The organism is Streptomyces sp. NPDC088730 (genome assembly GCF_044751215.1).
Taxonomy (GTDB): domain Bacteria; phylum Actinomycetota; class Actinomycetes; order Streptomycetales; family Streptomycetaceae; genus Streptomyces.
In genome coordinates this window covers 997875-1228560 of record NZ_JBIVLK010000001.1, presented here as the reverse complement: position 1 = coordinate 1228560, position 230686 = coordinate 997875, and the positions used below count along the sequence as shown (strand labels likewise).

Below are 230686 nucleotides of genomic sequence, written 5' to 3'. Positions count from 1 at the left end.
CTCGGCCAGCTGCCGCAGCCGGGCGATCTGGCGGGACTCCCTGGCGGGGTCGGCCGGGGGGAGCTGGTGGGCGGCCTTGAGGTGGCCGACCTGCTGGGTGCACTTGAAGCGCTCGGCCAGCATGTGGACGACAGCCGCGTCGATGTTGTCGATGCTCTCCCGCAGCCGGTTCAGCTCGGCGCCCGCGGAATCGTCGATGTTGCTCGTGGTCATGGTCGTCGAGCTTAGAGCCTGTCCGGCGGGGCGTGCTACGGAGTGATCGTCGGCGGGTGGTCCGGGTCCGGCACCCGGTCGCTCCAGCCGCCCGGCACACTGCGGCCCTGCTGCTCGCGGAAGCGGACCGGCGCGGTGCCGACGCGGCGGGCGAACAGCCGGGAGAAGTACGCCGGGTCGTCGTACCCGACGCGGCGGGCGACGGCCGCGACCGGCAGGTCGCTGGTGGCGAGGAGCTCCTTGGCGCGGCCGAGCCGGATGCCGAGGAGGTAGTCCTTGGGGCTGCATCCCGCGCCGCGCCGGACGGCGGTGCGCAGCTCGGCGGCGGTCATTCCGTGCCGGGCGGCGTGCTCGGCGACGGAGAGCGGCTGGAAGGCGTCCCGGGCCATGGCCTGGAGCACCGGGTCCCCGTCGGGGCTGACGTCGGCGCGGGCCCGGCGCAGCGCGACGAGCAGTTCGTGGACGGCGGCGCCCGTCTCCACCTCCAGCAGCGGGTTGCCGCGCCGGGCGGCCCGGACCATCCGGCCGATGGCGGCGCGGGGTGCCGCCGTGTCGGAGAGCGGGACGAGGGGGCGGTCCGGTTCGATGTAGCCGAGTTCGGTGTATGTGGTGGTGGCGGGGCCGGTGAAGTCGACGAAGCTCTCGTCCCAGCCGGTGGCGGGGTCGGCGCCGTAGTGGTGCGGGGTGCCGGGGGTGAGCCAGATCAGGCTGGGTCCGGTGACCGTTGTCCGCCGTCCGTCGGGCCCGGCGAACCATCCGTTGCCCGAGTTGATGACGACGGCGACGTGGTGGTCCAGGGTGCGGGGGCCGACGGTGGGCAGCGTGCCGTGCTGGAGGCCCACCCCGAGGCAGACCAGGCCGAGGCGGTGGTGGAGCGGGCTCGGGGTGAAGAAGCGCATCCAGGTGTGGTACATCGGCTTTCGCTCCCCCGTTCTCGCGTCCCGCGGCGCCGGTGAGGTGCCGCGTGCGGACAGCGTCGCTTCCGGGCGGCGCTGCGTCCAAACAGCAATGATCTTTGTCCATGGACCGGCCGCACGCCAGGGGGTGAGGCTGGGTCGCGACATTCCTCCCGGGTTCGCCCGCTCCGTCACACGTGCCGTGTTCCGGCCGTACCCGGTCGCGGAGCACGGTGTTCCGGGACCGCCCGCACAGGAGAGAACGAGCACGATGGCTGACTTCACGGTGGGCGAAGACGACCACTTCCGGTTCGACGGGCGGCCCGTACGGCTGCTGTCGGGTGCCCTGCACTATTTCCGGGTGCACGAGGCGCAGTGGGACCACCGGTTGTCGATGCTGCGGGCGATGGGCCTGAACTGCGTGGAGACGTATGTGCCGTGGAATCTCCACGAGCCCGGGCCCGGCCGGTTCCGGGACGTGGGTGCGCTGGGGAGGTTCCTGGACGCGGCCCGCCGGGCCGGTCTGTGGGCGATCGTCCGTCCGGGTCCGTACATCTGCGCGGAGTGGGAGAACGGTGGTCTGCCGGTCTGGGTGACCGGGCGGTTCGGGCGGCGGGTGCGGACCCGCGACGCCGGGTATCTGGACGCGGTGCGGGGGTGGTTCGCCGAGCTCCTGCCCCAGGTCGTGGAGCGGCAGATCGACCGCGGCGGCCCGGTGATCATGGTCCAGGCGGAGAACGAGTACGGGAGTTACGGCAGCGATCAGGACTATCTGCGGCAGCTGGCGGCGATGCTCGTCGAGTACGGCGTGAGCGTGCCGCTGTTCACCTCGGACGGGCCGGAGGACCACATGCTCACGGGCGGTTCGGTGCCCGGTCTGCTGGCCACGGCGAACTTCGGCTCGGGGGCGCGCGAGGCGTTCCGGGTGCTCCGGCGGCACAGGGACGCGGGCCCGCTGATGTGCATGGAGTTCTGGTGCGGCTGGTTCGAGCACTGGGGCGCCCCTTCTGTCGTGCGCGATCCGGAGCGGGCCGCGGGGGCGCTGCGGGAGATCCTGGAGGGCGGGGCGTCGGTCAACATCTACATGGCGCACGGCGGGACGAACTTCGGCGGCTGGGCGGGCGCCAACCGCGGAGGCCCGCTCCAGGACCAGGAGCTCCAGCCGACGGTGACGTCGTACGACTACGACGCGCCGGTCGATGAGTACGGGCGGCCGACGGAGAAGTTCTGGCTGTTCCGGGAGGTCCTCGCCCGGTACGCGGACGGGCCGCTGCCGGAGCCGCCGCCGGAGCCCGCCGGGCTTGCCGGACCGGTGCGGGCCGAGCTGACCGGCTGGGCGCCGCTCCAGGACGTGCTGGAGGTGCTCGGCGACGAGGAGCAGCCGGAGTCCGGCGTCCCGCCCACGTTCGAGGAGCTGGGGGTCGACCGCGGTCTGGTGCGCTACCGGCTCGGTGTGCCGGGTCCGCGACGGCCGTACGCCCTGGGGGTGTCGGGGCTCCGGGACCGGGCGGTGGTGTACGTGGACGGTGTCCGCAGGGGCGTGCTGAGCGAGGAGGAGGGCACGCTCAAGGAGCCGGTGGCCGGTCCCGCCGAGGTCGAGCTGTGGGTCGAGTCGCTGGGCCGGGTCAACTACGGACCGCGCCTGGGTGAGGCCAAGGGGATCACCGGGGGTGTGCTGCACGAACGGCAGTTCCTGCACGGTGTACGGGCGCGGGCGCTGCGGCTGGACGCGTTCGAGGACGCGGCGGCGGTGGCCGGTGTGCCGTTCGTTCCGCTCGACGGGTCGGGGCGCGGCGGCCTGTACCGGGGCTCCTTCGAGCTCGCGGACGCCGACGGGACCGGGCACGCCGGGCTCGAACTGCCGGGCTGGACGCGCGGGTTCGTCTGGGTGAACGGGTTCTGCCTCGGCCGGTACTGGTCGGCGGGCCCGCAGCGCACGCTGTACGTGCCGGGTCCGGTGCTCCGGGAAGGGCACAACGAGGTGTGGGTGCTGGAGGTGGAGGACGCGGGCGCGCCGTATGCGGAGCTGGGTCCGGGGCTGCCGTCGCGGGGCGCGGCGGACACGCCCCGGGGTGTTTCCTGAAAGTCCCGCTACTGTGGGCGGGAGCCGAGTGGCGCGGACGGGGGTGAGGGTGTGGGCGGCAGCCCCCACGGCAGCCCGGTGGTGCACGGCTTCCCGCACCTGGGCACCGTCCGCTCCGCGATCACCGCGCTGTACCGGCGGCTGTCGTACGACGGTGTGCACCGTTTCGCGCCGAGCCTGCTGCCCGTGGACGCCGCCTTCGCGGACGCGGACGATCTGCATCTCGGCGCGCAGCGTGTGGCGCGGGCGATGGTGCGGCACCTGCGGCTGCCGGATGCCCGGATGGTCGTGGCGTTCCGGGCGATGGAGCATGCGGGAAGTGTCGAACTCGCGGCCGGTCCGGAGTACTTCATCGAGCTCAACGACCGGTTCCGCACCCACCGCAGGGACATCGGGGCCGCGCTGTCGCACGAGGTGACGCATGTGCTGCTGCACCGGCTGGGCCTCGAGTTCCCGGGGATCAGGGACAACGAGATCCTCACCGACACCGCGGCCGCCTATCTGGGGGCGGGCTGGCTGCTGCTGGACGCGTTCCGGGAGGACGCGACCTCCAGTCAGAAGCTCGGCTACCTCACCCCGGAGGAGTTCGGGTACGTACTGGCCAAGCGGGCTCTCGCCTTCGACGAGGACCCCTCGCCCTGGTTCACCAGCCCGCAGGCCTACACCGCGTATACGAAGGGCCGGGCGCGGGCCCTTCGGGAGAGCCTGCAGCCGCCGCTGACGGCGGCGGGGTGGGCGGGCCGGCGCCGCTACGCCAAGGACCGGCGGTACGCCCAGGACCATCCCGGTGCGGCCGCGGCACCGGGGCCGGAGCCCCCGTACGCCTTCGAGACCGGCCGGGACGGGCTGCGGGTCGCCTTCGCGTGCCCGACCTGTCACCAGCGCAACCGGGTGCCGGTGCGCGGCCGGGTGCGGGCCAGGTGCGCGTTGTGCCGCACGGTGCTGGACTGCACGACCTGAGCCGCCGCCCGCAACGGGCCTTGGCGCGAAAGGTATTACAGTCGAAATGTGACAGAAGATCCAATGACCCGGGCGTATCCGGCGGTGGACGGGCAGAGCCTGTTCGACGCCGTGTACGAGGGCGAGGACGCCGTGGTGCGGCTGCTCCGCGCCGGGGTGCCCGTGGAGTCGTCCGACGAGGAGGGCGCGAGCCCGCTGTACCTGGCCTCGGTCTCGGACCGGCCGGGCGTGGTGCGGCTGCTCCTCGCCGGGGGCGCCGATCCGGACCGGGCCTGCGGTCCGGAATCGGGCGACCTGCCGATCTGCGGGGCGGCGTGCGGCGGTCACACCGAGGTGGTCGAGGCGCTGCTGTCCGCGGGCGCCCGGCCGGATCTGCGTGAGCAGTTCGGGTTCACGGCGCTGCGCTGGGCGGTGGGTCTCGGCCACGCGGGGACCGCGCGCACCCTGCTGGCCCACGGCGCCGATCCCTGCCTGCCGGGGCCGGAGGGCGAGGCGCCCCTCGTCCTGGCCGTCCGCAGGGGCTCCCTGGAAACCGTACGGGCGCTGCTGCACCACGGCGCGGGAGCACCGGAGGGGGCGTTGGAGGAGGCGCTCGACGAGGCACGCCGGATGCTGGACGTGGACCTGGAACAGGAGATGCGCGCCGGGCTGCTGGAGGCGTACGGGGAGACCGACGCGCACCGCGTAATGGTGCGCCGTGCCGTCGTCGACGGCGGGGAGACCCTGACGGTCGAACTGGTGCGCGGGGACGGGGAACCGTTCGCGGGCCAGGACCAGCAGACGGGGCACGGCGCGATCGCCACGCTCCTGGAGAACGAGCTGGGGCTGTCGGCCCCGTTCGAGGAACTGGCCCGGCGGGCGCTGCGCTCAGGTGGCCCGGAGCTGGACAACTGGCACGCCTCCGCGGAGGCGCTGCGCGAGCGCGGCGACGAGGAGACCCGGCAGGCGGCGGCCGCGTGGTGCGCGGCGGACGATCCGCTGCGCCGGGCGTTCGGCGCGGATGTCCTGGCACGCTGCCGCACCGAACAAGCCCGCCGGGCACAGAAAAGCCCGTCCGGCGGCTGAGGACGAAGCGTCGCCCGGGTGTTCCCGGGCATCGCTTCCGTCCTCAGCCGCCGGACGGGCTGATTTCCGCTACGCCGCGCGGCGTCCGCGAGCGGGCGCACCGCTGCGGCCGGAGCCGCCGGAGCGACCCGCTCCGGTGCCCCGGGAGGCGCCGCCCGCACCCTGTGCGCCGGTGCCTCCGGCACCGCCCGCACCGCCGCCTCGTCGGCCGCGCCCACGCGTGCCCGAGCGGAAGCCGCCGCCGGTACCGGAGCCGGTGGAAGCTGACCGGGTGCGCGGCTTCGGCTGGGTCGGCTGCGGGATCTCGATCACGATGGCGATGCCGGACGGCTCACGCGCGCCGGTGATCCGGGCGAGCTCCTCGTCGGTGGACTTGATCCGGGTGGTGCGGGGCGCGATGCCCGCGTCCTGCATCAGCCGGGTCATCTCCCGCTTCTCCTCGGGCAGCACCAGTGTGACGACGCTGCCGGACTCCCCGGCGCGCGCCGTGCGCCCGCCGCGGTGGAGGTAGTCCTTGTGATCGGTGGGCGGGTCCACGTTGACGACCAGGTCGAGGTCGTCGACGTGGATGCCGCGCGCCGCCACGTTCGTCGCGACGAGCGCCGTGACCTGGCCGTTCTTGAACTGGTCCAGGGTCCGGTTGCGCTGCGGCTGCGAGCGGCCGCCGTGCAGGGCGGCGGCCCGGACACCGCTGGCGAGCAGCCGCTTGGCGAAGCGGTCGGCGGCACGCTTGGTGTCGACGAACATGATCACCCGGCCCTCGCGGGCGGCGATCTTCGTGGCGACGGCCTTCTTGTCGGTCTCGTCGAGCACGTGGAGCACGTGGTGCTCCATGGTGGTGACGGCGCCGGCGGACGGGTCGACCGAGTGCACGACCGGGTCGGTCAGGAACATCTTGACCAGCCGGTCGATGTTCTTGTCCAGGGTCGCGGAGAAGAGCATCCGCTGCCCGTCCGGCTCGACCTGCTTGAGCAGGGCGACGACCTGCGGCATGAAGCCCATGTCGGCCATCTGGTCGGCCTCGTCGAGGACGGTGATGGCGACCTGGTCGAGGCGGCAGTCGCCGCGTTCGATGAGGTCCTTGAGCCGGCCAGGCGTGGCGACGAGCACCTCGGCGCCACGGCGCAGGGTGCCGGACTGCTTGGTGATCGACATCCCGCCGACCACGGTGGCCATCCGCAGGTTGACCGCGGTGGCGTAGGGCGTGAGCGCGTCGGTGACCTGCTGGGCGAGCTCGCGGGTCGGGACGAGGACGAGGACGAGCGGCGCCTTGGGCTCGGAGCGCCGTCCGGCGGTGCGGGCCAGCAGCGCGAGGCCGAAGGCGAGGGTCTTGCCGGAGCCGGTGCGGCCCCGGCCGAGGATGTCCCGGCCGGCCAGCGAGTTCGGCAGGGTGGCGCCCTGGATCGGGAAGGGGTCGGTGACGCCCTGCGCGGCAAGGGTTTTCAGCAGGGCGGCGGGCATGTCCAGCTCGGCGAACGCCTCGACGGCGGGCAGTGCGGGGGTCATGGTTTCGGGCAGGGCGAACTCACCCTGCGGCGGCGTGGCCTTGCGACGCGGCGACGCCTTGCCGGATCCCTTGCCGGAACCCTGTGCGGTTGCCTTTGCCTGGGCCGTGCCACGCCCCCTCGACGGGCGATTGCGGGCGGGACGGTCCTGACGTTCGGAGCGGGTCATACGGAATTGCCCTCCTGGGGATTCCTGGGAACTACGTGGGACTGCTGGGACTTTGCCGGGGCCCGCGCGGAATGCGGACTGCTGCACGCGGTGCGCGGGGGCCCGGGACACCCGGGGTGCTTCGTCGCACCCGGTGCGGGGCGCCGGTGGGCGCCCGGAACGTACGTATTCCCAGGGACAGCACAAGCCGGGACCCGCACCTTCACGGTGCGGGCCCCGGCTGCGAGGTACGCGTCCGGCAATTAGGCCGGGACGATGTTCTCCGCCTGCGGGCCCTTCTGGCCCTGCGTGACGTCGAAGGAGACCTTCTGGCCCTCCTGGAGCTCACGGAAGCCCTGGGTGGCGATGTTGGAGTAGTGGGCGAAGACGTCGGCGCCGCCGCCGTCCTGCTCGATGAAGCCGAAGCCCTTTTCCGAGTTGAACCACTTCACGGTTCCAGTAGCCATGTCATTCTCCTAAAACAGGTGCAGTGCCGGAAATCCGCACTTTACGAATTCCAAGTCGCCGCATTGAGCCCCACCCGGAGAAAGCCGGAAAACAATAAAGCGCCTGAGGAAGCATTCCCGTCAGGCGCACATAAAGTTCATGGGTACCAAAACTGCAACCGGACCACCGTAGCACGATCTGCCGACCAGCGGTGGGACACGCCACGCCGCCGGCCGGCTGTTTTCCGGGGGAACCCATGGGGCGCAAGGGACGGAACCGTTCGAAGATCGCCGAAGAGAAGACCGCCGAAGCCGCGGGACCACCTCAGCCGCGCAGGGCGATCCCGTCCAGGACCATCGAGAGGTACTGGCGGGCGATCTCCTCCGGGCTGTGCTGTCCGCCCGGCCGGTACCAGGAGGCGGCGACCCAGACGGTGTCGCGGACGAACCGGTAGGTGAGGCGGATGTCGAGATCGGCGCGGAAGACCCGGTCCGCGACGCCGCGCTCCAGGGTGCCCAGCCAGGCCTTCTCGAACTTCCGCTGGGAGTCGACGAGGTACTGGAACCTCGGCTGGGCCGCCAGGTGCTGGGACTCCTTCTGGTAGATGGCGACGGCGGCACGGTGCCGGTCGATCTCCCGGAAGGACTCGGTGACGAGGGCCTCGATGGTCTCCCTGGGGCCGAGCCCGGCGGCGAGCACCGCGTCGTATCCCTCCCACAGCTCGTTCAGGAAGGTGGAGAGGATCTCGTCGACCATCGATTCCTTGGAGTCGAAGTGGTAGTAGAGGCTGCCCGCGAGCATTCCGGCCGCGTCCGCGATCCGGCGGACGGTCGTGGCGTTGTATCCCTGCGCGGCGAACACCTCCGCGGCGGTGGCGAGCAGCTCGCCGCGCCGCTCGGGGGAGGGCGTCGCCTGTGGCTTCTTCTTGGTAGGCACCCGCCCATTCTCCGCCCGGTGCGGGGTGCCACGGCCACCGCGTCACCCTTCCCCCTGCCGGTCAGGGCGCTGTCGTCGTCGACCCGTCGTCGTTGCCCCGGCGGATCGTGCGTACCGGGCGGCCGGGGCGCCAGGACTGGATGACCATGGTGTCGCCGCCCTCAAGTCCTACGCGTACCACCTCGGTGAGCTCCACCCGGAAGAGGTGGAAGGGCTCCGGCGGCGTCACCTCGTCGATGAACCGGGCCAGCACCTCGGGGTCTGTCACCTCCACCGCCCGGCCGGAGATCCGGGCGTCCCCGTCGGCCATCTCGGCGCCGGGGCCGGGATTGGCGTGCACCGCGAAGCGGGGGTCGCGGCGCAGGTCCAGCGCCTTGCGGGAGTTCGGCATCATGCCGAGGAACGGCTCGCCCAGCCGGAACTCCACTTCGAGGCCGGTCACCCGGGGCGAGCCGTCCTTCCGGAGGGTCGCCAGGACGTGGTGCCTGTACTGCTCGAAGCGCCGGCGCACGGTGTCGGCGAAGTCCGGCTCCGCGGTCCGGAAGTCTGCCCAGGAGTTCGATGTCATGAGTTCATCGAACCCGGTAATCCCGACAGCTCCTGTCCGGATTTTCCAGCCGTTGCCCGGACCACCCGTTCGGATGCCGTCAGGTGCCGTCCCCGGCTGTGCGCCGGCCGCCGGGCACGTGTCCCGAGAGCGTGATCAGCGCCGCGTACCCGTACGTCCGCAGCACGCACGACGCGCGGCCGTGCAGCGACACCGCGTCGTAGCGGCCGAGCCCGGTGTCCGTACCGTCGATGGCGGCGCCGTCCTCCAGCGCCACCGCCAGCACCGTCCCGCCCTCGGGCGCGGCGAGCCGCAGGGTGCCGCGCACGACCGCCACCTCGGCCCGTACGCGGTCCCTGCGGTGCATCACGTTGAGGTTGACGACCGGGCCCGCCAGCAGCCGTCCGCCGGTCGCCGCGTCGCCCGGGAAGCCGTGGGGCCAGTACGGCTCGTCGACGATGTGGTGCTCGCCGTCCACCATGAGGTCCATCCCGGCGCCCTCCACCACGGTCAGGGTGCGGTCCACGCCGGGGAACGCGGAGAACGGCCCGTCCTCTGTGACGTCCGCGAGGCTGACCCGCCAGTCGAAGCCGTCGCCCGCCGGGCCGGGCGCCGCGGCGATCTCGCGGGTGACTCCCCCGCCGTTCTTCCAGGGGACCGGAGCCCGGCCCGCCGCGGGCAGGATCCGGAACGCCTCGGAGGTCATGGGGGTGCTCCGGTCTCTACGGGGGCAGGGACACCGAGCCTAGCCACCTGATGGTCCGCGGTCCCCCGGGGTTCGCTATCTTGATCGCCGCCGCCCCCCACCGGCCGCTCTCGCCCGTTCACCGATGAAGGAGCCGGCCATGGAGGCCGCCATCACCACGTGCTACCGCCACCCCTCGTACGAGACGTATGTGAGCTGTACCCGTTGCGAGCGCTTCATCTGCCCCGACTGCATGCGGGAGGCCTCGGTCGGCCACCACTGCGTGGAGTGCGTCAAGGAGGGGCGGCGTTCGGTCCGGCAGCCGCGGACGGTCTTCGGCGGGGCGGTGGCCGGGAGCGCGGTTCCGCTCGTCACCTGTGTGCTGATGGGCCTGAACATCCTGGTGTACCTGGCCGAGCTGGTGCGCCCGGGGATCGTGGACCGGTTCGGCATGACGGGTGCGGAGCTGACCGGTCCGGACGGCGCCAGGTACGTCTACGAGAGCGGCGGCATCCCCGGCTTCGACGTGACCGGGGTGCTGGGCGGTGAGTGGTACCGGCTGCTGACCGGCGCTTTCCTGCACCTGCCGCCCGGCGGCCCGGACCTCGGTTCGCTGCCGTTCGGGGTGCTGCACATCGTCTTCAACATGTACGCGCTGTGGAACCTGGGCCGGGTCGTGGAGGGGCAGCTGGGGCGGGTCCGCTTCCTCGCGCTGTACCTGCTGTCCGCGCTGGGCGGTTCGGTGCTGGTGTACCTGGTCGCGCCGCTGGAGACCTCGGTGGGCGCCTCCGGCGCGGTCTTCGGGCTCGCGGCGGCCTTCTACGTCATCAGCCGGCGGCTGGGCCGGGACATGCACGCGGTGAACAGGTTCCTGGCCGGGTTCCTGGTGTGGATGGTGGTCTCGGCCGGGTTCACCTCATGGCAGGGCCATCTGGGCGGGCTGCTGACCGGTGCGCTGGTGACGGTGGTCTACGCGTACGCCCCGGCGGAGCGGCGTACCTCGGTCCAGGCCGCCGGGTGTGTGGTGCTGTCCGCGGTGCTGGTGCTGCTGGTGGTCCTCAAGACGTCGGCGCTGACGGGCTGAGCGGTCCCGGCCCGGGATGCGCCACGGCGCCTGCCGAATCGTCCGGTCGGGGACGGGCAGGCGCCGCGTTCAGTTCCGTACGCCGTTGTACGGGACGTCTGTGTGCCGTGATCAGACCATCATGGAACGGTCCGTCGGGCGGATCGGGGCCGGCAGTGCGCTGGCCCCGGTGAGGAAGCGGTCCACGCCGCGTGCCGCGGAGCGGCCCTCGGCGATGGCCCACACGATGAGGGACTGGCCCCGGCCGGCGTCACCGGCGACGAACACGCCCTCGACATTCGTAGCGTACTGGTCGTCGCGGGCGACGTTGCCACGGGCGTCGAGTTCCACGCCGAACTGCTGGACGAGGCCGTTGGCCTGGTCGGTGCCGGTGAAGCCCATGGCGAGGGTGACCAGCTGCGCCGGGATGACCCGCTCGGTGCCGGTCTTCTGCTCCAGCTTGCCGTCCTTGAACTCCACCTCGATGAGGTGGAGGGACTGGACGTTGCCGTCCTCGTCGCCCTCGAAGTGGGTGGTGGAGACGGAGTAGACGCGCTCGCCGCCCTCCTCGTGCGCGGAGGTGACCTTGTAGAGCACCGGGAAGGTCGGCCAGGGCTGGTTGGCGTTCCGATCCTCGCCCGGCCTGGGCATGATCTCCAGCTGGGTGACGGAGAGGGCGCCCTGCCGGTGGGCGGTGCCGACGCAGTCGGCGCCGGTGTCGCCGCCGCCGATGACGACGACGTGCTTGCCCTCCGCGGTGATCGGGGAGACCGTCAGGTCGCCCTCCTGCACCTTGTTGGCGAGCGGCAGGTACTCCATCGCGAAGTGCACGCCGTTCAGCTCGCGGCCCGGGACGGGCAGGTCACGGGAGACGGTGGCACCTGCGGCGATGACGACGGCGTCGTAGCGGCGGCGCAGCTTGGCGGCGTCGACGTCCTTGCCGACCTCCACCTCGGTGCGGAACTTGGTGCCCTCCGCGCGCATCTGCTCGATGCGGCGGTTGATGTGCGACTTCTCCATCTTGAACTCGGGGATGCCGTACCGCAGGAGGCCCCCGATGCGGTCCGCGCGCTCGTAGACGGCCACGGTGTGGCCGGCTCGGGTCAGCTGCTGGGCGGCGGCGAGTCCGGCCGGTCCCGAGCCGATGACGGCCACGGTCTTGCCGGAGAGGCGCTCGGGCGGCTGCGGGGTGACGTCGCCCCGGTCCCACGCCTGGTCGATGATGGAGACTTCGACGTTCTTGATGGTGACGGCCGGCTGGTTGATGCCGAGCACGCACGCCGACTCGCACGGGGCGGGGCAGAGCCGTCCGGTGAACTCCGGGAAGTTGTTCGTGGCGTGCAGGCGCTCGGACGCGGCGGTCCAGTCCTCGCGGTAGGCGTAGTCGTTCCACTCGGGGATGAGGTTTCCGAGCGGGCAGCCCTGGTGGCAGAACGGGATGCCGCAGTCCATGCAGCGGCCGGCCTGCTTGCTGATGATCGGGAGCAGCGAGCCCGGAACGTAGACCTCGTTCCAGTCCTTGACGCGCTCATCCACGGGGCGGGTCTCGGCGACCTCGCGGCCGGTGGTCAGGAAGCCCTTGGGGTCAGCCATTGGTCGCCGCCTCCATCATCTTCTCGGTGGTCTCCTGCTCGGAGAGACCGGCGAGCTCAGCGGCGTCCTTGGCGGCGAGCACTGCCTTGTAGGTGGACGGGATGATCTTGCTGAAGCGGGTCACGGCGCTGTCCCACTCGGCGAGGAGCTTCTCGGCGACCGTCGATCCGGTCTCCTCCTGGTGGCGGCGCACGACGTCGTGCAGCCACTGCTTGTCGGTGTCGGAGAGCTCCTCGACGGCGCCGAGGTTCCCGACGTTGACGTGGTCGCGCTGGAGGTCGATGACGTAGGCGACGCCGCCCGACATGCCGGCCGCGAAGTTGCGTCCGGTCTCGCCGAGGACGACGGCGTGTCCGCCGGTCATGTACTCGCAGCCGTGGTCGCCCACGCCCTCGGAGACGACCGTGGCGCCGGAGTTGCGGACGCAGAAGCGCTCACCGGTGCGGCCGCGCAGGAACAGTTCGCCGCCGGTGGCGCCGTAGGCGATGGTGTTGCCCGCGATGGTGGAGTACTCGGCGAGGTGGTCGGCGCCCCGGTCCGGGCGGACGATGACGCGGCCGCCGGAGAGGCCCTTGCCGACGTAGTCGTTGGCGTCGCCCTCCAGGCGCAGGGTCACCCCGCCGGGGAGGAAGGCGCCGAAGGACTGGCCCGCGGAGCCGGTGAAGGTGATGTCGATGGTGTCCTCGGGCAGGCCCGCGCCGCCGAACTTCTTCGTGACCTCGTGACCGAGCATGGTGCCGACGGTCCGGTTGATGTTGCGGATCGCGATCTGCGCGCGGACCGGCTGGGCGGCCTCGGCGCTGCCGGCCTTCAGGGCGTCGGCGGCCAGCTTGATCAGCTCGTTGTCCAGCGCCTTGTCCAGTCCGTGGTCCTGCTCCGCGATCTGGTGGCGGACGGCGCCGTCGGCCAGTTCGGGGACGTGGAACAGCGGGGCGAGGTCGAGGCCCTGGGCCTTCCAGTGCGTGATCGCCCGGTCGGTGTCGAGCAGCTCGGCGTGGCCGACGGCCTCCTCGATCGTCCGGAAGCCGAGCTCGGCGAGGATCTCGCGGACTTCCTGGGCGATGAACTCGAAGAAGTTGACGATGTACTCGGCCTTGCCGGAGAAGCGGTCCCGCAGGACCGGGTTCTGGGTGGCGATGCCGACGGGGCAGGTGTCCAGGTGGCAGACGCGCATCATGACGCAGCCGGAGACGACGAGCGGCGCGGTCGCGAAACCGAACTCCTCCGCGCCCAGCAGTGCGGCGATGACGACGTCGCGGCCGGTCTTGAGCTGGCCGTCGGTCTGTACGACGATGCGGTCGCGCAGTCCGTTGAGCAGCAGCGTCTGCTGGGTCTCGGCGAGGCCGAGCTCCCAGGGGCCGCCTGCGTGCTTCAGCGAGGTCAGCGGGGAGGCGCCCGTTCCGCCGTCGTGGCCGGAGATGAGGACGACGTCCGCGTGTGCCTTGGAGACACCGGCGGCGACCGTGCCGACGCCGACCTCGGAGACCAGCTTCACGTGGATGCGGGCCGCCGGGTTGGCGTTCTTGAGGTCGTGGATCAGCTGGGCCAGGTCCTCGATGGAGTAGATGTCGTGGTGCGGCGGCGGCGAGATGAGGCCGACACCGGGGGTGGAGTGCCGGGTCTTGGCGACCCACGGGTAGACCTTGTGGCCGGGCAGCTGGCCGCCCTCGCCGGGCTTGGCGCCCTGCGCCATCTTGATCTGGATGTCGTCCGCGTTGACCAGGTACTCGCTGGTGACGCCGAAGCGGCCGGAGGCGACCTGCTTGATGGAGGAGCGGCGCGCCGGGTCGTAGAGCCGGTCGGCGTCCTCGCCCCCCTCGCCGGTGTTGGACTTGCCGCCCAGCTGGTTCATGGCGATGGCGAGGGTCTCGTGCGCCTCGCGGGAGATCGAGCCGTAGGACATGGCGCCGGTGGAGAAGCGCTTGACGAGGTCCGAGACGGACTCGACCTCTTCGATGTCGATGGCCTCGCGGTCCGAGGTGAAGCCGAACAGGCCGCGGAGCGTCATCAGCCGTTCGGACTGCTCGTTCACCCGGTCCGTGTACTGCTTGAAGATGTCGTAGCGGCGGTTGCGGGTGGCGTGCTGGAGGCGGAAGACCGTCTCCGGGTCGAACAGGTGCGGTTCGCCCTCGCGGCGCCACTGGTACTCGCCGCCGATCTCCAGCGCGCGGTGCGAGGCGGAGATGCCGGTGGCCGGGTAGCCCTTGGCGTGCCGGGCGGCGACCTCCTTGGCGACGACGTCGAGTCCGGCGCCGCCGATCTTGGTGGCGGTGCCGTTGAAGTACCGGTCGACGAAGGACTGGTCGAGGCCGACGGCCTCGAAGACCTGGGCGCCCCGGTAGGAGGCGACGGTGGAGATGCCCATCTTGGACATCACCTTCAGGACGCCCTTGCCCAGTGCGTAGATCAGGTTGCGGATGGCCTGCTCGGCCTCGATGCCCTCGATGAAGGTGCCGGCCCGGACCAGGTCCTCGACGGACTCCATCGCCAGGTACGGGTTGACCGCGGCGGCGCCGAAGCCGATCAGCAGCGCGACGTGGTGGACCTCGCGGACGTCACCGGCCTCGACCAGCAGGCCCACCTGGGTGCGCTGCTTGGTGCGGATGAGGTGGTGGTGGACGGACGAGGTGAGCAGCAGCGAGGGGATCGGTGCGTGCTCGGCGTCGGAGTGCCGGTCGGACAGGACGATCAGTCGGGCGCCGTCCTCGATGGCGGCGTCGACCTCGGTACAGATCTCCTCGATCCGTGCGGCCAGCGCCTCACCGCCGCCGCCGACCCGGTAGAGCCCGGAGAGCGTGGCGGCCTTCATCCCCGGCATGTCGCCGTCGGCGTTGATGTGTATGAGCTTGGCCAGCTCGTCGTTGTCGATCACCGGGAACGGCAGCGTGACGCTGCGGCAGGCCGCGGCGGTCGGCTCCAGGATGTTGCCGGCCGGGCCGAGCGTGGAGCGCAGCGAGGTGACGAGCTCCTCGCGGATGGCGTCCAGCGGCGGGTTGGTGACCTGGGCGAACAGCTGGGTGAAGTAGTCGAAGAGCAGCCGGGGCCGGGCGGACAGGGCGGCGATCGGGGAGTCGGTGCCCATGGAGCCGAGCGGTTCGCCGGCGGTGCGGGCCATCGGGGCGAGGATGACGCGGAGCTCTTCCTCGGTGTAGCCGAAGGTCTGCTGGCGGCGGGTGACGGAGGCGTGCGTGTGGACGATGTGCTCCCGCTCGGGGAGGTCCTCCAGCTCGATCTCGCCGGTTTCCAGCCACTCCTGGTAGGGCTGCTCGGCGGCGAGGGACGCCTTGATCTCGTCGTCCTCGATGATGCGGTGCTCGGCGGTGTCGACGAGGAACATCTTGCCGGGCTGCAGGCGGCCCTTGCGGACGACCTTGGCGGGGTCGATGTCCAGGACGCCGACCTCGGAGGAGAGGACGACGAGTCCGTCGTCGGTGACCCAGTAGCGGCCGGGGCGCAGACCGTTGCGGTCGAGGACCGCGCCGACCTGGACGCCGTCGGTGAAGGTGACGCAGGCCGGACCGTCCCAGGGCTCCATCATCGTGGAGTGGTACTGGTAGAAGGCGCGCCGGGCGGGGTCCATGGAGGCGTGGTTCTCCCATGCCTCGGGGACCATCATCAGCACCGAGTGCGGCAGCGAGCGGCCGCCGAGGTGGAGGAGCTCCAGGACCTCGTCGAAGGAGGCGGAGTCGGAGGCGTCCGGGGTGCAGACGGGGAAGATCCGGTCCAGCTGCTCCGTGCCGAAGAGGCTGGAGGCGAGCTGGGACTCGCGGGCCTTCATCCAGTTGCGGTTGCCCTTGACCGTGTTGATCTCGCCGTTGTGCGCGACGAAGCGGTAGGGGTGTGCGAGCGGCCAGCTCGGGAAGGTGTTGGTGGAGAAGCGCGAGTGGACCAGCGCGACCGTGGTGGCGAAGCGGGCGTCGGAGAGGTCCGGGAAGAACGGCTCCAGCTGCCCGGTGGTGAGCATGCCCTTGTAGACGACCGTGCGGGCGGAGAGCGACGGGAAGTAGACCCCGGTCTCACGCTCGGCGCGCTTGCGCAGCACGAAGGCCTTGCGGTCCAGGACGATCCCGGTGCTCTCGCCGTCGGCGACGAAGAGCTGGCGGAAATCGGGCATGGTGGCGCGGGCGCGCTTGCCGAGGATGTCGGGGGTGACCGGGACGTCGCGCCAGCCGAGGACCTTGAGGCCCTCTTCGGCGGCGATCTTCTCAAGGCCGTGGACGGCCGCTGTGGAGTCGTCCGCGGGGAGGAATGCGATGCCGACGGCGTAGGCACCGGCCTCGGGGAGGTCGAAGGGGACCTCTGCGCGCAGGAAGGCGTCCGGTACCTGGAGCAGGATTCCGGCTCCGTCACCGGAGTCGGGCTCGGATCCGGTGGCGCCGCGGTGTTCGAGATTGCGCAGTACGGTCAGCGCCTGCTCTACCAGCTCGTGGCCGGCCACACCGGTCAGAGTGGCCACGAACCCGACACCACAGGCGTCGTGCTCGTTGCGGGGGTCGTACATCCCCTGCTGGGCGGGGCGACCGTCCATGGGCGACCAGGCGTCGGTGCGCATCGGCTCTCCCGTCGTCGTCGTGGCATATGAACAGCCGAGGGACGACTCTGGCCCTCTGCGAAATTTCGTGCAGATTACATGATGGGACGCTTCTCAAGAAGCGGATAGCTCGTTCCAACATACGGACACCGCTGATGGCGGTGGAGGGGGTCGCAGTCGGAGGATCGGCGCCCGGGAGACCGCAGAGAGCAGGCGTCGTTGCCTGCGGTGTCTACGGCTCATGCCCGGCGGGAGCGAAAACGAAACCGCCGGGTAACGACTACTTATGTGTAGTCCTGCATAGAGTCTCATTTTACGTCGCGTGAACGCGTTCCGCCCAGTGGCCCTGATCAGGACGTACGTCACACGGATGACGCACACGTTACGGGCCGGGACCCTGGTTCCGGTCCCGGCCCGCGACGTGTGAGCGGTTCAGCCGCCGACCGCGACACCGAACAGCATGCCCAGTCCGTAGGTGACCGCGGCCGCCGCGCCGCCGAGCACCAGCTGGCGCAGTCCGCTGAACCACCAGCTGCGGGCCGTGACCCTGGCGACCACCGCGCCGCAGCCGAAGAGCCCGGCCAGGGCCAGCAGCACGGCAGGCCACAGCGCGTCCGCGCCGAGCAGGTACGGCAGCAGGGGCAGCAGGGCGCCCAGCGCGAAGGCGCCGAACGAGGAGACGGCGGCGACGAGCGGCGAGGGCAGGTCGCCCGGGTCGATGCCGAGCTCCTCGCGGGCGTGGATCTCCAGGGCCTGCTCCGGGTCGCGCGACAGCTGCCGGGCGACCTCGCGGGCGAGGCCGGAGTCGACGCCGCGGGACTCGTAGAGCTCCGCCAGCTCCCGCTCCTCGTCCAGCGGGTGCTTGCGCAACTCCCGCCGCTCGACGTCGAGTTCGGCCTCGACCAGCTCGCGCTGCGAGGCGACGGAGGTGTACTCGCCGGCTGCCATCGAGAAGGCCCCGGCGGCCAGTCCGGCCAGTCCGGTGATCACGATCGTGCGGTGCGAGACGTCGCCGCCCGCGACCCCGGTCATCAGGGCGAGGTTCGAGACGAGACCGTCCATGGCCCCGAAGACCGCCGGCCGCAGCCAGCCACCGTTCACATCGCGGTGGGTGTGGTTGTCCCGGTGCGCCTCGTGCAGTACGGCGTCGGTCTCGATGATGGACACAGCTCTCCCCTTCTCCCGGAGCGGTGTTCACCGCTCCGGCCCCGTTCGACACCATCGAAAGTACGCACGAAAAATGGCCCCCGCCAGCAAGGCAGGCCGTACTTACCACTGTCTGTGACCAGGTAGGTACGGCTTGCCTTGCTGTCCGAAGGCCGTCATCCGAGTGGCCCTTTTGTGGCGATTACCGGCCTCTGTCCCGGCTCCGCGTGGCACAGATCCCACAGGTAGGACAACTGGCTCGGTACGAGCGAAGGGTCGACGCGATGGAGCTGATGGCGGGAAATCCGGCAGCGCCGCGAACGGACGGCACGCGAACGGACGGCACGGGGACGGACAGCGCGGGGACGGACGGCACGCGGGCGGCGGTACGAGGAGCGCCGGCCCCCGGCGAAACGGTCCGGGGCGGGACTTCTCCCGGCGAAACGGTCCGGGGCGGAACGATCCACGGCGGTACCGTCCGGGGCGGTCCGGCGGACCGGGCCAGGGGCTCGCTGCTGGGCCTCGCGGTCGGCGACGCGCTGGGCGCCCCCGCGGAGAACATGCGGCCCTCCGAGATCCGCCGCCGCTGGGGGCGGATCGAGGGCTTCGTGAGCGACGACCCGGCGGGCACCGACGACACGGAGTACGCGATCTTCTCCGGGCTGCTGCTGGCCCGGCACGGTTCGGCGCTGACCGTGACCCATGTCGAGCGGGCCTGGCGGCTGTGGATCGCGGACCTGGACGAGGGGCCGTTCCGCGGTGCCGGTTTCAGCGAGCGCGGCACGCTGGAGAACCTGCGCCGGGGGCTCGCCGCCCCGATCTCCGCCCAGCACCGGCACGCCTGGAGCGACGGTCTGGCGATGCGGGCGGCGCCGTTCGGCGTCTTCGCGGCGGGCCGCCCCGCGGAGGCGGCCCGGCTGGTCGCGGTGGACGGCCGGGTCAGCCATGAGGGCGAGGGCATCTACGGCGGCCAGGCGGTGGCGGCCGGGGTGGCGGCCGCCATGACGGGGTCCGGGGTCACCTCCGTGATCGCCGCCGCGCTCTCCGTCGTGCCGATGGACTCCTGGACGGCGCGTTCGCTGCGCCGCGCGGTGACCGCCGCCCAGCGCCCCTATCCGGACCGGCTCACGATGGAGCGCGCGGTGCGCTCGGCCGTGGTCGTCGGCGGCTACCCGTGGACGGACCTGGCTCCGGAGGCGGTCGGGCTGGCCTTCGGGGCGTTCGCCGCGGCGCGCGGCGACTTCCGTACGGCGGTGCTGACCGCGGTCAACATGGGCCGCGACGCCGACACCACGGCCGCGGTGGCGGGCGCGCTGGCCGGGGCGCTGCACGGGGCATCGGCCATTCCGGCGCACTGGGCGGCGGCGATCGGCCCGGTCCGGGGCAGCTGCCTGCCCTCGATGCGCGGCTACCACGTCCTGGACATCGCGGAACTCCTCACCCCGGCAGAGGCGGAGGCGGACGAGCGGGCCGGGCAGCGGCCCCCGGACCCCGGCCCCGGCGGCGCGGCGCCCCCTCCCGGTGACGGCACCGGCCGGGACCACGGGGCCCTCCCCGACACGGCCGACAGTCACGGCACCGGGCCCCGCGACGACGTACCGGCGGTGCGCCCGTGACCGGCACCGCCCGCCGCGCCCGGATCGAGGGGCTGCTCCTCGGGCTGGCCGCAGGGGACGCCGCCGGATGGCCGGCCGCGCGGCACCGGGCGGCCCGGATGCCGGAGTGGACCCGGCGCCTCACCCGCGAACTGGACACCTTCGCCGAGCAGAACGCGACCACCACCCTGCCCGTCCCCATCGCCCTCAACCAGCCGCCGGAGCCGCTGCGGCTGGGCCCCTCGGACGACGCCGAATGGGCGGCGTTCGCGGCCGGGACCGTGCTGACCTCCGCGGCGGGCCCGCTGCACGGCCTCTCCGCCGGCCGCCGGATCCGGGCCGCGGTGGACGTCGCCTGGAACGCGCTGGCCGCCGAGGTCGCCGCGGCCGCCGCACGGGCGCCGGAGGTCGAGTCGGCGGTCCTGCCGCTGCGGGCCCGGATCTCGGTCCGGGCCGGGCTCGGCAACCTCGCCGCCGGGCTGCGCCCGCCCGCCACCGGCCACGACAACCCGCACTACTTCGACGACGCGGCGTGCGTGCGGGCCGCTGTGCTGGCCGTCGTCCACCCCGGTGATCCGGCGGCCGCGGCCGATCTCGCGGAGTTCGACGCGCGGTACACCCAGGACGGCGACGGGGTGCACGGCGCGCGGGCGATGGCCGCCGCGATCGCGCAGGCGCTCGGCGGGGCGGACGTGGACACGGCGGTGAACGCCGCGCTGGCCCAGCTCCCGGAAGGCACCGAGATCGCCCGCAACGCCGCCCACGCGGTCCGGATCGCCCGCGACTTCGCCGGGGAGGCGGCCGGCGCCTTCGCCCTCGTACCGGTGCTGGAGCATCAGATCGTGGACCACGTCTACAGCTACGGGATCGCCGCGGCCGAGACCGTCCCGGTCGCCCTCGCCCTGGCCACCGCGGCCCGGGGCGAGATCGCGCAGGCCGTACCGTCCGCCGCCTGCCTGTCCCGGGTCGCTGATTCGGCGCCGGCCCTGGCCGGTGCGCTGACGGGCGCGCTCGGCGGTATCGCCACCGTGCCGGACGGCTGGCGCGAGGCCTGCCGCACCCTCGCGGGGTGCGCGCTGCCCCGTTTCGCGGGCACGGATCTGCTGGAACTCGCCGGGCTGCTGGCAGACACGGAACCGGCACCCTCGGGTGGACAATTCGGACATGACATCCACCGCGCCCCCGGCGCCCACGAGGTCCGCACCGCCCACGACACCCACGGCGCTCACGCTCGATGAACGGATCGCCGGCGCGCTCGTCGGCGCCGCCGTAGGTGACGCGCTCGGCGGTCCGGTCGAGGGGCGGCCCCCCGAGCAGATCGTGGCCCGGCACGGCGGGCGGATCACCGGCGTCGTCGGCCCCTGGGACGGCGACGACTGGCGGACCGCCCGCCCCATCGCCCCGTACCACAAGGGCGACGGGCACGTCACCGACGACACCTTGATGACCCATGCGCTGGTCCGGGTGTACGGCGAGGTGCGCGGCCATCTCGACGCGTACTCGGTCGCGGAGCACCTGGTACCGGAGCTGATCTCGAACCCCCGCTGGATTCCGGAGCTGGAGGCCGAGGCGCTGCCGCTCCAGCGGGTCTTCCTGGCCGAGAAGTGGATCGTCGCCCGGCTGCACTACGGCCATGTCGACCCGCGCGAGGCGGGCTCCGGGAACATCGTCAACTGCGGTGCGGCGATGTACATGGCGCCGGTCGGCCTGGTGAACGCGGCCCATCCGCAGGCCGCCTACGCCGAGGCGCTGGATGTCGCGGGCGCCCACCAGTCGTCGTACGGGAGGGAGGCGGCCGGAGTGTTCGCGGCCGCCGTCGCCGCGGCCTGCGTCCCGGGCGCCACGCCCACGAGTGTCGTCGAGACGTGTCTGTCGCTCGCCAAGGACGGCACCCGGGCGGCGATCGACGCGGTCTGCGAAACGGCCGTCGGATACCGGGACTTCGAGTCCGCCCTGGCCCCGCTGCGGGAGGCCGTCGCCCCCTTCGACACCGTGGGCCCCGACTACCGGGCCCCCTCGCTCGGCGCCCGCCGCCCCTCCCGGCTGCACGCCATCGAGGAACTCCCCGTCGCACTCGGCATGCTGCTCGTCGGGGACGGGGACTACCGGCGTACGGTCCTGGGCTCTGTCAACTACGGGCGGGACTGCGACTCGATCGCCACCATGAGCGGCGCCGTAGCGGGCGCCCTGCACGGCGAAGGCGCGATCCCCGCCGACTGGGTGAGCACGGTCGCCGGAGCCAGCCGCCTCGATCTGCACGCCCCGGCCCGGACCCTGGCGGAGGTCGCCCGCGAGGTGTTCGCACAGGACACGGCCCGCCGCCGCGCCCACGAGAGCGCCTTCGCCGCGCTGACGGGCGCGCCATGACCACGACCGTGCGGGCCACCTGGGTGCAGCCCGAGGACCTGGTCGGACACGAACTGCGGCAGGCCGCGCAGGACGGGCGCGACGCCCGGGACATCGAGCGCCGGTGGTACGAGGCCGGCGGATCACCCGCCCCGGACCGGGCGGGCGCCTCCGAGCACCCCGCACCGCCCGGACTGCGCGCGGTCGCCGGCCGGCTGCTGGACGAACTCGCCCTGCTGGAATCGCCGTTGGCCGACAACGAGCCGACCGGCCTGGACGCGATCCGGGCCGCCTGCCCGCGCTGGCCGCTCCCCCGCACGGACCCCTCCGGCGTGGACCGCGAGCGGCTGCACGCGGCCTGGCTCGGGCGGGCGGCGGGCTGCCTGCTCGGAAAACCGGTCGAGAAGCTGCCGCTGGAGGGCATCCGCGCCCTGGCCCGCGCCACCGGGAACTGGCCGCTCGCCACCTGGTTCACCGCCAGGGGGCTGCCCCCCGAACTGGCCGCCACCTACCCCTGGAACCGGCGCTCCGCGGCCACCTCGCTCGCGGAGAACATCGACGGGATGCCGGAGGACGACGACCTCAACCACCCCCTTCTGGCACTGGTGCTGCTCCGGCATCACGGCCGCTCGTTCACCACCGCCGACCTCGCCCGGCTCTGGCTCGACGAGCTTCCGGCGGGCCGGACGTTCACCGCGGAGCGGGTCGCGTACCGCAATCTGCTGGACGGCATCGAGCCGCCGGACACCGCCTCGTACCGCAATCCGTTCCGGGAGTGGATCGGTGCGCAGATCCGGGCCGACGTGCACGGCTGGACCCACCCCGGCGACCCGGCCGCGGCGGCGGAGCAGGCCCACCGGGACGCGGTCCTCACGCACACCGGGAACGGGGTGTACGGCGCCATGTTCGCCGCCGCCGCCCTGGCGGAGGCGGCCGGCGGCGAGGCCGACGTGCACGGCTGCCTGGCCGCCGGGCTCAGGGTCGTACCACCGCGTTCGCGGTTCGCACGGGCGGTACGGGACGGGATCGCGGCGGCCCACGGCGCCGCCGGCTTCGACAGTGTCGTCGACCTCCTCCACGCCAGGTACGGCCACTACCACTGGGTGCACGTGCTGCCCAACGCGGCGCTGCTCGCCGCCGCGCTCACGCACGCCGACGGCGACTTCTCCGGCTCGGTCTGCCGCGTGGTGTCCGGCGGCTGGGACACCGACTCCAACGGGGCGACCGCCGGTTCGCTCGCCGGACTGCTGGCCGGGCGGCCCGAAGCACTGCCCGACCGGTGGACCACCCCGCTGAAGAACCGACTCGCCACGTCCGTAACCGGTTTCGACTCGGTCGGCTTCGACACCCTCGCAGACCTGACCCACCGGCTCACCCACCAGGAGGCACTCCGCCCATGACCAGAGTCGCGGTGCTCGGCAGCACCAATATGGACCTCGTGGCCTACACCGACCGGGCCCCGGAGCGCGGACAGACCGTCACCGGACGGGAGTTCCGCACCGTTCCCGGCGGCAAGGGGGCCAACCAGGCGGTCGCGGCCGCCCGCGCGGGCGGCGACGTCATGATGATCGGCGCCGTCGGCAACGACGAGTACGGCCTCCGGCTGCGGGAGAACCTGGAGCACTCCGGCGTCGACACCGATCTGCTGCACACCGCCGAAGGGCCCAGCGGTACCGCGCACATCGTGGTGGACGCCAAGGGCTCCAACGCGATCGTGGTCATCCCCGGCGCGAACGGCGCCGTCACCGCGCTCGGTCCGGGCGAGATCGCCGCCGTCGCCGGCGCCGATCTGCTGCTGCTCCAGCTGGAACTGCCGCTGTCCGCCGTTATCGAGGGGGCGCGGGCCGGTCACGCCCAGGGAGTGCGCGTACTCCTCACCCCGTCGCCCGTGCAGGAGCTGCCCGACGAACTCCTGGACTGCGTGGACCTGCTGATCCCCAATGAGCACGAGGCGGCCGAGCTGTCCGGGCACACAGAACCGCACGCCGCGGCGGAGGTCCTCCTCGGCCACGTACCGGCGGTCCTCATCACACTCGGCTCGAAGGGCTCCCTGTACGCGGCCCGGGGCAGCACGGCCGTCCACTTCCCCGCCCCCGATGTGAGCGCCGTCGACACCACGGGCGCCGGTGACACCTTCGTCGGCGCCCTCGCGGTGGCCATCGGTGAAGGGCGGCCGGTGCCGCAGGCCGTCGCCTGGGCCTCCGCGGCCGCCGCGCTCTGCGTGCAGAAGCCCGGCGCCTCGACGTCCATGCCGTACCGCAGCGAAATCGACGCCGCGTGACCGGGACCGCGGCAGCGCCGCTGACCGGGCTGCGGGTCATCGACCTGGCCACGCTCTTCGCCGGGCCGCTGTGCGCCACCATGCTCGGTGACTACGGCGCCGAGGTGATCAAGGTCGAGCATCCGGGCCGCCCCGACCCGTCCCGGGGCCACGGCCCCACGAAGGACGGCATCGGACTGTGGTGGAAACTGCTCGGCCGCAACAAGCGCACCATGACCCTCGATCTGTCCGGGGCCGGTGGACGCGACATCCTGCTGCGGCTCGCCGCGGAGACCGATGTGATCATCGAGAACTTCCGGCCGGGCACGCTGGAGCGGTGGGGTCTTGGCTGGGAGGAACTGCACGCCGTCAACCCCCGGCTGGTGCTGGCCCGGGTCACCGGCTTCGGACAGTTCGGCCCGTACGCGCACCGGCCCGGTTTCGGAACGCTCGCGGAGGCGATGAGCGGCTTCGCGGCGATCACCGGGGAGCCGGACGGGCCGCCGACGCTACCCCCGTTCGGCCTCGCCGACTCGATCGCGGCGATCGCCACGGCGTTCGCGGTGATGACCGCGCTGGCCGGACGGGAGCGCACCGGTGAGGGGCAGGTCGTCGACCTGGCGATCATCGAACCGATCCTGACGGTGCTCGGCCCGCAGCCCCTCTGGTACGACCAGCTCGGCTACGTCCAGCCGCGCACCGGCAACCGTTCGCGCAACAACGCCCCGCGCAACACCTACCGCACCTCCGACGGGCAGTGGGTGGCCGTCTCCACCTCCGCGCAGTCCGTCGCGGAGCGGGTGATGCGCCTGGTGGGACGGGCGGAGCTGATCGACGAGCCGTGGTTCGGCTCCGGCACCACCCGCGCCGAGCACTGCGAGGAGCTCGACGAGGCGGTCGGCAACTGGATCGCCCGGCACACCCGGGACGACGCGATCTCCGCGTTCGAGAAGGCGGAGGCCGCCATCGCGCCCATCCACGACATCCGCGAGGTGATGGAGGACCCGCAGTACCGGGCGCTGGACTCCATCACCGAGGTCGACGACCCCGAGCTGGGTCCGCTGCGGATGCAGAACGTCCTGTTCCGGCTCTCCGCGACCCCGGGTGCGATCCGCTGGGCGGGGCGGCCGCACGGCGCGGACACCGAGGAGATCCTCACCGGGCTCGGTCTGAGCGGCGCGGAGATCTCGGCACTGCGCTCGGAGCGTGTCCTGTGACCGCGACGATCCCCCTCAGCTGGCTGTACGCCCCCGGGGACCGGCCGGACGTGGTGCGCAAGGCCCGTGCGTCGGGGGCGGACGTGGTGATCGTGGACCTGGAGGACGCGGTCGCCCCGGACCGCAAGGAGTACGCGCGGGCGGCCACCGTGGAGCTCCTCTCCGACCCGGTGGACAGCGGCGCGGTGCCGGTGCATGTGCGGGTCCACGCGGAGGCCGATGTACTGGCCCTGGCCGGGCTGCCGGGCCTCGCGGAACTGCGGCTGCCGAAGATCACCCACGCCGCCTCCGTCCATCACATCGCGGCGCTGGCCCCGGGCGTCGCGCTCTGCCCGCTGCTGGAGTCGGCACTCGGTATCGAGCACGCGTACTCGGTGGCCGCCGCCCATCCCCAGGTGCGCTCCATCGGCCTGGGCGAGGCGGATCTCCGGGCCGATCTGGGGGTGCGCGACGACGCGGGGCTCGACTGGTCGCGCAGTCGGGCGGTGGTCGCGTGCCGGGCGGCCGGGCTGGCCCCGCCGGCCCAGTCGGTGTTCCCGGACGTCCGGGACCTGGACGGACTGTGGGCGTCCTGCGCGCACGGGCGGGCGCTGGGGTTCCTGGGGCGGGCGGCGATCCATCCCCGGCAGCTCCCGGTGATCGAGCGGGCGTTCCGGCCGACGCCGCAGGAGATCGAGGCGGCGCAGGAGATCGTCGAGGCGGCCCGCGCGGAGGCGGGTGCGCTGGCCCTGCCGGACGGGCGCTTCGTGGACGCGGCGGTGGTGGCCTCGGCCCACCGCACGCTTGCCCTGGCCGGGCGCACGGTGGTGACCGGCCCACGCTGACCCCGGGCACCCTTTTCGTCCTCAGTCGCCGGACGGGCTCGGTTTCCGCCCCGGTCCGCGGAACCAAGCCGATCCGGGGCCCGCACGGACACAGCCTCAGACGGCACATCCGAGCCCGTCCGGCGATCGAGGGCACCCGGCGACGGGGGTCGTGGCGCACAACGACAGACGCCGAGGGGCCGCCGGATGGTCCGGCGGCCCCTCGGCGTGATGGTGCCGGCGTCAGCCCTTGGCCGTCTCCGCCGCGTCCTTCGTCTTCGACGGCTCGGACCCGGCCGCGGCATCGGACTCGACCGCCGCGTCCTCGGACTTCGCCTCACCGGACTTCGCGTCCTCGGATTTCGCTTCCTCGGACTTCGCGTCACCGGCTTCCGCGGCCTGGCCCTCAACCGAGTCGGACGCCTCCGGAGCCTTCGGCTCCTCCGGCTCGACGATCTCCTCGCGGCCCGGCCGCACCTTCGCCGAGATCACCATGTAGACGACCGCCAGTACGAACACGATCAGCGCGGTCCACACGTTCAGGCGCAGGCCCAGGATGTGGTGGGCCTCGTCGACCCGCATGTACTCGATCCACGCGCGGCCCGCGCAGTAGGACGCGACGTACAGCGCGAACGCCCGTCCGTGCCCGAGCTTGAACCGGCGGTCCGCCCAGATCACCAGGAGGGCCACGCCGATGCACCACAGCGACTCGTACAGGAACGTCGGGTGGTACGTGCCCGCCGCCCGGTTCGGGCCCTCGCTGATCTTCAGCGCCCACGGGACGTCGGTCTGCCGGCCGTACAGCTCCTGGTTGAACCAGTTGCCCCAGCGGCCGCAGGCCTGGGCCACGGCGATACCGGGGGCGAGCGCGTCGGCCCAGGCGGGCAGCGGGATCCCCCGGCGGCGGCAGCCGATCCAGGCACCGACCGCGCCGAGCGCGATCGCACCCCAGATCCCGAGGCCGCCCTGCCAGATCTTGAAGGCGTCGACCCAGTCCTCACCGTCGCTGAAGTACAGCTGGTAGTCGGTGATGACGTGGTAGAGCCTCCCGCCGACCAGGCCGAAGGGCACCGCCCAGACGGCGATGTCGGCAACCGTGCCGGCTCTGCCCCCTCGGGCGATCCAGCGCTTGTTGCCGAGCCAGACGGCGACAAACACACCGATGATGATGCAGAACGCGTAGCCGCGAAGCGGGATCGGGCCGAGATCGATCACGCCGGTCGACGGGCTGGGAATGTAGGCAAGGTCCATGGCAGGGTCGACGCTACCTTGCCGGGCGGGAGGTGCGGCAACCCGCCCGACAACTTCTGGGTAACGAGCCGGTCATCGATTCCCCGGGTATCCGCCGTTCAGGACCCCGACGGGGCGGGGGTGGCCGTGCCTTTCCCCTTGCCCTTGTTGGCCTCCGCGACCCACTTCTTCAGGTTGGCGACGGTGATCGGCTCGTTCCCCTTCTTGGGGAAGATCGACTGACCGTTGAGCAGCGCCGTCGGCGTGCCCTGGAAGCCGCCCTCGCGGAACGCCTTGTCGGACTTCTGGACCCAGCCGTCATGCGTGCCGTCCTCCACGCAGCCGCGGAAGGCGGGCGTGTCGAGCCCGTCGACCTTCTTGGACAGGTCGATCAGCTTCTTGTTGTCGCCGAAGGCGTCGTCGGCCTCCTGCGGCTGGTTGCGGTACAGGATGTCGTGGTACGCGGAGAACTTGCCCGCGTCCTGGGCGCAGGCCGCGGCGTTGGCGGCCTTGAGGGAGCCGGCGCCGCCGAGATTGCCGTCGATCAGCGTGGCGAGGTGGTATTCGACCTTGAGCTGCTTGCTCTGCTCCAGCTGATGGATCGTGTCCCGGAACGCGTTCTCGAACTGGGCGCAGACGGGGCAGCGGAAGTCCTCCCAGATCGTGAGCGTGGACGGTGCGTCGTCCGCTCCCACCTGGATGGCGAGGCTGTCTTTGCCGGTAGCGCCCGACGGTGCGACGGCGGGACCCGACGCCTTGTCCTTGCTGCCCTTCCCGCCGCTGTTGGCGGCGATCACGCCGACGACGGCGGCCAGGGCGAGCACACCCACCACGGCGGTCGAGACGATCAGCGTGCGGCGACGGCGCTCTCGCGCCTTCAGCTGCTCGCGCTGCTGGATCAGCCGGTCTCGCGCGGCCCTTTTTCCCTCTTGGTTCTTCTCGCTCACACCGCAGCAACGAACCGGGGAGGCACTCGCGTGCCTCCCCGGTCCCAGGTCCACCCATTCGGGTGACGCCCGGTATCAGCGCTTTCGAACACCTTCGGCCAGATCGGCCGCCAGTGAGCGGACGGCCGCCAGGCCGGCCGCCTCGTCGGGCGCCTCCAGCATGCACTTGACGAAGGCGGTACCGACGATGACCCCGTCCGCGAACCCGGCGACCTCGGCGGCCTGGTCCGCGTTGGAGACGCCGAGGCCGACGCAGACCGGGGTGGAGGTGGTGGCGCGGGTGCGCCGCACCAGGTCCTCTGCCTGCTCCCCGACCGAGACGCGGGTGCCGGTGACGCCCATCAGCGAGGCGGCGTAGACGAATCCGGAACCGGCCGCCGTGATGGTGGCGAGGCGCTCGTCCTTGCTGCTGGGCGCGACGACGAAGACGGTCGCGAGACCGTGCTTGGCCGCGTGCTCGCGCCACAGGGCGGACTCCTGGACCGGCAGGTCGGGCAGGATGCACCCGGCGCCGCCCGCCTCTGCCAGCTCGGCGGTGAAGCGCTCGACGCCGTACCGGTCGATCGGGTTCCAGTACGTCATGACCAGGATCGGGATCCCGGTGGCCTCGTACGCCTCGCGGACCGTGCGCATCACGTCGGCGATCTTCACGCCGCCGCGCAGCGCGATGTCGTCGGCGGTCTGGATGACCGGGCCGTCGAGCACCGGGTCGCTGTGCGGCAGGCCCACCTCGATGACGTCGGCGCCGCCGGCGGCCGCCGCCTTGACGGCCTCGATACCGCCGTCGACGGTCGGGAACCCGGCGGGCAGGTACGCGATCAGCGCCGCCCGGTCCTCGGCCTTGGCCGCGGCGAGGGTGGTGTCCAACAGCTCGATGTTGCCGCTCACTTGGCGTCCCCCTCGATCTCGGCGCCGTGGCCGGCCGCGTCCGCCTCGACGGCGGTGTCGGTCTCGTACAGCCCGAAGTACCGGGCCGCCGTGTCCATGTCCTTGTCGCCCCGGCCGGACAGGTTGACCAGGATCAGGCCGTCCTTGCCGAGCTCCTTGCCGACCTCCAGGGCACCGGCCAGCGCGTGCGCGCTCTCGATGGCCGGGATGATCCCCTCGGTGCGGGAGAGCAGCCGCAGCGCCTGCATGGCCGCGTCGTCGGTGACCGCGCGGTACTCGCCGCGGCCGATGTCCTTCAGGTAGGCGTGCTCCGGGCCGATGCCCGGGTAGTCCAGACCGGCCGAGATGGAGTACGGCTCGGTGATCTGGCCCTCCTCGTCCTGGAGGACGTAGCTGCGCGAGCCGTGCAGGATGCCGGGCTCGCCCTCGGTGAGGGTCGCCGCGTGCTCGCCGGTCTCCACCCCGTGCCCGGCCGGCTCGCAGCCGATGAGGCGGACGTCCGCGTCCGGGATGAGGGCGTGGAAGAGGCCGATGGCGTTGGAGCCGCCGCCGACGCAGGCGACCGCGGCATCCGGCAGCCGGCCGGTCCGTTCCAGGATCTGCCGCCTGGCCTCGACGCCGATGACGCGGTGGAAGTCGCGGACCATGGCAGGGAAGGGGTGCGGGCCGGCGACGGTACCGAAGAGGTAGTGCGTGCGGTCCACGTTGGCGACCCAGTCGCGGAACGCCTCGTTGATGGCGTCCTTGAGGGTGCGGGAGCCGGACTTCACGGCGATGACCTCGGCGCCGAGCATCCGCATCCGCGCCACGTTCAGCGCCTGGCGCTCGGTGTCGATCTCGCCCATGTAGATGGTGCAGTCGAGGCCGAAGAGGGCGCAGGCGGTCGCGGTGGCGACGCCGTGCTGGCCGGCCCCGGTCTCGGCGATGACCCGGGTCTTGCCCATGCGCCGGGTGAGGAGCGCCTGGCCCAGCACGTTGTTGATCTTGTGCGAGCCGGTGTGGTTGAGGTCCTCGCGCTTGAGGAAGATCCGGGCGCCGCCGGCGTGCTCGGCGAAGCGCGGCACCTCGGTCAGCGCGCTGGGGCGGCCGGTGTAGTTGACCATGAGCTCGTTGAGCTCGGCGGCGAACGCCGGGTCGGCCTTCGCCTTGTCGTACTCGACGGCGACCTCGTCCACGGCGGCGACGAGCGCCTCCGGGATGAACTTTCCGCCGTACGCGCCGAAGTACCCCTCGGCGCTGGGGATCAGACCCTCCGGGTCCGGAATGAAGAAGTCGGACGACATCTCGACGTGCTCCTCGGCATGGCATGGGGTGGATGCGTGGATTCACCGTATTGCGCCGTGAGCGAGGCGCCGCCTCGGCCGGGGGCCGGGCGGTGCGGGTCGTGCGGTTCCGCCGGAGGGCGGTGGGTGCGACGGCCGGGGCTCGCTCTACTGCGCGGACCCCGTGCGCCATCGCATGCCGTTGACCTGGCCGGGTTCGTCACCGATCACGTACCGCACCCGCCGGCCGTGCACGCGGCGCGCGGGGGCGCGGCAGCCGCGGGGGCGGCAGCCGCGGGCCAGCGGCGCGTGCGGGTCCCGGCCGGTGGCCGCGGCGGGGCGCAGGCCCGGCCGGACGCGGGGCGCGGAACGGTCAGCGGACACGGGTGAGGTCAGCCCCGTCCGTGCCGGAGGGCCGGGTGGGCGCCCGCGGCGACCAGGTCGGCGACGGCGACCCGCGGGTCGCGGCCGGTGACCAGGGACTCGCCGACCAGCACGGCGTCCGCGCCGGCGTTGGCGTAGGCGATGAGGTCGTGCGGGCCCCGGACACCGGACTCCGCGATCTTGACGATGTGGTCGGGGATCTCGGGGGCGACCCGCTCGAAGGTGGAGCGGTCGACCTTGAGGTCCTTCAGGTTGCGCGCGTTGACGCCGATGATCCGGGCGCCGGCGTCGACCGCGCGCTCCGCCTCCTCCTCGTCGTGCACCTCGACCAGCGGCGTCAGGCCGATGGACTCGGCGCGCTCGATCAGGGAGACCAGCGCCTCCTGGTCGAGGGCGGCGACGATCAGCAGGACGAGGTCGGCGCCGTACGCCCGCGCCTCCCACAGCTGGTAGGAGGTGACGATGAAGTCCTTGCGCAGGACCGGGATGTCGACCTTGGCGCGGACGGCCTCCAGGTCGGCGAGCGAACCGCCGAAGCGGCGCTCCTCGGTGAGGACCGAGATGACGGAGGCGCCGCCCGCCTCGTAGTCCGCGGCCAGTGCGGCCGGGTCGGCGATGGCGGCAAGGGCCCCCTTGGAGGGGCTGGAGCGCTTTACCTCGCAGATGACGGTCACGCCCTCGCCACGCAGGGCGGCGACTCCGTCCTTCGCCTGGGGAGCGCGCGCCGCGCGCTCCTTCAGCTCATCGAGGCTGACGCGCGCCTGCCGCTCCGCGAGGTCGGCGCGTACGCCGTCGATGATCTCGTCGAGCACACTCACGCGATCGGCCCCCTTCCGGGACGGTGACAAGAGAACAGGATCAGCCATGCCGATGGTATCCGCAGGAGGCCGATGGGCCCGCATCCGGCGGACGAATGTCCCACTACCTGGGCATTCACGTGGCCCGGTATCCGGGTGTTCACGGTGCCAGCGCCGATCCGAACGGCAGGTTCCGAACGACGGTGAAGATCAGCAGGACGGCTCCGATCGCCCACCAGTGGACGGGCCGCGGCGTGAACCGGGCGGGCTTCCCGGCTGCCGCGCGGACCATCCAGAGGACCCAGACCACGGCGAAGATCCCGTAGCCGATGACGGCGGGGGCGTTGGAGCCGAACGCCGTCCCGAGGTCGCCGTGGGCGACCGCGTAGGCACTGCGCAGCCCGCCGCAGCCGGGGCAGTAGATGCCGGTGAAGCGGAGCAGCGGGCAGACCGGGTAGTGGCCCGGCTCGTTGGGGTCGACCGAGCCGACCAGGGCGAAGGCCGCGAGGACGCCCGCCATGACCCCGGCCGGGGCGGCGGTCCGCCGCAGCCGTGAGGCGGGGGCGGGCGCCGGCGGGCGGACCGGCGGGAAGGGGTCCGGCTGCCCTGCGGGCGGAGCGGTCGCGGGCAGGTGGCCGCCGGGCGCCGCGGGCGGCCCTGACGGCGGCTCGGGGCCGTCGGGTGCGGGCCGGTGGCCGGGGGCGCCGGGCGCGGGGCGGTGGCCCGGCGTCGGCGGGGCGGCTGGAGAGGGCGAAGCGTCCACCCGGTGATTGTCGCCGCTGACGCGGAGAGGCGCAGCCCGATCCGGGCCGCGCCTCGCGTGCGTACGTCCCGCGGAGGGGGTCAGGAGGTCTGTGCCTGCCCGGCGCGGGCCCTGGCCTGGGCCAGCTCCGCCGACTCCTTCGGCATGCCGAGACCGGCGGCCTTCATCGCGAGCCCGACGATCCCGCCGATGACGGTGACGGCGATACCGGCCCAGAAGCCGAGCGGGTTGGCCGCGACCATGAAGACGCCTGCGATGCAGAAGCCGATGAACGAGATGATGACACCGGTCCAGGCGGCCGGGGTGTGTCCGTGGCTGCTGCCCGCCATGAGTTGCTCCTCGTTGGTGTTGCGCTGTTGGTATCGCTCGGTGTCGCTGTGCGCAGAGCCGGTGCCGCTGTGGGTGCCGCTGTGCTGTGAGCTCGGCCCATTGTCCCGTACGTGCGGACCGGACGTGAGCTGGGGGGTCATGCCTCGCGCGTCGGGTCCACGCCGCGGTCCAGGGCCTTCCACAGGTCCTCGGGCCGGTCGGGGTCCAGGGCCTTGGGGGCGGTCTTGCGGGGGCGCGGGGTGCCGTCGCGCTCGTACCGCCCGGACATGGTGGGCCAGCGCCTGCCGTAGCGCAGGGCGAGCAGCCCGGCGAGCAGGATCAGCAGCCCGCCGGCCGCGGTCACGTAGGGCCAGGCGGTGTGGCTGAGGGCGCCGATGGTGGCGGCGGTGTCGCCGGTGCTCCTGGCTGCCTGTTCGTCGAGCGCGGCGCTGTCGGAGGCGCCGAGGAAGGCGCTCAGCGCGGCGCCGAACCCGCTGAGGGCCAGCAGCCCCGCGACGAGCAGCCGGCCGCCGCTGCGGACGGCGAAGACGGCGACGAGGGCGGCCAGGCCGACGATGGCGAGGGCGGCCGGGACGCCGGTGACGTCCTGTCCGTCGGCGCTCAGCGGCAGGGCGCCGCCGCCGACGGAGGCCCGGCCCCGGGCCCAGGTCTGCCCGGACGCGAGGAGGACGACGGTGGCGCCGGCTGCCCCGAGGAGCAGGCCGGCGGCCAGGCTTCGGCGGCTCCCCGCGCTGTCGGGCGCGGAGACGGCTTCGGCACGGGGCTGGGGTACGGGGACAGCACTCACGTACCCCACTATCCCCTACCGCCCCGGAGTTACGGGCACACGGGGGGTGTGAGATCGAGCCCCGCCCGCGCGCCCCGGCCGCGCCGTCGGGCGCTCACGCGCCGCCGAGGCGGTTGGCCGTGTGGACGGCGCGCAGCACCGCCGCGGCCTTGTTGCGGCACTCGGTGTCCTCCGCGACCGGATCGGAGTCCGCGACGACCCCCGCCCCGGCCTGGACGTATGCCGTTCCGTCGCGCAGCAGGGCGGTGCGGATGGCGATGGCCGTGTCGGAGTCCCCGGCGAAGTCGAGGTAGCCGACGCAGCCGCCGTACAGCCCTCGGCGGGTGGGTTCGAGCTCCTCGATGATCTGCATGGCGCGCGGTTTCGGGGCGCCGGAGAGGGTGCCCGCGGGGAAGCAGGAGGTGAGGACGTCGAAGGCGGTGTGGCCCTCGGCGACGCGGCCGGTGACGGTGGAGACGATGTGCATCACGTGCGAGTAGCGCTCGACCGACATGAAGTCGACGACCTCGACGCTGCCGGGCTCGCAGACCCGTCCCAGGTCGTTGCGGCCGAGGTCGACGAGCATCAGGTGCTCGGCGCGCTCCTTCGGGTCGGCCAGCAGCTCCTCCGCGAGGGCCTGGTCCTCCTGCGGGGTGGCGCCCCTGTGCCGGGTCCCGGCGATCGGGTGGACCATCGCGCGGCCGTCCTCGACCTTGACGAGCGCCTCGGGGCTGGAGCCCGCGACGTCGAAGCCGTCGAACCGGAAGAGGTACATGTACGGCGAGGGGTTGGTGGCGCGCAGCACCCGGTAGACGTCCAGCGCGCTTGCCGTGCACGGCGTTTCGAAGCGCTGGGAGGGGACGACCTGGAAGGCCTCGCCGGCCCTGATCCGCTCCTTCACGTCCTCGACGGCGTCCTGGTAGGCCTTGCCGCCCCACAGCGCGGTGTAGGGCGGGAGCTCGGAGGGCGGCAGGGCGGCGGGGGCGTTGTCGACGGGGCGGCTCAGGTCCCGCTCCATGGCGTCGAGCCGGGCCACCGCGTCGGTGTAGGCCTCGTCGACTCCGGTGGCCAGGTCGTTGTGGTTGATCGCGTTGGCGATGAGCAGGACGCTGCCGTCCCAGTGGTCGAGGACGGCGAGGTCGGAGGTGAGCAGCATGGTCAGCTCGGGGAGCCCGAGGTCGTCGCCCCCGCTCTCGCCGATCTTCTCCAGTCGGCGCACGATGTCGTAGCCGAGGTAGCCGACCATGCCGCCGGTGAAGGGCGGCAGTCCGGACTCCTGCTCGTGCGGGGTGTGCAGGGTCTCGATGGTGGCGCGCAGGGCCTGGAGCGGGTCGCCGTCGACCGGGACGCCGACCGGAGGGGTGCCCAGCCAGTGGGCCTCGCCGTCGCGGGCGGTGAGCGTGGCGGCGCTGCGTACCCCGATGAAGGAGTAGCGCGACCAGGTCCGGCCGTTCTCCGCGGATTCCAGGAGGAAGGTTCCGGTGCGCTCGCCCGCGAGCTTGCGGTAGAGGCCGACCGGCGTGTCACCGTCCGCGAGGAGCCGGCGGGTGACGGGGATGACGCGCCGGTCGATGGCCAGCTTCCGGAAGGTGTCGAAGTCCATGGCGGCTGACCCTACTGTCCGAGCGGGAGGACGTCGGCGTCGAAACAGGTGCGGTCGCCGGTGTGGCAGGCGGCACCCGTCTGGTCGACCCGGACGAGAACGGTGTCGGCGTCGCAGTCCAGCGCCACGGACTTGACCTGCTGGATGTGGCCGGAGGTGTCGCCCTTGACCCAGTACTCCTGGCGGCTGCGCGACCAGTAGGTGCAGCGGCCGGTGGTCAGCGTGCGGTGCAGCGCCTCGTCGTCCATCCAGCCGAGCATCAGCACCTCGCCGGTGTCGTACTGCTGGGCGATGGCCGGGACGAGTCCGTCGGCGCCGCGCTTGAGGCGGGCGGCGACGGCGGGGTCCAGGCCGCTGGCGGGCGGTGGGGTGCCGGGCGTGGGCGAGCTGGTCATGTCCCCATTGTGCCGTGGCCGGGAGGGCCGTCCGGGCGGGCGTCCACTGGGCGGACGCTGGACACCGGTCGTACGCTGGCGGACATGTCGACCCATGCGAAGCGCGAACGACTTCTGCTTGCCGATCTGTTGGAGGGGGCGGGCCCGGAGGCCCCGACCCTCTGCCACGGCTGGACGGCCCGGGATCTGGCGGCCCATGTGGTGGTGCGGGAGCGCAGGCCCGACGCGGCGGCCGGGCTGGTGATCGGCCCGCTGAAGAGCCGGAGCGAGCGGATCAGAGACGAGTTCACCTCAAAGCCGTACGAGGAGCTGATCCAGCTCATCCGTACGGGGCCGCCGCGGATGTCCCCGTTCGGCGTGAAGCAGCTGGACGAGGCCGCCAACACCGTGGAGTTCTACGTCCATACGGAGGACGTGCGCCGGGCCCGGCCCGACTGGACGGCGCGGGAGCTGGACCCGGTCTTCGCCGATGTCCTGTGGTCGCGTACCGAGAAGGCGGCCCGGATGCTGGGGCGCAAGGCGCCGGTGGGTCTGGTGCTGCGCCGCCCCAACGGCCAGACCGCGGTCGCGCACAAGGGCACCCCGGTGGTGACGGTGACCGGTGAGCCGGGCGAGCTGCTGCTGTTCGCGTTCGGGCGGCAGGACGCCGCGCGGGTGGAGCTGGAGGGCGACCAGGACGCGATCGCCCGGGTGACGACGGCGAAGCTCGGGATGTAGGCCTCGCGTCTGGACCATGCCGGGCTCGTGCGGTCAGCGCGGCAGTTCGGCGCGGCGCAGCGCGCGGGGCAGCAGGCCCATCACCGCCCCCGCCCCGCAGAGCGAGGCGCTGGCGACGAAGACCGGGCCGGTGCCCCAGAGGGCGACGGCCACGCCGGTGACCGGGTAGCTGAGCGGCGAGAGCGCGTGGGTGAAGAGCGTCGAGACCGAAGTGACGCGGCCCAGGTAGGCGGGGTCGGCGGCGGTCTGGATGAGGGCTCCGCACAGGGCGCCGCCCAGGCCCGCGAAGAGCCCGACGAGGAGCGCGACACCGGCCGCGAGGGGTACCGAGGGTGCGTACGCCAGGGCGCCGATGGCGACCGCGCCGGTCAGTACGGTGAGGCACATGGTGAGCCCCGCCCTGGGGACCCGGCCGCGCACGGCGAGGAGCAGGGCGGAGGCGCCCGCGCCGATGCCGAAGGCGGCGATGACCCAGCCCATGCCGGAGGCGCCCCAGCCGCGCTCCTCGCTGAGCAGGATCAGGCCCAGGTTGAGCGGTCCGACGAAGCCCAGCTCGCTGACGGCGACAACGAGCATCAGCGGTCCGAGCAGCGGGTGGCGGCGGATGTGACGCACCCCGTCGGCGAGTTCGCGCCAGGCGGTGCCGGGGGGTGCGGCCTCGGCGGCGTCCGCCACCGGCAGCGGGCGCATCCGTACGGCGAGCAGCAGCGGCAGCGAGAGGGCGAAGAGCACACCGGCCGCGGCGAAGGCGAGGACCGGGCCGCCGATGGCCACGGCGACACCGCCGAGCGGGGCGCCCACCACGGTCGCGGTCCGGGTGGCGAGGCCGCGCATCCCCTGGACCCGGGCGAGCTGTCCGGCGGCGGTGATCCTCGGCGGCATGGCTCCGACGGCGGGCAGGAAGAGGGCGTCGGCGGCGCCGAAGACCAGGGCGACGGCGATCAGCATCCACACCGTGGGCGAGGTGAGGAGCAGTGTCCCGGCCAGGCCGAGGATGACGAGACAGCGGGCGGTGTCGCTGACGACCACGACGCGGCGCGGCCCGAACCGGTCCGCGAGGACTCCCCCGCCGAGCAGCAGCAGGGCCCTGGGTATGGAGCCGACGGCGAGCACGAGGCCGGTCTGGGAGGCGCTTCCGGTGCGGGCGGCGGCCCAGGCGAGGGCCATGTAGTAGACGCTGTCCCCGATCGTGGACGCGGTGTAGGCGCCGAGCCAGCGCAGCACGTTGCCGTCGCGGTGGGCGGGGCGTACCGGAGCCTCTGGGGGTGTGAGCGTGGCGGTCACGGGGCGGGTCCTCTCGGGTGGCCGGGTCAGGTCCGGAACGGGAATCCGTACAGGTGCAGGGCGACGTTCTCGCGGTTCTCCGTGTCGCCGGCCTCGTCGCGGGCGCGGCCCCGCTCCTCGTACCGGTTGATGACCTCGTGCAGCTCGCGTTCGAGCGAGGAGAGCTCCTCGGGGTTCAGCCGGGCCAGGTACTCGGAGGTGAAGGAGCTCTTGCGCCACGGGGGTGTCCAGCTCCGGTACGCGTCCAGGAAGCGGCGGTACAGCTCGATGTGCTGGTCGAACGAGAGCCGGCTGACGGCGGTGTGGGTGGCGGCCTTCTCCGGCGCGTCGCTGAAGTCCTCGTCGTGGAAGCGGAGCCCCTTCGAGGCGGGCTGCCACCAGCGCTCACGGCCGTCCCTGCCGGGTCCGTCGGCCGCTTCGATCAGGCCGTGGTCGGCGAGCTTGCGCAGGTGGTAGCTGACGAGTGAGACCTGTTCGTCGACCTGTTCCGCGAGCTGGGAGGCGGTGGCCTGCCGGGCGATGTAGAGCGCCCGGTAGAGCTTCATCCGCAGCGGGTGCCCGAACGCCTTGAGCGTCCCGAGGTCGGACACCCTGCGTGATTCGTTGCTTGCCATGCCTCCACGGTAGATAGAAAAGAAACCTTGCGCAATATCTGTTGCGCAATAAATGTTGCGAAACTCGGGCCTGTCGCGGCGGCACACATGGAGACGCCACCGGCCCGCAAGGCCGGTGGCGTCTGAGAGAGCTGGGTGGACGGGGTTCAGCGGACCGGGTGGCCGGCCTCCCGGAGAGCGCCCTTGACCTCGGAGATCCGCAGATCACCGAAGTGGAAGACGGACGCGGCGAGGACCGCGTCGGCTCCCGCGCCGACGGCCGGCGCGAAGTCCGCGAGCCGGCCCGCGCCGCCGGACGCGATGACGGGGACGCTCACGTGTCCGCGTACGGCCGCGATCATCTCGGTGTCGTAGCCGTCCTTGGTGCCGTCGGCGTCCATCGAGTTGAGCAGGATCTCGCCCGCGCCGAGCTCGGCGGCGCGGTGCGCCCACTCGACGGCGTCGATGCCGGTGCCCTTGCGGCCGCCGTGCGTGGTGACCTCGAAGGTCCCGCCGGGGGTGCGCCGGGCGTCCACGGAGAGCACCAGGACCTGCCGGCCGAAGCGCTCCGCGATCTCCCGGATCAGCTCCGGCCGGGCGATGGCCGCGGTGTTGACGCCGACCTTGTCCGCGCCGGCCCGCAGCAGCTTGTCCACGTCGTCCGCGGTGCGGACGCCGCCGCCGACGGTGAGCGGGATGAAGACCTGCTCCGCGGTGCGGCGCACCACGTCGTAGGTCGTCTCGCGGTCGCCGCTGGAGGCGGTGATGTCGAGGAAGGTCAGCTCGTCGGCGCCCTCTGCGTCGTACAGCTTCGCCATCTCCACGGGGTCACCGGCGTCGCGCAGGTTCTGGAAGTTGACGCCCTTGACGACGCGGCCCTTGTCCACGTCGAGGCAGGGGATGACACGCACCGCCAGCGTCATCGCGCACCTGCCCGGTAGGCCTCTACCTCGACCTCGACGACCAGGCTCGGGTCGATGAAGCCGGACACGATGATCATGGAGGCGGCGGGCCGGACGTCGTCGAACAGCTCCTTGTGCGCACGGCCGATCTCCTCCACGTCCCGGGCGTGGGTGATGTACATGCGGGTACGGACGACGTCCTCGCGGCCCAGGCCCAGCTCCTTCAGCGCCTCGAAGGCGGCCTCGAAGGAGGTGACGGCCTGCTCGTAGGGGCCGCCGGCGGCGATCTGGCCGCCGACCACGGAGGTGCACCCGGACACCAGGACCAGCCCGCTCGGCAGCTCGACGGCGCGGGAGCAGCCGATCTTCTCCTCCCAGGGGCCGCCGGAGGAGACGCGCTCGACGGAGTCGGTCATGCGCCGACCGCCTTCAGTGCCTCTTCCAGCGTGAACGCCTCGGCGTACAGCGCCTTGCCGACGATCGCGCCCTCGACGCCTTCGGGGACGAGCAGGGAGATCGCCCGCAGGTCGTCGAGGGAGGAGACTCCGCCCGAGGCGACGACGGGGCGCTCCGTGGCCGCGCAGACATCCCGCAGCAGACCCAGGTTGGGGCCCTGGAGCGTGCCGTCCTTGGCGATGTCGGTGACGACGTAGCGGGCGCAGCCCTCGGAGTCGAGGCGCTCCAGCGTCTCGTAGAGGTCACCGCCGTCGCGGGTCCAGCCGCGGCCGCGCAGGGTGGTGCCGCGCACGTCCAGGCCGACGGCGATCTTGTCGCCGTGCTCCGCGATGACCTTGGCGACCCATTCCGGGGTCTCCAGGGCGGCGGTGCCGAGGTTGACGCGGCGGCAGCCGGTGGCGAGGGCGGCGGCGAGCGTGGCGTCGTCGCGGATGCCGCCGGACAGCTCGACCTTGATGTCCATGGCGCCGGCCACCTCGGCGATGAGGGCGCGGTTGTCGCCGGTGCCGAAGGCGGCGTCCAGGTCGACCAGGTGCAGCCACTCGGCGCCGGAGCGCTGCCAGGCGAGCGCGGCCTCCAGCGGGGAGCCGTAGGAGGTCTCCGAGCCGGACTCGCCGTGCACCAGGCGTACCGCCTGGCCGTCGCGCACGTCTACGGCGGGGAGCAGTTCAAGCTTCGGCATTACAGCGTCTCGATCCAGTTGGTCAGCAGCTGGGCGCCGGCGTCGCCGGACTTCTCGGGGTGGAACTGGGTGGCCCACAGCGCGCCGTTCTCCACGGCCGCCACGAACCGTTCGCCGTGCGTGGCCCAGGTGACCCTGGGGGCGCGGATGTTGGCGTTGGTGACTTCGAGGGACCAGTCGTGCGCGGCGTACGAGTGCACGAAGTAGTACCGGGCCTCGGGGTCGAGTCCGGCGAACAGCCGGGAGTCCTCCGGGGACTCGACGGTGTTCCAGCCCATGTGCGGGACGACGTCGGCCTTGAGCGGGCCCACGGTGCCCGGCCACTCGTCGAGCCCCTCGGTCTCCACGCCGTGCTCGATGCCGCGCTCGAAGAGGATCTGCATGCCGACGCAGATGCCCATGACGGGGCGCCCGCCGGCCAGCCTGCGGCCGATGATCCATTCGCCGCGGGCCTTCTTCAGCCCCTCCATGCAGGCGGAGAACGCGCCGACGCCGGGCACCAGCAGCCCGTCGGCGTTCATCGCCGTGTCGAAGTCGCGGGTGATCTCGACCTCGGCGCCGACCCGGGCGAGGGCGCGCTCCGCGGAGCGGATGTTGCCGAAGCCGTAGTCGAAGACGACGACCTTCTTCTTGGTGTCCACGCGGCGCCCCTAGTCCCAGAGTCCCTGGATCCGCATGACGCCCGCGACCAGGCACATCAGGGATCCGATGGAGAGCAGCACGATGACGCCCTTGGGCATGCCCTGCTTCGAGAAGGAGTAGACCCCGCCGGCCAGGAAGAGGCCGACCAGGATCAGGATGGTGTTGAGGCCGGTCACAGCGCGCCCTTCGTGGAGGGGAGGATTCCGGCCGCGCGCGGGTCGTGCTCGCTGGCGTAACGCAGGGCACGGGCGAGCGCCTTGAACTGGCACTCCACGATGTGGTGGGCGTTGCGCCCGTACGGCACGTGGACGTGCAGGGCGATCTGCGCCTGGGCGACGAACGACTCCAGGATGTGCCGGGTCATCGTCGTGTCGTACTCGCCGATCATCGGCGCCATGTTCTCGGGCTCGGTGTGCACCAGGTACGGGCGGCCGGAGAGGTCGACGGTGACCTGGGCGAGCGACTCGTCCAGCGGGACGGTGCAGTTGCCGAAGCGGTAGATGCCCACCTTGTCGCCGAGGGCCTGCTTGAAGGCGGCGCCGAGCGCGAGGGCGGTGTCCTCGATGGTGTGGTGCGAGTCGATGTGCAGGTCGCCGTCGGTCTTGACCGTGAGGTCGAACAGTCCGTGGCGGCCGAGCTGGTCGAGCATGTGGTCGTAGAAGCCGACCCCGGTCGCGACATCGACCTTGCCGCTGCCGTCGAGGTTGATCTCGACGAGCACGGAGGTTTCCTTGGTGGTCCGCTCCACTCTTCCTACGCGGGCCTCGCGAGTCATGCGTCGTGCTCCTTCTTGAGTTCGCGTACCGCATCGAGGAACGCGTCGTTCTCTGCCGGGGTCCCCGCGGAGACCCGCAGCCATCCCGGTACGCCGTTGTCCCGGACCAGGACGCCCCGGTCGAGGATGTGCTGCCAGGCGGTGTGGCTGTCGGCGAAGCGGCCGAACTGGACGAAGTTGGCGTCCGAGTCGGTGACGTCGAAGCCCTGGGCGCGCAGCCCGGTGACGATCCGGTCGCGTTCGCTCTTGAGCCGGTCCACGTACCCGAGGAGCGTATCGGTGTGCTCCAGGGCGGCGAGCGCGGTGGCCTGGGTGACGGAGGACAGGTGGTACGGGAGCCGCACCAGCTGGACCGCGTCGACGACGGCGGGGTCGGCGGCGAGGTAGCCGAGCCGCAGTCCGGCGGCGCCGAACGCCTTCGACATGGTGCGCGAGAGCACCATGCGGGGGCGGCCCTCGATCAGCGGGAGCAGTGAGGCGTGGTGGCTGAACTCGCCGTACGCCTCGTCGACCACGACCATCGACGGCTTCGCGGCCTGCGCGGCGTCGTACAGCGCGAGGACGCTGGCGGCGTCGACGGCGGTGCCGGTGGGGTTGTTGGGCGAGGTGATGAAGACGACGTCGGGACGCTCCCGGGCGATGACCTCGCGGGCCGCGTCCACGTCGATGGTGAAGTCCTCGTTGCGCGGCCCGGAGATCCAGCCGGTTCCGGTGCCCCGGGCGATGAGGGCGTGCATGGAGTACGAGGGCTCGAAGCCGATCGCGGTGCGGCCGGGGCCGCCGAAGGTCTGCAGCAGCTGCTGGAGCACCTCGTTGGAGCCGTTGGCCGCCCAGACGTTGGCGCGGCCGACCTGGTGCCCGGCGGTGCGGCTGAGGTAGCGGGCCAGCTCGGTGCGGAGCTCGACGGCTTCCCGGTCGGGGTAGCGGTTGAGGTCACGGGCGGCCTCGCGGACCCGCTCCGCGATCCGGTCGACCAGCGCCTCGGGGAGCGGGTACGGGTTCTCGTTGGTGTTCAGCCGGACCGGTACGTCGAGCTGGGGCGCTCCGTACGGGGACTGGCCGCGCAGTTCGTCGCGGATCGGGAGGTCGTCCCAGGCGTTGCGCGTGGTGCTGTCGTTGCGCGTGGTGCTGTCGTTCACTGCTGCGGGACCTTCCAGCCGAACCGGGCCTTCAGCGCGGCGCCGTGCGCGGGGAGGTCCTCCGCCTCGGCGAGCGTCACGACGTGGTGGGTGACCTCGGCCAGTGCGTCGCGGGTGTAGTCGACGATGTGGATGCCGCGCAGGAAGGACTGCACGGACAGTCCGGAGGAGTGGCAGGCGCAGCCGCCGGTGGGCAGTACGTGGTTGGAGCCGGCGCAGTAGTCGCCGAGCGAGACCGGGGACCAGGGGCCGACGAAGACCGCTCCGGCGTTGCGGACCCGGTCCGCGACGGCCGGGGCGTCGGCGGTCTGGATCTCCAGGTGCTCCGCGGCGTACGCGTCGACGACCTTGAGGCCGTCCTCCAGGTCGTCGACCAGGACGATCGCGGACTGGCGGCCGGCCAGCGCGGGTTCGATCCGCTCTGTGACGTGCTTGGTCGCGGCGACCTGCGGCTTCAGTTCCGCCTCCGTGGCGGCGGCGAGCTCCTCCGAGTCGGTCACCAGCACCGCGGCGGCCATCGGGTCGTGCTCGGCCTGGCTGATCAGGTCGGCGGCGACGTGCACCGGGTCGGCGGTCGCGTCGGCGAGGATCGCGATCTCGGTGGGGCCGGCCTCGGCGTCGATGCCGATGCGGCCCTTGAGGAGGCGCTTGGCGGCGGCGACGTAGATGTTGCCGGGGCCGGTGACGAGGTTCACGGGCAGGCAGTCCTCGGTGCCGTACGCGAACATCGCGACGGCCTGGGCGCCGCCGGCGGCGTAGACCTCGTCGACGCCGAGCAGGGCGCAGGCGGCCAGGATCGTGGGGTGCGGCAGTCCGCCGAACTCCTTCTGCGGCGGGGACGCGACGGCGATGCCCTCGACGCCCGCCTCCTGGGCGGGGACCACGTTCATCACGACGGAGGACGGATAGACCGAGCGCCCGCCCGGCACGTACAGCCCGACGCGCTCGACCGGCACCCACTTCTCGGTGACGGTGCCGCCGGGGACCACCTGGGTGGTGTGCGTGGTGCGGCGCTGCTCGTGGTGGACGAGGCGGGCGCGGCGGACCGACTCCTCCAGGGCGGCGCGCACGGCGGGGTCGAGCCGCTCCAGCGCGTCCCCGATCGCCTCGGCCGGGACCCGGATCGAGCCGATCCGTACCCCGTCGAATTTCGCCCCCCAGTCGATCACTGCCGCGGAGCCGCGATGGCGTACGTCCTCGCAGATGGGCCGCACCGTTTCCAGAGCGGCTTCCACGTCGAACTCGGCACGGGGCAGCAGGTCGCGCAGGGCGCCGCCCTCGGGGAGGGCATCGCCGCGCAGATCGATTCGAGAGATCACCTCCCAATTCTCTCAGACCGCCCGAGAGGCCCGGACGCCCGTATCACTGGCTGATACATACCGTCGCTGTCACGGCTGACTATTAGCGTTCATTCGGTCACTCAGAGGGAATAACGGGACTACGGACCGACCCCCGATGTGCTGGTCGGCCCAAAGCTCCGAGTGAAAGGGGCGTCGGTGACCGAACCGCACGACGGGGATTTTCCGGACGACCTCAGCGCGGCCGAGCTGGGCATGTGGCAGTCGTTCAGGAACGGGACCACCTACGATCTGCGTGCCCGCGACGCGGCCCTCAACGATCCGTTCGCCCCGCTCGCCTGGGGCCTCGAACGCAGTGTGGACGCCCGGGTCGTCGCCCGGCTGCTGCTGAGCGGCCCCAAGGCCAGGCCCGGCCGGGTGGCCGCGCTGAAGCTCCGGGGCGTACGGATCACCGGGAAGCTGGATCTCGCGGGCGGCCGGGTGGAGCCGTACGTGGAGCTGACCGACTGCCGATTCGAGCAGGAGGTGGTGCTCCCCGAGTGCCACTTCACGACCTTGCGGATGGTCGGGTGCGCGATCCCCCGGCTGGACGCGGCCCGGCTGCACACCGAGGGCGATCTCCATCTGCCGCGCTGCCGGGTCGAGCGCGGCATCCGCCTCACGGACGCGCAGATCGGCACGGATCTGCTGATCAACCAGATCGGCATCGGCCCCGACCGGCAGGGCCGGGCCTTCATCGGTGACGGGCTCACCGTCGCCCAGGACCTCCAGGCCGAGATGATCGAGACGCTCGGCGAGCTGAGCCTGCGCGGGGCGAAGGTGGGCGGTTCGCTGAGTCTGCGCGGCAGCCGGCTCCGGGCCACGCAGGGGCTCCGCGCGCTGAACGCCCCGCAGCTCAGCGTGGAGCGGACGCTGTACATGAGCGAGGCCTGGGTCAGCGTGGACACCGGGAACCAGGGCAACACTCCCCCTTACGGCATCACCCTGTCCCCGACGCCCGCGCACGGCACCCGTGCGCAGGTCTTCCGGTGCCGCGGCGGGGTGCGGCTGGACGACGGGCGGTTCGGGGACGCCGTCGATCTGCACAAGGCCGTCTTCGTGCTGATCGGCCACGAGGAGCTGTCGCTGCGCCGGATAGTGGCTCCGGAGCTGAGGTTCAACCCGGAGCGCCCGGCCCAGGGCCGGGTGGTGCTGAACGGGGCGAAGATCGTCACGCTGATCGACGTGTCGACCAGCTGGCCGGGTCCGGGCGGCCTGGCGATGGGCGGGTTCGTCTACGAGAACCTCGTGCCGTACGGGCACTTCCCGCTCTCCCGGCGCCTGGAGTGGGTGGCGGCGGCGACCCCGGAGTACGTGCCCGAGCCGTACGAGCGGCTGGCCGCGGTGCTCCGCAACAGCGGCGAGGACGCGGACGCCCGCGAGGTGCTGCTCGCCAAGCAGCGGCGGCGCCGGGAGACCCTGCCGCCCGCCGCGAAGCTCTGGGGCTACCTCCAGGACTGGACGGTGGCGTACGGCTACCGGCCGGGGCGGGCCGCGGTGTGGATGGCGGTGCTGTGGGCGGCGGGAGCGGTGGCCTTCTCGCGCTACCAGCCGGTGTCGATCAAGGGGAGCGAGCATCCGGAGTGGAACCCGGCCCTGTACGCGCTGGATCTGCTGGTGCCGGTGATCAATCTCGGCCAGGACGGCTACTGGCTGATGAAGGGCGGCTGGCAGTGGGTGGCGGCCGCGCTGATCATGCTGGGTTGGATACTGGCCACCACCGTCGCGGCAGGGGCCTCCCGGCTGCTGAGCCGGAACTGACCGCGCAACGGCCCCGCCGTCCCCGGCCGGCGCTCCTCCACCCGCGCCATGAACGGGTGGAGGGGCGCCGGAACGGAGCCCTGCCGCCACGCCCGCTGCGGGCGGGCGCTCCCCCGGAACACCCCACGCAACGACAAGAACAGGCCAGATTCCACATTTTCCTTTACTCTTTCTTGGCTATCTGCGGGGCAACCCTTCCACTCGCCACCAAAGTTTCACAGCACCCCTCTGGCGCGGCTCCCACCAGCGCTTTTCAATGGTCTGCACCATGCCTTTCCTCCGCGCTCTGCTCCGTACCGCGCGCATGATCCGGCACACCCCGGAACTGTCGACCGGGTTGCCCGCGGACCATGCGGTGATGCTCGACGCCCCCGACGACCGGCTGTCGCCCGCGCTGGTCGCCGCCGCGCTCGGGGAGTACGGGCCGGCCGCGAAGCTGCTCGCCACCACCAGGGACGCGGGCGAGTGGGAGAGCCGGGACCGCTATCTGAGGCGGCTCGTGGCGTTCGCCCGGAACCGGGACGGCTGGCTGGGCGACTGGCTGGCCGCCGCCCCGCACGACCCCGACGCGCTGCTCGTCAAGGCCCAGCTCGCCCTGATGCGCGCCTGGGAGTCGCCCGCCCGCGCGGAGCAGCTGCGCGAGGTGGGGCCGATGATCACGGCCGCCGCGGAGTGCGACCCGCGCGATCCGGTGCCCTGGCGCCTCGCGCTCGACCACGCCCGCGGCACCCGGGCCACGCACACCACGTTCGAGGCGCTGTGGGAGCAGGCCATACAGCGCTCCACGCACCACTACGGCTGCCATGTCGCCGCCCTCCAGTACCTCTCCGCCGCCTGGTACGGCTCGCACCGCGAGTGCTTCGACTTCGCCGAGCGGGCCGCGGAGGACTCGCTGCCCAGCTCCCTGGTGCAGGCGCTGCCGCTGCGGGCGGCCTTCGCCGTGCTGACCGAGGGGCCGGACGTGCGGACCACCTCGGTGCAGGTGGAGCGGATCGACCGGGCGGCGGACCTGGCGATCTCGCTCTCCGCCGCGTTCGCTCCGGGCGATCCGTGGCCGGCCGAGGTCCGCAACCTGCTCGCGTACGTGCTGGTCGCACGGAGGCGGTGGGACGAGGCGCTGGAACAGTTCCGGCGGATCGGGCCCCACGCGGCGTCGTTCCCCTGGTCCTCCGTGTCCGACGACCCGCTCGGCCGGTTCCTCGACGCACGCGACGGCACCAGGCTCCAGGTGGCATCTGTGACCCCCTTGCGACACCGGGCCGACCGAGGACGGGCCCACGGCCATTACGCTTGACCGTTGTGACCACCGCTCGCCTGCCTCTGTTCCCGCTGAACGCGGTGCTGTTCCCCGGCCTCGTGCTGCCGCTGAACGTCTTCGAGGAGCGTTACCGCGCCATGATGCGCGAACTCCTGAAGACCGATGAGGACGAACCGCGCCGCTTCGCCGTGGTCGCCATCCGCGACGGCCGCGAGACCGCTCCGACGGGCACCGGCATGCCGGACCCCGGGCGCGTTCCCGTCGAGCGGGGCCCGGCGGACGGCTTCGGCCCCGACCCCGTCCAGACGTTCCACCGGGTGGGCTGTATCGCCGACGCGGCGAAGATCCGGGAGCGCTCCGACGGCAGCTTCGAGGTCCTGGCGACCGGTACCACCCGGGTCCGGCTGGTCTCGGTGGACACCGGCGGCCCGTATCTGACGGCCGAGCTCGAAGAGCTGGAGGAGGACCCGGGCGAGGACGCGGGCGCGCTCGCCGAGGGCGTCCTGCGGGCCTTCCGGAGCTACCAGAAGCGGCTGGCGGGCGCGAGCGAACGCTCCCTCACCACCGGTGCGGACCTGCCCGACGACCCGTCCGTCATCTCGTACCTGGTCGCCGCGGCCGCCGTGCTGGACATCCCCGCCAAGCAGCGGCTGCTCCAGGCCCCGGACACCGCGACCCGGCTCCGCGAGGAGCTGACACTGCTGCGTTCCGAGACCGCCGTCATCCGGCACCTGCCGTCGCTGCCCGCGGTGGAGCTGACCCGGGCCCCGACCCACCCCAACTGAGCGACCGGAGGGCCACTCCCCCGTGGCGAAGAAGCCGAAGAAGCAGCCCCAGTCCGGCTCCACCCCGGCCACGGTCGCGCTGACCGCGGCCGGCACGGCCTTCACGGTGCACGCCTACGAGCACGACCCGGCGGCCGCCTCCTACGGCGGGGAGGCGGCGGAGGCGCTGGGCGTCTCCCCCGAGCGGGTGTTCAAGACCCTGGTGGCCGACGTGGACGGCCGGCTGACGGTCGCGGTCGTCCCGGTCGCCGGTTCCCTGGACCTGAAGGCCCTGGCGACGGCCGTCGGCGGCAAGCGGGCGGCCATGGCGGACCCGGCGGCGGCGGAGCGGACCACCGGCTACGTCCTGGGCGGCATCTCCCCGCTGGGCCAGCGCAAGCGGCTCCCCACGGTGCTGGACGCGTCGGCACGGGACCACGCCACGGTCTGCGTCTCGGCGGGGCGCCGCGGCCTGGAGGTCGAACTGTCCCCGACCGACCTGGCGTCCCTGACGGGCGCGGTGTTCGCGCCGATCGGCCGGGGCGCGTAACGGCTCGCGGGGGCGCGACGTGCCGGGCGAACCGGTTCCGTCCCCCACCGCCGGACGGGCTGGATCCGCCGGGCCCGCCCCCTCCGGCCGGGTGGATCCGGCCCGAGCGGTCCGGGCGAATCCGACCGTCCGCGAGTCCGGCCGAATCGATCCCGGCGGCGACCGAGGACCTGGTCCGGCCGGGGGCAGGGCCCCGCCCCGCTACGACCCCGCAGGCGGCTCGGGCGCCGGAGGCCCGGACTGCGTGGGCCCGGCGGACGGCGAAGGCCCGGACTGCGTGGGCCCGGACGGCGAAGACCCGGCGGACGGCGAAGGCCCGGCCCCGTAGACCGGCGCGCCTCCCGGCCCGTGGTAGACCCCCCACTCCGGCTCCGGATCGCGTGGCCCGAACATCGCCGTCAACCCCAGGTGCACGGCCATCGCCGCCAGCGACCAGGCCAGCAACGCCCCCTTCGCGTGCAGCTCCAGCGGCGCGTCGAAGATCACGCCCTTGCCGACCTCGCGGGCGTGGGCGACCACGTCGTCGGTCGGGCCGAGCCGGGTCCCCAGCTGCCACGCCAGCACCGAGCCGAGCACGCCGCCCACCGCGAGGCCCACGACGAGCACGACCCCGCCCCGCCGGTGGAAGAGGAAGGCCAGCGCCGCGGAGACCGCACCGAACGCCAGCGCGAGCAGCGCGAACGTTCCGTCGGCCCCGATCGCCTCCTCGCCCTCGCTGTCGCTCAGGAAGACGGCGGTGTTGTCGGAGATCAGCGGCACCCGGGGCGCCAGCCACAGCCACAGCAGTCCGAGCGCTACCCCGGCGACCGTCACGGCCGCGCAGACGATCCCGGCCCGGCGCAGGTCCGTACGGAGATCCCGTTCCTCCGGCGACTCCAGCAGGTTCCTGGGACGGGAGCCGCCGGGGCCGCCCCCTTTCTGCGGCGTCTGCCACGGCTCGTGCGGCGAGGGCTGGTGCGGCGGCGTCAGAGGTGCTGTCACCGTGCCATCGTGCCAGGCGTCCCTGTGCCGCGCCTCACCGGACCGCTGCCCTGCGGTACGCCCAGGCCGCCACGGCCAGCGAGAGCACGCCCACGACGGCGCAGACGGCCAGGTCGAGGGTGACGACGGCCCAGTCGGGGTGGGCGTCGAAGGAGCGGGCGAGCGCCTCGACCCCGTAGGTGGAAGGCAGCAGATCGCGCGCCCAGCCGACCGGCTCCGGCAGCCGGTTCGCCGGGAGCACGCCCAGCAGCAGGGCCGCGGACATGCCCAGCTGTCCCAGCAGCGTGGCCAGCTCCTGCCGGGGGGCCAGCAGCCCGAGCGCGGCGCCGAGCCCGGAGAGGGCCGCACCGGAGAGCGGGATGACGGCGACGAGCACCCACAGGTGGGTCATCGGCAGCCCGAAGAGCACACTGCCGGCCACCGCCGTGACGATGGTGCCGGGCACGGTGAAGGAGGCGTACGCCCCGGCCGCCCCGAGCACCACGGCGGCGGGCGGCACGGGCAGCGTCGCGTAGTGGTCGAGCCCGCCGCCGGCCCGGAGCTGCCCGAAGTACTGGGCGAGCAGGTTCAGCGCGACGAAGGCGACGACCAGGACGCTGGACCCGGCGACGACGGCCCGCGCCTCCGAGCCGCCGTCGACGACCCCGCGCATCAGGACCATGATCCCGACGGACTGGAAGGTCGCCACGAAGAGCAGCGGGATGCGGGCGACCCTGGCCCGGGAGAGCTGGGCCCGGTAGACCGCCGCGAGCGAGGGGAAGAGCCGGGCCCTCGGGGCGAGCTCCGCGGCCTGCGTGTTCCGGCCGCCGTCGAAAGCGTCCCGGCCGGCCCTGCCCGACGGTCCGGAGTGGACCGGCTGCCCGGACTGGCCGGACACCGCCTCCGCGCGAACGATGCTCGTCACCTGGCGCTGCTCCTGTTCGGTCCCTGCCCGGCCGCCCGCCCGCAGCGGTCCGTTCCGGCCGCGCCGCTCGTCGCACGCATCGCGGTCATGACTTCACCAGTCCCTTGGTCGCGCCGCCGCCGAGCGCCAGATAGACATCCTCCAGGCTGGGCGTCGCCAGGGTGAAGTCGTCGAGCGCGGCGAAGGCCGCCCCGCCGGTCACCGCGGCGACCGCCGCCCGCGCCTCGTCGGGCCCGAGCCGCAGCACCCAGCGGCGTCCGGACTCCTGCGCGGACGCCCGCAGCGCCGCGACCTCCGGCACGTCCAGCGGGGCCCGCTCGCGCCACACCAGCTCCACCCTGACCTCGCCGGCGACCTGCTCCTTGAGCCCGGCCGGGGTGTCGCAGGCGATGACCCTGCCCCGGTCGATGACGGCGACCCGGTCCAGGACGGTCTCGGCCTCGATGACGTTGTGGGTGACCAGCAGCACCGTCGCGCCGCGCTCCGCCCGCCGCCGGTCGACGGCGGCCCAGACGGCACGCCGGGCGACGGGGTCCATGCCGGTCGTCGGCTCGTCGAGGACGAGCACCGGCCGCTCACCGACCAGCGCGGCCGCGACGCACGCGAGCCGCCGCTGCCCGCCGGAGAGCTTCTTCAGGGGCCGGCCCGCGAGTTCGGCGAGGCCGAGTTCGTCGAGTACGGCGTCGCGTTCGGCGCGGGCGTCCCGTACCGGCAGTCCGCGGAGCCGTCCGGTGGTCTCGGCGGCGAGCGCCACCGTCAGCTCGTCCAGCGCGGTCGACTCCTGGCCGAGGTAGCCGATCAGCCGGGAGGCCCGCTCGGGATGGCGCACGAGGTCGTGGCCGAGCATGTCGACGCTGCCGGAGTCGGGCCGCATCAGCCCGGTGAGCTGCCGTACGAGGGTGGACTTGCCTGCGCCGTTGGGTCCGAGCAGTCCGAAGATCTCACCGCGCCGGACGTCCAGGCTGATGCCGTCGGTGGCGCGCACCTCGGGGGTGGCGGGCCTGCCGCGCCGGCCCCGGGCCGCCGGGTAGGTCTTGACCAGGTCCCGCACCGCGCACACGGTGCCGCTCGCCGTCTGCGCCTGTGCTGTGCCCGTACTCACGAGGTACGAGAGTACGGGGTCCGGGCGCCCCCATGACGCCCGGGGCCGCGCCGGCGGGACATCAACGCGGCAATGCACGGAAGGGTTGAGCGCCCCGGCCCGCGAAGTGGTCTCAGTCTCCGGCCGGTGCCGCTTTCTCCGCGCGGGCCGCCGGCGGAGCGTGCTTCTCGGGCAGCGGTGGCGCGTGCTCCGCGGCTGCCCGTACGTCGATCTCGCGCCAGAACCCCGCCCTGATCGCGTACCGGTCGTGCTCGTCGATCTGGTCGTCCTTGTGCGCGAGCAGCCCGAACCGGGCGGCGTACCGGAGCAGTTCGCCGTCGATGCGGTGCGGGACGCGGGGGTACATGGTGGACAGCTTCTGGAGGTGGAGGTTCTCCGGCAGCCGTTCCATCCAGCGCCGGGCGAAGACCTGCCCCACCTCGAAGGGGTCGCCGCCGACCGTGGTGATGTCCTCCTCGCGGTCCGCCCAGCGCTGCTCCGCGCTGGTGATCTGGGCCAGCGTCGGGAGGGACGCGGTCTCCGGGGGCTCACCGAGGGGGCCGCCGCGCTCCACCCAGCCCCGGTCGGAGGACCAGCGCAGGGTGGCGTTGGCGGGCGGCGGGGCGGGCTGCTGGACGGGCTGGGCGCCGGGGCCGCGCAGGGTGCCGGCCAGGTCCTTCGGGGTGGGGACGCCGCGGCCCGGGTGGCTGTGCGGGGCGTGCGGGGCGGCCTCCTCCGACGGCTCCGGCGGGCCGGTGCGGGCGGTCTCCGCCCGGGCCTCCGTGGCCCGCTCCGCGGAGGCCGCGAGGGCGGCCTCGGGCAGCGGGGCGGAGAGGATCGCGGCGATCTCGGAGTTCCGCGCGGCGGGCGGCGGCGCGCACGGGCCGCCGGTCTCCTTGGCGCGTACGGCGCGGGTGATCCAGGCCCGGTCGAGCACGCGCCGCTCGTCGGCCTCCGCGACGAGGTCCTCGGACTGGTTGTAGTCGCCGTCGGCGGCCTGGACCGCCCAGAGGTGGACGGCCACGCCGTGTTCCTTGGCGGACATCAGTCCGGGCAGCAGATCGCCGTCGCCGGTCACCAGCACCACGTCGGAGCAGGCGCGGTTGCGCGCGAGTTCGGTGAGCTCCGCGTGCATCGCCGCGTCGACGCCCTTCTGCGCCCAGCGCCCGTCACTGCGGGTGAGTGCCCCCAGTCGCACCGTCACCCGTGGCATGACGCGCAGCCTGCGGTGTTCGGGCTGCGGTACGCGGTCGGGGGCCCCGTCGAACCAGTAGATCCGCAGCAGCGGCTGTTCCGTATCGGCCTCCGCCCGCTCCCTCAGCCCCTGGATCAGGGCGGCGTGGTCGACGGTGATGCGGGACCGGGCGGGCTCTCCGGCCAGCAGGCTGGCGGCCGCGCCCAGCAGGTATCCGGCGTCCACCAGGACGACGCAACGGTCCACGCGTTCCACCCTCTTCCAGGAATTCGGGAACGGGTCCACTCAGGTCAGGGGTTTTCTTCGAGTCTGCCCGACCACGCGGGGGTTAACGGGTGGAACTCGATCATCGGCGTGGCGGATCCGGAAAACGGCGCATCATACCCCCTCGCTACGCACGGTAATGATCCAACATGCGGCTTTTATCCGATTATGTGAATCTGACAGCGGTCCTGGCCCCGAGAGAGTCCCCCCAAGGAGGAACACCATGGCCAAGAACAAGAACCGCAAGCAGGGCAGCCAGCAGGACCGCGCTACCGAGTCGGAGCGCGGTGCGCAGGAGGCACGTTCCACGGCTTTCGAGGCGCAGAACCAGCCTCAGTCCCAGTCCCAGGGCAGCCCTGCCGATGTTGCGCGTAAGCATCAGCGGCGCTTCGGCCACAACTGACCGGACTTCTCCGGTACGGCCCCAGGCCGGTAGCCGGGAGGGGCGCTCCCGCTTTCGCGGGGCGCCCCTCCCGTGCGTGTGTGACGGTCCGGCGGCTCAGCCGGCCAGGCAGGACGGGCCGAGCAGCACCTTCAGGTCTCCGAAGAGCGCCGGGTCGGCCTTCACCCGGTGCCGGTCGAGCCGGAGCACCGTGGTCGTGCGGGGGCCCTGGAGCCTGATCCGCACCTCGGTGTCGCCGCGGTGGCTGTTGAGCACCTCGCCGAGCCGGCTGACCATGGGCGGGGTGATCTTGACCGTGGGGATGGTCAGCACCACGGGGGCGTTGGTGCCCGCGTTCGAGATGTCGGGGACCTGCATCTCCATGGCGACGAGCCGGGGCACGTCCTCCCGCTTGTCGAGCCGTCCCTTGACGAAGACGACGGTGTCCTCGACGAGCTGGGTGGAGACCAGCTGGTAGGTGGCGGGGAAGAACATGCACTCGATGGAACCGGCCAGGTCCTCGACGGTCGCGATGGCCCAGGCGTTGCCCTGCTTGGTCATCTTGCGCTGGAGGCCGGAGATGATGCCGCCGATGGTGACGATCGCGCCGTCGCTGTGCTCTCCGCCGGTGAGCTGCGAGATCGCGGCGTCGGACTTGTCGCTCAGCACGTGCTCGATGCCGAAGAGCGGGTGGTCGGAGACGTACAGCCCGAGCATCTCGCGCTCCTGGGCCAGCAGGTAGGACTTCTCCCACTCGATGTCGGAGAACTCCACGTCGAGCCCGAAGCCCGGCTCGCCGCTGTCCTCCTCGCCGCCGCCGAAGAGGTCGAACTGGCCCTCGGCCTCCTTGCGCTTGACCTGCACCACGTTGTCGATCATGGGTTCGTGGTGGGCGACGAGCCCCTTGCGGGTGTGGCCCATCTCGTCGAAGGCGCCGGCCTTGATGAGGGACTCCACGGTCCGCTTGTTGCAGACGACCGCCTCGACCTTGTCGAGGAAGTCGGGGAAGCTGCTGTACTTCCCCTTCGTCTTGCGGCACCGGATGATCGAGTCGACGACGTTCTGGCCGACGTTGCGGATGGCCGTCAGCCCGAACAGGATGACGTCGTCGCCCTGGGCGGCGAAGTTCGACTCCGATTCGTTGACGTTCGGCGGGAGCACCTTGATGCCCATGCGGCGGCACTCGTTGAGGTAGACGGCCGACTTGTCCTTGTCGTCCTTGACCGAGGTCAGCAGCGCCGCCATGTACTCGGCGGGGTAGTTGGCCTTCAGATAGCCGGTCCAGTAGGTGACCAGGCCGTACGCGGAGGAGTGCGCCTTGTTGAAGGCGTATCCGGCGAACGGCACCAGCACGTCCCACAGGGCCTTGATCGCGGCGTCGGAGAAGCCGTTCTTCTTGGCACCGGCCTCGAACAGGACGAAGTTCTTCGCCAGCTCGTCGGCCTTCTTCTTGCCCATCACGCGGCGCAGGATGTCGGCCTCGCCGAGCGAGTACCCGGCGACGATCTGGGCGGCCTTCTGGACCTGCTCCTGGTAGACGATCAGGCCGTAGGTGAGGCCGAGGACCTCCTTGAGCGGCTCCTCCAGCTCCGGGTGGATCGGAGTGATCTCCTGGCGGCCGTTCTTGCGCTCGGCGTAGTTCGTGTGCGAGTTCATGCCCATCGGGCCCGGCCGGTACAGGGCCGAGACGGCGGAGATGTCCTCGAAGTTGTCGGGCTGCATCTGGCGCAGCAGGGAGCGCATCGGCCCGCCGTCGAACTGGAACACCCCGAGCGTGTCGCCGCGGCAGAGCAGCTCGTACGTCTTGGGGTCGTCCAGCGGCAGCGCCAGCATCTCCAGGTCGATGCCCTTGTTGGCCTTCACCATCTTGATGGCGTCGTCCATGATCGTCAGGTTGCGCAGGCCCAGGAAGTCCATCTTGAGCAGGCCGAGCGACTCGCACTGCGGGTAGTCCCACTGGGTGATCGTCACGCCGTCGGTGTGCCGCACCCAGATCGGCGCGTGGTCGACGATCGGCTCGCTGGACATGATGACGCCCGCGGCGTGCACGCCCATCTGCCGGACCAGGCCCTCGACGCCCTTGGCGGTGTCGATGACCTTCTGGACGTCCGGCTCGTTCTCGTACATCCCCCGGATCTCGCCCGCCTCGCTGTAGCGCGGGTGCTTGGGGTCGGTGATGCCGTTGAGGTCGATGCCCTTGCCGAGGACGTCGGCGGGCATGGCCTTGGTGAGGCGGTCGCCCATCGCGTAGGGGTAGCCGAGGACGCGGGCGGAGTCCTTGATCGCGTTCTTGGCCTTGATCTTGCCGTAGGTGCCGATCATGGCGACCTTGTCGGCGCCGTACTTCTCGGTCACGTACCTGATCACCTCGACGCGCCTGCGCTCGTCGAAGTCGATGTCGACGTCGGGCATGGAGACGCGCTCGGGGTTGAGGAACCGCTCGAAGATCAGCCCGTGCTCGATCGGGTCGAGGTCGGTGATGCCCATCGCGTACGAGACGATCGATCCGGCGGCGGAACCGCGGCCGGGGCCGACCGCGATGCCGTTGTTCTTCGCCCACATGATGAAGTCCGCGACGACCAGGAAGTACCCCGGGAACCCCATCTGGATGATGATGTCCATCTCGTACTCGACCTGCTTCTGCCGGTCCTCCGGGACACCGGCGGGGAAGCGCCGGTTCATCCCGACCCGGACCTCCTCCTGGAACCAGGTGATCTCCGTGAAGCCCTCGGGGATGTCGAACTTCGGCATCAGGTCGCGCTTCTCGAACATCCCGGTGGTGTCGATCTGCTGCGCGACCAGCAGGGTGTTGGCGCAGCCCTGCTGCCAGGCGTCCGAGGAGTCGACGGCGTACATCTCGTCCGTCGTCTTCAGGTAGTAGCCGGTGCCGTCGAAGCGGAAGCGGTCCGGGTCGGAGAGGTTCTTGCCGGTCTGGATGCACAGCAGCGCGTCGTGCGCGGTCGCCTCGTTGGCGTAGGTGTAGTGCGAGTCGTTCGTGACCAGGGGCGGGATGTCGAGCTTGCGGCCGATTTCGAGCAGCCCGTCGCGGACCCGGCGCTCGATCTCGATGCCGTGGTCCATCAGCTCCAGGAAGTACCTGCCCTCGCCGAAGATGTCCTTGTAGTCGGAGGCAGCCTGCACCGCCTCGTCGAACTGTCCGAGCCGGAGCCGGGTCTGCACCTCACCCGAGGGGCAGCCGGTGGAGGCGATCAGTCCCTCCGACCACTGGGAGATCGTCTCCTTGTCCATCCTCGGCCACTTCTGCAGCCAGCCCTCGGCGTAGGCGTCGGAGGACAGCTTGAAGAGGTTGTGCAGGCCCTTGGCGTTGGACGCCCAGATCGTCTTGTGGGTGTAACCACCGGAGCCGGAGACGTCGTCGCGCTTCTGGTGCGGCTGGCCCCACTGGATCTTCCGCTTGTGCTTGCGCGACTCCGGGGCGACGTACGCCTCGATCCCGATGATCGGTGTCACATTCGCCTTCTTGGCCGAATGGAAGAAGTCGTAGGCGCCGTGCAGGTTGCCGTGGTCGGTCATCGCGATGTGCGACATGCCCATCGTGTTCGCCGCCTCGAACATGTCCTTGAGCCGCGCGGCACCGTCCAGCAGCGAGTACTGGGTGTGGACGTGAAGGTGCGTGAAAGGCGGCTTGGTCACGGCGCTGTGCCTCCGGGGAAACTGCGAATGTCGGCTGGGGGGACAGCGTGGAAGTCTACGTCTCCCGGGTCACGAGTGACGGGCACTCCGGGATACGTTCGCGCGTTGGAAGAGCTGGGACGCCCGTCCCGTTTTTCGCGTACTTCGTCACGCACGCCCAGGTACCAGGAGGCACCCAGAGATGTCGGAAACGCAGACCGGCGCGGCGCAGCGCGGGGAGCAGATCCTTGAGGTCTTCGACACCGCCTTCGGTGAGCTGCTGGCCGCCGATCCGGCTGCCTTCCGGGTCAAGTTCCGCAAGATGGCGGGCTCGGCCTTCGCCTTCTACCGGGGCACGGCGTGCCTGTTCTACGGCGATCTGGAGCGGGAGCGGCACGGCGGCCCGTATCTCGACGACCGCACCGGCCGGGTGTGGATCCACGGCGATCTGCACGCGGAGAACTTCGGCACGTACATGGACGCCAACGGCCGGCTGGTCTTCAACGTGAACGACTTCGACGAGGCCTATGTGGGCCCGTTCACCTGGGACCTCAAGCGCTTCGCCGCCTCGGTCGCCCTGATCGGCTACGCGAAGGCGCTGAGCGACGAGCAGATCACCGAGCTCGTCCGGGTCTACGCCGCGGCCTACCGCGAGCGGATCCACGCGCTGGCCACGGGCGCGAAGAACGACGAGGTGCCGCCCTTCACGCTGGACACCGCGGAGGGGCCGCTGCTGGGCGCCCTGCGCGCCGCCCGCGCGCTGACCCGGTTCTCGCTGCTGGACTCGATGACCGAGATCCGTGACTTCGAGCGCCGCTTCGCGGACGGCGGCGGCGCGATCGACCTGGACGCGGCGACGCGCTACAAGGTCCTCGCGGCGTTCGACGGCTATCTGGAGACGCTGCCGGAGTCGAGCCTGACCCGGCCCGACTCCTACCGGGTGAAGGACGTCGTCGGCAGACGCGGGATCGGCATCGGTTCAGCCGGGCTGCCCTCGTACAACATCCTTCTGGAGGGCAACAGCGACGCCCTGGAGAACGATGTGGTGATCTACCTCAAGCAGGCGCAGACCCCCGCGGTCTCCCGGCACATCACGGACGCCGCCGTGCGGGAGTACTTCCAGCACGAGGGGCACCGCACGGTGATCTCGCAGCGGGCCCTCCAGGCGCACGCCGACCCGTGGCTGGGCTGGACCGAGCTGGACGGCTCGGGACAGCTGGTCGCCGAGGTCTCGCCGTACGCGGTCGATCTGGACTGGTCCGAGATCGACGAGCCCGACGAGATCGCGGCGGTGGTGGCCGACCTCGGCCGGGCGACGGCGACGATGCACTCCGCGGCGGACGACGAGAGCGGCCACTCGCTGGTGCCCTTCTCCACCGAGCGGGCGATCGACGCGGCGATCGCGGCGGACGAGGAGGGCTTCGGGGAGCTGCTGGTGGACTTCGCCCACAGCTACGGCGCACGGGCGCGCGCCGACCACCAGATCTTCGTGGACCTGTTCCGCAACGGCCGGATCCCGGGGCTGTGAGCACAAGAGGGCAGCGGCTTTAGGGCTCGTTTACAGGTTGGCATGCGACACTCCTGGACGATGGACATATCCGGGACGCAGCTCAGAGTCGTGCGCGCGGCGCTCTTCACGGCGCTCGTCGTGACGCTGTCGGCTGCGTCCCACGTGCTGCTCTCCCAGGTCCCGCTGCCGCTGCCGCTGCTGGCGGTACTGGCCGGCGGGGTCTTCGCCGTCGCGTACGCGCTGGCCGGCCGGGAGCGTGGCTTCGGGGCCATCGCCGGGCTGCTGGTGCCGCTGGAGCTGGCCGCCGACACCGTCTTCACCACCGGTCAGCACCTCTGTTACGGCGCCGCGGGCGGCCCGATCACCGGTCCGCTGCGTTCGGTGGGTGTCGATGTGTTCTGCGGCGGCGGTGACGTCGGCGCGGGCACGACGGCGTTCGCCGGCGTCGGCGGGATGGGCGCCCCGCTCTCCTCCGTGGCCGGTTCCGGGCACGGCGCCGCTGCGCTGCTCGCCTCCCCGGGCCCCCTGGTGCCGTGGCTGCTGCTGGCCGCCCATGTCACCGTCGGGCTGCTCGCGGCGGCCTGGCTGCACCGCGGTGAGCTGGCGCTGGCCGGTCTGCTGGGCGCGTTCGCGCTGCTGGCGTTCCGGCCGCTGCTGGTCGCGGTCGCCGTGGCGGGCACGGCCCGTCACCGGGTGCGCCGCCCGGTCCGGCCCGCGCCGCGTGGCCCGCACGCGCACGCGCCGGCCCGCCTCCTCGTGCACTCCGTGGGACGGAGGGGACCGCCGCGCTCGGCCTGCGCCACCGCCTGAGCACGAGTCCCCGACCGCGCACGACCACGCATCCCACGGAGAACAGACCATGAGCAACCGCAACAGCCACGCCAACAAGTCCGCCGCCCGCGAGCGGCTGCGCGCCGAGCGCGAGCGCCAGGCCAAGAAGGACAAGACCCGCCGGCAGGTCGTCGTAGGCGTCTCGATCGTCGCCGTCCTCGCGATCGCCGCGGGCGTCAGCTACGGCGTGATGCAGCTGAACAAGCCGGACCACTGGGACGACGTGGCCGACGCGAAGAACGTCACCGTGCCGAAGAACACCTCGGGCAAGGACGGCACGACCGTCGTCGTCGGCAAGTCGACCGCCAAGAAGACCCTGGAGCTGTACGAGGACTCCCGCTGCCCGATCTGCGCCACGTTCGAGCAGACGGTCGGTGAGACCGTCCACAAGGACGTCGACGCCGGCAAGTACAAGGTCAAGTACGTCGGTGCCACGTTCATCGACAACAGCGACAACGGCGAGGGCTCGAAGAACGCGCTGAGCGCGCTGGGCGCGGCCCTCGACGTGAGCCCCGAGGCCTTCCTCGACTACAAGTACGCGCTCTACTCGGCGAAGTACCACCCCTCGGAGACCGAGGACAAGTTCAAGGACGACTCGTACCTGCTCAAGGTCGCCGGCACGGTGGACGCGCTGAAGGACAACAGCGGGTTCGAGAAGAACGTCAAGGACGGCAAGTTCGACACCTGGGCGATGAAGATGTCCGCGGCCTTCGACAAGAGCGGCGTCCAGGGCACCCCGACGCTCAAGATGGACGGCAAGACGCTGACCGGCGCGGACAACAAGAACGCGCCGATGACCGTGGCGGACTTCAACACCGCGATCACCGCGGCGCTGAAGGGCTGACCCGCCCCGCGATCCGCACCCCGGTCCGCACCGCAGAAGGGCCCCGCGCAGTGTTCCGCGCGGGGCCCTTCGGGGTATCTACGGCGTGCTCGTCACAGCGCGCACGTCACGGCGCGCACGTCACAGCGTGCTCGTCACAGCGTGGCGAGGAAGCCGATCGCGACCTTCCAGGCCAGCTCGGCGGAGGCCTGGTCGAAGTCCGGCAGCTCGGCGTCGGTGAACAGGTGACCCGCGCCGGGGTAGCGGTAGATCTCGACGTCGGCGCCGGTCCGCCGCATCTGGAGGTACCACGAGTTCAGCCAGTCGTGCGTCTCGTACGGGTCCGGGTCCGCGACATGCAGCTGCACCGGCAGCTCGTCCACCGAGGCGCTCTCGGCGATGTCCGACGTACCGTGGAACATCAGCAGCCCGCGCGCCTTCGCGTCCCCGAGCGCCAGCGTCTGGGCGACGGACGCGCCGAACGAGAAGCCGGCGTAGACCAGCCCGGAGTCGGAGTAGGGCGCGGCGGCCAGCACGGCCCGCTTGAGCAGCTCCTCCTTGCCCGTCTCCTGCTGGAAGGCCAGTCCTTCCTCGACGGTTTCGAAGGTGTGCCCCGCGAAGATATCGGGCACCCGCACCTCGTGCCCGGCTGCGCGCAGCCGGTCGGCGGCCGCATGCACCGAGGGGCGCAGACCGTACGCCGAGTGGAAAAGCATGATGTTCATGAGGCCCATGGTGCCATTTACCATCGAAAGCTTGGAGAGCGACAGGATGGAGAACCTACTGCGTCCGCTGATCACCATCGGCGGTTCGGTAGCGATCGCGCTGCTGGTCGGCTGGCTGGTGGACCTGCTGCTCAGACGGGCCGACGGGCGCCATCACGAAACCCCGTTGTGGGGTCTGCTGCGCCGCTGCGGCATACCGTTCCAGCTCACGTTGTGCACCGCGCTGCTGCGGGCCGGCTACACCCACACCGGGCTCGACCTGATCACCGACCACCGCAGGGGCATCGGCCAGGCGCTGACGCTGGTGATGATCGGCGCCTCGGCCTGGCTGGTACTGCGCATCGCCATCGCGGTGGTGGACTCGGTGTACGCGCGCTACGCGGCGAACACCCGGGACCCGGCGCGGGTGCGGCGGGTCCGGACGCAGGTGACGCTGATCCAGCGGGTGGTCACCGCGGTCGTGACGACGATCGCGGTCGCCGCGATGCTGCTGACGTTCCCTGCCATGCGCACGGTGGGAACCTCGATGCTGGCCTCTGCCGGTGTGCTCGGCATCGTCGCCGGTGTCGCCGCCCAGTCCACGCTCGGCAACCTCTTCGCGGGCCTGCAGATCGCCTTCGGCGACATGGTGCGCATCGGGGACACGGTGGTGGTGGACGAGGAGTGGGGCACGATCGAGGAGATCACCCTGACCTTCCTCGCGGTACGGACCTGGGACGAGCGGCGGATCACGATGCCGGTCTCGTACTTCACCAGCCAGCCCTTCGAGAACTGGTCGCGCGGCGGGGCCCAGATGACCGGTTCGGTCTTCTTCCACCTGGACCACTCGGCGCCGGTCGCCGCGATGCGTGAGCAGCTGCGGGACATCCTGGGCGAGTGCGCCGCGTGGGACGGCCGGAACTGGTCGCTGGCCGTCACCGACACCACCCCGTCGACCGTGGTGGTGCGCGCGGTGGTCACGGCCAAGGACGCGGACGACATCTGGACGGTGCGCTGCGCGGTCCGGGAGCAGCTGATCGGCTGGCTGAGCGATCACCACCCGTACGCCCTGCCGCGCATCGCGACGGCGCCCGCGGCGCTGCCGCCGGAGGACGGGTGGCCGGTCACGACCCACCCGAACGGGAAGACCGCGGCCCGGGACAGGGCGCCGCGGACCGGGCGCGGCTGACCGGTCCGCCCCGGGCGCGGGTCAGCGCAGGCTGCGCACGTCCAGCTGGCGCAGCACCCGGTCGACGATCTCGGGGTCGGCCCCGGCCTCGCTGCGCGCGGCGAGCACCGCGTGGCGGGCGGCCGACATCATCTCGCGCTGGATGCGGCTGACGGCCTTGAACCGCTCGGTGCGTTTCGCGTACGCCTCGCGGCGCTCGTCATCGACCATGTCGGGGCTGATCCGGGCCCCCACGTCGTAGGCGAGGCGCTGGAGCCGTTCCACGACGTCCTCGGGGAACTCCTCGACCTCCTGGATCTCCTTGAGGCGCTGTCTGGCGGCCCTGGCGGCCCGGATCGCGAGGTCCTTCTCCAGTGCCTCCTCGGCGTCGGTGTCCGCCTTGACCCGCAGCTTGCGCACCAGCCACGGCAGGGTCAGGCCCTGGAAGACCAGGGTGACCATGATCACGGCGAAGGCGATGAAGACGATCTCGTCGCGGCCCGGGAACGGCTTTCCGTCGTCCGTCTTCAGCGGGATCGCGAGGGCCAGCGCGACCGACGCCACCCCGCGCATCCCGGCCCACCACATGACGACGGTCTCCCGCCAGCCGGTGGGGATCTCCTCGCTGACGTCGCGTCGGGTGTGCAGCCGCTTGGCCAGCCAGGTCGCCGGCAGCAGATAGAACAGCCGGACACCGACGACGACCGCGACGACGGCCAGCGCCCAGCCGGCCATCTGCAGTTCACGCCCGTCGGCCGTGCCGAAGACGTTGTGCAGTTCGAGGCCGATCAGTCCGAAGGCGACACCGGTGACGAGGGTGTCGACGATCTCCCAGAAGGTGCGGCCGGTGAGCCGGCCGAGCACGTCGTCGGCGTCGGCGGTGTGCTCGGCGAGGAAGAGCGCGGTGGTGAGGACGGCGAGGACGCCCGAGCCCATCAGCTCCTCGGCGAGCACGTAGCTGACGAACGGCACCAGCAGGGTGAGTCCGACCTGGAGCGTCGCATCGCCGAGCAGGCCCATGAGCTTGATGGTGAGCCAGCCGAGCGCGACGCCCACCGCCACCGCGACGACGGCGGACAGGATCAGCAGTCCGAACGCCTCCGGGAGCGAGAAGGTGCCGCTCACCGCGGCCGCGATGGCCACGTGGTAGAGCACGATCGCGGTCACGTCGTTGAACAGCCCCTCGCCCTCCAGGATGGAGACGAGCCTGCGGGGCAGCCCGACCGAACCGGCGACGGCGGTCGCCGCGACCGGGTCGGGCGGTGCGACGAGCGCGCCGAGCGCGACGGCGGCGGCGATGGGCAGGCCGGGGACGATCGCGTTGGCGACCGCGGCGACAGCCGCCGTCGTCAGGAAGACCAGCGCCACGGCCAGCAGAAAGATCGGTCGTTTATTGGCGGCGAACTGCCGCCAGGAGGTGCGCTGCACGGAGGCGTACAGCAGCGGCGGAAGCAGTGCGGGAAGAATGATCTCGGGCGGGATGTCCACATTCGGCACGAAGCTGAGGAAGGCCATCCCGACGCCCGCGAGCGTCATCAGCACCGGCGCGGGCAGCCCCAGCTTGTCTCCCAGCGGCACAGTCACCACCGCGCCGAGCAACAGCAGGAGCAGCAGGGCCATTTGGTCCACGAGGTGCCTTCCGAGCGCGGCGAACCGGCCTCGGTGATCGGCCGATACGGGGTTCCACCCTGCCATGCAAGGCACGCAATCCCGACAACACCCCCTCCGCACAGCCCTCCTGGCCGATCATTCCTCCGATGTTTCTGCCGTCAACCCCCTTCCGCCGCCCTCTGCGGAAGGGCAGTATGCGGCGTGCGTCATTCAGGGACGAGAACTCTCACCACATACATGACTGGCAGGAGAGACCACGTGACCGCGTTCTCCCGAAGGCATTTCGTCGGCACGGCCGCGGCCGGCACCTCCGCGTTCTGGCTCGTCGGCTCCCCCACCGGATGGGCGGCGCCCGGCGCCGCGCCCGCCGGCCGACCGGGCCCCGACGCCCACGAGGAAACCGTCCACGAGAAGACCGCCCGGGACGCCGCCATGACCTGGCGCACCCTCCCCGCCGGCTGGCAGGAGGCCCCGTTCCTCGCCAACGGCTACCTCGGCGCCCAGCTGTACGCGGGCGAGTCCGCCAACACGCTGAAGGTGATGCTCAGCCACAGCCAGGTGCAGGACCAGCGCGGCCAGTGGCGCGGCGGCATCGGCTTCTCCCGGCTGCCCATCGGGTACTTCACCCTGACCCTGGCCGGGGAGATCACCGGCGTCGACTGGACCCTGGACCCGTACGACGCCGAGCTGCGCGGCACCGTCACCACCACCCGTGGCTCCCTGGCCTTCTCCGCCCTCGTCCAGAACGACACCGGCGCCCTGCTGGTCTCCACCCGGCCCAGCCCCGGCGAGGAGTCCTCGGCCTGGTCCTTCCAGTGGCTGCGGGCCGCCACCACCCGCAACAGCGGGAAGCCGGAGGACTACACGCCCAACCCGGACCCCCGGACCGGCGCCGGCTTCGTCGAACAGCCGCTGCTCGCCGGCGGCGGCTGGACCACCGCCTGGCGCGAGCGGCGCGAGGGTACCGGCCGGCTGCTCGCCGCCCACCTGGTGTACCGCTTCCCCGGCCGGGTGTCACAGGCGACGGCGGACGCGCTGCGGGCCGTGGACCGCACCCTGGCCACGGCCCCGGACCGGCTGGTGGACCGTCACCGCCGCTGGTGGCACGCCTACTACCGGCGCAGCTTCCTCTCCGTACCGGACAAGCGGCTCCAGAGCTTCTACGTCCTCCAGCTCTACAAGCTCGCCGCCTCGACCAGGGCCGGGGGTCCCACGATCTCCGAGTGGGGCCCCTGGTTCCCCGAGGTGGGCAACAACTGGACGGCGGTCTGGTGGAATCTCAACGTCCAGATCGGCATGGCGCCGGTCCACGGTTCCAACCACCCCGAACTGGACTCGGTGACCAGCACGTTCCGCCGCTTCGAGCACAACCTCCCGGCCTCCGTCCCGGCCGCGTACCGCGACGGCGAGAGCTACGCGCTGGGCCACCCCTCCGACTGGCAGCTGCGCGCGGGCGACACCTACGACGTCGGCGCCCCCGGCTCCGACCACGTCTCCGACAATTTCGGCAACCTCATCTGGGCACTGCACAACGTCTGGCAGTCCTACCGGCACTCGATGGACCTGTCCGTCCTGCGCGACGTCGTGCACCCGGTCCTCGCCAAGGCCGTCAACTTCTACGCGCACTTCCTGCACGAGGGCCCGGACGGCAGGCTGCACCTGCTGGAGACCCGCTCCCCCGAGTACGCCGACGCCGAGGACTGCACGTACGACCTCTCGCTCATCCGCTGGGGCGTGCGCACCCTCATCGCGTCCTCGAAGCTGCTGCGGAACAACGACCCCCGGCTCGCGCGCTGGCAGGACATCGAGCGCCGCCTCACCCCGTACGCCGAGGACCCGGCGGCCGGTGTGATGATCGGCAAGGACGTCCCGCTGGCCGATTCGCACCGCCACCACTCGCACCTGCTCTGGCTGTACCCGCTGCGCGAACGGAGCTGGGACCGGGCCGGGGACCGTGCCGTCATGCGGCGCTCCATGGACCACTGGGTCTCGATGCGGGAGTTGTGGCACGGCTACAGCTACGCGACCGCTTCCTCGATGTACTCGGTGATGGACGAGCCGGAGAAGGCGCTCGACTTCCTGGCCTTCTTCACCGATCTGAAGGTGGTCGCGGACTGTCAAATGACAGTCAACACGATGTACCGGGAGGGCAAGAACCTGGCGCTGGAGAGCCCGCTGTCCGCCGCTCAGTCGATGCTCGACATGGTGGTGCAGGGACACGGGGGCGTGCTGAAGGTCTTCCCGTCCGTCTCGGACCGCTGGGCCGACGCGTCGTTCGCCTCCCTGCGCACCCAGGGCGCCTTCCTCGTGGACGCCGACCGCTCGGGCGGTGCCACGCGCTGGGTGCGGGTGCACAGCGAGGCGGGCGCCCCGCTGACCCTGGACCACTCGCTCCGGGGCCCGGTCGAGGTACGGGACAGCCGCGGCCGCCCGCTGCGCTGGCGGGAGAGCGGGCCGGGCCGGATCACGGTCGCCCTGCCGCGCGGTTCCACCGCGCTGATCACCCCGAAGGGCCCCCGCCGGGGCACGACGGGCCCGCGCGACGTGCCGTCGAACGGGGCCTGGACGAGGTGGGGCCTGCCGGGCTGACCGCGGCAGGCGGCAGGCGGCCTCTAGTCGTTCAGGGTGCGGCGCATCGCCCGGTGCGCGATGCCCGCGTCCGGGAACTCCGGGCCGTACGCGACGTAGCCGAGCCGCTCGTAGAAGCCGAGCGCGTGGGTCTGGGCGTGCAGGTCGACGGCGGTCAGGCCCAGCTCGCGGCCCGCGGCCTCGATGGCCCGCACCAGCGCCGCGCCGACCCCGAGACCGCGCGCCCCGCCGGCCACCGCGAGCCGGCCGAGCGAGCCGACCGTGAGGTCACCGCCGGTCTTCGCCTCGGTGCCGGGGCCGTGCAGCAGCCGCCCGGTGCCGAGCGCCGTGCCGTCCGCCGCGACGGCGATGACGTGCACCGCGTCCGCGTCGTAGGCGTCGTACTCGATCTCCTCGGGCACGTTCTGCTCACCGACGAAGACGTCCTTGCGGATCTGGAAACAGGCGGCGCGGTCCTGCTCCCCGACGGCGGTGCGGGTGGTGTACGGGAGTGGTGTGCCGGTCATTCGCTCTCCGCCGCGATCCGGTCCAGGGCCTGCTGGAGGTCGTCCGGGTAGGTGCTGGAGAACTCCACCCAGCGGCCGTCGGAGGGGTGCTCGAATCCGAGCCGGACGGCGTGCAGCCACTGGCGGGTCAGGCCGAGCCGCTTGGCCATCGTCGGGTCGGCGCCATAGGTCAGGTCACCGACACAGGGGTGCCGGTGGGCGGACATGTGCACCCGGATCTGATGCGTACGGCCGGTCTCCAGCTTGATGTCCAGGAGGCTGGCGGCGCGGTACGCCTCGATCAGGTCGTAGTGCGTGACCGACGGCTTGCCCTCCGCGACGACCGCCCACTTGTAGTCGTGGGTGGGGTGGCGCCCGATGGGGGCGTCGATGGTGCCGCTCATCGGGTCCGGGTGCCCCTGGACCAGTGCGTGGTACTTCTTCTCGACGACCCGGTCACGGAACTGGGCCTTCAGCAGCGTGTAGGCCCGCTCGGACTTGGCGACGACCATCAGCCCCGAGGTGCCGACGTCGAGCCGGTGCACGATGCCCTGGCGCTCGGCGGCGCCCGAGGTGGAGATCCGGTACCCGGCGGCGGCGAGGCCGCCGATGACGGTGGTGCCGGTCCAGCCGGGGCTCGGGTGCGCGGCGACGCCGACCGGCTTCATGATCACGACGATGTCGTCGTCGTCATGGACGATCTCCATGCCCTCGACGGGTTCGGCGACGATCTGGACCGGCGCGGGAGCCTGCGGCATCTCCACTTCCAGCCAGGCACCGCCGTGCACCCGCTCGGACTTCCCGGCCACCGAACCGTCCACCTGTACCTTCCCGGCGGCGGCCAGCTCTGCGGCCTTGGTGCGGGAGAAACCGAACATGCGGGAAATGGCGGCGTCGACACGCTCGCCTTCCAGGCCATCGGGTACGGGCAGGGTTCGGATCTCGGGATGCGTACTCACCTGTCGAGTATGCCTTGCATGGCTCAGTCCTTGTGCACGGTGCCGTCGGGGTCCAGGCCCTTGAAGGAAAGGATCACGATCAGGATGCCGCCGCAGACGATCGAGGAGTCGGCCAGGTTGAAGACGGCGAAATGGGCGGGGGCGATGAAGTCCACCACCGCGCCCTGGAAGGTGCCCGGCGCGCGGAAGACGCGGTCGGTCAGGTTGCCCAGCGCACCGCCGAGCAGCAGCCCGAGCGCGATGGCCCAGGGCAGGCTGTAGAGCTTGCGCGCCAGCCGCGCGATCACCACGATGACGGTCGCCGCGATGATCGTGAAGATGATCGTGAAGGCCTCACCGATACCGAACGCGGCGCCCGCGTTCCGGATCGCGTCGAGCCGGAGCCAGCTGCCGAAGATCTCGACCGGCTCCTGGTGCTCCAGCTTCGCCACCACGAGCATCTTGCTGCCCAGGTCGAGCAGGTACGCCAGGACGGCGACGCAGAAGAGCAGGATGATCCGGCGCCGCCGGGTGGCCGCCGAACGGTCGACCACCGCCTCGCCGTCCCCGTCCGCCGCGGCGGTGGGGTCCACCGACCGCCCGTCCGGGGAGCCGGCCTCCTCGCCCCGCTCCGGCTCGGCCGCTTCGTGTCCCCCGGACTCAGGGATGTCCGGCCTGCCGATGATGCTCTCCGCCTCTGCCACGTGAGTCCCTCAACCTAGTTCCCGACTGAGGACGAGGGTACGACACACCGGCGCGGGCCAGGGCCTGTCCCCGGCCGATCACGGCCGGACACCGTGCCCCGGCCGTGATCCGGCCCGGTCCGGACGGAAGACCCTAACCGCGCCGCTCCTGCTTCTGTTTGTCCTCGACACACAGGGTGGCCCGGGGGAACGCCTGCATCCGCGCCTTGCCGATCGGATTGCCGCAGATCTCGCAGAGCCCGTACGTCCCGGCGTCGAGCCGGGCCAGCGCCCGTTCCGTCTGCTCCAGCGTCTCCTGGGCGTGCGCGGCGAGCGACATCTCGTGTTCGCGGGTGATGTTCTTGGTGCCGGTGTCCGCCTCGTCGTCACCCGCCCCGTCGCCGGAGTCCCGCATCAGCCCGGCCAGCGCCGCGCCCGAGGTCTCCAGCTCGCTGCGGAGCCGGGCGATCTCGCCGGTCAGCTCGGACCTGGCGGCCGAGACCTCCTCCGCGGTCCAGGGGTCCTCGCCCGGCCGTACGGCCAGCTCCCCCGGCGTGGTCGCGGCGGCGCGGGCCGGCGGCACGGGCGCCGCGCTCCGGCCGGCGGTCCGGGTCCTGGCCGCGCTCTTCTTGGCTACCACCCTGTGGGCTCCCGTCTGCTCGGCGGCCTCGGCCGCCCCCGTGGCCGCAGCGGCGGCCTTCTTCGAAGCCTTCTCGGCCACGGTCTTCGCGGCCGCGGCCTTCTTCGGAGCGGCCTTCTTCGGAGCGGCCTTCTTCGCCGCCGCCTTCTTGGTCGCCGATTTCCTGGGCGCCGCCTTCTCGGCGGCCTTCTTCGTCGCCTTCTCCCCGGCCGCCGCGCCCGTGGATTCCGCTGACGCCGTCTTCTTTGCGGCGGTCTTCTTCGCCACCATGGCCGCGGCCCCTTCACACATTGTGATCTTGCTCGCGAGTCGTGCTGGGACGATAAGTCGACCCCAGCCCCGCGGCAACGGGGCACGCCGCCGGTTCGCCCCTCCCCGTGTCCGGATCACAGCCCGCCTGAGTCCGTTGTGCCCAGCTCCCCGCCGGGTAATCCGCCCTCGTCCCGCTCACCGGGCGGCGCCGGGACTCCGTACGCCGCGTCTGGCCATTCGGGTCAGGCCGGGCCGGCCGTTAAACCGGTCGGCCGCCGCGCCCCGGGCCCCGTACACTGGCGACAGCGAGAGGCGTGGATGGGACGAGTAGCGTCGTACGCAGCCAGGAGCGACCCGGGGACGGTGGAAGCCCGGGGGCGAGCGCGTCGTGAAGATCACCCGGAGCCGTCGGAGGAAAACTCTGGACCGTGGGCCGCGCCCACGTGCACAGGGCGAGTAGAACCGGCTTCGCACCCCTAATGAGGGGGCCACGGGCAGCCGCCCCGGGGCCAAGGAGGGTGGTACCGCGGGAACCCGACCGGTTCTCGTCCCTCCGACGGAAGTGGAAAACGTCCGCCGGAGGAAGCCCGCACATGACATCGCCGCAGTACCGCCAGGTACCCGCCCAGGTAGACCTGCCCGCGCTGGAGCACGCCGTGCTCGACTTCTGGCGCGAGAACAAGGTCTTCACCAAGAGCCTCGACCAGTCCGAGGGCCGCCCCGAGTGGGTCTTCTACGAGGGCCCGCCGACCGCCAACGGCATGCCCGGCGCCCACCACATCGAGGCCCGCGTCTTCAAGGACGTCTTCCCGCGCTTCCGGACCATGCAGGGCTACCACGTCGGCCGCAAGGCCGGCTGGGACTGCCACGGGCTGCCGGTCGAGCTCGCCGTCGAGAAGGAGCTGGGCTTCAACGGCAAGAAGGACATCGAGGCGTACGGCATCGCCGAGTTCAACGCCAAGTGCCGTGAGTCCGTGACCCGGCACACCGACGCCTTCACCGAGCTGACGACCCGGATGGGCTACTGGGTCGACCTCGACGACGCCTACCGCACGATGGACCCCGAGTACGTCGAGTCGGTCTGGTGGTCGCTGAAGGAGATCTTCGACAAGAACCTGCTGGTCCAGGACCACCGCGTCGCCCCCTGGTGCCCGCGCTGCGGCACCGGCCTCTCCGACCACGAGCTGGCCCAGGGCTACGAGACGGTCGTCGACCCCTCGGTCTTCGTCCGCTTCCCGCTCACCTCCGGCCCGCTGGCCGGCGAGGCGGCCCTCCTGGTCTGGACGACGACCCCCTGGACCCTGGTCTCCAACACGGCCGTCGCCGCGCACCCCGAGGTCGAGTACGTCGTCGCGACGGACGGCGAGGAGAAGATCGTCGTCGCCCGGCCGCTCGTCGAGAAGGCACTGGGCGAGGGCTGGGAGCTGACCGGTGACTCCTTCACCGGCCGCGAGATGGAGCGCTGGACGTACGAGCGCCCGTTCGCCCTGATCGACTTCCCCGCGCCCGCCCACTACGTCGTCAACGCCGAGTACGTGACGACCGAGGACGGTACGGGTCTGGTCCACCAGTCCCCCGCCTTCGGCGCAGAGGACCTCCTGGTCTGCAAGGCGTACGGCCTGCCGGTGGTCAACCCGGTCCGGCCCGACGGCACCTTCGAGGAGGACGTGCCGCTGGTCGGCGGCGTCTTCTTCAAGAAGGCCGACGAGGCGCTCACCGAGGACCTGAAGGACCGCGGCCTGCTCTTCCGGCACGTCCCGTACGAGCACAGCTACCCGCACTGCTGGCGCTGCCACACCGCGCTGCTCTACTACGCGCAGCCGTCCTGGTACATCCGCACGACGGCGATCAAGGACCGGCTCCTGGAGGAGAACCAGAAGACCAACTGGTTCCCCGACTCGGTCAAGAACGGCCGCTACGGCGACTGGCTGAACAACAACATCGACTGGGCGCTGTCCCGCAACCGCTACTGGGGCACCCCGCTGCCGATCTGGCGCTGCGAGGACGACCACCTCACCGTCATCGGTTCACGCGCCGAGCTGAGCGAGCTGACCGGCACCGACCTCTCCGGCCTCGACCCGCACCGGCCGTTCATCGACGAGATCACCTTCACCTGCTCGCACGAGAGCTGCCAGCTGGAGGCGTACCGCGTCCCCGAGGTCATCGACGCCTGGTACGACTCGGGCTCGATGCCCTTCGCTCAGTGGGGCTACCCGCACAAGAACAAGGAGATCTTCGAGAGCCGCTACCCGGCGCAGTTCATCTCGGAGGCCATCGACCAGACCCGCGGCTGGTTCTACACGCTGATGGCGATCGGCACCCTGGTCTTCGACAAGTCGTCGTACGAGAACGTGGTCTGCCTGGGCCACATCCTCGCCGAGGACGGCCGCAAGATGTCCAAGCACCTGGGCAACACCCTCGAACCGGTCCCGCTGATGGACCAGCACGGTGCCGACGCCGTGCGCTGGTTCATGGCGGCCGGCGGCTCCCCGTGGGCGGCGCGGCGCGTCGGTCACGGCACGATCCAGGAGGTCGTCCGCAAGACGCTCCTCACGTACTGGAACACGGTCGCCTTCCAGGCGCTGTACGCCCGCACGTCCGACTGGGCGCCGTCCGGGGCCGATCCGGCACCGGCCGACCGCACGGTCCTGGACCGCTGGCTGCTGAGCGAGCTGAACGCCCTGGTGGACCAGGTCACCCAGGCGCTGGAGGGCTACGACACCCAGCGGGCGGGAAAGCTGCTCTCGGGGTTCGTCGACGATCTGTCCAACTGGTACGTACGCCGCTCCCGCCGGCGCTTCTGGCAGGGCGACAAGGCGGCGCTGCGCACCCTGCACGAGGTCATCGAGACGGTCACCCGGCTGATGGCCCCGATGACCCCGTTCATCACCGAGCGGGTCTGGCAGGACCTGATCGTTCCGGTCACCCCGGACGCCCCGGAGTCGGTCCACCTCTCCGACTGGCCGAAGGCGGACCTCGCGGCGATCGACCCCGAACTCTCGACGCAGATGGCGCTGGTGCGCCGGCTGGTCGAGCTGGGCCGGGCGACGCGTGCCGAGTCGGGCGTCAAGACCCGCCAGCCGCTGTCCCGGGCCCTGGTCGCGGCCTCGGGCTTCGAGGGCCTCTCCCCCGCGCTGCGGGCCCAGATCACCGAGGAGCTGAACGTCTCCTCCGTGGCCTCCCTGTCCGCCGGAGGCGGTTCGCTGGTCGACACGACGGCGAAGGCCAACTTCCGGGCACTGGGCAAGCGGTTCGGCAAGGGCGTCCAGGCCGTGGCCAAGGCCGTCGCGAACGCCGACGCCGCCGCACTGTCGCTGGCCCTGCGCGAGGGCACGGCCTCGGTCGAGGTCGACGGCGAGACGGTGTCGCTCGCCCCGGACGAGGTCATCATCACCGAGACCCCGCGCGAGGGCTGGTCGGTCGCGTCCGACTCCGGCGCCACGGTCGCCCTCGACCTGGAGATCACCCCGGAGCTGCGGCGTGCGGGCCTCGCCCGTGACGCGATCCGCCTCATCCAGGAGGCCCGCAAGAACAGCGGCCTGGACGTGGCGGACCGGATCGCCGTCCGCTGGACGTCCACGTCGCCCGCGACGGCCGAGGCGCTGACCGAGCACGCGCCGCTGATCGCGGACGAGGTCCTGGCCCTGGACTACGCGCAGGGCGAGGCCGACGCGGCGTACGGCGAGCCGTTCGAGGACGAGGGCCTGTCCCTGACGTTCCGCCTCCGCAGGACGGAGCGGTAGCCCAGCCGGCCGGAGGCCCGCCCGGATCACGTGATCCGGGCGGGCCTCCGGCGTTTTCCCCTGCCCTCCGAACGGGGTACGGGGGCGGAGCCCCGTGGGCGGGACGCAGGCTGAACCGCCGGGAACGGAACGCCCCCGCACGGCAAAGGGCCGGGCCCCGGGGAAAACCCCGGGGCCCGGCCCTTTGCCTGCCGACGGCTACGCGCTCAGCGAGCGCGAACCGCTCAGTTGTCGTCCTCGTCGATCAGGAACCCGCGCATCGGCGAGGGTGCCTGCTGCATCGGCTGCGGCGCCTGCGGCCGCACCGGTGCCATCGGCTGGGTCATCGCCGGCGACATCTGCTGCTGGCCACCGTACGAGGGCGCGCTGCCCATGGACGGGCTGCCGCCCATCTGCGGGCCACCGTGACCACCGTGGTTGCCGCCCATGCTGTGGCCCATGGCACCCGCACCGGCCGGAGCCAGCGAGGGCGACGGCGGCAGCGAAGCGGTCGCCGGGGTCCGCGGCGGAGCGAGCGAGTCGTCCGCCTGGGTCTCCAGCTGACGCAGCTGGCTCTCCAGGTAGGACTTCAGACGCGTCCGGTACTCGCGCTCGAAGCCACGCAGGTCCTCGACCTTGCGCTCAAGCGTCGCGCGGGCCGACTCCAGGGAGCCCATCGCCACGCGGTGCTTCTCCTGCGCGTCCCGCTCCAGGGCGTCCGCCTTGGCACGGGCGTCGCGCTCCAGGCCCTCGGCACGGCTGCGCGCCTCGCCGACGATCTTGTTGGCCTCGGAACGGGCCTCCGCGATCGCCTGGTCGGCGGTCTGCTGCGCCAGGGAGAGGACACGGGCGGCGCTGTCGCCGCCAGGGCCCTGCTGCTGCTGCATCTGCGGCGGCTGCTGCTGCTGCATCTGCTGCATCTGCTGCTGCTGGGGGTTGTGACCGCCCATGGGGCCGCCCATCGGGCCACCCATGGGACCGCCCTGCATCGGGCCGGGGCCGTGCGGGCCCTGCGGACCGGGGCCGTGCGGACCCTGAGGTCCGTGGCCGCTGGGACCGGCGGGCAGCTGCGGAGCGCCACCGGGCAGCTGGGGCGGACCCATCTGCGGGGGCTGCTGCTGCTGGACCGGCGGACCAGATATGGCGGCCGGCACCGGTGCGCCGGGCCGTTCCTGCTGCTCCGGCTTGCGCATGCCTTGCTGCTGCTGGTTCTGCGCGGCGGCACGCGTGGCGGCGGCCAGCTTGGCGCGCAGGTCCTCGTTCTCACGGAGCAGCCGGGTCAGCTCCGATTCGACCTCGTCGAGGAAGGCGTCAACCTCGTCCTCGTCATAGCCTTCTCGGAGGCGGACCGTCGTGAACTGCTTGTTCCGCACGTCCTCGGGGGTCAGCGGCATCTCTTCTTCACCTCTACGTAGTCGTCGGCAGTCGGCAAGACCGTATCGCTCACAACTTGATCACGACGCTGATCAGGATGGAAACGATGATCATCAGAACGAAGAAGGACAGGTCGAGTGCCACGCCCCCGAGACGCAGCGGCGGAATGAACCGCCGCAGGAGCTTGAGCGGTGGATCGGTGACCGTGTAAGTCGCCTCAAGAACGACCACCATCGGCTTGCCCGGCTGCCATGAACGTGCGAACTGGAAGACGTAGTCCATGACCAGCCGGAAGATCAGCACGATGAGGAAACACATCAACGCGATGTAGACAACACTTTGAGCGACGCCCATCCTCGCGCTTCCCTCTCCCCTGGCTCTCGTAGCTCCGGCCTCTCGGCCGGGTTGTTCCCGGTGTCGTGTTCTCAGCTCTGGTTGAAGAATCCGCCCTCTGCGATGCGGGCCTTGTCCTCCGCCGTGACATCGACGTTAGCAGGCGACAACAGAAAGACCTTCTGTGTCACTCGCTCAATGCTGCCATGGAGACCGAAGACGAGTCCCGCGGCAAAGTCGACAAGTCGCTTCGCGTCCGTATCGTCCATCTCCGTGAGATTCATGATCACCGGAGTGCCCTCACGGAAGTGTTCCCCGATGGTACGGGCCTCGTTGTAGGTCCTGGGGTGCAGCGTGGTGATGCGGTAGGGCTCCCGCTCGGACACAACCTTGGGCATGATCACCGGTGCGTTCTTCTCCAAGTTCGAGCGTTCAGGTGTGATGGATGCCACGGGGGCGATTCGGGCGGGTCGCTCCCGCTCGGCCGGGATCTGAACCGGCTCCCGTTGCGCCGGAGGCTGTACCGCTCGTACCGGTTCGTCCCGTTCCCGCTCCACCTGATGCGCGGGCTGGTGCCGGCGCCGGTCCCGCTCGGGCTCCGGCTCGGGTTCGAATTCGTCGTCGGGGTCGAACCCCGGACCGTCGTACCCATCGTCCTCCACGAGGCCGAGGTAGACCGCCATCTTGCGCATCGCGCCGGCCATGCTCTGAGTCCTCCGCTCTGTGGTGGATCGGCATCTGTCACCAAGTGCCCGCGATCCACTGTGGCCTACCCGCCATGGGCGATAATGACCATATTTTCTGCTGTGGTCCGACTTGCTTGGCGACGTTACCCGAGCCCGGGTCGGACTCCGAGTACCGCAGTACCGACGCGCACATGTGTCGCTCCGGCCGCAACCGCGTCCTCAAGGTCCGCACTCATCCCTGCGGAGACCATGTTCGCAGCCGGATGGTTCCCGCGCAGCCGGGATGAGATTTCCATCAGCCGGTCGAACGCGGCCCGTTGCCTTCCGGCGAACGGTCCGACGAGCGGCGCGACGGTCATCAGACCGGCCGGCCGCAGCCCCGGGGCGGATTCGAGCGCGGCGGCCAACTCCTCGACCCCGTCCGGGGCGACGCCGCCCCGCTCCCCCCGCTCACCGCTCTCCGCGTCGAGCGCGACCTGGATGAGACACCCGAGTTCACGCCCCTCGCGCTCGTCGCGCCGGACCGCGGCGGAGAGTGCCGTCACCAGCTTGACGCGGTCCACCGACTGCACGATATCGGCATAACTCACCACAGAGCGAACCTTATTCGTCTGCAATTGACCGACAAAGTGCCATGTGAGGGACAGATCCGCACATGCGGCGGCCTTGGGCGCGGCGTCCTGGTCACGGTTCTCCGCGACCTGGCGCACGCCGAGTTCGTGCAGGATCCGCACATCGCTCGCCGGGTAGGTCTTGGTGACCACGATGAGGGTCACCTCCTCCCGCTTGCGGCCGGCGGCGGCGCACGCGGATGCGATGCGTTCCTCCACCTGTGCGAGATTCGCTGCGAGTTGATCCTTACGGTCCGTCATGCCCTATCCGTCCAGCCAGACATATCCGGCGAGCCGCCCGGTGGTGCGGTCGCGTCGGTACGAGAAATGGTCACCCGATTCGAGAGTGCAAACGGGCGACATGTGCCGGTCGGTGATTCCGAGGGCGTCGAGCTGGGCATGGACCCCGGCGGTGACATCAACGGCGGGGGTCCCCCAGCTGGTCTCCGACCAGGAGGCGGGGACGCTCGCCGCGACCTCTTCCCGCATCGCGGCCGGGACCTCGTAGCACCGTCCGCAGACGGCCGGCCCGGTGCGGGCGATGATCCGCGAGGGGGTGGCGCCGAGCCGGACCATGGCCCCGACCGCGGCGGGCACCACTCCGGCGAGGAGACCGGGACGGCCCGCGTGTGCCGCCGCGACGATCCCGGCGACCGGGTCCGCGAGGAGTACGGGGGTGCAGTCCGCGGTGAGAACGGCGAGCGGGAGTCCGCGCCGCGCGGTCACCACCGCGTCCACGGCGGGAATCTCGGAGGCCTCGCCCCACGGTCCGTCGACCACCGCGACGTCCCGGCCGTGGACCTGGTTCATCCAGACGACCCGCGCCGGGTCGAGCCCGCGCCCGCGGGCGGCGCGCTCCCGGTTGGCGAGAACGGCGGCGGGGTCGTCACCGACCGCGCCGCCGAGGTTGAGCTCCGCATACGGGGCGGCGCTCACCCCTCCCCACCTGTCGGTGAAGGAGAAGTGGGCGCCGCCCCCCGAAGAAACGGAATCCGCGTGACTCACTGCGTGGTGCGGACCTATCACTTCAAGAAATCCGGAACATCCAGCTCTTCGGCCTGGGAGTCCTGGTAGGGACGGGCCGGCGGGACGTGCGGCGGCGAGACCGGCGGGAGGTGGCTCTCATTGGCCACCGGCACCGGCTCGGCCTGGACCGGGGTCTCCTCGCGCGGGGGCACGGAGCCCAGTCCGCTCGACTGGCGCACGGGCTCGGCGGCCCGGACCGGCGGGGCGGACTCCTCGCGCTTGGTGGAGTTCGCGCCCAGGACGTTCTCGCGACGGGCCGGCGGCTGTCCGCCGTCGAAGCCCGCGGCGATCACGGTGACCCGCACCTCGTCGCCCAGTGCGTCGTCGATGACCGCACCGAAGATGATGTTCGCCTCCGGGTGCGCCGCCTCGCTCACCAGCTGGGCGGCCTCGTTGATCTCGAAGAGACCGAGGTCGCTGCCGCCGGAGATGGAGAGCAGGACACCGCGGGCGCCGTCGATCGACGCCTCCAGGAGCGGCGAGGAGATCGCCATCTCGGCCGCCGCCACCGCGCGGTCGTCGCCGCGCGCGGAGCCGATGCCCATGAGTGCCGATCCGGCCTCCGACATGACCGACTTGACGTCGGCGAAGTCGAGGTTGATCAGACCCGGGGTGGTGATGAGATCGGTGATGCCCTGGACACCCGAGAGCAGCACCTGGTCGGCCGACTTGAACGCGTCGAGCACGCTGACCTGGCGGTCCGAGATGGACAGCAGTCGGTCGTTGGGAATGACGATGAGGGTGTCGACCTCTTCGCGGAGTTCGGCGATGCCGTCCTCCGCCTGGTTTGCGCGACGCCGGCCCTCGAAGGTGAACGGGCGGGTGACCACACCGATCGTCAGGGCGCCGAGCGAACGCGCGATATTGGCGACGACGGGTGCGCCACCGGTGCCGGTGCCACCACCTTCGCCTGCGGTGACGAAGACCATGTCGGCCCCCTTGAGGACCTCCTCGATCTCTTCACGGTGGTCCTCTGCCGCCTTACGACCGACGGCCGGGTTCGCCCCGGCGCCGAGGCCACGGGTGAGTTCACGGCCGACGTCGAGCTTGACGTCGGCGTCGCTCATCAACAGGGCTTGCGCATCAGTGTTGATCGCGATGAACTCGACGCCCTTGAGACCGACCTCGATCATTCGGTTGATGGCATTGACACCACCGCCGCCGACACCGATGACCTTGATGACTGCGAGGTAGTTCTGCGGTGCTGCCACGTCGAAGGCCTCTCGCCTCGAGTTACGTGTCGTCGCTTGGCGGTAGTCCCGCCGCGACGACGGATGCCGATTGGGACGGTCCGAACGCCGACCCAAACCCTAACGTTGAAGTTTAGGGTTACCAGTGTGTCTGCTTCATGGACTCTTCCGAACAGGACACTAAGTCGACAAGTGGCGCACGTTCAACGAACACGCCGAACCTCCCGTTTTTCTTTTCACCCTATGTGATCACCCGTAGCGCTGACCAACCAGGGTGCTGGCCAGGCCGAATGTGCGTCAACTGCCCGACACCGCAGGGGCGGTGGGTGCACTCACGTCGAAGTGTCCCGCTTTGGGAGCGGCTTTCATGAGTGCGGTGAGGACTTTCGCCTTCACAGCACCTTCTTCACCACTCCCCCAGATCACCTCACGGTCCCGAGTGAGCTCCAGGGAGATCGAATCGTACGAGGTGACCCGCACGACCCTGGTGTCCCCGGCAATGCCGCCCGGAAGGTCGCCCGCGACCCGGACCGCCTCCCGCACCAGCCGGTCGCTGCCGAAACGGCGCAGGCTCGCCGACTGACCAGCGGTCAGTTCCAGCAGGGGTACGCGCCCGGGTGCCTTGTCCACCGTGGCGAAGCGCACACCTTTGGCGTCCACTTCAATGAACTTTGCGCCCTTTTTCACCAACAGGACCGGCTTTCGTTCGGTCACCTTAAGTCCGATGCCGTGCGGCCATGACCGTACGACATCCACCGAGTCGATACGAGGCAACTTCTGGCGCAATCTGTCCACGATGGCGCCCGTGTCCACGGAAACGAGCGGAGACCCCATCGGGACCGCAGCGGCCGCCTCCACCTCGGCCGGTGACAGTACGTCGACACCGGTGATCCGGACCCGTTCGGTCCGGAGCCAGGACGAGCCGTAGAGCGCCCAGACAGCGCCGGAGCCGAGCAGCAGTACGGCCGCGGCGATCACGATCAGCAGGGTCCGCCGGGACATCCGGCGCCCTTCGGTCCCCGGGCGCGGCGGCCGGTCCGGGGTGTCCTCCTGCTGCCCTGCACCGCGCTGGGCGGTCGTCGGTCCGGCCACGCTCGCTCCTTATGCCGGGGCCGGGGGCGCCGCCCCCGGACCCGTCCGCCTCACGCGCCTCGGCGTGCGGCAATCGCCTCGTACACCATGCCGACCAGCAGGTCGTCGGCGTCCCGGCGGCCGAACTCGGCGGCAGCCCGGGACATTTCGTACAGCCGGTGCGGATCCGCCAGCACCGGAAGGACGTTGCCCTGCACCCACTCCGGGGTGAGCGCGGCGTCATCCACCAGCAGACCGCCGCCGGCGTTGATCAGCGGCTGGGCGTTGAGCCGCTGTTCGCCGTTGCCGATCGGCAGCGGGACGTAGGCGGCGGGCAGCCCGACGGCGGAGAGTTCCGCCACGGTCATCGCGCCCGCGCGGCAGAGCATCATGTCGGCCGCGGCGTACGCGAGGTCCATCCGGTCCACATACGGTACCGGGATATAGGGCGGCATACCCGGCATGTTGTCCACACGCGGCATTTCGTTCTTCGGACCGACCACGTGCAGGATCTGAATTCCGGAGCGCTGCAGCAGCGGGGCGACCCGCTGGACCACCTCGTTGAGGTGGCGGGCGCCCTGCGAGCCGCCGGAGACCAGGAGCGTCGGCAGGTTCGGGTCGAGTCCGAAGGCGGCACGCGCCTCGGGACGGACCCGGGCCCGGTCCAGGGTGGCGATGGTGCGGCGAAGCGGAATGCCGATGTAGCGGGCGCCGCGGAGCTTGCTGTCGGGGGTGGAGACGGCGACCCCGTGCGCGTACCGCGAACCGATCTTGTTGGCCAGGCCCGGCCGGGCGTTGGCCTCGTGCACCACGATCGGCACCCCGGCGCGTTTGGCGGCGAGATAGCCGGGCAGGGCGACGTACCCGCCGAAGCCGACCACGCAGTCCGCCCTGGTCCGCTCCAGGATCTGCTCGGCGGCCTTGATGGTGCCGCGCAGCCTGCCCGGGACGGTGATGAGTTCGGGGGTGGGCTTGCGCGGCAGCGGTACGGCCGGGATCAGGGCGAGTTCGTACCCCCGCTCGGGTACGAGTCTTGTCTCAAGTCCGCGCTCCGTGCCGAGAGCGGTGATTCCCACGCTCGGGTCCTGCCTGCGCAGGGCGTCCGCGAGGGCAAGCGCGGGCTCGATGTGGCCGGCGGTCCCCCCACCGGCGAGTACGACATGCACCGAAATTCACCGCTCTCCGGACGAACGCTTCTTGATGCGCCGTCTCATCGTCTTCCATCTCACCCCGGGCCTCCGCATGGCCAGGGCCGCCTTCGCGGCGGGATCCTCTCGCGCGAACGCGATCAGCAGCCCGACAGCGAACATGGTCGGAAGCAGGGCGGACCCTCCGTAGGAGAACAGCGGGAGCGGGACGCCGGCGATCGGAAGCAGACCGAGCACCGCACCGATATTGATCACGGCCTGAGCCGTGATCCAGGTCGTCACACCTCCCGCGGCATACCTCACGAAGGGGTCCTCCGTGCGTCCGGCCACGCGGATACCCGCATAGCCTAGAGCCGCGAAGAGGGCGAGTACGGACAGCGTCCCCGCCAACCCCAGTTCCTCCCCCGTGATGGCGAAGATGAAGTCGGTGTGGGGTTCGGGGAGTTGCCCCCATTTCTCCACACTCGCACCGAGCCCGGATCCGAACCAGCCGCCGGACGCCAGAGCGTAGATACCGTGCACGGCCTGCCAGCACGAGCCGCCCGGTCCCGGTTCGCTCGCGCCCATGCAGTCGAGCCTGGCCATCCGGTTCGGGCTGGTCTTGATCAGCACGATCCCGATCAGTCCGGCGGTGGCGAGCACCCCGGCGAACAGCCGGGTGGGGGCGCCGGCCAGCCAGAGCAGCCCGAACAGGATCGCCGTGAGAATGATCGCAGTGCCCATGTCACCGCCGAGCATGATCAGCCCGAGCAGCATGAAGGCGACCGGCACCAGCGGCACCAGCATGTGCTTCCACTGGTTCAGCAGCCGCTTGTCCTGTTTGCGGGCGAGCAGGTCGGCCCCCCACAGGACGAGGGCGAGCTTGCCGAACTCGCTGGGCTGGAGCTGGAAGGGCCCGCCCAGGTAGAGCCAGTTGCGGTTGCCGTTGACCGACATCCCTATCCCCGGCACCTGGACCAGCACCATCAGGAAGACGGCGCCCATCAGCAGCGGGTAGGACAGGGCTCGGTGCAGCTTCACCGGCATCCGGGCGGCGATCGCCATCAGCCCGGCTCCGATGACGGCGGCCAGGAACTGCTTGCGGAAGAAGTAGGTGCCCGGCTTGTCGAGCTCCAGCGCCTTGATCATCGAGGCGGAGTAGACCATCACGAGCCCGAGCACGGTGATGAGCAGCCCGGCACCCAGGATCAGGTAGTACGCCGTCAGCGGGCGGTCCCAGGCCCGGCGTGCCTGCTCGTAGAGCCGCCGCACACCGCCGCCGCGCGGGGTACGGGGACTGCCCGTGCTCCTGGAGCGGGCGGCCGGGGGCCGCCGGGAGCCTGGTGCGGACCTGACGCGGAGCGCGAGTCCGTCCGGCAGCGGGGCGCCCGCGGCCGCCAGGAGGGGCGGATGGAGCGCCCGGCTGATCGCCGCGGTCGCCCGTGAGCGGTCCCCGCCGGGTGCGGCAGGGCTCTCTTCGGCCGGCATCGTCCTGTCCCCTCCACTGCTCGTGCCCGGGGCTTCGGTGCCGAGGGCCCGCGCCCACGGCACTGCCGTACGCACCCGGTTGTCCCGGGACGGTACGGCGTGCAGGCCGGGCCCGTCAGGCGCTCTCGGCGGCGAGTGCGCGGACCGCGTCCGCGAAGGCCTCGCCCCGCTTGTTGTAGTTGGTGAACATGTCCATCGAGGCGCAGGCCGGGGCCATCAGTACGGTGTCTCCCGGCCGGGCGAGCCGTGCCGCCTCGCGGACCGCCTCCGACATCGCCCCAGTGTCGGTCCGGTCGAGGTCGGTCACCGGGACCTCGGGCGCGTGTCGCGCGAGGGCTTCGCGGATCAGTGCGCGGTCGGCACCCATCAGCACGACGCCCCGCAGGCGCTTCGCGCACCCGCTCACCAGCTCGTCGAAGGTGGCTCCCTTGGCCAGACCGCCGGCGATCCAGACGATGGGCTCGTACGAGGCCAGGGAGGCCTCGGCGGCGTGGGTGTTGGTGGCCTTGGAGTCGTCGATGTACGCGACCCCGGCCACGTCGGCGACGTGCTCGATGCGGTGCGGGTCGGGGCGGAAGTTCCGCAGTCCGTCCCGTACGGCGGCGGGCTCCACGCCGAAGGCGCGGGCCAGCGCCGCGGCCGCCAGCGCGTTGGCGATGTTGTGCGGGGCGGGCGGGTTCACGTCCGCGACCTCAGCAAGCTCCTGGGCCTGCTTCTGCCGGTTCGTCACGAAGGCGCGGTCGACGAGGATGCCGTCGACGACCCCGAGCTGGGAGGGCCCGGGGGTGGAGAGGGTGAAGCCGATCGCCCGGCAGCCCTCCTCGACGTCCGCCTCGCGCACCAGTTCCTCGGTGACCGCGTCCGCGACATTGTAGACGCAGGCGACGGTGTTGCCCTCGTAGATCCGGCCCTTGTCCGCGACGTACGCGGCCATGGAGCCGTGCCAGTCGAGGTGGTCGGGGGCGAGGTTGAGTACGGCCGCGGAGTGGGCGCGCAGCGAGGGCGACCAGTGCAGCTGGTAGCTGGACAGCTCGACGGCGAGTACGTCGTACTCCTCGTCCCCGAGCACCGCGTCCAGGAGCGAGACGCCGATGTTGCCGACGGCCGCGGTGCGCAGACCGGCCGCCTCCAGGATCGAGGCGAGCATCCGGACGGTCGTGGTCTTGCCGTTGGTGCCGGTGACCGCGAGCCAGGGGGCTGGTTCCCGGCCGTCCCGTCCGCGCAGCCGCCAGGCGAGTTCGACGTCGCCCCAGACGGGGACGCCCGCCTCGGCGGCCGCGGCGAACAGCGGCTTGTCGGGCTTCCAGCCCGGGGTGGTGACGATGAGCTCGGTGGACTCGGGCAGGGTGGCCCCGTCGCCGAGGCGCACGGTGATGCCCTGCGCCTCCAGCTCCGCGGCCTGGGCCCGCGAGCGCTCGTCGTCCCCGTCGTTCACGACGGTGACGACGGCGCCGAGACCGTGCAGCACCCGGGCCGCCGGGATCCCGGAGACCCCGAGTCCGGCGACCGTGACGTGCTTGCCCTGCCAGTCCGCGTTACTCACTTCTTGGCTGCCCATCCTGCGTAGAAGAGGCCGAGACCGACGATGACGCACATGCCCTGGATGATCCAGAAGCGGACCACGACAAGGACTTCGGACCACCCCTTGAGTTCGAAGTGGTGCTGGAGCGGCGCCATCCGGAACACCCGCTTGCCGGTCATCTTGAACGAACCGACCTGGATGACGACGGACATCGTGATCATCACGAAGAGGCCGCCGAGGACCGCCATCAGGAACTCGGTGCGGGAGCAGATCGCCAGACCGGCGAGCGCGCCGCCGAGGGCGAGCGAACCGGTGTCACCCATGAAGATCTTGGCGGGCGAGGTGTTCCACCACAGGAAGCCGAAGCAGGAGCCCATCAGGGCGGAGGCCACGACCGCGAGGTCGAGTGGATCTCGTACTTCGAAACACGCGCTCGGGTTGGTGAGGGTGGCCGCGTTGGCGCACGACTCCTGGAACTGCCAGAGCCCGATGAAGGTGTACGCGCCGAAGACCATCACCGACGCACCGGTGGCGAGGCCGTCCAGACCGTCCGTCAGGTTCACGCCGTTGGACATGGCGAGAATCATGAACAGCGCCCAGACCACGAACAGCACCGGCCCGATCGACCAGCCGAAGTCCTCGACGAACGAGAGCTTGGTGGAGGCGGGGGTGTTGCCCCGGGCGTCCGCGAACTGGAGCGAGAGCACCGCGAAGGCGATGCCGACGATCAGCTGACCGGCCATCTTCGCCTTGGCGCGCAGGCCCAGCGAGCGCTGCTTGACGATCTTGATGTAGTCGTCGAGGAAACCGACGAGCCCCATGCCCGCCATCAGGAAGAGGACCAGCACGCCGGAGAAGCGCATGTCCTCGCCGGTGATCAGCTTCGAGGCGACGTACGCGATGATCGTCGCCAGGATGAAGGCGATGCCGCCCATGGTGGGCGTGCCCTTCTTCGATCCGTGGGTGCGCGGCCCGTCGTCCCGGATGAACTGCCCGTATCCCTTGCGGGCCAGCAGCTTGATCAGCAGCGGGGTACCGACCAGGGTCAGGAAGAGCCCGATGGCCCCCGCGAAGAGGATCTGCCTCATCGGCCGGCGACCTCGCCCTCGGTCGCGTTCTCCAGCAGTGCCGTAACGACCTGCTCCAGGCCGACCGACCGGGACGCCTTCACCAGCACGACGTCTCCCGGGCGCAGTTCACTGCGCAACAGGTCGACGGCAGCCTGTGCGTCGGACACATGCACCGACTCCTCACCCCACGAACCCTCGTTGTATGCGCCCAGTTGCAGCCAGGAGGCCTCTCTGCCCCCGACCGCGACGAGCTTGCTGACGTTGAGCCGGACGGCAAGCCGTCCGACCGCGTCGTGCTCGGTGAGCGAGGCGTCGCCGAGCTCGGCCATCTGGCCGAGCACCGCCCACGTACGACGCCCCTTCCCCATGGCGGCCAGCGCGCGCAGCGCGGCTCTCATGGATTCGGGGTTGGCGTTGTAGGCGTCATTGACGAACGTCACGCCGTCCGGACGCTCGGTGACCTCCATGCGCCAGCGGGAGAGGGTGCCCGCCTCGGAGAGCGCTTCGGCGATCTCGTCTGCGGACAGGCCCAACTCATGGGCGACGGCGGCCGCGGCGAGCGCGTTCGACACGTGGTGCTCACCGTACAGGCGCATGGTCACATCGCTGCACCCGGTGGGTGTGTGGAGGCGGAACGCGGGGCGGCCGTCGTCGGTGAGCCGCACGTTCTCTCCCCGTACGTCCGCATCCGCGGCTTCGCCGAAGAGCAGGATCCGGGCCTTGGTGCGGGAGGTCATGGCGCGGACGAGCGGGTCGTCGGCGTTGAGTACGGCGAGACCGTCCGCGGGGAGGGACTCGACCATCTCGCCCTTGGCCTGGGCGATCTGCTCGCGGCCGCCGAACTCGCCGATGTGCGCGGTGCCGACGTTCAGGACGAGGCCGATCCGGGGCGGGACCAGGCCGGTGAGGTAACAGATGTCACCGATGTAGCGTGCGCCCATTTCGAGGACCAGGTGCCGGGTCTCCTCGGTGGCGCGCAGCGCGGTGAGCGGCAGACCGATCTCGTTGTTGAGGTTGCCCTCCGGGTAGACGGTGGGGCCCTTGCGCTCCAGGAGCTGGGCGATCAGGTCCTTGGTGGAGGTCTTGCCGGCGGATCCGGTGAGGGCGACCACGGTGGTGCCCAGGCGGCCGACGACGGCGCGGGAGAGCGCGCCGAGCGCCGCCACCACGTCGTCCACGACGATCGTGGGAACGCCGACGGGGCGGGCGGCCAGCACGACTGCCGCGCCCGCCTCGACGGCGCGCTCCGCGTAGTCGTGGCCGTCGACCCGTTCACCGGCGAAGGCGACGAAGAGGCTGCCTTGCTTCACCGCGCGGGAGTCGATGACGACCGGCCCGCTGACGATTGCTGCCGGATCCGGTATGTCGTACGACTGCCCGCCGACGATTTCGGCGATCTCGGCGAGGGAAAGGGCGATCACTTGGTCATCCCTGACTGTTGTTCTCGTGGGTGGGGGCGCGGTGGGCGGCGCTCTCGTGTCCCATGGACCGCTCGATGGCCTCGCGCAGGACCACCCGGTCGTCGAAGGGGCGCACGACGCCGTGGATGTCCTGGCCCTGCTCGTGGCCCTTGCCCGCGACGATCACGGTGTCGCCCGGCCCGGCGCGGCCGACCGCGGCGGCGATGGCGGCGGCCCGGTCGGCGTCGACCAGGACGTCGCCGCGTTCGTGCACGGGCACCTCCGCGGCGCCCGCGAGCATGGCGGCCAGGATGCCGAGGGGGTCTTCCGAGCGGGGGTTGTCGGAGGTCAGCACGGCGGTGTCGGAGAGCCGGGCGGCGGCCGCTCCCATCGGGCCGCGCTTGGTGGTGTCCCGGTCGCCGCCGCAGCCGAGGACGATGTGCAGCTTGCCCTCTGTGACCTTGTGGAGGGAGCGGAGCACCGATTCGACGGCGTCGGTCTTGTGCGCGTAGTCGACGAGTGCGAGGTACGGCTGTCCGGCGTCGACCCGCTCCAGCCGGCCGGGCACCCCGGGCACGAGGGCCACGCCGTCGGCCGCGATCTGCGGGTCGATGCCCGCGACGGCGAGGGTGACGATCGCGGCCAGGGTGTTGGCGACGTTGAACGGTCCGGGCAGCGGGGCCCTGGCTGTGGCCCGTTCGTCCTTGGGGCCGACGACCGTGAAGGTGGAGCCGAACTGGCCGACCTCGACGTCCTCGGCATGCCAGTCGGCGTCCGGGTGGCCCTCCGCGGAGAAGGTGGTGATCGGGACCGAGGCCTCGGTGATCAGCCTGCGGCCGTACTCGTCGTCGAAGTTGACGACGCCCTGCCTGCTGCGCTGCGGGGTGAACAGCCGCGCCTTGGCCTGGAAGTAGTCCTCCATACCGGAGTGGAACTCCATGTGCTCCGGGCTGAGGTTGTTGAAGACGGCGACGTCGAAGACGCAGCCGTCGACCCGGCCGAGCACCAGGGCGTGGCTGGAGACCTCCATGGTCACCGCGTCGGCGCCGCGCTCGCGCATGACGGCGAACAGGGCCTGGAGGTCGGTGGCCTCCGGTGTGGTCCGCTCGGACTTGATGCGCTCGTCGCCGATCCGCATCTCCACGGTGCCGATCAGGCCCGTGCTGCGGCCTGCGCCGCGGAAGCCGCCCTCGATGAGGTAGGCGGTGGTGGTCTTGCCGGAGGTCCCGGTGATGCCGACCTGGAGCAGGTCGGTGCCGGGGTGCCCGTAGATCTCGGCGGCGAGTTCGCCCATCCGGCCGCGCGGGTCCTCTGTGACCAGCACCGGGAGTCCAGTGGCGGCGGCGCGTCCGGCGCCCGCCGGGTCGGTGAGGATGGCGGCGGCGCCGAGGCCGGCCGCCTGGGCGGTGAAGTCGGCGCCGTGCAGACGGGCGCCGGGCAGGGCCGCGTACACGTCTCCGGGACGTACGGCCCGGGAGTCATGGGTGATGCCGGTGACTTCGCCGGTACCCGGCGGTTCGACTCCCAGCCGGGCGGCCAGCTCAGCGATGGAGGTCGGCCGCAGCCGATCCGGGCGGGGCGCTCCCGGGTAGTTCACAGGGGCGTCCTTCTGGGTGGTTCGGGACTGTTCAGCGTGGGACACGGCGGTGAGCGTACCGGGAGCACCCGGCCTCTCGCGAAGTGAGGGGCCGGGGCCGTGGTGGTTCCCGTTCCGGTTCCCGGGATCAGGGGTGATGGTTGTCACTGGAGGGTCTCCCCGAGTTCACTCGCCGGGTTCGAAGGACACCGGCAGCCTGGCCGGCTCGCTGCCGGAGGGTGCGGTCTGAAGCGTCTTGAGCGCGAATTCCATGACCTGCTTGTAGATGGGCCCGCAGATCTGGCCGCCGAAGTAGCCGCCCTTGGTGGGGTTCTGGATCGCACAGTAGACGGTGATCTGGGGGTTGTCGGCCGGGGCGAAACCGGCGAAGGAGGCGGTGTAGCCGTGGTAGCCGCCGCGTACCGGATCGACCCGGTTGGCCGTACCGGTCTTGCCCGCGACCCGGTAGCCGGGGATCTTGGCCCGGGTTCCGGTGCCCTCCTGGTCCCCGACCACCGACTCCAGCATCTTCGCGAGGGTCTTCGCCGTCTTCTCGCTGACCACCCGGGACTGCTCGGGGGCGTCCGCGGGGGTGAAGCGGCCGTCGGCCCCCTTGGTGCCGCGGACCAGGGTGGGTGCGATCCGCACCCCGCCGTTGGCGATCGTGGAGTAGATCGAGGCGGCCTGCATGGCGTTGAGGGAGAGCCCCTGGCCGAACGGGATCGTGTACTGCTGCGAGGTCGACCAGTCCTGCGGCTTGGCGAGGATGCCGGGGGTCTCACCCGGGTAGCCGAGTCCGGTCGGGGAGCCGATACCGAATTTGCGCAGGTAGGAGTAGAGCGTCTTGTTGGCCTGGGCCTGCGTCCTGCCGAGCTGTCCGGCGGCCAGGATGGTGCCGATGTTGCTGGACTTGGCGAGCACGCCGTTGAGCGTCAGGTACCAGGTGGGGTGGTCGATGTCGTCCTTGAAGAGCCGGTCGCCGCGGTGCAGCCGGTTGGGGACGGTGACGTGGGTGCCGGGGGTGGCAGCCCCTTCCTCCAGCACCGCGGCCATGGACATGACCTTGCTGGTGGAGCCGGGCTCGTACACGTCCTGGAGCGCCGCGTTGCCCAGGGACGCCGCGTCGGCCTGCGAGAGGTCGTTGGGGTCGAATCCGGGGGCGTTGGCCATGGCGAGCACCTCGCCGGTCCGGGTGTTCTGGACGACGACGTAGCCCCGGTCGGCCTTGGACTCCGTCACCTGTTCGGAGATGGCCTTCTGGGCCGCCCACTGGATGTCGCGGTCGATGGTCAGCTCGATGTCGGAGCCCGCGACGGCCGGGACCTCCTTGGTGCCCGCGGTGGGCACCCGGCGGCCGCCGGACTGGGCGTACTTGATCGTGCCGTCCTCGCCCGCCAGCTCCTTGTCCAGCTGTGATTCCAGGCCGCCCGCGCCCTTGCCCTCCGCGTTGACGTAACCCAGTATCCCGGCGGCGAGCCCGCCGTTGGGATAGACCCGCTTGGTGGTCGCCTCCTGGAAGACACCGGCGAGCACATTGGCTCCGGGTCCGCCGGCCGCCTTGTCCTTGGCGGCCTTCTCCGCGAAGACCGACTTGAGGTCCTTGATCTGCTTCCAGACCTGCGGGGTCTGCCGGCGGGCGAGCACCGCGTACCGGCTCCCGGGCTTCGCGAGCTTCTTGGTCAGCTCGGCTGCGTCGGCGCCGAGGATGGGCGCGAGCAGGGCGGCCGCCTGCTGGGGGGCGTCCGGGGCCTTGCTGTCGGCCGGGGTGAACATCTTGGGGTCGGCGGTGATGTCGTACGCGTCGACACTGGTGGCCAGCGCGATGCCGCTGCGGTCGGTGATCTGGCCGCGCTCGGCGGCGACGGTGTAGCTGAGGTAGCGGTTCTTGTCCGCCTTGGCGGCGTACGCGTTGGCGTCGACGGCCTGGACCTGGAGGAGCCGGACGACGAACGCGATCATGACGAGTGTCAGGGCGAGGCTGACCAGCCGGAGCCTGGGGCGCGGGCTGCCGAGCCGCAGCCGGCGGCCGGAGCGGGCGCGCGGGGCCGGCCTGCGCGCGGCGGGCGCGGACCGCCGTCGCGCGTCGGGGCGGGGACGGCCGGAGCGGGGCGCCGCGCTACGGGGGCGCGCCGGGCCGGGGACCCGGCGGCGCGGGGGTTCCTTGGAGGGCACTGCGTCACCTGCCGGGGCTTGAGGAGGGCTGGTCTGCCGGGGTACGCGGGGCCGCCGGGGTGCTCGGCGCGGCGGCGTCGGGGCCGGCGGCGGAGGTGCCCGGTCCGGTGGACGCGCTGCCCGACGGGGCGGGGCCGCCGGGGGCGGGCGAACCGGAGGGGACCGCCGCGCTCGCGGGGGGCTGCGGCGGCACGGTGGTCTTCTGCGGGGGTGCGGGGGCCGGTTCGGAGGTGGCCACGGACGGCACGCCGCGGATCCTGCCGTCGGGGCCGAGGAAGACGGGGCTGCCGCCGGGGACCATGCCCAGTTCCCGGGCCCGCCGGGCGAGCGCGTCGGGTTCGGCGGAGCTGTCCACGTCGCGCTGGAGCGCCTGCTGCTCGTCGGTGAGGTCCGTGGTGCGCTTCTTCAGCTCGCTCAGCCGGAACGATCCTTCGTTGAGCGCCGAGTTGAGCACGAGCAGGGTGATCAGCCCGCCGCCCAGGAGCAGGACGACCAGCAGGACGAAGGGCGTCCGGGCGGCCTTGCTCGGCCCGGCCGGCATCAGCCGGGTGAGCCGTGCGGCACGCCCTTTCAACTGTCCGGCCGCTTTGCTCACCGCACCGCCCCGTCCCTCGGCCTTGCCGGCCCGCCGGGGTCCCGGGGGCTCATCGCTCCTCCGCCCTGATCCGCTGGGCGCCTCGCAGCCGGGCGGGGGCGGCGCGCCGGTTCTCGGCGACCTCCTCCTCCGTGGGCAGCTCCGCGCCCCGGGTCAGCAGCTTCAGCCGGGGCTGGTAGCGCTCGGGGACGACGGGCAGCCCGGCCGGCGCGGTGTTGGCGGCGCCCGCCGCGAGCACCTGCTTGACCAGCCGGTCCTCCAGCGAGTGGTACGAGAGGACGGCGATGCGCCCGCCGACGGCGAGGCTCCGCACCGCGGCCGGGATCGCCCGTTCCAGCACGGCCAGTTCGCCGTTGACCTCGATGCGCAGGGCCTGGAAGGTGCGTTTCGCGGGGTTGCCCCCGGTGCGCTTGGCGGCCTGCGGCAGCGAGTCGCGGATCAGCTCGACGAGCCGGGCGCTGTTGCTGAAGGGTTCCCTCTCGCGCTCGCGGACGACGGCGGAGACGATCCGCTTGGCCTGCTTCTCCTCGCCGTACGCCCGCAGGATCCGGACCAGTTCGCCGGGCGGATAGGTGTTGAGGACCTCGGCGGCGCCCATGCCGGTCGTCTGGTCCATCCGCATGTCGAGGGGGGCGTCCTGGGCGTACGCGAACCCCCGGTCGGCCTCGTCCAGCTGCATGGAGGAGACGCCGAGGTCGAACAGGACGCCCTGGACCTCCGGGACACCGAGCCGGTCGAGCACCTCGGGCAGTTCGTCGTAGACGGCGTGCACCAGAGTGGCCCGGTCGCCGTAGGGGGCGAGCCGCTCACCCGAGAGGCGCAGCGCCTCCTTGTCCCGGTCCAGCGCGATGAGCCGCGCGGTGGGGAAGGCCGAGAGCAGTGCCTCGCTGTGTCCGCCGAGGCCCAGCGTGCAGTCGACGACCACGGGCTGTCGCGGTCCCGGTGCCTCCAGAGCCGGGGCCAACAGGTCCAGGCACCGCTGGAGCATCACCGGGACGTGTCGGGTCTGGCTCATGCGCCCTCTCAGGCTCAGGTCCCGGGTGGCGGCTCGTACGGCCTGGTCCCCGCCCGCTCGCGAAGGGGAGGTCCGCCGGCGCCGGGGAAGGGGCGTCAGCCGACCGGCGAGCGGGAGAGGGCCGGGCCGTACGTACGCCGCGCACACGGGGAAACTTCGGAATGTGCAGGGTGTCGGTAACTTCCCGTCACTTTAGACCGACCAGCAGTCGGTCCTGCTCCACCCTGCCATTCGATCGATTCCCGATCAATCAACCCGGCAGCGCGTCGGCCCTCCCTTTGTTCACCCGGCCGGGTGACCGGGAGTGAGGCTTGTGGGTTACCTCACAACAAAGCCCGTTGACGTTCTTTGTCCGCTTCCACGCCACGCCGGGGCGGCCGAGCCGGGCTAACGTCTTGACCATGTCGATTTCCGCGCATTCCCCCGCCGAGCCGTCCGCTCCCGCCGCAGGCCGGGCCGACTCCGACGGTACGGTCACCGACCGCCTCGTCGGTGCGAACAGCGAGTACGCCGCAGAGTTCACCGATCCCGGCATGGACGCGAAGCCGGTGCTGCGCGTCGCCGTCGTCGCCTGCATGGACGCCCGGCTCGACCTGCACAAGGCGCTCGGCCTGGCGCTCGGCGACTGTCACACCATCCGCAACGCGGGCGGCGTGGTCACCGACGACGTGATCCGCTCGCTGACCATCAGCCAGCGGGCCCTCGGCACCCGCAGCGTGATACTGATCCACCACACGAACTGCGGCATGGAGTCGATCACCGAGGAGTTCCGCCAGGAGCTTGAGGGGGAGGTCGGCCAGCGCCCGGTCTGGGCCGTGGAGGCCTACACCGACGCGGACCAGGATGTCCGGCAGTCGATCCAGCGGGTCCGCACCTCGCCGTTCCTGCTGCACAAGGATGACGTCCGGGGGTTCGTGTTCGACGTGACCACAGGTCTGCTGCGCGAGATCCTTCCGGCTTCCTGACCTCCGGAAAGACCCCTTCGGGCATCGAAAAACCCACCCAACCCGACATATCGGCCCCAGTTATCCACAGGCGAGTGACACGAAGCGGTAACGGCAACAAGAATGCGGGTGTGACACCCCGGTCGGACACCGTCCGCCGAGGTGTCCGTATTTCGGGGTGGGCCGGGCCGTACGGGAGCACCGGACCGTGATTTGGGGAATCCCGTGCTCCTGGTGAGCGTGGGGCAGGGCCGAGGAGGGCCGGGTGACGACCTATGACGATCGAGCGAGCCTCACAGATCTGACCACCACAGCGGAGCGGGTGCGCAGGTCGGTGGAGAGTGTGATCGAGGGCAAGCCTGAGGTCGTACGGCTTTCGCTGACCGTGCTGCTCGCGGAGGGGCATCTGCTGATCGAGGATGTCCCCGGCGTCGGCAAGACGATGCTGGCCAAGGCGCTGGCGCGGTCCATCGACTGCTCGGTGCGGCGCATCCAGTTCACACCGGACCTGCTGCCCTCGGACATCACCGGGGTCTCCATCTTCGACCAGCAGCGCCGCGAGTTCGAGTTCAAACCGGGTGCGATCTTCGCCCAGATCGTGATCGGCGACGAGATCAACCGCGCGTCGCCCAAGACGCAGTCCGCGCTGCTGGAGTCGATGGAGGAGCGCCAGGTCACGATCGACGGGCACTCCTACGAGCTGCCCGACCCCTTCATGGTCGTGGCCACCCAGAACCCGGTGGAGATGGAGGGCACGTATCCGCTGCCCGAGGCCCAGCGCGACCGGTTCATGGCCAGGGTGTCGATCGGCTACCCCAGCCCGGAGGCCGAGCTGCAGATGCTCGATGTGCACGGTGGCGTCTCGCCCCTGGACGACCTCCAGCCGGTGGCGCACGCGCACGACATCGCGAAACTGATCGAGGCCGTACGCACGGTCCATGTCGCGGACGCGGTCCGCCGGTACGCGGTGCAGCTCGTCGGGGCCACCCGCAGCCACGCCGATCTCAGACTCGGCGCCTCGCCGCGCGCCACCCTGCACCTGTTGCGCGCCGCCAAGGCCACCGCGGCGCTGAGCGGGCGGGACTACTGCCTGCCGGACGACGTCCAGGCGCTGGCGGTCGCGGTGCTCGCGCACCGGCTGCTGCCGACCGCTCAGGCGCAGCTGAACCGCCGTACCGCGGAGCAGGTCGTGCTGGAGATCCTCCAGCAGACGCCGGTGCCGACCGCGGCGGGCGGTGCGTCCGTCCCGGCGCCGCCGCATCGGCCAGGCGCCGCGTACGACACCCGGCAGCAGCCCGGCGTACGGCGGCTCTGATGAGCGCCGGGGGGGCCACCGCGATGGACGACGCCGACGACAAAGGGGGTCTGCGGGCCGCTCTGAGCGGACTGACCACGCGTGGCCGGTCCTTCCTCGCCGCCGGTATCGCCGCCGCGGTCTGCGCGTACGTGCTGGGCCAGGGGGATCTGCTCCGGGTCGGAGTGCTGCTCGCCGTGCTGCCGCTGGTCTGCGTCGCGGTGCTCTTCCGGACCCGGTACCGGGTCGCCGGGACCCGGCGGCTCTCGCCGTCCCGGGTGGCCGCGGGCACGGAGGCGCGGGTCCACCTGCGGATGGACAACATCTCGCGGCTGCCCACCGGCCTGCTGATGCTCCAGGACCGGGTGCCGTACGTGCTCGGTCCCCGGCCCCGCTTCGTCCTGGACCGGGTGGAGGCGGGCGGCCGGCGCGAGGTGTCCTACCGGGTGCGGTCCGATCTGCGGGGGCGCTATCCGCTCGGTCCGCTGCAGCTGCGGCTGAGCGATCCGTTCGGGATGTGCGAGCTGACGCGTTCGTTCACCGCGTACGACTCCCTCGTCGTCATCCCCCGGACCGAACCGCTGCCGCCGGTGCGGCTGGCGGGCGAGTCCTCCGGTTACGGCGAGGGGCGGCAGCGGTCGCTGGCGCTGGCCGGCGAGGACGACGTGATCCCGCGCGGCTACCGGCACGGCGACGATCTGCGCCGCGTCCACTGGCGCTCGACCGCGCGCTACGGCGAGCTGATGGTGCGCCGCGAGGAGCAGCCGCAGCGGGCCAGATGCACGGTGCTGCTGGACACCCGGCAGATCGCCTACCAGGGGACGGGGCCCGACTCGGCGTTCGAGTGGGCGGTCTCGGGGGCCGCCTCCGCGGTGATGCACATGCTGGAACGGGGCTTCTCGGTCCGGCTCCTGACGGACGAGGGCAGCGCGCTCCCGGTCGAGGGGGCGGGCGGATTCTCCGGCTCGGGCCAGGACCCGGCGGCCGCGGCCGGGCTGATGATGGACACCCTCGCCGAGGTGGACAACTCCGACGGGGGCGGTCTCTCCCGGGCCTACGACGTGCTGCGCGGCGGCAACGAGGGCCTGCTGATCGCCTTCCTGGGCGAACTGGACGAGGAGCAGGCCGCGGTGGCCGCCCGGATGCGGCAGCGCAGCGGTGGTGCCGTCGCCTTCGTGCTGGACAGCACCGCCTGGGTGCACGGTGAGTCGCCCGCCACGGAGGCGGCCTCCGAGCGGCGGCTGCGGCTGCTGCGCGAATCGGGGTGGACGGCGGTCGCGGTGAAACCCGGCACCGGCCTCGCCGGACTGTGGCAGCAGGCGAGCCACCTCGGTTCGCTCACGGGGTCCGCGGCCGCGGGCGGCACGACAGGCGGCACGACAGGTTTCTCCGGTGGTTGGTCATGAGGGGACGGGCATGAGCGGTCGTGGTCGGCTGGCGCTGTGCGCCTATGCGGCGACGCTGATGGCGGCGTGTTCGATGCTGCCGCTGGTCGACCCGGTCAGCTGGGTGGTGCAGGCCGCGTTCCTGCTGGCCGTCCAGTACGGGGTGGGGGCGCTCTGCCGCCGGGTGCCGCTGCCGCGGCTGCTGACCGTCGCCGTGCAGCTGCTGGTCACGCTGATGCTGCTCACCGTGGCGTTCGCCAGGGAGCAGTCGCTGGCGGGGTTCCTGCCGGGGCCGCAGACCGTGATGCTGCTCGCGGATCTGCTGTCGCAGGGCGCCGATGACGTCAGCCGGTACTCGATTCCGGCTCCGGCCTCCGCGGGTATCCGGCTGATGCTGGTGGGCGGTGTGCTGCTGGTCGGCCTGGCGGTGGACGTGCTGGCGGTGACGTTCCGCAGCGCCGCGCCGGCCGGGCTCCCCCTGCTGGCCCTGTACTCCGTCGCGGCCGGGCTGTCGGACGGCGGCGCGGACTGGCTGTGGTTCCTCCTCGCCGCCTGCGGCTACCTGCTTCTGCTGCTGGCCGAGGGGCGCGACCGGCTCTCGCAGTGGGGACGGGTCTTCGCCGGTGCGGCCAGGCCCGGCCGCGGTCCGGTCGGTGGCGGTCTCTCGGGCGGCGCAGCGCTCGCCCCGGTGCGCTCGGGGCGGCGCATCGGCGCGCTGGCCCTGGGAATCGCGCTGGTCGTGCCCGCGGTGCTGCCGGCTCTCGACAGCGGCCTGCTGTCCGGTTCCGGGGCCGGCAACGGGAAGGGGGGCGGGGGCGGCACCATCTCCGCGGTGAACCCGCTCGTCTCCCTGCAGAACAACCTCAACCAGCCGGAGAACCGGCAGGTGATGTCGTACCGCACCAACTCGAACAGCCCGCAGGACTTCTATCTGCGGATCCTGGCGCTGGACCAGTTCAACGGCAACGAATGGCGGGCCTCGACCCGCCGGCTGAAGGACGTGCCGAAGCGGCTGCCGAGCCCCGGGGGGCTGTCTCCGGAAGTCGCGGTCACGGAGATCAGCTCGAACATCTCCGCGTCCAGTTCGTACCGGCAGACCTATCTGCCGCTGCCCTATCCGGCGACCGAGGTCCGGGTCGGCGGGCACTGGAGATACGAGTCCGAGGGGCGCACCCTCGTCGGTGACGGCGGGGAGACGACCCAGGGGGCGCAGTACCAGGTGTCCAGCCTGGTCGTGCAGCCGACGCCGGACCAGCTGGCCGGCGCGGGACCGGCCCCGGCCGCTCTCCAGCGCGAGTACACCCGGGTGCCCGGCTCGCTGCCGAAGGTGGTCGAGGAGACGGCGGAGAAGGTGACGCGGGGCGCCAGCAACGCCTACGAGCAGGCGGTGAAGCTGCAGGACTACTTCGCTTACGAGGGCGGGTTCACCTACAACACCTCGGTGAACTCCGGCACCGGCAGCGCGGCGATCGGCCGCTTCCTGAAGGACAAGGAGGGCTTCTGCGTCCACTTCTCCTTCACGATGGCCGCGATGGCCCGGACGCTCGGAATTCCCGCCAGGGTCGCCGTCGGCTTCACTCCGGGTACCACGCAGTCGGACGGTTCGATGTCGGTCGGGCTGCGCGACGCACACGCCTGGCCGGAGCTGTATTTCGAGGGCGTGGGCTGGACCAGGTTCGAGCCGACGCCGACGCGTGGCACCGCGCCGTCGTACACCCTGCCGGACGCCCCCTCCGGCGATCCGGCAGGTCCGGACCGGCCGGAGACGGGCGCCTCCGCCGCCACGCCGGCCGCCCCGTCCGCCTCGGAAAGCTGCCCGGCGCAGTCGCGCAAGCAGGGCGAGTGCGGCAACACGGTGGCGCCGGGAGCGGTGGGCCCGACGGATTCGGGGACGCCGGCCGGCACGGTGGTCGGCGTGAGCCTGCTGGTGGTGCTCGTAGCTCTGCTGCCGATGCTGCCGATGTTCTGGCGGATCCGGGCGCGGGCCCGCCGGCTGAGCTTCTCCGCCGGGCGTACGCCGGGTGACGTCACGGCGAGAACGCTGGCGGCCTGGCGGGAGATCATCGATACGGCGTGGGACCTCGGCATCGTCCCGGACGACTCCCTGACCCCGCGCAGGGCCGCGGAGCGCCTCGTGCGGCTGGGCCGGCTCGGCACCGACGGGGCCGAGGCGGTGCACCGGGTGGCGGGCGCGGTGGAGCAGGTGCTCTACGCGCCGGAGCCGCGGCCCGAGGCGGGGCTCTCACAGGATGTCGGGACCGTACGGGCCGCGCTGCGGGCCTCCGTCGGCGGGCTGCTCCGGCTCCGCGCGGTCGTGGCGCCGCGCTCGGCCGTACGGGTGGTGTGGGCTGCCTCGGACCGCCGGGCGGCCCTGACCGCCCGGTGGCACATGCCCCGGCGCCCGGCGTGGCTGCGACGCCCCGCCTGGTCGCGGCGCCCGTCCGGCCAGGAGGGCTGACACCGCCCCGGTGTCCGGGCGGGCTGCCGGGCCCGCCCTCCGGACACGACACCGGGGCGGGTACCCGCCGGCACACCCTGTCCGGCCGGTGTGTGACCGGCGGGGTGGGGCGGGGCGGGCGGCCTCCCGGGGTTCTCCGGGGCTCTCCGGGGGGCGTGCCTATGCGGACACACCTGTGAGGGGCGGCCGCAGAAATGCGGCCGCCCCTCACCCATAAGTGTTCTAAGCGCTTACTGGCCCTGCTCATCGCGGCGGCGCTGCCACCGCTGCTCGATACGATTCATCACGGTCCGGCGCTGCTTGGGCTGTCGGCGCTCGCCCCCGCCTCCGGTCTGGGCTGTCTGTTGCTCACCGGGCTTGGGCGCTTTGCGCCAGCCCGTGACCGCGAGCACCGCGCAGCCCAGCATGACGAGGAACCCCACCACGCTGATCCAGATCTGCTGGGCGACCATTCCGGCCATGAGGAGCGCGATACCCACCAGGAAGCCAGCAACTGCCTGGTAGACCCGTCGCCGGGTGTACGTACGCAGCCCGCTTCCCTCAAGCGCTGTCGCGAACTTGGGATCTTCGGCGTACAGCGCTCGCTCCATTTGCTCGAGCATTCGCTGCTCGTGCTCCGAGAGCGGCACGGAGTCCTCCTCGTCGTCGGCCGCGGGGGGCGGCCGGTATGCGGCCCTTCCAGGATAGGCAGGGAATCGTCCCCGTGAAACCCGCCCTCATTGCCAATCAGCCAGTCCGGGCCGCCACGACGGCTCAGCTGCTGAGGCGTTGATTCCCCAACCTCCGATCCGTCATGCCGGATGGTGTCCTCCGATCATACGGGGCTCAGGCGCTGATCGGGGCTGCTGGGCCGTACTCCGTCTGCGGCTGCGTTGCTGATCAGCCGCGCTAGCGGCGTGATACGGCCGGTGGCTCAGGCCTGCCTGGCACCCAGAACGTGCAGCTGGGTCGCCACCGAATGGAAGGCCGGCAGTTCCGCGGCCGCCGTCTCCAGCTTGAGCAGGGCTTCCATCGCGCCGGGCTCGGTGTCCACCAGGACGCCGGGAACGAGGTCGGCGAAGACGCGTACGCCGTGCACCGCGCCGACCTCCGCACCGGCCGCGGAGACCAGCTCGGTGAGCTGCTCGGCCGTGTAGCGCCGGGGCATCGGGTCGCCTTCGCCCCAGCGGCCCGCCGGGTCGCTGAGCGCCTGCCTGGCCTCGGTGAAGTGGCCGGCGAGCGCACGGGCCAGGACCGCGCCGCCCAGCCCGGCGGCGAGCAGGCTGAGGGCGCCGCCCGGCCGGAGCGTGTCCACCGCGTTGCGCACACCCTGCGCGGGGTCGTCCACGTACTCCAGGACGCCGTGGCAGAGCGCCGCGTCGTAGCCGCCGCGCCCGACCACGTCGAACAGGCCGATGATGTCGCCCTGGACACCGTGGACCCGGTCGGCCACCCCGGCCTCCGCGGCGCGGCGCTCCAGCGCGAAGAGCGCGTTGGGGCTGGGGTCGACGACGGTGACCCGGTGGCCGAGGCGGGCCACCGGCACCGCGAAGTTGCCCGTGCCGCCGCCGGTGTCCAGCACGTCCAGGGCGTCCCTGCCGGTCGCCTTGACCTGACGGTCGAGGGCGTCCTTGAGGACCTCCCAGACCACGGCGGTACGGAGGGAGGCGCGGGGGCGCAGCTGATCCGACACGGCAGTTGACTCCTCGGCACGGGCCGCCGCTGAAGGGCGGAGCGTGAACAGCGCAGGTGATAGGTCCCGACCACCCTATTGCCTCGCGCCGCCCGCACCGCCCTCACTCGTCGGGGCGCTCCCCCCGGGGCTGCGGCAGCACCGGCTGGAGGACCAGCAGCCGCTCCACCAGGCGCAGGAACATCGCCGCGTCCCGCAGCAGATCGTCCGCGTCACGCCGGCCCGCCGCACCGGGTATGCCCGCCTCCGCGCGGGCCCGGCGCCCGGCGCCGGAGGCGAACAGCGCGCTCCACTCGGTCAGCTCCGGGGCGATCTCGGGGAGAACCTCCCAGGCGCTGCGGATCTTCTCGCGGCGCCGCCGGGAGGGCTCGGGGCGCCCCCGGACGGCGAGCACGGCGGCCGCGGCGCGCAGCGCGGCGAGGTGGGCGGTGGCGTACCGCTCGTTAGGCACGTCGAGAACAGCTGCCTCTTCGAGGCCGGCGCGGGCCTGGGCGAGGAGATCGAGAGCGGCGGGCGGCGCCGAGGCGCGCCGGAGAACGGGGTGGACGTCGTGCGCCGGACCGGTCGGTGAGGGGGCAGGGCCGTCTGCGCGGCGTCGCGGGGCGGCTGCTGCGGACGAGTGGGCCATGACAGAACCTCCTGTCTCGTAACGGCTCGGTGGCCGTCTGTATCCATCGTGACGGCCCCCACTGACAATCGGCCTCGATCACCTTCTGCCCTGGGATTTTGCTTCGATCGCAAGTTCGGGCTACCTTTTTGCACTGACCAGTCAGTTCAAAGGAGGAGAGAGCTTGTGGACAGCCCGCACGGGGCAGCCGTCACCGCCGGGAATCTCGGGCTCAAGGGGCCGCGCGGCTGGGCCTTCCGCGATGTGACCTTCAGCGCCGGTCCCGGCTCCCTGATCGCGGTCGAGGGCCCCTCCGGCTCCGGCCGCACCTGCCTGCTGCTCGCCCTCACCGGCCGGATGCGCCCGTCGGAGGGCCACGCCGAGACGGGCGGACTGCGCCTTCCGCGCCGGGCCGCCGCCGTACGGCGCATCGCCGCACTGGGGCCCGTGCCGGGGGTCAGCGAGCTGGACCCGGCCCTCACGGTCGCCGAACACCTGCGCGAACGCGCCCTGCTCCAGCGCCGCTACGACGGTTCCCTGCGCGCCCTGCTGCGCCCGCGCCGCGAGCGCGCCGCCGCGGCCGGGGCCCGGATCGACGCGGCGCTGGACGCGGCCGGGCTCGACCCCGCCACCCTGCCCAAGGCCGAGCGGACCCACGTACGGGATCTGGAGCGGCTGGAGGCGCTGCGGCTCTCCGTCGCCCTGGCGCTGATCGGGCGGCCGGCGCTGCTCGCGGTGGACGACGCCGATCTGAAGCTCTCCGACGCCGAACGCGCCGAGGCCTGGGAGCTGCTGCGCTCCCTCGCCGCCGCCGGTACGACCGTGCTGGCCGTATGCAGCGGCCCGGCCCCCCAGGACGCGGTGACCGTACGCACGGGAGCGACGAGGACGACAGACGCCGCGAACAGCACCGGCATCGCTGACCCCGACAGCGCTGACACCGACAGCAGCGACAGCACTGGCAGCACCGACAGCACGACCAATACCGCCAGCACCACCAGCGCTACCAGCACCACAGGCACCACCAGCACCGACGCCGCGGAACCCGCGGACTCCACGGACACGGACACGGACGACGAAGGGACCGCCGATGCGTTCGCCGCGACTGGCCGCTCTTGAGCTGCGGCGCTTCGGCAGGGGCAGGCTGCCGAGGGCCGCCCTCGCCGCCCTCCTGCTGCTGCCGCTGCTCTACGGCGCCCTGTACCTGTGGTCGTTCTGGGACCCGTACGGCCGCCTGGACCGCATTCCGGTCGCCCTGGTCAACGACGACAAGGGCGCCGCCGCCGAGGGCAAGCGCGTCGAGGCCGGGGACGAGATCACCGGCAAGCTGCTCGACTCCAAGGTCTTCGACTGGCACGAGGTGAGCGCCAAGGAGGCCGACAAGGGCGTCGAGGACGGCACGTACTACCTCTCGCTGCGCATGCCGTCGGACTTCAGCAAGCGCATCGCCTCCAGCTCCGGGAACTCCCCCGAGACCGGCGCGCTCCAGGTGCGCACCAACGACGCCAACAACTACATCGTCGGCCAGATCTCCCGGACGGTCTTCTCCGAGGTCCGCACCGCCGCCTCCGCCAACGCCTCGCGCGGCTTCCTGGACCGGATCTTCATCAACTTCTCCGATCTCCACGACGCGACGGCGAAGGCCGCCAAGGGCGCCGACGATCTCCAGGGCGGGATCGGCAAGGCGAAGAAGGGCTCCAAGGACCTCGCGGACGGGCTGAAGGACGCGAAGGCGGGCAGCAGCCGGCTGGCCGGCGGCATCGTCAAGCTGAACACCGGCGCGGGCGATCTGAAGACCGGCTCGCACCAGGTCGCCGACGGCACCCAGCTGCTCGCCGACAAGGTGAACGGGGTGGCGGCCGACATCCGCCCGTTCCTGAAGGACAACGGGAAGTCGATCGGGGACACCGCCCGGCTGGTCGCCGATTCCTCGCAGACCGTACGGGACAACCTCGACGTGCTGGTCAAGTCCGCGCCCGCCGCCGCCACCGCGGCGCACAAGGCATCCGACGATCTCGCCGCCGTCCACCGCACCCGGTGCGAGGAACAGCCGCTCCCCGACACCACCGTCTGCGCACCGCTCAAGCGGGCCGTGACGGCGGCCGCCGATGTGGCGGCCGTGGCCGACGACGTGAACGTCCTGGTGACGAACCAGCACGGGGACCTCACGACGCTCCGGGACCGACTGGCCACCCTGCAGAAGCAGGCCGACGCCCTCGCCGAGCGTTCACCGCACCTGGACGAGGACCTGAGCGGCGCGGTCAAGAAGATCAACGCGCTCAACACCGGCGCCCACCAGGTCGCCAAGGGCGCCGCCCAGCTGCACACCGGGCTGGCCACGGCCCAGACGGGTTCGGCCGAGCTGAACACCGGCGTGGGCGACCTGAAGAAGGGCGCGACGAGCCTGGACAGCGGGATGATCCGGCTCAAGGACGGTTCGGCCACCCTCGCCCAGGGCCTCAACGACGGGGCCGGCAAGATCCCCGACTACGACAAGAAGGACCGCGACGCGCGTACCGGGGTCATGGCCGACCCGGTGCAGCTCGCCTCCCACTCGCTGCACGCCGCCCCGAACTACGGCACCGGCTTCGCGCCCTACTTCATCCCGCTCTCCCTCTGGGTCGGCGCGATGGTGGCGTACATGCTGATCCAGCCGCTGAACCGGCGTGCGCTCGCCGCCGGGGCCCCGGCCTGGCGGATCGCCCTCGCGGGCTGGCTGCCGGTGGCCGCGATCGGTCTGCTCCAGGTGGCCGCCCTGATGTCCGTACTGCACTGGGGTCTCGGCCTGCAGATGGTCCGGGCGGCCGGGACGGTCGGTTTCCTGGCCCTGGTGACCTGCTGTTTCGCCGCGATCGTGCAGTGGCTGAACGCCCGCTTCGGAGCGGCGGGACGCATCCTCGTGCTGGCCGTGCTGATGCTCCAGCTGACCTCGGCCGGGGGCACGTACCCCGTCCAGACCAGTCCGGGGTTCTTCAACGCGATCCACCCCTACCTGCCGATGAGCTACGTCGTCGAGGGGCTGCGCCGGCTGATCACGGGCGGCGGGCTCGGCCCGGTCTGGCAGGGCTGCGCGGTACTGACGGCCTTCACCGCGGGCGCTCTCGCGCTGACCGCCGTCTCGGCGCGCCGCAAACAGATGTGGACCCTGGACCGGCTGCACCCGGAGCTGAGCCTGTGAGCGCCCCGGGACCTGTGAGAATCAGGAGCATGGAACGCAGTAGCACCACGCGCCGCCAGGCCACCCGGCAGAAGCTCTACGAGGCGGCCGTGACCCTCATCGCCGAGAAGGGCTTCTCGGCCACCACCGTGGACGAGATCGCCGAGCGCGCCGGGGTCGCCAAGGGCACGGTCTACTACAACTTCAAGAGCAAGACCGAGCTGTTCGAGGAGTTGCTGCGGCACGGCGTCGGGCTGCTCACCGCCTCGCTGCGTGCGGCGGCGGAGGAGACCGACGCCCGGGGCGGCAGCCGGGTCGAGGCGCTGGACGCCATGATCCGGGCGGGTCTGGCCTTCATCGACCGCTACCCCGCCTTCACCCAGCTGTACGTGGCCGAGCTCTGGCGCACGAACCGGGCCTGGCAGGCGACCCTGCTGGTGGTGCGTCAGGAGGCCGTCGCCGTGGTCGAGGGAGTGCTCAGGGAGGGAGTCGCGGGCGGTGAGCTCAGCGAGGAGATCGACATCCCGCTGACGGCGGCCGCGCTCGTCGGCATGGTGCTGGTGGCGGCGCTGGACTGGCAGGCGTTCCAGCCGGAGCGGTCGATCGACGACGTGCACTCGGCGCTGTCCCTGCTGCTGCACGGCCGGGTCAGCGGGCGCTGACCCCACCCCCGCAGGCCCCGCAGGCCTCGCAGGCCCCGGTAGGCCGGGCGCACGACGACGCCGGTCCGACCGGGCCCGATCCCCCCGGGCCTCGCCTGACCGGCGTCATCCGTGCTGCCGGAGAGCCTCCCCCGTGACCCCGTCCGTTCCCCCGTGGTCCCGGGCCCTCCGTCGCTGCCCCCCGTTCGGGAGGGGCGCCGCGACGGTTCCGCCGCCCCGTGCCGGCGGTACCGTCGCGGCGCCCTCCCGTGGTCTCCACTCTGCCGTCCACGCAGGTCGCGGCCCATCCGCGTCGCTACTCATCCGGGGCCCTAGGTACGGATACTCAGTCCTGCGCACCGAAGCCCTCCCGCGCCCGTACGCCGACTGGTTACGATCGCGTCCGTGTCCGTACTCCCCCTGGTGTTCACGAGCGGCTGGGCCAGCGGGATCAACGCCTACGCGGTGGTCCTCCTCCTCGGCGTATTCGGCGCGACCGGTGTGAGCGACGAGGTGCCCGCCTCGCTCCAGCGCACCGATGTGCTCGTCGTGGCCGGAGTGCTCTTCCTCTGCGAGCTGGTGGCCGACAAGATCCCTTACGTGGACTCGGTCTGGGACACCGCCCACACCGTCGTCAGGCCGGTCTCCGGAGCGGTCGTCGCGGCGCTGCTGGCGGGCGGGGACGGTTCGCTGCCGGAGCTCGCGGCCGGGGCCGTCGGCGGTTCCACCGCGCTGGTGAGCCATCTGGTGAAGGCGGGCACCAGGATGGCGGTCAACACCTCGCCCGAGCCGTTCAGCAATATCGCCATGAGCACGGTCGAGGACCTGGGCGTGGCCGGGCTCGTCACGTTCGCGATCTTCCACCCCTGGATCGCGGCCGGCATCGCCGGGACGCTGCTGGTGCTCGGGGTGGTGGTGCTGGCCTTCCTGGCCTCCCGCATCCGCAGGTTCCTGCGCCGCAGGGCGCAGCGCCGGGAGGAGAAGCGGCTGACCGCCGTCCCTTCCCGGTGGCCTGACGGCTGAGCTGTCGGTGGCGGCCGTTAAGGTCGCTGCCATGGCACGTATTGCGGTGATCGGCGCCGGGATGGGCGCGATGTCGGCGGCGGCCCGGCTGGCCGTGGCAGGCCACCGGGTGACGGTGTACGAGCGGTCCGAGACCTTCGGCGGCTCGGTCGGCCGCCATGCCCGGGACGGCTTCGCGTTCGACACCGGGCCCTCCCTGCTGCACCTGCCCGCGGTCTACCGCGACCTGTTCGTGAAGACGGGCAAGGAGCCGCTGGAGCGCTGCGTCACACTGTCGCAGGTCGATCCGGCGAGCCGTCATGTCTTCGCTGACGGCACCTCGGTGTCGCTGCCGAACGCCTCGCGGTCCGGGGTCGTCACGGCGCTGGACGCCACGCTCGGGGACGGTGCGGGGGCGCGCTGGGGCGCGTTCCTGGACCGGGCCGGGGATGCCTGGGACCGGTCCAGGCGGCCCTTGCTGGAGGAGCCGTTGCGCCCCGACTGGCAGGTGCTGGCCCGTGATCCGTACCCGGCCCCGGTGCGACGGCGGCTGCTGCGCCCGGCGTTGCGGGCGGGCACGGTGGCGGAGGTCGGTTCCTGGGAGCTGGCGGACCCCCGGCTGGCCGCCCTGTTCGACGGGTACGCGCTGTCCTACGGCCTGGATCCGCTGCACGCCCCGGCGAGCGCGGCCCTGCTGCCGTACATGGAGGAGACGTTCGGCAGCTGGTACGTCTCCGGCGGCATGCGGGCGCTGGCGCGGGCGGTGTACGAGCGGTGCCTGGCGCGCAAGGTGGAGTTCGTCTTCGGTGCGGAAGTGGCGCGGGTGGTGGAGAAGGACGGCCGGGCGGCCGGTGTGGAGCTGGCCGACGGGACGGTCTCCGAAGCCGCCCATGTGGTGCTGGGCGCCCAGCCGCACCCGGGGCTGATGCCCGGTCAGGAGCTCTGGCGGGACGGCGATGTGACGGTTCAGCCCCGGCCGGGCGGCGCCGGGGCCACGGGCCGGTTCCTGGTGCTGCTGTCGCTGCACGGCGCCCGTCCCTCGGATGCCGTGCACCGGACGCTGGTTCATCCGGCGGACGGGGCGGCCGAGCGCGAGGCGGTGTTCGGTGGCCGGCTCGCCGAGCGCCCCACGGTGACGGTGCTGCGCCCCGACGACCCCTCGACCCGTCCCGACGCCGCCCACGAGGCGGTGACCCTGATGGCGACGGTCGCCCCGCACGGCGCGGTGGACTGGACGGACGCCGCGCTGCGGAAGCGGTACGCGGACACCCTGATCGACACCGCGGAGGCGGCCGTGCCCGGCCTGCGCGAACGCGTACTCCGCGCGGAGGTGCGGACGCCCGTGGAGACCGGGGCGGAGACCGGGGCCGCGGGCGGCGCGGTTCCGCCGCCCGCGCTGGCCGGGGCCGGAGGCGGATATCTGCACGCGGGCAACAGCACCCGGGTGCCCGGCCTGCTGCTGGCGGGCGGCTGGTCGCATCCGGGCGGTGGGCCGGCGCACGCGGGGATGTCGGGGACGCTGGTCGCGGGGCTGATCGTCGAGGGGGACGGCTTCCGCGGATCGCAGTGAGGCGGGTGGTGCCCGGGGAGCGGTGACGCGCCGTCAGGCGGCGGTCTCAGTAGCGGTACTGGTCGTTCTGTCCGGTGTCGTAGCCGTTCGGGTACGGGGCCGGCCGGGCGGGCTGCTCCGGGGGCAACGGGGCGTACTGCTGCTCGCCCTCGCGCTGCTGCGGCACCCAGACCCCGCCCGGGGGCGTCTCGGGGGCGTACTGCTCGGACGGGGCGTACGGGTCCGCGTACTGCGCCCCGCCGCCGTTGCTGTCGTGGTTCCCGTAGCTGTCGTAGGTGCCGTACTGCGGGGTGCCCGCGGTCGTACCGGTGCCGATGTACGGGTCGGAGTACGCGGCGTACTGCTGCCCGGAGGTGCCGTAGTCGTACTGTCCGGCTCCCGCGTAGCCGTCCTGGCCCGCGTAGGTCTCCTGGCCCGGGTAGCCGTCCTGGCTGCCGTAGGACTCCTGGCCGCCGTAGGCGTCCTGGCCCTGTGCCGGGTACGCGGAGTAGTCGGTGTAGGGCTCGTAACCGGCGTACTGCGGCTGCCCCTGGGGCTGCTCGGGTCCCTGGTGCCGCTGTTCCTGCGGGGACGGGGAGTCGGTGTAGACGCCGTACTGGCCGGTGTCGTCCGGCAGGGGCTCCGGCTCGTAGACCGCCGCCGGGTCCTGCGGGGCGTGGGACGGCTCCGGCGGCGTGCCGCCGGGCTCGTACTCCGTCTCCAGGGCCGAGACCTGCAGCCGGGGCTCGCGGTCGCCGCTCCCGCGGCGGCGGCGGCTCTCGCCGGGACTGCCCCCTATGGCCCAGCCGGTCGAGAATCCGCGCCGGAAGGAGAGCGTGACGTACGTCTGGCCCGTCGCGAAGGCGATCGCGCCGATCACGATCACGGGCACGGACGGCATCAGGACGCCGATGACCACGCCGACGAAACCGGTGAAGGCGAGCAGACGCCAGCGGAGCCGCGCCTTGTACTGGAGCAGCACCTCTCCGAGCAGCCACAGCGCAACGATGCCGAACGCGATGTAGAGGACCGTCCAGCCCATGCCCGCCCCCTTCTACGGCCGCCACCCCGGAGCTCGGCGGGTACGGCCGGTCACGACTGCTTGTGCAGTCCGAGATTTTCGTAGATTTCGAGCGTCGCCGTCGAGTTGTTCAGCGTGATGAAGTGCAGCCCGGGGACACCCTCGGAGAGCAGCTTCGCGCAGAACCGCGTTGCGAAGTCGATGCCAATGGAGCGTACAGCGGCGGGATCGTCCTTGGCGGCGAGGATGCGTTCTTTCAGGGCTGTGGGCAGGGTCGCGTTGCTGAGCTGCGCGAATCGCTCCAGTTGCCGGACGCTCGTGAGGGGCATCACCTCAGGAATGACCGGGGTCTCGCAACCGGCAGCGACCATCCGGTCACGCATCCGCAGATAGTCCTCCGGGTCGAAGAACATCTGGGTGATCGCGTAGTCCGCACCGGCGCGGCACTTGTCCACGAAATGCCGGATGTCGGTGTCCCAGTCGGCCGAGCGCGGATGCATCTCGGGGAAGGCCGCGACTCCGACGCAGAAGTCCCCGGACTCCTTGATCAGCCGGACGAGGTCCGCCGCGTAGCGCACGCCCTGCGGGTGCTCGACCCACGGGCCCATCGGATCGCCGGGCGGGTCACCGCGCACGGCGAGGATGTTCCGGATCCCGGCGTCCGCGTACTGGCCGACCATGTTGCGCAGTTCGGCGATGGAGTGGTTGACCGCCGTGAGGTGCGCGACCGGGGTGAGGGTGGATTCGGCGGCGATGTCCTGGGTCGCCTTCACCGTCCCGGCCCGGGTGGAGCCGCCGGCTCCGTACGTCACCGAGACGAAGCTCGGGCCCACCGCCTCGATCCGGCGCAGCGCGTTCCAGAGGTTCCGTTCACCCTTCTCGGTCTTGGGCGCCCAGAACTCGAACGAGTGCAGGGTCTTGCCGGTCGCGAGCATCTCACGCACGGTGCGCGCGCGATCTGTCCTGGTGGAGGGTGTACCGAAGGCCATAACGGCAGGTTAACCAGGGCGTGACGGCCACCCAACCGAACCAGAGAGATTTGCCCGAATTGACTGGTTCTTGTCCACGCTTCGGACGCCGATGTCCCAAACACGTCCACGGCGAAGGCCGCGTCCGCTCCGGGGCCCGCCGGATCACGCGTCGCCGCGCGCCCGGATCCTTCCGGCCAGCTCGGCGGCGGCGGCAGCCGGATCCGTCGCCTCGGTGAGGGCCCGCACGACGACGACGCGGCGCGCTCCGGCGTCGAGCACCTCGTCGAGGTTGCCCGCGTCGATCCCGCCGATGGCGAACCAGGGACGGGCCGGGGCGAGCGAGGCGGCGTAGCAGACCAGGTCCAGACCGGGTGCGTGGCGGCCGGGCTTGGTCGGGGTGGGCCAGCAGGGGCCGGTGCAGAAGTAGTCCACGCCGGGCTCGCCCACGGCGGCGTCGACCTCGGCCTCCGCGTGCGTGGAGCGGCCGATGAGGACGTCCTGGCCGATGATCGCGCGGGCGGCGGGCACCGGGAGGTCGCCCTGGCCCAGGTGCAGCACGTCGGAGCCGATGGCGTGGGCCACGTCGGCCCGGTCGTTGACCGCGAGGAGCTTGCCGTGCCGCCTGCACGCGTCGGCGAGGACCGCGAGGTGTTCGAGCTCCTCTGCCGCCTCCATCCCCTTGTCGCGGAGCTGGACGATGTCCACTCCGCCGGAGAGCACCGCGTCGAGGAACTCGGGGAGGTCTCCCTGGCGCCTGCGGGCGTCCGTGCACAGGTAGAGCCGGGCGTCGGACAGTTGTGCGCGAGGCGTGGGCATGACGAAGTTCCCCCGGAGAGCGATGGCGTAGGTCAGGTGGGTGAGGAAGGGATGCGGGCCGCTCGGGCGGACCGCATCCCCGGTGCGGCGGAAGGTCAGACGGCGAGCGCCTGGGCCCGGCGCTTCACCTCCGTGCCGCGATTCTCACTGAGCGCCTGCGCGGGCGTGCCCGGCAGGCTCGGGTCGGGGGTGAAGAGCCATTCCAGCATCTCCTCGTCGGAGTAGCCGTCGTCCCTCAGGAGCGTCAGGGTCCCGCTGAGGCCCTTGACCACCTTGTCGCCGTCGATGAAGGCGGCAGGCACCTGGAGTGCGCGGTTCTCACCACGTCGTACGGCGATGAGCTGGCCCTCCTTGACCAGCTGCCGTACACGCGTCACCTCGATATCGAACATTTCGGCGATATCGGGAAGGTGGAGCCAGGCAGGGACGAGAGCATCGATCTTTGCGTCAATCTCGGTCACGGGACAAGCCTGCCATCCCGGACTGACAGCCGACACCCGGACTCCGCCCTTCAGGGCCCGGCGCACCCCGCCGGACAGACCCTAGGGGCGTACGGCCGACTTCAGCGGCACCGAGGCGTCGCCGGCCAGCTCCGGATCGAGCGGCGTGCCCGCCTCGATGAGCTTGCGCCCCTGGATCAGGTCGCGCGGCCGGCCGACGGAGAGCACCGCGGCCAGCACGCCGTCCCGCAGCCAGCACACCGACCAGGCGGGGCCGTCCGGATCGCCGCGCCACAGCAGGGTGTCCGCGCCCTCGTGGTGGCCCGCGTACTGCACGAACCTGCCGAACTGCTCGGACCAGAAATAGGGCACGGGGTCATAGGCGGGCGGCTCCGCCCCGTCCGGCGACGCCCCGATGATGTGGGCGGCCGCGGTACGCGGCCCCTGGAGGGCGTTGTCCCAGTGGTGGACCAGCAGCCGCGCCCCGTAGCGCGCGGAGGGGAAGGAGGCGCAGTCGCCCACGGCGTACACGTCGGGCAGCGAGGTGCGCAGCGCCGCGTCGGCGGTCACAGAGCCGTCGGGCCCGAGCGCGACGCCGGAGCCGGCCAGCCAGCCGGTGGCGGGGTGCGCGCCGATCCCGACGACCACGGCGTCGGCCGGCAGGACGCGGCCGTCCGCCAGGAGCACCCGGCCGGGTTCCACCCCGGCCACCCGCGCCCCGGTCAGCAGGGTGGCGCCGCTCTCCGCGTACCAGGCGGCCATCGGGGCGGCGACCTCGGCGGGCAGGGCGCCCGCGAGGGGGCGTTCCGCGGCCTCGACGACGGTGACCTCGCAGCCCGCCGAGCGGGCCGCGGTGGCGAACTCGGCGCCGATCCAGCCCGCGCCGACGACCACGACGGTGTGCCGTGCGTCCAGGACGGGCCGCAGCCGCGCCGCGTCGTCCAGGGTGCGCAGCAGATGGACCCCCGCCACCCCCTCGGAGCCCGGCAGCACGACGGGTTCGGCTCCGGTGGCGATGACCAGGACGTCGTAGGGGACGGGCCCCTTCGAGGTGTCCAGTTCATGGTCGGCGGCGCGCAGGCCCGTGACCTCACGGCCCAGCCGCAACTCGATGCCGAGTGTCTCGAAGTCGATATCGAAGGCGGATTCCTCGGCCTTGCCGAGCAGCACGGCCTTGGACAGCGGTGGACGGTCGTAGGGCTGGTGGGGTTCGGCACCGATGAGGGTGAGCGCGCCGGTGAAGCCCTGTTCCCGCAGGGCCACCGCCGTCTGCACACCCGCCATCCCCGCGCCGACGACGACCACCCGCCGCCCGGCCCGCTCCGACTGCCGCTCCGGCCGCTCTGCCCGCTGCTGCTCGTTCACCCGACCACCTTAATCAACTGACGGTGCGTCAGGAAAGGTGTTCCTCACCGTCCTCGCACCGCCGGCCTCCTGCTTTACCCGTCCGCGGGGCCTGGGTCTAGGGTGGCCCACGTAAAAGACTCGCGGGAGCCCGGACGTACCGGGCTGAGAGGGAGGCTGGGCGGCCTCCGACCGTACGAACCTGATCCGGGTCATGCCGGCGAAGGGAGGGGCTGGATGCCCATGCCTGTCCACCGCACGAGCGGGTGCGAGGTCCTCGTCATCGGGGGCGGCGTCATCGGCCTGGTCACCGCCTGGCGGGCCGCGCAGCGCGGTCTGGCCGTCGCGGTCGTCGATCCCGATCCGGGCGGCGGGGCCGCCCGGGTCGCGGCCGGCATGCTGGCCGCCGTCACCGAACTGCACTACGGCGAGGAGATGCTGCTGGGTCTCAACGTCGCCTCCGCCGCGCGCTATCCGGCGTTCGCGGCCGAACTGGAGGCGGCGAGCGGTCAGGACATCGGCTTCCGCGCCTGCGGCACCCTGGCCGTCGCGCTGGACACCGACGACCGCGCCCACCTGCGGGAGCTGCACGAGCTGCAGCGCCGCTGCGGGCTGGAGTCGCAGTGGCTCACCGGCCGGGAGTGCCGGCGCCTGGAGCCGATGCTCGCGCCGGGCGTACGCGGCGGGCTGCGGGTCGACGGCGACCACCAGGTCGACCCGCGCCGGCTGTCCGCCGCGCTGCTGACGGCGTGCGAGCGGGCCGGGGTCGTCTTCCACCGGCAGCGGGCCGAGCGGCTCACCGTGGTGCGGGACCGGGCCACCGGGGCGGTACTGGACGACGGTACGGAGCTGTCGGCCGACCAGGTCGTGCTCGCCGCCGGCAGCCTCAGCGGCCGGCTCTCGGGGGTGCCGGAGCACGTCCGGCCGCCCGTCCGCCCGGTCAAGGGCCAGGTGCTGCGGCTGACCGTACCCACCGCGTACGCCCCCTTCCTCAGCCGCACCGTGCGGGCCGTGGTCCGGGGCAGCCACCTCTACCTGGTGCCGCGCGAGAACGGCGAGCTGGTGGTCGGCGCCACCAGCGAGGAGATGGGCTGGGACACCACCGTCACGGCGGGCGGGGTCTACGAGCTGCTGCGCGACGCCCACGAGCTGGTGCCCGGCATCACCGAGCTGCCGCTCACCGAGACCCGGGCCGGCCTGCGCCCCGCCTCCCCCGACAACGCCCCGCTGCTCGGCCGCACCGCGCTGCCCGGCCTCCACCTCGCCACCGGCCACCACCGGAACGGAGTGCTCCTCACCCCGGTCACCGGTGACGCCATGGCGCGGCTGCTGGCCGACGGCGAGCTGCCGGAGGTGGCCCGCCCCTTCTCCCCCGGCCGCTTCCCGGCCGCCGCCCCCGTACGACAGGAGCAGCCCGCATGACCGCGCCCACTCCCGCCTCCGCGCCCCTCCTCTCCGTGTCCGTGAACGGCGAGGCCCTCACCGTCGCCGCGGGCACCACCCTGGACGCCCTCGTCGCGACCCTGACCGAAGCGCCCTCCGGGGTCGCGGCCGCGCTGAACGAGACCGTGGTGCCGCGCGGTCAGTGGTCCGGCGCGGCGCTCGCGGACGGCGACCGGGTCGAGGTCCTCACCGCGGTCCAGGGAGGCTGACCGTGTCCGACGACCTCTTCACCCTCGGGGACACCGTCTTCGGCTCCCGGCTGATCATGGGGACGGGCGGGGCGCCCAGCCTCGATGTGCTGGAGCGCGCGCTGACCGCCTCCGGCACCGAGCTGACCACGGTCGCGATGCGCCGTCTCGACCCGACCGTGCGGGGCTCCGTGCTCTCCGTACTGGAGAAGCTCGGCGTCCGGGTGCTGCCGAACACGGCGGGCTGCTTCACGGCGGGCGAGGCCGTGCTCACCGCCCGGCTGGCCCGCGAGGCGCTCGGCACCGACTGGGTCAAGCTGGAGGTCGTGGCCGACGAGCGCACCCTGCTGCCCGACCCGGTCGAGCTGCTGGACGCCGCGGAGATCCTGGTGGACGACGGGTTCACCGTGCTGCCCTACACCAACGACGACCCGGTGCTGGCCCGGAAGCTGGAGGACGTGGGGTGCGCGGCGGTCATGCCGCTCGGCTCCCCCATCGGTTCGGGCCTGGGCATCCGCAACCCGCACAACTTCCAGCTGATCACCGAGCGGGCCAGGGTCCCGGTGATCCTGGACGCGGGCGCCGGGACGGCCTCCGACGCGGCGTTCGCCATGGAGCTGGGGTGCGCGGCCGTGATGCTCGCCTCCGCGGTGACCCGCGCCCAGCAGCCCGAGCTGATGGCCGCCGCGATGCGGCACGCGGTGGAGGGCGGGCGGCTGGCCCACCGGGCGGGCCGGATCCCGCGCCGGCACTTCGCCGAGGCGTCGTCGCCGGTGGCGGGGCGTGCGGCGCTGGATCCGGAGCGCCCGGCGTTCTGACACGGGACCCCGCGGCACCGGATCGCGTGTCCCTGTCACGGCTCGGCTGCAGTACGGCTCCGGGATCGCCCCGGCCAGTCGGTGGTGTCCGTGGCGGCTCGTAGACTCGCTGCGTGGATACGACCCTCCAGGACCCTCTCGTCGGGCAGCTGCTCGACGGCCGCTACCGCGTCGATGCCCGCATCGCCGTGGGCGGCATGGCCACGGTCTACCGGGCCATGGACACCCGCCTCGACCGGGTGCTCGCCCTCAAGGTGATGCACCCGGCGCTCGCGACCGACGCCTCGTTCGTCGAGCGCTTCATCCGCGAGGCCAAGTCGGTGGCGGGGCTCGCGCACCCCAATGTGGTCGGGGTCTTCGACCAGGGGGCCCAGCAGCAGTACGTCTACCTGGCGATGGAGTACGTCGCGGGCTGCACGCTGCGCGATGTGCTGCGCGAGCGCGGCGCGCTGCAGCCCCGGGCCGCGCTGGACATCCTGGAGCCGGTGCTCGCCGCGCTCGGCGCCGCGCACCGGGCCGGGTTCGTGCACCGGGACATGAAGCCGGAGAACGTGCTCATCGGCGACGACGGCCGGGTCAAGGTCGCGGACTTCGGCCTGGTACGGGCCGTGGGTACGGTGACCGACACCACCGGGTCGGTCCTGGGCACCGTCTCCTATCTCGCCCCCGAGCAGATCGAGCACGGCACCGCGGACACCCGCGCCGATGTGTACGCCTGCGGTGTGGTGCTGTACGAGATGCTCACCGGCGCCAAGCCGCACACCGGGGAGTCCCCGGCCCAGGTCATCTACCAGCATCTCAACGAGGACGTCCCGGCCCCCTCCGCCCTCGTCCCCGGGCTGCCCCCCGAGCTGGACAGGCTGGTCGCGAGCGCCACCGCGCGTGACCCCGAGGTGCGCCCGTTCGACGCGGTGGCGCTGCTCGCCGAGTCCCGCGAGGCCCGCGCCGGCCTCTCCGAAGCCCAGCTGGACGCCGTACCGCCGCAGGCCCTGGCGGAGGTGCGCGACGCCGCGGAGGACCGCACGAGCGTCATCCCGCGGGTGCTGCCGCCCGGTCAGGGCACCGCCCACCACACCAGCCGGCTGGAGATGCCCCCGCCGCTGCCGCCGGAGCGGCCCGCCCGCCGGGCCGGGTTCCTCGGCGGGCCTCGGCGCGGCGTCGTCGCCGCGGTCGTCGCGGTGCTGCTGGTCCTGGGGATCGGCGGCGGCGTCTGGTACATCAACTCCGGACAGTTCACCCACGTCCCCCGGGTGCTCGGCCAGAGCGAGAAGGCGGCCAAGGAGCGGCTGTCGGACGCCGGCTTGGAGCTGAAGGGCGTCGAGCGCGCCTACAGCGACACCGTCGAACGCGGCAAGGTGATCGACAGCGACCCGAAGTCGGCCGCCCGCATCCGGGGCAACGGCTCGGTGAAGCTCGTCGTGTCGCGGGGGCCCGAGATCGTGAAGGTGCCCGATGTCGGGGGTGTCGCGCTGGCCGAGGCCAAGCGGCGGCTGACGAAGGCGGGCCTGGTGCCCGGCATGACCACCAAGGAGTTCAGCGAGGACGCGGCGGCCGGTGAGGTGGTGCGCACGGACCCCGAGGCGGGCGCCGAGCGCCACCCGGACACCGCGGTCGCGCTCGTGGTCTCCAAGGGCAGCCCGGTCGACGTCCCCGACGTCACCGGCCTCTCCGTCGAGGACGCCACCGACGCACTGGACGAGGAGGGGCTGAAGGCCAAGGTGCTGCCGGGCCGGGTGAACAGCTCCGAGGACGCGGGCGACGTCGCCGAGCAGTCACCGGCCGAGGGCCGGGAGGCCGCGGAGGGCGACACCGTCACACTGAAGGTCTCCAAGGGTCCGCGGATGATCGACGTGCCGGACGTCACCGGCAAGGACAAGGACGACGCCCGGAGCGAGCTGGAGGACGCGGGCTTCGAGGTCAAGGTCGACACCCCGTTCCTCTCCTTCAGCGACACGATAGCGAGCCAGTCCGTCGAGGGCGGCGATCAGGCGCCCGAGGGCAGCACCATCACCATCAAGACCAAGGGGCTCTAGATCCGTATGCGCAACCCTGTCGGCGGTCACGTCCCGGTGGCCGGCGGCCTCGCCAAGGTCGGCCTGCCCTACGCCCGGGAGATGGGCGCGGAGGCCGTCCAGGTCTTCGTCGCCAATCCGCGCGGCTGGGCGGCCCCCGCGGGAAACCCGGCGCAGGACGAGCGGTTCCGGGCCGAGTGCGCCGCCGCGTCCATGCCCGCGTACGTCCACGCCCCGTACCTGATCAACTTCGGCTCGCACACCGCGGCGACCGTCGAGAAGTCCGTGGACTCGCTGCGCCACTCGCTGCGCCGCGCCCGCGAGATCGGCGCTCTGGGCGTCGTGGTGCACACCGGCTCCGCGACCAACGGCAGGCCGCGCGAGGAGGCGCTGGCCCAGGTACGCACCCACCTGCGGCCGCTGCTGGACGAGCTGACGCACGACGACGACCCGTTCCTGCTGCTGGAGTCCACCGCGGGTCAGGGCTTCTCGCTCTGCTCGCGGACCTGGGACTTCGGCCCGTACTTCGAAGCGCTCGACGCCCATCCGAAGCTCGGCGTCTGCCTCGACACCTGCCACATCTTCGCGGCGGGACACGATCTGGCCGGTCCCGGCGGGATGAAGGAGACGCTGGACCTGCTGGTGGAGACGGTGGGCGCGGGCCGGCTGAAGCTGATCCACGCCAATGACTCCAAGGACGTGGCCGGAGCCCACAAGGACCGGCACGAGAACATCGGCGCCGGTCACATCGGTGAGGAGCCGTTCCGGGAGCTGTTCTCCCACCCGGCCACCGAGGGCGTGCCGCTGATCATCGAGACCCCGGGCGGCAAGGAGGGCCACGCGGCGGACGTGGCCCGGCTGAAGGAGCTGCGCGACCGGAGCTGACCGAGCCGCCCACGGATGAGGAATACCCCTGGGGGGTATATGGTTCCTGTAGTCGACAGGAAACCGCCATCCGGCATCGGGAGCTCGACATGCAGGAGCACGCAGAAGACGCAGCACACACGGCACACGCAGGCCGCACGGAGCACGCGGATCACATGGGCCACTCCGGCCGCCGCCCCGGCGCCGTCGGGTGGCGGATGGCGGCGCAGGCCACCCTGCACTGCCTCACCGGCTGCGCCATCGGTGAGGTGCTCGGCATGGTGATCGGCACGGCGTTCGGCTGGGGCAACGCGGCGACGATGGTCCTCGCGATCGCGCTGGCGTTCTTCTTCGGCTACACACTGACGCTGCGCTCCGTCCGGAAGGCCGGTGTCGGCCTCCGTACGGCGTTCCGCGTCGCCCTCGCCGCCGACACGCTCTCCATCGCGGTGATGGAGCTGATCGACAACGGGCTGATCGCGCTGTGGCCCGGCGCGATGGACGCGACACTCGCGGACGCGCTGTTCTGGGGGACGCTCGCGCTCTCGCTGGCCGTCGCCTTCGTCGTCACCACACCGGTCAACAAGTGGATGATCGGACGCGGGAAGGGGCACGCCGTGGTGCACCAGTACCACCACTGAGGCGGCCCGGGGAGGTCAGAGCTCGGGGCCGTCCCCCGGCTCCTCCTGGTAGGAGTAGCGCTGTTCCTTCCACGGATCGCCGACGTTGTGGTAGCCGCGCTCCTCCCAGAAGCCGCGGCGGTCGGCGGTCATGTACTCGATGCCCCGGACCCACTTGGGGCCCTTCCAGGCGTAGAGCTGCGGAACCACGAGCCGGAGCGGGAAGCCGTGCTCCGCGGTGAGCAGCTCGCCGTCCTTGTGGGTGGCGAACAGGGACCGCTCCGCCGTGAAGTCGTCGATCCTGAGGTTCGAGCTGAATCCGTATTCGGCCCAGACCATCACATGGGTGACACGGGGCGCGGGCGGTGCGAGTGCGACGACATCGCGGACGAGCACCCCGCCCCACTCGGCGCCGAGCATGCTGAATTTCGTCACGCAGTGCAGATCCGCGACGACCGAGGAGAACGGCAGTTCCGAGAATTCCTGATGGTTCCAGCAGTGCTTGTCGCCATCGGCGGTGGCCCCGAAAACGCGGAATTCCCAGCGGTCGGGTTTGAACTTCGGCACCGGTCCGTAATGGGTGACCGGCCAGCCGCGCTGAAGTCGCTGCCCCGGCGGAAGCTCGGACTGCTCTGCTGCGCGGTTTTCCCGGCTTTCCGGCTGACCCATGACTCCATGGTGACAGACAGGCAGGGGTGGTCATGACCAGCACAGAGACGATTCGGGCATGCCTTACTAAGCATGTACTTACTGGACGGCCACCGGGTGCGATGCGAAGATGCGGCCAACTTGCCCAGTTCACCGGTTGGAAGGAGCCTCTGCGATGCAGGGCGACCCCGAGGTCCTTGAGTTCCTGAACGAGCAGCTGACCGCCGAATTGACTGCCATCAATCAGTATTTCCTGCACGCGAAGATGCAGGACAACTTCGGCTGGACGAAGCTCGCGAAGTACACCCGCTCCGAGTCGTTCGACGAGATGAAGCACGCCGAGATCCTGACCGACCGGATTCTGTTCCTCGACGGGCTGCCGAACTACCAGCGGCTCTTCCACGTGCGGGTGGGCCAGACGGTCACCGAGATGTTCCAGGCGGACCGCCAGGTCGAGGTGGAGGCGATCGACCGCCTCAAGCGGGGCATCGAGCTGATGCGCGGCAAGGGCGACATCACGTCCGCGAACATCTTCGAGTCGATCCTGGCCGACGAGGAGCACCACATCGACTATCTCGACACCCAGCTGGAACTGGTGGAGAAGCTCGGCGAGCCGCTCTACATCGCGCAGCTGATCGAGCAGCCGGAGAGCTGACCCGGCTCAGGCGGCTTCGGGGAAGCCGGCCGCCGGTGCGGTGCCCGCGTCGATACGCTCGACGGTGCCGGCCGGCTGCTTCTGGTCGAGCAGCTCGCGGCGCGGACAGGCGCCGCGGCCGAGCATCGCCTGGATGGTGCGCACGCAGCCGCCGCAGTCGGTACCCGCCTTGCAGGCGGAGGCTATCTGGCGGGGCGTGCAGGCTCCGGCTTCCGCATGTTTCCTGACCTGCTGCTCCGTAACGCCGAAGCACGAGCAGACGTACATGCGGTTTCACCTCCCGGCGGGACGAGGTCGTGGCGGCCGCCCCGATAATCGGTGAGGCTAACCTAACCTTACCCGCCTCTCCAGGGCGGTAAAAGCCCCGGAACGCCCTGTGGGGCACGGATCACATCGATCCGTGCCCCACAGTCGCACGTGTGCTACCTGTCGTGATGCCTACTGATCCCGGTACATCTCGGCCACCAGGAACGCGAGGTCCAGCGACTGGCTGCGGTTGAGCCGCGGGTCGCAGGCCGTCTCGTACCGCTGGTGCAGATCGTCCACGAAGATCTCGTGTCCGCCGCCGACGCACTCGGTGACGTCGTCACCGGTGAGCTCGACGTGGATGCCGCCCGGGTGGGTGCCGAGGCCCTTGTGCACCTCGAAGAAGCCCTTGACCTCGTCCAGGACGTCGTCGAAGCGGCGGGTCTTGTGGCCGGACGCGGCCTCGAAGGTGTTGCCGTGCATCGGGTCGGTGACCCAGGCGACGGTGGCACCGGAGGCGGTGACCTTCTCGACCAGCTCGGGGAGCTTGTCGCGGACCTTGTCGGCGCCCATCCGGACGATGAAGGTCAGCCGGCCGGGCTCGCGCTCGGGGTCGAGGCGGTCGACGTAGCCGAGCGCCTCGTCGACGGTGGTCGTCGGTCCGAGCTTGATGCCGATGGGGTTGCGGATCCTCGATGCGAACTCGATGTGCGCGCCGTCCATCTGGCGGGTGCGCTCGCCGATCCACACCATGTGGCCCGAGGTGTCGTACAACTCGCCGGTGCGCGAGTCGGTGCGGGTCAGCGCCGACTCGTAGTCCAGCAGCAGCCCCTCGTGCGAGGCGTAGAACTCGACGGCCTTGAACTCGGCCGGGTCCGTGCCGCAGGCCTTCATGAAGTTCAGCGCGTTGTCGATCTCGCGCGCCAGGGCCTCGTAACGCTGGCCGGACGGGGACGACTTCACGAAGTCCTGGTTCCAGGCGTGCACCTGGCGCAGGTCGGCGTAACCGCCGGTGGTGAAGGCGCGCACGAGGTTCAGCGTGGAGGCGGACGCGTGGTACATCTGCTTCAGCCGGTCCGGGTCCGGAACGCGCTCGGCCTCGGTGAAGGCGAAGCCGTTGACCGAGTCGCCGCGGTAGGTCGGCAGGGTCACGCCGTCGCGGGTCTCGGTCGACTTGGAGCGGGGCTTGGAGTACTGGCCGGCGATCCGGCCCACCTTGACGACGGGCACGGAGGCCGCGTAGGTGAGGACGGCGCTCATCTGGAGCAGCGTCTTCAGCTTGGCGCGGATGTGCTCGGCCGACACGGCATCGAAGGCCTCGGCGCAGTCACCGCCCTGGAGCAGGAACGCCTCGCCCTTGGCGACGGCTCCCATGCGGGCGCGCAGCTGGTCGCACTCGCCCGCGAAGACGAGCGGCGGATACGACGCGAGGTCCGCGAGTACATCGCGCAGCGCCTCGGAGTCGGGGTACTCGGGCTGCTGCGCCGCGGGAAGGTCTCGCCAGGTGTTGCCACCGGCGACGGAGGTATTGGCGTTCACGGTCACGGGTCCCACATTACGGGGTCACGTCGAGTGCTTTTTCTGGTGCTCAGTGACTGAGACGGCCGACGTGGCGCGCCAGTGACGAGGGACACAGCCGGCTGCTGCTAGCGTCGCGACTTCGGATTTGCCGGATTTGACCATAAAGGCGGAGATTTGAAGCGAAACCATCGCAAGGATCTCAGGAGGGGGCGCCTGCTCCACGGGGCGGGGGCGGCGGTCGCGGCGACCGCCGCGATCACGACCGCGGCCATGGCGTCCCAGCCCACCGTGACGACCGGCAGCCGGCCGGCCGCGGCGGCGGCCGCCTCATTGCAGACCCGGTTCGAGGACGCGGCGCGCGAGTTCGGCGTACCGCGGAGCGTGCTGATGGCGGTCTCGTACCGCCAGACGCTGTGGGAGAGCCACGACGGCGAACCGAGCACCAGCGGCGCGTACAACGTGATGGGTCTCACCCGGGTCACCGAGGACGACATCGGGCAGCCGACGGACGCGGAGCGGCTCGCGCACCTCAACCTGAGCGGCGACCCGGCCGTGATGAGGCATTTCGACGCGGGCCGCGCGCTGCGCACCCTGCCGGAGCGGGTGGACACCGGCGCGGCCGGACTGCACACGCTGGACGAGGCCGCGAAGCTCATCGGCAGGCCGGCCGGCTCGGTGCGGGCGGACTCCGCGCAGTCGGTCCGCGCGGGCGCGGCGCTGCTCGCGAAGTACCAGCGCGAGGCCACCGGCTCGCTGCCCGAGGACCCCGGACAGTGGTACCCGGCCGTGGCGCGCTACAGCCAGGCGCCGGACACCAAGGGCGCCAGGCTGTTCGCCGGCCGGGTCTTCGAGTCGGTCAGGAGCGGCGAGAGCCGTCTGACGGCGGACGGCCAGCGGCTGTCGCTGCCCGCGGAGCCGTCGGTGACCCCGGTCGAACCCGCCTGGACGCGGCCGGCCGCGACGAACGCGAGCAGCACCGCGGCCCCCGCGCCGGAGTGCCCCTCCGGCCTGAACTGCGACTTCAAGCCCGCCGCGTACCAGCAGAACAGCTCCACGCCGGACGACTTCGGCAACTACAACGCCGCCGACCGGCCCGCGAGCGGCGAGGACATCCGCTACATCGTCGTCCACGACACGGAGGGCGGTTACGCGGGTGCGCTGGCGACCTTCCAGAACCCGGCGTCCTACGCGAGCGCGCACTATCTGATCCGGGCCGGGGACGGACTGGTCACCCAGCTCGTCAGGACCGAGGACGAGGCCTGGCACGCGGCCAACAAGACCGTGAACATGCACTCGATCGGGATCGAGCACGAGGGCTACGCGATCAAGTCGGGCAGCTGGTACACCGAACCGCAGTACGAGTCGTCCGCCGCGCTCGTGAAGTACCTCGCCGCCCGGTTCGCCGTCCCGCTCGACCGTGAGCACATCATCGGCCACGACGAGGTGCCGGGCGTCCTGGACGCCGGTGTCGCGAGCCAGCACTGGGACCCGGGCCCCTTCTGGGACTGGAACCACTACATGTCCCTGATCGGCGCCCCGGCCGGCACCGGCGGTGCGGGCGAACCGGTCCGGGCCGGCGAGGTCGTCAGGGTGGTGCCGCCGTTCACCGCGGCGAACCAGCCGGCGCTGACGTACGACGGCGCCCCGGTGGCCGGCCGGCCGGCGAACTTCGGCTACCTCTACACCTCGGCCTCCACCGCGTCGGCGATGATCACCGATCCGTACCTGCCGAACGTGAAGGCCACCGACGCCCCGAACTGGGGCAACAAGGTCGTCGCGGGCGGCACGTACGTCGTCGCGGAGGCCGAGGACGACTGGACCGCCATCTGGTACGGCGGCAGGAAGGCCTGGTTCCGGAACCCGGGCGGCCAGTTCACCGAGGCCGTCGCCGGGACCGCCCGGCCGGTGCTGGAGCCCAGGGCGGGCGCGACCTCCATCCCGGTGTACGGGCGCGCCTACCCGGAGGACGCCGCCTACCCGGGCACCGGCGTCCCGGTGCAGGAGAAGAACGGCGAGTCGCTGTCGAAGTACACCGTCCCCGCCGGCCAGGCCTACCCCCAGGCCGGTCCGGCGCAGGCCGGTGACTACTGGTTCGCGGGTACGTTCGCCGGCACGGCCGGTAACGACCGCACCCTGGTGAAGGGCGGCACGAACCTCTTCTACCCGATCCGGTACAACCACCGCATCGGGTGGGTGAAGGCGAGCGACGTCCAGCAGGCGGACAGCACCGTCCCGGATGCCGGGACGGCCCCTTAGAACAGGCGGAGCGGGCCTCCTCGTGACCGATCGTGGGTTATGGTTCAGCCATGTTCGCGCACTCGACCCGTAATTGGTGGTGGACCGCTCATCCGGCGGCCCACTGACTGCGCGTACACAGAGACGCAGAGGCCGCCCGAGGGGCGGCCTTTTTCCGTTTTCACGGGCCGTTCCTCCCAGCTGATCCCACTGGAAGGAACCCGGCATGACGCCGCACATGACCCCGCACCCGGCACCGCACACGCTCGTCCAGCGACTCCTCGGTGACGACTGCCCGCCGTTCGCCCTGCTCCGCAGGCGCACCCCGGGCCATGACCACGACACCGTCGAGGTGCTGATCGGTGAGGTGCGGGAGGTGGACCGGCTGGCGGACCTCCCGGTCGGTGAGCGGCCCTCGCTCGCCCTGGTCCCGTTCCGGCAGATCGCCGAGCGCGGCTTCGACGTGCGGGACGACGGGACGCCGCTGTCCGTGCTGGTCGCGGACGAGACGTACACGCTGCCGCTCGACGAGGCGCTGGAGCTGCTCCCCACGCATGAGGTGCGGGTCAGGGACGGTGCGTTCGACGTACCGGACGAGGAGTACGCGGGAACCGTCCGGCGGGTCATCGAGGACGAGATCGGCCGGGGCGAGGGCGCGAACTTCGTCATCCGGCGGACCTTCCGGGGCGAGATCCCCGGTTTCGGGCGGCCGGACGCGCTGGCGCTCTTCCGGCGGCTGCTGGCGGGCGAGCGGGGCGCGTACTGGACGTTCGTCGTGCACACGGGGGCCAGGACGCTGGTGGGTGCCAGCCCCGAGGTGCATGTGCGGATGTCGGGCGGGACGGTCGTGATGAATCCGATCAGCGGCACCTACCGCTACCCCGCGGAAGGACCGTCCGCCGAGAACCTGCTGACGTTCCTCGGCGACCGCAAGGAGACGGAAGAGCTCTCCATGGTGGTCGACGAGGAGCTCAAGATGATGTGCACGGTCGGTGACATGGGCGGGGTCGTGATCGGCCCCCGGCTCAAGGAGATGGCCCATCTCGCGCACACCGAGTACGAGTTGCGCGGGCGCTCCTCGCTGGACGTGCGCGAGGTGCTGAAGGAGACCATGTTCGCGGCGACGGTCACCGGCTCCCCCGTACAGAACGCCTGCCGGGTCATCGAGCGGTACGAGTCCGGCGGGCGCGGCTACTACGCGGGCGCGCTGGCCCTCCTGCGGCAGGGCCCGGACGGAGCGCAGACGCTGGACTCACCGATCCTGATCCGGACCGCCGACATCTCGCCCGACGGTGAGCTGCGGGTGCCGGTCGGGGCGACGCTGGTGCGTCACTCGGAGCCGGAGAGCGAGGTGGCGGAGACCCACGCCAAGGCGGCCGGCGTGCTGACCGCGCTGGGGGTGCGGCCGGGGCGTCCGCACACGGAGGAGGCCCGGCCGCTGCTGGCCGCGGACCCCCGGGTTCGGGCGGCGCTGGACGCCAGGCGGGACGGGCTCGCGCCGTTCTGGCTGCGGATGCAGGAGCGCACCGACGAGCTGTCCGGCCATGCGCTGGTGATCGACGGCGAGGACACGTTCACCGCGATGCTCGGGCATCTGCTGCGCGCTTCGGGGCTCGATGTGTCGGTGCGCCGCTACGACGAGCCGGGGCTGCGCGAGGCCGTCCGGGCGCACGAGGGGCCCGTGGTGCTGGGCCCGGGGCCGGGGAATCCGGGCGATCAGGACGATCCGAAGATGCGGCTGCTGCGGGCGCTCGCGGCGGAGCTGGTCCGGGACCACCGGCACGGGCTGCTGGGGGTGTGCCTGGGCCATGAGCTGATCGCGGCGGAGCTGGGTCTCGACATCGTCCGCAAGGCGGTGCCGTACCAGGGCGCGCAGACCCGGATCGAGCTGTTCGGCCGCCCGGAGACCGTCGGCTTCTACAACAGTTTCACCGCGCGCTGCGACGAGGCCTCGGTCACCGAGCTCGCGGCGCACGGCATCGAGGCGAGCGTGGACGGGGCGACCGGGGAGCTGCACGCGCTGCGCGGGGACGGCTTCGCCTCGGTGCAGTTCCACCCGGAGTCGGTGCTGACGCTGCGCGGCGCGGCGATCGTGGCCGAGCTGCTGGCGGGACTGCCGGTGCGCGGCTGAGCACCGGCGCCGCCCGGACCCCGTCGGGCCTCAGGGGCCGGGCGGGGCCGGGACCAGGACGTTCTCGCTGCGGGCGCGGGCCAGGTAGTCGTCGACGTTCCGGACGGTGGCGTCGATGATCTGGCCCACCGCGTCCTCGGTGTAGTACGCCTGGTGCGAGGTGACGATGACGTTCGGGAAGGTGACCAGCCGGGCCAGGGTGTCGTCGTCGATGCCCTTCAGCGACTTGTCGAGGAAGAAGAGCCCGGCCTCGGCCTCGTACACGTCGAGCCCGACGCCGAGGAACCGGCCGGCCCGCAACTCCCCGACCAGGGCCGTGGTGTCGACGAGTCCGCCCCGGCTGGAGTTGATCAGGATCGCGTCGTCCTTCATCAGGGCCAGGGCGTCCTTGCCGATGATGTGGTGGGTGGAGGGGAGCAGCGGGACGTGCAGGCTGACCACGTCGGACTCGGCGAGGAGCTGCTCCTTGTCGACGTACCGCATGCCGAGTTCGACGCAGGCCGGGTTCTCCGCGACGTCCCAGCCGAGCAGATTCATGCCGAAGCCATGGGCGATCCGGGTGAAGGCCTCACCGATCTTGCCGGTGCCGATGACACCGACGGTGCGGCCGTGCATGTCCCGGCCGAGGAGCCCGTCGAGCCGGAAGTCGAAGTCGCGGGTGCGGCTCGCGGCCCGGATGACGCGCCGGTTGACCGCCATGGCGAGGGTCCAGGCGAACTCGGCGACGGAGTAGGGGGAGTAGGAGGAGACCCGGGCCACCCGCATGGCGAGGCGCTCCGCGACGTCCAGGTCGATGTTGTTGAAGCCGGTGGAGCGCTGGGCGATCATCTGCGTGCCGCCGGCCGCGAGGGTCTGCAGGACGGCGCTGCCCAGGTCGGCGTTGACGCTGGTCGAGATGATCTCGTAGCCCGCGGCGATGGGCGCGGTGTCCCGGTTCAGGAAGACGTCCAGGCAGCGGACCTCGTGCTTCCCGGCGAAGGCTTTCTCGATCAGCGGCTTCTCGTCGGACTGCACGCCGAAGGCCAGGATCTCCACTGCGTCTCCCGTTACTGATGCGGGCGGGGTGCCGGGGCCGTACGCACGGGGGTGCGTACGGGTCCGGCCGGTCGGTCATCGCGAATATATGGCAGGGCCACCCGGCACGCCGCCCCGCCCTCAGCCGAAGAAGATCTCCGCCTCCGCGTAGAGCGCCGGGTCGACCGTCTTGAGCCGGGCGGTCGCCTCCGCGATCGGCACCCGCACGATGTCCGTGCCGTTCAGGGCCACCATCTTCCCGAAGTCGCCGTCGTGCACGGCGTCGATGGCGTGCAGGCCGAACCGGGTGGCCAGCCAGCGGTCGAAGGCGCTGGGGGTGCCGCCGCGCTGGATGTGGCCGAGGACGGTGGTCCTGGCCTCCTTGCCGGTGCGGCGCTCGATCTCCTTGGCCAGCCATTCACCGACCCCGGAGAGCCGGACATGGCCGAAGGAGTCCTGCGAGCCGTCCTTGAGGACCAGCTCGCCCTGCGCGGGCATGGCCCCCTCCGCGACCACCACGATCGGCGCGTAGCTCGCCCGGAACCGGGAGACCACCCAGGCGCAGACCTGGCCGACGTCGAAGCGCTGTTCCGGGATCAGGATGACGTTGGCGCCGCCGGCCAGTCCCGAGTGGAGCGCGATCCAGCCGGCGTGGCGGCCCATCACCTCGACGACGAGGACGCGCGTATGGGACTCGGCCGTGGTGTGCAGCCGGTCGATGGCCTCGGTGGCGATGTTGACGGCGGTGTCGAAACCGAAGGTGTAGTCGGTGGCGGACAGGTCGTTGTCGATGGTCTTGGGCACGCCGACGCAGGGGATCCCGTACTCCCCGGACAGGGTCGCCGCCACGCCGAGGGTGTCCTCGCCGCCGATCGTGACGAGCGCGCCGACCTCGTGCCTGTCGAGGGTGTCCCGGATCCGGCGGACGCCGTGATCCGCCTTGAGGGGGTTGGTGCGCGAGGAACCGAGGATGGTGCCGCCGCGCGGCAGGATGCCGCGCACCGCCGGGATGGAGAGCGGGACCGTCACCCCCTCCAGCGCTCCCCGCCAGCCGTCCCGGAATCCGATGAAGTCGTAGTCGTACTCCTGCACGCCCTTGCGGACGACGGCGCGGATGACCGCGTTGAGCCCTGGGCAGTCGCCGCCCCCGGTCAGAACTCCGACCCGCATGGAAGCATCCCTTCGCCGAAGTGAGCTCACTCCACTCCAAGCTAAGGTGATCCAGGTCACAGAGGGATGGGTCGTACGGTCAATTCCCGTGCAATGTCCGGTTGTTGATCTCAGACGTCGTCGAGGCCGCGCTCGATCGCGTACCGCACCAGCTCCACCCGGTTGTGCAGCTGGAGCTTGCCCAGGGTGTTCTGGACGTGGTTCTGGACGGTGCGGTGCGAGATGACCAGCCGTTCCGCGATCTGCTTGTACGAGAGCCCCTTGGCGACCAGCCGCAGCACCTCGGTCTCCCGCTCCGTGAGCTCCGGGGCCTTCGGCTCGTCGGACGCCGCGGGGAACGGCTCCGAGGCCAGCCTGCGGTACTCGCCGAGGACGAGACCGGCGAGGCCGGGGGTGAAGACCGGATCGCCGGCCGCGGTGGAACGGACCGCCTCGGTGAGCTCCTGGGTGCTCGCGGACTTGAGCAGGTAGCCGGTGGCGCCCGACTTGACCGCTTCCAGCACATCGGCGTGCTCGCCGCTCGCGGAGAGCACCAGGACCCGCAGCCCGGGGTGCGAGCCGACGAGTTCCTTGCAGACCTGCACGCCCGGCATCCCGGGCAGGTTGAGGTCGAGGACCAGGACGTCGGGGGTGACGGCCCCGGCCCGGCGGACCGCCTGGGGGCCGTCGCCCGCGGTCGCCACCACGTCGAACCCGGACTCCGCGAGGTCGCGGGCGACGGCGTCGCGCCACATCGGGTGGTCGTCGACCACCATCACCCTGATCGCCCGCTGCGGGGCACCTGCTTCATGTGCTGCGTTCATCGGACCGAACCCGCCTTCCCCCGTGAAACCTTCGGAATCCTCAACTCGACCTCGGTGCCCTGGCCGGGCACCGAGACCAGCTCCGCCGTGCCGCCGAGCTCCCGCAGTCTGCCGCGTATCGACAGTGCCACCCCGAGCCGCCCCTCGCCCTCGGCCTGGGCGAGCCGCCCGTCCGGGATGCCCGGCCCGTCGTCCCGGACCGTGACGATCACCTCGTCCGGCCAGTCCTCGACCAGGATCCAGGCCTGGGCGCCCTCCCCCGCGTGCACCCGGACGTTGTCCAGGGCGGCGCTCACCGCGGCCGCCAGCTCCGTCGCCGCCGGGGGCGGGAGCAGCACCGGGGCGCCGGGCTCCGCGAAGCTGACCCTGGATCCGGCGTGCGGGGCGAGCAGGGCGCGCAGATCGGTCTCGCCGGGATCGTCGTCGTCCGTCTCGACGGCACGCACCACGGCGCCCTCGGCCGCGTCCTCCGACACCCGGGTGGGCGGCACCAGGCCACTGGAGACCAGGGTGCGCAGGGCGACCTCCTGCTCCCCGGCCATCCGGCCCAGCTCTGCGGCCTCGCCGCCGATCGCCGCGCCCCTCCGCTGCACCATCGCCAGGACCTGGAGCACGCTGTCGTGGATGTCGCGGGCCAGCCGTTCCCGTTCCCGGGTGGCGGCCTCGATCTCCAGGGCGCGGGCGAGGGTGCGCTCACTGGCGCGGGCCACCTCGACGACGTAACCGATCGCGATGGAGGCGACCCAGACCAGCAGGACGTTGTGCAGGGTGTCGCGGCTGGGTTCGGCGCGCTCGATGAGATTGGCGACGGCGACGAAGGTGGAGGCGAAGGCCGCCCAGCGCCAGCCGCCCTTGATCGCGAAGGCCAGCACGGAGCCCGCGGTCCAGATGGACGGCAGGGTCGGGCCGTCCATGTGCTGGGCCTGGAAGTCCGCGAGCGGGGTCAGCAGGATGCCGGCGAGAGCGAGGGCGAGGTCGGTACCGAGGAAGCGCTTGGTGCAGGCCACCGCACCGGAGACCTTCGGCAGGGTGGCGAGCGTCCAGACGGCCATGACCGTCAGATAGGCGATGGCCACCCAGGGCCGTTCGTACTTCTCGCGTCCGAAGACGGCGAGCAGGATCGCGTAGAGCATCGTCAGAATGCGGTACGCGGTCAGCGCACGCCACAGCGGCTGCTCGACCGACATCCGCACGACCCGCACCCGCTTGGCCATCTTCTTCTCCCCCACCCCCGGCGGACCGGCGCCCTCAGGCGCCTTCGCGGTCCTCGTCCGTGCCCGGCTGCCCGTCCCGGCGGCCGGACGAGGCGCGCTTGGCGGCCTCCGCCTGCCGCTTCGCCTCGTCCGCGAGCTGCCGCTTGGCGGCGGTCGCGTAGATGTCCACGTACTCCTGGCCGGAGAGCCTCATGATCTCGTACATCACCTCGTCGGTGACCGAGCGCAGGATGAACCGGTCGCCCTCCATGCCGTGGTAGCGGCTGAAGTCGAGCGGCTTGCCGATCCTGATCCCCGGGCGCATCAGCTTGGGCATCACCTGGCCGGGCGGCTGGATCTTCTCCGTGTCGATCATCGCGACGGGGATGACCGGCGCCCCGGTCGCGAGCGCCACCCGGGCGAGCCCGCCGGGCTTGCCCCGGTAGAGGCGGCCGTCGGGAGAGCGGGTGCCCTCCGGGTAGATACCGAAGAGGCCGCCGCTCTCGATCACCTCGATGCCGGCCTTGATCGCCGCCTCGCCGGCGCCCCGGGCGCCCGAGCGGTCCACCGGGAGCTGGCCGACGCCCTTGAAGAAGGCGGCGGTCAGCTTCCCCTTGACGCCCGGCGCGGTGAAGTACTCGGCCTTGGCGATGAAGGTGACCTTGCGGTCCAGGACGGCGGGCAGGAAGAAGGAGTCGGAGAACGACAGATGGTTGCTCGCGAGGATCGCCGGTCCCTGCGCGGGGATGTTCTCCAGGCCCTCCACCCACGGCCTGAAGGCGAGCTTCAGAGACCCGCCGATGGAGAACTTCATAGCGCCGTAGATCAACTCGGATGCCTCCTGTGTGCTGTCGAACAGACCTTAGAGCATCCCTCCGCCCCCGCTCCCGGTGACGGCCCTGGTCGGTGTCGGTCCGGTCGCGTACGGTGAAGTAATCCTCTGCACTCCCCCCTTTCGCTCCCCTCCGAGCCTCACGAACAGGAGACCCCGGTGCCGGTCCTTCCTGGAGCCGAGCCGTTCCGCCACGAGGGCGGAGAGGCCGGCGTCCTTCTCTGTCACGGATTCACCGGTTCCCCGCAGTCGCTGCGCCCCTGGGCCGGCTACCTGGCGGAGCGCGGGCTCACGGTCTCGCTGCCGCTGCTCCCGGGGCACGGCACCCGGTGGCAGGACATGCAGGTGACCGGCTGGCAGGACTGGTACGCGGAGGTGGACCGGGAGCTGCGGTCACTGCTGGAGCGGTGCTCCCAGGTCTTCGTCTTCGGCCTCTCCATGGGCGGCGCGCTCGCGCTGCGGCTCGCGGCGAAGCACGGTGACGCGGTACGGGGCCTGGTGCTCGTCAATCCGGGCAACAAGGTGCACGGTCTCGCGGCGCACGCGCTGCCGGTCGTCCGCCATCTGGTGCCGACGACGAAGGGGCTGGTCAACGACATCGCCCTGAAGAGCTCCGACGAGATCGGCTACAACCGGGTGCCGCTGCACGCGGCCCACTCGCTGCGGAAGTTCTTCCGGCTGGTCGACGCGGAGCTGCCCCAGGTGACCCAGCCGCTGCTGCTCCTGCACAGCCCGCAGGACCACGTGGTGCCGCCCGCCGACTCGGCCCGCATCCTGAGCCGGGTCTCTTCGAGGGACGTCGAGGAGATCCTCCTGGAACAGAGCTACCACGTGGCGACGTTGGACCACGATGCGGAGCGGATCTTCGACGAGAGCTATTCGTTCATCGGCCGCCTCGCTCCGAGCGTCGGTAAGAAGGGGAGCACGTCCGGTGGCTGAGTACGAAGCGGATCGCGCGGGCGGCGAGGAGGAGCGCGAGCCGCTCCCCGCCGAGGGAGCGGCCGTCCCCGACGACGGGGGCGCACCACACCCGGAGGCCCCGGGCAAGGACCGGGGCGGCGACGGGGAGCGGCCGGTGGACGAGGACGCCGTCTGGGAGGCGATCGTCGCGGGGTACGGCGACGAGCCGCCGGACCCGCCGGGTGCCAGGCCGTTCCGGTCCATCGAGGACGTGGCGCTCCTTGAGGACGGCCCGCTGACCGCCCTGGACCCGGACAAGGGCATCGGCAAGCGCCCGCCCAAGCCGCCGGAGAAGCCGCTGGGCAGCTCGGTGGTGTTCGCCCCCGGTGTCGGCGCCGGCCCGCGCGACTACGAGCCGGCGGAGCCGACCGAGGGTGACACGGACGACGACGACAGCGGCGAGGGACACTTCGTGCCGCCGGAGCCGCCGCCGCTGCCGGAGGCCGATGTCACGGCGAAGTTCGCCTGGCTCGCGGTGATCGGCGGACCGGTCCTGCTGCTGCTCGCGGTGCTGCTGCGCTGGGAGCTCACCTGGTGGCTGACGACGGTCTGCGTCGGCGGTTTCCTGGGCGGCTTCGTGACGCTGGTGGCGCGGATGGAGCACGACGACGAGGACGGCGACGACCCCGGCCGCGGCGCGGTGGTCTGAGCGGGTTCCCTGCGGGGGTGGCTGCCGTTTTCCTTGGTGCGGGGTTCCGTCCTCAATCGCCGGACGGGCTGCGGGTGCGGCGTGCTCCGCCGGGTGCGGGGGTGCGCCTGCCCGGTGGGGGGGGGTTCGGGGTCCCTCCGGGGCGTCTCCTCGGACGACGAACGTGCGGGGGGTCCGTGAGGGACCCGGGTCTGTGTTCGTCGTCCTGCGGGGACTCCCCTGCACGCCCCCGAACCCGCCCGTCGCGCGTCTGCGGCAGTCGTATCGCCGGTGTGCAGACGCGCACGTGGCAGGGGTGGGGACGTGCAGGGGGGTCCCCGCAGGGAATGGCGTACGACCCGGGTCCCTCGCGGTCCCGGGTGAACACGCCATTCCCGAGGAGACACCCCGGAGGGGCACCACCCCCCACCCACCGGACCAGGCGCACCCCGCAGCGGCGGAGCAACCCGCACCTCAGGCGCTTCGCACCCTCAGCGCCGCCAGCACCGGCAGATGGTCGGTCGCTGCCAGCAGGTCGGCCTCGGAGATCCCGGGCAGTCCCGTCGGGACCCCGCAGCCGAGCACCTCGATGCCGCCGGTCGCGAAGACCGCGTCGAGCCGCTTGTGCGGGTCCTGCGGCGGAAAGGTGTGCTCGCCGCCCCGGGGCCGTACCGCCCAGCAGTCCTGGAGCCGGCCGGCGAGCAACCGGAAGGCCCGCCCGCTCGGTACGTCGTTGAGGTCACCGGCGACGACCACGTGCTCCACGCCCATCTCGTTCACCGTCTCCAGCAGACGCCCGGCCTGGGCGAGGCGTTCCGTGCGGTCGAGGCTCAGATGGCAGCTCAGCACTCCGATCCTGGCGCCGGCGATCCTGACCACCGCGGTCGCGAAGCCCCTGCGGTGCAGGCCCGGGGTGAGCGGCAGCAGGATGTCCTCGGTGCGTTCCACCGTGGCGCGCAGCGAGCAGAGCAACAGGGGGCCGGCCGCGGTGCCACCGCCACCGAGGACCACCAGGTCGGTGCGGGCCGCCAGCCGGGCGGCGGCCTTGCGCCAGCGGAAGAAGCGCGGCGCCTCCTGGATGAGGACCAGATCGGGTGCGCAGGCGCGGATGACGCGGACCAGGGCCTCGAAGTCGTCGCGCATCGACCGGATGTTGTAGCTGAGCACTCTGATGACGGCCGAGCCGTCCTGCTCGGTACGGGATTCTGGCAGCGACGTCATGACCATGCCGATCACGATACGACGGACGCCCGCCGCTCCCCGAGAGGGGCACGACGGGCGTCCGGTGTGTCCGTATCCGCTCGGATCAGCCCTGCCGGGCCAGGTCCGCCGCGCCCACCAGACCGGCCTTGCCGCCCAGTTGGGCCGCGAGGACCTGGGCGTGCGGACGCCACTCGCCACCGATCAGCCAGCGCCGGAACGACTTGCGGATCGGGTCGAGGACGAGCTCGCCCTCGTCCGAGACGCCGCCGCCGACGATGAAGGCGGACGGGTCGAACAGCGAGGCGAGGTCGGCCAGTCCGGCTCCGGCCCAGCGGGCCAGCTCGCGGAACGAGTCGACGGCCACCGGGCAGCCCTGCCGGGCGGCCTCGCTGATGTGCTTGCCCTCGATGCCCTCGACCGTGCCGTCGCCGAGCGCCAGCAGGATCGTGGCGTTCTCGGGGGTGGCGTTGGCCCGCTGCTTCGCGTACCTGACGAGCGCCCGCCCGGAGGCGTACTGCTCCCAGCAGCCCTGGCTGCCGCAGCCGCAGAGCAGACCGTCCGGGACGACCCGGATGTGGCCGAACTCGGCGGCCACGCCGAAGCGTCCGCGGCGCAGCTTGTTGCCGATGATGATGCCGCCGCCGAGGCCGGTGCCGAGCGTGATGCAGATGACGTCGTCGTGGCCCTGGCCCGCGCCGAAGCGGTATTCGCCCCAGGCCGCCGCGTTGGCGTCGTTCTCGACGACCACCGGGAGGCCGACGCGCTGCTCGACCTTGTCCTTCAGCGGCTCGTGCCGCCAGTTGATGTTCGGTGCGAACAGCACCGTGGCACGCTTGTCGTCGACATATCCTGCCGCGCCGATGCCGACCGCCTCGACCGGGTGCCCCTCGCTCGCGCCGGACACCGCCGCCGCGATCGCGTCCACGATGCCTTCGGCCGTCGGCGGGGTCGGCACCTTGAAGGTCGAGAGGATGTGGCCCTCTTCGTCGACCACTCCAGCTGCGATCTTCGTGCCGCCGATATCGACGCCGATGGTGAGTCCCATGAATCCCTCAGTTTCGGTCGAGCCCCGCTGGGGCAACCGTACCCGAGGCCGGGCCCCGTCCTGTCGGCGCCGGTCAGTCCAGGTCGATCTGTTCGCCGGCCTCCGGCCCGTCGTCCCGGGGGTCCGTGGCGTCGTCCGCCTTCTTTTCCGTGCCCGCCGGGTCCCCCGCGCCCTGGGTCCAACGGCGTTCCTGGCCCTCGACGGCCGAGCGGTAGGCGGCGAGCAGTTCACCGCCGGCTGCGGCGATGTGGTCGAAAACGTCCGGATTGCGTTCGATGACGGGCTCGACCGCGGACTTCGCCTGCCGGATGACCTGCTGGACCGCGCCCTGGGCCGCCACGCCGAACAGCGGTGACTGGAGGGAGGAGACCTTGTCGGCCACCGCGTCCACCAGCTTGCGCAGCTCCTCGGCGGCGGAGCCGGGCGGCGGACCGTACTCGGCACGGCGGCGGGCCTTCTCGGCGGCGAGGTCCTCGGCGCAGGCCTGGGCCCACGCGTCGTCGTCGGCGGGACGATCGGTGGCTTCGCTCATGGCGGACTCCTGCGAGGTGGGTGGCCGGCGGCCCGGCACACGGGACCCGTACATACGACGTTACCCGAACGGCCGCGAGCCGTTCAGCCCGTCCTGGGCCAGAGGTCCGGGTCGGGCGTGAACCGGACCCGGAGCACCCCGTCGGTGAGCGCGGCGCCGGAGACGGTACAGCGGCGCAGCGCGGACTCCAGGGGCACGATGCGGTGGAACGGGCCGACGGTGAGCAGGAGTTCGCTGCCGCGGCGGACCAGCTGGAGGTCCTTCTTGACCGCTCCGGGCAGCCGCAGGCACCAGACCAGTATCCGAGCCGGACCGTCCGGGCCGGCCGGGCTGTCCGTGCCGTCACCGCCGTCCCGCCCCTCAGCCACCTCGGACTCCTCGATCCACCAGGGGTCCTCGGCCCGGCCGGCCTCCCGGTCGTCCACGGCCAGCGCGGCGTCCCCGCCGGCCGGGGCAGTCAGAGCGGTCAGGTCGCGAGGGTCCTGCGGGTCCCGGCCCAGGTGCGGCAGCTCCCGCGGCGGGGCTTCGGCGGCCCACTCCTCGCGCCAGTGGTCGAGGCACTTCTCCTGCTGCGCGGCGAGCGCCGCGAACCAGGGGTCGCAGGAGTGCCGGGGCAGCACCCGGTTGGCCACCAGGGCGTCGACGCGCAGCCCCTGGAGGGCGAGTCCGGTACGGGCGGTGCGCAGCGCGTCCTCCGCGGCCGGGCCCGGTTCCGCGACCAGCCGGAGCGTGGTGGCGCGGTCCTCGATGAGGGCCTGGACCTCCGCGAGTTCGGCGTCGCGCCGGGCGGCGGCCTCGTACAGCCACTGGGCGGGCATGGGCACGCCCGCCAGCTGGGCGAGCATCGGGCGCAGGGCGCGTGCGGCCTGGCGTTCCTGGGGCAGCAGCCTGCGCAGGTAGCGGCGGAGCTGTTCGGGCAGGGCCAGTACGGCCAGGGCCTCGCGCAGCGGCGGCAGGTCGACGACGAGGAGGTCGTAGCCGTCGCGGGACCAGTCGCCCCGGGCGGCGCGGCGCAGGCTCTGCAGGAGGGCGAGCTGGCCGCTGCCGGGGAGTTCGGTGAGCTCCTCACCGTCCAGCCGGTTGCCGCCGAGCAGGCCGAGCACTCCGGACAGCTGGTCCTGGAGGGCGAGGAGTTCGGCGCGGAAGTGCTCCGCGGAGTCGGTCCGTACGGACCAGAGGGTCTCGGTGACCTGTGCGGGCTCGGTGGACGGGGGGAAGCCGGGTATGCCGTCCGGGGAGATCAGCAGCGTGCGGGCGCCCCGGCGCGAACCGGCCAGCGCGGTCGCCGCCGCGACGGTGGTACGGCCGGCGCCGCCGGGGCCGGTGACCAGGACCGTACGCACCGGGTCAGGCCTTCGGGACGGACTCGACGCGCTTCTTCAGTCCGGCCAGTGCGCGGTCGATGATGACCTTCTCGGCCTTGCGCTTGATCATGCCGAGCATCGGGATCTTGACGTCGACGGTCAGCCGGTAGGTGACCTCGGTGCGGTCGCCGTCGCCCAGCGGGGCCAGTGCGTAGGAGCCGTCGATGGCGCGCAGCATCTGGGACTTGACCAGGGTCCAGCTGACCTCGTAGTCACCGATCCAGGTGTACGCGAGGGTGTGGTCGTCCTTGATCGCTCCGGCGTCGAGGACGAGGCGGACCTTCTCGGCGCGGCCGTGGTCGTCGGAGGCGAGCACCTCGGCCTCCTTGACCTCGCCGGTCCATTCCGGATAGCGGTCGAAGTCGGCGATCACGCCCATGACGTCGGCCGGTGCCGCCTCGATCGTGATCGTCGAGCTGGTGTGTTCAGCCATCGCTGTGGCCCTCCAGTGCGGTGTACCGGTCGGTCGGCAGAGGCCTGCCGCCAGAAGGCTATCGCGTGTGCGCCGCGCCTCGGCCCAGGGCCTGCCGCGGTGCCCGGCCGGGCCCGGTCACCATTCCAGCGCCCAGGGCGTGCCGGTCGAGGCGAAGTGGCCGACGTTCACGCACTCGGTGGTGCCGATCCGCATCCGGCGGACCAGGGGCTGGTGGACGTGGCCGAACACCGAGTACCGGGGCCGGGTGCGGCGGATGGCGTCGAGCAGGGCGCGGCTGCCGCGTTCGAACCGGCGCGCCACGGTGTCGTAGGTCAGCTCCGGAACGTCGGGCGGGATGTGGGTGCAGAGCACGTCGACCTCGCCCACCGCCTCGATCTTCGCGGCGTACTCCTCGTCGCCGATCTCGTAGGGGGTGCGCATGGGGGTCCGGAGTCCGCCGCCGACGAACCCGAAGACGCGGCCGCCGATCTCGACGCGCTCGCCGTCCAGGACGGTGGTTCCGGGGCGGGCGTACTCGGGCCACAGGGTGGGGATGTCGACGTTGCCGTAGGTGGCGTACGTAGGGGTGGGCAGCGCGGCGAACAACTCGGCGTACTGCTTGCGCACCGCCGAGACGATCGCGGCGTCGCGGTCCACGCCCGCCCACAGCTCCCGGCCGAAGTCCCGGGCCTCCTCGAAACGGCGCTCGGTGCGCAGGGCGACGATGCGGTCGGCGTTCTCCACGCCGAAGAGTTCCGGGAAGATGCCGCGTGCGTGGTCGGCGTAGTCGAGGAAGAGCACCAGGTCGCCGAGGCAGACGAGGGCGTCGGCGCCGTCGCCCGCGCGGGCCAGCGCCTCGGCGTTCCCGTGCACGTCACTGACCACGTGGATGCGGGTGCGCCGCCCGGCGGCGGCCTTCCGGCTGTTCGGTCCTGCTCGCATGATGATCACCCTAGAACCCTCGCGTCCGCCTGGGTAGAGGGCGCCGGACCTGCGGTTACTTCCAGGGGCCTGTGCGGGTGCACTACTGTGCGCGAAAGCCCGGCCGATATGTGTGACGCGTAAGACATCTGGCCGGAACCCCCTATCCGGAACCGAGTACTGGTGGGTAACGTCCGGGCAGTCCAGTCGTGCTCACCCCACTGAGCACCCGCCATCTTGGACCGCATCCGGTGCGTCACACAGAGCCGTGGCACCGGAGCCCGATGAGGAGCAGCAGTCTTGCGCGAGTTCAGCCTTCCGGCCCTGTACGAGGTCCCCTCGGACGGCAACCTGACGGATCTCATCCGCCGCAATGCCGCTCAGCATCCCGATGTCGCGGTGATGAGCCGCAAAGTGGCGGGCGTCTGGACGGACGTCACCGCGACCGAGTTCCTGGCCGAGGTCAGAGCCGTCGCCAAGGGGCTGATCGCCGCCGGTGTCGAACCCGGCGACCGGGTCGCCCTGCTCTCCCGCACCCGTTACGAGTGGGTACTGGTCGACTTCGCGATCTGGAGCGCGGGCGCGGTCACCGTGCCGGTGTACGAGACCAGCTCCGCCGAGCAGATCCAGTGGATCCTGGGCGACTCCGGCGCCACCCTGTGCGTCGTGGAGTCCGAGGCGCACCAGGCGTCCGTCGTCTCGGTCCAGGAGGGACTGCCCCGGCTGAAGGGCATCTGGCGAATCGACGACGACACGATCCCCCGGATGTCGGCGCTCGGCGGGGCGGAGGTCTCGGACGAGGTCCTCGACCTGCGGATGACGAGCGCCAAGGCCGACGACCCGGCCACCATCGTCTACACCTCCGGCACCACCGGCCGCCCCAAGGGCTGCGCGCTGACGCACCGCAGCTTCTTCGCGGAGTGCGGCAACGTGGTGGAACGGCTCAAGCCCCTCTTCCGTACCGGCGAGTGCTCGGTGCTGCTGTTCCTGCCGGCCGCGCACGTCTTCGGACGGCTGGTCGAGGTCGCCGCCGTGATGGCACCGATCAAGCTCGGCTGCGTACCGGACATCAAGAACCTCACCGATGAGCTGGCCGCGTTCCGGCCGACCCTGATCCTCGGGGTGCCGCGGGTCTTCGAGAAGGTCTACAACTCGGCGCGCGCCAAGGCCCAGGCCGACGGCAAGGGCAAGATCTTCGACAGGGCCGCGAACACGGCGATCGCCTACAGCCGCGCGCTGGGCACCCCGCAGGGCCCGCCCATGGGCCTGAAGTTCAAGCACAAGGTGTTCGACCGGCTGGTCTACAGCAAGCTGCGGGCCGTGCTCGGCGGACGCGGCGAGTACGCGATCTCCGGCGGCGCCCCGCTCGGTGAGCGGCTCGGGCACTTCTACCGGGGCATCGGCTTCACCGTCCTGGAGGGCTACGGCCTCACCGAGACGTGCGCGGCCACCGCCTTCAACCCGTGGGACCGCCAGAAGATCGGCACGGTCGGCCAGCCGCTGCCCGGCTCCGTCGTGCGGATCGCGGACGACGGCGAGGTACTGCTCCACGGCGAGCACCTGTTCTCCGGCTACTGGAACAACGAGACGGCGACGGCGGAGGCGCTGGCCGACGGCTGGTTCCACACCGGCGACATCGGCACCCTCGACGAGGACGGCTACCTCGCGATCACCGGCCGCAAGAAGGAGATCATCGTGACGGCCGGCGGCAAGAACGTCGCGCCCGCCGTCATCGAGGACCGCATCCGCGGGCACGCCCTGGTGGCGGAGTGCATGGTGGTCGGCGACGGACGCCCGTTCGTGGGCGCGCTGGTGACGCTGGACGAGGAGTTCCTCGGGCACTGGGCCCAGGAGCACGGCAAGCCCGTCGGCTCGACGGCCCTGTCGCTGCGCGAGGACCCGGAGCTGCTGGCCGAGGTGCAGCGGGCGGTCGACGACGGCAACGCCGCGGTGTCCAAGGCCGAGTCCGTACGGAAGTTCCGCATCCTGGCCGCCCAGTTCACCGAGGAGGCGGGTCACATCACGCCCTCGCTGAAGCTGAAGCGCAATGTGGTGGCGAAGGACTTCGCGGACGAGGTCGAGTCGATCTACCGCGCCTGATCCGGACGTATGCGGAAGGGGCCCCGGTGCGCCGGGGCCCCTTCCGCGTACCCGGGCTCAGAGCAGCGCCCTGAGTCTCTCCGCCAGCAGGTCCCAGCGCCACTTCTCCTCGACCCAGGCCCGGCCCCGCTCCCCCATCCGCCGGCGCAGCTCCGCGTCACCGAGCAGCGCGACGATCCGCTGCGCCGACTCCTGCGCGGAGCCGCCGCGCACCACCCAGCCGGTCTCGCCGTCGAGCACCGCGTCGGGGGCGCCGCCCGAGTCGCCCGCCACCACCGGCAGCCCGGTCGCGGAGGCCTCCAGGTAGACGATGCCGAGGCCCTCCACGTCGAGCCCGCCGCGCCGGGTGCGGCAGGGCATCGCGAAGACGTCACCGGCCCCGTAGTGCGCGGGCAGCTCCGCCCAGGGCACCGGGCCGGTGAACCGCACCGAGTCCCGCACCCCGGTCTCCGCCGCCAGCTTCCTCAGCTCCGTCTCGTACGGCCCGCCGCCGACGATCAGCAGCACGGCGTCGGGCACCTCGGCCAGGATCGCGGGCATCGCGAGAATCAGGGTGTCCTGGCCCTTGCGGGGCACCAGCCGGGACACGCAGACGACGACCGGCCGGTCCGTGAGCCCGAGCCGGGCCCGGACCAGATCGCCGCCCGACTCCGGGTGGAAGGTCTTCTCGTCCACGCCGGGCGGCAGCTGGACCATGCGCTCCGCGGCAGCCGGGGTGAGCGCGGCGGCGATCCGGGAGCGGGTGTACTCGCCGAGGTAGGTGATCGTGTCGGTGCCCTCGCCGATCCGCCGCAGCAGCTGCCGGGAGGCGGGCAGCTGGGCCCAGCCGGCCTCGTGCCCGTGCGTGGTGGCGACCAGCCGGCGGGCACCGGCCCGGCGCAGCGCGGGTGCCATCAGCCCCAGCGGGGCGGCGGCGCCGAACCAGACGGACGAGCAGCCGTGGGTGCGCAGCAGCTGGACGGCGCGCCGGGTCGCCCTCGGGGTCGGCAGCAGCATCGTCGTGCGGTCGCGGACCACGGTGAAGGGCTGCTCCGCGTCGAAGGCGGCGGTGGCCGCGGCGCCCTCGGGGCCGCGCTTCCAGGTGGAGGCGTAGACGACGATCCGGTCCGGGTCCAGCCGGAGCGCCATGTTGTGCAGGAACGCCTGGATGCCACCGGGGCGGGGCGGGAAGTCGTTGGTCACGATCAGGGTCTTGTCCATCGCCGCCGACAGTACCGGGCGGCCCCGCCTCGTGGCTCCCGCACGGACGGGGCGGGCATCATGTCCTGTCGTACGGCCGACGGAACGGATGAGGGCGGGACATGACGGGTTCGAGCAGCGCACGACCGGCCTTCGTGGTGTGGGCCCTCACCAGGGCTCTGCTGCTGCTCTGCGTCATCAAGGTGATCACGCTGCCGGGCCCCGATGTGACGAGCGACGTGTCGGTGATCTACCACGGCTGGTCCGACGTGCTGCGCTCGGGCAGCTACCCGCGGTCCGACGTCACCTGGCAGTACCCGCCGGTCGCGGCGCTGGCGATCCTCTCCCCCGCCCTGCTGCCGTTCCTGGACTACGCCTCGGCCTTCTTCGTCCTGGCGTTCCTCTGCGACGCGCTGGTGCTCGGTCTGCTGCTGTACGCGGGCCGGGGCGCGGCCCGGCGGACGGCCGGGGCGTGGGTGTGGGTGGCAGGCGTGCCGCTGCTGGGGACGACCGCGTACGCCCGGTACGACGTGATGGTGACGGCCGTCGCGGTGGCGGCGCTGCTGGCCGGGGTGCGGCATCCGAAGGTGCTGGGGGCGCTGGCGGCGTTCGGCGCGCTCCTGAAGGTGTGGCCGGCGCTGGTGCTGGCCGGTACAGCCCGGGGGCGGCAGACGCGGCTGGCGTGGGCGACGGCGGCCGGGGTGGCGGTGGTGCTGCTGGTGGTGTGCGCGGTGGCGGCGCCCGGCGCGCTGGCCTTCCTCGGTTTCCAGCGCGACCGGGGCACCGAGGTCGAGTCGCTGGGGGCGCTGGTCTTCCACGTGGCGCGGCAGTTCGGCTGGCAGGGCCGGGTGGAGCTGCACTACGGCTCGCTGGAGTTCCTGGGCCCGCACGTGCCGCTGGTGAGCACGCTCGCGCTGGGGCTGAGCGTGCTGGCGTTCGGCTGGCTGCTGGTGTGGCGGCTGAAGGCGCGCACGTTCGGGGTGAGTACGCCGGCGGACGCGGCGTTCACCGCGGTACTGCTGTTCACCACCACGAGCCGGGTGATCAGCCCGCAGTACATGCTGTGGCTGGTCGGTCTGGCGGCGGTCTGCCTGGTCTTCCGGGAGAGCCGGATGGCGCTGCCCGCCTGTCTGGTGCTGGTGGCGACGGGCGTCACTCAGCTGGAGTTCCCGCTCGGGTTCGTCCATGTGGTGACGAGCGACGCGACGGGCGTGCTCCTGATGTTCGTCCGCAACGGGCTGCTGGTCGCCGCGACGCTGATCGCGGGCGGGCGGCTGTGGCGGGACACGGTGACGGGGCCGGCCCCCGAGGTCAGCCCAGCCGGTCGCGCACGTACTCCCGCCAGCGCGCCGTGAAGTCCTGCGGAGTGGTGCCGAGCACCTCGTGCAGGGCCTGCTCCACCGCCCCGTCCCGTCCTGAGTGCCCTCCGACGGCCCGGTAGAAGGCGAACAGCTTCTCCTCGCCCCAGCGCTCCGCGATGAGCTCGCAGGCCAGCCAGCCGCCCTCGTACGCCCTCGCCAGCCGGTCCGGGTCCTCGGTGAAGCCGAAGTCGCCGTCGGTGGGCAGGGCGGCGGGCGGCTCGCCGCTCCGGACGGCGTCCGCCAGCTCGGGCGCGACCTCGGCGGCGGTGCGCTCCCCGTCCCGGTAGGCGGCCCAGTCCGCGAAGCCCTCGGAGAGCCAGGTGGGGGTGGCGGACGAGGTGCGGGTGCGGGTGGCCACGTGGGTGGTCTCGTGGGTGAGGACGACGCGCTGCCCGAAGCCGCCGAGCAGCGCGTACGCCTGCGGGTTGACGATGACCCGGTCGGCGGGCGCCGTTTTCGAGCCGCCGGTCTCGCCGGTGGTGACGGCCGCTATGCCCCGGTAGTTCGCGGCGGGTGAGCCGAGCAGCTCGCCCATGTCCTGCACGGTGTCCGGGACCAGCACCACCACCCGCCCGGCCCACTTCTCCGGCCAGGCCCCGGAGACGGCGGGCACCGCCCGGTCCGCGGTGTCCGCGATCCCGGTCAGCTCCTCGCGGGGGCGGCCGACGCCCAGCACCAGGCTGTGCTCGCCGCGCACCACCTCGACGTCGCCCTGCTGCCAGAGCTGCCGGCCGCCGCCCTGCGCGGGGCGGTCCGCGGTGAGGTACCAGCGGCCGTCCGCCTCGTCCCGTTCGAGGTCGAGGACCCGGTCCACCGAGACCGGCGCGCTGTCGTAGCCCTTGATCCGGTAGCCGAGCCGGACGTCGGCGGTGGCCCGGTCCGCGCCGTGCGGCGAGATGTCCGTCAGCCGGTACGTCCAGGAGCCGATCGGCATGTCCGCGAGGTGGCCGAGCTCCTTGCGCTGCGCGGCCCGCAGGTCGGTGGCGTCCCGCGCGACGACCGAGACGTAGGCGTCCGCGTCGTGGTGCATGACCGCGGCGGCCCTGCGGTCCAGGGTGGCGCGGATGTCGGCGGCCGCGGTGTCCGGGAGGCCCTTGGCCGGGGCCGAGCAGGCGGCGGCGCACAGCAGGGCGGCGAGCACGGCGCCCGCCGCGCGCCGTCGTCCGCCGCGGGCCGGTTCCGCGGTACGCCCCTGATCAGCCACATGACCGAGAGTACGGTCAGACCCGGGTCACTGAGGAGACGGGCATCATGCCGACCGGGTCGTAGCGGACCGGGGCGCCGGGGTACGGGGCGTGGATGACCTGGCCGTTTCCCACGTACATCCCGATATGGCTCGCGTCCGCGCGGTAGGCGACCAGGTCACCGGGGCGGGCTTCGGAGAGCGGCACCTGGTGTCCCGCGTACCGCTGGGCCTGCGAGGTGCGGGGCAGGCCGACCCCGGCCTGCGCGTACGCCCACTGCATCAGACCGGAGCAGTCGAATCCGGCGGGGCCGCTCGCGCCCCAGACGTACGGGCGGCCCAGCGCCCGCTGGACGGCCGTGACGGCGGCCGCCGCCCGCGCGGAGCCCGCCGGGAGTCCGGCCACCGTCCCGTTCGCGGTGTCCCGGCCGGTGCGCGAGGCCCGGTCGAAGGCGGCCCGCTCGGCACCGCGCAGCGTTCCGAGCAGCCGCCTGGCCTCGGCGAGCTTGCGGACGACGGTCCGCTTGTGGCGGCCGAGGGCGGCGCGGTCGCGCTCCAGGCCGGCGAGGGAACGGGCGGCCTCCGCCCGGGTCTGCGCCAGCGACCGCTGGGCCCTGCGGAGTTCGGCCAGGGCGGACGCCCGGCTGTCGTTCACCCGGCCCAGCACGGCGGCCCGGTCGAGGTAGTTGTCCGGGTCGGAGGAGAGCAGCAGGGCGAGCGAGGGGTCGATGCCGCCGGACCGGTACTGGGCGCGGGCCGCCGAACCGAGCGCCCCGCGCATCCCGTTGACACGTTCCTGGTCCCGGGCCGCCCGGTCCTGCGCCCGGCTCACCTCACCGCGCAGCCGCCGGACGTCCTCACCGGTCTTGTTGTACTGCTCGGTGGCGTGCTCGGCCTCGGCGTAGAGGCGGTCGGCCCGGGACCCGGCGGTCTGCGGGGTGTCCTGCGGTTCGGCGTTGGCGGTGGCCGCGCCGAGCGTCGCGGCGGCGGTCGCCGCCGCGGCCGACAGGACAGTGGCCCGGACGCTCCGGCTCGGGCCGGGCTGTGTGGAACGGCGATGGGACACCACAGGACGCCGCACTCCCTTCCGCTGTACGCAGATGTGCGCAGCTCCTGCCGCCCTGGTGGGCGGACCGACACCTGGAGCCGCGCGGCAGCCAGACAGTAGTCGGACGATCACGGAGCGGACAAAGACCGCGCCGGGCGGGGCGGGGTCCCAAACAGCGGCGCCCCGCCGGTGACCTGTGGTCTCCGGCGGGGCGGGCAGTCAGTGCGGGGCGCGGGAATTCGCCCGTTCGGGCGTGATCAGATGCGTACGGCGGTCTGGTAGGCGCCGACGGTGTTCATCGACTCGTAGCGGACCACGGCGCCCGGCTTCGGGGCGTGCAGCACGGTGTTGTTGCCCGCGTAGAGGGCCACGTGCGAGGTGTTGCTGAAGAAGACCAGGTCGCCCGGCTTCAGCTGGCTGCGGCCGATCTGGGTGCCCTGGTTGATCTGGGTGTACGTGGTGCGGGTGATCTCGGCACCGGCCTGGTGGTAGGCCCACTGGGTCAGGCCGGAGCAGTCGAACGAGCTGGGGCCGGTGCCGCCGGACACGTACGGCTTGCCCACCTGGGTGGAGGCGGCCTGGAGGGCCGCGCCGCCAAGGGCGGAGGCGGGGACCTCGCTGCCCAGGTCGACCCGGTCACCGGCGGAGCGGCTGGCGCGCAGGTCGTCCTCGCGCATCTTCGCGCGCTCGGCGGCGGTCAGGGTGTTGAGCACCTTCTGGGCCTCGGCGAGCTTGCCCTGCTGCTGCTTCTTCTTCTCACCGAGCGTCTTGCGGACGTCCGCGAGGTCGTCCAGCTTGTCCTGGGCCTCCTTGCGCTCCTGCGCGAGGGACCGCTGCTTCTCCTGGATCTTCGTCAGCGCCTCGGTCTGCTTGGCCGTCAACTGGTCCAGCGAGGAGGCCTGGTCGAGGAAGCTGTCCGGGTCGGAGGCGAGGAAGAGCTGCACCGAGGGGTCGATGCCGCCCGAGCGGTACTGCGCGGCGGCGAGCGAGCCGAGTCCGGAGCGGAGCGTGTTGAGCTCCTCCTGACCGCGGGCCACCTTGTCCTGAAGCGCGCCGACCTGCTTTTCGAGCTTCTCCTGCTTCTCCTTGGCCCCGCTGTACTGCTCGGTGGCCGCCTCCGCCTCGTGGTAGAGCTTGTCGACCTTCGCCTTGACCTCGCTCTTGGTCGGCTTGGGGTCGGCGTGAGCGGCCTGGGAGGTGAGGGCCACGGCCGCGGCGGCGGTCGCGGTGAGCACGGTCACACGGGCGCGGCTCGGGTTCTTGGGACGGCGGTGGGACGCCACGAAGGCGAGCTCCTTCTTCCGTGAGCCGCCTACCGGGCTGTGGGGGACGTCATCCCCGGCTCCGTGTGGATCACGGACTCGGCGGTTCCTTCACTGCCACCCCGGGTGGGTGATCAACCGTGCGAAGGTTCGAGGCCCGACCATAGTGACCATCCTGTGATCAGTTCAAATCCTCGCGGGAAAAATCTCGTCACACCGGGTACTTCTTTACCCACACCACACTGCGTGTAGCGGCGAATTGACGGCCCGTTCCGTAATTTACGGCACCCGTCAACAAGCCTGACAATATTCGTCAAACACGTGAAAGCCGCTTCAGGAGCAAGACGGACGCGACGGGTCTGGCTCCCGCCTTCGCCACCCCGTCGGCCACCTCGCGGTCGGTGGAGACCACCACGACGGGCCGTCCCGACGGTTCGGCACGCGCGAGCTGACGGATCAGCTCGTCCGCGGTGACGCCCGCCCTGCTGAACAGCACCCGCACACCGCGGGGCGGTGCGAGCAGCACCGGAGCGGCCAGCTCCGCCCCGTCGAAGACGCAGGTCATCTCCGCGCCCGTCTGGGCCGCGAGCATCGACAGACCGCCCAGCAGCCGCAGTCGCTGCTTCTCCAGCGGCAGCTGCGGGTAGCCCGTCTTGGTGACGTTGTAACCGTCCACGATGAGGTGCGCCTGCGGCAGCGCCAGCAGTTGGTCCAGCAGCGCCGGATCGGTGTCGGAAAGGGCTCTGGCGGCAACGTCCTTGGGAGACATCCGGCCGGGCTCGACCGCGTCCACCGTGTCCGCCGGGCGCATCGAGGAGGGCGGCAGCGCCAGTTCGCGCCGCAGCCCGCCGGCCGCTTCGAGCACCGTGTCCAGCAGCAGCCGCAGCCGCATGTCCTCGACCGAGCGCCCCTCGCGGGCGGCCCTGCGCCCCGCCTCGACGGACGCCTCCGCCTCACCGAGCCGGGCCCGCAGCCTGCGGGTCTCGCTCTCCGCCGCGGACACCTGGACGGCCGCCTCCGCACGCACGGCGTCGCTCTCGGCCCTGCCCCGGCGCAGCGCGGCCTCCGCGCGCTTCACCTCGTTGGCCGCGCTGCGCAGTTTGCGCTGGAGCGACTCGGCCTCCTTGCGGGCCGCGTCGAGGTCGCCGCGGAGCCGTTCGGTCTCGCTCTTCGTCTGCGCGCGGGCCTGGGCCAGCTCCTCGCGGAGCCGTTCCAGTTCGCGCCGGCTCTCGTCGTCCGCCCGCTCCGCGTCGGCGCGCTGGGCCTCCTCGCCCGCGGCGGCGAGGAGCTTCACCCAGCCGTCCGGGCGCAGCACGTAGGCCGCGGCGGCGACGTCCACGGGGTCGGCGGCGGCGGGCGGCGAGCCCGCCTCCAGGGCGGCGCTCAGCTCCGGCTGGACCTCCCGCAGCCGTTCACCGATGCGCCGCCGGAAGGTGGCGTCGCCCGCCAGGGCGGCCGCCATCGCGTTCCCGGCGAACTTGGCACGCCTGGTCGGCGTGAAACGGGCGTACTGTCGGAGCTGAGCGGGCAGTTCGGTGACCGTGAGCGCGCCGAACGCGTCCGAGACCAGCGCGACGACCCGACGCCGTACGCCTTCGGGCAGCGGGCGGTCGAGCATCTCCACGGCGTCGTCGGCCGCATCGGCCGACGCGGCGCCGCCAGGGGGCTGCTCCACCATCCGTCACCTCAAACTGTATGTCCGCACGGCCCCGTCAGGAGTCGGCACCCGGCCTGTCGACTAGCTCGATCTGGTCCACCGCGTTGCACCAACGGCAGCGCACCGACTCGATGGTCTCACTGACCACCTCGCGTTCTTCGACGCTCGACTCCCCGGCCAGGTCGAGATGGACGTATTCGACGACCTTGGACGAGCGCGTCACGTCGAATCGCGTGAGGTTTCCGCAGAGCGTGCAGCGCCAGCGGGTCGCCTCTGTCGGCTGGGGAACCGTCGTCATCGTTGCGTCCTCTTCCGTCGGGCCTCGTGCTGCCACATAGGGATCTTCGCGGTGCGCCGTCGAACTGCGGATGTCCTGTCGCAACCCTACGGCCTCACCGCGTACCACCGGCACGGCGAGGCGCTCTGTCCCGTTCCCTGCGCTTGCGTCATGCTCTGTTCATGATCGATCGGCGGGCTGCGGCCGGCAGACTCCTGCGGGCGGCCACCTCGGGCGGGCCGCCGGTCACCTACGCCCTCATCGCACTGTGCTGCGTGGTCTTCGCGATCAGCCCGCTCTCCGGGCTCGCCCCGGTGTACGGCAGCGCGGACGCCCTGCTGTCGGCCCAGGCCGGGTACTTCGAGCGCTGGGGCGTGATCCCGAGCGAGCTGTGGGACGGCTCCGCGCACGCCCTGGTCACGCCGCTCACCGCGCTCTTCGTGCACGGCAGCTGGCTGCACCTGCTCGGCAACATGCTGTTCCTGTACGTGTTCGGAGCGATGGCCGAGGAGCGCATGGGCCACACCGAGTTCGCGTTCTTCTACCTCGGCTGCGGCTACCTCGCGCTGCTCGCCTACGCGGCCGCGCACGCCACCTCGGACCAGACGCTCGTCGGCGCTTCGGGGGCGATCTCGGCGGTACTGGGCGCCTTCCTCTACCTCTTCCCCCGGGCCAGGGTCACCAGCGTGTTCCCGTTCCTCCTCTTCCTCCCGCTGCGCTTCCCCGCCTGGATCGTGCTGATCTTCTGGTTCGTGCTCCAGTGGCTGGCCGCGGAGGGGGCGGGCAGCGGTCCCGGCGTGGCCTATCTCGCCCATGTGGTCGGCTTCGCCGTCGGGTTCCTCTACGCCTGGGGGCGCTACCGGGGTAACGCTAGAGTGAGATCTCCAGCCACGGCCACCGAGGGAGAAAGCCAGCCGTGATCACCGCGATCGTGCTCATCAAAACCAGCGTGGACCGGATTCCCGAGATCGCCGAGGCCGTCGCGGCGCTGGACAGTGTCAGCGAGGTCTTCTCGGTCACCGGTACGTACGACCTGATCGCCATGGTCCGGGTGGCCAAGCACGACGATCTCGCCGATGTCATCCCCGGCCGGATCAGCAAGATCCCCGGCGTCGAGGCGACCGACACCCACGTGGCGTTCCGTACGTACTCGCAGCACGACCTGGAGGCGGCCTTCGCCATCGGCCTGGACGGCTGACCACGTAAACGCGTTCGGCCGGGTACGGAATGCTTTCCGTACCCGGCCGAACGCGTTGCGGCTCAGTGCTGGGCGGTGCCCCGGTCCGGGACGCAGCGGCCGTCCTCGGTGCGGTACTTCCACTGGGCGCCCTCGCTCACCAGCTCCTTGACCGCCCGCACGAAGCGCTCGATGTGCTCGTCCGGCGTACCGGCACCGAAGCTGACCCGGATCGCGTTGAGCGACTTCTCGCCCGGCTCGGCCTCCGGCGCGCCGCACTCGCCGACGTCCTGCGGGTCGCTGCCGAGCAGGGTGCGCACCAGCGGGTGGGCGCAGAACAGGCCGTCGCGCACCCCGATGCCGTACTCGGCGGAGAGGGCCGCGGCGAAGTGCGAGCTGTTCCAGCCCTCCACCACGAACGAGATGACGCCGACGCGGGGGGCGTCGTCACCGAAGAGCGAGAGCACCTTGACCTCGGGCACCTCGGCCAGTCCGGCCCGGACCTCCGAGACGAGCTGCTGCTCGCGGGCGACCAGGCTGTCGAACCCGGCCTCGGTGAGCGCCTTGCAGGCGGAGGCGATGGAGTAGACGCCGATGACGTTGGGCGAACCGGCTTCGTGGCGGGCGGCGGTGGTGTGCCACTCGACGTCCACCCCGCCGTCGGTGCGCCGGGCGACCTTGCGGGAGGCGCCGCCGCCGGCCAGGTAGGGCTCGGCGTCGCACAGCCAGTCGGAGCGGCCGGCCAGCACACCGGAGCCGAAGGGCGCGTAGAGCTTGTGGCCGGAGAAGGCGACCCAGTCGACGTCCAGCTCGGCGATGTTCACGGGGTGGTGCGGGGCGAGCTGGGCGGCGTCCAGCACGATACGGGCGCCGTGGGCGTGCGCGGCGGCGGCGAGCTCCTTGACCGGCCACAGCTCGCCGGTGACGTTGGAGGCCCCGGTGACGCAGACCAGCGCGGGGCCAACGGGGCCTCCGCTGCTCGAACGGAGCTGGGGGTCGCGGTCGGCGAGGGCGCGCTCCAGGGTGGCGACGGCCTGGTCAGGGGTGCGCGGGGCGTTCAGGTAGGTCACCCGGGCATCGCGCCAGGGCAGCAGGGACGCGTGGTGCTCGGTCTCGAAGACGAACACCTCGCAGTCGGCGGGCACCGCGGCGGCCAGCAGGTTGAGCGAGTCGGTCGTCGAACGGGTGAAGATCACCTGGTCGCCCTCGCGGCAGCCGAGGAACTCCGCGACGGTCACCCGGCTGGACTCGAAGAGGTCCGTGGAGAGCTGCGAGAGGTAGCCGGCACCCCGGTGGACGCTGCCGTAGTACGGCGCGTACGCGGCGACGTCGTCCCACACCCGCTGCAGGGCCGGGGCGCTGGCGGCGTAGTCGAGCGCGGCGTACGTGACCTCACCGCCGGTCACCAGCGGAACCGTCACATCCTTGCCCAGGACGGGCAGCGGGGTACAAATGGACTGATCGGCGGCAGCGGTGAAGACAGACATGACGAACTCCCGTAACAGGCAGGCGAACTCCGCGTGCCTGCGGATACGCGGCAGCACGGAAGAAGAGAAAAAGGGTGTGCGGAGGAGGGCCGAAAAGCCCTATCGCATTCGCTTGCTCACAGAGGCTCCCTGAGGACCAGGACCCCACGGGTGGACATCTCACGATGTCGAGGGGTCCGCGCTTGCCGCAGACCTCGCTGCCTACGGCCTGGTCTTCACCCGGGGCACCCCGCCACGGACGGAGGGTTGCCGGACAGCGGGCCGGGGCCGTAGTCGCTGTCACTCATGACCTGCCCAGCATCTTGCCATACGTGCCCGGACGCGCAAGGCGCAGTCCATGATCTGGACTGCGCCCCGCTTCGCTGCTCGGTGGTTCAGGCGTTGCTGGTCTTGACCCATCTCTCCAGCACGCGCCCCGCGGACCCGGAGTCGATGGACTCGGCGGCCTTCGCCATACCGGCGGTGAGCTGCTCTTCGAGCGTGCCCTCCCCCGGGTCCAGCGCGACCAGCGCCGCCGCAGCGTTGAGCAGGACGGCGTCCCGTACGGGCCCCGTCTCACCGGCCAGCAGCCGGCGGGCCACGTCGGCGTTGTACGAGGCGTCGGCGCCGCGCAGCGCCTCGACCGGCACCAGGTCCAGGCCGACGTCGCGCGGGTCGAAGGCCTGCTCGCGCACGACGCCGTCGCGGGCCACCCAGACCCGGGAGGTCGCGGTGGTGGTCAGCTCGTCCAGTCCGTCGTCGCCGCGGAAGACCAGCGCGGAGTTGCCCCGCTCCGCGAGGACGCCCGCGACGATGGGCGCCATCCGCGGGTCGGCCACGCCGATGGCCTGGGAGCGCACCTGGGCCGGGTTGGTGAGCGGGCCCAGGATGTTGAAGGTGGTCGGCGCGCCGAGCTCCGCCCGCGCCTTCGCCGCGTACCGCAGGGCGGGGTGGAACTTCACCGCGAAGCAGAAGGTGATGCCCGCCTCCTCCGCCACCTCGACGACGCGCTGCGGGGGCAGATCCAGGTTGACGCCGAGCACGCCCAGTACGTCGGAGGAGCCGCTGGCCGAGGAGGAGGCGCGGTTGCCGTGCTTGACGACCTTGGCGCCCGCCCCGGCCAGGACGATCGCGGACATGGTGGAGATGTTGACCGTCTTGGCCATGTCGCCGCCGGTGCCGACGATGTCGACCGTGCGGCCGGGCACGTGGATCGTGGTGGCGTGCTCGTACATCGCACGGACCAGACCGGTGACCTCCCCGACCGTCTCGCCCTTGGCGCGCAGGGCCACCGCGAAGCCGGCGATCTGCACGTCGGTCGCCTCGCCGCTCATGATGCGGTCCATCGCCCACGCGGTGTCGTCCGCGCTCAGGTCCTCGCCGCGCATCAGCGGGGTCAGCACGCCGGGCCAGGTACGAGCCGCCACGCTGTCGCCGCCGACCGGGGTCACAACGTTCATGGTCCGCTCCTGGGGTCCACAGCCGGTAAAGGGATGCGTCCACCCTATCGAGCGCCGGAGACAGCGAAGAGCCCCGTCCATCGTATGGATGGGCGGGGCTCCCGCTGTGGCGATCAGTTCAGGTGATCAGTGGTGGCCGTGGCCCTCGGTGATCTCCTTGTACTCCTCGGGGGACGCCTTGGCGATCTGGCTGTGCTCGCCGTAGAAGCTCTTGCTGAGCCTGGCCCGCGTCTTCTCGATCGGCGACACCTTGCGCTTCACGCCGTTCTCGTCGACCAGCGGGCCGAGTTCGACCGGCGCGTACTGCTCGTGCGCGGTGAGGGTGTGCAGCTGCCCCTGCGACAGCGGCTCGTGGACCTCGACGAACTCACCGTGCGGCAGGCGCTTGATGAGCCCGGACTCGCGCCCGTGCAGCACCTTCTCCTTGTCCCGGCGCTGGAGGCCGAGGCAGATCCGCTTGGTCGCGATGAACGCGAGGACCGGTCCGACGAAGAAGAAGATCCGGACGAACCACGAGATGGAGTTCAGCGACAGGTGGAAGTGCGTCGCCCAGAGGTCGTTACCGCCGCCCACCAGACCGATGAAGTACACCGTGATCCACGCGACGCCGAAGGCCGTACGGGTCGGGGCGTTGCGCGGGCGGTCCAGGATGTGGTGCTCGCGCTTGTCCCCGGTGACCCAGGACTCGATGAACGGGTACATCGCGATCGCGCCCAGGATGAGCCCGAAGAGCACCAGTGGGATGAGCACGCCCAGCACGAGCGTATGACCCCAGAGGTTGATCTCCCAGCCCGGCATCACGCGGACCAGACCCTCGGCGAAGCCCATGTACCAGTCGGGCTGGGCGCCGGTGGACACCTGGTCCGGGCGGTACGGGCCGATGGCCCAGATCGGGTTGATCGAGGCGATGCCCGCGATGACGGCGATGACACCGAAGACCAGGAAGAAGAAGCCTCCGGCCTTGGCCATGTACACCGGCAGCAGCGGCATGCCGACGACGTTCTTGTTCGTCCGGCCGGGGCCCGCGAACTGCGTGTGCTTGTGGTAGAAGACCAGGATGAGGTGGCCCACCAGAAGCCCGAGCATGATGCCCGGCAGCAGCAGGATGTGCACCGAGTAGAACCGCGCGACGAAGTCGCCGCCCGGGAACTCCCCGCCGAACAGGAACATCGAGATGTAGGTGCCGACGATCGGCATCGACAGGATCGCGCCCTGGGTGAAGCGGACACCCGTACCCGAGAGCAGGTCGTCCGGGAGCGAGTAGCCGGTGAAGCCGGTGAACATACCGAGCACGAACAGCAGGAAGCCGAACAGCCAGTTGATCTCACGCGGCTTGCGGAACGCGCCCGTGAAGAACACGCGCATCATGTGCACGAACATGCCGGCCAGGAAGATCAGCGCGGCCCAGTGGTGGATCTGCCGGACCAGCAGACCACCGCGGACGTCGAAGCTGATGTTCAGCGTCGAGGCGTAGGCCTCCGACATCCGGATGCCCTGCATGGGCTCGTACGGGCCGTGGTAGACGGTCTCGGCCATGCTCGGGTGGAAGAACAGCGTCAGGTACACACCCGTGAGGATGATGATGATGAAGCTGTAGAGGCAGATCTCACCGAGCATGAAGGACCAGTGGTCCGGGAAGATCTTGCGCATGTTGGCCTTGGCCAGGGAGTAGATCCCGAGCCGGCCGTCCGCCCAGTCGGCCATCTTCTCACCGGCGGGCGCCTTGCGCTTCGTATCGGTCGCAGTACTCATCCGCGCTCCCAGAATGCAGGACCGACGGGCTCTTCGAAGTCACCGAGCGCCTCGAGGTTGCCCTCGCTGTTCACGCCGATCCGCAGCTGCGGGAGGGCGTGACCGGCCGGACCGAAGATGACGCGGGCGCCGTCGGAGAGGTCGAAGGTTGACTGGTGGCACGGGCAGAGCACGTGGTGCGTCTGCTGCTCGTACAGGCTGATCGGGCAGCCGACGTGGGTGCAGATCTTCGAGAAGGCCACGATGCCCTCGTGGGCCCACTCGCGCTCGCGCTTGTCCTTGATGTTGGACGGCTCGATGCGAATGATCATCAGCGCAGCCTTGGCGATCTGCGTCTGGAAGTCGTGTGCGTCCTCCTCCAGGCCCTCGGGCATGGCGAAGGTGAGCGAACCCACCGCGACGTCCTCGGGGCGGAGCGGCTCATTCGTGTTCATGTTGATGAGCTGCTTGCCCTTGGCCCACAGGGTCGAGCGGAGCTTCTTCTCCGGCAGCGGACCTAGGTCGCGCAGCAGCACCACACCGGCGAGCGGCACCAGGGCCAGCGCGCCGAACATGGTGTTGCGGATCAGCTTGCGCCGTCCGAACGCGGACTCCTCGGCACCGGCCGCGAAGTCCGCCAGGACCTTCGCCTTGACCTCGGGCTCGGCCGCGATCGCGTGCCGCTCGTCGGCGACCTCCACGTCCGACATCAGGGTGCGCGCCCAGTGGACGGCTCCCGCGCCGATCGCGAAGAGCGCCACGCCCAGGGTCAGCCCCAGGGAGAAGTTGAGCGCGCTCACGTGACCGAACGGGAAGATGTAGACGATCTTGTCGACCGGGAAGATGACGTAGGAGGCGATGAAGCCGACCGTCGCCAGCATGGACAGCGTGAACAAGAACGCGACCACGCGCTCGGACCGGTCCGCGGCCCGTTCGTCGATGTCCTGGATGCGCGGCTGGTGGGCCGGCAGCCCCGGGTCCGCGAACGGATCGCCCGCGCCCTCTACCGCGCCGTGCGCGGGGACCTGCTCTGCGGGCAGGTTCTCTTCTGGAATCTCTTGGCTACTCATGACTTCTTGGCCTTAGCGGTGTGGGCCGCGACCCAGATGGCAACTGCGATCAGCGCGCCGAGCCCGAAGATCCAGCCGAACAGACCCTCGCTGACCGGACCGAGGCCGCCCAGCTTGAGGCCACCGGGGCTCTCCGCCTGCGCGCTGTTCACGGTCTGGATGTACGCGATGATGTCCTTCTTCTGCTGATTGGGCATCGTCGTGTCGGGGAAGGACGGCATGCTCTGAGGACCGGTCTGCATGGCCTCGTACATGTGCTTCGGGTCCACGCCCTCAAGGTTGGGAGCGGACTTGCCCTTCGTCAGGGCACCACCCTCACCGGTGAAGTTGTGGCACTGAGCGCAGTTGGTACGGAACAGGTCGCCGCCCTTGGCCACGTCCGCGCCCTCAGGGCTGACCTGGCTCTTGGTCGGGACGATCGGGCCGGCGCCGAGCGACGCGACGTACGCCGCGAGCTGGTCGATCTCGGCCTGGGTGTAGATGACCTTCTTCTTCGGTACCTGGGCACCCGGCTGCTGCGCGGGCATACGGCCGGTACCGACCTGGAAGTCCACGGCGGCGGAGCCCACGCCGACAAGCTGGGGCCCGTCGGTGGTTCCCTCACCGCCGGTTCCGTGGCAGCTGGCGCAACCGACGGAGTACAGCTTCTTGCCCTCGTCGATGGCGAGGGACTGGGCGGTTTCGTCGGCCTGCGCCTTACTCGCGGGCGCAAACGCGGCGTACAGCCCCCCAGTAGCCGCCAGCGCGAGGAGTAGTACGACGACCGCCGCCAACGGATGGCGTCGTCGTGCGGAGAGCTTTTTCACGGATTACCCCGGTGTCAGGATCTTCTGCGTCGATGCTGGATGTGGTTCGGGCTCTGGCCCGGTTACTTGATCAAGTAGATCGTGGCAAAGAGGCCGATCCACACAACATCGACGAAGTGCCAGTAATAGGACACGACGATGGCAGCGGTCGCCTGTTCATGGGTGAACCTCTTGGCTGCGTATGTCCTGCCCAGAACGAACAGGAAGGCGATGAGACCGCCTGTCACATGCAGACCATGGAAGCCAGTGGTCAGGTAGAACACCGAGCCGTACGGATCCGAGGACAGCGAGAGGCCGTCCTTCTTCACCAGCTCGGTGTACTCGAAGATCTGGCCTCCGATGAAGATCGCACCCATCACGAACGTGATCACGAACCAGGCGCGGAGCTTCTTCACATCGCCCCGCTCCGCGGCGAAGACGCCGAGCTGGCAGGTGAGTGATGAGAGCACCAGGATGGTGGTGTTCGTCGCCGAGAACGGAACGTTCAGGGACGACGCCATTTCCTTCCAGTGATCTGGTCCGGTCACCGATCGCAGGGTGAAGTACATCGCGAAGAGGGCCGCGAAGAACATCAGCTCGGAACTCAACCAGATGATGGTTCCGACGCTGGTGAGGTTCGGCCGATTGACCGACGGGTGCGCGTGCCCGGTTTCTACTGTCGTTGCTGTCGCCACGACCGACATTATGTCGGTCGCTTATCCCGCCCTCACTCCGGGGGGTGCCGTTCGGTGTGTCAGAGGGGTGTGTCCTCCCCGAACGGCCCATGGATCCGCTGTCCCGGGCAGTGCTGACAGGGCGTCGGGCGGAGTACGATCCGCGCATCGGACAGCCCTCGCGCACCGAGGGCCCCGACGGCCCCGAAGACACGGATGTCACGGAGGAACAATGCAGCCGACCGCCACGGTCCTGGTCTACAGCGACAACGCACACACCCGTGAGCAGGTGAGGCTGGCGGCAGGGCGCAGGCCCGCGGCGGACGTGCCACCGGTGGAGTTCCTGGAGTGCGCCACCCTGCCCGCCGTCCTGGACGCTCTGGAGCAGGGAGGCGTCGACGTCTGCGTGTTGGACGGTGAGACCGCCCCGGCCGGCGGCATGGGCGTCTGCCGCCAGATCAAGGACGAGGTCTTCCGCTGCCCGCCGGTGCTGCTGCTCATCGGGCGCCCGCAGGACGCCTGGCTGGCCACCTGGAGCCGCGCGGACGCCGCGGTGACCCTGCCGGTCGAGCCGGTCGGGTTCGCTGACGCCCTGGCCGCCCTGCTGCGCAGCAGGCTCTCCGTGGGCGCCTGAGGACCCGTCCTCCGCCAGGTCTCCTCCAGAGGGGCGGCGCACTCCCCGGTCAGACCGCGGGGCGCAGTCGGGCCGCCTGAACCGGGTCGACCCGGTCGGGCGTGTCGTTCTGCAGCGCGCTGCCCTTCTGCCATTTCGCCCAGGACAGGTTCCAGTCGCCGTAGCCGTTGTCGAACGGCGTCATGGTCTCGCCCTCGCTGCCCACGACGCTGACCAGGTCGCCCTCGCGCACGGTGTTGTAGAACCACTCCGCCTCGCTGGTGCTCATCCCGGTGCAGCCGTGGCTGACGTTCGCGATGCCCTGCGAGCCGGTGGACCAGGGGGCCGCGTGCACGTACTCGCCGCTCCAGGTGACCCGGGTCGCGTAGTAGACCGGCAGGTCGTACGAGTCGCTGGAGCCCTCCGCGATGCCGATGGTCTCCCCGCGCATACGTACGTAGTACTCCTTGCCCAGCACGACCTTGACGCCGTTGCGGGTGGAGAAGCCGGGCTTGCCCGTGGTCACCGGGATGGTGTTGATCACTTCTCCGTTGCGCTTGACCGTCATGGAGTGCTCGGAGGCGTCGGTGATGGCCTCGATCCGGTCGCCGGTAGTGATCTTCAACGCTTTCGTGGGCGCCCCGTACAGCGCCTTGGCCACCTTGATGCCGGTCAGATCGCTGCTGACCTCGATGGAGGCCTTGGCCGGCCAGTAGTCCTTCGGCCGGTAGTGCAGCGTCTTGTCGTCGACCCAGTACCAGGAGCCGGTCACGGCGGGCGTGGAGCGCACCTTCAGGGCGCGTTCGACGGTGGCGCGGGCGGCCCTGTCGGCGACCGGGGCGCTGAGTTGCGCCGTAACGGGCTGTCCGACGCCGTAGGTGCCCGCCTGAGGGCCGAAGGTGACCTTCAGGAACCTCTTGGCGGCGGCGGTCGCGAAAGACAGCGTGCGGCTCCCTGGGGCGCCTTCGTCGTTCTCCATGCTGACCTTGACGGTGTACCGCGTGCCCGCGGCGAGCGGGGCGGTGGAGTGCCAGCGGTGTCCGTCGGCGTCGAGTTCGCCCGCCAGATGGCGTCCTTCGCCGTCCACGGCCGTCACGTCGGTGATCCGGCCGTCGTCGCCGTCCACGCTGACTTCGAGGGGCTTGTCCGGGTCGACCTTCTCACCGCCGTCGGGCGTGTTGGAGGAGATCTCGTCGGCGGCGTCGTACGGCGTGGCCGCCAGCGGATGGCCGTCGGACTCCCCACAGGCGGTCATCCCTGCGACCAGGGTCACGACCAGCAGAGTGCAGCTCACTACGGGACGGATGCGCGGCGTGTGGCTCATGAACCCACGCTAAGAAGATTCATCCGTTTCAGCGCGCGGGGTGACTGCAAACGGGGGGCCCGCACTTCTCGTGGAAGTGCGGGCCCCCCGTCAGGTGGAGCGGTGTCACGGGTGGAGCGGTGTCACTGGGTGCGGTTCTCGCCGCGGTAGTACTCGAAGACCCAGCCGAACAGACCGACCATGATCACCGGGAGCGAGAAGTAGAGCAGCCACCAGCCGAAGACGACTCCCATGAAGGCGAGTGCGCCACCGACCGCCAGCGAGAGCGGCTGCCAGCTGTGCGGGGAGAAGAACCCCACGTCGCCGGCCTCGTCCGCCACATCGGCTTCCTTGTTGTCCTGCGCGAGCGCGTCGACCCGCCGGGCCGTGAAGGCCAGGTAGAAGCCGATCATGACGCTCAGGCCGAAGGCGAGGACGAGCGCGGTCGTGCCGGCCGGCTCCTTGGACCACACGCCGTACGTGATGGCCATGGCGAGGATGAAGACCGATAGCCAGATGAACAGCTTGCCCTGGATCTTCACTTGCCAGCCTCCTTGCCGCCGGCGAGGGCCTTGTCACCCTCGGAGTGGTGCTCAAGCTGTTCGAGCGCCGTGATTTCCGGGTGGTGCAGGTCGAACGCCGGGGATTCGGAACGGATCCGCGGAAGGGTGATGAAGTTGTGCCGGGGCGGCGGGCAGGAGGTCGCCCACTCCAGCGAGCGGCCGTAGCCCCACGGGTCGTCGACCTCGATCTTCTTGCCGTACTTGGCCGTCTTCCAGACGTTGTAGAAGAACGGCAGGATCGACAGTCCGAGCAGGAACGAGCAGATCGTGGAGATCGTGTTCAGCGCGGTGAAGCCGTCCGCCGCGAGGTAGTCCGCGTAGCGGCGCGGCATGCCCTCGGCGCCCAGCCAGTGCTGCACCAGGAACGTGCCGTGGAAGCCCACGAACAGCGTCCAGAAGGTGATCTTGCCGAGCCGCTCGTCCAGCATCTTGCCGGTGAACTTCGGCCACCAGAAGTGGAATCCGGAGAACATCGCGAAGACCACGGTGCCGAAGACCACGTAGTGGAAGTGCGCCACCACGAAGTACGAGTCCGAGACGTGGAAGTCCATCGGGGGCGACGCGAGGATGACGCCGGTCAGACCACCGAAGGCGAAGGTGATCAGGAAGCCGACGGCCCAGAGCATCGGTGTCTCGAAGGACAGCGAGCCCTTCCACATCGTGCCGATCCAGTTGAAGAACTTCACCCCGGTCGGTACCGCGATGAGGAACGTCATGAACGAGAAGAACGGCAGCAGTACCCCGCCGGTGACGTACATGTGGTGGGCCCACACGGTCACGGACAGACCCGCGATGGCGATCGTCGCGCCGATCAGGCCGATGTATCCGAACATCGGCTTTCGGCTGAACACCGGGATCACTTCGGAGACGATCCCGAAGAAGGGCAAAGCGATGATGTACACCTCTGGATGCCCGAAGAACCAGAACAGGTGTTGCCATAGCAATGCGCCGCCATTGGCCGCGTCGAATACATGCGCCCCGAATTTTCGGTCCGCCTCCAGCGCGAAGAGCGCCGCGGCGAGGACCGGGAAGGCCAGCAGGACCAGGACACCGGTCAGCAGGACGTTCCAGACGAAGATCGGCATGCGGAACATCGTCATGCCGGGTGCGCGCATGCAGATGATCGTGGTGATGAAGTTGACCGAACCGAGGATCGTGCCGAATCCGGAGAAGGCCAGACCCATGATCCACATATCGGCGCCGACGCCCGGCGAGCGGACCGCGTCCGAAAGCGGGGAGTAGGCGAACCAGCCGAAGTCGGCGGCACCCTGCGGGGTGAGGAAGCCGGCCACCGCGATGATCGAGCCGAAGAGGTAGAGCCAGTACGCGAACATGTTCAGCCGCGGGAACGCCACGTCGGGCGCACCGATCTGCAGCGGCATGATCCAGTTCGCGAACCCGGCGAACAGCGGCGTCGCGAACATCAGCAGCATGATCGTGCCGTGCATCGTGAACGCCTGGTTGAACTGCTCGTTCGACATGATCTGCGTACCCGGACGGGCCAGCTCGGCGCGCATGAAGAGCGCGAGCAGACCGCCGATGCAGAAGAAGGCGAACGATGTGACCAGGTACATCGTGCCGATCGTCTTGTGGTCAGTGGTGGTCATCCACTTGATGACGACGTTTCCCGGCTGCTTGCGCCGGACCGGCAGCTCGTCCTCGTACGAGTCGTCTGCTGCCGCGGCACCCTGAGGTTCGTTGAGGATGCTCACAGTTTGTTCGTCTCCGCATTCCTGGCCGGGTCAGTCTGCTCGATGCCGGCCGGCACGTAGCCCGTGTTGCCCTTCTTCGCCAGTTCCTTGAGGTGCGCCTGATAGCGCTCCGGGGAGACGACCTTGACGTTGAAGAGCATGCGGGAGTGGTCGGCGCCACAGAGCTCGGCGCACTTGCCCATGAAGGTGCCCTCCTGGTTGGGAGTCACCTCGAAGGAGTTGGTGTGGCCCGGAATAACGTCCTGCTTCATCAGGAACGGCACCACCCAGAAGGAGTGGATGACGTCACGCGAAGTCAGGATGAAGCGGACCTTCTCACCCTTGGCCAGCCACAGGGTCGGACCGGGGTTGCCGTTCTGCGGATTCCGGGTTCCCGGGACACCGACGTCGTAGACGCCGTCAGCACCCTTGGGGAAGTCCTTGCGGAACCGGTCCGGGATGGCGTCGAGCTCCTTGGGGACCTCGTTGCCCGTGGCGGCGGAGCCGTCCACGTTCTCGATGTAGTTGAAGCCCCAGCTCCACTGGTAGCCGACCACGTTGACCGTGTGCGCCGGCTTCGGGGAGAGTTCGAGGATCTTCGATTCGTCGCGCGCGGTGAAGTAGAACAACACCGAGACGATGATCAGAGGGACCACGGTGTACAACGCCTCGATCGGCATGTTGTACCGGGTCTGCGGAGGAACCTCCACCTTGGTGCGGCTGCGCCGGTGGAAGATGACGCTCCACAGGATCAGGCCCCAGACCAGGAGACCCGTGGCGAGCGCTGCCGCCCACGAGCCCTGCCAGAGGGAAAGGATCCGTGGGGCCTCTTCCGTCACCGGAGTAGGCATACCGAGGCGGGGGAAATCCTTGTATGTGCAACCGGTTGCGGTCGCCAGGATCAGGCCCGCAGTCAGCACCTGCGGCAGCTTCCGCCGCATCGGGCGCCGCGACGAGCGGTCGGAGCCGTTGGGACTCACGTAGCGCCTTCCCGAGAGTCTCGCCCGCACGGTCGGCGCGCCCGTCTCGTTTGTCGGTCGCCGCCCCTGACGCGGGCAGGGGTTTGGATGTTTATGCGGACCAAACCCTACTGGACGCTATTTGGGGTCGCGCGGGGAGGGTGCCCAACGCGCCGCCCGACTCCCCGAAGGGGTGGAATCGACGCCTCCGGCCGCCATCTGACGCCCCCTCTCCTGACCCCGCGGGCGACCGGGTCCCGGGGCGGGCCGCGGACCCGGCTAGCGTGGCCGGGTGCCCTACTTCGACGCCGCGTCCGCCGCCCCCCTCCACCCCGTCGCCCGCCAGGCGCTGCTTGCCGCGCTGGACGAGGGCTGGGCCGATCCGGCCCGGCTCCACCGGGAGGGGCGGCGGGCCCGGCTGCTGCTGGACGCCGCCAGGGAGGCCGCCGCGGAGGCCGTCGGCTGCCGCCCCGACGAGCTCAGTTTCACCTCGTCCGGCACCCGGGCGGTGCACTCAGGAATTTCCGGGGCTCTCGCCGGGCGTCGGCGTGTCGGCCGCCATCTGACCGTCTCCGCGGTCGAACACTCGTCCGTGCTCCATTCGGCGGCCGACCACGAAAGCCGGGGCGGGACGGTCACAGAGGTGCCGGTGGACCGGTCGGGGGCGGTGGACCCGGCGGCGTACGGGGCGGCGCTGCGCGAGGACACCGCGCTGGCGTGCCTCCAGTCCGCCAACCACGAGGTCGGCACCGTGCAGCCGGTGGCAGAGGTGGCCGGGCTCTGCCGGGAGGCGGGGGTGCCGTTGCTGGTGGACGCCGCCCAGTCGCTGGGCCTGGAACCGGTGCCGGGCGGCTGGTCGCTGCTGGCGGCGAGCGCCCACAAGTGGGGCGGTCCGGCCGGGGTCGGGCTGCTGGCGGTGCGCAAGGGTGTCCGGTTCGCGGTCCAAGGCCCGGCCGACGAGCGGGAGTCGGGGCGCGCCGCCGGCTTCGAGGACATTCCGGCCATCGTGGCCGCGGCGGCTTCCCTGCGGGCGGTGCGGGCGGAGGCGGCGGCCGAGTCGGTGCGGCTGAGCGCGCTGGTGGACCGGATCAGGAGCCGGGTGCCGGTGCTGGTGCCCGATGTGGAGGTCGTCGGTGATCCGGTGCGGCGGCTGCCGCATCTGGTCACCTTCTCCTGTCTCTATGTCGACGGAGAGACCCTGCTCCACGAGCTGGACCGGGCCGGTTTCTCCGTATCGTCCGGTTCGTCCTGCACGAGCAGCACCCTGACGCCGAGCCATGTGCTGAAGGCGATGGGAGTGCTCTCCGAGGGCAACGTCCGGGTGTCGCTGCCGGCGGGCACCACGGAGGAGGACGTCGACCGCTTCCTCGACGTGCTGCCCGGGGCGGTGGCGGGGGTGCGGGAGAAGCTGGGCGCGCCCGCCCCGGCCGCGCCCGCCGCCCCGGCGGCCTCGCTGGTCGTCGACGCGCTCGGCAGGCGCTGCCCCATCCCGGTGATCGAGCTCGCAAAGGTGATCGGAGGGGTGCCCGTGGGCGGCACGGTGACCGTCCTGTCCGACGACGAGGCGGCCCGGCTCGACATTCCGGCCTGGTGCGCGATGCGCGAACAGGAGTACGTGGGCGAGGAGCCGGCGGACCGTGGCTCGGCCTATGTGGTCCGCCGGCTGTCCTGACCTCTCTGCGTGAGCTCTACGCGAGGTGCGTGCGGACCTCGGCGGCGGCCTCATGGCCGTACGCCTTGGTGAAGCGGTCCATGAAGCGGGTGCGGTGCAGGGTGTACTCCTGGGTGCCGACCGTCTCGATGACCAGCGTGGCGAGCATGCAGCCGACCTGGGCGGCCCGCTCCAGGCCGACGCCCCAGGCGAGGCCGGAGAGGAATCCGGCGCGGAAGGCGTCGCCGACGCCGGTCGGGTCGGCCTTGGCGTTCTCCTCCGGACAGCCGACCTCGATCGGCTCCTCGCCGGCGCACTCGATCCGCACGCCCTGGGCGCCGAGGGTGGTGACGCGGTGGCCGACCTTGGACAGGATCTCCGCGTCGGTCCAGCCGGTCTTGGACTCGATGAGCCCCTTCTCGTACTCGTTGGAGAAGAGGTACGTGGCGCCGTCGAGCAGGATGCGGATCTCGTCGCCGTCCATCCGGGCGATCTGCTGCGAGAAGTCCGCGGCGAACGGGATGCCCCGGGAGCGGCACTCCTCCGTGTGGCGGAGCATGCCCTCGGGGTCGTCGGCGCCGATGGAGACCAGGTCCAGACCGCCCACCCGGTCGGCCACGGCCTTCAGCTCGATCAGCCGGGCCTCACTCATGGCGCCGGTGTAGAAGGAGCCGATCTGGTTGTGGTCGGCGTCCGTCGTGCAGACGAAGCGGGCGGTGTGCAGGACCTCGGAGATCCGCACGGAGCCGGTGTCGACGCCGTGCCGGTCGAGCCAGGCCCGGTACTCGTCGAAGTCGGAGCCCGCGGCGCCGACCAGGATCGGGGCGGTGCCGAGCAGGCCCATGCCGAAGCAGATGTTGGCGGCGACACCCCCGCGGCGCACGTCCAGGTTGTCGACCAGGAAGGAGAGCGAGACCGTGTGCAGCTGGTCCGCGACCAACTGGTCCGCGAAGCGGCCGGGGAAGGTCATGAGGTGGTCGGTGGCGATGGAGCCGGTGACTGCGATACGCACGGGAGACTGCTCCTGCGGAGGTCGAGGGGAACGGTGTCCGCGTCCCCGGGGCGGCATGACAGGGGGCCCGGAATTCGAGGGCCCCTTTACGCTACCGGTTCCCCGGCCGGCCCGAATGGGAAAAACTACCCGATAGTAGGGCTTTCCTCCTGAGCCCGGAGGTGCTTACGGTGCGGATATGTCGAACTACACCGCTTCGATCGAGTCCGAGACCGGCCTGGCCGAGCTGCGCGGAGACTGCGCGCGGATGGCCCCGCACTGGGTGGTACCCGCGAAGGCCGCCGCGGCCCCGGTGGCACCGTCCCTGATTCACGGGGTGAGCGTGCCCCCGGCCTCGGCGAAGCTGATCGACGCGATGGCGGAGTACGGCGACTGACCGCTCCCGGTTTTCGGCACCCGCCGACCGCGCTCCGGCCCCTTCCGGCCCCCGCTCCTGCCGCAACTGCCGCCCCACGGGGGAACCGTGCGCTCCCGCGCCCCGTCCCATCGGTGTCCGCACCCAAGGGGCGGGCCATATGCCGGCCAGGCGTATGACGCCAATGCAGGCGAAGGAGCGATCCGGTGAGCACCCAGCGACCCGACAACGACGAGACCGGCCCCCGGCGGCGTTCGCCGCTCGCCGTGGCCTCGGTGGCGGCAGCGGTACTGCTGGCCGGCGGCGGCGGCGTGTACTGGGCCGCGACCGCGGCGGACGGCGGCAACGTCGAGGAGAACGGGGGCCTCGGCGCCGGCCCCCCGCCGCTCTCACTCGACGAGCGGACCGGCGGACCGGCCACCACGCCCTCCTCCACCACCCCATCGGCCCCGCCGAAGGGCATCGCGCCCGGTGAGCCCGACCCGCACGGCGGACGGCTCGTCTACCGCGCGGCGGGCGCACTGCCGGACGGCCCGGCGAAGGCCGCGGTCCGGCACACGAGCGGAACCGTCTCCGCCGCAGAGGTGACCCGGCTGGCGAAGGCGCTCGGCCTCGACGGCACCCCGCAGGCCGAGCCCACCTCCTGGAAGGTGGGCTCCGACGGGGACGGTTCGGGCCCGGTGCTGCGGGTCGGCAGGCAGGCGCCCGGCACCTGGACCTTCGCCCGTCATGGCTCCGGCGGCACGGACAACTGCGGTCACAAGGCGACCTGTTCGGGCGAGCACGTGGCACCCGGCGGATCGGGATCACCGGTGAGCGAGAAGGCCGCGAAGGCCGCCGCGGCGCCGGTGCTGAAGGCGGCCGGCCAGGACTCCGCCACCCTCGACGCCCGCCAGCTGATGGGCTCGGCCCGCGTGGTGAACGCGGACCCGGTGGTGGACGGGCTGCCGACGTACGGCTGGGCGACCGGCATCCAGGTCGGCACCGACGGCGAGGTGATCGGCGGCGGCGGGCAGTTGAAGGGCCTGGAGAAGGGCGCCGAGTACCCGGTGATCGGCGCGGCCGACGCGCTGAAGCAGCTGAACGCGGCGCAGCCCTCCGACGGCCGCAAGAACATCGGCGGGTGCGCGACCGTGGCGCCGCTCAGCGGCGACGGGAAGCCGTCCGGCACGTCCTGCGGCGCGCGGACCGGGGCGGAACCGCCGACGACGACGGTGACGGTCGACAAGGCCGTCTTCGGTCTGGCGGCCCAGTACGCGGACGGGAAGCAGCTGCTCGTGCCGTCCTGGATCTTCACGGTCCGGCCGGGCGCGGGCGGTACGGGCAACACGGTCACCCAGGTCGCCGTGGACCCGGCGTACCTGACGAAGGACGCTCCTTCGGAGAAGACGCCGGACGGTGGCGCCACGTCCCGGGCCGGCGGCACGGTCCAGTCGTACCGCGCCGACGGACGGACGCTCGCGGTGACGTTCTGGGGCGGCGTGTGCAGTACGTACTCGGCGAGTGCGAAGGAGGACGGCGACACCGTGCGGGTGACCGTGACGGAGTCGAAGCCGGACCCGGAGAAGATGTGCGTCAAGATCGCCAAGAAGCTGACCCGCACGGTCACCCTGGACCAGCCGCTGGGCGACCGGAAGGTGGTCGACGCGGGGTCCGGCGGCGAGGTGCCGCAGAAGTGACGTGACGCTCCCGCGCAGGGCACACAGCGGTACGGCGGCGGGCCCCCCCCTTGGATTCAGGGGGGCGGCGCCCGAGCCCCGGGGGGGCGGGGCGGAATCAGAAGGGTGGGGGCCCCGCGGCGGGTCGCCGGGGGGGCGGGGGGCGCGGGCCGCCTGCTGTGCCGTGCCGCCCCCGGGCTGGGCCCACGGGGGTCGGGGGGCGCCCCCCTGGATTCCAGCGGGGGGCCCGCCGCCGTACCGCTGTCGCGCAGGCGCTCTAGCTGAAGGAGTCGCCGCAGGCGCAGGAACCCGTGGCGTTCGGGTTGTCGATCGTGAAGCCCTGCTTCTCGATGGTGTCGACGAAGTCGACGGAGGCGCCGCCCAGGTACGGGGCGCTCATCCGGTCGGTGACGACCTTGACGCCGCCGAAGTCCTTCACGACATCGCCGTCGAGCGAGCGCTCGTCGAAGAAGAGCTGGTACCGCAGGCCCGAGCAGCCGCCGGGCTGGACGGCGACGCGCAGCGCCAGATCGTCACGGCCTTCCTGCTCCAGCAGGCCCTTGACCTTGGCTGCGGCGGCGTCGGACAGGAGGATGCCGTCGCTCACGGTGGTGGTCTCGTCCGATACGGACATCTGCTTCTCTCCCGGGTTGTACGGAGTCTGCTTGCCGACGTTGCAACCGCCGGAACCGCGGATTCATTCCGGGCCGCGCGCTTGCCTGTTCCATTCATGCTCGCACACCCGGCCCTCCGGCGGGTGCGTCACATTGACGCTATCGGCATCGTCAAAGTGACGTGAAGCGGTTATGATAGATAATGTCAATTCGACGAAAAGGCTCCTCGTAGAGAAGCTCCTCGCAGAGAAGAAAGGGTGCGTGACGTGACCACGGCCCACCCCGTCCAGGAACTCGACGTCCAGCCGTCGCCCCTCGCCCTGCTCCTGCTGGGCCGCGACGCCGACCCAAGGAGCGAGCGCGGCGTCGAATGCCCCGGCGACCTGCCCTCCCCGTCCGACCCGGACCTGGTGGAACGCGCCCGCGCGGCCAAGGAGAAGCTGGGCGAGAAGGTCTTCGTCCTCGGCCACCACTACCAGCGCGACGAGGTCATCCAGTTCGCGGACGTCACCGGGGACTCCTTCAAGCTGGCGCGGGACGCGGCGGCGCGTCCGGAGGCCGAGTACATCGTCTTCTGCGGTGTGCACTTCATGGCCGAGTCCGCGGACATCCTCACCACCGACGACCAGAAGGTCGTGCTGCCGGACCTGGCGGCGGGCTGCTCGATGGCCGACATGGCCACCGCCGAACAGGTCGCCGAGTGCTGGGACGTGCTGACGGAGGCCGGCGTCGCCGAGCAGGTCGTACCCGTCTCGTACATGAACTCCTCCGCCGACATCAAGGCCTTCACCGGCCGCCACGGCGGCACGATCTGCACCTCCTCCAACGCGAAGCGCGCCCTGGAGTGGGCCTTCGAGCAGGGTGAGCCCTCCACGACAAAGGTGCTGTTCCTCCCCGATCAGCACCTGGGCCGGAACACCGCCGTCCGGGACATGGGGATGACCCTGGAGGACTGCGTCCTCTACAACCCGCACAAGCCCAACGGCGGCCTCACCGTCCAGCAGCTGCGCGACGCGAAGATGATCCTGTGGCGCGGGCACTGCTCGGTGCACGGGCGCTTCTCGGTGGAGTCCGTCAACGACGTGCGGGCCCGGATACCCGGCGTCAACGTGCTGGTGCACCCGGAGTGCAAGCACGAGGTCGTGGCCGCCGCGGACTACGTCGGCTCGACGGAGTACATCATCAAGGCCCTGGAGGCGGCCCCGGCCGGTTCCAAGTGGGCGATCGGCACCGAGCTGAACCTGGTGCGCCGCCTGGCGAACCGTTTCGCTGCCGAGGACAAGGAGATCGTCTTCCTCGACAAGACGGTCTGCTTCTGCTCGACGATGAACCGGATCGACCTGCCGCACCTGGTGTGGACGCTGGAGTCGCTGGCCGAGGGCAGTCTCGTCAACCGGATCGAGGTCGACCCGGAGACCGAGAAGTACGCCAAGCTCGCGCTGGAGCGGATGCTGGCACTGCCGTAGCCGTCCGTCACGCGAAAGGCCCCGGGGGCCGCCTTCTGGCGGCTGTCCGGGGCCTTTCGCGTGACGGACGGCGGTGGGCCGGTTTCCGCCGTACGGCCCCCACGATGTCCGCTCCGTAATTACTCTGCTACTCACCGCAGCGGACCCGGCCGAGAGGACCGGTGCGGACGGGAAGCGCGGGGCACGTCGTGATGTCCGCGTCGGTTGTGTGACGGAGAGCGGGACGGGCGATGGTGCGTGAGTCGGGTGTGACGGGCGACGAGGGACGCGAGCCGGTGGAGGGGGCGGCCGGGCTGCTGGACGGCACGTTCTTCACGGGCCGCGAGGAGGTGCTGGGGCGGATCGCCGCGTGGCTGGAGGCGGACGGGTCCGGGCTCTTCCTGGTGACCGGCCCGGCGGGCTGCGGCAAGTCGGCCGTGCTGGACCGGGTCAGGACGCTCATCGACCCCCTGCGGCGCGCGGGGACCGAGGTGGGCGAGAGCGACCCGGGCCCGCGCCTCCGTCGCCCCCTCGCCTCCGTGCTCCTGCGGGACCTGAGCCCGCTCCGGGCGGCCTCGGAGCTGGCCCGGCAGCTCGGACTGCCGGAACCCCTCGACGCCGACGGCTTCCGGGCCGGGCTGCGCGGGTTGGCCCCGCAGCCGGTGCTGGTGCTGGACGGTCTGGACGAGGTGCCCGCCGAGCACCTCCGCGCCATGATCGAGGAGCTGGTCCTCCCGCTCGGCCGGACGAACCCGGTCCTGCTCGGCTCCCGCGAGAGCGCGTTCCGCAGCCGCGTCGCGGAGGGCGGGTACCGGGGCGAGGCCCTGCCGGAGGCGCTCGCCCGGCTGGTCGGCGCGGAGGTCACGGTCGCGGACCTGGAGCAGGAGCCGCAGACCCGCGCCGATATCGGTGAGTACGTGTTCCGCCGGTGCGCGGCGGCCGGGGTTCCGGAGGACCGGGCGCGGGCGGCGGGCGAGGCGGTCGCCGCCCGTGCCGCGGCGCTGGACGGCGGGTTCCTGTTCGCGCGGCTGGTGGCGGGCCCGCCGGCGGCGGCCTCGGCCGGTGCCGACGGGGACCGGCTGCCCGACTCCGTCGAGGCCGCGTTCGAGGAGGACCTGCGGGCGGGGCCGGTACGGGTACGGCCGGACGGCACCGGACTGCCGTCCGCCGCCCGTGACCTGCTGACGGCCCTCGCCCGGACGGCCGGACGCGGGATGCCCGCCGGGGGCGTGTGGGAGGAGGTCGCCGGGGCGCTGGGCGGCGGCGGTGACGTGTCGTACGACGAGAGCGACGTGGACTGGCTGCTGTCCGCCTACGGCCGCTACGTGGTCGAGGACTCGGAGGACGGCCGGGCGGTGTACCGGCTGTCCCACCGCGCGTTCGGACCGCTCCTCGCGGACCGGGCCGGGCCGGGGGGTTCCGGGGCCGACGAGGTGGTGTTGGCCGCGCTGGTCGATCACGTCGGGCGGCGGGCGGTGGGCGACGACTGGGCGGCGGTCGATCCGTACGTGGTGCGGGGCCTGGCGCCGCACGCGGCTCGGGCGGGCGCACCGGGGGTCGCGATGCTGCGGGGACTGGTGGAGCGGGGCGGGGCGGGCGCGGTGCCGGTGCTGGCCCAGGCCCTGTCCCGGTTCTCCGGCCGGCTCGGGGCGGAAGGGGACCTGACGGGTGCGCTGGACGCGGCGCGGGAGGCGGCCGACCTGTACCGGGAGCTGGAGCGCGGCGCTCCGGGGGCGTTCGGTACGGCGCTGGTGCGGGCCCTCATCGACCTTGCCCACGCGTACGCGGCCATCGGCGACCGGGAGGGGCTCCTGCCGCCGGTGCGCGAAGTGGTCGGGCTCCGACGGAGCCCGGCCGAAGCGGGCGCCAGCGTGTCCCACCCCGGCCTGGCTCCCGCGCTGAGCGGTCTCGGCCGCCGGGTCGGCGCTGTGGGTGACCTCGAGGGAGCGGTCGCCCTGACGCGGGAGGCGGTAAGCAGCTACCGGCAGCACGTGGAGCGGGCTCCGGCGGTGTTCCGCCCCGGTCTCGCCGCAGCACTGACCGGCCTGGCGGCGGCTCTGGCAGCCGTCGGGCAGCCCGCGGCGGCCGCGGCCGCCGCGCAGGAGGCCGTGGACATCTACGGGGAACTCGCCGCTTCGCACCCCGCCGAGTTCCTGGCCCCGCTCGCCGCGGCTCTGGCCCAGCTGTCCGCGCACCGGGAGGACAGCGGCGATCTCGCCGGGTGCGTGGCGCCCGCGCGGAAGGCCGTGGAGCTCTGCCGGGAACTCGTCGCGCTCCATCCGGCCGCCTTCCAGCCGCAGTTGGCGGGCGCCCTCCACAACCTGGCGGACCGGCTCTCCGCCACCGGTGACCACGAGGAAGCCCTCACTGCGGACCGGGACGGCGCACTCCTGTACGCCAAGGTCGCAACGCGGCACCACGACGTCTTCCAGCCGGATTTCGCCCGCTCCATGTCCTCCCTCGCCAACAGGACGGCCGCCGCCGGAGACCTGCCATCGGCGGTCATCCTCGCGAGCGAGGCCGTACGCCTCCAGCGCGAGCTGACCTTGGACCGGCCGGTGGCGGCCCTCCCCGGACTGGCCACGATGCTCAGCCATCTCGCCACGCACCTCGCCGCCACGGGTGACCCCGCGGCGGCGCTGCCCAACGCCGAGGAAGCGACCGCCCTCTGGGGGCGTCTGGCCGCCGGGGACCCGGACGCCTTCCTGCCGCAGTACGCGACCGCCCTCAGCGACCTCGGCAACCGTCGCGCGAACCTGGGCGATGTTTCGGGGGCGCTCGCGGCGGCCCGGGAATCGGTCGGCATCCGCCGCGCACTCGCCGTCCAGCAGCCCGCCGGCTTCCGGCAGGACCTGGCCACGGCACTCACCCGGCTCGCCGCTCACCTGTACCGGGCCGAAGACCCGGCGGGCGGTCTGAGCGCCTCGGAGGAAGCGGTCGCCCTCTTCCGTGAGCTCGCCGGACGTGAGCCCGCTCTCCGCTCCGCCCTCGCGGGCTCGCTCGGCACCCTGGCGCAGAACCTCGGCGCCACCGGCAACCGGAAGGAAGCCCTGGAGACGGCCGGGGAGGGCGTCCGCATCCTGCGCGGCCTCGTCGCTGACACCGGCAGAGTCCACCTCCCCGATCTGGCCCTCGCCCTCCAGAACCTCAGCAGGCACCTGGAGGCGGACCAGGACGCCGAAGGAGCGGTGGGCGCGGCGGAGGAGGCGGCCGCCTTCTACCGGACGCTGGCTCTGGAGAGTCCCGACGCCTTCGAGAAGGACCTGGTCTCCGCGCTCCTCAACCTGGCGCAGACCCTGGCCCGCACCGGCGACCACACCTCGGCGGTCCGGCACTTCGACGAGACCGTGGCGGAGTTCGCCTCCGCCCACCCCGCGACCGGGCACCGTCTCGGTGCCGAGCGGAGCATCTTCCTGCTCGGCTGCCCCGCGCCCCACGCCTCGGCCGGCGTACGCGAGCTCGTGGCTCTTCTCGACGGGGAGTCCGCGCCGGACGGTGTCGCGAACGCCGTGACCGTACGGGCCCGCCGGGCGCTGCGCAGCTACGGCGACACCCGGTTCGTCCGCACGGCATGGGAGGCGGAGACCGGTTCGCCCGTACCGGCCTGGCTCGAACTGTCGCCGGAGACGCTGACCCTGGTCAGTTCCTGGATGTTCGCGCCCAACTGGCCCGAGTCACGCGACTTCTGGTCCCGGAACGCCGATGCGCTCAGCGGCCGGGAGACAGTGGCCGCCCTCGAAGAGGCGGCCCTCCTCGACCCCGGCACCGCACAGCGGCATGCCGCACTCCGCGAGATCGTCATGGCCCACGGCGTGACCGCCGCCTACGATCCGCTGATCCTCCGGGAGCAGCTGGCGGAGTGGGTGGACTGCACGGACTGGGCGGAGTCGCGGGCCTTCCTCCAGGACCACCCCCGCATCCTCCAGGTCCAGCCGCCCGAGGCGACCCCGCTCACGCACGTCGCCATCCTTGATGTCGCCCGCGTCGAAGGGCTGGACGCCGCGTACCGGCTGGTCGAGGACCGCGTGGCCCTCCAGGCCTACGTGGAACGCGCGTTGAACGCCGGGGACGGCACCGCGCTGATGCACGCGGCGGCCGTGGAGGGGCAGGTCTTCAACGACAAGCTGTCCTCCCTCACGCACGCCCAGGCGAGCATGGTGCTCGCCGGGGCGGTCGACGCCGTGGAGCCGGACGATCTGGCCACGCTCCTGCCCCGGGCCCGGGAGGAGATCAGGGTCCGGCTGCTGCGGGAGATCTGCGCCCTCAGCGTCCAGCACGCCCATCCGCACGGCGACACGTGGCTCCGGATCGTCCAGGCGCTGAGCGGTCCCGTCTGAGACCCACCGGTCCCGTCCGGTCAGCCGCCGCCCTCGCCGTTCGCCAACCGCCCGCCCCGGCTCATCGCGATCCGCAAGGTGTCCCCCAGCGACTCGGCGAGCTGGACGCCCACGCACCGCAGCTCCTCCTCCCCCACCACGGCCTCCGCCAGCACCTCACGGGCCTCATCCAGTACGTACTCGGCGGAGGCGATCAGGTCGGCCTCAAGCTCGTCGGCCATCCGGGAGACAGGGCCGCCGGGGCTCGCCGTGCTGAGCCAGCACGGACCGCCGCGCTCGTTGGTCCACGGGAGCAGTCGCAGGGCCCGGCCCCTCGAATCAAACATCAAGTCGAACGCCACCTTCGGAGAAGGCCCTCTGGTGTGCGGCACGAGAGGGCGGTTACGGTGTGTGCCGCAATCGTCGCCCTGGGGAACCTCGCTCCAACAGGGCGCCACTGTCCCGGCCTTGGGAACGGGACACACGGAAGGCACGCATCGTGACGTTCAGGCCCCAGGCCCTCACCCCCTATCTGTCCGCGCGCCACTACTTCGGCTCCGAGCAGCGCCGCCACCGCGAGCGGGCGGGCCTGTCGCTCGTACAGCTCGCGGAGATCGTGAACTCCAGCAAGAGCACGCTGGCCCGGATCGAGACGGCCGACCTGATGCCGCCACCGGACATCCCCAACCGGCTGGACAAGGCCTTCGGCACGGACGACCGCTTCCACGGGCTGTACGAGCTCGCCCGGCACGAGATCCACCCCGACCAGTACAAGCGGTACATGGACTTCGAGTCCCGTGCCGAAGTGATAGAGCAGTACGGGGCGCAGGCGCTGCCGGGCCTGTTCCAGACCGAGGAGTACGCGCGTACTTTCCTCCGCTGTCAGGAGGACCTGAGTGCCGAACAGGTCGAGGAACGCGTCACGGCGCGTATGTCCCGTCAGGAGCGGCAGCATTCGGAGATCGCACCGTTCCGGTGGGCGATCATCGACGAGGCTGTGCTGCGGCGGCAGATGGGCAGTGCGGCCTGCATGCACGAGCAACTGGCTTCGCTGCTGGAGCAAGTGGACACTCCGAACAGTAAGGTTCAGGTGATGCCGTTCAGTGCGGGGCCACACTCGCTCCTGGGTGGCGCGCTGACTCTGCTGGCCCTCCCCGACGGCACTTCGGTGGCGTATGAGGAGGGCATCCAGGCCGGAAATCTCTACGAGGATCCGGCCGCGGTGAAGAAGTGGCGGCGGCAGTACGAGGTACTGCGCGCCAACTCCTCCTCACTGGCCGAGTCTGCGGAACTGATCCGGACCGCGATGGAGGGCTACCGACCATGAACCACTCCCCCGAGCTGAGCACCGCCCACTGGCGCAGCAGCAGTTACAGCAATTCCAACGGGGGCGAATGCGTCGAGATCACCGACGACTTCCCCGGCATCGTCCCCGTACGCGACAGCAAGAACCCCACCGGACCCACGCTCATTGTCCAGACCGAGGCCTGGGGCGCGTTCGTCTCCTCACTCAAGTAGCAACGGCTTCGGGTGGAAAGCGAGATCCCGGAAGAGTCGGCGGAACCGAACCGGACCGCGATGGAGGGCTACCCACCGTGACCCACTCCCCCGAGCTGAGCACCACCCACTGGCGCAGCAGCAGTTACAGCAACGCGAGCGGCGGCGAATGCGTCGAGATCACCGACGACTTCCCCGGCATCATCCCCGTACGCGACAGCAAGAACCCCACCGGACCCACGCTCATCGTCCAAACCGAGGCCTGGGGCGCATTCGTCTCCTCACTCAAGTAACAACGGCTCGGGCGGCAAGCGAAATCCCGGCGGAACTGATCCGGCTTGCGATGGAGGAACACTGGCCATGAACCACTCCCCCGAGCTGAGCACCACCCACTGGCGCAGCAGCAGCTACAGCAATGCGAACGGCGGCGAATGCGTCGAGATCACCGACGACTTCCCCGGCATCATCCCCGTACGCGACAGCAAGAACCCCACCGGACCCACGCTCATCGTCCAGACCGAGGCCTGGGGCGCGTTCGTCTCCTCACTCAAGTAGCGAGAGAGCAAGCGGAAGCCGAAGAAACCGAGAGGGCCCCGTCCCACGCACTCGCGTGGGACGGGGCCCTCTCCGTCGTATCGGGCCCTGACTCGGTCAGGCCTGCGCGGGCTCGGTCTCCCGGGCCTCTTCGGATTCGGCCTGGGCCGGGACGCCCGCCTTCGCGGCGCGCTTGTCGGCCTTCTTCTTCGCGCGGCGCTCCTTGCGGAGCTCCACCATCGCGTAGAGCGTCGGCACCAGGAGCAGTGTCAGCAGCGTCGAGGTGACCAGACCGCCGATGACCACGACGGCCAGCGGCTGCGAGATGAAGCCGCCCTCGCCGGTGACGCCGAGCGCCATCGGGAGGAGGGCGAAGATGGTCGCCAGCGCCGTCATCAGGATCGGGCGCAGACGGTGGCGGCCGCCCTCGACGACCGCCTCGACGACGCCCATGCCCTGTCGGCGGTACTGGTTGATCAGGTCGATCAGCACGATCGCGTTGGTCACCACGATGCCGATCAGCATCAGCATGCCGATCATCGCCGCGACGCCCATCGGGGTGCCGGTGATGAGGAGCAGGCCGATCGCGCCGGTGGCGGCGAACGGGATGGAGACCAGCAGGATCAGCGGCTGGATGAGCGACCTGAAGGTGGCGACCAGCAGCATGAAGACGATCGCGACGGCCGCCAGCATGGCCAGGGCCAGCTTGACGAAGGCGTCGTTCTGGTCCTCGGACACGCCGCCGATGGTGGCGGTGGCGCCGTCCGGGAGGTTCAGCGAGTCGACCTTCTTCTGGAGTGCCGCGCTGACGCTGCCGGTGTCGTCACCGACGGGCTTGGCGGTGATCGTCGCGGCGCGCTGGCCGTCGATCCGGGTCATGGAGACCGGTCCGGGGACCAGCTTCACGTCGGCGATCGTGCCGAGCTTGACCGGGCCGAGCGGCAGGTTCTTCAGCTCGGCCATGGTGGCGGCCGGGTGGGCCGACTTGATGAGGACGTCGCGCTCGGTGTCGTCCATGATCGCCTTGCCGGAAGGGGTGCCCTTCACGGCGCCGGCGACGGCCGCGCCCAGGGTGGCCTGGCTGAAGCCGTGGTCGGCGGCTTCGGGCTTTGCCGTGACCGAGATGCGCGGGATGCTCTCCGACAGGTCGCTCTGGACGTCGGAGACGTCCTTGAGGCCGGACACCGCCTTGCGCACCTGCTCGGAGGACTTGGCGAGGACGTCCGCGTCGGCGGCCTTGACCACGACGCTCAGGTCCTGGCTGCCGAAGCCGCCCGCCTCCGCGATGGTCGTGTCGCCGATGCCGTCGAGCTTGCCGAGCGCCTCGTCGAGGCGCTTCTCCGTGGCGTCGTACTCGGCCGGGTCCTTCAGCGTCACCTGGTAGGTGGCCTGGTTGGCTCCGGTGCCGCCGCCGAAGGCGGCCATGAAGCCGGACGAGCCGACGGTGACCTGGTACTCCTTGACGCTCTTGTCGGCGGCGAGGAGCTTCTCGACCTTCTTGGACGCCTCGTCGGCGGCCGCCAGGCTGGTGCCGGGGGCCAGCTCCTGGTTGATGGAGAGGACCTCCTGCTCGCCCTGGTCGAAGAGGGTGGTCTTCAGCAGCGGGGCCATGCCGAAGGTGCCGATCAGCACGACGACGGCGATGACCACGCTGACGATGCGGCGACGGGTGGCGAAGCCCAGCACCTTGACGTAGATCCGCTGGAGCCTGCTGCGGGCTTCCTTCTCCTCGGCCTTGCGGCGGGCCGCCTCCGGGTCCTCGACGCTGCCCTTGGGGGCGCGCAGGAACCAGAACGACAGCACCGGGACGACCGTGAGCGAGACCAGCAGGGAGGCCAGCAGGGCCGCGGTGATGGTCAGCGAGAACGAGCCGAACAGCTCGCCGACCATGCCGCCGACCAGACCGATCGGCAGGAAGACGGCGACCGTGGTGAGGGTGGAGGCGGTGACCGCGCCGGCCACCTCCTTCACCGCGGCGAGGATCGCGGACTGGCGCTCCTCCCCGTAGCTGAGGTGACGCTTGATGTTCTCCAGGACGACGATCGAGTCGTCGACGACCCGGCCGATCGCGATGGTCAGCGCGCCCAGGGTGAGCATGTTGAGCGAGAGGTCGCGGGTCCAGAGCACGATCAGCGCGAGGACCACGGAGAGCGGGATGGAGACCGCGGTGACCAGGGTCGAGCGGAGCGAGGCCAGGAAGATCAGGATGACGATGATCGCGAAGACCAGGCCGAGCGCGCCCTCCGTGGTCAGGCCCGAGATCGCCTTGGAGACCGCGGGGCCCTGGTCGGACACGACGGTCAGGTCCGCACCGGCACCGAGGTCCTTGCGCAGGTCGGGGAGCTTGTCCTTGACCGCGTCCGAGATGGCGACGGCGCTGCCGTCCTTGTCCATCGTGGCCATCACGGCGAGGCTCGGCTTGCCGTTGGTGCGGGTGATGGAGTCCGCGGTGGCGGGCTCCTGCTTCACCGTCGCGATGTCACCGACCCGGACCGGCTCGCCGGGCTTGCCCGTCGGGCCCTGACCGGTGACCCGGAGGTCCTCGATCTGCTTCAGCGAGGTGAAGGCGCCGCCGACCTGGACGGTGCGGCTCTTGCCCGACTCGGAGAAGGAACCGGCCGGGACGGTCGCGCCGCCGGACTGGAGGGCCTGGGAGAGCGAGGCCGCGTTCAGACCGGCCGCCGCGAGCTTCTTGTCGTCGGGGGTGACGGAGATCTGGAGGTCCCGCACACCGTCGACGGACACCTGGCCGACGCCGTCGATGTCCTCAAGGGCGGGGACGACGGTGCGGTCCAGCTGGTCCGCGAGGGCCTGCTGGTCCTTGTCGGAGGTGACGGCGAGGACGACGGTCGGGATGTCGTCGGTCGAGCCGGCGACGACCTGCGGGTCGACGCTGTCGGGCAGCTGGACGCGGGCGCGGTTCACCGCCTGCTGGATGTCCGCGACGAGCTGCTTCGTGCCCTCGTCGCCGAAGTCGAAGGACGCCATGATGACGGCGTTGCCCTCGCTGGCGGTGGAGGTGATTCCGGTGACGCCGTCGACGGACTTGATCGAGTTCTCTAGCGGTTCGACGACCTGCTTCTCGACCACATCGGGGGACGCACCCTGATAGGGGGCGAGCACCGACACCATCGGGAGTTCGATGGTGGGCAGCAGCTGCTGCTTGAGCTGCGGGATCGCGATCGCTCCGAACACGAGCGCAACGATCGAGATCAGCCCGATCAGGGCCCTTTGCGCGAGGCTGAATCTGGACAGCCAGGACATGGGTGGGTCTCTCTTCTGTGGCTTACGCGGCAGGTGGGCGGGTAACTCGGGGACAGACCCGGCCCGGACCGACCGGAGCGTGGGGGGTGGAAGAAGGAGTGCGGTTGGGTGCGTGCGGCTGCACGGCGGAGGATCGAGGCAACGCGGAGCGTTGTTGATTGACGACAACGCCGCGGATGTGCGTGCCCAACCCCACGACGCCGCCCCCCATGCACCGGTCGGTCCCTATACGATCGCCCACGTCTGGGACCCAAAGCGTCAATCGCAGGTCGCTTTCTTATCCGCCGCATACCGCAGCTGGAGTACGCCGCGGCTGCACCCTCACTCCACCCTGGGGCGCACCAGGCCCGATTCGTAAGCGATTACCACCAATTGCGCGCGGTCGCGGGCGCCCAGCTTCGCCATCGCCCGGTTCACATGGGTCTTGACGGTGAGCGGGCTGACCACCAGGCGCTCCGCGATCTCGTCGTTGGAGAGCCCGGCGGCGACCAGGACCAGCACCTCGCGCTCCCGTGTGGTGAGGGCCGCGAGGCGCGCGGAGTACTCAGCGGCGCCCGGCCCCTCGCCGCCCGCACCGCCGCCCTGCGCCAGGAACGTGGCGATCAGCCCCTTGGTCGCGGCCGGTGAGAGCAGCGCCTCGCCGCCCGCGGCGATCCGGATGGCGTTGAGCAGCTCCTCCGGTTCGGCGCCCTTGCCCAGGAAGCCCGAGGCACCGGCCCGCAGCGACTGGACCACGTACTCGTCCACCTCGAAGGTGGTGAGCATGACGACGCGTACGTCCGCGAGTTCCGGGTCGGCACTGATCATCCGGGTCGCGGTGAGCCCGTCCGTGCCCGGCATCCTGATGTCCATCAGCACCACGTCGGCGCCGGTCGAACGGGCCAGCTCCACCGCTGCCGCGCCGTCCGCCGCCTCACCGACCACCCGCATGTCGGGCTCCGAGTCCACCAGCACCCGGAACGCGCTGCGCAGCAGCGCCTGGTCGTCGGCGAGCAGGACCTTGATGGCCGGTGTCATGCGTTCTCCCCCGTCCGGCCCGCCATGCCCGGTTGATCCGGCTGCTGCGGGAGGGCCTTGACGGGCAGGATCGCATGGACGCGGAAGCCGCCGCCGTAACGGGGTCCGGCGTTGAGGGTGCCGCCCAGGGCCGTGACCCGTTCCCGCATGCCGAGCAGTCCGTGGCCGCCCCCGTCGGCCGTACCGCCCTGGTTGCCGCGGCCGTTGTCGAGCACCATGACCTCGGCGGTGGCCCCGACCCGTACGACGCTCACCTCGGCCTTGGCGCCGGGGCCCGCGTGCTTGCGGACGTTGGTCAGCGCCTCCTGGATCACCCGGTACGCGGCCAGGTCCACGGCGGCGGGCAGCGGCGGGTTCTCGCCGGCCGCGCAGGCCACCTCGACGGGCAGCCCGGCCCGGCGCACGGTCTTCACCAGCTCGTCCAGGACGGCGAGCCCCGGGGCGGGTTCGGTCGGCGCCTCCGGGTCGCCGGACTGGCGCAGCAGCCCGACGGTGGCCCGCAGTTCGTTGAGCGCGGAGCGGCTGGCCTCGCGGACGTGGGCGAGCGCCTGCTTGGCCTGGTCGGGGCGCTTGTCCATGACGTGGGCGGCGACCCCGGCCTGCACGTTGACCAGGGCGATGTGGTGGGCGACGACATCGTGCAGGTCGCGGGCGATCCGCAGCCGTTCCTCCGCCACCCGTCGCCCGGCCTCCTCCTCACGGGTCCGCTCGGCCCGTTCGGCGCGTTCCCGGATCGCGTCCACGAAGGCGCGCCGGGAGCGCACCGCGTCCCCGGCGGCGCCCGCCATCCCGGTCCAGGCGAAGACGCCGAAGTTCTCCTGGCTGTACCAGGGCGCGGGACCGAAGAGCATCGCGGCGGCGGTGAGCGCGGCCATCGTGAGCAGCCCGACCCGCCAGGTGGTGGGCCGGTCGGTGCGGGCGGCGATGGTGTACAGCGCGATGACCACGCTGAACACCACCGGGGTCGGCGGGTCCACCAGCACCAGCTCGACGACCGTCAGTCCGCAGGTGGTGGCGAGTACGGCCATCGGATGGCGGCGGCGCCACACCAGGGCGAGGGCGCCCAGCACCATCAGCAGCACGCTGCCCGCGTCGGGGGTGCGGGTGCCGAAGGTGGGTCCGTTGTGCGAGCCGGGATCGGCGAACGAGCCGATGATCATGGCGGTGAGCACACACAGGGCGAGTGCTCCGTCCAGCGCGAGCGGATGGTCGCGCAGCCAGTGCCGGACGCGCAGCACGCCGGTTCCGAGGGTGGTCACGTCAAGCAACGTTACGGCGTGTCGCGCGGGAGCCGGCCCGGCCGCGGTGCGCGGAAAGCGGCCGGGCGGTCCGCCGGGCGCGCGACAGTGCCCCGCGTCCGGCGGAGGCCGGTGCGCGGGGCACTGTCGGTGCGGGTGCTGGAGCCGCCGGTTCTCAGCCGGGAATCAGACCGTCGTCGCGAAGCATGGCGCGTACCTCTTCGAGGGTCGCCTCCGGTGACGGCAGGATCAGCTCGGACGGCTCCAGGGAGTCGTCCGGCAAGGGCGCGCCGAGTTCGCGCACCCTGGCGAGGAGCGCGTGGAGAGTGGAGCGGAAGCCTGGGCCGTCGCCGCTCTCCATCTCGGCGAGCAGTTCGTTGTCGAGCTCGTTGAGCTCGGCGAGATGACTGTCGGCCAGGAGTACCTGGCCCTCCCCCATGATCCGTACGATCATGTCGCTGCCTTAATTCTTGTCGAACTTGTTCGGGGACCGGTTCTGGGACTGCTGCTGCGCGGCGTCCTGCGGGCCGCCCTCGATAGCCTGCTGCGAGGAGGAGCCGCCGGCCAGTTCGGCCTTCATGCGCTGCAGCTCCAGCTCCACGTCGGAGCCACCGGAGATCCGGTCCAGCTCGGCGGTGAGGTCGTCCTTCGCCGTGCCGGTCGGGTCGTCGAGGGCGCCGGAGGCGAGCAGCTCGTCGATCGCGCCTGCGCGCGCCTGGAGCTGCTGGGTCTTGTCCTCGGCCCGCTGGATCGCCAGGCCGACATCGCCCATCTCCTCGGAGATGCCCGAGAAGGCCTCCCCGATCCGGGTCTGCGCCTGGGCCGCCGTGTAGGTGGCCTTGATCGTCTCCTTCTTGGTGCGGAAGGCATCGACCTTGGCCTGCAGCCGCTGGGCCGCGAGAGTGAGCTTCTCCTCCTCACCCTGCAGCGTGGTGTGCTGCGTCTCCAGGTCGGTGACCTGCTGCTGGAGGGCCGCTCGGCGCGACAGCGCTTCGCGGGCCAGGTCCTCGCGACCGAGCGCGAGTGCCTTGCGGCCCTGGTCCTCCAGCTTCGAGGTCTGGCCCTGCAGCTGGTTCAGCTGCAGCTCCAGACGCTTGCGCGACGTCGCCACGTCGGCGACACCGCGGCGTACCTTCTGAAGCAGCTCCAGCTGCTTCTGGTACGAGTAATCGAGGGTCTCGCGCGGGTCCTCGGCCCTGTCAAGGGCCTTGTTTGCCTTCGCGCGGAAGATCATCCCCATACGCTTCATGACACCGCTCATGGGCTTCGCGCGCCCCCTTCTGACTTAACTGGGCTCCAGCACTCCAACAGAACCCACAGTACGGGCCCTGTCTCTATTACCGCACTGTTCGAGCAAGGATGTGGTCCTCCCCAAGGACGACTGACACGGCCCGGCACTCCGGCGCAGGGAGTAGGTGAAGGCCGGGGGGATCCGTTGACGGCACCCGGATCGCCCGCTTGTGATGCCCCTGTCATCCCGCCCGTAACGCCCGTAACGCCCGTATTGTCCCGCTCGCACACCGATCATCCCGCTCGCACACAGCTGAGGACGCAGGCCGTTGCCGGATCGTTCCCGGCCGGTCTGGGGTCGCCGCGATCGACCCCGTACCCTTGGGCCTTGTGTTCCGTAGCCGCTCCAAGGAAGAGAAGGCCCCCACCAACAAGGTGACGGCGGACCTCTCCAAGACGCCCCGCGACCCGCAGGCCCCCAAAGGTCGCCCCACCCCCAAGCGCAGCGATGCCCAGACGCAGCGCCGTCGTGCCTCCAGTGGAGCGCCGGCCGATCGCAAGGAGGCCATGAAGCGCCAGCGCGAAGCGCGCCGCGTCGACATGGCCAAGCAGCGTGAGGCGCTCGCCAGTGGTGACGAGCGCTATCTGCCGGCCCGTGACAAGGGCCCGGTGCGGCGCTTCGTCCGCGACTTCGTGGACTCGCGCTTCTGCATCGCGGAGTTCTTCCTGCCGCTCGCCGTGGTCATCCTGATTCTCAGCGTGATCCAGGTGCGGGGCATCCAGAACATCTCGCTGCTGCTCTGGCTCGGCGTCATCGTGCTGATCGTGGTCGACTCGATCGGGCTGACGTTCCGGCTGCGCAAGCAGCTGAACGAGCGGTTCCCGGACACGCCCAAGCGCGGCGCGGTCGCCTACGGCCTGATGCGCACGCTCCAGATGCGACGGCTGCGGCTGCCCAAGCCGCAGGTCAAGCGCGGAGAGCGGCCCTGAGTACGGATCTCTTCGGCCCGGCCGGCGGCGCGTCCGCCGACCGGCCGGGCGATGCCGTCGCCGGGTTCTCCGGAGCCGCTTCGGCGTGGCTGGACGGACTCGGCGGACTGCGCGACGTCGTCCGCCAGGAGCTGGTCGCCCGGCAGCTGGACGAGCAGATCGCGGGCCGCTTCCCGGTCGGGCAGCGGCTGCGCATCCTGGACGTCGGTACCGGCCCGGGTACGCAGGCACTGCGCCTCGCCCGCGCCGGGCACACCGTGACCGGGCTCGAATCCGACACCGGGATGCTGCGGACCGCGCGTGAGGCGCTCGCGGGCGAGCCCGCGGGAATCCGTGAGCGGGTCCGGCTCATCGAGGGCAACGGCCAGGACACCGGGGTGCACTTCCTGCCCGGCAGCTTCGACGTGGTGCTCTGCCACGGCGTGCTGATGTACGTCCAGGCACCCGACGCCATAGTGGCGGGGCTGGCCCGGATGCTCGCGCCCGGCGGACTGCTGTCGCTGCTCGTGCGGAACGCGGAGGCGCTGGCCATGCGGGCCGGGACCGCCGGGGACTGGGACGCGGCGCTGGCCGCGTTCGACACCGACCGCTACACCAACCGGCTCGGGGTGTCCGTGCGCGCGGACCGGCTCGACGCCCTCACCGCGACGCTCGCCGGGATCGCGGCGCCGCTGCACGCCTGGTACGGGGTGCGGGTCTTCACGGACAACGTGAGCGACGACGCGGAGCTGCCCGCCGCCGCGGAGCTGGAACGCGTGCTGGCCGCGGAGGACCGGGCGGGCCGGACGGACCCCTACCGCAGGGTGGCCGCCTTGCTGCACCTGTGCGGAGTGCGGGGCTGAGGACTGCCCCACTGTGCTCGGGCGGGTGCGCTCAACGAGCCGCCAATGGGGTTGAAAGTAATAATCCGGACATGGATTCCATTCACTCCCGCCGCCGTGCGCGCCGGCTGCTGCTGCCTCTGACCGCGGGTGTCTGTGCGATCGCGCTGGCCGGCGGCTGCTCGGACTCGAACTCGAACTCCTCCGGACCCGACGCGACGAGGGCGAGCCAGGTCCAGCAGGGCTCGGCCTCGAAGGCCACCGGCGACCTGCAGGCCGAATACCAGTCCGTCATCAAGAACGTGCTGCCCTCCGTGGTGCAGATCGACGCGTCGGACAGCCTGGGCTCCGGCATCGTCTACGACACCAAGGGCCATATCGTCACCAACGCCCACGTCGTCGGCAAGGAGAAGACCTTCAAGGTCAGCTCGGCCACCGGCGAGAAGGTGCTGAGCGCCTCGCTGGTCGCCGCCTACCCCGAGCAGGACCTGGCCGTCATCAAGCTCGACAAGGTGCCCAAGGGGCTCAAGGCCGCGAACTTCGGCGACTCGGAGAAGGTCGCCGTGGGGCAGATCGTGCTGGCGATGGGATCGCCGCTCGGGCTGTCCAGCAGCGTCACCCAGGGGATCGTCTCCGCGCTCGGCCGGACCGTCAGCGAGAGCAGCGCGGGCGGCGGCACCGGGGCCACCATCGCGAACATGGTGCAGACCTCCGCCGCGATCAACCCCGGCAACAGCGGGGGCGCGCTGGTCAACCTGGACAGCGAGGTGGTCGGCATCCCGACGCTGGCGGCGGCGGACCCGCAGCTGGGCGGCAGCGCGGCGCCGGGGATCGGGTTCGCGATCCCGGTCTCGATGGTGAAGACGGTCGCGGACCAGATCATCAAGACGGGCAAGGTCACCGACTCGGGCCGGGCGGCGCTGGACATCACCGGCCGCACGGTCGTCGACAACAGCTACAAGCCGGCCGGGGTCGCGCTCGTCAGCGTCTCCAAGGGCGGCGCGGCGGAGAAGGCCGGTCTGCGGGTCGGGGACATCATCACCAAGATCGGCAACACGCCGGTCACCACGATCACGTCCCTGTCCGAGGCCCTGGCCTCGGACAAGCCGGGCCAGAAGGTCACCGTGACGTATCAGCGCAGCGAGGCGGAGAAGACCGCGCAGGTCACCCTGGGCGAGATCTGAAGAGCCGGCGCGCCCGGCGGCCGCGCGGCCGCCGGGCGGACCCCGAGGGGTGCGCCCGGCGGCCGTCCGGCTCAGCTCTGCTCTGCCTGCTCCGGCTGCTCGGACCGCTCGGACTGGTCTGACTGGTCTGACTGCTCCGGCTGTTCGGCCTGGAGGCTCATCGGGCCGTAGATCTTCGTCGCGTCGTCGAAGAGCGTCACCTGAGCCGCCCCGCCGTCGAGGAGTTCCTTCCAGTACTCACCGATCCAGGACTCCGCGTCGCCCTGCGTCGTGAATTCCTCCGGCTGAAGGGCCGGCTCCGTCTCCGTACCGTCGGACTTCTCGAACCGCCACGTCCACGCCATGTCCGCCTCCTGGGTCACTTGTTACGCTCCGCAGCCTAGGGCCTGTCCGGCGGATCAGGGCCGGAAAGGGCGCGCTGCCGTGCCGGACGCCGTGCCCCGGGCCCTGATCCGCCGGACGGACGCCAGTCGCCGCGGACCTGCGCGGGAGGGGTCGGGGCACGCCGGTGCACCCCACGTCGCGCACCCGGTGCGGGTACGCGGGAGGATCGGACCGTGGAACTGACCCTGCTCGGCACCGGAGCCCCTGACGGGCTCCCTCGGCCGGAATGTCCCTGCGCCGCCTGCGCCACCGCCCACGGGGCGCGCAGCCGGGCCGCGACCGCTCTGCTGGTCGACGACGCGCTGCTGCTCGACCTCACCCCCGGGGCGGTGTTCGCCGCCGCCCGTGCGGGGCATTCGCTCACCGGCGTGCGCCAGGTGCTGCTCACCCATCCGCACGACGGCCCCGCTGTCGAGCTGCCCCCCGGGCTGCCTCCGGCGGGCCGGGTGCCGGACGGGCGGGAGCTGACGCTGATCAGCGGACACCGGGTGCGGGCCGTGCCGATGGACGCGCCGGGGACCGGTTACGAGGTGACCGCGCCGGAGGGCGAGCGGCTGCTGTACCTGCCGCCGGGCGCCGCGCCCGCCGGTCTCGCCGACCGGATGGCGGAGCCGTACGACATGGTGCTCTGCGACGTCGTGGGCAGGCCCGACGCGGTGGCCCGGCTGCGGGCCGTCGAGGCGGTCGGCCGGGCCACCGAGGTGGTCGCCGTCCATCTGGACCACGACGCGCCGTACGGGCCCGCGCTCGACCGCCTGCTCACGGCCGCCGGGGCGCGGGCCGTGCCGGACGGGACGACGCTGCCGGTCGGCGGGTTCCACGCCGCACCGGACGTCCCCCGGCGCACCCTGATCACCGGCGGCGCGCGGTCCGGGAAGTCGGTCGAGGCCGAACGGCGCCTGGAGACGTATCCGGAGGTCGTGTACGTGGCGACCGGCGGCACCCGCGACGGGGACGCGGACTGGGCGGCCAGGATCGGGCTGCACCGGGAGCGCAGACCCGCTGCCTGGCGCACAGAGGAGACCTGCGAGCTGGCGGAGCTGCTGGCCTCGGACGGGCCGCCGCTGCTGATCGACTGCCTCTCGCTCTGGCTGACGGACGCGATGGACCGGGTGGACGCCTGGGACGACGCTTCGTGGGCCGGTGGCGGGCGGAGCGCGCTGCGCGAGCGGACGGCGGAGCTGGTGGCCTCGGTGCGCGGGACGCGGCGCACCGTCGTCCTGGTGACCAATGAGACCGGCTCCGGGGTGGTGCCCGCCTCTGCGGCGGGGCGGCGGTTCAGGGACGAGCTGGGCCGGCTGAACGCCTCGGTGGCCGCCGAGTGCGAACAGGTGCTGCTGGTGGTGGCCGGGCAGTCGCTGCCCCTGCGCGGCTGAGCGCCCGGCACCGATGGGGCAGCACACCGGAGGGGTCCGGAAATCGCGGCAGGTACTGTTCCGCAGGGGAGGTCACCCGGCAGCCTCTGAGAGGCTGCCGCCGGGCTCCCCCGGCCCACACGACGTATCGACCCGCGAGGCAGACCCCCGTGAATCTGGACGACTTCTCCGACCTGATCGAACGCCCCGACGGGGGCGTACGACGAGACGCCGAGGAGCGCCGGGAGCGCTTCGCCGTGCCCCCGGGCGGCCTGGGCCGCCTGGACGAGCTGGGTGAGTGGCTTTCGGCCGCCCAGCAGGCCGTACCGGTCAGGCCGATCGGGCAGCCGAGGGTGGTGCTGTTCGCCGGTGACCACGGGGTGGCGGCGCTGGATGTCTCGGGGCGGGCGGCCGGCACCGCGTACGAGCTGGTGCGGGCCACGCTGGAGGGTGCGACACCGGCCGCCGTGCTGGCCCGCCGGTTCGGTGTACCGGTGCGGATCGTCGACGCGGGCCTGGACTGCGACCCGGAGCTGCTGCCGGAGCAGGTGGTGCGGACCCGGGTGCGGCGCGGCAGCGGCCGGATCGACATCGAGGACGCGCTGACGGCCGAGGAGGCCGAGCAGGCGGTACGCCTCGGCATGGCGATCGCCGACGAGGAGGCCGACTCCGGCACCGACCTGGTGGTGCTCGGTGATCTGAGCGTCGGCGGCACGACGGCCGCGGCCACCCTGATCGCGGCGCTGTGCGGGACCGATGCCTCGGTCGTCACCGGGCGCGGCGGAGCGGGCATCGACGACCTGGCCTGGATGCGCAAGTGCGCGGCGGTCCGGGACGCGCTGCGCCGGGCCCGGCCGGTCCTGGGCGACCAGCTGGAGCTGCTGGCCACGGTGGGCGGTGCGGATCTGGCGGCGATGACCGGCTTCCTGCTCCAGTGCGCGGTGCGCCGGCTGCCGGTGGTGCTGGACGGGGTGGTCTCCGCGGCCTGCGCGCTGGTCGGTCAGCGAGCGGCGTTCCGGGCGCCGGACTGGTGGCTGGCGGGGCACGTGAGCGGGGAGCCGGCACAGGCGAAGGCGCTGGACCGGATGGCACTCAACCCGCTGCTCGACCACGGCGTCATGGTCGGGGAAGGAAGCGGGGCATTGCTCGCACTTCCGTTCGTGCAGGCCGCCGCCGCGCTGGCGGCGGAGCTGCCCGAGCGCGCGCCGGCCGCCGAAGAGGACGAAGAGGAAGAGAAGGAAGAGCGGGAGGACGGGAACGACGGCGGGGAAGCGGCGGCCGGCGAAGGGGCCAACGAGAGCGAACCGGCCGGGAACTGACGCGAAGCAGCTGACCGATCAGGCTGCGGTCCCCGGACACCGGCCGCCGAGTGGCTCTTCATGAAGTGCGATGCCCCATATGATCGCTTTTCATGGGAGAGGTCAGATTGGCCAGCGAGGAATCCGGGCATGGCGCCGTCCCGGCACAGAGCACCGTCCGGTCACAACGCAGCGCGGCCTTCGCCATCTGGTACCTGCGCGTCGTGTCGTTCATCAACTTCCTGAGCGCCGCCTGGGTCACCTTCGGACAGGATCTCCGGCGGCACAACACCGAGAACTACTTCACGCCCTATCTGCTCACCGCGGGTTTCTCGTCCGGGGTGGTGGCGCTCTTCCTCGCGGTCACCATGCGGCGGCGCAAACGCGCCGCGTGGATCGTCAACATGGTCCTGAGCGGGCTCACACTGCTGCTCTTCGCCGCGGTGATCGGCTTCCCGGAGATCCGCCGGTACCCGCAGAACTGGATCTCGCTGGCGCTGACCGCCTCCTTCGTCCTGGCGCTGGCCCTCGGCCGGCGCGAGTTCTACGCGAAGGGCGACCGGTCCAATCCGAAGCTGGCCGCGCTGGTGGCGGTGGTCGGGCTGCTGGTCACCTCACTGATCGCGGCGGCCCTGGTCGCCGCCACCAACACCGCGCACGACGAGTCCCGTTCGACGTTCCTGGACCGCTGGCGCTACGGGGCGCTGCGGCTGGTGTCCGTCGCGGACAACGACTCCCGGTTCCCCGGCATCACCACGCCCGGCTGGGTCAACGTCGTGATCAACATCATGTCCACGCTGCTGCTGATCGCCGTCGTCTACGCGGCCTTCCGCTCCCGCCGGGCGGTCGACCCGATCAGCCCGCAGGACGAGGAGGCGCTGCGCGTCCTGCTCGACAAGCACGGCGACCGGGACTCGCTCGGCTACTTCGCGCTGCGCCGCGAGAAGAGCGTCATCTGGTCCCCGACCGGAAAGGCGGCCGTCGCCTACCGGGTGGTCGGCGGGGTCTCGCTGGCCTCCGGTGATCCGATCGGCGACCCGGAGGCCTGGCCCGGCGCGATCGGCCCCTGGCTGGCCGAGGCGCGCGAGCACGGCTGGACCCCGGCGGCGATGGGGGTGAGCGAGGAGGGCGGCACCGTCTACGCCCGGCACGGGCTCGACGCCCTGGAGCTCGGGGACGAAGCGATCGTGGAGACCGCCGAATTCACCCTGGAGGGCCGGGCGATGCGCACCGTCCGCCAGGCCTACAACCGGGTCAAGCGGGCCGGTTACGAGGTCACGGTGCGGCGGCACGAGGAGATCCCGGAGGCCGAGATGGCCGAACTGGTGCGCCGGGCCGACGACTGGCGCGACGGGGCGACCGAGCGCGGCTTCTCGATGGCGCTGGGCCGGCTCGGCGACCCGGCCGACGGACAGTGCGTGATGCTCGAATGCCGGTACACCGGCACGTCCCCCGAACCGGGCGAACAGGGCGAGCTGCGGGCCGTGCTGAGCTTCGTCCCCTGGGGCCCGAACGGCCTCTCGCTCGACCTGATGCGCCGTGACCGGGACGCGGAGAACGGCCTGATGGAGTTCATGGTCATCGAACTCCTGCAACGGGCGCCGGAGATCGGCATCACCCAGGTCTCGCTGAACTTCGCGATGTTCCGGTCGGTCTTCGAGCGGGGCTCGCGGCTCGGTGCCGGGCCGGTGCTCAGGCTGTGGCGGTCGCTGCTCAGCTTCTTCTCGCGCTGGTGGCAGATCGAATCGCTGTACCGCGCCAACGCCAAGTACCGGCCGATCTGGGAACCGCGCTTCCTGCTCTTCGAGAAGAGTTCCGACCTGCTGCGCATCGGCGTCGCGGCCGGGCGCGCCGAAGGGTTCCTGGAGGCTCCCGGACTGCCCAAGTGGCTGCACCGCACGCACCTCGGACCGCGTGGATGAGACCGGTGCGCGCGCTCGGCCGGGCGGCCCGCCGGGAGTGGGGCCCGCTGTGGGCGACCGTACGGGCGGCGCCGGTGCCGCGTCAGCCGAGGTCTGCCCGTGAAGGAGCGGCGTCAGGTGCGTGCTCTCGGCGGGCCGGCCGGAAGCCCTCGTACTGGACGTACTCGGGCCTTCGGCCGGCGCGGCGAGAGTGCGTGCCGGGGGCCGCGACGGGGCGAACCCCGGAGCGGCTGCGGGCCGTCCCGATGACGCTGGCGGCGGTCGGTCTCACCGCGCTGCTCCAGGTGGTGCAGAACCGGTCCTGGGGGTTCGGCCCGGTACAGACGCTCGGTGCGGTGCGGGCCGAGGACCCGCTCTGGGCGGCTCTGCTGCGTACCCCGCTGTCGCTGTTCGTGCCCGCGCCGGACCTGCCCGTCTGGGGTGCGCTGGCGCAGTTGCTGCTGGTGTTCGGGGTCGCCGAGATCAGCCTGGGCCGGTGGCGGACGCTGCTGATCGCGTACGTGGCGACGCTGGCCGGGACGCTGTACGCGCGGATCGGCGTCGCGGCCGGCCCCGACGGGCTCTTCGGTCTGCCCGCCTCCGACGCGCTTGAGGTCGACACCGGCCCCTCGGCCGCCGTGGTCGCCCTGGCGGTCTACCTCGCCTACGTCTACCGGGCCTGGTTCACCGGGGCGCTGGTGATCGGGGCGATGGCGGCCGAGATCGCTGTCAAGGACAACCTGGCGGGCAAGGAGCACCTGGCGGCCATCGCGACGGCCCTCGTGCTGTGCGCGGTCTCGGCCCGCCACGACCGGCGCAGGCTGCTGCGCCGCCGTCAGGACTTGGACGTGGGCGCCGGCACCCGGTCGGGCGCGCCGCCGATCAGGTCCTGAAACCTGCGGCGGGGACCGGCCCAGCGGACGTCGTGGTGGTAGGCGCGCAGCACCGAGCGGGAGCGGGCCCGGTGCCGGTTGCGGTAGAACCGCTTCGCCCACGTCGAGGCCGGCCGGGCGAGGCGGACCGCGCCGATCAGGGCGACGAACGGGACCAGGGTGCCCACCACCGCCATCCGCGCCTTGCCCTTGAACAGCGAGACCAGCACGAAGCAGAAGTTGATGACGACGGTGAGCACGGCGCTCAGCCGGCCCTGCTGCTCATCGTCGCTCAGGTCGTTCACGCCGAGCGGCGAGAACCCGCCGAGCACGAGCAGCACCAGCGCGGCGGTGAGGACCACGACCTCCACGCTCTGGCGGCCCTGCTCCGTCCAGTACACGTCGTCCAGGTGCAGGATCAGCGCGAACTCGTCCAGCACCAGGCCCGCACCCATGCCGAAGACCACCGCGCAGGCCCCGGCCGTGAAACCGTGCCGCCCGCTGGCGACCGCGCCGAAGCCGCCGACCACGCTCAGCACCACCCCGGGCACCACGTGGTGGACGTGGACCCCGCCGGGGGTGAAGTTGCGGAACGGGCCCTTGCCGGCCCGGATCATCCGGGTGATGACCCTGGTGATCGCGAAGGTCAGCACGAAGGCGGCCAGCGCCAGGAGCAGGGGCAGCTTCCCCGGCTCGACGATGTTCTGATCGAACCAGTGACCCATGCCACCCACTCCTGATAAGCCGCTTTCGCCCCGCTCCATGGCGTTTCGGACAATCTATCGGCCGCGCCCACCGATTAGCCTGCGCGCCGTGACCTCCCTGAACAGCCACGGCATACGTTTCGCCTTCGGCACCCTCACCGTGATCCCCGTCCGCGTCACCCGCTGGGACCGTGCGGCGGCGCGGTCCGGAATGCTGTGCGCCCCGCTGGCCGGTCTGGTCGTGGGGGTCCTCGCGGCGGTGCCCGGCAGCCTGCTGCTGCTGTCCGGCTCCGGGCCGCTGCTCGCCGCCGTCGTCTGCGCCGCGGTGCCGGCCGCCCTCACCAGGGGGCTGCACCTCGACGGTCTCGCGGACACCGCCGACGGCCTCGGCAGCGGGAAGCCGGCCGAGGACGCGCTGCGGATCATGAAGCAGTCCGACATTGGGCCGTTCGGTGTGATCACCCTGCTGTTCACGCTGCTCGCACAGGTGGCGGCCCTTGAGCAGCTGTACGCGCAGAGCTGGACGCGGGGCGCGGCGGCGGCCGTCGTGGCGGGTGTCGTCGCCCGGCTCGCCCTCACCCTCGCCTCCCGCGACGGGGTCCCGGCGGCCCGCCCCGAGGGACTGGGCGCCGCGGTGGCGGGCACGGTGCCGGTCCGGGGCGCGGTGGCGGTCGCGCTCGTGACGGTGGCGGCCTGCGCGGGCGCGGGAGCGCTGCTCGGCGGGTACGGGGCCCTGAGGTACGGGCTCGCCGCGCCGGCCGCTCTCGCGGTCGCCCAGCTGCTCCTGCGGCACTGCGTGCGACGGTTCGGCGGGGTGACCGGCGATGTGTTCGGGGCGCTGGCGGAGACGGCGGCGACCGTGACGCTGGTGGGGCTGACCCTGGGCTGAGAGGCCCGGTCAGGCCCCGGCCGCCGGACACCGCTCGCGCCAGACGCCGAGCTCGTACTTCTTGAGCAGCGAGCTCAGCCCCAGCCGCCGGGAGTCCGCGCAGAACCGGGTCACGGGCAGCTCGTACTCCACGTGGAAGACCGCCTTGCCCGCCTTCACGAACGGGCTCAGCTCCTCGCACTCCCGGTACTGGGCGCACTGCTCGTTCACCGCGAAGTCGAAGTCCCCCACCAGCTCCGGGATCTGCGGGAGGTCGTTCTTCAGGCCGACGGCCATGCCGTGGCGGTGGGCGGCGCGGGCGACGAGCCGGTTGTAGCGCAGCTGGTGGGCGGCGGTCAGCGGGAAGCCGGAGCGGTTGCGGTAGCCGTCCATGTTGTCGGGTTCCACCGCGTCGAAGCCCTTCTTCGCGCACATCGCGATCCGGGCCTCCATCAGCGGCTCCAGCACGTCGGTGCGGCGGATGTCGAGCCACCGCTCCCCCGCCCAGCCGTTGCTCTTGCCGAGGACCGCCGCCGGGAAGTCGCCGGCGTCCGGGCGGAACTCCTCCCAGGCGCCGGTGGAGAGGTAGCAGATGACCTTGCGCCCCTTGCGGTGCAGCCCGGCCACCTGGGACGCGTCGTGATCGAAGCCGTCGATGTCGTACACCGGGGCGTCCACCGTGGTGTCCAGCCGGCCGGAGAGCTGCCACTGCCAGTCGGTGCCGGGCTCGGGCTGCCAGCGGGCCCCGGCGGACTTTCCGGCCCCGGCGGATTCCGGCGCCGAGGTGCAGCCCGCCAGCACGGCCAGCAGAATCAGTACGGCGACGGGCAGCACAGCCGGCCCTCCGGTCACCCTCGCGGTCGGCCGCTCGCGCATCGTTCTCCCAGCTCACCGGCGTACCGCGAACATGGTCGCGGCCGTGCCCCGTTCCCCCGGGAAGATCATCCCGGCAGGACAACCGTACGACGGCCCGCACACGTACTCGGCCCGCCGCCGTGATCCGGCACCAAGGGCGCGCGTAGGCTCATTCCCGGCACATTGCGGCGGCGCCTACGATGCGCCGGGCGCGGTCGGCCCGCCCTCTCAGCCAACACTGGCCAACACAGACCGGCCCAGAACTCTACGGAAGCGAGATTTCACCACCGTGACTGCTCTCACTCTCAGCACCTCCGGTGCGGCGACACTGCGCGCCGACGCACTCGTCGTCGGTGTCGCCAAGGGCGACAAGGGCCTGGTCCTCGCACCGGGCGCCGAGGCCGTCGACAAGGCGTTCGGCGGAAAGCTCGCCGCCGTCCTGGAGACCCTGGGCGCCAGTGGTGCCGAGGGCGAACTGACCAAGCTCCCCGCGCCCGACGGCCTGAAGACCCCGGTCGTCATCGCGGCCGGCCTCGGCCCGGTCCCGGACAAGGACGGCGCCTACGACGCCGAGGCGCTGCGCCGGGCCGCGGGCTCCGCCGCCCGCTCGCTCACCGGCTCGAAGAAGGCCGGCTTCGCGCTGCCCATCGGCACCGTCGAGGACGCCGAGGCCATCGCGGAGGGCGCCCTGCTGGGCGCGTACGCCTTCACCGCCTACCAGCGCGGCGAGAACAAGCTCGCCCCCAAGGCCTCCAGTGGCGCCAAGCCGCCGCTCGCCGAGGTGGCCCTGCTCGGCGCCAAGCCCCGCGACAAGGCGTTCAAGGCCGCCGCGGAGCGTGCCGTCGCGCTGGCCGAGGAGATCAACCGCGCCCGCGACCTGATCAACACCCCGCCGAACGACCTGTACCCCGAGTCCTTCGCCGCCGTGGCCACCGCCGCCGGCAAGGAGCACGGCGTCAAGGTGCAGGTGCTCGACGAGAAGGCGCTCGTCAAGGGCGGCTACGGCGGCATCCTCGGTGTCGGCCAGGGCGCGTCCCGCGGCCCGCGCCTGGTGAAGCTCGCCTACACGCACCCGAAGGCGGAGAAGACCCTGGCCCTGGTGGGCAAGGGCATCACCTACGACTCGGGCGGCATCTCGCTGAAGCCGGCCGGCCACAACGAGACGATGAAGTGCGACATGGCCGGCGCGGCCGCCGTGTTCGCCTCCGTCGTCGCGGCCGCCCGCCTGGGCCTGCGCGTCAACGTCACCGGCTGGCTGGCGCTGGCCGAGAACATGCCGTCGGGCAACGCCACCCGCCCCGGTGACGTGCTCAACATGTACAGCGGCAAGACCGTCGAGGTGCTCAACACGGATGCCGAGGGCCGCCTGGTCCTGGCCGACGCGCTGACCCGCGCCTCCGAGGAGAAGCCGGACGCGATCGTCGACGTGGCGACCCTGACCGGCGCGATGGTGCTGGCCCTGGGCAACCGCACGTTCGGCATCATGGCGAACGACGACGCCTTCCGCACCTCGATCCACGAGATCGCCGAGGAGGTCGGTGAGGCCTCCTGGCCGATGCCGCTCCCCGCCGACCTGCGCAAGGGCATGGACTCCCCGACCGCCGACATCGCCAACATGGGCGAGCGGATGGGCGGCGGCCTGGTGGCCGGACTGTTCCTGAAGGAGTTCGTGGGCGAGGGCATCGCCTGGGCGCACCTGGACATCGCGGGTCCCGCCTTCCACGAGGGCGCCCCGTACGGCTACACGCCGAAGGGCGGCACCGGGTCCGCGGTCCGCACCCTGGTGAAGCTGGCGGAGCGCACGGCGGCCGGAGACCTCGGCTGAGTTCGTAGTGTGGGACGGCCCCGGGCATACGTCCGGGGCCGTCCGTGTTGCACCCACGGCACCGCTGCCGGGTCCGGGCGGGTTTCGCTCTCGACGAAATCAGCCCTCCCTACGCGGCGGTAACCCGCTGGGACGGACGATCGTCCGTCCCAGAGCAGGGCCCCGCGTCCCGCCCACCGTCAACAAGTGCGAAGATGGGTTCTCGGCAGGACAGGGCCCCCACCACAGGGCCGAATGACAAAAGCGGCCGCACACCAGCCGACCGGCCGGTCACACCCCGATGACGGGGGCCCGGCGTACGGCGCACATGCATGGAGGACGTGACGTGGCGAACGACGCCAGCACCGTTTTCGACCTAGTGATCCTCGGCGGTGGCAGTGGCGGTTACGCCGCGGCCCTGCGCGGAGCGCAGCTGGGCCTGGACGTCGCTCTGATCGAGAAGGGCAAGGTCGGCGGCACCTGCCTGCACAACGGCTGTATCCCCACGAAGGCCCTGCTGCACGCCGGTGAGATCGCGGACCAGGCGCGCGAGGCCGACCAGTTCGGTGTCAAGGCCACCTTCGAGGGCATCGACATGGAGGCCGTCCACAAGTACAAGGACGACGTGATCTCGGGCCTGTACAAGGGTCTGCAGGGTCTCATCGCCTCCCGCAAGGTGCACTACATCGAGGGTGAGGGACGGCTCTCCTCCCCCACCTCGGTGGACGTGAACGGCCAGCGCATCCAGGGCCGCCACGTGCTCCTGGCGACCGGCTCCGTGCCGAAGTCGCTGCCGGGCCTGGAGATCGACGGCAACCGCGTCATCTCCTCGGACCACGCGCTGAAGCTGGACCGGGTCCCGAAGTCCGCGATCGTGCTGGGCGGCGGCGTCATCGGCGTCGAGTTCGCCTCGGCGTGGAAGTCCTTCGGCACCGACGTCACCATCGTCGAGGGCCTGAAGCACCTGGTCCCGGTCGAGGACGAGAACAGCTCGAAGCTTCTTGAGCGCGCGTTCCGCAAGCGCGGCATCAAGTTCAACCTCGGTACGTTCTTCCAGGGTGTCGAGTACACCCAGGACGGCGTCCGGGTGACCCTCGCCGACGGAAAGACCTTCGACGCCGAGCTGCTGCTGGTCGCCATCGGCCGCGGCCCCGTCTCGCAGGGCCTCGGTTACGAGGAGGCCGGTGTCGCGATGGACCGCGGCTACGTCCTCGTCGACGAGTACATGCGGACGAACGTCGAGACCATCTCGGCCGTGGGCGACCTGGCCCCGACCCTTCAGCTCGCGCACGTCGGCTTCGCCGAGGGCATCCTCGTCGCGGAGCGGCTGGCCGGTCTGAAGACCGTTCCGATCGACTACGACGGTGTGCCGAAGGTGACGTACTGCCACCCCGAGGTCGCCTCCGTCGGTATCACCGAGGCCAAGGCCAAGGAGCTCTACGGAGCGGACAAGGTCGTCGCCCTCAAGTACAGCCTCGCGGGCAACGGCAAGAGCAAGATCCTCAAGACCGCGGGCGAGATCAAGCTCGTCCAGGTCAAGGACGGTGCCGTGGTCGGCGTCCACATGGTCGGTGACCGTATGGGCGAGCAGGTCGGCGAAGCCCAGCTGATCTACAACTGGGAGGCGCTGCCGGCCGAGGTCGCGCAGCTCATCCACGCCCACCCCACGCAGAACGAGGCGATGGGCGAAGCCCACCTGGCCCTGGCCGGCAAGCCTCTGCACTCCCACGACTGATCAGTCGACGGGCGCGACGACCGACCTACTTCCGCACATTCGTAAGGAGCAACTGAAACCATGTCGGTTTCCGTAACCCTTCCGGCGCTCGGCGAGAGCGTCACCGAGGGCACTGTCACCCGCTGGCTGAAGGCCGAGGGCGAGCGCGTCGAGGCCGACGAGCCGCTGCTGGAGGTATCGACCGACAAGGTCGACACCGAGATCCCGGCCCCCGCCTCCGGCATCCTGGCCTCCATCAAGGTCGCCGAGGACGAGACCGTCGAGGTCGGCGCAGAGCTGGCCATCATCGACGACGGCACGGGCGCGCCCGCTGCCGCCGAGGCCCCCGCGGCCGAGCCCGAGGCCGCACCGGCCCCGGCTCCGGCCGCCGAAGCCCCCGCCGAGGCTCCGGCCCCCGCCGCCGAGGCCCCGGCCGAAGCTCCGGCCGCCGCCCCCGCCGGTGGTGCCTCCGGCACCGACGTCACCCTTCCGGCGCTCGGCGAGAGCGTCACCGAGGGCACCGTCACCCGCTGGCTGAAGGAGGTCGGCGAGGAGGTCACGGAGGACGAGCCCCTCCTCGAGGTCTCCACGGACAAGGTCGACACCGAGATCCCGGCCCCGGTTTCCGGTGTGCTGCTGGAGATCGTCGTCGCCGAGGACGAGACCGCGGAGGTCGGCGCCAAGCTCGCCGTCATCGGTGCCCCCGGCGCCGCCCCGGCCGAAGCTCCGGCCGCCGCCGCTCCGGCTCCGGCTCCGGCCGCTGCCGCCCCGGCACCTGCCGCCCCGGCAGCTCCCGCCGCCCCGGCACCTGCCGCTCCGGCGCCCGCCGCCCCGGCTCCGGCTCCGGCCGCTCCCGAGGCACCGGCCGCCGCTCCGGCTCCGGCCGCCCCGGCGCCCGCCGCCGCTGCCCCGGCTCCGGTCACCCCGGCGGCTCCGGCCGCTCCGGCCGCTCCGGCCGCGACCTCCGGTGACGACGGCGCGTACGTCACGCCGCTGGTCCGCAAGCTCGCCGCCGAGAACGGCGTCGACCTGGGTTCGGTCAAGGGCACCGGCGTCGGTGGCCGTATCCGCAAGCAGGACGTCGTGGCCGCAGCGGAGGCCGCCAAGGCCGCCGCCGCTGCCCCGGCCCCCGCCGCCGCTGCTCCGGCCGCCTCCAAGGCGCCGAAGCTGGAGGCCTCCCCGCTGCGCGGTCAGACGGTCAAGATGACCCGCATGCGCAAGGTCATCGGCGAGAACATGATGAAGGCGCTGCACTCGCAGGCTCAGCTGACGACGGTCGTCGAGGTCGACGTCACCAAGCTGATGAAGCTGCGCAACAAGGCGAAGGACGCCTTCGCGGCCCGTGAGGGCGTCAAGCTCTCCCCGATGCCGTTCTACGTCAAGGCCGCCGCCCAGGCGCTGAAGGCCCACCCGGTCGTCAACGCCCGGATCAACGAGGACGAAGGCACGATCACGTACTTCGACTCGGAGAACATCGGCATCGCCGTGGACGCCGAGAAGGGTCTGATGACCCCGGTCATCAAGGGTGCGGGCGACCTCAACATCGCCGGTATCTCGAAGAAGACCGCCGAGCTGGCCGGCAAGGCACGCGGTGGCGGCCTGACGCCGGACGACATGTCCGGTGCCACCTTCACCATCAGCAACACCGGTTCGCGCGGTGCGCTGTTCGACACCGTCATCGTGCCGCCGAACCAGGCAGCCATCCTGGGCATCGGCGCCACCGTCAAGCGCCCGGCCGTCATCGAGACCGAGGAGGGCACCGTCATCGGTGTCCGGGACATGACGTACCTCGCGCTCTCCTACGACCACCGTCTGGTGGACGGCGCCGACGCCGCCCGCTACCTGACCTCGGTCAAGGCGATCCTGGAGGCCGGTGAGTTCGAGGTCGAGCTCGGCCTCTGAGCACCGCGGCTGTAACCAGCCTCACCAGCGGCGCCCCCGTCCGGAACACTCCCGGGCGGGGGCGCCGCCGTATTGTCTAGACACCACCGGCCGCTCCGGCAGCCGAGTTGGGTGCAGGCAGCACCGGTTTGCCCGAAGGAGCCCCACATGACCCCGCCCGTCGTCCACTCGCTGCGCGAACAGATCCGCGAGCACATCGTGGACGGGATCGTCAGCGGGCGCTGGAAGCCGGGCGAGCGGATCGTGGAGCGCCGCATCGCCACCGAGCTGGAGGTCAGCCAGACGCCGGTGCGCGAGGCGCTGCGGGAGCTGGAGACGCTCCGGCTGATCGAGTCGGCCCCCAACAAGGGCGTCCGGGTCCGCAACCTCACCGCGGCCGATCTGGAGGAGAGCTACCCGGTCCGGGCCGGCCTGGAGCAGATCGCGGCGGAGCTGGCCGCCCCGGGCCTGGGCGAGAACTGCTCACGGCTCGCCCCGCACGTCACGGCTCTGTACGAGGCCGACCGGCTGGCCGACGGCGAGGCCCAGGTGCGCCACACGGTCGGCTTCCACCGCGAGCTCGTCCGGGCGGCCGGCAACGCCGTGTTGCTGCACACCTGGGAAGGGCTGGGCATCGAGGTGTTCACCGCCCTCTCGATCCGCTGGCTCGGCACGGTGCAGAAGTCGTACGCCGAGGAGCACGAGGCGCTCATCGAGGCGTTCCTGCGCAAGGACCCGGACATCGGCGTGCTGGTCAAGGCACACGTGCTCGGCTGCGCCCCGCGCGCCTGAGCGGGACGGGCGCCGAGCCTGACGGGCGCCTGAGCGGGATGCGCGCCGAGCCCGACAGGGGCCGACCATGGTGCGCATGTGACGCGAGTGATGCTCAGCCGTGCAGATGAGCGCCCCTTTTGCCCGCTATATCCCGTCACTGCGTGCCCCGTTCTGCGGCACGCCATGCCACTTTCTCCATATCGAGAAGTTTTGCCTTTCATCCTTTGATCGATCATCGATCGGAGACTTACAGTTCATCCGCGGGCCCACCGGCCCCATCGCCCTGTCCTGCCAGTCAGGGACCTTTCTCCACCCCCCTCCTCACCGGAAGGCGGCGATCATGACCGACCCCGTAGGAAAGCTTCCGAGCGAGCTCGACCAGCTCCCGGACCGCGACCCCGAGGAGACCGCCGAATGGGCGGCCTCCCTGGATGCCGTCACCAAGGCCGCAGGCCCGCACCGCGCCGCATACCTGATGCGCCGCTCGCTCCAGCATGCCGAGGGCGCCGGTCTCGCGCTGCCCAAACTGCTGGAGACCGATTACGTCAACTCCATCCCGACCGCCGCCGAGCCCGCGTTCGACGGCGACCTGGAGATGGAGTCCAGGATCACCGCGTGGAACCGCTGGAACGCGGCCGCGATGGTCACCCGCGGCTCCCGGTTCGGCGTCGGCGGCCACATCGCCACCTTCGCCTCCGCGGCCTGGCTGTACGAGACCGGCTTCAACCACTTCTTCCGCGGCAAGGAGGGGGACGGCTCCGGCGACCAGCTCTACATCCAGGGCCACGCCTCCCCCGGCATATACGCCCGCGCCTTCCTGGACGGCCGGCTCAGCGAGCAGCAGCTCGACAACTTCCGCCAGGAGGCGGGCGGCGACGGCCTGCCGTCCTACCCGCACCCGCGGCGGCTGCCCTGGCTGTGGGAGTTCCCCACCGTCTCGATGGGCCTCGGCCCGCTCTCGGCGATCTACCAGGCGCGCTTCAACCGCTACCTGACCAACCGCAGCATCAAGGACACGTCGAACTCGCACGTCTGGGCCTTCCTGGGCGACGGCGAGATGGACGAGCCCGAGTCGACCGCCGCCCTCGCCCTCGCGGCCCGTGAGCAGCTCGACAACCTGACTTTCGTCATCAACTGCAACCTGCAGCGCCTCGACGGTCCGGTCCGCGCCAACTTCCGCGTGGTCCAGGAGCTGGAGGGCGCGTTCCGCGGTGCCGGCTGGAACGTCGTCAAGACGCTCTGGGGCAACGCCTGGGACGAGCTGTTCCAGCTCGACACCACGGGTGCGCTGGTGCGCCGGCTCCGGGAGGTCCCGGACGCGCAGTTCCAGACGTACGCCACCCGTGACGTGGCCTACATCCGCGAGCACTTCTTCGGCACCGAGCCCGCGCTCGCCGAGCTGGCGAAGCTGCTCTCGGACGCGAAGATCGCGGAGTGTTTCCACACCTCGCGCGGCGGCCACGAGGCCCGCAAGGTGTACGCGGCGTACCGGGCGGCGCTGGAGCACAAGGGTGCTCCGACGGTGATCCTGGCGCAGACGGTGAAGGGCTACACGCTCGGCCCCGGCTTCGAGTCGCGCAACGCCAACCACCAGATGAAGAAGCTCGACGGCAAGCAGTTCCGCGCCATGCGCGATCTGCTGGAGCTGCCGATCCCGGACGCGAAACTGGACGAGGGCCTGGTGCCGTACGGCCACCCGGGCGCCGACTCCCCCGAGGTCCGCTACCTCCAGGAGCGCCGTGCCGCCCTCGGCGGTCCCGCCCCGGCCCGCCGGGTGCACGCGGTGCCGCTGCCCGCGCCCGAGGAGCGCGCGTTCGCCGCGCTGAAGAAGGGCTCCGGCAAGCAGGAGCTGGCCACCACGATGGCCTTCGTCCGCCTCGCCAAGGACCTGATGCGGGACAAGGAGACCGGCAAGCGCTGGGTTCCGATCGTCCCCGACGAGGCCCGCACCTTCGGTATGGAGGCGCTGTTCCCGTCGGCCGGCATCTACTCGCCGCTGGGCCAGACGTACGACCCGGTCGACCGCGACCAGCTGATGTACTACAAGGAAGCCAAGGACGGCCAGGTCCTCAACGAGGGCATCACCGAGGCCGGCGCGATGGCCGACTTCATCGCCGCGTCCACGTCGTACGCGACGCACGGCGAGCCGATGATCCCGTTCTACATCTTCTACTCGATGTTCGGCTGGCAGCGTACGGGCGACCAGTTCTGGCAGCTGGGCGACCAGCTCGGCCGCGGTTTCGTGGTCGGTGCCACGGCGGGCCGTACGACCCTGACGGGTGAGGGCCTCCAGCACGCGGACGGCCACTCGCACCTGATCGCGTCCACGAACCCGGCGTCGCTCAACTACGACCCGGCGTTCGCGTACGAGATCGCGGTGATCGTCCAGGACGGTCTGCGCCGGATGTACGGCCCCGAGGCCGAGAACGTCTTCTACTACCTGACGGTCTACAACGAGCCGAAGCCGCAGCCCGCGATGCCGGAAGGCGTCGAGGAGGGCATCGTCAAGGGCCTCTACCGGTTCAAGGAGGGCACGCCCGCGAAGGCGGACGCGCCGCGCCTCCAGCTGATGGCCTCCGGTACGGCGATCCACTGGGCCCTGGAGGCCCAGGAGCTGCTGGCCGCGGACTGGGGTGTCACGGCCGACGTCTGGTCCGCCACCTCGTGGGGCGAGCTGCGCCGCGACGCGCTGGAGTGCGACGAGGCGCTGCTCCGCGGTGAGCAGCGGACGCCGTACGTGACCCAGGCGCTGGAGGGCGCCCCGGGCCCGGTCCTCGCGGTCAGCGACTGGATGCGCGCGGTGCCGGACCAGATCAGCCAGTGGGTGGAGCAGGACTGGTCCTCGCTCGGTACGGACGGCTTCGGCCTCTCCGACACCCGCGAGGCGGCCCGCCGCCACTTCGGCGTGGACGCGCAGTCGGTCACCGTCGCGGCACTGGCCCAGCTGGCCCGGCGCGGCGAGGTGCCGGCGTCCGCGGTCAAGGACGCCCGCGAGCGGTACGGGCTCTGACGGCCCGGAGGACGGGGCGCGGGCTCGTCCCGTTCCCCGTCCTCCGTTTCCTCCAGCCCGTCCGGCCGAGGCTTCGTCCTCAATCGCCGGACGGGCTCGGTGTCTGCGGGGTCTCCGGCCTGAGGCCTTGTCCTCAATCGCCGGACGGGCTTGATGTGCCTGCCGCACGATTCCCTGCGCGGCAAGGGCACCCCCAAGCCCGTCCGGCGATTGAGGACATCCTTCGAGCCGGGCCGGCGCTTGAGGCCACACCAAGCCCGGCCGGCGCTTGAGGCCACACCCAGCCCGGCCGGCGATTGAGGCCATCCTTCGAGCCCGGCCGGCGCTTGAGGCCAGGGCTGGGCCGGGACGCAGGCGCCCTCCCCCTCACCGCGGCCACAATGGCCGCATGCGTGCTGCCCGGCTCATCAGAATGGTGCTGCTTCTGCAGAACCGCCCCGCCATGACCGCCGCCGAGCTGGCCCAGGAGCTGGAGGTGTCGGAGCGGACCGTCACCCGGGACGCCCAGGCGCTCTCCGAGGCGGGCATCCCGGTCTACGCGGAGCGTGGGCGGGCGGGCGGCTACCGGCTCGTCGGCGGTTACCGCACCGGGCTCACCGGGCTCGCCCGTGACGAGGCCGAGGCGCTCTTCCTCTCCGGGCTGCCCTCCGCGCTGCGCGAGATGGGCCTGGCGGACGCCGGGGACGCCGCCCGGCTGAAGGTGTCCGCGGCCCTGCTGCCCTCCCTGCGGGACGCCTCCGCAGGGGTCAGCCGCCGCTTCCACCTGGACGCACCCGGCTGGTACCGGGAGACGGTCACCCCCGAGCTGCTGCCCGCCGTCGCCGAGGCGGTCCGGGACGACCGGACGGTGCTGGCGCGCTACCGGCGGCCCGGCCCGGACACCGAGGTGGAGCGGGAGCTGTCGCCGTACGGACTCGTGCTCAAGGCCGGGGTCTGGTACCTCTGCGCCCGCGCGGCGGACGACTTCCGGGTCTACCGGATCGACCGGTTCACGGCCGTCACCGTCTCGGACACCCGGTTCGTCCGGGACGAGGCCTTCGACCTGCCGGGGTTCTGGGACGAGCGCGCGGCGCAGTTCGCCCGGTCGATCCTGCGTGCCGAGGTGACGCTGCGTCTCTCGGAGGCAGCGGCCGCCCGGCTGCCGCACACCGTGGACCGGGCCGCCGCCCTCGACGCCCTGGACGCGGCCGGGCCGCCGGGGCCCGACGGCTGGGTCACGGTCACTCTGCCGGTCGAGTCCCTGGATGTCGCGTACGGCCAGCTGCTCTCCCTGGGACCGGAGTTGGAGGTACTGGAACCGGCCGAACTGCGGACCCGGTTCTCCGAGGCCGCCGAGCGGCTGCACTCGCTCTACCGGCGGCCCCGGTGAACGGTCACCCCCGCGGCGGAGACCGTAAGGCTTCATTTCGGTGTCTCCGCGTGCATCGCCCGCCGCCAGGGCAGATGCTGGACCCGTGATGGACGAGACGGAATTCTGGGAGATCGTCGACAGCACCCGCGAGGCCGCCGACGGCGACCCCGAGGACCACGCCGATCTGCTGGTCGAACGGCTGGTGCGGCTCGATCCCGATTCCGTGCTGGACTTCGCCCGGCACTTCGAGGCCCGCTACAACCGCGCCTACCGCTGGGAGCTGTGGGGCGCCGCCGCCGTGCTGCTCGGCGGGGCGAGCGACGACGCCTTCGACTACTTCCGCTGCTGGCTGATCGGTCAGGGCCGGGAGGTCTTCGAGGGCGCCGTACACGATCCGGACAGCCTCGCCGAGCTCCTCGACGACTTCGACGAGGAGCTGGACGGGGACGCGGAGGAGCTGGGCTACGCCGCCGACGAGGCGTACGAGCAGCTCACCGGGGTGGTCGCGCCGGACCTCGGGCTGCCGCCCCAGCCCGTCGAGCCGGAGGGCACCCCGTTCAGCCTTGAGGACGACGCGGCCCTGGCCGAGCGCTTCCCGATGCTCCACGAACGGTTCGGCGGCGTCTGAGCCCGGCCGCCACGGGGTCCCGCCCTCCGGTTCGGGTCAGTAGTGGGTGCCGCCGTCGATGCGGATCTCCGTGCCGGTGATGAACGCGCCGTCCTGCGAGCCGAGCATCGCGACGACGCCCGCCACCGTGTCCGGGCTGGCGAAGCCCTCGCCCAGGGCGGGGGCCAGCTTCGCGAAGAGGGACATGTCGGCGTCGGCCGGGAGCCCCGGGCCGTTGCCGCTGGTCATGTCGGACGAGATCGAGCCGGGCGCGACGGCGGCGAACCGCAGCCCCTGCTTGCTGTACTCGGCGGCCAGCGCGTGGGTCATCGACTGGATGCCGCCCTTGCTGGCCGCGTAGGCGGACATGTAGGGGTGCGCGAAGCTCGCGGACGTAGAGGAGAAGTTCACTACGGCCGGACTGTCGCCCGCGAGCAGCGCCGGTATCGCCTCGCGGATCATCAGGAAGGTTCCGGTGAGGTTGACCGCGATGACCTTGTTGAAGAACTCCAGCGAGGTCTTGTGCGTGTGCTCGGAGCGCAGGATGCCCGCGGCGTTGACCAGCACGTCCAGCCCGCCGAGGGTGGCCACGGCGGCGGCGACTCCGGTCCGCACGGCGGTCTCGTCCGAGATGTCCAGGACGGTGGTGGTGAGGCGCTCCGCGGTGCCGTCCGCCACGGCCTTCGCGTAGGTGGCCTTCAGCCCCGCCTCGCTGACATCGGCGGCGACCACGAGGCCGCCCTCCGCGAGGACGCGGTGGACGGTGGCCTGTCCGATACCGGAGCCCGCGCCGGTGATGAGTACGCGTCGGCCTTCGTAGCGGTTCATATGAGGTCTCCCGATCTCGAATCCCCCGATGACGATCCCTTTCGCTGTCCACCGTACGTCTCGGTGGCACGTTTTGCCATGACGGCATTCAGTGCACTCGTTCGATGCGATCCCGGCCTGGCCGGGGTAATCTGCGGGGAATGAACCCGCCGCAGCCGTCACTCACCGAACGCCGCAAGGCCGCGACCCAGCTGGACATCGCGCGCGCGGCCGCAGCGCTCTTCGCCGAACGCGGCCCCGACGGCACCACCGCGGAGGACATCGCCCACCGGGCGGGCGTCGCGCTGCGCACCTTCTACCGCTACTTCCGCTCGAAGCAGGACGCGGTGGGGCCACTGCTCACCGGGGGCGCCGAGCGCTGGCAGGCGCTGCTCGAAGCGGCGGAGCCGGGCTCCCCGTTCGCCGGGGTTCTGGAGCGGGCGGTGACGGAGGCGCTCAGCCCCGGGGACGAGCACGCCGCGGAGCAGCTCGGCCAGACGCGCGGGCTGCTGCGGGCGGCGCAGGGCGATCCGGCGCTGCGAGCCGTCTGGTACCGGGTCAACCAGGACTCGGAGGAACGGCTGCTGCCGGTGCTGACCCGGCTGGCGGGCGACGCGGCGGACCCCCTGGAGGTCCGGCTCGCCGCGGCCGCCGCCACGGACGCGGTACGGGTCGCCCTGGAGACCTGGGCGGGCACCGACGCCCCGGCGGCCGGGGCCGGCTCCCCCGCCGATCTCGCGGTGCGCTGTCTGCACGAACTCACCGGCGGAATGCGGCTGTTCAAGGACTGACCGGGCGCAAAACCGCTCAGGGCGCGAGCGAGCGCCCCATCAGTACGTCGTCGACATAGCGTCCGGCCAGGAAGAACTCACCGGGCAGCACCCCCTCGACGGCGAACCCCTCCGACGCGTACAGCGCCCGCGCGGGTGCGTTGTGTCCCAGCACCCGCAGGGTCATCCGGTTGGCGCCCTGCTCGCGCGCCGCCGCCATCGCCGCCCGCAGCAGCGCCCTGGCGATCCCCCGGCCGCGCGCCCAGTCGGCCACGGCCAGGCCCTGTATCTGGCGTACGTGCGTGTTGCAGGCCAGCGGGGTCGGCGGCACCAGCCTGGTGTACCCGGCCAGCCGCGTCCCGCCCGTCTCGTCCCGCACCTCCGCCACCAGGAAGTCCGGCGGCCGGTGGCCGTCGTCGAAGAACGGGGCGTACGGGGGCTGCGGCCGGGGCGACACGGCGTGCAGCGTCGACCAGGTGGCGCGGTCCAGTTCGCCGAGCGCGGCTTCGTCGGAGAGGACCGAGAGGCGGACGGAATGGGCCGGGTGCGTATGTATCTCGGACATGCGGGCAACTGTGCCACGCGCCTCCGGCCCGTCCGGTACGGCAGGATGGCCCCATGCCGCACTCCCGTATCGCTGTCACCGGATCGACCGGACTCATCGGAGCGGCCCTGGTCCGCTCCCTGCGCACCGACGGGCACGAGGTGGTCCGGCTGGTCCGGCACCCGGCCCGGTCGGGCGACGAGGTGGAGTGGGACCCGAAACGGAGCTACGTCGACGTGGCCGGACTGGTGGGCTGCGACGCCGTCGTCCACCTCGCCGGGGCCGGGGTGGGCGACCACCGCTGGACCGAGGCGTACAAGCGTGAGATCCGGGACAGCCGGGTGCTGGGCACCGCCGCGATCGCGGAGGCCGTCGCCTCGCTCGACACCCCGCCGAAGGTGCTCCTGGCCGGTTCCGCGATCGGCTTCTACGGCGACACCGGTGACCGGGCGGTCGACGAGAGCGCGCCGCCCGGCGACGGGTTCCTGCCGTCGGTGTGCGTGGAGTGGGAGGAGGCCACGGCCGCCGCGCAGGAGGCGGGGGTGCGGACCGCGCACGCCCGTACCGGACTGGTCGTCGCCCGGGAGGGCGGGGCCTGGGGCCGGCTCTTCCCGCTCTTCCGCGCGGGTCTCGGCGGGCGGCTGGGCGACGGGCGGCAGTACTGGAGCTTCATCGCGCTGCACGACCACATCGCCGCCCTGCGGCACATCCTCGACACCCCCGGGCTGTCCGGGCCGGTGAACCTGACCGGCCCCGACCCCGTCACCAACAGCGAGGTGACGGCGGCGATGGGCCGGGTGCTGCGCCGGCCGACCCTCTTCACCGCGCCCGCGCCCGCGCTGCGGATCGCCCTGGGCGAATTCGCCGGGGATGTGCTGGGCAGTCAGCGGGTGCTGCCGGGAAGGCTGCTGGACACGGGGTTCTCGTTCGCCTTCCCCGGGATCGACGGCGCCATCCGCGCGGCACTGCGCTGATCCGGCCCTCCGCCGACCACGGCGGCGGGCTCGGCGCCACCCCCGGCTGCGCGCTCAGCGCCACCCCCGGCTGCGGCCGATCCGGGTCCCGCGCGCCCCCAGCGACGCCGGAAACCCCGCCCGTGGGCGAATCCAGACGGACGTGCGACCCCGTGCACCGGTGCCCCGGTACGCGCGACTGCGCCGATATCCGGCCGCGCTCCTAGCCTCATGGCGAACTCGCGCATTTCGGTGGCCTGTTGAGGGCACAACCCTCCCACCAATCGCGCCGACTCGGGGAGGGCACGTGCTCAGCACGGCACACCACGCGGACGTCGTCATCATCGGGGCCGGGATCGCCGGCCTGGCAGCGGCTCACCAGCTCACCAGCGCGGGAGTGAGCGTCAGCGTCCTGGAAGCCGGCCCCCGGGTCGGCGGCCGGATGATGACGGAGGAGGTGGACGGGTTCCGGCTCGATCTCATCGGCCCGCTCCTCAACACCTCCTATCCGGAGCTGTACACGGCACCGGGTCTCGGCGAACTCGTCCTGCGGAACTTCGCCCCCGGCGTGCTCGTCCACAGCGAGGGCCGCCGCCACCGCGCCGGTGAGATACGGAGCACCCGGGGCGCGCGCAACGCCCGCGGCGCGCTCAGGGCGGCGCGCGCCCTCGCGAGCGCTCCCAGGGCGCCGCTCGGCGGGGCCATCACCGGGGCCATGGGCGGCGCGATCGAGCAGGCCAGGCTCGGCGCGGCGCTGTCCCGGCTGGCCACCACCCCCCGGGCCCGGGTGCTGGCCCGGCCCGAACGGACCGCGCTGGAAGCCCTGTACGGCCGCGGCCTGTCCCCCCGTACGCTCAACGGCTTCGTGCGGCCGCTGCTCACCGCGCTGCTCAGCGACCCCGGACTCAGCACGTCCAGCCGGTGCGCCGATCTGGCCCTGCGCAGCTATGCGAGCGGCAGGCTCTGCGTGCCGTCGGGGGGCTCCGGCACGCTGCCCGAGCTGCTGGCCGCGGCGCTGCCGCCCGGCACGGTACGGACCGGGGTCCATGTCACGGCCGCCGACATCACCTCGGTGCGCACCAAGGAGCACGGCGAACTGGGCTGCCGCTCCCTGCTGCTGGCCACCGGCGCGGGCGCCGCCGCCGAACTGCTGCCCGGTCTGCGGGTGCCGTCCTTCCACCCGGTGACGGTGCTTCACCACACCGCCCCCGTACCCCCGCGGACCGGTGCGTCCCTGGTGCTGGACGCCGACCGGTCGGGCCCGGTCGCGCACACCGCGGTGATGAGCGAGGTCGACCCCGCGCGGGCCCCGCACGGCCGGACGCTGGTCAGCTCGACGGTGCTCGGCACCCCGCCGCCCGATCTGGACCGCGCGGTCCTGGCCCATCTCGCCGTGCTGCACGGCACGCCGACCGACGACTGGGAGCTGCTGGCCGTCCACCACGATCCGGAGGCGGTGCCCGCCATGGCGGCCCCGCACGATCCCCAACGCCCGGTCCGGCTGCTCGCGGGGCTGTACGTGTGCGGCGACCACCGCGACACGAGCACGGTTCAGGGGGCGCTGTCCTCGGCCCGCCGCGCGGCCGACGCGATCCTCACCGACCTGGGCGTACGGCCCGGCCGCACGAGCGCCACCGCGTTCCCGGAGGCGGCCTGAGGGCTGTCCGCGGCAGCGGGCCTTAGCCGAGTGCGGCGACCCGCTCCCGGTACCCGCGTACCGGGGCGGCGTCCCGGAAGGGTTCGAGCCGGCGCTCGAAGTCGCGTACGTACTCGGTGGCGCGCACCGAGCGCATCTCGGTGGCCTGCTGAGCGGCCTCCGCGCCCAGCCGGCAGGCCTGGTCCAGCTCCCCCAGCCCGAGCCGGGCGGAGGCCAGCACCACCCGGCAGAACAGCCGGCTGCGGGCGTAGGCGGGGGCTCGCAGCTGCAGCGAGCGCTCCGCGTGCTGCGCGGCGGCCCGGTACTGCTGGAGGTCGCGGTGGCAGTGCCCGAACTCGTCGGCGAGCTGGGCCTCGTCGAAGTAGCGCGCCCAGTGCGGCGCTTCGTCCCCCGGACGCGATACCTCCAGCGCGCGCTCGGCCCGCGCCAGTGAGGCCAGGCAGGCCTTGGCCTCCCCGAGGACGCCGTGCCCGCGCGCCTCGACCGCGTGCAGCAGGGCGAGTACCACGTTCGGCGCCGCCGAGCCGATGCCCTGCTGGGCCACCCGCGCCAGCTGCACCGCTTCCCTGCCGTGCCCGAGGTAGACGGCCTGCCGGCTCATGGTGATCAGCACGTAGCTGCCGTAGGCCCGGTCCCCGGCGGCCTGGGCCAGGCGTAAGGACTGCACGAAGTACCGCTGGGCGAGCCCGTGCGCGGCGATGTCGTACGAGGTCCAGCCCGCGAGGCGGGTGAGATCGGCGGCGGCGGCGAACAGCCGGCGGCCGGTGGCCTCGCCGTACGTGCCGCGCAGCATCGGTTCCGTCTCGTGCTCCAGGTACCGCACCAGGGCCTGGCGGGCGTGGCCGCCGCCGTAGGCGTTGTCGAGGGTGCGGAAGAGCTCGGCGACCGACCGGAGAGCGGCGACGTCGCCGCTGCTCACCTTCTGGCCGGAGCCCCGCTCCGTCTGCCGCTGCCGGGGCACGCCGGGGATGCCCGGCACATGCGGCGTTCCGGGCATCCCCGGCGGAACGACCGCTCCCGGATGCCCGTGGGCCACGGGTGGGCCGGGCGGCCGGACCGGGCCCGGCCCACGGGAACCGGGCCTGCCGCCGGGCCCGGGGGCCCCGCCCTGCTCGGGCACCGCGCCGAGACCGCCGCCCGGGTGCCCGTTCACTCCGCCGCCGTAGCCGCCGTTCGGTCCGGACGCCGCACGTGGGCCGCCGGGCGCCTGGGTGCCGGGGACCCGGCCGGCCGCGCCGGTACCGGCAGCGCCACCGGCCCTCACCGGTCCGCCGGCCGTCCCCGGGGCCGCTCCGGGCTCGACGCCGCGCGCCACCCACTCGTCGGCCCGGCCGATCAGCCAGTCCCGGCTGGGGACGACCAGGCCTGCCGGGGTGAAAGCGATCTTCCGCAGCTCCGCGTGGCTGCCGGAGTCCTTCCGCCACAGCCCGCTGACGATGTCGACCGCCTCCGCGGGGGTGGCGGCGAACTCCAGGCCCGCGTAGACCGGGGCGCAGGCGTCGAGGCCCAGGTCCTGGGCGGAGAGTCTGCGCCCGAGCCGCCGGGTGAAGACCTCCGCGATCAGCGCGGGAGTGGTCCCGCGCGGCTGCTGTCCGCGCAGCCAGCGGGTCACGGAGGTCTTGTCGTACCGCAGGTCCAGGCCGTGTTCGAGGCCGAGCTGGTCCACCCGGCGGGCGAGGCCGGCGTTGGAGAACCCGGCTTCGGTGATGAGCGAGGCGAGTCGGCGGTTGGGCGTGCGCTGCGGAGGTCGATCCGACATCAGCTGTACGGTCTCCTGCCTTCGGGGCCGGGCGGGCAGCCCTTATGGAACGGCGCGAATTTAGCGGCCTCCGGGGCGACCTCGGCCACCTTCGCTTCACTTTCATCCGATCGTGTGAGGATTGCGGAGACGCTGACGGGAACCACCTGCCCGGCCGGCACCCGAACGCCGGTCGTACAGTTGCGGGTGGCGCGATTCGGTGCATGGTGACGTGGCACCGGGGGATACTTCCCGGCTTCCGGCACCGCGAGGAGAAAGGCTGCTGCCCGTGACTGAGCTTCGGTTCGTCCGTCTGGGATTCGGCGAGGAATCCGTCGACTACCGGGAGGCCTGGCAGAAGCAGCGCGAGGTGCACGCGGCGCGGTTCGAGGACACCGTCCCCGACACCTGCCTGCTGCTGGAGCACCCGCCCGTCTACACGGCGGGTCGGCGCACGCTCGACAGTGAGCGCCCCCTGGACGGGACGCCGGTCATCGACGTGGACCGGGGCGGCAAGATCACCTGGCACGGGCCGGGCCAGCTGGTCGGCTACCCCATCCAGAAGCTGCCCCGCCCGGTGGACGTCGTCGCGCACGTCCGCCGCCTGGAGGACGCGCTGATCCGTACGGCGGCCGATTTCGGGGTGGAGACCAGCCGGGTCGAGGGCCGCAGCGGTGTGTGGGTGCTCGGGGACCCGGTCGAGGAGCGTCCGGCGATCGGCGGCCTCTCGCTGGACTTCGACCCCAGGCTCCAGGACGAGGAGTTCGACGCCCGGCTGAACGGCCCCGAGTACGCCCCGTCCAACGCCGGACAGCGCCGCGAGGACCGCAAGCTGGCCGCGATCGGCATCCGGGTCGCGAAGGGCGTGACGATGCACGGCTTCTCCTTCAACGTGAACCCGGACAACACCTGGTTCGACCGGATCGTGCCGTGCGGCATCCGGGACGCGGGCGTCACCTCACTGGCGTACGAGCTGGGACGCGATGTCACGATCGCGGACGTGCTCCCGGTCGTCGAGAAGCACCTGCGGGACGTCCTGGAGAACGCCGAACTGGCTCCGCGCGTCATCGAGCGCCCGGCCGATGCCGTGGCCACGGCATGACGCTCGGAACACCGCACCGGGAATAGGGCCTGCCGGCCACAGGTTGGTCCAGACGTAAAGCCGCATGAACCACGGGCGTACCCTGGTGTTCGCCGAAGAATCCAATGCAGTGAAAGCAAAGGGGAGTGCCGGAGTGTCCGCTGTCGCACCCGACGGGCGCAAGATGCTGCGCCTTGAGGTCCGGAACAGCCAGACCCCCATCGAGCGGAAGCCCGAGTGGATCAAAACCCGGGCGAAGATGGGCCCCGAGTACAACCAGCTGCAGAAGCTCGTGAAGAGCGAGGGTCTGCACACGGTGTGCCAGGAGGCGGGCTGCCCCAACATCTTCGAGTGCTGGGAGGACCGCGAGGCAACGTTCCTCATCGGCGGCGACCAGTGCACCCGGCGCTGTGACTTCTGCCAGATCGACACGGGCAAGCCGCTGGCGCTGGACCGGGACGAGCCCCGCCGCGTCGGCGAGTCCGTCGTCACGATGGACCTGAACTACGCCACCATCACCGGCGTCGCCCGCGACGACCTGGAGGACGGCGGTGCCTGGCTGTACGCGGAGACCGTGCGCCAGATCCACGCGCAGACGGCGGAGCGGGAGGGCGGCTACACCAAGGTGGAGCTGCTGATCCCCGACTTCAACGCCGAGCCCGCGCAGCTCGCGGAGGTCTTCTCCTCACGCCCCGAGGTCCTCGGGCACAACGTGGAGACGGTGCCGCGGATCTTCAAGCGGATCCGCCCCGGCTTCCGGTACGAGCGTTCCCTGGAGGTCATCACCCGGGCCCGCGAGGCCGGTCTGGTGACCAAGTCCAACCTGATCCTCGGCATGGGCGAGACCCGCGAGGAAGTCAGCCAGGCGCTCCGGGACCTGCACGACGCGGGTTGCGAGCTCATCACGATCACGCAGTACCTGCGGCCGACCCCGCGCCACCACCCGGTCGAGCGCTGGGTGAAGCCGCACGAGTTCGTGGAGCTCAAGGACGAGGCCGACGCGATCGGCTACTCCGGTGTGATGTCCGGGCCGCTGGTCCGTTCCTCGTACCGCGCGGGCCGGCTCTTCCAGCAGGCGGTCGAGCGGCGCGGCGCCACCGCCGCGGCGCCGAGCGCCTAGCCGGACGCCCGTGTGAAACCGGGCACAAGTAGTTACTGAGCAGTAATAGATGATTCGGCGCGGTCCGTCGGCTCCTCGCAGGTCGGAGGCGCGGATGGGCCGCGCCGACGTGCGCGCCGCCGCTATCAAGGTTTCATTGGTGTTTGACCGACCGGTCATGCGCTGGTAACACCGAGCAGTGACCCTGGATGCACGCAGCGCAGTGGCTTCCCGGCCGCTGGCCACGCCGCTTCCGTATCCAGTCCGCGCAACACAGTCCGCCCACTGAGCGCCGCTCAGTCCGCGCATCCGTTCCGAGGGGACTTCCACGATGCAGGCCGCGCCGGTACGCGCCACAGCCATTCCGACCGTCACCAACGCCCTCCGCGCCGTCGAGTCGCTGCTGCTGAGCAGTGGCCAGCGCACCGCCCGGCGCAACGCCTGGACGGCCGTCCTGGAGGACCGCCGCCGGGCCAAGGACCGGGTCGAGTCCGAGTCCGTACTGGAGGCCGTGGCCGAGCACCGTTCTTAGGCCACGTAAACTTCATTGCATGGCGAGGAAGGCAAAAACCACTGAAGGCGCGGACAGCGCCGAGAACGCGGGGCGACTCAAGCAGATCGCCCTGACCTACAAGATGACCAGGCGGACCGACTCGAAGATCGGTCTTGTCGTCGCGGGTGTGGGAATCGTCACCTTCGGTGTCCTCCTCGCGATCGGTTTCTTGATCAACCACCCGATCTACGTGGGCATCCTGGGCTTCGTGCTCGCCCTCCTCGCGATGGCGATCGTCTTCGGGCGGCGTGCCGAGCGGGCCGCCTTCGGGCAGATGGAAGGGCAGCCGGGCGCCGCCGCGGCGGTACTGGACCGGGTGGGCCGCGGCTGGTCCACGACCCCCGCGGTCGCGATGAACCGCAGCCAGGACGTCGTCCACCGCGCCGTGGGCAAGGCGGGCATCGTGCTGGTGGCGGAGGGCAACCCGAACCGGGTGAAGTCCCTGCTCGCGGCCGAGAAGCGGAAGATGGCCCGCATCGTGGTCGACGTACCGGTGCACGACATCATCGTCGGCAACGACGAGGGCCAGGTGCCGCTCAAGAAGGTGCGCACCAAGATGCTGAAGCTGCCGCGCGTCCTGACCGGCCCCCAGGTGACCGCCGCCAACGACCGGCTGCGCGCGATGGGCGACCTGATGAGCAACATGCCGCTGCCGAAGGGCCCGATGCCGAAGGGCATGCGGATGCCGCGCGGCGGAAAGATGCGCTGACGAGCCGGCCTACGGATACGCAGAGGGCGGGTCACGAACTCCTGGTTCGTGACCCGCCCTCTGCGTATCCGGCCCTCTGCGCATCCGGGGGTCCCGGATGCCCGGGTGCTGGGTGCTCGCCGTACGCGCCGTGTCCGGTCTCAGCCGCGGATCTGGACGGCGCGGGCCAGCCGGTCGTGCAGTCCCCGGCCGTCGCGGTCCCAGACCAGGGCCGGGATCACCAGGCACAGCAGCACGGTGCGCACCAGCACCCTCCCGAGCCCCAGCCGTCCACCGCCCTCCGCGACGACCCTGATGCCCATGAGGCGCTTGCCGGGCGTGCAGCCGATGGTGCCGACGGTGAGCAGGCTCAGTACGAGGAAGATCCCCACCGCCCAGTTGCCGGCCGCCTGCTGGTCACCGCGGGCGAACAGCCCGTATGCGATCACCATGCACAGGGCCCAGTCGATGAAGATCGCGCCGAAGCGGCGGCCGAGCGGCGCGGCGGCCCCCGGCCCCTGCTCGGGGAGCCCGAGCCGCTTGCCCCGGTACCCGAAGTCGGCGCCCATGTCCTCGGCGGCCGCACGCGGCCCGGAGAGCCACGATCCGATTGCTTGCCTGTTGTCCACCCGACCACGGTACTGCGCCCGCCCCGGCACCCTGCCGGGCGGGTGGAGCGGCCGTGTCCCGGCACCCCCGGAAACCGTCCCGGAACCTGCCGGGAACCCGTCCGGAACCGGTCACCGCACGGTCACGAGGCGCTACTCACACCCGGCCCGGTTAACTTCAGCGAAACAAATGGGTCATGCTTGAGAAATCCGGTCTGCCTATGGTCGGGTCCAGCGTGTGCCACCGCACTGGCCGCACAACGAGCTGCAACCCCGTCCCACCCCGGGCCGGGAGTAGGAGGAGTTGGATGTTCCAGAACGCCGACGACGTGAAGAAGTACATCGCCGACGAAGACGTCAAGTTCATCGACGTCCGGTTCTGCGACCTGCCCGGTGTGATGCAGCACTTCACCATCCCGGCGGCGGTCTTCGACCCGACCGAGGAGCTCGCCTTCGACGGCTCGTCGATCCGCGGCTTCCAGGCCATCCACGAGTCCGACATGGCGCTCCGCGCGGACCTGTCGACCGCCCGTGTCGACCCCTTCCGCCGCGACAAGACCGTCAACATCAACTTCTTCATCCACGACCCGATCACCGGCGAGCAGTACAGCCGTGACCCGCGGAACGTGGCCAAGAAGGCCGAGGCCTACCTCGCCTCCACCGGTTTCGCGGACACCGCGTACTTCGGTCCCGAGGCCGAGTTCTACGTCTTCGACAACGTCCGCTTCCAGACGTCGGCGAACGAGAGCTTCTACCACATCGACTCCGAGGCGGGTGCCTGGAACACCGGCTCCGAGGAGAACAACCGCGGCTACAAGGTCCGCTACAAGGGCGGCTACTTCCCGACCCCGCCGGTGGACCACTTCGCCGACCTGCGTGCGGAGATCTCCCTGGAGCTGGACAAGAACGGCCTCCAGGTCGAGCGCCAGCACCACGAGGTCGGCACCGCCGGCCAGGCCGAGATCAACTACAAGTTCAACACGCTGCTCGCCGCGGCCGACGACCTGATGCTCTTCAAGTACATCGTGAAGAACGTCGCCTGGCGCAACGGCAAGACCGCGACCTTCATGCCGAAGCCGATCTTCGGTGACAACGGCTCGGGCATGCACGTCCACCAGTCCCTGTGGGCCGGCAGCGACCCGCTGTTCTACGACGAGCAGGGCTACGCGGGCCTCTCGGACATGGCGCGCTACTACATCGGCGGCATCCTGAAGCACGCCCCGTCGCTGCTGGCGTTCACCAACCCGACGGTGAACTCCTACCACCGTCTGGTCCCCGGCTTCGAGGCCCCGGTCAACATGGTCTACTCGCAGCGCAACCGCTCGGCCGCGATGCGCATCCCGATCACGGGCTCCAACCCGAAGGCCAAGCGCGTCGAGTTCCGCGCCCCGGACCCGTCGTCCAACCCGTACCTCGCCTTCTCGGCCCTCCTGATGGCCGGCCTGGACGGCGTGAAGAACAAGATCGAGCCGCCGGAGCCGATCGACAAGGACCTCTACGAGCTGGCTCCCGAGGAGCACGCCAACGTCCAGCAGGTCCCGACGTCCCTCCCGGCCGTCCTCGACGCCCTTGAGGCGGACCACGAGTACCTCCTGGCAGGCGGCGTCTTCACGCCCGACCTGATCGAGACGTGGATCGACTTCAAGCGCACGAACGAGATCGCCCCGATCCAGCTGCGCCCGCACCCGCACGAGTTCGAGCTGTACTTCGACCTCTAAGGGGCGGGGCCGGGCGACCCGGTCGCTGACCTGACGCAAGAAACGCCGATGAGGGCCGCTTCCCCACTGGGGAAGCGGCCCTCATCGGTCTGTCGCGGAGTTCGAAGCGGTCGGCGGCTCGGCGTCGCCTTTGCGGCGGGCGGACCGGATTCCCCGATCAGCTCAGCTCTTTGGTGACCCGCTCCATCACGCCCTGCCAGTGGGCGCGCTGCTGCTCCCGCTCCTCCGCGCTCGCCAGGTGCTCCTGGTGGAAGCGGAGGACGCTTCGGTCGCCGGAGCTGGAGACCGCCAGCTGTACCGTCGTCGTGCCGCGAGTGGCCCGGATGCGGTCGAGCGGCCGGTAGCTGCGGATCTCCCCGGTCACGCCGTCGACCGTCTCGAACGTCGTCCCCTTGGTGGGCGCCGGAGGAAGCTCCGCGCCTTCGCCGAGCCAGAGCTCGATGCCCTCCGGGCTCACCATGAACTCCCAGACGACCGAACGCGGGAAAGGAAGCGTCGCGGAGACGCCGATCTGCCAACCTGCATCCTGAGTGAGTCCTTTGGGCATGCCGATGCTCCTTCCGGGCGGTTCACTACCGCAGGCCATGCGGGCAATGTAGTGATTATAGATGTTGGACATGATTCCGCAACGAGAATTCACGCCCGGTAAGAAGCAAGAGCCTTCTCGGCCAACTTCGTTCAATTGACGGAATTGGATCAAGGCACTTCTATGCCACGCAGAACTCGTTGCCCTCGGGATCCTGCATCACGGTGCAGTTCCCCGTCGGCTCCCTGACCTCGCGAAGCACCTTCGCCCCGGCGTCCACCAGCTTCGACACGTGCTCGGTCAGCTTCGTCACTCCGGCGTCCGGTGTGTGCTTCTCCCCGGCCCGCAGCTGCACATCGATGTGCACACGGTTCTTGGCGGTCCGTCCCTCGGGCACCTTCTGGAACAGCACCCGAGGCCCGACACCGTCCGGATCGACCGCCGCGGCCATCGAGTCCCAGCGCTCCCGAGGCAGCCCGATCGTCTGCGCGAACTCCGTCCATGACTCATATCCCGGGGGTGGTGGCTGCACCACGTAATCCAGAGCGAGAGCCCAGAATTCCGCCTGCCTGGCGGGATTCCGGGCATCGAACGTCACCTGCACACTGATCGCCATGATCGAATCCAGAAATCAACTCAGGAGATGCGGCCCGGACGCGAGATGTCCGGACGTCAGCACCTTCGACCGGTATAAACCAAAAGGGGCACGCTTCCACGACTTTCGCATGGCGTACCGGTGTGGCACCCGCACAGTCGCATTCATTCACCCATTCGAGGGAGACGAGCGCGATCGCGAAGCAAGATGCCGGGAGCGTGTCCCGATTGGTCATTCCGTACCTGGGCCCCGCTCCGGACGCGAATCCGGATCAGGGCTTTCGTGCGAGTACCGCACCATTCGCTCCGGGGGCCGAGAAGCGAACCGTATCCACTTGATCGAATCCCGCCGCACGCAGCCACTCGCTGTACTCGGCCGCCGTGTAATTGCGGCCCCACGTCCCCACCAGCATGTTCATGCTCATGAGCGCGGCGTCGAGCGGACCGGTCTTCTCGTCGTTGACGAGCAGTTCGCTGATCACGATCCGGCCGCCGCTGGGCAGTGCCCGGTAGCACTTGGCGAGGAGTTCCCGGTTACGCGCCTCGTCCCAGTCATGCATGATCATGGAGAGCAGAATGGCGTCGTGCCCGGTCGGCAGCTCCGGCTCCTCGAAGAAGTCGCCCGGGTGCGTGCCGATCCGGTCGGAGAGTCCGGCGTCCGCGATCTTCCCGGCGGTGTACGCGCACACGTGCGGCAGGTCGTAGACCGTGGCGGCCAGCCCGGGGTAGTGCCGGCACAGCTCGATCACGAAGGCCCCGCCGCCGCCGCCGACATCGAGAAGCCTCGGTGTCGTGCCGAAGTCGACCGCGGCCGCCAGCACCCCGGCGGTCATCGAGGACAGCGGCCGCAGGCCGTCCCAGAAGGTGCTCGCACGGTTGTCGGCGTCGAAGATCCTCTCCTGCTGGTCCGGGGCCCACCGGCTCGGGCTGTCGGACCTGATGGCCTCGGTGACGCGCAGCCAGCCCGGCGAGGTATGGCTCCTCAGCATCTCGATGTAGTCACCGAAATAGTGCGGCCTGCCCCGCACCAGGTACTCCTCGGCGGTCGGCGCATTGACGTAACGCCCGTCCCTCTCGCGCCCACCGTCCGGCAGCAGCAGTCCGAGTGCGGCACACGCGGTCAGGAGGATCTCGGCCGGCCGGCCGGCGACACCGAGCCCCTCGGCCACCTCCGCAGCCGAGGCCCCCTTCCCCTCCGCCAGGAAGTCGAACAGCCCGAGGTCGAGGGCCCCGCACAGGGTCTGCGAGGCCCACATACCGCCGGCGATCCTCAGCAGCCCGTCAAGAGCGGGGGCTTCGAATTCCGGCCCGGTACCGCTCCGGTCATCGCTGTCCATGCGCCGGCCTTTCCGCGAATCGAATCGGCACCCGGTCGAAAACGATGTGACGCCCGTTCTCGAAGTGCCGGTCCGGCTCTTCCGTGAGGTGGTAGACGGGGTGCTGGGCCAGTTCACGCAGCACCGTCCTGAACTCCAGCCTGGCGAGGGCCGCGCCAAGACAGTGGTGGATGCCGAATCCGAAGCTGAGATGCTGGTGCGAATTCCCGCGGTCGAGCGAGAACTCCTCGGGCTCCGGATACTTCGCCGGGTCCCGGTTGGCCGCGTCGAGCAGCAGGACGACCCTGGAGCCGCTCGGGATGACCGTGCCGTCGACCGTCACCTCACGCGTCGTGAACCGGGTGAAGCGGTCGGTCGGACACCACCGGCGCATCGTCTCGTCGCCCACGACCGACATGAGATCGGGCTCTTCCCTGAGCCGGTGCTGGAGCCCGGGGTCGCCCGCGAGGTGCCAGAGCATACGGCTGAGGGTGTTCAGGGTGGTCTGGTGTCCCGCTATGCACAGCGAGACGATGACGGAGTGGAGCCGCTCGTCGGAGATCGGCTCCCCGTCGATCTCCGTGTTGGCCAGGCGGGAGATGTAGAAGTCCCCCGGGTGGGCCCGAGCGTTGCGTACCTCCTCGGCGAGCAGTTCGCGGAACTGCGGCCAGAAGCTGTCCGCCTCACTGTCCTTGGACAGGTGCTTCCACAGATTGCTCGTGAGTTCGCGGACCCTGCCCTGGGCCTGCTCCGAGAGGCCGATGGTCAGGGCGAGCACCCCGATCGCGAACGGATTCGCCAGCTCGGCGGAGAAGTCGCCGTACCCGCGCTCGACGATGGGTTCGATGAGCTCGGTGGCAAGGGTGCGGATCTGCGGTTCGAGGCGCCGGACCTCCTCGTTGTGAAGGGGCGGCGCCATGAGGGCGCGAAGCTCTCGGTGCTCGGGCGGGTCGAATTCGATCGGGGAGAACTTCGGCATTCCCGCGGCCCTGGGGTAGAAGACGCCGGACCCCGAACTGAAGGTCTCATGGTCCTTCAGTGCCGCTTTGACGTCGGCGTGGCGCGACAGGATCCACAGCCCGCCGTGCGCCGCGGTATAGGTCACCGCCGCCTGCTCGCGCACCTCGCGGTTGACGTCCTGCGCCACGTCGGGTGTGTACTCGGGATCGTGCCAGTCGAACTCCCGCACGAGCCGATCGATGAGGTCCTGCCGCGCTATCGCCATTGCTCCTCCGGAACCTCTTGCGCTTCTTCCGTCTCTCTGGAGACAACTCCCGTGGCCGACGTGCCGGACGCGCTCACCCGGCCGGCCGGACGTCGAGGTCCACCGCTGCCTGGCTCTTCAGGTCGTCGACCAGGAAGTCGGCCAGGGCGGCCACCGTCGGATTGCTCCACAGGATCGTCGGCGGCAGGTCGATTCCGAACCTGCGGTTCAGCCGCACGCGCAGCCCCACGGTGAGGACCGAGTCGACACCGAGGTCGACGAGGGGCCGGTTCGGGTCGATGTCCGCGGCCGGCAGATTGAGCTCGGCGGCCACCTGTTCGTTGACGTCCTGTGCCACCCGGTCCCGCAGCTCCTCCTCCGGCAGCTCCAGCCAGTCGGCGACGCTGCCGGCCGGCTCACCGGCGTGGTCGGTCTCCGTGACGCTCGTCAGCTCGCTGAACACCGGCAGCCGCCGCTCGGGGAGCACCCGCATGATCGCGTAGTACGGGCTGTGGAAGCGGTCGCTGAACGACCAGGCGCGGAACGCCTCGGTGATGGAGATGCTGCCCAGACCGCGCGACTCCGCCTCGATGGTCGTCGTGCCCGCGGTGGTCTCCGCCATGCCGGCTCCGCGCCACGAGGTCCACGCGAGGCTGGTCGTCTCGGTGGAGCCGCCGGCGTTGCGGTACGCGGCGAGTCCGTCGAGGAAGGAGTTGCCCGCCGCGTAGCTCGCCTGGCCGGTCAGCCGTGCGAGCTGTCCGCACGAGGAGAACAGCGCGAAGAAGTCGAGCGTTCCCGGCGGGAACATACGGTGCAGAACCATCGCTCCGCGCATCTTCGGTGCCATCGCCTGACGCAGCCCGTCGAAGTCGACGTTGTCGACCAGGGCGTCCGCCACCACTCCCGCGGCGTGGACCACACCGCGGATGGGCGGCAGGCCGAGCGCCGAGGGGTCGAGTGCCGCCGCGGCCCTGTCGGCGTCCGATATGTCGAGCGCGAGCACCCGGACCGTCACGCCCAGTGCCTCAAGGGCGAGGACGGCGTCGATCTGGCGCCGCGTCCCGGCGTCCTCGATTCCGGCCCAGCGCGCCCGCGGTGGCAGTCCGCGCCTGCTCACGAGTACGAGGCGACGGGCGCCCCGGTCCACCAGGTGACGGGCCACCTCAAGGCCGAGTGCCCCGACGCCGCCGGTGATCAGATACGTACCGTCGAGACGGCACTGCACGGAGCCGGGGCCGGCCGCGCGGTCGATCCGGGTCAGGCGCGCCACCGAGGCGCCGTCCTTGGTCAGCGAGATGACGTCCTCACTGCCCGGGAGGCTGGACAGGACCCTGAGCAACCGGTCCGCGGCGTCGCTGTCGAAGGCGGCGGACTCCGCCTGGACATCCACGACCCCGCCCCACAGGTCGGGGCGCTCACCGGCGATGATCCGGGAGACTCCCCAGAGCGGCGCGTGGGCGAGCGCCGACTCGTGTTCCGCGTCGCGGACGCCCTGGGTCAGACACCAGAGTTTCAGCGGCGATTCGGCGGTGGGGTCGGCCCGCTCGGCGAGACGGCGGCTCAGTGACTGCGCCGCGTCGATCAGCGTCCACGCGTTGCGCTCCGCGGCGGACTCGGGTGGTTCGCCCACGCCTTGCGGCGTCGGGGCCACCAGCAGCGCGCCCGGTGTGTCGAGTGACAGCTTCTCCAGGTCGGCGGCCGATTCGACGCGGAGGCACCGTACGCCGGACCGGCCCAGGTGGCCGGCGAGTGCGCCGGTGACGGAGTCGTCGCCCAGCAGCACCAGTTGTCCCGGCGTGACGCCGTCCCCAAGCTCGACGGACCGCCAGTCGAGCTCGTGCACCAGCTCGCTCGGCGCCATGATGCCGCCCGGCCGGTCCTGCACGATCGTGTAGCGCAGGCCGGTGACCTCGCACACCACCTGACCGTTCTCGTCGGCCACCAGCACATCGATGGTGGTGTCGGGATCGGTCGCCGAACGCGTGGTGTGCACCGTGACCCGGCCGGGCGGCGGACCGCGGAAGACCATGGCCTCGATGTGCGAGGACGTGCGCAGGGTCGTCGCGTCCTCCTTGGTCACGAGCACTCCGCTGACCGTGAGGGCGCCGTCGATGACGGCGGTCCAGCTGCTGGGGTGGAGCTTGGGCTCGTGGTCGATGATCACCGTGGCCAGCTGCTCGACCTCGTTGCGGCGCAGTTCCGTGACCACCCACGGGAAGGTGTAGCCCTCGACGCCCATGTTCCTGAACATGGTGTCGACCCGGGTCCAGGTCCACTCCTCGGGGCACCGCTCCCTGATGGCCGCGACGTCCTCCATCGGCCGCGTGCCGGCCACCGCCGTCCGGTCGACCGTCGCCGTGGTGTGCGTCAGCCACTCCAGCTCCTGGTTGGCCGTCGCGTCGCCGGCGTCCCGCTGGATGCAGCTCGCGAGGCGCGCCTGGTTCTGGTCGAGCACGACCTGCACCACCCGGGGAGGCAGGGCCGCCAGGGGTGTGCGGAAGACGATGTCCTTCAGCCCCGGCACCGAGTCGCCGTGCGTCGCCGCCGTCACGAAGGTGTTGAGGACGACCGAAGCAGGTACCGTCTCGACGCCGACGACCTTGTGACTCTGCGCGTAGGGACGGCTGTCCATGTCCAGGTGGGTCTGCCAGACCTGCTGGGCCGGTGCGCCGGCGACGGTCATGCGGCCGCCGAGGAGGGTGTGGGTGTCCGGGTCGTGTCCGCGGCCATGGCTCTCGCCCGTCGTCGCCGGGAAGATCCAGTACGGGCGGTGCTGCCATTGGGCCGTGGGCAGCGGCAGCAGCGTGCCCTCGTGGTCCTGCCAGTCGATGTCCACGCCGTTGCAGTGCAGTTCGGCGAGGTTCCGGAGGAGCTGGCCCGTCTCCGGTACGTCGCGCCGCAGGGACACGGCGACGCGGACGCCCTCGGCCCCGGCGTCCTCTGCGGTCTCCGTGATGGAGTGCGCGACCACCGGGTGCGAGGAGATCTCCAGGAAGGTGTGCTCGCCGTCGTCGAGAGCCGCCCGCACCGCCTGGGCGAACCTGACCGGCTCGCGCAGGTTGGTGCCCCAGTACTCCCCGTCTCTCGCCACGCGGGACCGCGGGTCGGGGAGCGCGCTGCTGTACAGGGTGATCTGCGGCTCCTTCGCGGTCAGCCGGCGGGCCGCGGCCGTGACCTCTTCGAGGACGGCGTCGACCTGCGGGCTGTGGAACGCCACGTCCGTGTCGACCCGTCTCACCTGGATCCCCGCGGAACCCCACTCTTCGATGAGGTTCTCGACCGCGGCACGGTCCCCTGAGACGACGGTCGACCGGGGACTTGCCGAGATCGCGGCGACGATGTCGTCCCAGCCCGCGAGGTGGCGCTCCACATCCGCCAGCGACTCTCCGACCAGTGCCATCCCGCCGAGGCCGGCGACGCGTTGCAGTGCCGCGGCGCGGCGGCAGGCGAATCGGGCGGCTTCCTCCACGTCGAGCGCGCCCGCGGCCACCGCCGCCGCGATCTCTCCGACGGAATGCCCGATGACCGCGCTCGGCGTCACGCCCTTGGCGCGCCACGTCCGAGCGAGGGCGATCTGCATGGCGAACGTCATCGCCTGGACCACGGTCACGGTCCACGGACCCCCGTTGCCGATGACCTCGCGGGGTGTCCAGCCCAGCTCCTCGTGGAAGATCTCCGCCAGGGAGTCGATGGCCTGGGCGAAGACGGGCTCGTCGCGCAGGAGTTCCCGGCCCATTCCGGTCCACTGCGCCCCGTGCCCGGAGAACACCCACACCACCCCCGGGCCCCATGCGGGGTTGGAGCGTCCGGTGATCAGCTCGGGGGTGCGCTCCCCGGCGGCCAGGGTGTCCAGTCCGGCGACGAGTTCCTGAACCGAGCCGGCCACCAGCGCCGCCCTCGTCTCCAGGTGCGAGCGACGGTGGGCCAGGGTGTGCGCGACCGCGTCCAGGGACACGCCGGGGTTCTCGCGGAGCCGGTCGGCCGTCACCGCGGCGAGGGAGCGCAGCCCGGCTTCGGACATCGACGACAGCGGGAACAGCCGGCGCGTGTCCGCCGGGAGGGTCCCGGCGACGGGAACCTCCTCCGGTTCCGGCGAGGGGGCCGGGGCCGGGGCCTCCTGGAGGATCAGGTGGGCGATCGTCCCGCCGACGCCGTAACTCGACACGCCTGCCCGGCGGGGCTGCTCGCCGGCGGGCCAGGGTGTCGTCTCCTTGACCAGGCGCAGACCGCCGCTGTCGAGTTCGAGGTCGGGGTTGGCCTCGGTGTGCAGGCTCCTGGGAAGCTCGCCGTGCTCCATCGCGAGCACGGCCTTGATGGCGCCGGCGATGCCGGAAGCGGCCTCGACGTGGCCGATGTTGGGCTTGAGGCTGCCCAGCATGCAGGGGCTGTCGGCCGGTCTTCCGGCGCCGAACACCCGGGCGAGGGCGCGTACTTCCGCCAGGTCACCGACCGGGGTTCCGGTGCCGTGCGCCTCCACGTATCCGACCGAGGCGGGGGCGATCCCGGCCCGGCCGTACACCTGACGGAGCATGTGCTCCTGGGCGTCGGCGCTCGGCGCCATCATGCCGTCGGACCTGCCGTCCTGGAACACCCCGCTGCCCAGGATCAGCGCACGCACCGGATCTCCGTCGCGGCGGGCGTCCACGAGCCTCTTGAGCACCATGACGCCCGCACCCTCGCCACGGCCGTAGCCGTCGGCGGCCTTGTCGAAGGCCTTGCTGCGTCCGTCGGGCGAGGTGGCGCCCGCCGCGTCGAGGGCGACGTTCAGCGCCGGGCTCGCCATGATGTTGATGCCGCCCACGATGGCCGTGGACGTCTCGCCGAGCCGCAGGCTCTGGCAGGCCAGGTGCAGCGAGGTCAGGGAGCCCGCGCAGGCGGTGTCGACGGCCATGCTGGGGCCGTTGATGTCCAGGAAGTAGGAGATCCGGTTCGCTATGCCGTAGAAGGTGGTGCCGTTGACCGCCCAGGCTCCGGATCTGGGCAGGTCCTCCAGGAGCCGGCGGCCGTAGTCGTTGGAGTTGGCCGACATGAACACCGAGGATTCGGAGCCACGCAGGGCCAGGGGCGGCAGGCCGGAGTCCTCCAGCGCCTCCCAGGCCATCTCCAGCAGGATGCGCTGCTGCGGATCGAGGTACTCCGCCTCTCGCGGAGTGATTTTGAAGAAGTCGGCGTCGAATCCCTCGATGTCGTCGAGGAACATGCCCTTCCGGGTGGTCTTCCGCAGAATCGCGGTCGCCTCCGGGCTCTGTGCCGCGTAAGGCTCCCAGCGCTTGTCCGGCATTTCGCTCACCGCACTGCGGCCCTCGACGAGGGTCGCCCACAGCTTCGCGGGCGAGTCGAGGTCGGGTGCGAAACGACAACTCATTCCGATGATGGCAACGACTTCGTCTGTCTCAGGAACTTGCTGCTCGCCCACAATTCCTCCACTTACCTCGGGTCCCGGGACCAACCGATCCACACAACGAGCGGTACGGATTTCTCAGCGCACAAGTCTCACCTCAACGGACCGAGTTCACGCCGGTGCGCTGCGGGATACCTCTCCCGACTCGGTCCTGGCCCGCAGGCTCAGCGGACGCATGTCGGTCCATACCTGAGAAATGTGCTCCAGGCAGGCGTCCTTGGGGCCGCTGAAGCCCGTCTCCGACCAGCCGGCCGGGATTTCGCGATCCACCAGCCAGATCGAATACTGTTGCTCCGCATTGACGACGACGTGATAGTCGCGGCCTGTGTTGCTCATTCTTCTACCTCCTGGCCGAATACAGTACGCACGTTGACCATGACAGACAGCCCGAGTTTCCCTTTTTTCTTCACCGATTCCTTCGGACAATCGGTGGAAGTGCCTCACCGCCGGAATTGTCGGCACGCCGCAGCGTCACCTGCCCGGCCAGTTCTTCCAGCGTTCCGGCCGCCATCAGGTCCCGCAGCGCGACCTTCACTCCGAAGAGGCCGTCGATCCGGTTCTGCAGCCGGGCCGCGAGCAGTGAGTCGCCCCCGAGCTCGAAGAAGTTGTCGTCCGCGCCCACCCGGTCGACGGCGAGCAGTTCCGAGTACAGCCCGGCGAGCCCTCGTGGAACCTCGCCCCGCGGTTCGCGGTAGGGCTGTGCGGGCCGCCACTTGCGCCAGTCGGCCGGCGGCAGTGAGAGCCGGTCGATCTTGTTGGAGGTGTTCAGGGGCAGGCGGTCCAGGAGTACGTAGGCGACGGGCACCATGAACTCCTGCAGATGCCGCACCGCGTGGGAGCGCAGTTCGGCGGGGGTGACGGGCCCGCGCGTGACCAGGCAGGCGACCAGTTGGCTCTGCCCCTCCTCCCGTACCCCGACCACGCACACCCGGGCCACGTCCGGGTGACGGCCCAGCGCCCATTCCACTTCGCCCACCTCGACGCGGTGCCCGCGGATCTTGACCACGTCGTCGATGCGCCCGCGGTGCTCCAGCACCCCGTCGGCCCTCAGCCGTCCCGCGTCTCCGGAGCGGTAGAGCCGGCTGCCCGGGGCGCCGAAGGGGTTCGGGCGGAACTTGTCCGCCGTCAGCGCGGGATCCGCGAGATAGCCGAGCGCGAGAGCGGGCGAGTCGACCCACACCTCCCCCATCGCCCCCTCGGCCACCGGAGCCAGGTCCTCCTCAAGGAGGTGCACGCGCACCCCGGGCAGCGGCCGGCCCACGGGCGGCGCGGCGGCGCGGTCGGCGGCCGTAGCCGTGGCCGCCGTGCACCGCGATTCCCACGGGTACAGCGAGTTGGCGATCTGGAATGCCTCAAGGGACCCGTAGGAGACGGTGACTTCGAACGGAAGGCCCTCCGGTGCCCAGTGGTTCAGCTTGTCGCCGCCGACCGTCATCAGCCGCAGGGAGCAGTCCCGCGGCCAGTCGAGCGATTGCAGCACCTCGCCCACGGGGGTGATGACGAAGGTCTGCGTGATCCTGTGGTCGAGCAGCCATTCGCGCAGGGCGGCCGGCGATGCCACGACCTCCGGCTCCGCGATGTGGGTGCTGGCCCCCGCCCACAGCAGCATGCACACCTCGTGGACGGAGATCCCCGCACCCGTCGGCGCGAGCCAGGACCCGCGGTCCGCCGGGCCGGTGCGGTTGACGGCGACGCCCTGGGACACCCCGTGGGTGAGCCAGCTGTGCTGGGCCAGGACGATCTTCACCTTGCCCGAGGAGCCCGAGGTGTGCATGGCGAACGCCAGGTCGGCCGGCCCGACCGCGATGCCGGGATCACCGGTGTCCGTACCCGGCGCCGCCAGCGCCTCCTCGACCACGAGTACCCGGGCCGCCCGCGCCGACAGCTGCGCGGCCCCGCTCGCGCTCGTCAGGACGACCGGTGGGCCCGTGAGGCCGATCGCACGCGCCGTCCGCTCCGCGGGTGCCTTCGGGTCGAGCGACATGCAGACGGCGCCCGCCTTCAGGGTGGCCAGCATCGAGACGACCCATTCGACGGACCGTGCGAGGTGGACGGCGACCACGTCCTGCCGCCGCACCCCGTTGGCCAGCAGGACCCGCGCCAGCCGGTTCGCCCGCTCGTTCAGCTCGGCGTAGCCGACCCGGACCTCGCCGTGCTGGATCGCCAGCGCGTCGGGCCTCGTCCTCGCGTGGTGCTCGACCGCTCCCGGCACGGTGGTCATCGGGTTCGTGGTCAATGGTCCCCCTCCTCCGGGCTCTCCGCCATCGCGGCGATCATGGCGTCGACTTCGGACTCGGAGAGCCCGTCGATCCAGTCCTCGCTCTCCACCGCGAGGCCGGTGTCCTCCGAGACCGCGATCTCTTCGACGGCGTCGGCCATCGCCTGCAGCCCGGGTTTCAGGAACAGGGTCTCCATCGGGATCTCCCTCCCGAACGCGGCGTGGATCCTCGACACGAGCTGCACGACCATCAGGGAGTGCCCCCCGAGCTCGAAGAAGTTGGACTCGCCGCCGATGCCGCTGACGCCGAGCATCTCTTCCCAGACGGCCGCCAGGGCCTCGGCGACCTCGCCGCTGGGCGGTGTCGAGGGCGCGTGCTGCTGGACCTCCTCGCGCCGCAGCGCTGTCAGCGCGCGCCGGTCCAGCTTTCCGTTGCGCGTGAGCGGCAGCTCGTCCAGCACCATGACGACCGTCGGAACCATCCAGTCGGGAAGGGTCCGCAGCAGCTTGCGCCGGATCTGTGTCGGGGTCGGCGCGGGCTCCACGGCCGGCACCACACAGGCGTGGAGCGCCAGGCCGGTGCCCCGGTCCTCGGCGACGAAGGCCGCGCCCCCGGCCACCTCTTCGAGGCCGAGAAGGGCGGACTGGATCTCCCCGAGCTCCACCCGGTGTCCGCGGATCTTGTACTGCTGGTCGGCGCGCCCCCGGTAGACCAGCTCACCGTCCCGCCTGCGCAGGGCGATGTCCCCCGTCCGGTACATCCGCGCGCCGGGAACGGGGCTGTACGGGTCCGGGAGCATCCGCAGCGCCGTCAGCGCGGGGTCACCCTGGTAGCGCTGGGCGACCCCGCCGCCACCGACGAATATCTCGCCGGGTATTCCGGGGGGCACGGGCCGCAGTTCGGCGTCGAGCACATAGAGGGACAGGTCCGCCAGCGGTTCCCCGAGGAGGGAGTCCGTCTCGGCGGTGTCGGCGCGGACGACCCGCCGGAACGTGACGTGCACCGTCGTCTCGGTGATCCCGTACATGTTCACCAGCTCGGGACCCTGCTCGCCGAACGCCTCGAACCATTTCGCCAGGGCGCCGAAGTTCAGCGCCTCGCCGCCGAACACCACGTAGCGCAGGGCGAGCCGAGGGCGTCTGGCGAACGCGACGTCGGCCGTCTGGAGGAAGGCGGACGGGGTCTGGCTGAGGACCGTGACGCTTTCGCGTCCGAGGAGTTCGAGAAAGGCGTCCGGCGCCCTGGTCACCCAGTACGGGACCACGACGAGCCGGCCCCCGTACAGCAGCGCCCCCCACAGCTCCCACACGGAGAAGTCGAAGGCGGAGGAGTGGAACAGCGTCCACACGTCGTCGCCGCCGATGTCGAAGACCCGGTCGGCCGCGGCGAACAGCCGCAGCACGTTGGCGTGCGACACCACCACGCCCTTGGGGGAGCCGGTCGAACCCGAGGTGTAGATGACGTAGGCCGGGGACTGGGGCGCCACCGCGACCTCGACCGCCTCCTCGGCCGCGTCCCGTAGTTCCGGGGCGTCCCAGTCGAGCGGGACGACCCGCGCCGGGCCCTGGGGCAGCCGCCCGGCCAGCTCGGGCGACGCGATCACGACCGTCACGGCGCAGTCAGCGAACTGGCTCGCGGTCCGGTCGGCCGGGCTGTCCGGGTCGATGGAGAGGTACGCGGCGCCGCACTTGAGGACGGCCAGCACGGCGGTGGGCAGGTCGGCGGTCCGCTCGACCATGAGCGCCACGGTCGTCCCCGGGCCTGCCCCGTGGCCGAGCAGTACGTGCGCCAGACGGTCGGCGCGCCGGCCCAGCTCCGCGTAGGACAGAGCGCTCCGCTCGTCGCAGACCGCGATCGCGTCCGGCTCGCGGGCGGCCCGGTCGCGGAACCGGGCGTGCAGCGTCGTGGTGGGGTCGCGGAAGTCGGCGGCGGGGGCGGCGGCGAGCTCTTCGTGCTCGGCCGGGGTGATCAGCGGCACGTCACAGAGCGGCCGGCCGGGATCGGCCGTGCCCGCCTCCATGAGATGGGTCATCCACCGCACGTACGAGGCCACGGTCGACTCGTCGAACAGCTCGTCGTCGTAAGGGAAATAGCCCACGACGCGGTCGTCCTCGCACCACAGCTCCGCCATCAGGTCGAAGTGCGTCGCACCGCCGTCGAGATCGGCGAAGCTCACGTCGAGGCCGGGGAGGTCCGGTGGCTCCGGAGCGCCGTCGCGCAGGCTGAAGGACGTCTGGAAGACCGGCGTGACCCCGGGTACCCGGGCCGGCTGGAGCTCGCGCACCAGCATGTCGAAGGGCACGTCCTGATGGGCGAGTGCCGCGTTGAAGGCGTCCCGGGTGCGCCGGACGAGCTGCCGGAGCGAGGGCCGCCCGCTCACGTCGACCCGGATCGCCAGCCAGTTCAGGAAGTAGCCGAGCATGTGCTGCAGTTCGGGCTTGGTCCGGCCTGCGACCGGCACGCCGACGACCAGCTCCTCGTGTCTGGTCAGCCGGGAGAGGAGGCCGAAGTAGAGGGAGAGGAAGGCGACATGGAGCGTGGTGGAGTTCTCGTGGGCGAGCTGTCGCATGGCGGCGACCAGGGGCGGGGCGAACTCGACGCGGTGGAATCTGCCCTGACTGGCCCTGATCGCCGGGCGCGGACGGTCGGTCGGCAGGTCGAGCGCCTCGGGTATGCCGTCCAAGGCTTCGCGCCAGAAGTCGAGTTGCCGCTCCATGGCCTTGCGGTCCATGGTCTCGCGCTGCCAGTGCGCGAAGTCGGGGTACTGGAGGTCGAGCGGTTCGAGCTCCAGCGGGCTGCCGAGCTCGGCGGCGTAGAGCGCTCCGAGGTCGCTCAGCAGGATCCCGAGCGACCAGTAGTCGGAGACGATGTGGTGCTGGACGATCACGAACAGGTGGTCGTCCTCGCCCAGTTCGGACAGCTCGCAGCGCAGCAGCGGCCCCGTACTCAGGTCGAAGGGCTGCGCGATCGCCTGCGCGGCCCGGCTGCGAGCCGCCGCCTCCGGGTCCGGTTCGTTCCCGCGGGCGTGCACCACGAGGGGGATGTCCACGCTGTCGAGGACGAACTGCCGGGGGCCGTCGGCGCCCGCCACGAACACCGTGCGCAGCGCTTCGTGGCGGGCGGTCAGCCGGCCGAGGGCCCGGCGCAGCGCCTCGACGTGCAGCCGGCCCCTGACCCTGAGCGCCGTCGGCACATGGAAGATCTCCCCGTGCGTGAGCAGCTCGCTCATGAACCACAGCCGCTCCTGCTCGAAGGACGCCGGGATCTCGGTGAGGGCCGGCGGCCGTCGCCGGACGCGGGCCGCGGCGTCCGGGGTGTTCTGTTCCATGATCCGCATCACGAGGTCACGCTGTGCGGGCGCCAGTGCCGCGAGCCGCTGTTCGAGCGGGTCGCGCCGGCCTGTCCCGTCCCGTTGCTCAGTCACTTCGCTCCTCTCTCTCGGATAGCGGTCCCTGCCTCAGCGCGCGGTGAAGCCGCCGTCCACGGCCAGTGCCGTGCCCGTGGTGCCGCCGGATTCGGGGCCGGCCAGCCAGAGGCAGGCCGCCGACACCTCCTGCGCGGTCACCAGCCGGCCGATCGCGTGGTACGAGGAGGAGCTGCGCTCGTAGTCGTCCAGGCTCGCCCCCATGGTCCGGGCCACGGCCGCCGTACTCGCGGTGTCCAGGCGGTCGTCGGCGGCCACCGTGCTCGGGCACACCGCGTTCACCCGGATTCCGGAGCGGCCGTACTCCAGGGCCAGCGCCTTGGTGAGGCCCACGACCGCGTGTTTGGAGGCGACGTAGCTCGAATACATCTCGTACGCGACGAGCCCGCCGACCGAGGCCGTGTTCACGATCACGCCGGAGCGCTGCGCGACCATTCCGGGCAGCACGGCGCGGCAGCAGCGCCAGGTCCCGTTGAGGTTGACGTCGATGACCATGTTCCAGTCCTGCTCGCTCAGTTCGTGCGAGCGCACCCCGCCGGGGGCGAGCAGGCCGGCGTTGTTGACGAGGATGTCGATCCGGCCGAACTCGTCGATGCCCGCGGCGACCGCCGCGTCCACGGCCGACTGGCTCCGTACGTCCGCGACCGCCGTCAGGACCCGGCCGCCGAGGCGGCGGCATTCGGCCGCGGTCTCCTCCAGTTCCTTGCGGCCCGAGAGCCGGTAGGGTCCGTCCTCCTCGCAGCGGTCGACCAGCAGCAGGTCGGCGCCTTCGCGTGCGAAGGTGAAGGCGTGGGAACGCCCCAGGGCACGGGCCGCGCCCGTGATCATCGCGATGTGTCCTTCGACCCGCATCGTCTTCCCCTCATCCCGTGCCACTGGAGAGCACTTCTCGCGGCCGGGTGGCGTCCGCCGCCCGTTTCTTCAGCAGCGTGGCCAGCCGGGAGAGTGCCGTGTCGAGCACGGCGACCGATCTGTGCAGCTCCGGCAGCACGATGTGCTCGTCGCTCGTGTGGTCCAGGTGGGCGTCGCCGGGCCCGTAGGCGACCATCGGCACCCCCCAGCGGTCGGCCACGTTCATGTCCGAGGTCCCGGCCTTCAGCTTCAGGACGGGTTCGCCGCCCTGGAGCATGATGGCCGCGCGCATCGCCCTGGCCACGGGGTCGCTTCGCGGCCGGCGCACCGCGGCGACCCGCTCGTCGAACTCCACCGTGCCGTCGCTGTGGCGCCGCAGGTGCCGCTCGAACGCGTCGAAGTCGAATCCGAGGGGCACCCGGCAGGTCAGGAACGCCTCGGCGCGGCTCAGATCTCCGCGCAGGCTCACCACGGTGCCCGCCGCGGCGTCGAAGGCGACGGAGTCCGCCGACCCGTGGTGGGCCCGCAGGTACTCCTTCACCAGGGCGCAGAAGCCGACGGCCGCCTCGACGGCGGTGGGTTCCGGGCTGCTGGTGTGCAGGGGTGGCCTGGTGACCTCGTACTCCACTCCGACCCGGCCCTTGTACCCCAGGCAGACGCCGTCCCAGCCGCTCGGCTCGCCGATCACCACCGCGTCGGGCGGTGCCATCGTGCGCAGCAGGTGGCGGGTGCCGCGGGAGCCCGCCACTTCCTCCCCCACGGCGCCGACCACCACCGCGCGTACGTTCGTCGCCCGGGACGCGGCCGTGATCAGCGCCGCCATGGGGCCCTTAGCGTCCACCGCGCCACGGCCGTAGAGCAGGTCGCCCACCCGGCATACGGGGACGGTGCCCGGGACGGTGTCGATGTGCCCGAGGAGCAGCACCGTCGGCGCGCCGACGGGCCCCGCGGCGCCGTGCACGTTTCCGGCTTCGTCGATGTGGGTGTCCATCCCGAGGTGTTCCATCTGCTCCGCGAGGAAGACGGCCAGCCGGCCCTCGTGCCCGGAGACGGACGGGATGGACAGCATTGACCTGAGGAGCCATGTGAGGTGGTCGGCCGAAGAGGTCACGCGCCCACCTGCCGTGCTCCCACAACGAGGGTTCCGGCGCCGTTGAGCGCGGAGTCCACCGGGCCGTCGATGCCGCCGTGGCCGATGACCACGTGCCGGACTCCGCCCAGTCCGGCCCGGACCGCGGCGCGTACCTTGTGCCGCATCCTGCCTCCCACGGCGTCCTGTTCCGGGCCCGGACAGTCGAGCCGGGCCATGACGGACGCGGGGTCCGCCGGGTCGCGCAGTACTCCGGGCACGTCGGTGAGGAGGACGAGTGCCTGCGCGCCCAGTGCCGTGGCGACGGCCGCCGCGACCTGGTCGGCGTCGACGTTGAGCAGCCGCCCTTCGTCGTCGGCGGCCGGCGGGGACACCACGGGGACGAGGCCGCCGGTGAGCAGGG

At 71.6% G+C, this 230686-nt stretch carries 202 protein-coding genes, 1 pseudogene and 2 riboswitches (2 of these 205 only partly in view); of the genes and pseudogenes, 81 read left to right on the top strand and 122 right to left on the bottom strand.

Annotated elements, in window-relative coordinates; translation table 11 throughout:
* Together ACIP89_RS05500 and ACIP89_RS05495 are read right to left on the bottom strand one after the other, a co-directional pair.
* Nucleotides 1-213 carry the 5' portion of a chorismate mutase gene (locus ACIP89_RS05500; protein WP_401923071.1) on the bottom strand. It extends 120 nt beyond the left edge of the window, so the window shows 213 of its 333 coding nt (coding positions 1-213); the start codon lies at nt 211-213; its stop codon lies off the left edge, out of view.
* A gap of 35 nt (nt 214-248) precedes the next feature.
* Nucleotides 249-1127 carry a helix-turn-helix domain-containing protein gene (locus ACIP89_RS05495; protein ID WP_401923069.1) on the bottom strand — a complete coding sequence of 293 codons (879 nt, stop codon included), beginning with the start codon at nt 1125-1127 and terminating at the stop codon, nt 249-251.
* A 253-nt stretch (nt 1128-1380) separates the two neighbouring features.
* Here ACIP89_RS05495 and ACIP89_RS05490 point away from each other — a divergent pair, with 253 nt between their 5' ends.
* From ACIP89_RS05490 to ACIP89_RS05480, 3 genes are read left to right on the top strand one after another with little or no spacing between them, the layout of a single operon-like run.
* Complete coding sequence (locus tag ACIP89_RS05490; RefSeq protein ID WP_401925557.1) at nt 1381-3192, top strand: beta-galactosidase family protein; 1812 nt, start codon at nt 1381-1383, stop codon at nt 3190-3192.
* A gap of 51 nt (nt 3193-3243) precedes the next feature.
* Complete coding sequence (locus tag ACIP89_RS05485; RefSeq protein WP_402113128.1) at nt 3244-4152, top strand: hypothetical protein; 909 nt, start codon at nt 3244-3246, stop codon at nt 4150-4152.
* 48 nt (nt 4153-4200) lie between these two features.
* Nucleotides 4201-5217 (top strand): ankyrin repeat domain-containing protein, encoded by a 1017-nt coding sequence (locus ACIP89_RS05480; protein ID WP_402113126.1) that lies wholly within the window; start codon nt 4201-4203, stop codon nt 5215-5217.
* A 69-nt stretch (nt 5218-5286) separates the two neighbouring features.
* Here the strand turns inward: ACIP89_RS05480 and ACIP89_RS05475 are convergent, their stop codons facing one another.
* From ACIP89_RS05475 to ACIP89_RS05455, 5 genes are all read right to left on the bottom strand, one after another.
* Nucleotides 5287-6891, bottom strand: a complete 1605-nt coding sequence (locus ACIP89_RS05475) for a DEAD/DEAH box helicase (RefSeq protein WP_401925552.1) — start codon at nt 6889-6891, stop codon at nt 5287-5289.
* Between the two features lie 242 nt (nt 6892-7133).
* Nucleotides 7134-7337: a cold-shock protein gene (locus tag ACIP89_RS05470; protein ID WP_015607926.1), complete on the bottom strand. Its 204-nt coding sequence runs from the start codon at nt 7335-7337 to the stop codon at nt 7134-7136.
* A 304-nt stretch (nt 7338-7641) separates the two neighbouring features.
* On the bottom strand, nt 7642-8253 hold the full coding sequence (locus ACIP89_RS05465; protein WP_401923055.1) for a TetR/AcrR family transcriptional regulator: 612 nt from the start codon (nt 8251-8253) through the stop codon (nt 7642-7644).
* A 61-nt stretch (nt 8254-8314) separates the two neighbouring features.
* Complete coding sequence (locus tag ACIP89_RS05460) at nt 8315-8821, bottom strand: pyridoxamine 5'-phosphate oxidase family protein (RefSeq protein ID WP_401923052.1); 507 nt, start codon at nt 8819-8821, stop codon at nt 8315-8317.
* Nucleotides 8822-8900: 79 nt separating this feature from the next.
* Nucleotides 8901-9506, bottom strand: a complete 606-nt coding sequence (locus tag ACIP89_RS05455) for a HutD family protein (protein ID WP_402113123.1) — start codon at nt 9504-9506, stop codon at nt 8901-8903.
* 139 nt (nt 9507-9645) lie between these two features.
* Here ACIP89_RS05455 and ACIP89_RS05450 point away from each other — a divergent pair, with 139 nt between their 5' ends.
* Entirely contained in the window at nt 9646-10569 is a 924-nt protein-coding gene (locus ACIP89_RS05450; protein ID WP_402113120.1) for a rhomboid family intramembrane serine protease, read from the top strand.
* Nucleotides 10570-10680: 111 nt separating this feature from the next.
* Here ACIP89_RS05450 and ACIP89_RS05445 read toward each other — a convergent pair whose 3' ends face one another.
* The 3 genes from ACIP89_RS05445 to ACIP89_RS05435 all read right to left on the bottom strand — a co-directional run bounded on the left by ACIP89_RS05445 (nt 10681) and on the right by ACIP89_RS05435 (nt 17839).
* Complete coding sequence (locus tag ACIP89_RS05445; RefSeq protein WP_401925546.1) at nt 10681-12141, bottom strand: glutamate synthase subunit beta; 1461 nt, start codon at nt 12139-12141, stop codon at nt 10681-10683.
* Nucleotides 12134-16693: a glutamate synthase large subunit gene (gene gltB, locus ACIP89_RS05440; RefSeq protein ID WP_402113118.1), complete on the bottom strand. Its 4560-nt coding sequence runs from the start codon at nt 16691-16693 to the stop codon at nt 12134-12136. Before gltB ends, ACIP89_RS05445 begins: the two co-directional genes overlap by 8 nt.
* Before the next feature lie 411 nt (nt 16694-17104).
* Entirely contained in the window at nt 17105-17839 is a 735-nt protein-coding gene (locus ACIP89_RS05435; protein WP_401923038.1) for a VIT1/CCC1 transporter family protein, read from the bottom strand.
* 263 nt (nt 17840-18102) lie between these two features.
* Between ACIP89_RS05435 and ACIP89_RS05430 the strand changes: the two genes are divergently transcribed.
* The 7 genes from ACIP89_RS05430 to ACIP89_RS05400 are packed head-to-tail and all read left to right on the top strand — an operon-like array spanning nt 18103 to nt 26060.
* The gene (locus tag ACIP89_RS05430; protein ID WP_402113492.1) at nt 18103-19434 is read left to right on the top strand and encodes an ADP-ribosylglycohydrolase family protein; all 1332 of its coding nucleotides are present in this window, start codon (nt 18103-18105) and stop codon (nt 19432-19434) included.
* Nucleotides 19431-20651: an ADP-ribosylglycohydrolase family protein gene (locus tag ACIP89_RS05425; RefSeq protein ID WP_402113115.1), complete on the top strand. Its 1221-nt coding sequence runs from the start codon at nt 19431-19433 to the stop codon at nt 20649-20651. The genes ACIP89_RS05430 and ACIP89_RS05425 overlap by 4 nt, the downstream gene beginning before the upstream one ends.
* Nucleotides 20578-21780 carry an ADP-ribosylglycohydrolase family protein gene (locus ACIP89_RS05420; protein ID WP_402113113.1) on the top strand — a complete coding sequence of 401 codons (1203 nt, stop codon included), beginning with the start codon at nt 20578-20580 and terminating at the stop codon, nt 21778-21780. Before ACIP89_RS05425 ends, ACIP89_RS05420 begins: the two co-directional genes overlap by 74 nt.
* The gene (locus tag ACIP89_RS05415; RefSeq protein ID WP_402113110.1) at nt 21777-23159 is read left to right on the top strand and encodes an ADP-ribosylglycohydrolase family protein; all 1383 of its coding nucleotides are present in this window, start codon (nt 21777-21779) and stop codon (nt 23157-23159) included. Before ACIP89_RS05420 ends, ACIP89_RS05415 begins: the two co-directional genes overlap by 4 nt.
* Complete coding sequence (rbsK, locus tag ACIP89_RS05410) at nt 23156-24040, top strand: ribokinase (protein WP_401923028.1); 885 nt, start codon at nt 23156-23158, stop codon at nt 24038-24040. Before ACIP89_RS05415 ends, rbsK begins: the two co-directional genes overlap by 4 nt.
* Nucleotides 24037-25236 carry a CaiB/BaiF CoA transferase family protein gene (locus tag ACIP89_RS05405; RefSeq protein WP_402113108.1) on the top strand — a complete coding sequence of 400 codons (1200 nt, stop codon included), beginning with the start codon at nt 24037-24039 and terminating at the stop codon, nt 25234-25236. The genes rbsK and ACIP89_RS05405 overlap by 4 nt, the downstream gene beginning before the upstream one ends.
* A complete protein-coding gene (locus ACIP89_RS05400) occupies nt 25233-26060 on the top strand; it encodes an HpcH/HpaI aldolase/citrate lyase family protein (protein ID WP_401923024.1) in 828 nt (275 codons plus the stop codon). The genes ACIP89_RS05405 and ACIP89_RS05400 overlap by 4 nt, the downstream gene beginning before the upstream one ends.
* A gap of 222 nt (nt 26061-26282) precedes the next feature.
* Here the strand turns inward: ACIP89_RS05400 and lgt are convergent, their stop codons facing one another.
* From lgt to hisI, 11 genes are all read right to left on the bottom strand, one after another.
* Nucleotides 26283-27290, bottom strand: a complete 1008-nt coding sequence (lgt, locus tag ACIP89_RS05395) for a prolipoprotein diacylglyceryl transferase (RefSeq protein ID WP_402113105.1) — start codon at nt 27288-27290, stop codon at nt 26283-26285.
* Between the two features lie 98 nt (nt 27291-27388).
* Nucleotides 27389-28216, bottom strand: a complete 828-nt coding sequence (locus tag ACIP89_RS05390; protein WP_402113102.1) for a thioredoxin domain-containing protein — start codon at nt 28214-28216, stop codon at nt 27389-27391.
* 75 nt (nt 28217-28291) lie between these two features.
* The gene (gene trpA / locus ACIP89_RS05385) at nt 28292-29104 is read right to left on the bottom strand and encodes a tryptophan synthase subunit alpha (protein WP_402113099.1); all 813 of its coding nucleotides are present in this window, start codon (nt 29102-29104) and stop codon (nt 28292-28294) included.
* Nucleotides 29101-30387 carry a tryptophan synthase subunit beta gene (gene trpB / locus ACIP89_RS05380; RefSeq protein ID WP_401923014.1) on the bottom strand — a complete coding sequence of 429 codons (1287 nt, stop codon included), beginning with the start codon at nt 30385-30387 and terminating at the stop codon, nt 29101-29103. Before trpB ends, trpA begins: the two co-directional genes overlap by 4 nt.
* A 147-nt stretch (nt 30388-30534) precedes the next feature.
* On the bottom strand, nt 30535-30750 hold the full coding sequence (gene trpM, locus ACIP89_RS05375) for a tryptophan biosynthesis modulator TrpM (RefSeq protein WP_393614625.1): 216 nt from the start codon (nt 30748-30750) through the stop codon (nt 30535-30537).
* 8 nt (nt 30751-30758) lie between these two features.
* Complete coding sequence (gene trpC, locus ACIP89_RS05370; protein ID WP_401923012.1) at nt 30759-31568, bottom strand: indole-3-glycerol phosphate synthase TrpC; 810 nt, start codon at nt 31566-31568, stop codon at nt 30759-30761.
* Between the two features lie 139 nt (nt 31569-31707).
* Nucleotides 31708-32310: a DUF2752 domain-containing protein gene (locus ACIP89_RS05365; RefSeq protein ID WP_402113096.1), complete on the bottom strand. Its 603-nt coding sequence runs from the start codon at nt 32308-32310 to the stop codon at nt 31708-31710.
* An 80-nt stretch (nt 32311-32390) separates the two neighbouring features.
* Nucleotides 32391-32639 (bottom strand): HGxxPAAW family protein, encoded by a 249-nt coding sequence (locus tag ACIP89_RS05360; protein WP_123471445.1) that lies wholly within the window; start codon nt 32637-32639, stop codon nt 32391-32393.
* A 137-nt stretch (nt 32640-32776) separates the two neighbouring features.
* Nucleotides 32777-33436, bottom strand: a complete 660-nt coding sequence (locus ACIP89_RS05355; RefSeq protein WP_401925524.1) for a TIGR02234 family membrane protein — start codon at nt 33434-33436, stop codon at nt 32777-32779.
* An 85-nt stretch (nt 33437-33521) separates the two neighbouring features.
* On the bottom strand, nt 33522-35009 hold the full coding sequence (locus ACIP89_RS05350; RefSeq protein WP_402113093.1) for an anthranilate synthase component I: 1488 nt from the start codon (nt 35007-35009) through the stop codon (nt 33522-33524).
* Between the two features lie 11 nt (nt 35010-35020).
* On the bottom strand, nt 35021-35404 hold the full coding sequence (gene hisI, locus ACIP89_RS05345) for a phosphoribosyl-AMP cyclohydrolase (RefSeq protein ID WP_390090469.1): 384 nt from the start codon (nt 35402-35404) through the stop codon (nt 35021-35023).
* An 84-nt stretch (nt 35405-35488) separates the two neighbouring features.
* Here hisI and ACIP89_RS05340 point away from each other — a divergent pair, with 84 nt between their 5' ends.
* The gene (locus ACIP89_RS05340) at nt 35489-36121 is read left to right on the top strand and encodes a TIGR03085 family metal-binding protein (protein ID WP_401923003.1); all 633 of its coding nucleotides are present in this window, start codon (nt 35489-35491) and stop codon (nt 36119-36121) included.
* Nucleotides 36122-36154: 33 nt separating this feature from the next.
* On the opposite strand, the gene ACIP89_RS05335 is transcribed toward ACIP89_RS05340, so the two are convergent.
* From ACIP89_RS05335 to hisD, 10 genes are all read right to left on the bottom strand, one after another.
* Nucleotides 36155-37405, bottom strand: coding sequence for an MFS transporter (locus ACIP89_RS05335; RefSeq protein WP_402113090.1), 1251 nt, complete (start codon nt 37403-37405; stop codon nt 36155-36157).
* Nucleotides 37406-37431: 26 nt separating this feature from the next.
* The gene (locus ACIP89_RS05330; protein WP_401922999.1) at nt 37432-38019 is read right to left on the bottom strand and encodes an ArsR/SmtB family transcription factor; all 588 of its coding nucleotides are present in this window, start codon (nt 38017-38019) and stop codon (nt 37432-37434) included.
* 146 nt (nt 38020-38165) lie between these two features.
* Nucleotides 38166-38921 (bottom strand): imidazole glycerol phosphate synthase subunit HisF, encoded by a 756-nt coding sequence (gene hisF, locus ACIP89_RS05325; protein WP_401922997.1) that lies wholly within the window; start codon nt 38919-38921, stop codon nt 38166-38168.
* Nucleotides 38918-39316 (bottom strand): RidA family protein, encoded by a 399-nt coding sequence (locus ACIP89_RS05320; RefSeq protein ID WP_402113087.1) that lies wholly within the window; start codon nt 39314-39316, stop codon nt 38918-38920. The genes hisF and ACIP89_RS05320 overlap by 4 nt, the downstream gene beginning before the upstream one ends.
* Complete coding sequence (priA, locus tag ACIP89_RS05315; RefSeq protein WP_401922993.1) at nt 39313-40038, bottom strand: bifunctional 1-(5-phosphoribosyl)-5-((5-phosphoribosylamino)methylideneamino)imidazole-4-carboxamide isomerase/phosphoribosylanthranilate isomerase PriA; 726 nt, start codon at nt 40036-40038, stop codon at nt 39313-39315. The genes ACIP89_RS05320 and priA overlap by 4 nt, the downstream gene beginning before the upstream one ends.
* Nucleotides 40038-40679, bottom strand: coding sequence for an imidazole glycerol phosphate synthase subunit HisH (hisH, locus tag ACIP89_RS05310; protein ID WP_024492678.1), 642 nt, complete (start codon nt 40677-40679; stop codon nt 40038-40040). The genes priA and hisH overlap by 1 nt, the downstream gene beginning before the upstream one ends.
* A 9-nt stretch (nt 40680-40688) precedes the next feature.
* Nucleotides 40689-40856: a hypothetical protein gene (locus ACIP89_RS05305; RefSeq protein WP_199884395.1), complete on the bottom strand. Its 168-nt coding sequence runs from the start codon at nt 40854-40856 to the stop codon at nt 40689-40691.
* Nucleotides 40853-41455, bottom strand: a complete 603-nt coding sequence (hisB, locus tag ACIP89_RS05300; RefSeq protein WP_219570702.1) for an imidazoleglycerol-phosphate dehydratase HisB — start codon at nt 41453-41455, stop codon at nt 40853-40855. The genes ACIP89_RS05305 and hisB overlap by 4 nt, the downstream gene beginning before the upstream one ends.
* Nucleotides 41452-42594 carry a histidinol-phosphate transaminase gene (locus tag ACIP89_RS05295; RefSeq protein WP_401922990.1) on the bottom strand — a complete coding sequence of 381 codons (1143 nt, stop codon included), beginning with the start codon at nt 42592-42594 and terminating at the stop codon, nt 41452-41454. The genes hisB and ACIP89_RS05295 overlap by 4 nt, the downstream gene beginning before the upstream one ends.
* A complete protein-coding gene (gene hisD / locus ACIP89_RS05290; protein WP_402113084.1) occupies nt 42591-43913 on the bottom strand; it encodes a histidinol dehydrogenase in 1323 nt (440 codons plus the stop codon). Before hisD ends, ACIP89_RS05295 begins: the two co-directional genes overlap by 4 nt.
* Before the next feature lie 177 nt (nt 43914-44090).
* Here hisD and ACIP89_RS05285 point away from each other — a divergent pair, with 177 nt between their 5' ends.
* From ACIP89_RS05285 to ybaK, 4 genes are all read left to right on the top strand, one after another.
* Nucleotides 44091-45692 carry an oxidoreductase gene (locus tag ACIP89_RS05285; protein ID WP_401922985.1) on the top strand — a complete coding sequence of 534 codons (1602 nt, stop codon included), beginning with the start codon at nt 44091-44093 and terminating at the stop codon, nt 45690-45692.
* A 256-nt stretch (nt 45693-45948) separates the two neighbouring features.
* Complete coding sequence (locus tag ACIP89_RS05280) at nt 45949-46986, top strand: hypothetical protein (RefSeq protein ID WP_401922983.1); 1038 nt, start codon at nt 45949-45951, stop codon at nt 46984-46986.
* A gap of 5 nt (nt 46987-46991) precedes the next feature.
* Complete coding sequence (locus tag ACIP89_RS05275) at nt 46992-47735, top strand: LON peptidase substrate-binding domain-containing protein (RefSeq protein ID WP_401925509.1); 744 nt, start codon at nt 46992-46994, stop codon at nt 47733-47735.
* Between the two features lie 22 nt (nt 47736-47757).
* Nucleotides 47758-48264 carry a Cys-tRNA(Pro) deacylase gene (gene ybaK, locus ACIP89_RS05270; RefSeq protein WP_401922979.1) on the top strand — a complete coding sequence of 169 codons (507 nt, stop codon included), beginning with the start codon at nt 47758-47760 and terminating at the stop codon, nt 48262-48264.
* A gap of 201 nt (nt 48265-48465) precedes the next feature.
* Here ybaK and ACIP89_RS05265 read toward each other — a convergent pair whose 3' ends face one another.
* The 4 genes from ACIP89_RS05265 to ACIP89_RS05250 all read right to left on the bottom strand — a co-directional run bounded on the left by ACIP89_RS05265 (nt 48466) and on the right by ACIP89_RS05250 (nt 52680).
* Nucleotides 48466-49245, bottom strand: coding sequence for an ABC transporter permease (locus ACIP89_RS05265; protein WP_402113082.1), 780 nt, complete (start codon nt 49243-49245; stop codon nt 48466-48468).
* A gap of 34 nt (nt 49246-49279) precedes the next feature.
* Nucleotides 49280-50149, bottom strand: coding sequence for an ABC transporter permease (locus ACIP89_RS05260; RefSeq protein ID WP_401922974.1), 870 nt, complete (start codon nt 50147-50149; stop codon nt 49280-49282).
* Between the two features lie 85 nt (nt 50150-50234).
* Nucleotides 50235-51209, bottom strand: coding sequence for an ABC transporter ATP-binding protein (locus tag ACIP89_RS05255; RefSeq protein WP_401923715.1), 975 nt, complete (start codon nt 51207-51209; stop codon nt 50235-50237).
* A gap of 154 nt (nt 51210-51363) precedes the next feature.
* Entirely contained in the window at nt 51364-52680 is a 1317-nt protein-coding gene (locus ACIP89_RS05250) for an NYN domain-containing protein (protein WP_401922972.1), read from the bottom strand.
* 232 nt (nt 52681-52912) lie between these two features.
* Here ACIP89_RS05250 and ACIP89_RS05245 point away from each other — a divergent pair, with 232 nt between their 5' ends.
* Complete coding sequence (locus ACIP89_RS05245) at nt 52913-53092, top strand: hypothetical protein (protein WP_401922969.1); 180 nt, start codon at nt 52913-52915, stop codon at nt 53090-53092.
* Between the two features lie 96 nt (nt 53093-53188).
* On the opposite strand, the gene dnaE is transcribed toward ACIP89_RS05245, so the two are convergent.
* The gene (gene dnaE / locus ACIP89_RS05240) at nt 53189-56725 is read right to left on the bottom strand and encodes a DNA polymerase III subunit alpha (RefSeq protein WP_402113079.1); all 3537 of its coding nucleotides are present in this window, start codon (nt 56723-56725) and stop codon (nt 53189-53191) included.
* A gap of 181 nt (nt 56726-56906) precedes the next feature.
* Here dnaE and ACIP89_RS05235 point away from each other — a divergent pair, with 181 nt between their 5' ends.
* From ACIP89_RS05235 to ACIP89_RS05225, 3 genes are read left to right on the top strand one after another with little or no spacing between them, the layout of a single operon-like run.
* Nucleotides 56907-58232, top strand: a complete 1326-nt coding sequence (locus tag ACIP89_RS05235; protein WP_402113077.1) for a DUF2252 domain-containing protein — start codon at nt 56907-56909, stop codon at nt 58230-58232.
* A 60-nt stretch (nt 58233-58292) separates the two neighbouring features.
* Nucleotides 58293-59024 (top strand): hypothetical protein, encoded by a 732-nt coding sequence (locus ACIP89_RS05230; protein ID WP_401923713.1) that lies wholly within the window; start codon nt 58293-58295, stop codon nt 59022-59024.
* A gap of 49 nt (nt 59025-59073) precedes the next feature.
* On the top strand, nt 59074-59889 hold the full coding sequence (locus ACIP89_RS05225; protein WP_401925497.1) for a DsbA family protein: 816 nt from the start codon (nt 59074-59076) through the stop codon (nt 59887-59889).
* A 134-nt stretch (nt 59890-60023) separates the two neighbouring features.
* On the opposite strand, the gene ACIP89_RS05220 is transcribed toward ACIP89_RS05225, so the two are convergent.
* A complete protein-coding gene (locus tag ACIP89_RS05220; protein WP_401922961.1) occupies nt 60024-60602 on the bottom strand; it encodes a dienelactone hydrolase family protein in 579 nt (192 codons plus the stop codon).
* Nucleotides 60603-60639: 37 nt separating this feature from the next.
* Here ACIP89_RS05220 and ACIP89_RS05215 point away from each other — a divergent pair, with 37 nt between their 5' ends.
* Nucleotides 60640-61761: a mechanosensitive ion channel family protein gene (locus ACIP89_RS05215; RefSeq protein ID WP_401923710.1), complete on the top strand. Its 1122-nt coding sequence runs from the start codon at nt 60640-60642 to the stop codon at nt 61759-61761.
* Between the two features lie 21 nt (nt 61762-61782).
* Here the strand turns inward: ACIP89_RS05215 and ACIP89_RS05210 are convergent, their stop codons facing one another.
* Nucleotides 61783-63369, bottom strand: a complete 1587-nt coding sequence (locus ACIP89_RS05210; RefSeq protein ID WP_401922958.1) for a Na+/H+ antiporter — start codon at nt 63367-63369, stop codon at nt 61783-61785.
* A 240-nt stretch (nt 63370-63609) separates the two neighbouring features.
* Between ACIP89_RS05210 and ACIP89_RS05205 the strand changes: the two genes are divergently transcribed.
* Entirely contained in the window at nt 63610-65940 is a 2331-nt protein-coding gene (locus ACIP89_RS05205) for a glycosyl hydrolase family 95 catalytic domain-containing protein (RefSeq protein WP_402113074.1), read from the top strand.
* Between the two features lie 23 nt (nt 65941-65963).
* On the opposite strand, the gene ACIP89_RS05200 is transcribed toward ACIP89_RS05205, so the two are convergent.
* The 4 genes from ACIP89_RS05200 to ACIP89_RS05185 all read right to left on the bottom strand — a co-directional run bounded on the left by ACIP89_RS05200 (nt 65964) and on the right by ACIP89_RS05185 (nt 68956).
* Nucleotides 65964-66446: a GNAT family N-acetyltransferase gene (locus tag ACIP89_RS05200; protein WP_402113072.1), complete on the bottom strand. Its 483-nt coding sequence runs from the start codon at nt 66444-66446 to the stop codon at nt 65964-65966.
* Entirely contained in the window at nt 66443-67384 is a 942-nt protein-coding gene (locus ACIP89_RS05195; RefSeq protein WP_073735516.1) for an RluA family pseudouridine synthase, read from the bottom strand. Before ACIP89_RS05195 ends, ACIP89_RS05200 begins: the two co-directional genes overlap by 4 nt.
* A 23-nt stretch (nt 67385-67407) precedes the next feature.
* A complete protein-coding gene (gene lspA, locus ACIP89_RS05190; protein ID WP_402113069.1) occupies nt 67408-68067 on the bottom strand; it encodes a signal peptidase II in 660 nt (219 codons plus the stop codon).
* A gap of 133 nt (nt 68068-68200) precedes the next feature.
* Nucleotides 68201-68956, bottom strand: coding sequence for a TraR/DksA family transcriptional regulator (locus ACIP89_RS05185; protein ID WP_402113066.1), 756 nt, complete (start codon nt 68954-68956; stop codon nt 68201-68203).
* 575 nt (nt 68957-69531) lie between these two features.
* Between ACIP89_RS05185 and ileS the strand changes: the two genes are divergently transcribed.
* Complete coding sequence (gene ileS, locus ACIP89_RS05180) at nt 69532-72681, top strand: isoleucine--tRNA ligase (RefSeq protein ID WP_402113064.1); 3150 nt, start codon at nt 69532-69534, stop codon at nt 72679-72681.
* A gap of 224 nt (nt 72682-72905) precedes the next feature.
* Here the strand turns inward: ileS and ACIP89_RS05175 are convergent, their stop codons facing one another.
* The 16 genes from ACIP89_RS05175 to rsmH form a co-directional block, all read right to left on the bottom strand.
* Complete coding sequence (locus ACIP89_RS05175) at nt 72906-74054, bottom strand: DivIVA domain-containing protein (RefSeq protein WP_401922944.1); 1149 nt, start codon at nt 74052-74054, stop codon at nt 72906-72908.
* A 49-nt stretch (nt 74055-74103) separates the two neighbouring features.
* Entirely contained in the window at nt 74104-74388 is a 285-nt protein-coding gene (locus ACIP89_RS05170; protein WP_371773735.1) for a YggT family protein, read from the bottom strand.
* A gap of 71 nt (nt 74389-74459) precedes the next feature.
* Nucleotides 74460-75071, bottom strand: a complete 612-nt coding sequence (locus ACIP89_RS05165) for a cell division protein SepF (protein ID WP_073735522.1) — start codon at nt 75069-75071, stop codon at nt 74460-74462.
* A 125-nt stretch (nt 75072-75196) separates the two neighbouring features.
* Nucleotides 75197-75925: a YggS family pyridoxal phosphate-dependent enzyme gene (locus ACIP89_RS05160; protein ID WP_401922941.1), complete on the bottom strand. Its 729-nt coding sequence runs from the start codon at nt 75923-75925 to the stop codon at nt 75197-75199.
* Nucleotides 75926-75928: 3 nt separating this feature from the next.
* A complete protein-coding gene (pgeF, locus tag ACIP89_RS05155; protein WP_401922938.1) occupies nt 75929-76690 on the bottom strand; it encodes a peptidoglycan editing factor PgeF in 762 nt (253 codons plus the stop codon).
* Nucleotides 76687-77901, bottom strand: a complete 1215-nt coding sequence (ftsZ, locus tag ACIP89_RS05150) for a cell division protein FtsZ (RefSeq protein WP_401922935.1) — start codon at nt 77899-77901, stop codon at nt 76687-76689. The genes pgeF and ftsZ overlap by 4 nt, the downstream gene beginning before the upstream one ends.
* Before the next feature lie 276 nt (nt 77902-78177).
* Complete coding sequence (locus ACIP89_RS05145; protein ID WP_402113061.1) at nt 78178-78972, bottom strand: cell division protein FtsQ/DivIB; 795 nt, start codon at nt 78970-78972, stop codon at nt 78178-78180.
* 50 nt (nt 78973-79022) lie between these two features.
* Nucleotides 79023-80117 (bottom strand): undecaprenyldiphospho-muramoylpentapeptide beta-N-acetylglucosaminyltransferase, encoded by a 1095-nt coding sequence (murG, locus tag ACIP89_RS05140; protein ID WP_024493378.1) that lies wholly within the window; start codon nt 80115-80117, stop codon nt 79023-79025.
* 6 nt (nt 80118-80123) lie between these two features.
* A complete protein-coding gene (ftsW, locus tag ACIP89_RS05135; protein WP_401922930.1) occupies nt 80124-81566 on the bottom strand; it encodes a putative lipid II flippase FtsW in 1443 nt (480 codons plus the stop codon).
* Between the two features lie 115 nt (nt 81567-81681).
* Entirely contained in the window at nt 81682-83124 is a 1443-nt protein-coding gene (murD, locus tag ACIP89_RS05130) for a UDP-N-acetylmuramoyl-L-alanine--D-glutamate ligase (RefSeq protein ID WP_401922927.1), read from the bottom strand.
* Nucleotides 83106-84176, bottom strand: a complete 1071-nt coding sequence (gene mraY / locus ACIP89_RS05125) for a phospho-N-acetylmuramoyl-pentapeptide-transferase (RefSeq protein WP_401922925.1) — start codon at nt 84174-84176, stop codon at nt 83106-83108. The genes murD and mraY overlap by 19 nt, the downstream gene beginning before the upstream one ends.
* A complete protein-coding gene (gene murF / locus ACIP89_RS05120) occupies nt 84173-85579 on the bottom strand; it encodes a UDP-N-acetylmuramoyl-tripeptide--D-alanyl-D-alanine ligase (RefSeq protein ID WP_402113058.1) in 1407 nt (468 codons plus the stop codon). The genes mraY and murF overlap by 4 nt, the downstream gene beginning before the upstream one ends.
* 4 nt (nt 85580-85583) lie before the next feature.
* A complete protein-coding gene (locus ACIP89_RS05115) occupies nt 85584-87302 on the bottom strand; it encodes a UDP-N-acetylmuramoyl-L-alanyl-D-glutamate--2,6-diaminopimelate ligase (protein ID WP_401922920.1) in 1719 nt (572 codons plus the stop codon).
* Between the two features lie 18 nt (nt 87303-87320).
* The gene (locus ACIP89_RS05110) at nt 87321-89306 is read right to left on the bottom strand and encodes a peptidoglycan D,D-transpeptidase FtsI family protein (RefSeq protein WP_401922917.1); all 1986 of its coding nucleotides are present in this window, start codon (nt 89304-89306) and stop codon (nt 87321-87323) included.
* Nucleotides 89307-89310: 4 nt separating this feature from the next.
* Nucleotides 89311-89901, bottom strand: a complete 591-nt coding sequence (locus tag ACIP89_RS05105; protein WP_402113055.1) for a hypothetical protein — start codon at nt 89899-89901, stop codon at nt 89311-89313.
* 49 nt (nt 89902-89950) lie between these two features.
* A complete protein-coding gene (gene rsmH, locus ACIP89_RS05100) occupies nt 89951-90916 on the bottom strand; it encodes a 16S rRNA (cytosine(1402)-N(4))-methyltransferase RsmH (RefSeq protein ID WP_402113053.1) in 966 nt (321 codons plus the stop codon).
* A gap of 401 nt (nt 90917-91317) precedes the next feature.
* Between rsmH and ACIP89_RS05095 the strand changes: the two genes are divergently transcribed.
* The 4 genes from ACIP89_RS05095 to ACIP89_RS05080 all read left to right on the top strand — a co-directional run bounded on the left by ACIP89_RS05095 (nt 91318) and on the right by ACIP89_RS05080 (nt 96997).
* Complete coding sequence (locus tag ACIP89_RS05095) at nt 91318-91881, top strand: beta-class carbonic anhydrase (protein WP_401922909.1); 564 nt, start codon at nt 91318-91320, stop codon at nt 91879-91881.
* A 244-nt stretch (nt 91882-92125) separates the two neighbouring features.
* The gene (locus ACIP89_RS05090) at nt 92126-93175 is read left to right on the top strand and encodes an AAA family ATPase (protein WP_401925478.1); all 1050 of its coding nucleotides are present in this window, start codon (nt 92126-92128) and stop codon (nt 93173-93175) included.
* Nucleotides 93175-94560 (top strand): DUF58 domain-containing protein, encoded by a 1386-nt coding sequence (locus ACIP89_RS05085; RefSeq protein WP_402113050.1) that lies wholly within the window; start codon nt 93175-93177, stop codon nt 94558-94560. The genes ACIP89_RS05090 and ACIP89_RS05085 overlap by 1 nt, the downstream gene beginning before the upstream one ends.
* Nucleotides 94561-94570: 10 nt before the next feature.
* Entirely contained in the window at nt 94571-96997 is a 2427-nt protein-coding gene (locus ACIP89_RS05080) for a DUF3488 and DUF4129 domain-containing transglutaminase family protein (protein WP_402113048.1), read from the top strand.
* A 230-nt stretch (nt 96998-97227) separates the two neighbouring features.
* Here ACIP89_RS05080 and ACIP89_RS05075 read toward each other — a convergent pair whose 3' ends face one another.
* From ACIP89_RS05075 to ACIP89_RS05065, 3 genes are all read right to left on the bottom strand, one after another.
* Complete coding sequence (locus tag ACIP89_RS05075; protein ID WP_401922901.1) at nt 97228-97626, bottom strand: DUF3040 domain-containing protein; 399 nt, start codon at nt 97624-97626, stop codon at nt 97228-97230.
* 284 nt (nt 97627-97910) lie between these two features.
* On the bottom strand, nt 97911-98669 hold the full coding sequence (locus ACIP89_RS05070; RefSeq protein ID WP_401922899.1) for a methyltransferase: 759 nt from the start codon (nt 98667-98669) through the stop codon (nt 97911-97913).
* A 103-nt stretch (nt 98670-98772) separates the two neighbouring features.
* Nucleotides 98773-99297, bottom strand: coding sequence for an SAV_6107 family HEPN domain-containing protein (locus ACIP89_RS05065; RefSeq protein ID WP_401925469.1), 525 nt, complete (start codon nt 99295-99297; stop codon nt 98773-98775).
* Nucleotides 99298-99462: 165 nt separating this feature from the next.
* On the opposite strand from ACIP89_RS05065, the gene ACIP89_RS05060 reads away from it, so the two are divergent.
* The 5 genes from ACIP89_RS05060 (at nt 99463) to ACIP89_RS05040 (ending at nt 105646) form a co-directional block, all read left to right on the top strand.
* On the top strand, nt 99463-100395 hold the full coding sequence (locus ACIP89_RS05060) for an ATP-binding cassette domain-containing protein (protein WP_402113046.1): 933 nt from the start codon (nt 99463-99465) through the stop codon (nt 100393-100395).
* A complete protein-coding gene (locus tag ACIP89_RS05055; RefSeq protein ID WP_402113043.1) occupies nt 100367-102454 on the top strand; it encodes a YhgE/Pip family protein in 2088 nt (695 codons plus the stop codon). Before ACIP89_RS05060 ends, ACIP89_RS05055 begins: the two co-directional genes overlap by 29 nt.
* A 29-nt stretch (nt 102455-102483) precedes the next feature.
* A complete protein-coding gene (locus ACIP89_RS05050) occupies nt 102484-103095 on the top strand; it encodes a TetR/AcrR family transcriptional regulator (RefSeq protein ID WP_401922879.1) in 612 nt (203 codons plus the stop codon).
* A gap of 384 nt (nt 103096-103479) precedes the next feature.
* A complete protein-coding gene (locus tag ACIP89_RS05045) occupies nt 103480-104097 on the top strand; it encodes a DUF4126 domain-containing protein (RefSeq protein ID WP_401922877.1) in 618 nt (205 codons plus the stop codon).
* 31 nt (nt 104098-104128) lie between these two features.
* Nucleotides 104129-105646 (top strand): phytoene desaturase family protein, encoded by a 1518-nt coding sequence (locus ACIP89_RS05040; RefSeq protein WP_402113040.1) that lies wholly within the window; start codon nt 104129-104131, stop codon nt 105644-105646.
* A 46-nt stretch (nt 105647-105692) separates the two neighbouring features.
* On the opposite strand, the gene ACIP89_RS05035 is transcribed toward ACIP89_RS05040, so the two are convergent.
* From ACIP89_RS05035 to ACIP89_RS05015, 5 genes are all read right to left on the bottom strand, one after another.
* Nucleotides 105693-106667, bottom strand: coding sequence for a hypothetical protein (locus tag ACIP89_RS05035; RefSeq protein WP_402113037.1), 975 nt, complete (start codon nt 106665-106667; stop codon nt 105693-105695).
* A 50-nt stretch (nt 106668-106717) separates the two neighbouring features.
* The gene (metF, locus tag ACIP89_RS05030; protein WP_401922869.1) at nt 106718-107635 is read right to left on the bottom strand and encodes a methylenetetrahydrofolate reductase [NAD(P)H]; all 918 of its coding nucleotides are present in this window, start codon (nt 107633-107635) and stop codon (nt 106718-106720) included.
* A gap of 144 nt (nt 107636-107779) precedes the next feature.
* On the bottom strand, nt 107780-108433 hold the full coding sequence (thiE, locus tag ACIP89_RS05025) for a thiamine phosphate synthase (protein ID WP_401922867.1): 654 nt from the start codon (nt 108431-108433) through the stop codon (nt 107780-107782).
* A 95-nt stretch (nt 108434-108528) separates the two neighbouring features.
* Nucleotides 108529-108894 carry an Rv2175c family DNA-binding protein gene (locus ACIP89_RS05020; RefSeq protein WP_401922865.1) on the bottom strand — a complete coding sequence of 122 codons (366 nt, stop codon included), beginning with the start codon at nt 108892-108894 and terminating at the stop codon, nt 108529-108531.
* A gap of 81 nt (nt 108895-108975) precedes the next feature.
* Entirely contained in the window at nt 108976-110157 is a 1182-nt protein-coding gene (locus ACIP89_RS05015; RefSeq protein WP_401923707.1) for an NAD(P)/FAD-dependent oxidoreductase, read from the bottom strand.
* Nucleotides 110158-110350: 193 nt separating this feature from the next.
* Nucleotides 110351-110463: riboswitch (TPP riboswitch) on the top strand.
* Between ACIP89_RS05015 and thiO the strand changes: the two genes are divergently transcribed.
* From thiO to ACIP89_RS04985, 6 genes are all read left to right on the top strand, one after another.
* Nucleotides 110461-111639, top strand: coding sequence for a glycine oxidase ThiO (gene thiO, locus ACIP89_RS05010; RefSeq protein WP_401923705.1), 1179 nt, complete (start codon nt 110461-110463; stop codon nt 111637-111639). It overlaps the preceding riboswitch by 3 nt.
* Complete coding sequence (thiS, locus tag ACIP89_RS05005; RefSeq protein WP_401922862.1) at nt 111636-111869, top strand: sulfur carrier protein ThiS; 234 nt, start codon at nt 111636-111638, stop codon at nt 111867-111869. The genes thiO and thiS overlap by 4 nt, the downstream gene beginning before the upstream one ends.
* A 2-nt stretch (nt 111870-111871) precedes the next feature.
* Nucleotides 111872-112666, top strand: coding sequence for a thiazole synthase (locus ACIP89_RS05000; RefSeq protein ID WP_402113036.1), 795 nt, complete (start codon nt 111872-111874; stop codon nt 112664-112666).
* A 113-nt stretch (nt 112667-112779) separates the two neighbouring features.
* Nucleotides 112780-114699, top strand: a complete 1920-nt coding sequence (pknB, locus tag ACIP89_RS04995; protein WP_401922858.1) for a Stk1 family PASTA domain-containing Ser/Thr kinase — start codon at nt 112780-112782, stop codon at nt 114697-114699.
* Nucleotides 114700-114705: 6 nt separating this feature from the next.
* Nucleotides 114706-115563 (top strand): deoxyribonuclease IV, encoded by an 858-nt coding sequence (locus tag ACIP89_RS04990; RefSeq protein WP_401922855.1) that lies wholly within the window; start codon nt 114706-114708, stop codon nt 115561-115563.
* A 155-nt stretch (nt 115564-115718) separates the two neighbouring features.
* Nucleotides 115719-116183 carry a DUF4396 domain-containing protein gene (locus ACIP89_RS04985; protein WP_402113032.1) on the top strand — a complete coding sequence of 155 codons (465 nt, stop codon included), beginning with the start codon at nt 115719-115721 and terminating at the stop codon, nt 116181-116183.
* Nucleotides 116184-116198: 15 nt separating this feature from the next.
* Here ACIP89_RS04985 and ACIP89_RS04980 read toward each other — a convergent pair whose 3' ends face one another.
* Nucleotides 116199-116831, bottom strand: a complete 633-nt coding sequence (locus tag ACIP89_RS04980) for a sulfite oxidase-like oxidoreductase (RefSeq protein WP_401922850.1) — start codon at nt 116829-116831, stop codon at nt 116199-116201.
* Nucleotides 116832-116985: 154 nt separating this feature from the next.
* Between ACIP89_RS04980 and bfr the strand changes: the two genes are divergently transcribed.
* Entirely contained in the window at nt 116986-117465 is a 480-nt protein-coding gene (gene bfr, locus ACIP89_RS04975) for a bacterioferritin (protein WP_123470058.1), read from the top strand.
* Between the two features lie 6 nt (nt 117466-117471).
* Here the strand turns inward: bfr and ACIP89_RS04970 are convergent, their stop codons facing one another.
* Nucleotides 117472-117732 (bottom strand): bacterioferritin-associated ferredoxin, encoded by a 261-nt coding sequence (locus ACIP89_RS04970; protein ID WP_401922847.1) that lies wholly within the window; start codon nt 117730-117732, stop codon nt 117472-117474.
* Between the two features lie 171 nt (nt 117733-117903).
* Complete coding sequence (locus ACIP89_RS04965) at nt 117904-119250, bottom strand: class II 3-deoxy-7-phosphoheptulonate synthase (RefSeq protein ID WP_401923702.1); 1347 nt, start codon at nt 119248-119250, stop codon at nt 117904-117906.
* 156 nt (nt 119251-119406) lie between these two features.
* Between ACIP89_RS04965 and ACIP89_RS04960 the strand changes: the two genes are divergently transcribed.
* From ACIP89_RS04960 to ACIP89_RS04950, 3 genes are all read left to right on the top strand, one after another.
* On the top strand, nt 119407-121488 hold the full coding sequence (locus ACIP89_RS04960) for an N-acetylmuramoyl-L-alanine amidase (protein ID WP_402113030.1): 2082 nt from the start codon (nt 119407-119409) through the stop codon (nt 121486-121488).
* Between the two features lie 50 nt (nt 121489-121538).
* On the top strand, nt 121539-121595 hold the full coding sequence (locus ACIP89_RS04955) for a trp operon leader peptide (RefSeq protein ID WP_073735655.1): 57 nt from the start codon (nt 121539-121541) through the stop codon (nt 121593-121595).
* Nucleotides 121596-121693: 98 nt separating this feature from the next.
* Nucleotides 121694-123598, top strand: coding sequence for an anthranilate synthase family protein (locus tag ACIP89_RS04950; protein WP_401922843.1), 1905 nt, complete (start codon nt 121694-121696; stop codon nt 123596-123598).
* Nucleotides 123599-123628: 30 nt separating this feature from the next.
* Here the strand turns inward: ACIP89_RS04950 and ACIP89_RS04945 are convergent, their stop codons facing one another.
* The 5 genes from ACIP89_RS04945 to ACIP89_RS04925 all read right to left on the bottom strand — a co-directional run bounded on the left by ACIP89_RS04945 (nt 123629) and on the right by ACIP89_RS04925 (nt 128607).
* Nucleotides 123629-124633: a 2-hydroxyacid dehydrogenase gene (locus ACIP89_RS04945; protein WP_401922841.1), complete on the bottom strand. Its 1005-nt coding sequence runs from the start codon at nt 124631-124633 to the stop codon at nt 123629-123631.
* A 120-nt stretch (nt 124634-124753) separates the two neighbouring features.
* Nucleotides 124754-125782 carry a 6-phosphofructokinase gene (locus ACIP89_RS04940; RefSeq protein WP_402113028.1) on the bottom strand — a complete coding sequence of 343 codons (1029 nt, stop codon included), beginning with the start codon at nt 125780-125782 and terminating at the stop codon, nt 124754-124756.
* Nucleotides 125783-125892: 110 nt separating this feature from the next.
* Nucleotides 125893-126585 carry a response regulator gene (locus tag ACIP89_RS04935; RefSeq protein WP_401922836.1) on the bottom strand — a complete coding sequence of 231 codons (693 nt, stop codon included), beginning with the start codon at nt 126583-126585 and terminating at the stop codon, nt 125893-125895.
* Nucleotides 126582-127799, bottom strand: coding sequence for a MacS family sensor histidine kinase (macS, locus tag ACIP89_RS04930; RefSeq protein ID WP_401922834.1), 1218 nt, complete (start codon nt 127797-127799; stop codon nt 126582-126584). The genes ACIP89_RS04935 and macS overlap by 4 nt, the downstream gene beginning before the upstream one ends.
* A 34-nt stretch (nt 127800-127833) precedes the next feature.
* The gene (locus ACIP89_RS04925; protein ID WP_401922831.1) at nt 127834-128607 is read right to left on the bottom strand and encodes a lysophospholipid acyltransferase family protein; all 774 of its coding nucleotides are present in this window, start codon (nt 128605-128607) and stop codon (nt 127834-127836) included.
* Between the two features lie 162 nt (nt 128608-128769).
* On the opposite strand from ACIP89_RS04925, the gene ACIP89_RS04920 reads away from it, so the two are divergent.
* Nucleotides 128770-129549: an alpha/beta hydrolase gene (locus ACIP89_RS04920; protein ID WP_401922829.1), complete on the top strand. Its 780-nt coding sequence runs from the start codon at nt 128770-128772 to the stop codon at nt 129547-129549.
* Nucleotides 129542-130219 (top strand): hypothetical protein, encoded by a 678-nt coding sequence (locus ACIP89_RS04915; RefSeq protein WP_402113025.1) that lies wholly within the window; start codon nt 129542-129544, stop codon nt 130217-130219. Before ACIP89_RS04920 ends, ACIP89_RS04915 begins: the two co-directional genes overlap by 8 nt.
* Before the next feature lie 453 nt (nt 130220-130672).
* Here the strand turns inward: ACIP89_RS04915 and ACIP89_RS04910 are convergent, their stop codons facing one another.
* The 6 genes from ACIP89_RS04910 to ACIP89_RS04885 form a co-directional block, all read right to left on the bottom strand.
* Nucleotides 130673-131425, bottom strand: coding sequence for an endonuclease/exonuclease/phosphatase family protein (locus tag ACIP89_RS04910; RefSeq protein ID WP_401922824.1), 753 nt, complete (start codon nt 131423-131425; stop codon nt 130673-130675).
* Between the two features lie 79 nt (nt 131426-131504).
* On the bottom strand, nt 131505-132446 hold the full coding sequence (locus ACIP89_RS04905) for an ROK family glucokinase (RefSeq protein WP_073735568.1): 942 nt from the start codon (nt 132444-132446) through the stop codon (nt 131505-131507).
* 73 nt (nt 132447-132519) lie between these two features.
* Nucleotides 132520-132978, bottom strand: a complete 459-nt coding sequence (locus ACIP89_RS04900; protein WP_401922821.1) for a DUF5304 domain-containing protein — start codon at nt 132976-132978, stop codon at nt 132520-132522.
* A gap of 83 nt (nt 132979-133061) precedes the next feature.
* Nucleotides 133062-134321 (bottom strand): ArsA family ATPase, encoded by a 1260-nt coding sequence (locus tag ACIP89_RS04895; RefSeq protein WP_401925429.1) that lies wholly within the window; start codon nt 134319-134321, stop codon nt 133062-133064.
* Nucleotides 134322-134325: 4 nt separating this feature from the next.
* Nucleotides 134326-134775: an SRPBCC family protein gene (locus tag ACIP89_RS04890; protein ID WP_311306157.1), complete on the bottom strand. Its 450-nt coding sequence runs from the start codon at nt 134773-134775 to the stop codon at nt 134326-134328.
* A gap of 117 nt (nt 134776-134892) precedes the next feature.
* On the bottom strand, nt 134893-135699 hold the full coding sequence (locus ACIP89_RS04885) for a metallophosphoesterase (RefSeq protein WP_401922816.1): 807 nt from the start codon (nt 135697-135699) through the stop codon (nt 134893-134895).
* A gap of 279 nt (nt 135700-135978) precedes the next feature.
* On the opposite strand from ACIP89_RS04885, the gene ACIP89_RS04880 reads away from it, so the two are divergent.
* On the top strand, nt 135979-137778 hold the full coding sequence (locus ACIP89_RS04880) for an AMP-dependent synthetase/ligase (protein WP_401922814.1): 1800 nt from the start codon (nt 135979-135981) through the stop codon (nt 137776-137778).
* 57 nt (nt 137779-137835) lie between these two features.
* Here the strand turns inward: ACIP89_RS04880 and ACIP89_RS04875 are convergent, their stop codons facing one another.
* Entirely contained in the window at nt 137836-138978 is a 1143-nt protein-coding gene (locus ACIP89_RS04875; RefSeq protein WP_402113023.1) for a glycosyltransferase family 4 protein, read from the bottom strand.
* A 101-nt stretch (nt 138979-139079) separates the two neighbouring features.
* Here ACIP89_RS04875 and ACIP89_RS04870 point away from each other — a divergent pair, with 101 nt between their 5' ends.
* Nucleotides 139080-140312: a glycosyltransferase 87 family protein gene (locus tag ACIP89_RS04870; protein WP_401925423.1), complete on the top strand. Its 1233-nt coding sequence runs from the start codon at nt 139080-139082 to the stop codon at nt 140310-140312.
* Here the strand turns inward: ACIP89_RS04870 and ACIP89_RS04865 are convergent.
* The 5 genes from ACIP89_RS04865 to ACIP89_RS04845 form a co-directional block, all read right to left on the bottom strand.
* Entirely contained in the window at nt 140269-141522 is a 1254-nt protein-coding gene (locus tag ACIP89_RS04865) for a hypothetical protein (RefSeq protein ID WP_402113021.1), read from the bottom strand. The genes ACIP89_RS04870 and ACIP89_RS04865 overlap by 44 nt on opposite strands.
* A 16-nt stretch (nt 141523-141538) precedes the next feature.
* Nucleotides 141539-142570 (bottom strand): NlpC/P60 family protein, encoded by a 1032-nt coding sequence (locus tag ACIP89_RS04860; RefSeq protein WP_402113018.1) that lies wholly within the window; start codon nt 142568-142570, stop codon nt 141539-141541.
* A 236-nt stretch (nt 142571-142806) separates the two neighbouring features.
* Complete coding sequence (locus ACIP89_RS04855; protein WP_401922802.1) at nt 142807-143832, bottom strand: NlpC/P60 family protein; 1026 nt, start codon at nt 143830-143832, stop codon at nt 142807-142809.
* Nucleotides 143833-144124: 292 nt separating this feature from the next.
* Entirely contained in the window at nt 144125-145489 is a 1365-nt protein-coding gene (locus tag ACIP89_RS04850; RefSeq protein WP_401922800.1) for an NYN domain-containing protein, read from the bottom strand.
* 34 nt (nt 145490-145523) lie between these two features.
* Nucleotides 145524-145766, bottom strand: coding sequence for a hypothetical protein (locus ACIP89_RS04845; protein ID WP_024494175.1), 243 nt, complete (start codon nt 145764-145766; stop codon nt 145524-145526).
* A 161-nt stretch (nt 145767-145927) separates the two neighbouring features.
* Between ACIP89_RS04845 and ACIP89_RS04840 the strand changes: the two genes are divergently transcribed.
* Both ACIP89_RS04840 and ACIP89_RS04835 read left to right on the top strand, forming a co-directional pair.
* Nucleotides 145928-146665, top strand: coding sequence for a rhomboid family intramembrane serine protease (locus ACIP89_RS04840; RefSeq protein ID WP_402113016.1), 738 nt, complete (start codon nt 145928-145930; stop codon nt 146663-146665).
* Nucleotides 146662-146943 carry an Lrp/AsnC family transcriptional regulator gene (locus ACIP89_RS04835; RefSeq protein ID WP_073735580.1) on the top strand — a complete coding sequence of 94 codons (282 nt, stop codon included), beginning with the start codon at nt 146662-146664 and terminating at the stop codon, nt 146941-146943. Before ACIP89_RS04840 ends, ACIP89_RS04835 begins: the two co-directional genes overlap by 4 nt.
* Nucleotides 146944-147005: 62 nt before the next feature.
* Here ACIP89_RS04835 and ACIP89_RS04830 read toward each other — a convergent pair whose 3' ends face one another.
* From ACIP89_RS04830 to ACIP89_RS04805, 6 genes are all read right to left on the bottom strand, one after another.
* Complete coding sequence (locus tag ACIP89_RS04830; protein ID WP_402113013.1) at nt 147006-148409, bottom strand: aminotransferase class V-fold PLP-dependent enzyme; 1404 nt, start codon at nt 148407-148409, stop codon at nt 147006-147008.
* 173 nt (nt 148410-148582) lie between these two features.
* A riboswitch (SAM riboswitch) is annotated at nt 148583-148700 on the bottom strand.
* A gap of 83 nt (nt 148701-148783) precedes the next feature.
* Nucleotides 148784-149848, bottom strand: a complete 1065-nt coding sequence (gene trpD / locus ACIP89_RS04825) for an anthranilate phosphoribosyltransferase (protein WP_401922792.1) — start codon at nt 149846-149848, stop codon at nt 148784-148786.
* A 126-nt stretch (nt 149849-149974) separates the two neighbouring features.
* Entirely contained in the window at nt 149975-151600 is a 1626-nt protein-coding gene (locus ACIP89_RS04820) for a cytochrome bc complex cytochrome b subunit (protein WP_401922789.1), read from the bottom strand.
* Nucleotides 151597-152649 (bottom strand): Rieske 2Fe-2S domain-containing protein, encoded by a 1053-nt coding sequence (locus ACIP89_RS04815; protein WP_401922787.1) that lies wholly within the window; start codon nt 152647-152649, stop codon nt 151597-151599. Before ACIP89_RS04815 ends, ACIP89_RS04820 begins: the two co-directional genes overlap by 4 nt.
* Nucleotides 152646-153455, bottom strand: coding sequence for a c-type cytochrome (locus ACIP89_RS04810; RefSeq protein WP_401922784.1), 810 nt, complete (start codon nt 153453-153455; stop codon nt 152646-152648). The genes ACIP89_RS04815 and ACIP89_RS04810 overlap by 4 nt, the downstream gene beginning before the upstream one ends.
* A gap of 62 nt (nt 153456-153517) precedes the next feature.
* The gene (locus ACIP89_RS04805; RefSeq protein ID WP_024494183.1) at nt 153518-154138 is read right to left on the bottom strand and encodes a heme-copper oxidase subunit III; all 621 of its coding nucleotides are present in this window, start codon (nt 154136-154138) and stop codon (nt 153518-153520) included.
* Between the two features lie 202 nt (nt 154139-154340).
* On the opposite strand from ACIP89_RS04805, the gene ACIP89_RS04800 reads away from it, so the two are divergent.
* Entirely contained in the window at nt 154341-154742 is a 402-nt protein-coding gene (locus ACIP89_RS04800) for a hypothetical protein (protein WP_401922781.1), read from the top strand.
* A 49-nt stretch (nt 154743-154791) separates the two neighbouring features.
* On the opposite strand, the gene ACIP89_RS04795 is transcribed toward ACIP89_RS04800, so the two are convergent.
* The 4 genes from ACIP89_RS04795 to coxB form a co-directional block, all read right to left on the bottom strand.
* Nucleotides 154792-156045, bottom strand: a complete 1254-nt coding sequence (locus ACIP89_RS04795) for an Ig-like domain-containing protein (RefSeq protein ID WP_402113010.1) — start codon at nt 156043-156045, stop codon at nt 154792-154794.
* Nucleotides 156046-156167: 122 nt separating this feature from the next.
* A complete protein-coding gene (locus ACIP89_RS04790) occupies nt 156168-156566 on the bottom strand; it encodes a cytochrome c oxidase subunit 4 (protein ID WP_390090300.1) in 399 nt (132 codons plus the stop codon).
* Nucleotides 156563-158299 (bottom strand): cytochrome c oxidase subunit I, encoded by a 1737-nt coding sequence (ctaD, locus tag ACIP89_RS04785; RefSeq protein WP_073735590.1) that lies wholly within the window; start codon nt 158297-158299, stop codon nt 156563-156565. Before ctaD ends, ACIP89_RS04790 begins: the two co-directional genes overlap by 4 nt.
* Complete coding sequence (coxB, locus tag ACIP89_RS04780) at nt 158296-159258, bottom strand: cytochrome c oxidase subunit II (RefSeq protein ID WP_401922775.1); 963 nt, start codon at nt 159256-159258, stop codon at nt 158296-158298. The genes ctaD and coxB overlap by 4 nt, the downstream gene beginning before the upstream one ends.
* A gap of 271 nt (nt 159259-159529) precedes the next feature.
* Between coxB and ACIP89_RS04775 the strand changes: the two genes are divergently transcribed.
* Nucleotides 159530-160909 carry a cysteine desulfurase/sulfurtransferase TusA family protein gene (locus ACIP89_RS04775; RefSeq protein WP_402113008.1) on the top strand — a complete coding sequence of 460 codons (1380 nt, stop codon included), beginning with the start codon at nt 159530-159532 and terminating at the stop codon, nt 160907-160909.
* Between the two features lie 16 nt (nt 160910-160925).
* On the opposite strand, the gene ACIP89_RS04770 is transcribed toward ACIP89_RS04775, so the two are convergent.
* Nucleotides 160926-161900 carry a carbohydrate kinase family protein gene (locus tag ACIP89_RS04770; RefSeq protein ID WP_402113006.1) on the bottom strand — a complete coding sequence of 325 codons (975 nt, stop codon included), beginning with the start codon at nt 161898-161900 and terminating at the stop codon, nt 160926-160928.
* Nucleotides 161901-162078: 178 nt separating this feature from the next.
* On the opposite strand from ACIP89_RS04770, the gene ACIP89_RS04765 reads away from it, so the two are divergent.
* Nucleotides 162079-162276: a hypothetical protein gene (locus tag ACIP89_RS04765; RefSeq protein WP_401922768.1), complete on the top strand. Its 198-nt coding sequence runs from the start codon at nt 162079-162081 to the stop codon at nt 162274-162276.
* A 185-nt stretch (nt 162277-162461) separates the two neighbouring features.
* Nucleotides 162462-163934 (top strand): hypothetical protein, encoded by a 1473-nt coding sequence (locus tag ACIP89_RS04760; RefSeq protein WP_402113004.1) that lies wholly within the window; start codon nt 162462-162464, stop codon nt 163932-163934.
* A gap of 256 nt (nt 163935-164190) precedes the next feature.
* Here ACIP89_RS04760 and ACIP89_RS04755 read toward each other — a convergent pair whose 3' ends face one another.
* Nucleotides 164191-164547 carry an iron-sulfur cluster assembly accessory protein gene (locus ACIP89_RS04755; RefSeq protein ID WP_024488899.1) on the bottom strand — a complete coding sequence of 119 codons (357 nt, stop codon included), beginning with the start codon at nt 164545-164547 and terminating at the stop codon, nt 164191-164193.
* A gap of 246 nt (nt 164548-164793) precedes the next feature.
* Between ACIP89_RS04755 and nadA the strand changes: the two genes are divergently transcribed.
* Together nadA and ACIP89_RS04745 are read left to right on the top strand one after the other, a co-directional pair.
* Complete coding sequence (nadA, locus tag ACIP89_RS04750; RefSeq protein ID WP_401922764.1) at nt 164794-165993, top strand: quinolinate synthase NadA; 1200 nt, start codon at nt 164794-164796, stop codon at nt 165991-165993.
* Between the two features lie 230 nt (nt 165994-166223).
* Nucleotides 166224-170309: a tetratricopeptide repeat protein gene (locus ACIP89_RS04745; protein ID WP_402113001.1), complete on the top strand. Its 4086-nt coding sequence runs from the start codon at nt 166224-166226 to the stop codon at nt 170307-170309.
* A gap of 20 nt (nt 170310-170329) precedes the next feature.
* On the opposite strand, the gene ACIP89_RS04740 is transcribed toward ACIP89_RS04745, so the two are convergent.
* The gene (locus ACIP89_RS04740; protein ID WP_401925398.1) at nt 170330-170635 is read right to left on the bottom strand and encodes a hypothetical protein; all 306 of its coding nucleotides are present in this window, start codon (nt 170633-170635) and stop codon (nt 170330-170332) included.
* 152 nt (nt 170636-170787) lie between these two features.
* Here ACIP89_RS04740 and ACIP89_RS04735 point away from each other — a divergent pair, with 152 nt between their 5' ends.
* From ACIP89_RS04735 to ACIP89_RS04720, 4 genes are all read left to right on the top strand, one after another.
* Nucleotides 170788-171615: a Scr1 family TA system antitoxin-like transcriptional regulator gene (locus tag ACIP89_RS04735; RefSeq protein ID WP_401925396.1), complete on the top strand. Its 828-nt coding sequence runs from the start codon at nt 170788-170790 to the stop codon at nt 171613-171615.
* A complete protein-coding gene (locus ACIP89_RS04730; protein WP_402112998.1) occupies nt 171612-171806 on the top strand; it encodes a DUF397 domain-containing protein in 195 nt (64 codons plus the stop codon). Before ACIP89_RS04735 ends, ACIP89_RS04730 begins: the two co-directional genes overlap by 4 nt.
* Nucleotides 171807-171883: 77 nt before the next feature.
* A complete protein-coding gene (locus tag ACIP89_RS04725; protein ID WP_402112996.1) occupies nt 171884-172078 on the top strand; it encodes a DUF397 domain-containing protein in 195 nt (64 codons plus the stop codon).
* Between the two features lie 67 nt (nt 172079-172145).
* A complete protein-coding gene (locus ACIP89_RS04720) occupies nt 172146-172340 on the top strand; it encodes a DUF397 domain-containing protein (protein ID WP_402112993.1) in 195 nt (64 codons plus the stop codon).
* Nucleotides 172341-172436: 96 nt separating this feature from the next.
* Here ACIP89_RS04720 and ACIP89_RS04715 read toward each other — a convergent pair whose 3' ends face one another.
* The 5 genes from ACIP89_RS04715 to ACIP89_RS04695 all read right to left on the bottom strand — a co-directional run bounded on the left by ACIP89_RS04715 (nt 172437) and on the right by ACIP89_RS04695 (nt 179087).
* Entirely contained in the window at nt 172437-175583 is a 3147-nt protein-coding gene (locus ACIP89_RS04715; RefSeq protein ID WP_401922748.1) for an efflux RND transporter permease subunit, read from the bottom strand.
* Nucleotides 175584-175904: 321 nt separating this feature from the next.
* Nucleotides 175905-176600, bottom strand: a complete 696-nt coding sequence (locus ACIP89_RS04710) for a response regulator (protein ID WP_401922745.1) — start codon at nt 176598-176600, stop codon at nt 175905-175907.
* Nucleotides 176597-177859: a sensor histidine kinase gene (locus ACIP89_RS04705; protein WP_401922742.1), complete on the bottom strand. Its 1263-nt coding sequence runs from the start codon at nt 177857-177859 to the stop codon at nt 176597-176599. The genes ACIP89_RS04710 and ACIP89_RS04705 overlap by 4 nt, the downstream gene beginning before the upstream one ends.
* A gap of 154 nt (nt 177860-178013) precedes the next feature.
* Complete coding sequence (locus ACIP89_RS04700; RefSeq protein ID WP_073735605.1) at nt 178014-178292, bottom strand: hypothetical protein; 279 nt, start codon at nt 178290-178292, stop codon at nt 178014-178016.
* A gap of 9 nt (nt 178293-178301) precedes the next feature.
* Entirely contained in the window at nt 178302-179087 is a 786-nt protein-coding gene (locus ACIP89_RS04695; protein WP_401922739.1) for a PspA/IM30 family protein, read from the bottom strand.
* 371 nt (nt 179088-179458) lie between these two features.
* Here ACIP89_RS04695 and ACIP89_RS04690 point away from each other — a divergent pair, with 371 nt between their 5' ends.
* The 3 genes from ACIP89_RS04690 to ACIP89_RS04680 all read left to right on the top strand — a co-directional run bounded on the left by ACIP89_RS04690 (nt 179459) and on the right by ACIP89_RS04680 (nt 182063).
* The gene (locus ACIP89_RS04690; RefSeq protein ID WP_401922737.1) at nt 179459-180058 is read left to right on the top strand and encodes a DUF3043 domain-containing protein; all 600 of its coding nucleotides are present in this window, start codon (nt 179459-179461) and stop codon (nt 180056-180058) included.
* 107 nt (nt 180059-180165) lie between these two features.
* Nucleotides 180166-180900 carry a class I SAM-dependent methyltransferase gene (locus tag ACIP89_RS04685; RefSeq protein WP_401923699.1) on the top strand — a complete coding sequence of 245 codons (735 nt, stop codon included), beginning with the start codon at nt 180166-180168 and terminating at the stop codon, nt 180898-180900.
* 71 nt (nt 180901-180971) lie between these two features.
* Nucleotides 180972-182063, top strand: coding sequence for a S1C family serine protease (locus ACIP89_RS04680; RefSeq protein WP_401922735.1), 1092 nt, complete (start codon nt 180972-180974; stop codon nt 182061-182063).
* Between the two features lie 143 nt (nt 182064-182206).
* Here the strand turns inward: ACIP89_RS04680 and ACIP89_RS04675 are convergent.
* Nucleotides 182207-182407: pseudogene (locus ACIP89_RS04675) on the bottom strand (hypothetical protein); the annotation flags it as partial.
* 213 nt (nt 182408-182620) lie between these two features.
* Between ACIP89_RS04675 and ACIP89_RS04670 the strand changes: the two are divergent.
* The 4 genes from ACIP89_RS04670 (at nt 182621) to ACIP89_RS04655 (ending at nt 187894) form a co-directional block, all read left to right on the top strand.
* The gene (locus ACIP89_RS04670) at nt 182621-183823 is read left to right on the top strand and encodes a bifunctional adenosylcobinamide kinase/adenosylcobinamide-phosphate guanylyltransferase (RefSeq protein WP_402112991.1); all 1203 of its coding nucleotides are present in this window, start codon (nt 182621-182623) and stop codon (nt 183821-183823) included.
* Nucleotides 183824-183972: 149 nt separating this feature from the next.
* Complete coding sequence (cobT, locus tag ACIP89_RS04665) at nt 183973-185121, top strand: nicotinate-nucleotide--dimethylbenzimidazole phosphoribosyltransferase (RefSeq protein WP_401922730.1); 1149 nt, start codon at nt 183973-183975, stop codon at nt 185119-185121.
* 92 nt (nt 185122-185213) lie between these two features.
* On the top strand, nt 185214-187022 hold the full coding sequence (locus tag ACIP89_RS04660) for a phosphatidylglycerol lysyltransferase domain-containing protein (protein WP_401925379.1): 1809 nt from the start codon (nt 185214-185216) through the stop codon (nt 187020-187022).
* On the top strand, nt 187019-187894 hold the full coding sequence (locus tag ACIP89_RS04655) for a hypothetical protein (RefSeq protein ID WP_402112989.1): 876 nt from the start codon (nt 187019-187021) through the stop codon (nt 187892-187894). The genes ACIP89_RS04660 and ACIP89_RS04655 overlap by 4 nt, the downstream gene beginning before the upstream one ends.
* Here ACIP89_RS04655 and ACIP89_RS04650 read toward each other — a convergent pair.
* Nucleotides 187837-188598 (bottom strand): hypothetical protein, encoded by a 762-nt coding sequence (locus ACIP89_RS04650; protein ID WP_401925375.1) that lies wholly within the window; start codon nt 188596-188598, stop codon nt 187837-187839. The two genes, ACIP89_RS04655 and ACIP89_RS04650, sit on opposite strands and share 58 nt — an antisense overlap.
* Before the next feature lie 88 nt (nt 188599-188686).
* Here ACIP89_RS04650 and ACIP89_RS04645 point away from each other — a divergent pair, with 88 nt between their 5' ends.
* Nucleotides 188687-189466, top strand: a complete 780-nt coding sequence (locus ACIP89_RS04645) for an adenosylcobinamide-GDP ribazoletransferase (protein ID WP_402112987.1) — start codon at nt 188687-188689, stop codon at nt 189464-189466.
* A 9-nt stretch (nt 189467-189475) separates the two neighbouring features.
* Here the strand turns inward: ACIP89_RS04645 and ACIP89_RS04640 are convergent, their stop codons facing one another.
* Nucleotides 189476-190321, bottom strand: coding sequence for an endo alpha-1,4 polygalactosaminidase (locus tag ACIP89_RS04640; RefSeq protein WP_402112985.1), 846 nt, complete (start codon nt 190319-190321; stop codon nt 189476-189478).
* 268 nt (nt 190322-190589) lie between these two features.
* On the opposite strand from ACIP89_RS04640, the gene ACIP89_RS04635 reads away from it, so the two are divergent.
* The 7 genes from ACIP89_RS04635 (at nt 190590) to ACIP89_RS04605 (ending at nt 201462) form a co-directional block, all read left to right on the top strand.
* The gene (locus ACIP89_RS04635; RefSeq protein WP_402112982.1) at nt 190590-192125 is read left to right on the top strand and encodes a leucyl aminopeptidase; all 1536 of its coding nucleotides are present in this window, start codon (nt 190590-190592) and stop codon (nt 192123-192125) included.
* Between the two features lie 325 nt (nt 192126-192450).
* Nucleotides 192451-193839: a dihydrolipoyl dehydrogenase gene (gene lpdA / locus ACIP89_RS04630; RefSeq protein ID WP_401922712.1), complete on the top strand. Its 1389-nt coding sequence runs from the start codon at nt 192451-192453 to the stop codon at nt 193837-193839.
* A 60-nt stretch (nt 193840-193899) separates the two neighbouring features.
* Complete coding sequence (gene sucB, locus ACIP89_RS04625) at nt 193900-195720, top strand: 2-oxoglutarate dehydrogenase, E2 component, dihydrolipoamide succinyltransferase (RefSeq protein WP_402112980.1); 1821 nt, start codon at nt 193900-193902, stop codon at nt 195718-195720.
* Between the two features lie 147 nt (nt 195721-195867).
* On the top strand, nt 195868-196491 hold the full coding sequence (locus ACIP89_RS04620) for a GntR family transcriptional regulator (RefSeq protein ID WP_073735619.1): 624 nt from the start codon (nt 195868-195870) through the stop codon (nt 196489-196491).
* A gap of 322 nt (nt 196492-196813) precedes the next feature.
* Nucleotides 196814-199483, top strand: coding sequence for a pyruvate dehydrogenase (acetyl-transferring), homodimeric type (aceE, locus tag ACIP89_RS04615; RefSeq protein ID WP_402112977.1), 2670 nt, complete (start codon nt 196814-196816; stop codon nt 199481-199483).
* A gap of 388 nt (nt 199484-199871) precedes the next feature.
* Nucleotides 199872-200852: a helix-turn-helix transcriptional regulator gene (locus tag ACIP89_RS04610; protein ID WP_402112976.1), complete on the top strand. Its 981-nt coding sequence runs from the start codon at nt 199872-199874 to the stop codon at nt 200850-200852.
* An 88-nt stretch (nt 200853-200940) separates the two neighbouring features.
* The gene (locus ACIP89_RS04605) at nt 200941-201462 is read left to right on the top strand and encodes a DUF4240 domain-containing protein (protein ID WP_401922701.1); all 522 of its coding nucleotides are present in this window, start codon (nt 200941-200943) and stop codon (nt 201460-201462) included.
* A 36-nt stretch (nt 201463-201498) separates the two neighbouring features.
* On the opposite strand, the gene ACIP89_RS04600 is transcribed toward ACIP89_RS04605, so the two are convergent.
* A complete protein-coding gene (locus ACIP89_RS04600; RefSeq protein ID WP_401922698.1) occupies nt 201499-202269 on the bottom strand; it encodes an SDR family NAD(P)-dependent oxidoreductase in 771 nt (256 codons plus the stop codon).
* Between the two features lie 140 nt (nt 202270-202409).
* On the opposite strand from ACIP89_RS04600, the gene ACIP89_RS04595 reads away from it, so the two are divergent.
* On the top strand, nt 202410-203039 hold the full coding sequence (locus ACIP89_RS04595; protein ID WP_401922696.1) for a TetR/AcrR family transcriptional regulator: 630 nt from the start codon (nt 202410-202412) through the stop codon (nt 203037-203039).
* A gap of 16 nt (nt 203040-203055) precedes the next feature.
* Here ACIP89_RS04595 and ACIP89_RS04590 read toward each other — a convergent pair whose 3' ends face one another.
* Entirely contained in the window at nt 203056-203583 is a 528-nt protein-coding gene (locus ACIP89_RS04590) for a GNAT family N-acetyltransferase (protein WP_402112973.1), read from the bottom strand.
* Nucleotides 203584-203636: 53 nt separating this feature from the next.
* On the opposite strand from ACIP89_RS04590, the gene ACIP89_RS04585 reads away from it, so the two are divergent.
* Both ACIP89_RS04585 and ACIP89_RS04580 read left to right on the top strand, forming a co-directional pair.
* Nucleotides 203637-204536, top strand: coding sequence for a TIGR01777 family oxidoreductase (locus ACIP89_RS04585; RefSeq protein ID WP_401922691.1), 900 nt, complete (start codon nt 203637-203639; stop codon nt 204534-204536).
* Nucleotides 204537-204822: 286 nt separating this feature from the next.
* Nucleotides 204823-206172 (top strand): NAD(P)/FAD-dependent oxidoreductase, encoded by a 1350-nt coding sequence (locus ACIP89_RS04580; RefSeq protein WP_401925353.1) that lies wholly within the window; start codon nt 204823-204825, stop codon nt 206170-206172.
* A gap of 22 nt (nt 206173-206194) precedes the next feature.
* Here ACIP89_RS04580 and ACIP89_RS04575 read toward each other — a convergent pair whose 3' ends face one another.
* Nucleotides 206195-207931 (bottom strand): regulator, encoded by a 1737-nt coding sequence (locus ACIP89_RS04575; protein WP_401922687.1) that lies wholly within the window; start codon nt 207929-207931, stop codon nt 206195-206197.
* A gap of 268 nt (nt 207932-208199) precedes the next feature.
* On the opposite strand from ACIP89_RS04575, the gene lipB reads away from it, so the two are divergent.
* The 4 genes from lipB to ACIP89_RS04555 all read left to right on the top strand — a co-directional run bounded on the left by lipB (nt 208200) and on the right by ACIP89_RS04555 (nt 211352).
* Nucleotides 208200-209012 carry a lipoyl(octanoyl) transferase LipB gene (gene lipB / locus ACIP89_RS04570; RefSeq protein WP_401922684.1) on the top strand — a complete coding sequence of 271 codons (813 nt, stop codon included), beginning with the start codon at nt 208200-208202 and terminating at the stop codon, nt 209010-209012.
* A gap of 133 nt (nt 209013-209145) precedes the next feature.
* Nucleotides 209146-210111 (top strand): lipoyl synthase, encoded by a 966-nt coding sequence (gene lipA / locus ACIP89_RS04565; RefSeq protein ID WP_401922681.1) that lies wholly within the window; start codon nt 209146-209148, stop codon nt 210109-210111.
* A gap of 310 nt (nt 210112-210421) precedes the next feature.
* Nucleotides 210422-210622: a hypothetical protein gene (locus tag ACIP89_RS04560; protein ID WP_024492387.1), complete on the top strand. Its 201-nt coding sequence runs from the start codon at nt 210422-210424 to the stop codon at nt 210620-210622.
* Nucleotides 210623-210641: 19 nt separating this feature from the next.
* The gene (locus tag ACIP89_RS04555; RefSeq protein ID WP_371773649.1) at nt 210642-211352 is read left to right on the top strand and encodes a DUF4191 domain-containing protein; all 711 of its coding nucleotides are present in this window, start codon (nt 210642-210644) and stop codon (nt 211350-211352) included.
* A 140-nt stretch (nt 211353-211492) separates the two neighbouring features.
* Here the strand turns inward: ACIP89_RS04555 and ACIP89_RS04550 are convergent, their stop codons facing one another.
* Nucleotides 211493-211960 (bottom strand): RDD family protein, encoded by a 468-nt coding sequence (locus tag ACIP89_RS04550; protein WP_327336541.1) that lies wholly within the window; start codon nt 211958-211960, stop codon nt 211493-211495.
* Nucleotides 211961-212247: 287 nt separating this feature from the next.
* On the opposite strand from ACIP89_RS04550, the gene glnA reads away from it, so the two are divergent.
* Nucleotides 212248-213657, top strand: coding sequence for a type I glutamate--ammonia ligase (gene glnA, locus ACIP89_RS04545; protein ID WP_401922678.1), 1410 nt, complete (start codon nt 212248-212250; stop codon nt 213655-213657).
* Nucleotides 213658-213814: 157 nt separating this feature from the next.
* Here the strand turns inward: glnA and ACIP89_RS04540 are convergent, their stop codons facing one another.
* The 11 genes from ACIP89_RS04540 to ACIP89_RS04490 form a co-directional block, all read right to left on the bottom strand.
* Entirely contained in the window at nt 213815-214204 is a 390-nt protein-coding gene (locus tag ACIP89_RS04540) for an SRPBCC domain-containing protein (RefSeq protein ID WP_401922675.1), read from the bottom strand.
* Nucleotides 214205-214364: 160 nt separating this feature from the next.
* Entirely contained in the window at nt 214365-214799 is a 435-nt protein-coding gene (locus ACIP89_RS04535) for a VOC family protein (RefSeq protein ID WP_401922672.1), read from the bottom strand.
* A gap of 250 nt (nt 214800-215049) precedes the next feature.
* On the bottom strand, nt 215050-216114 hold the full coding sequence (locus ACIP89_RS04530) for a methyltransferase (protein ID WP_401922669.1): 1065 nt from the start codon (nt 216112-216114) through the stop codon (nt 215050-215052).
* Nucleotides 216101-217318, bottom strand: coding sequence for a cytochrome P450 (locus ACIP89_RS04525; protein WP_401922666.1), 1218 nt, complete (start codon nt 217316-217318; stop codon nt 216101-216103). The genes ACIP89_RS04530 and ACIP89_RS04525 overlap by 14 nt, the downstream gene beginning before the upstream one ends.
* 73 nt (nt 217319-217391) lie before the next feature.
* On the bottom strand, nt 217392-222713 hold the full coding sequence (locus ACIP89_RS04520; protein WP_402112970.1) for an acyltransferase domain-containing protein: 5322 nt from the start codon (nt 222711-222713) through the stop codon (nt 217392-217394).
* Between the two features lie 96 nt (nt 222714-222809).
* A complete protein-coding gene (locus ACIP89_RS04515; protein ID WP_401922662.1) occupies nt 222810-223034 on the bottom strand; it encodes an MbtH family protein in 225 nt (74 codons plus the stop codon).
* A gap of 70 nt (nt 223035-223104) precedes the next feature.
* Nucleotides 223105-224934 (bottom strand): AMP-binding protein, encoded by a 1830-nt coding sequence (locus ACIP89_RS04510; protein ID WP_402112967.1) that lies wholly within the window; start codon nt 224932-224934, stop codon nt 223105-223107.
* Complete coding sequence (locus ACIP89_RS04505) at nt 224931-228341, bottom strand: amino acid adenylation domain-containing protein (protein WP_402112964.1); 3411 nt, start codon at nt 228339-228341, stop codon at nt 224931-224933. Before ACIP89_RS04505 ends, ACIP89_RS04510 begins: the two co-directional genes overlap by 4 nt.
* 33 nt (nt 228342-228374) lie before the next feature.
* The gene (locus ACIP89_RS04500; protein WP_401922656.1) at nt 228375-229193 is read right to left on the bottom strand and encodes an SDR family oxidoreductase; all 819 of its coding nucleotides are present in this window, start codon (nt 229191-229193) and stop codon (nt 228375-228377) included.
* A gap of 10 nt (nt 229194-229203) precedes the next feature.
* Nucleotides 229204-230304: a M20/M25/M40 family metallo-hydrolase gene (locus ACIP89_RS04495; protein WP_401922654.1), complete on the bottom strand. Its 1101-nt coding sequence runs from the start codon at nt 230302-230304 to the stop codon at nt 229204-229206.
* Nucleotides 230301-230686 carry the 3' end of a [LysW]-aminoadipate kinase gene (locus ACIP89_RS04490; protein ID WP_401922652.1) on the bottom strand. The gene runs 436 nt beyond the window's last position, so the window shows 386 of its 822 coding nt (coding positions 437-822); its start codon lies beyond the right edge, outside the window; the stop codon is at nt 230301-230303. Before ACIP89_RS04490 ends, ACIP89_RS04495 begins: the two co-directional genes overlap by 4 nt.

Coding starts and splice junctions, on each gene's coding strand:
- ACIP89_RS05495 (WP_401923069.1), bottom strand. CDS start 1,127: ATGTACCACACCTGGATGCGCTTCTTCACCCCGAGCCCGCTCCACCAC.
- ACIP89_RS05490 (WP_401925557.1), top strand. CDS start 1,381: ATGGCTGACTTCACGGTGGGCGAAGACGACCACTTCCGGTTCGACGGG.
- ACIP89_RS05475 (WP_401925552.1), bottom strand. CDS start 6,891: ATGACCCGCTCCGAACGTCAGGACCGTCCCGCCCGCAATCGCCCGTCG.
- ACIP89_RS05470 (WP_015607926.1), bottom strand. CDS start 7,337: ATGGCTACTGGAACCGTGAAGTGGTTCAACTCGGAAAAGGGCTTCGGC.
- ACIP89_RS05460 (WP_401923052.1), bottom strand. CDS start 8,821: ATGACATCGAACTCCTGGGCAGACTTCCGGACCGCGGAGCCGGACTTC.
- ACIP89_RS05455 (WP_402113123.1), bottom strand. CDS start 9,506: ATGACCTCCGAGGCGTTCCGGATCCTGCCCGCGGCGGGCCGGGCTCCG.
- ACIP89_RS05450 (WP_402113120.1), top strand. CDS start 9,646: ATGGAGGCCGCCATCACCACGTGCTACCGCCACCCCTCGTACGAGACG.
- ACIP89_RS05445 (WP_401925546.1), bottom strand. CDS start 12,141: ATGGCTGACCCCAAGGGCTTCCTGACCACCGGCCGCGAGGTCGCCGAG.
- gltB (WP_402113118.1), bottom strand. CDS start 16,693: ATGCGCACCGACGCCTGGTCGCCCATGGACGGTCGCCCCGCCCAGCAG.
- ACIP89_RS05430 (WP_402113492.1), top strand. CDS start 18,103: ATGGAGCTGATGGCGGGAAATCCGGCAGCGCCGCGAACGGACGGCACG.
- ACIP89_RS05420 (WP_402113113.1), top strand. CDS start 20,578: ATGACATCCACCGCGCCCCCGGCGCCCACGAGGTCCGCACCGCCCACG.
- ACIP89_RS05415 (WP_402113110.1), top strand. CDS start 21,777: ATGACCACGACCGTGCGGGCCACCTGGGTGCAGCCCGAGGACCTGGTC.
- rbsK (WP_401923028.1), top strand. CDS start 23,156: ATGACCAGAGTCGCGGTGCTCGGCAGCACCAATATGGACCTCGTGGCC.
- lgt (WP_402113105.1), bottom strand. CDS start 27,290: ATGGACCTTGCCTACATTCCCAGCCCGTCGACCGGCGTGATCGATCTC.
- trpB (WP_401923014.1), bottom strand. CDS start 30,387: ATGTCGTCCGACTTCTTCATTCCGGACCCGGAGGGTCTGATCCCCAGC.
- ACIP89_RS05360 (WP_123471445.1), bottom strand. CDS start 32,639: ATGGCGGGCAGCAGCCACGGACACACCCCGGCCGCCTGGACCGGTGTC.
- ACIP89_RS05350 (WP_402113093.1), bottom strand. CDS start 35,009: ATGGACTTCGACACCTTCCGGAAGCTGGCCATCGACCGGCGCGTCATC.
- hisI (WP_390090469.1), bottom strand. CDS start 35,404: ATGACCAGCTCGCCCACGCCCGGCACCCCACCGCCCGCCAGCGGCCTG.
- ACIP89_RS05340 (WP_401923003.1), top strand. CDS start 35,489: ATGTCGACCCATGCGAAGCGCGAACGACTTCTGCTTGCCGATCTGTTG.
- ACIP89_RS05330 (WP_401922999.1), bottom strand. CDS start 38,019: ATGGCAAGCAACGAATCACGCAGGGTGTCCGACCTCGGGACGCTCAAG.
- hisF (WP_401922997.1), bottom strand. CDS start 38,921: ATGACGCTGGCGGTGCGTGTCATCCCCTGCCTCGACGTGGACAAGGGC.
- ACIP89_RS05320 (WP_402113087.1), bottom strand. CDS start 39,316: ATGACCGACTCCGTCGAGCGCGTCTCCTCCGGCGGCCCCTGGGAGGAG.
- priA (WP_401922993.1), bottom strand. CDS start 40,038: ATGCCGAAGCTTGAACTGCTCCCCGCCGTAGACGTGCGCGACGGCCAG.
- hisB (WP_219570702.1), bottom strand. CDS start 41,455: ATGACTCGCGAGGCCCGCGTAGGAAGAGTGGAGCGGACCACCAAGGAA.
- ACIP89_RS05280 (WP_401922983.1), top strand. CDS start 45,949: ATGGTCTGCACCATGCCTTTCCTCCGCGCTCTGCTCCGTACCGCGCGC.
- ACIP89_RS05245 (WP_401922969.1), top strand. CDS start 52,913: ATGGCCAAGAACAAGAACCGCAAGCAGGGCAGCCAGCAGGACCGCGCT.
- ACIP89_RS05235 (WP_402113077.1), top strand. CDS start 56,907: ATGTCGGAAACGCAGACCGGCGCGGCGCAGCGCGGGGAGCAGATCCTT.
- ACIP89_RS05230 (WP_401923713.1), top strand. CDS start 58,293: ATGGACATATCCGGGACGCAGCTCAGAGTCGTGCGCGCGGCGCTCTTC.
- ACIP89_RS05225 (WP_401925497.1), top strand. CDS start 59,074: ATGAGCAACCGCAACAGCCACGCCAACAAGTCCGCCGCCCGCGAGCGG.
- ACIP89_RS05220 (WP_401922961.1), bottom strand. CDS start 60,602: ATGGGCCTCATGAACATCATGCTTTTCCACTCGGCGTACGGTCTGCGC.
- ACIP89_RS05215 (WP_401923710.1), top strand. CDS start 60,640: ATGGAGAACCTACTGCGTCCGCTGATCACCATCGGCGGTTCGGTAGCG.
- ACIP89_RS05200 (WP_402113072.1), bottom strand. CDS start 66,446: ATGACCGGCACACCACTCCCGTACACCACCCGCACCGCCGTCGGGGAG.
- ACIP89_RS05185 (WP_402113066.1), bottom strand. CDS start 68,956: ATGGTGGCGAAGAAGACCGCCGCAAAGAAGACGGCGTCAGCGGAATCC.
- ileS (WP_402113064.1), top strand. CDS start 69,532: ATGACATCGCCGCAGTACCGCCAGGTACCCGCCCAGGTAGACCTGCCC.
- ACIP89_RS05175 (WP_401922944.1), bottom strand. CDS start 74,054: ATGCCGCTGACCCCCGAGGACGTGCGGAACAAGCAGTTCACGACGGTC.
- ACIP89_RS05170 (WP_371773735.1), bottom strand. CDS start 74,388: ATGGGCGTCGCTCAAAGTGTTGTCTACATCGCGTTGATGTGTTTCCTC.
- ACIP89_RS05165 (WP_073735522.1), bottom strand. CDS start 75,071: ATGGCCGGCGCGATGCGCAAGATGGCGGTCTACCTCGGCCTCGTGGAG.
- ACIP89_RS05160 (WP_401922941.1), bottom strand. CDS start 75,925: ATGACGGACCGTAAGGATCAACTCGCAGCGAATCTCGCACAGGTGGAG.
- ftsW (WP_401922930.1), bottom strand. CDS start 81,566: ATGCCGGCCGAAGAGAGCCCTGCCGCACCCGGCGGGGACCGCTCACGG.
- murD (WP_401922927.1), bottom strand. CDS start 83,124: ATGGGCAGCCAAGAAGTGAGTAACGCGGACTGGCAGGGCAAGCACGTC.
- mraY (WP_401922925.1), bottom strand. CDS start 84,176: ATGAGGCAGATCCTCTTCGCGGGGGCCATCGGGCTCTTCCTGACCCTG.
- rsmH (WP_402113053.1), bottom strand. CDS start 90,916: ATGAGCCAGACCCGACACGTCCCGGTGATGCTCCAGCGGTGCCTGGAC.
- ACIP89_RS05095 (WP_401922909.1), top strand. CDS start 91,318: ATGTCGATTTCCGCGCATTCCCCCGCCGAGCCGTCCGCTCCCGCCGCA.
- ACIP89_RS05085 (WP_402113050.1), top strand. CDS start 93,175: ATGAGCGCCGGGGGGGCCACCGCGATGGACGACGCCGACGACAAAGGG.
- ACIP89_RS05080 (WP_402113048.1), top strand. CDS start 94,571: ATGAGCGGTCGTGGTCGGCTGGCGCTGTGCGCCTATGCGGCGACGCTG.
- ACIP89_RS05065 (WP_401925469.1), bottom strand. CDS start 99,297: ATGGCCCACTCGTCCGCAGCAGCCGCCCCGCGACGCCGCGCAGACGGC.
- ACIP89_RS05055 (WP_402113043.1), top strand. CDS start 100,367: ATGCGTTCGCCGCGACTGGCCGCTCTTGAGCTGCGGCGCTTCGGCAGG.
- ACIP89_RS05050 (WP_401922879.1), top strand. CDS start 102,484: ATGGAACGCAGTAGCACCACGCGCCGCCAGGCCACCCGGCAGAAGCTC.
- ACIP89_RS05040 (WP_402113040.1), top strand. CDS start 104,129: ATGGCACGTATTGCGGTGATCGGCGCCGGGATGGGCGCGATGTCGGCG.
- ACIP89_RS05035 (WP_402113037.1), bottom strand. CDS start 106,667: ATGGGCTGGACGGTCCTCTACATCGCGTTCGGCATCGTTGCGCTGTGG.
- metF (WP_401922869.1), bottom strand. CDS start 107,635: ATGGCCTTCGGTACACCCTCCACCAGGACAGATCGCGCGCGCACCGTG.
- thiE (WP_401922867.1), bottom strand. CDS start 108,433: ATGCCCACGCCTCGCGCACAACTGTCCGACGCCCGGCTCTACCTGTGC.
- ACIP89_RS05015 (WP_401923707.1), bottom strand. CDS start 110,157: ATGGCGGGTGTGCAGACGGCGGTGGCCCTGCGGGAACAGGGCTTCACC.
- thiO (WP_401923705.1), top strand. CDS start 110,461: ATGCCTGTCCACCGCACGAGCGGGTGCGAGGTCCTCGTCATCGGGGGC.
- thiS (WP_401922862.1), top strand. CDS start 111,636: ATGACCGCGCCCACTCCCGCCTCCGCGCCCCTCCTCTCCGTGTCCGTG.
- ACIP89_RS04990 (WP_401922855.1), top strand. CDS start 114,706: ATGCGCAACCCTGTCGGCGGTCACGTCCCGGTGGCCGGCGGCCTCGCC.
- ACIP89_RS04985 (WP_402113032.1), top strand. CDS start 115,719: ATGGGCCACTCCGGCCGCCGCCCCGGCGCCGTCGGGTGGCGGATGGCG.
- ACIP89_RS04980 (WP_401922850.1), bottom strand. CDS start 116,831: ATGGGTCAGCCGGAAAGCCGGGAAAACCGCGCAGCAGAGCAGTCCGAG.
- bfr (WP_123470058.1), top strand. CDS start 116,986: ATGCAGGGCGACCCCGAGGTCCTTGAGTTCCTGAACGAGCAGCTGACC.
- ACIP89_RS04970 (WP_401922847.1), bottom strand. CDS start 117,732: ATGTACGTCTGCTCGTGCTTCGGCGTTACGGAGCAGCAGGTCAGGAAA.
- ACIP89_RS04950 (WP_401922843.1), top strand. CDS start 121,694: ATGACGCCGCACATGACCCCGCACCCGGCACCGCACACGCTCGTCCAG.
- ACIP89_RS04940 (WP_402113028.1), bottom strand. CDS start 125,782: ATGCGGGTCGGAGTTCTGACCGGGGGCGGCGACTGCCCAGGGCTCAAC.
- ACIP89_RS04935 (WP_401922836.1), bottom strand. CDS start 126,585: ATGAACGCAGCACATGAAGCAGGTGCCCCGCAGCGGGCGATCAGGGTG.
- macS (WP_401922834.1), bottom strand. CDS start 127,799: ATGGCCAAGCGGGTGCGGGTCGTGCGGATGTCGGTCGAGCAGCCGCTG.
- ACIP89_RS04910 (WP_401922824.1), bottom strand. CDS start 131,425: ATGGTCATGACGTCGCTGCCAGAATCCCGTACCGAGCAGGACGGCTCG.
- ACIP89_RS04905 (WP_073735568.1), bottom strand. CDS start 132,446: ATGGGACTCACCATCGGCGTCGATATCGGCGGCACGAAGATCGCAGCT.
- ACIP89_RS04900 (WP_401922821.1), bottom strand. CDS start 132,978: ATGAGCGAAGCCACCGATCGTCCCGCCGACGACGACGCGTGGGCCCAG.
- ACIP89_RS04890 (WP_311306157.1), bottom strand. CDS start 134,775: ATGGCTGAACACACCAGCTCGACGATCACGATCGAGGCGGCACCGGCC.
- ACIP89_RS04885 (WP_401922816.1), bottom strand. CDS start 135,699: ATGCGAGCAGGACCGAACAGCCGGAAGGCCGCCGCCGGGCGGCGCACC.
- ACIP89_RS04875 (WP_402113023.1), bottom strand. CDS start 138,978: ATGGACAAGACCCTGATCGTGACCAACGACTTCCCGCCCCGCCCCGGT.
- ACIP89_RS04870 (WP_401925423.1), top strand. CDS start 139,080: ATGACGGGTTCGAGCAGCGCACGACCGGCCTTCGTGGTGTGGGCCCTC.
- ACIP89_RS04850 (WP_401922800.1), bottom strand. CDS start 145,489: ATGGTGGAGCAGCCCCCTGGCGGCGCCGCGTCGGCCGATGCGGCCGAC.
- ACIP89_RS04845 (WP_024494175.1), bottom strand. CDS start 145,766: ATGACGACGGTTCCCCAGCCGACAGAGGCGACCCGCTGGCGCTGCACG.
- ACIP89_RS04840 (WP_402113016.1), top strand. CDS start 145,928: ATGATCGATCGGCGGGCTGCGGCCGGCAGACTCCTGCGGGCGGCCACC.
- ACIP89_RS04830 (WP_402113013.1), bottom strand. CDS start 148,409: ATGTCTGTCTTCACCGCTGCCGCCGATCAGTCCATTTGTACCCCGCTG.
- trpD (WP_401922792.1), bottom strand. CDS start 149,848: ATGAACGTTGTGACCCCGGTCGGCGGCGACAGCGTGGCGGCTCGTACC.
- ACIP89_RS04820 (WP_401922789.1), bottom strand. CDS start 151,600: ATGAGTACTGCGACCGATACGAAGCGCAAGGCGCCCGCCGGTGAGAAG.
- ACIP89_RS04815 (WP_401922787.1), bottom strand. CDS start 152,649: ATGAGTAGCCAAGAGATTCCAGAAGAGAACCTGCCCGCAGAGCAGGTC.
- ACIP89_RS04805 (WP_024494183.1), bottom strand. CDS start 154,138: ATGTCGGTCGTGGCGACAGCAACGACAGTAGAAACCGGGCACGCGCAC.
- ACIP89_RS04800 (WP_401922781.1), top strand. CDS start 154,341: ATGCAGCCGACCGCCACGGTCCTGGTCTACAGCGACAACGCACACACC.
- ACIP89_RS04795 (WP_402113010.1), bottom strand. CDS start 156,045: ATGAGCCACACGCCGCGCATCCGTCCCGTAGTGAGCTGCACTCTGCTG.
- ACIP89_RS04765 (WP_401922768.1), top strand. CDS start 162,079: ATGTCGAACTACACCGCTTCGATCGAGTCCGAGACCGGCCTGGCCGAG.
- ACIP89_RS04755 (WP_024488899.1), bottom strand. CDS start 164,547: ATGTCCGTATCGGACGAGACCACCACCGTGAGCGACGGCATCCTCCTG.
- ACIP89_RS04745 (WP_402113001.1), top strand. CDS start 166,224: ATGGTGCGTGAGTCGGGTGTGACGGGCGACGAGGGACGCGAGCCGGTG.
- ACIP89_RS04740 (WP_401925398.1), bottom strand. CDS start 170,635: ATGTTTGATTCGAGGGGCCGGGCCCTGCGACTGCTCCCGTGGACCAAC.
- ACIP89_RS04730 (WP_402112998.1), top strand. CDS start 171,612: ATGAACCACTCCCCCGAGCTGAGCACCGCCCACTGGCGCAGCAGCAGT.
- ACIP89_RS04720 (WP_402112993.1), top strand. CDS start 172,146: ATGAACCACTCCCCCGAGCTGAGCACCACCCACTGGCGCAGCAGCAGC.
- ACIP89_RS04715 (WP_401922748.1), bottom strand. CDS start 175,583: ATGTCCTGGCTGTCCAGATTCAGCCTCGCGCAAAGGGCCCTGATCGGG.
- ACIP89_RS04710 (WP_401922745.1), bottom strand. CDS start 176,600: ATGACACCGGCCATCAAGGTCCTGCTCGCCGACGACCAGGCGCTGCTG.
- ACIP89_RS04700 (WP_073735605.1), bottom strand. CDS start 178,292: ATGATCGTACGGATCATGGGGGAGGGCCAGGTACTCCTGGCCGACAGT.
- ACIP89_RS04695 (WP_401922739.1), bottom strand. CDS start 179,087: ATGAAGCGTATGGGGATGATCTTCCGCGCGAAGGCAAACAAGGCCCTT.
- ACIP89_RS04680 (WP_401922735.1), top strand. CDS start 180,972: ATGGATTCCATTCACTCCCGCCGCCGTGCGCGCCGGCTGCTGCTGCCT.
- ACIP89_RS04660 (WP_401925379.1), top strand. CDS start 185,214: ATGGGAGAGGTCAGATTGGCCAGCGAGGAATCCGGGCATGGCGCCGTC.
- ACIP89_RS04655 (WP_402112989.1), top strand. CDS start 187,019: ATGAGACCGGTGCGCGCGCTCGGCCGGGCGGCCCGCCGGGAGTGGGGC.
- ACIP89_RS04650 (WP_401925375.1), bottom strand. CDS start 188,598: ATGGGTCACTGGTTCGATCAGAACATCGTCGAGCCGGGGAAGCTGCCC.
- ACIP89_RS04640 (WP_402112985.1), bottom strand. CDS start 190,321: ATGCGCGAGCGGCCGACCGCGAGGGTGACCGGAGGGCCGGCTGTGCTG.
- sucB (WP_402112980.1), top strand. CDS start 193,900: ATGTCGGTTTCCGTAACCCTTCCGGCGCTCGGCGAGAGCGTCACCGAG.
- ACIP89_RS04620 (WP_073735619.1), top strand. CDS start 195,868: ATGACCCCGCCCGTCGTCCACTCGCTGCGCGAACAGATCCGCGAGCAC.
- aceE (WP_402112977.1), top strand. CDS start 196,814: ATGACCGACCCCGTAGGAAAGCTTCCGAGCGAGCTCGACCAGCTCCCG.
- ACIP89_RS04610 (WP_402112976.1), top strand. CDS start 199,872: ATGCGTGCTGCCCGGCTCATCAGAATGGTGCTGCTTCTGCAGAACCGC.
- ACIP89_RS04605 (WP_401922701.1), top strand. CDS start 200,941: ATGGACGAGACGGAATTCTGGGAGATCGTCGACAGCACCCGCGAGGCC.
- ACIP89_RS04600 (WP_401922698.1), bottom strand. CDS start 202,269: ATGAACCGCTACGAAGGCCGACGCGTACTCATCACCGGCGCGGGCTCC.
- ACIP89_RS04595 (WP_401922696.1), top strand. CDS start 202,410: ATGAACCCGCCGCAGCCGTCACTCACCGAACGCCGCAAGGCCGCGACC.
- ACIP89_RS04590 (WP_402112973.1), bottom strand. CDS start 203,583: ATGTCCGAGATACATACGCACCCGGCCCATTCCGTCCGCCTCTCGGTC.
- ACIP89_RS04585 (WP_401922691.1), top strand. CDS start 203,637: ATGCCGCACTCCCGTATCGCTGTCACCGGATCGACCGGACTCATCGGA.
- ACIP89_RS04575 (WP_401922687.1), bottom strand. CDS start 207,931: ATGTCGGATCGACCTCCGCAGCGCACGCCCAACCGCCGACTCGCCTCG.
- ACIP89_RS04560 (WP_024492387.1), top strand. CDS start 210,422: ATGCAGGCCGCGCCGGTACGCGCCACAGCCATTCCGACCGTCACCAAC.
- ACIP89_RS04555 (WP_371773649.1), top strand. CDS start 210,642: ATGGCGAGGAAGGCAAAAACCACTGAAGGCGCGGACAGCGCCGAGAAC.
- glnA (WP_401922678.1), top strand. CDS start 212,248: ATGTTCCAGAACGCCGACGACGTGAAGAAGTACATCGCCGACGAAGAC.
- ACIP89_RS04540 (WP_401922675.1), bottom strand. CDS start 214,204: ATGCCCAAAGGACTCACTCAGGATGCAGGTTGGCAGATCGGCGTCTCC.
- ACIP89_RS04535 (WP_401922672.1), bottom strand. CDS start 214,799: ATGGCGATCAGTGTGCAGGTGACGTTCGATGCCCGGAATCCCGCCAGG.
- ACIP89_RS04530 (WP_401922669.1), bottom strand. CDS start 216,114: ATGGACAGCGATGACCGGAGCGGTACCGGGCCGGAATTCGAAGCCCCC.
- ACIP89_RS04525 (WP_401922666.1), bottom strand. CDS start 217,318: ATGGCGATAGCGCGGCAGGACCTCATCGATCGGCTCGTGCGGGAGTTC.
- ACIP89_RS04515 (WP_401922662.1), bottom strand. CDS start 223,034: ATGAGCAACACAGGCCGCGACTATCACGTCGTCGTCAATGCGGAGCAA.
- ACIP89_RS04500 (WP_401922656.1), bottom strand. CDS start 229,193: ATGCGGGTCGAAGGACACATCGCGATGATCACGGGCGCGGCCCGTGCC.